207 protein-coding genes and 3 pseudogenes (2 of these 210 cut by a window edge) are annotated in these 224,675 nt (G+C 66.4%); 104 read left to right on the plus strand and 106 right to left on the minus strand.

Annotation, left to right across the window (positions count from 1 at the left end; translation table 11 throughout):
* The 7 genes from rsmG to rpmH all read right to left on the minus strand — a co-directional run.
* A protein-coding gene (gene rsmG / locus F3I62_RS02000) for a 16S rRNA (guanine(527)-N(7))-methyltransferase RsmG (RefSeq protein WP_160488012.1) crosses the window boundary here: on the minus strand, positions 1–169 show its 5' portion. The gene continues 479 nt to the left of window position 1, outside the view; only the first 169 of its 648 coding nucleotides appear in the window; it begins with the start codon at positions 167–169; its stop codon lies off the left edge, out of view.
* Positions 169–2,061 carry a tRNA uridine-5-carboxymethylaminomethyl(34) synthesis enzyme MnmG gene (gene mnmG, locus F3I62_RS02005; RefSeq protein ID WP_160488013.1) on the minus strand — a complete coding sequence of 631 codons (1,893 nt, stop codon included), beginning with the start codon at positions 2,059–2,061 and terminating at the stop codon, positions 169–171. The genes rsmG and mnmG overlap by 1 nt, the downstream gene beginning before the upstream one ends.
* Before the next feature lie 465 nt (positions 2,062–2,526).
* On the minus strand, positions 2,527–3,894 hold the full coding sequence (gene mnmE / locus F3I62_RS02010; RefSeq protein WP_160488014.1) for a tRNA uridine-5-carboxymethylaminomethyl(34) synthesis GTPase MnmE: 1,368 nt from the start codon (positions 3,892–3,894) through the stop codon (positions 2,527–2,529).
* Between the two features lie 76 nt (positions 3,895–3,970).
* The gene (yidC, locus tag F3I62_RS02015) at positions 3,971–5,644 is read right to left on the minus strand and encodes a membrane protein insertase YidC (RefSeq protein ID WP_160488015.1); all 1,674 of its coding nucleotides are present in this window, start codon (positions 5,642–5,644) and stop codon (positions 3,971–3,973) included.
* A 3-nt stretch (positions 5,645–5,647) separates the two neighbouring features.
* Entirely contained in the window at positions 5,648–5,884 is a 237-nt protein-coding gene (gene yidD / locus F3I62_RS02020) for a membrane protein insertion efficiency factor YidD (protein ID WP_160077411.1), read from the minus strand.
* Positions 5,877–6,281 carry a ribonuclease P protein component gene (gene rnpA, locus F3I62_RS02025; RefSeq protein ID WP_160488016.1) on the minus strand — a complete coding sequence of 135 codons (405 nt, stop codon included), beginning with the start codon at positions 6,279–6,281 and terminating at the stop codon, positions 5,877–5,879. Before rnpA ends, yidD begins: the two co-directional genes overlap by 8 nt.
* 13 nt (positions 6,282–6,294) lie before the next feature.
* A complete protein-coding gene (rpmH, locus tag F3I62_RS02030) occupies positions 6,295–6,429 on the minus strand; it encodes a 50S ribosomal protein L34 (RefSeq protein WP_003246698.1) in 135 nt (44 codons plus the stop codon).
* 525 nt (positions 6,430–6,954) lie between these two features.
* Here rpmH and dnaA point away from each other — a divergent pair.
* The 4 genes and pseudogenes from dnaA (at position 6,955) to gyrB (ending at position 13,063) form a co-directional block, all read left to right on the plus strand.
* The gene (gene dnaA, locus F3I62_RS02035) at positions 6,955–8,394 is read left to right on the plus strand and encodes a chromosomal replication initiator protein DnaA (RefSeq protein WP_160488017.1); all 1,440 of its coding nucleotides are present in this window, start codon (positions 6,955–6,957) and stop codon (positions 8,392–8,394) included.
* Between the two features lie 31 nt (positions 8,395–8,425).
* On the plus strand, positions 8,426–9,529 hold the full coding sequence (gene dnaN, locus F3I62_RS02040; RefSeq protein WP_160488018.1) for a DNA polymerase III subunit beta: 1,104 nt from the start codon (positions 8,426–8,428) through the stop codon (positions 9,527–9,529).
* Positions 9,530–9,536: 7 nt separating this feature from the next.
* Positions 9,537–10,638: pseudogene (gene recF, locus F3I62_RS02045) on the plus strand (DNA replication/repair protein RecF).
* A 4-nt stretch (positions 10,639–10,642) separates the two neighbouring features.
* Positions 10,643–13,063, plus strand: a complete 2,421-nt coding sequence (gene gyrB, locus F3I62_RS02050; RefSeq protein ID WP_160488020.1) for a DNA topoisomerase (ATP-hydrolyzing) subunit B — start codon at positions 10,643–10,645, stop codon at positions 13,061–13,063.
* Between the two features lie 86 nt (positions 13,064–13,149).
* Here gyrB and F3I62_RS02055 read toward each other — a convergent pair whose 3' ends face one another.
* From F3I62_RS02055 to glyQ, 11 genes are all read right to left on the minus strand, one after another.
* The gene (locus F3I62_RS02055) at positions 13,150–14,322 is read right to left on the minus strand and encodes a diguanylate cyclase (RefSeq protein ID WP_160488419.1); all 1,173 of its coding nucleotides are present in this window, start codon (positions 14,320–14,322) and stop codon (positions 13,150–13,152) included.
* Positions 14,323–14,508: 186 nt separating this feature from the next.
* Positions 14,509–15,441, minus strand: a complete 933-nt coding sequence (locus F3I62_RS02060; protein WP_160488021.1) for a phosphatidate cytidylyltransferase — start codon at positions 15,439–15,441, stop codon at positions 14,509–14,511.
* 1 nt (position 15,442) lies between these two features.
* The gene (locus tag F3I62_RS02065) at positions 15,443–16,066 is read right to left on the minus strand and encodes a 1-acyl-sn-glycerol-3-phosphate acyltransferase (protein WP_160488022.1); all 624 of its coding nucleotides are present in this window, start codon (positions 16,064–16,066) and stop codon (positions 15,443–15,445) included.
* Positions 16,067–16,075: 9 nt separating this feature from the next.
* A complete protein-coding gene (locus tag F3I62_RS02070; protein ID WP_160488023.1) occupies positions 16,076–16,531 on the minus strand; it encodes a hypothetical protein in 456 nt (151 codons plus the stop codon).
* Complete coding sequence (locus tag F3I62_RS02075) at positions 16,521–17,879, minus strand: phosphatase PAP2/dual specificity phosphatase family protein (RefSeq protein ID WP_178122484.1); 1,359 nt, start codon at positions 17,877–17,879, stop codon at positions 16,521–16,523. Before F3I62_RS02075 ends, F3I62_RS02070 begins: the two co-directional genes overlap by 11 nt.
* On the minus strand, positions 17,879–19,633 hold the full coding sequence (locus tag F3I62_RS02080) for a bifunctional alpha/beta hydrolase/class I SAM-dependent methyltransferase (RefSeq protein WP_160488024.1): 1,755 nt from the start codon (positions 19,631–19,633) through the stop codon (positions 17,879–17,881). Before F3I62_RS02080 ends, F3I62_RS02075 begins: the two co-directional genes overlap by 1 nt.
* Positions 19,634–19,652: 19 nt before the next feature.
* Complete coding sequence (locus tag F3I62_RS02085) at positions 19,653–20,267, minus strand: CDP-alcohol phosphatidyltransferase family protein (protein WP_160488025.1); 615 nt, start codon at positions 20,265–20,267, stop codon at positions 19,653–19,655.
* Between the two features lie 218 nt (positions 20,268–20,485).
* Positions 20,486–21,259 (minus strand): 1-acyl-sn-glycerol-3-phosphate acyltransferase, encoded by a 774-nt coding sequence (locus F3I62_RS02090; protein ID WP_160488026.1) that lies wholly within the window; start codon positions 21,257–21,259, stop codon positions 20,486–20,488.
* A gap of 12 nt (positions 21,260–21,271) precedes the next feature.
* Positions 21,272–21,802 carry a D-glycero-beta-D-manno-heptose 1,7-bisphosphate 7-phosphatase gene (gene gmhB, locus F3I62_RS02095; protein WP_160488027.1) on the minus strand — a complete coding sequence of 177 codons (531 nt, stop codon included), beginning with the start codon at positions 21,800–21,802 and terminating at the stop codon, positions 21,272–21,274.
* Positions 21,803–21,805: 3 nt separating this feature from the next.
* Positions 21,806–23,860, minus strand: coding sequence for a glycine--tRNA ligase subunit beta (glyS, locus tag F3I62_RS02100; RefSeq protein ID WP_160488028.1), 2,055 nt, complete (start codon positions 23,858–23,860; stop codon positions 21,806–21,808).
* Complete coding sequence (gene glyQ / locus F3I62_RS02105; protein WP_160488029.1) at positions 23,857–24,804, minus strand: glycine--tRNA ligase subunit alpha; 948 nt, start codon at positions 24,802–24,804, stop codon at positions 23,857–23,859. The genes glyS and glyQ overlap by 4 nt, the downstream gene beginning before the upstream one ends.
* 81 nt (positions 24,805–24,885) lie before the next feature.
* On the opposite strand from glyQ, the gene F3I62_RS02110 reads away from it, so the two are divergent.
* From F3I62_RS02110 to F3I62_RS02120, 3 genes are all read left to right on the plus strand, one after another.
* Positions 24,886–25,437: a DNA-3-methyladenine glycosylase I gene (locus F3I62_RS02110; RefSeq protein WP_160488030.1), complete on the plus strand. Its 552-nt coding sequence runs from the start codon at positions 24,886–24,888 to the stop codon at positions 25,435–25,437.
* Between the two features lie 54 nt (positions 25,438–25,491).
* Entirely contained in the window at positions 25,492–26,379 is an 888-nt protein-coding gene (locus tag F3I62_RS02115; protein ID WP_160488031.1) for a lysophospholipid acyltransferase, read from the plus strand.
* A 61-nt stretch (positions 26,380–26,440) separates the two neighbouring features.
* Positions 26,441–26,707 (plus strand): PilZ domain-containing protein, encoded by a 267-nt coding sequence (locus F3I62_RS02120; RefSeq protein WP_160077373.1) that lies wholly within the window; start codon positions 26,441–26,443, stop codon positions 26,705–26,707.
* A gap of 67 nt (positions 26,708–26,774) precedes the next feature.
* On the opposite strand, the gene F3I62_RS02125 is transcribed toward F3I62_RS02120, so the two are convergent.
* From F3I62_RS02125 to def, 5 genes are read right to left on the minus strand one after another with little or no spacing between them, the layout of a single operon-like run.
* Positions 26,775–27,113 carry a tetratricopeptide repeat protein gene (locus tag F3I62_RS02125; RefSeq protein WP_160488032.1) on the minus strand — a complete coding sequence of 113 codons (339 nt, stop codon included), beginning with the start codon at positions 27,111–27,113 and terminating at the stop codon, positions 26,775–26,777.
* A gap of 9 nt (positions 27,114–27,122) precedes the next feature.
* Entirely contained in the window at positions 27,123–28,496 is a 1,374-nt protein-coding gene (gene trkA / locus F3I62_RS02130) for a Trk system potassium transporter TrkA (RefSeq protein WP_160077369.1), read from the minus strand.
* An 11-nt stretch (positions 28,497–28,507) separates the two neighbouring features.
* The gene (gene rsmB / locus F3I62_RS02135) at positions 28,508–29,821 is read right to left on the minus strand and encodes a 16S rRNA (cytosine(967)-C(5))-methyltransferase RsmB (RefSeq protein ID WP_160488033.1); all 1,314 of its coding nucleotides are present in this window, start codon (positions 29,819–29,821) and stop codon (positions 28,508–28,510) included.
* A complete protein-coding gene (gene fmt, locus F3I62_RS02140; RefSeq protein ID WP_160488034.1) occupies positions 29,818–30,765 on the minus strand; it encodes a methionyl-tRNA formyltransferase in 948 nt (315 codons plus the stop codon). The genes rsmB and fmt overlap by 4 nt, the downstream gene beginning before the upstream one ends.
* A gap of 59 nt (positions 30,766–30,824) precedes the next feature.
* Positions 30,825–31,331, minus strand: coding sequence for a peptide deformylase (gene def / locus F3I62_RS02145; RefSeq protein ID WP_160488035.1), 507 nt, complete (start codon positions 31,329–31,331; stop codon positions 30,825–30,827).
* Positions 31,332–31,464: 133 nt separating this feature from the next.
* Here def and F3I62_RS02150 point away from each other — a divergent pair, with 133 nt between their 5' ends.
* The 3 genes from F3I62_RS02150 (at position 31,465) to F3I62_RS02160 (ending at position 34,251) form a co-directional block, all read left to right on the plus strand.
* On the plus strand, positions 31,465–32,490 hold the full coding sequence (locus F3I62_RS02150; protein ID WP_160488036.1) for a LysM peptidoglycan-binding domain-containing protein: 1,026 nt from the start codon (positions 31,465–31,467) through the stop codon (positions 32,488–32,490).
* A 64-nt stretch (positions 32,491–32,554) separates the two neighbouring features.
* Positions 32,555–33,652 carry a DNA-processing protein DprA gene (gene dprA, locus F3I62_RS02155; protein ID WP_160488037.1) on the plus strand — a complete coding sequence of 366 codons (1,098 nt, stop codon included), beginning with the start codon at positions 32,555–32,557 and terminating at the stop codon, positions 33,650–33,652.
* A 41-nt stretch (positions 33,653–33,693) separates the two neighbouring features.
* Positions 33,694–34,251, plus strand: coding sequence for an L-threonylcarbamoyladenylate synthase (locus F3I62_RS02160; RefSeq protein WP_160488038.1), 558 nt, complete (start codon positions 33,694–33,696; stop codon positions 34,249–34,251).
* Between the two features lie 104 nt (positions 34,252–34,355).
* Here the strand turns inward: F3I62_RS02160 and F3I62_RS02165 are convergent, their stop codons facing one another.
* Positions 34,356–35,333 (minus strand): NADPH:quinone reductase, encoded by a 978-nt coding sequence (locus F3I62_RS02165; protein WP_160488039.1) that lies wholly within the window; start codon positions 35,331–35,333, stop codon positions 34,356–34,358.
* 119 nt (positions 35,334–35,452) lie between these two features.
* Here F3I62_RS02165 and hemF point away from each other — a divergent pair, with 119 nt between their 5' ends.
* Positions 35,453–36,373, plus strand: coding sequence for an oxygen-dependent coproporphyrinogen oxidase (gene hemF / locus F3I62_RS02170; RefSeq protein WP_160488040.1), 921 nt, complete (start codon positions 35,453–35,455; stop codon positions 36,371–36,373).
* On the plus strand, positions 36,370–37,191 hold the full coding sequence (gene aroE / locus F3I62_RS02175; protein ID WP_160488041.1) for a shikimate dehydrogenase: 822 nt from the start codon (positions 36,370–36,372) through the stop codon (positions 37,189–37,191). The genes hemF and aroE overlap by 4 nt, the downstream gene beginning before the upstream one ends.
* A gap of 13 nt (positions 37,192–37,204) precedes the next feature.
* On the opposite strand, the gene F3I62_RS02180 is transcribed toward aroE, so the two are convergent.
* Complete coding sequence (locus F3I62_RS02180) at positions 37,205–37,738, minus strand: flavin reductase family protein (protein ID WP_160488042.1); 534 nt, start codon at positions 37,736–37,738, stop codon at positions 37,205–37,207.
* A gap of 163 nt (positions 37,739–37,901) precedes the next feature.
* Here F3I62_RS02180 and pbpG point away from each other — a divergent pair, with 163 nt between their 5' ends.
* Positions 37,902–38,816 (plus strand): D-alanyl-D-alanine endopeptidase, encoded by a 915-nt coding sequence (gene pbpG, locus F3I62_RS02185; protein ID WP_160488043.1) that lies wholly within the window; start codon positions 37,902–37,904, stop codon positions 38,814–38,816.
* Positions 38,817–38,979: 163 nt separating this feature from the next.
* Here pbpG and F3I62_RS02190 read toward each other — a convergent pair whose 3' ends face one another.
* From F3I62_RS02190 to F3I62_RS02200, 3 genes are read right to left on the minus strand one after another with little or no spacing between them, the layout of a single operon-like run.
* Positions 38,980–40,332 carry a glutamine synthetase family protein gene (locus tag F3I62_RS02190; RefSeq protein ID WP_160488044.1) on the minus strand — a complete coding sequence of 451 codons (1,353 nt, stop codon included), beginning with the start codon at positions 40,330–40,332 and terminating at the stop codon, positions 38,980–38,982.
* A 17-nt stretch (positions 40,333–40,349) separates the two neighbouring features.
* Complete coding sequence (locus F3I62_RS02195) at positions 40,350–40,907, minus strand: helix-turn-helix domain-containing protein (protein WP_160488045.1); 558 nt, start codon at positions 40,905–40,907, stop codon at positions 40,350–40,352.
* A gap of 57 nt (positions 40,908–40,964) precedes the next feature.
* On the minus strand, positions 40,965–42,251 hold the full coding sequence (locus tag F3I62_RS02200; protein ID WP_160488046.1) for an FAD-binding oxidoreductase: 1,287 nt from the start codon (positions 42,249–42,251) through the stop codon (positions 40,965–40,967).
* Between the two features lie 201 nt (positions 42,252–42,452).
* Between F3I62_RS02200 and F3I62_RS02205 the strand changes: the two genes are divergently transcribed.
* Both F3I62_RS02205 and F3I62_RS02210 read left to right on the plus strand, forming a co-directional pair.
* Complete coding sequence (locus F3I62_RS02205; protein WP_160488047.1) at positions 42,453–43,577, plus strand: carboxypeptidase family protein; 1,125 nt, start codon at positions 42,453–42,455, stop codon at positions 43,575–43,577.
* 100 nt (positions 43,578–43,677) lie between these two features.
* A complete protein-coding gene (locus F3I62_RS02210) occupies positions 43,678–44,658 on the plus strand; it encodes a fatty acid desaturase family protein (protein WP_160488048.1) in 981 nt (326 codons plus the stop codon).
* On the opposite strand, the gene F3I62_RS02215 is transcribed toward F3I62_RS02210, so the two are convergent.
* The 4 genes from F3I62_RS02215 to trpB form a co-directional block, all read right to left on the minus strand.
* Positions 44,655–44,894: a hypothetical protein gene (locus F3I62_RS02215; protein ID WP_160488049.1), complete on the minus strand. Its 240-nt coding sequence runs from the start codon at positions 44,892–44,894 to the stop codon at positions 44,655–44,657. The two genes, F3I62_RS02210 and F3I62_RS02215, sit on opposite strands and share 4 nt — an antisense overlap.
* A 158-nt stretch (positions 44,895–45,052) precedes the next feature.
* On the minus strand, positions 45,053–47,161 hold the full coding sequence (locus F3I62_RS02220; RefSeq protein WP_160488421.1) for a TonB-dependent siderophore receptor: 2,109 nt from the start codon (positions 47,159–47,161) through the stop codon (positions 45,053–45,055).
* A 160-nt stretch (positions 47,162–47,321) separates the two neighbouring features.
* Positions 47,322–48,131, minus strand: coding sequence for a tryptophan synthase subunit alpha (gene trpA, locus F3I62_RS02225; RefSeq protein ID WP_160488050.1), 810 nt, complete (start codon positions 48,129–48,131; stop codon positions 47,322–47,324).
* Complete coding sequence (gene trpB / locus F3I62_RS02230) at positions 48,128–49,354, minus strand: tryptophan synthase subunit beta (RefSeq protein ID WP_160488051.1); 1,227 nt, start codon at positions 49,352–49,354, stop codon at positions 48,128–48,130. Before trpB ends, trpA begins: the two co-directional genes overlap by 4 nt.
* A 104-nt stretch (positions 49,355–49,458) precedes the next feature.
* Here trpB and F3I62_RS02235 point away from each other — a divergent pair, with 104 nt between their 5' ends.
* From F3I62_RS02235 to F3I62_RS02250, 4 genes are all read left to right on the plus strand, one after another.
* The gene (locus tag F3I62_RS02235) at positions 49,459–50,346 is read left to right on the plus strand and encodes a LysR family transcriptional regulator (RefSeq protein WP_160488052.1); all 888 of its coding nucleotides are present in this window, start codon (positions 49,459–49,461) and stop codon (positions 50,344–50,346) included.
* A 48-nt stretch (positions 50,347–50,394) separates the two neighbouring features.
* Positions 50,395–50,610, plus strand: a complete 216-nt coding sequence (locus F3I62_RS02240; RefSeq protein WP_160488053.1) for a dodecin — start codon at positions 50,395–50,397, stop codon at positions 50,608–50,610.
* Between the two features lie 156 nt (positions 50,611–50,766).
* On the plus strand, positions 50,767–50,991 hold the full coding sequence (locus tag F3I62_RS02245; RefSeq protein ID WP_160488054.1) for a DUF1161 domain-containing protein: 225 nt from the start codon (positions 50,767–50,769) through the stop codon (positions 50,989–50,991).
* 110 nt (positions 50,992–51,101) lie between these two features.
* The gene (locus F3I62_RS02250) at positions 51,102–52,100 is read left to right on the plus strand and encodes an LLM class flavin-dependent oxidoreductase (protein ID WP_160488055.1); all 999 of its coding nucleotides are present in this window, start codon (positions 51,102–51,104) and stop codon (positions 52,098–52,100) included.
* Positions 52,101–52,251: 151 nt separating this feature from the next.
* On the opposite strand, the gene F3I62_RS02255 is transcribed toward F3I62_RS02250, so the two are convergent.
* The gene (locus tag F3I62_RS02255; RefSeq protein WP_160488056.1) at positions 52,252–52,674 is read right to left on the minus strand and encodes a hypothetical protein; all 423 of its coding nucleotides are present in this window, start codon (positions 52,672–52,674) and stop codon (positions 52,252–52,254) included.
* A gap of 41 nt (positions 52,675–52,715) precedes the next feature.
* Positions 52,716–53,132, minus strand: coding sequence for a hypothetical protein (locus F3I62_RS02260; RefSeq protein ID WP_160488057.1), 417 nt, complete (start codon positions 53,130–53,132; stop codon positions 52,716–52,718).
* Between the two features lie 55 nt (positions 53,133–53,187).
* On the opposite strand from F3I62_RS02260, the gene F3I62_RS02265 reads away from it, so the two are divergent.
* Complete coding sequence (locus tag F3I62_RS02265) at positions 53,188–54,264, plus strand: aminopeptidase (RefSeq protein WP_256667592.1); 1,077 nt, start codon at positions 53,188–53,190, stop codon at positions 54,262–54,264.
* Positions 54,265–54,291: 27 nt separating this feature from the next.
* Here the strand turns inward: F3I62_RS02265 and F3I62_RS02270 are convergent, their stop codons facing one another.
* Both F3I62_RS02270 and F3I62_RS02275 read right to left on the minus strand, forming a co-directional pair.
* On the minus strand, positions 54,292–55,254 hold the full coding sequence (locus tag F3I62_RS02270) for a hypothetical protein (RefSeq protein ID WP_160488058.1): 963 nt from the start codon (positions 55,252–55,254) through the stop codon (positions 54,292–54,294).
* Between the two features lie 57 nt (positions 55,255–55,311).
* A complete protein-coding gene (locus F3I62_RS02275) occupies positions 55,312–55,860 on the minus strand; it encodes a gamma carbonic anhydrase family protein (protein WP_160488059.1) in 549 nt (182 codons plus the stop codon).
* A gap of 124 nt (positions 55,861–55,984) precedes the next feature.
* On the opposite strand from F3I62_RS02275, the gene prlC reads away from it, so the two are divergent.
* The 4 genes from prlC to F3I62_RS02295 all read left to right on the plus strand — a co-directional run bounded on the left by prlC (position 55,985) and on the right by F3I62_RS02295 (position 60,390).
* Complete coding sequence (prlC, locus tag F3I62_RS02280) at positions 55,985–58,033, plus strand: oligopeptidase A (RefSeq protein WP_160488060.1); 2,049 nt, start codon at positions 55,985–55,987, stop codon at positions 58,031–58,033.
* Complete coding sequence (locus F3I62_RS02285; protein ID WP_160488061.1) at positions 58,030–58,296, plus strand: YheV family putative zinc ribbon protein; 267 nt, start codon at positions 58,030–58,032, stop codon at positions 58,294–58,296. The genes prlC and F3I62_RS02285 overlap by 4 nt, the downstream gene beginning before the upstream one ends.
* A gap of 225 nt (positions 58,297–58,521) precedes the next feature.
* Positions 58,522–59,580, plus strand: a complete 1,059-nt coding sequence (locus F3I62_RS02290) for a PA0069 family radical SAM protein (RefSeq protein ID WP_160488062.1) — start codon at positions 58,522–58,524, stop codon at positions 59,578–59,580.
* 84 nt (positions 59,581–59,664) lie between these two features.
* Positions 59,665–60,390 (plus strand): carbonic anhydrase, encoded by a 726-nt coding sequence (locus tag F3I62_RS02295; protein WP_160488063.1) that lies wholly within the window; start codon positions 59,665–59,667, stop codon positions 60,388–60,390.
* A 46-nt stretch (positions 60,391–60,436) separates the two neighbouring features.
* Here F3I62_RS02295 and F3I62_RS02300 read toward each other — a convergent pair whose 3' ends face one another.
* Positions 60,437–61,078, minus strand: a complete 642-nt coding sequence (locus F3I62_RS02300; RefSeq protein WP_160488064.1) for a hypothetical protein — start codon at positions 61,076–61,078, stop codon at positions 60,437–60,439.
* A 372-nt stretch (positions 61,079–61,450) separates the two neighbouring features.
* Here F3I62_RS02300 and coxB point away from each other — a divergent pair, with 372 nt between their 5' ends.
* Genes coxB through F3I62_RS02320 form a run of 4 tightly spaced genes read left to right on the plus strand, consistent with a single transcriptional unit; the run spans position 61,451 to position 65,621 of the window.
* Positions 61,451–62,575 (plus strand): cytochrome c oxidase subunit II, encoded by a 1,125-nt coding sequence (coxB, locus tag F3I62_RS02305; RefSeq protein WP_160488065.1) that lies wholly within the window; start codon positions 61,451–61,453, stop codon positions 62,573–62,575.
* Positions 62,576–62,579: 4 nt separating this feature from the next.
* Entirely contained in the window at positions 62,580–64,163 is a 1,584-nt protein-coding gene (gene ctaD, locus F3I62_RS02310; RefSeq protein ID WP_160488066.1) for a cytochrome c oxidase subunit I, read from the plus strand.
* A gap of 10 nt (positions 64,164–64,173) precedes the next feature.
* Positions 64,174–64,722 (plus strand): cytochrome c oxidase assembly protein, encoded by a 549-nt coding sequence (locus F3I62_RS02315; RefSeq protein WP_160488067.1) that lies wholly within the window; start codon positions 64,174–64,176, stop codon positions 64,720–64,722.
* Between the two features lie 11 nt (positions 64,723–64,733).
* Positions 64,734–65,621, plus strand: coding sequence for a cytochrome c oxidase subunit 3 (locus F3I62_RS02320; RefSeq protein WP_160488068.1), 888 nt, complete (start codon positions 64,734–64,736; stop codon positions 65,619–65,621).
* A gap of 30 nt (positions 65,622–65,651) precedes the next feature.
* On the opposite strand, the gene F3I62_RS02325 is transcribed toward F3I62_RS02320, so the two are convergent.
* Positions 65,652–65,855 carry a twin transmembrane helix small protein gene (locus tag F3I62_RS02325; RefSeq protein ID WP_160488069.1) on the minus strand — a complete coding sequence of 68 codons (204 nt, stop codon included), beginning with the start codon at positions 65,853–65,855 and terminating at the stop codon, positions 65,652–65,654.
* Between the two features lie 75 nt (positions 65,856–65,930).
* Between F3I62_RS02325 and F3I62_RS02330 the strand changes: the two genes are divergently transcribed.
* The 5 genes from F3I62_RS02330 to F3I62_RS02350 all read left to right on the plus strand — a co-directional run bounded on the left by F3I62_RS02330 (position 65,931) and on the right by F3I62_RS02350 (position 69,969).
* Positions 65,931–66,674, plus strand: coding sequence for an SURF1 family protein (locus tag F3I62_RS02330; RefSeq protein ID WP_160488070.1), 744 nt, complete (start codon positions 65,931–65,933; stop codon positions 66,672–66,674).
* Positions 66,637–67,230, plus strand: coding sequence for a hypothetical protein (locus tag F3I62_RS02335; RefSeq protein WP_160488071.1), 594 nt, complete (start codon positions 66,637–66,639; stop codon positions 67,228–67,230). The genes F3I62_RS02330 and F3I62_RS02335 overlap by 38 nt, the downstream gene beginning before the upstream one ends.
* 121 nt (positions 67,231–67,351) lie before the next feature.
* Positions 67,352–68,416 (plus strand): heme A synthase, encoded by a 1,065-nt coding sequence (locus tag F3I62_RS02340; RefSeq protein ID WP_160488072.1) that lies wholly within the window; start codon positions 67,352–67,354, stop codon positions 68,414–68,416.
* 18 nt (positions 68,417–68,434) lie between these two features.
* The gene (gene cyoE / locus F3I62_RS02345; protein WP_160488073.1) at positions 68,435–69,334 is read left to right on the plus strand and encodes a heme o synthase; all 900 of its coding nucleotides are present in this window, start codon (positions 68,435–68,437) and stop codon (positions 69,332–69,334) included.
* The gene (locus tag F3I62_RS02350) at positions 69,331–69,969 is read left to right on the plus strand and encodes an SCO family protein (RefSeq protein WP_160488074.1); all 639 of its coding nucleotides are present in this window, start codon (positions 69,331–69,333) and stop codon (positions 69,967–69,969) included. Before cyoE ends, F3I62_RS02350 begins: the two co-directional genes overlap by 4 nt.
* A 69-nt stretch (positions 69,970–70,038) precedes the next feature.
* Here the strand turns inward: F3I62_RS02350 and F3I62_RS02355 are convergent, their stop codons facing one another.
* The 7 genes from F3I62_RS02355 to zur form a co-directional block, all read right to left on the minus strand.
* Positions 70,039–70,821: a MetQ/NlpA family ABC transporter substrate-binding protein gene (locus F3I62_RS02355; protein ID WP_160488075.1), complete on the minus strand. Its 783-nt coding sequence runs from the start codon at positions 70,819–70,821 to the stop codon at positions 70,039–70,041.
* A gap of 102 nt (positions 70,822–70,923) precedes the next feature.
* Positions 70,924–71,604, minus strand: a complete 681-nt coding sequence (locus F3I62_RS02360; protein WP_160488076.1) for a methionine ABC transporter permease — start codon at positions 71,602–71,604, stop codon at positions 70,924–70,926.
* Positions 71,601–72,608 carry a methionine ABC transporter ATP-binding protein gene (locus F3I62_RS02365; RefSeq protein WP_160488077.1) on the minus strand — a complete coding sequence of 336 codons (1,008 nt, stop codon included), beginning with the start codon at positions 72,606–72,608 and terminating at the stop codon, positions 71,601–71,603. Before F3I62_RS02365 ends, F3I62_RS02360 begins: the two co-directional genes overlap by 4 nt.
* Before the next feature lie 376 nt (positions 72,609–72,984).
* Positions 72,985–74,028 carry a hypothetical protein gene (locus F3I62_RS02370; RefSeq protein WP_160488078.1) on the minus strand — a complete coding sequence of 348 codons (1,044 nt, stop codon included), beginning with the start codon at positions 74,026–74,028 and terminating at the stop codon, positions 72,985–72,987.
* A 53-nt stretch (positions 74,029–74,081) separates the two neighbouring features.
* Positions 74,082–74,870: a zinc ABC transporter permease subunit ZnuB gene (gene znuB, locus F3I62_RS02375; protein WP_160488079.1), complete on the minus strand. Its 789-nt coding sequence runs from the start codon at positions 74,868–74,870 to the stop codon at positions 74,082–74,084.
* On the minus strand, positions 74,870–75,661 hold the full coding sequence (znuC, locus tag F3I62_RS02380) for a zinc ABC transporter ATP-binding protein ZnuC (protein ID WP_160488080.1): 792 nt from the start codon (positions 75,659–75,661) through the stop codon (positions 74,870–74,872). Before znuC ends, znuB begins: the two co-directional genes overlap by 1 nt.
* Positions 75,658–76,158 carry a zinc uptake transcriptional repressor Zur gene (gene zur, locus F3I62_RS02385; RefSeq protein WP_160488081.1) on the minus strand — a complete coding sequence of 167 codons (501 nt, stop codon included), beginning with the start codon at positions 76,156–76,158 and terminating at the stop codon, positions 75,658–75,660. The genes znuC and zur overlap by 4 nt, the downstream gene beginning before the upstream one ends.
* A 64-nt stretch (positions 76,159–76,222) precedes the next feature.
* Between zur and F3I62_RS02390 the strand changes: the two genes are divergently transcribed.
* The gene (locus tag F3I62_RS02390) at positions 76,223–77,167 is read left to right on the plus strand and encodes a zinc ABC transporter substrate-binding protein (RefSeq protein ID WP_372240068.1); all 945 of its coding nucleotides are present in this window, start codon (positions 76,223–76,225) and stop codon (positions 77,165–77,167) included.
* 9 nt (positions 77,168–77,176) lie between these two features.
* On the opposite strand, the gene F3I62_RS02395 is transcribed toward F3I62_RS02390, so the two are convergent.
* Both F3I62_RS02395 and F3I62_RS02400 read right to left on the minus strand, forming a co-directional pair.
* Positions 77,177–78,127 carry a homoserine kinase gene (locus tag F3I62_RS02395; RefSeq protein WP_160488083.1) on the minus strand — a complete coding sequence of 317 codons (951 nt, stop codon included), beginning with the start codon at positions 78,125–78,127 and terminating at the stop codon, positions 77,177–77,179.
* Between the two features lie 51 nt (positions 78,128–78,178).
* A complete protein-coding gene (locus tag F3I62_RS02400) occupies positions 78,179–78,466 on the minus strand; it encodes a DUF2782 domain-containing protein (RefSeq protein ID WP_160488084.1) in 288 nt (95 codons plus the stop codon).
* Positions 78,467–78,539: 73 nt separating this feature from the next.
* Here F3I62_RS02400 and polA point away from each other — a divergent pair, with 73 nt between their 5' ends.
* Positions 78,540–81,350: a DNA polymerase I gene (polA, locus tag F3I62_RS02405; RefSeq protein ID WP_160488085.1), complete on the plus strand. Its 2,811-nt coding sequence runs from the start codon at positions 78,540–78,542 to the stop codon at positions 81,348–81,350.
* A 372-nt stretch (positions 81,351–81,722) separates the two neighbouring features.
* Here polA and yihA read toward each other — a convergent pair whose 3' ends face one another.
* Positions 81,723–82,376 (minus strand): ribosome biogenesis GTP-binding protein YihA/YsxC, encoded by a 654-nt coding sequence (gene yihA / locus F3I62_RS02410; RefSeq protein ID WP_160488086.1) that lies wholly within the window; start codon positions 82,374–82,376, stop codon positions 81,723–81,725.
* Between the two features lie 184 nt (positions 82,377–82,560).
* Here yihA and F3I62_RS02415 point away from each other — a divergent pair, with 184 nt between their 5' ends.
* The 7 genes from F3I62_RS02415 (at position 82,561) to F3I62_RS02445 (ending at position 88,783) form a co-directional block, all read left to right on the plus strand.
* Positions 82,561–82,854 carry a cytochrome c5 family protein gene (locus tag F3I62_RS02415; protein ID WP_160488087.1) on the plus strand — a complete coding sequence of 98 codons (294 nt, stop codon included), beginning with the start codon at positions 82,561–82,563 and terminating at the stop codon, positions 82,852–82,854.
* 45 nt (positions 82,855–82,899) lie between these two features.
* A complete protein-coding gene (locus F3I62_RS02420; RefSeq protein WP_160077267.1) occupies positions 82,900–83,523 on the plus strand; it encodes a cytochrome c in 624 nt (207 codons plus the stop codon).
* A gap of 142 nt (positions 83,524–83,665) precedes the next feature.
* Positions 83,666–84,310, plus strand: a complete 645-nt coding sequence (locus tag F3I62_RS02425; protein ID WP_160488088.1) for a thiol:disulfide interchange protein DsbA/DsbL — start codon at positions 83,666–83,668, stop codon at positions 84,308–84,310.
* 10 nt (positions 84,311–84,320) lie between these two features.
* Positions 84,321–85,202, plus strand: a complete 882-nt coding sequence (locus F3I62_RS02430) for an endonuclease/exonuclease/phosphatase family protein (RefSeq protein ID WP_160488089.1) — start codon at positions 84,321–84,323, stop codon at positions 85,200–85,202.
* Complete coding sequence (locus F3I62_RS02435; protein WP_160488090.1) at positions 85,199–87,082, plus strand: GGDEF domain-containing protein; 1,884 nt, start codon at positions 85,199–85,201, stop codon at positions 87,080–87,082. The genes F3I62_RS02430 and F3I62_RS02435 overlap by 4 nt, the downstream gene beginning before the upstream one ends.
* Positions 87,083–87,202: 120 nt before the next feature.
* The gene (locus F3I62_RS02440) at positions 87,203–87,796 is read left to right on the plus strand and encodes a MarC family protein (protein WP_160488091.1); all 594 of its coding nucleotides are present in this window, start codon (positions 87,203–87,205) and stop codon (positions 87,794–87,796) included.
* Positions 87,797–88,003: 207 nt separating this feature from the next.
* Positions 88,004–88,783 carry an N-acetylmuramoyl-L-alanine amidase gene (locus tag F3I62_RS02445; RefSeq protein WP_160488092.1) on the plus strand — a complete coding sequence of 260 codons (780 nt, stop codon included), beginning with the start codon at positions 88,004–88,006 and terminating at the stop codon, positions 88,781–88,783.
* A gap of 18 nt (positions 88,784–88,801) precedes the next feature.
* Here the strand turns inward: F3I62_RS02445 and F3I62_RS02450 are convergent, their stop codons facing one another.
* On the minus strand, positions 88,802–89,455 hold the full coding sequence (locus F3I62_RS02450) for a DUF3313 domain-containing protein (RefSeq protein ID WP_160488093.1): 654 nt from the start codon (positions 89,453–89,455) through the stop codon (positions 88,802–88,804).
* Positions 89,456–89,640: 185 nt separating this feature from the next.
* Here F3I62_RS02450 and F3I62_RS02455 point away from each other — a divergent pair, with 185 nt between their 5' ends.
* Positions 89,641–90,867, plus strand: coding sequence for a nucleoside recognition domain-containing protein (locus tag F3I62_RS02455; protein ID WP_160488094.1), 1,227 nt, complete (start codon positions 89,641–89,643; stop codon positions 90,865–90,867).
* Positions 90,868–90,985: 118 nt separating this feature from the next.
* On the opposite strand, the gene norR is transcribed toward F3I62_RS02455, so the two are convergent.
* Positions 90,986–92,539 (minus strand): nitric oxide reductase transcriptional regulator NorR, encoded by a 1,554-nt coding sequence (gene norR / locus F3I62_RS02460; RefSeq protein WP_160488423.1) that lies wholly within the window; start codon positions 92,537–92,539, stop codon positions 90,986–90,988.
* Positions 92,540–92,690: 151 nt separating this feature from the next.
* On the opposite strand from norR, the gene hmpA reads away from it, so the two are divergent.
* Positions 92,691–93,872, plus strand: a complete 1,182-nt coding sequence (gene hmpA, locus F3I62_RS02465) for an NO-inducible flavohemoprotein (protein WP_160488095.1) — start codon at positions 92,691–92,693, stop codon at positions 93,870–93,872.
* Between the two features lie 123 nt (positions 93,873–93,995).
* Here hmpA and F3I62_RS02470 read toward each other — a convergent pair whose 3' ends face one another.
* Positions 93,996–95,003, minus strand: a complete 1,008-nt coding sequence (locus tag F3I62_RS02470; RefSeq protein ID WP_160488096.1) for a DUF5924 family protein — start codon at positions 95,001–95,003, stop codon at positions 93,996–93,998.
* 200 nt (positions 95,004–95,203) lie between these two features.
* On the opposite strand from F3I62_RS02470, the gene F3I62_RS02475 reads away from it, so the two are divergent.
* Both F3I62_RS02475 and F3I62_RS02480 read left to right on the plus strand, forming a co-directional pair.
* Positions 95,204–96,199, plus strand: a complete 996-nt coding sequence (locus tag F3I62_RS02475; RefSeq protein WP_160488097.1) for a TerC family protein — start codon at positions 95,204–95,206, stop codon at positions 96,197–96,199.
* 57 nt (positions 96,200–96,256) lie between these two features.
* On the plus strand, positions 96,257–96,544 hold the full coding sequence (locus tag F3I62_RS02480; protein WP_160488098.1) for a hypothetical protein: 288 nt from the start codon (positions 96,257–96,259) through the stop codon (positions 96,542–96,544).
* Positions 96,545–96,565: 21 nt separating this feature from the next.
* Here F3I62_RS02480 and F3I62_RS20465 read toward each other — a convergent pair whose 3' ends face one another.
* The 5 genes and pseudogenes from F3I62_RS20465 to F3I62_RS02500 all read right to left on the minus strand — a co-directional run bounded on the left by F3I62_RS20465 (position 96,566) and on the right by F3I62_RS02500 (position 102,119).
* The gene (locus F3I62_RS20465; protein WP_372240075.1) at positions 96,566–97,285 is read right to left on the minus strand and encodes a methyl-accepting chemotaxis protein; all 720 of its coding nucleotides are present in this window, start codon (positions 97,283–97,285) and stop codon (positions 96,566–96,568) included.
* Between the two features lie 165 nt (positions 97,286–97,450).
* Positions 97,451–98,155, minus strand: a pseudogene (locus F3I62_RS20470) (PAS domain-containing protein); the annotation flags it as partial.
* Positions 98,152–100,413, minus strand: a complete 2,262-nt coding sequence (locus F3I62_RS02490; protein WP_160488100.1) for a bifunctional diguanylate cyclase/phosphodiesterase — start codon at positions 100,411–100,413, stop codon at positions 98,152–98,154. The gene F3I62_RS02490 and the pseudogene F3I62_RS20470, both read right to left, overlap by 4 nt.
* Positions 100,414–100,574: 161 nt before the next feature.
* Entirely contained in the window at positions 100,575–100,886 is a 312-nt protein-coding gene (locus F3I62_RS02495; RefSeq protein WP_160488101.1) for a hypothetical protein, read from the minus strand.
* A 99-nt stretch (positions 100,887–100,985) separates the two neighbouring features.
* Positions 100,986–102,119, minus strand: a complete 1,134-nt coding sequence (locus F3I62_RS02500) for a PilT/PilU family type 4a pilus ATPase (RefSeq protein WP_160488102.1) — start codon at positions 102,117–102,119, stop codon at positions 100,986–100,988.
* 242 nt (positions 102,120–102,361) lie between these two features.
* On the opposite strand from F3I62_RS02500, the gene recC reads away from it, so the two are divergent.
* From recC to F3I62_RS02540, 8 genes are all read left to right on the plus strand, one after another.
* Positions 102,362–105,700 carry an exodeoxyribonuclease V subunit gamma gene (gene recC / locus F3I62_RS02505; RefSeq protein WP_160488103.1) on the plus strand — a complete coding sequence of 1,113 codons (3,339 nt, stop codon included), beginning with the start codon at positions 102,362–102,364 and terminating at the stop codon, positions 105,698–105,700.
* Positions 105,697–109,242: an exodeoxyribonuclease V subunit beta gene (gene recB / locus F3I62_RS02510; protein WP_160488104.1), complete on the plus strand. Its 3,546-nt coding sequence runs from the start codon at positions 105,697–105,699 to the stop codon at positions 109,240–109,242. Before recC ends, recB begins: the two co-directional genes overlap by 4 nt.
* 88 nt (positions 109,243–109,330) lie before the next feature.
* The gene (gene recD / locus F3I62_RS02515) at positions 109,331–111,160 is read left to right on the plus strand and encodes an exodeoxyribonuclease V subunit alpha (RefSeq protein WP_160488105.1); all 1,830 of its coding nucleotides are present in this window, start codon (positions 109,331–109,333) and stop codon (positions 111,158–111,160) included.
* Positions 111,161–111,167: 7 nt separating this feature from the next.
* A complete protein-coding gene (locus F3I62_RS02520) occupies positions 111,168–111,608 on the plus strand; it encodes a hypothetical protein (protein ID WP_160488106.1) in 441 nt (146 codons plus the stop codon).
* Between the two features lie 132 nt (positions 111,609–111,740).
* Entirely contained in the window at positions 111,741–112,493 is a 753-nt protein-coding gene (locus tag F3I62_RS02525; RefSeq protein ID WP_160488107.1) for a PspA/IM30 family protein, read from the plus strand.
* A 3-nt stretch (positions 112,494–112,496) separates the two neighbouring features.
* On the plus strand, positions 112,497–114,146 hold the full coding sequence (locus tag F3I62_RS02530) for an ATP-binding protein (protein WP_160488108.1): 1,650 nt from the start codon (positions 112,497–112,499) through the stop codon (positions 114,144–114,146).
* Positions 114,143–114,994, plus strand: coding sequence for a hypothetical protein (locus F3I62_RS02535; protein ID WP_160488109.1), 852 nt, complete (start codon positions 114,143–114,145; stop codon positions 114,992–114,994). The genes F3I62_RS02530 and F3I62_RS02535 overlap by 4 nt, the downstream gene beginning before the upstream one ends.
* 141 nt (positions 114,995–115,135) lie before the next feature.
* Complete coding sequence (locus F3I62_RS02540) at positions 115,136–116,821, plus strand: phosphate ABC transporter substrate-binding/OmpA family protein (RefSeq protein WP_160488110.1); 1,686 nt, start codon at positions 115,136–115,138, stop codon at positions 116,819–116,821.
* A 96-nt stretch (positions 116,822–116,917) separates the two neighbouring features.
* On the opposite strand, the gene F3I62_RS02545 is transcribed toward F3I62_RS02540, so the two are convergent.
* From F3I62_RS02545 to F3I62_RS02570, 6 genes are all read right to left on the minus strand, one after another.
* Positions 116,918–117,358, minus strand: a complete 441-nt coding sequence (locus tag F3I62_RS02545) for a TM2 domain-containing protein (RefSeq protein WP_160488111.1) — start codon at positions 117,356–117,358, stop codon at positions 116,918–116,920.
* Positions 117,359–117,397: 39 nt separating this feature from the next.
* Entirely contained in the window at positions 117,398–118,228 is an 831-nt protein-coding gene (locus tag F3I62_RS02550) for a hypothetical protein (RefSeq protein ID WP_160488112.1), read from the minus strand.
* On the minus strand, positions 118,229–119,818 hold the full coding sequence (locus F3I62_RS02555) for a hypothetical protein (RefSeq protein ID WP_160488113.1): 1,590 nt from the start codon (positions 119,816–119,818) through the stop codon (positions 118,229–118,231).
* A 15-nt stretch (positions 119,819–119,833) separates the two neighbouring features.
* The gene (locus tag F3I62_RS02560) at positions 119,834–121,321 is read right to left on the minus strand and encodes an OmpA family protein (protein ID WP_160488114.1); all 1,488 of its coding nucleotides are present in this window, start codon (positions 121,319–121,321) and stop codon (positions 119,834–119,836) included.
* A gap of 397 nt (positions 121,322–121,718) precedes the next feature.
* Complete coding sequence (locus F3I62_RS02565) at positions 121,719–122,477, minus strand: TerC family protein (protein WP_160488115.1); 759 nt, start codon at positions 122,475–122,477, stop codon at positions 121,719–121,721.
* A gap of 99 nt (positions 122,478–122,576) precedes the next feature.
* Positions 122,577–123,881, minus strand: coding sequence for a CitMHS family transporter (locus F3I62_RS02570; RefSeq protein WP_160488116.1), 1,305 nt, complete (start codon positions 123,879–123,881; stop codon positions 122,577–122,579).
* Between the two features lie 334 nt (positions 123,882–124,215).
* Here F3I62_RS02570 and F3I62_RS02575 point away from each other — a divergent pair, with 334 nt between their 5' ends.
* A complete protein-coding gene (locus F3I62_RS02575) occupies positions 124,216–124,617 on the plus strand; it encodes a GFA family protein (RefSeq protein ID WP_160488117.1) in 402 nt (133 codons plus the stop codon).
* Between the two features lie 28 nt (positions 124,618–124,645).
* On the opposite strand, the gene F3I62_RS02580 is transcribed toward F3I62_RS02575, so the two are convergent.
* Positions 124,646–126,604 (minus strand): DUF4105 domain-containing protein, encoded by a 1,959-nt coding sequence (locus F3I62_RS02580; protein ID WP_372240069.1) that lies wholly within the window; start codon positions 126,602–126,604, stop codon positions 124,646–124,648.
* Positions 126,601–126,924 (minus strand): DUF2388 domain-containing protein, encoded by a 324-nt coding sequence (locus F3I62_RS02585; RefSeq protein ID WP_160488119.1) that lies wholly within the window; start codon positions 126,922–126,924, stop codon positions 126,601–126,603. The genes F3I62_RS02580 and F3I62_RS02585 overlap by 4 nt, the downstream gene beginning before the upstream one ends.
* 296 nt (positions 126,925–127,220) lie before the next feature.
* Between F3I62_RS02585 and F3I62_RS02590 the strand changes: the two genes are divergently transcribed.
* From F3I62_RS02590 to F3I62_RS02625, 8 genes are all read left to right on the plus strand, one after another.
* Positions 127,221–128,717 (plus strand): glycosyltransferase, encoded by a 1,497-nt coding sequence (locus F3I62_RS02590; RefSeq protein ID WP_160488120.1) that lies wholly within the window; start codon positions 127,221–127,223, stop codon positions 128,715–128,717.
* The gene (locus tag F3I62_RS02595; RefSeq protein ID WP_160488121.1) at positions 128,714–130,261 is read left to right on the plus strand and encodes a glycosyltransferase; all 1,548 of its coding nucleotides are present in this window, start codon (positions 128,714–128,716) and stop codon (positions 130,259–130,261) included. Before F3I62_RS02590 ends, F3I62_RS02595 begins: the two co-directional genes overlap by 4 nt.
* Positions 130,261–131,112, plus strand: a complete 852-nt coding sequence (locus tag F3I62_RS02600; RefSeq protein WP_256667597.1) for a methyltransferase domain-containing protein — start codon at positions 130,261–130,263, stop codon at positions 131,110–131,112. Before F3I62_RS02595 ends, F3I62_RS02600 begins: the two co-directional genes overlap by 1 nt.
* 5 nt (positions 131,113–131,117) lie before the next feature.
* A complete protein-coding gene (locus F3I62_RS02605; protein WP_160488122.1) occupies positions 131,118–132,254 on the plus strand; it encodes an acyltransferase in 1,137 nt (378 codons plus the stop codon).
* 64 nt (positions 132,255–132,318) lie between these two features.
* Positions 132,319–133,164: a bifunctional 2-polyprenyl-6-hydroxyphenol methylase/3-demethylubiquinol 3-O-methyltransferase UbiG gene (locus tag F3I62_RS02610; protein ID WP_160488123.1), complete on the plus strand. Its 846-nt coding sequence runs from the start codon at positions 132,319–132,321 to the stop codon at positions 133,162–133,164.
* Positions 133,157–134,599 (plus strand): glycosyltransferase family 39 protein, encoded by a 1,443-nt coding sequence (locus F3I62_RS02615; RefSeq protein WP_178122485.1) that lies wholly within the window; start codon positions 133,157–133,159, stop codon positions 134,597–134,599. The genes F3I62_RS02610 and F3I62_RS02615 overlap by 8 nt, the downstream gene beginning before the upstream one ends.
* A complete protein-coding gene (locus F3I62_RS02620; RefSeq protein WP_160488124.1) occupies positions 134,589–135,833 on the plus strand; it encodes an acyltransferase in 1,245 nt (414 codons plus the stop codon). The genes F3I62_RS02615 and F3I62_RS02620 overlap by 11 nt, the downstream gene beginning before the upstream one ends.
* Before the next feature lie 36 nt (positions 135,834–135,869).
* Positions 135,870–136,955 (plus strand): acyltransferase, encoded by a 1,086-nt coding sequence (locus F3I62_RS02625; RefSeq protein ID WP_160488125.1) that lies wholly within the window; start codon positions 135,870–135,872, stop codon positions 136,953–136,955.
* 44 nt (positions 136,956–136,999) lie between these two features.
* Here the strand turns inward: F3I62_RS02625 and F3I62_RS02630 are convergent, their stop codons facing one another.
* The 4 genes from F3I62_RS02630 to F3I62_RS02645 are packed head-to-tail and all read right to left on the minus strand — an operon-like array spanning position 137,000 to position 141,204.
* Positions 137,000–138,739: a hypothetical protein gene (locus F3I62_RS02630; protein WP_160488126.1), complete on the minus strand. Its 1,740-nt coding sequence runs from the start codon at positions 138,737–138,739 to the stop codon at positions 137,000–137,002.
* 17 nt (positions 138,740–138,756) lie between these two features.
* Positions 138,757–139,494: an SDR family oxidoreductase gene (locus tag F3I62_RS02635; protein ID WP_160488127.1), complete on the minus strand. Its 738-nt coding sequence runs from the start codon at positions 139,492–139,494 to the stop codon at positions 138,757–138,759.
* A 4-nt stretch (positions 139,495–139,498) separates the two neighbouring features.
* The gene (locus tag F3I62_RS02640; RefSeq protein WP_160488128.1) at positions 139,499–140,800 is read right to left on the minus strand and encodes an FAD-binding oxidoreductase; all 1,302 of its coding nucleotides are present in this window, start codon (positions 140,798–140,800) and stop codon (positions 139,499–139,501) included.
* Entirely contained in the window at positions 140,800–141,204 is a 405-nt protein-coding gene (locus tag F3I62_RS02645; protein WP_160488129.1) for a GtrA family protein, read from the minus strand. Before F3I62_RS02645 ends, F3I62_RS02640 begins: the two co-directional genes overlap by 1 nt.
* Before the next feature lie 30 nt (positions 141,205–141,234).
* On the opposite strand from F3I62_RS02645, the pseudogene F3I62_RS02650 reads away from it, so the two are divergent.
* The 10 genes and pseudogenes from F3I62_RS02650 to F3I62_RS02695 all read left to right on the plus strand — a co-directional run.
* A pseudogene (locus tag F3I62_RS02650) lies at positions 141,235–142,125 on the plus strand (decaprenyl-phosphate phosphoribosyltransferase); the annotation flags it as partial.
* Positions 142,122–142,565, plus strand: a complete 444-nt coding sequence (locus F3I62_RS02655; RefSeq protein ID WP_218572685.1) for a divergent PAP2 family protein — start codon at positions 142,122–142,124, stop codon at positions 142,563–142,565. The pseudogene F3I62_RS02650 and the gene F3I62_RS02655, both read left to right, overlap by 4 nt.
* Positions 142,562–143,470 carry a GDP-mannose 4,6-dehydratase gene (locus tag F3I62_RS02660; protein WP_160488131.1) on the plus strand — a complete coding sequence of 303 codons (909 nt, stop codon included), beginning with the start codon at positions 142,562–142,564 and terminating at the stop codon, positions 143,468–143,470. The genes F3I62_RS02655 and F3I62_RS02660 overlap by 4 nt, the downstream gene beginning before the upstream one ends.
* Positions 143,471–143,472: 2 nt before the next feature.
* Positions 143,473–144,444, plus strand: coding sequence for a GDP-mannose 4,6-dehydratase (gene gmd, locus F3I62_RS02665; RefSeq protein ID WP_160488132.1), 972 nt, complete (start codon positions 143,473–143,475; stop codon positions 144,442–144,444).
* Between the two features lie 5 nt (positions 144,445–144,449).
* The gene (locus F3I62_RS02670; protein WP_160488133.1) at positions 144,450–145,889 is read left to right on the plus strand and encodes a mannose-1-phosphate guanylyltransferase/mannose-6-phosphate isomerase; all 1,440 of its coding nucleotides are present in this window, start codon (positions 144,450–144,452) and stop codon (positions 145,887–145,889) included.
* A complete protein-coding gene (locus F3I62_RS02675; RefSeq protein ID WP_160488134.1) occupies positions 145,889–146,686 on the plus strand; it encodes an ABC transporter permease in 798 nt (265 codons plus the stop codon). Before F3I62_RS02670 ends, F3I62_RS02675 begins: the two co-directional genes overlap by 1 nt.
* Positions 146,686–147,921, plus strand: coding sequence for an ABC transporter ATP-binding protein (locus F3I62_RS02680; RefSeq protein ID WP_160488135.1), 1,236 nt, complete (start codon positions 146,686–146,688; stop codon positions 147,919–147,921). Before F3I62_RS02675 ends, F3I62_RS02680 begins: the two co-directional genes overlap by 1 nt.
* 23 nt (positions 147,922–147,944) lie before the next feature.
* On the plus strand, positions 147,945–149,342 hold the full coding sequence (locus tag F3I62_RS02685; RefSeq protein ID WP_160488136.1) for a glycosyltransferase family 1 protein: 1,398 nt from the start codon (positions 147,945–147,947) through the stop codon (positions 149,340–149,342).
* Complete coding sequence (locus F3I62_RS02690; protein ID WP_160488427.1) at positions 149,326–150,456, plus strand: glycosyltransferase family 1 protein; 1,131 nt, start codon at positions 149,326–149,328, stop codon at positions 150,454–150,456. The genes F3I62_RS02685 and F3I62_RS02690 overlap by 17 nt, the downstream gene beginning before the upstream one ends.
* Positions 150,456–151,568, plus strand: coding sequence for a glycosyltransferase family 4 protein (locus F3I62_RS02695; RefSeq protein ID WP_160488137.1), 1,113 nt, complete (start codon positions 150,456–150,458; stop codon positions 151,566–151,568). Before F3I62_RS02690 ends, F3I62_RS02695 begins: the two co-directional genes overlap by 1 nt.
* 61 nt (positions 151,569–151,629) lie before the next feature.
* Here the strand turns inward: F3I62_RS02695 and F3I62_RS02700 are convergent, their stop codons facing one another.
* The 6 genes from F3I62_RS02700 to F3I62_RS02725 all read right to left on the minus strand — a co-directional run bounded on the left by F3I62_RS02700 (position 151,630) and on the right by F3I62_RS02725 (position 156,701).
* Positions 151,630–151,947: a DUF2388 domain-containing protein gene (locus F3I62_RS02700; protein ID WP_160488138.1), complete on the minus strand. Its 318-nt coding sequence runs from the start codon at positions 151,945–151,947 to the stop codon at positions 151,630–151,632.
* 84 nt (positions 151,948–152,031) lie between these two features.
* Positions 152,032–152,247 (minus strand): DUF1127 domain-containing protein, encoded by a 216-nt coding sequence (locus tag F3I62_RS02705; protein ID WP_160488139.1) that lies wholly within the window; start codon positions 152,245–152,247, stop codon positions 152,032–152,034.
* Between the two features lie 211 nt (positions 152,248–152,458).
* A complete protein-coding gene (locus F3I62_RS02710) occupies positions 152,459–153,907 on the minus strand; it encodes an NAD(P)(+) transhydrogenase (Re/Si-specific) subunit beta (RefSeq protein ID WP_160488140.1) in 1,449 nt (482 codons plus the stop codon).
* Positions 153,908–153,909: 2 nt separating this feature from the next.
* Positions 153,910–154,224, minus strand: a complete 315-nt coding sequence (locus tag F3I62_RS02715) for an NAD(P) transhydrogenase subunit alpha (RefSeq protein ID WP_160077203.1) — start codon at positions 154,222–154,224, stop codon at positions 153,910–153,912.
* 11 nt (positions 154,225–154,235) lie between these two features.
* Positions 154,236–155,357, minus strand: a complete 1,122-nt coding sequence (locus F3I62_RS02720; RefSeq protein ID WP_160488141.1) for a Re/Si-specific NAD(P)(+) transhydrogenase subunit alpha — start codon at positions 155,355–155,357, stop codon at positions 154,236–154,238.
* Positions 155,358–155,783: 426 nt separating this feature from the next.
* Positions 155,784–156,701, minus strand: a complete 918-nt coding sequence (locus tag F3I62_RS02725) for a LysR family transcriptional regulator (RefSeq protein WP_160488142.1) — start codon at positions 156,699–156,701, stop codon at positions 155,784–155,786.
* 191 nt (positions 156,702–156,892) lie between these two features.
* Here F3I62_RS02725 and F3I62_RS02730 point away from each other — a divergent pair, with 191 nt between their 5' ends.
* The 5 genes from F3I62_RS02730 to F3I62_RS02750 all read left to right on the plus strand — a co-directional run bounded on the left by F3I62_RS02730 (position 156,893) and on the right by F3I62_RS02750 (position 162,313).
* A complete protein-coding gene (locus F3I62_RS02730; RefSeq protein WP_160488143.1) occupies positions 156,893–158,074 on the plus strand; it encodes an acyl-CoA dehydrogenase in 1,182 nt (393 codons plus the stop codon).
* A 109-nt stretch (positions 158,075–158,183) separates the two neighbouring features.
* Positions 158,184–158,513 carry a CoA transferase gene (locus tag F3I62_RS02735; protein ID WP_160488144.1) on the plus strand — a complete coding sequence of 110 codons (330 nt, stop codon included), beginning with the start codon at positions 158,184–158,186 and terminating at the stop codon, positions 158,511–158,513.
* A gap of 68 nt (positions 158,514–158,581) precedes the next feature.
* Positions 158,582–159,973: a glutamine synthetase family protein gene (locus F3I62_RS02740; protein ID WP_160488145.1), complete on the plus strand. Its 1,392-nt coding sequence runs from the start codon at positions 158,582–158,584 to the stop codon at positions 159,971–159,973.
* A gap of 50 nt (positions 159,974–160,023) precedes the next feature.
* Complete coding sequence (locus tag F3I62_RS02745; protein ID WP_160488146.1) at positions 160,024–161,394, plus strand: aspartate aminotransferase family protein; 1,371 nt, start codon at positions 160,024–160,026, stop codon at positions 161,392–161,394.
* 193 nt (positions 161,395–161,587) lie between these two features.
* Entirely contained in the window at positions 161,588–162,313 is a 726-nt protein-coding gene (locus F3I62_RS02750; RefSeq protein ID WP_160488147.1) for an amidotransferase, read from the plus strand.
* 430 nt (positions 162,314–162,743) lie between these two features.
* Here the strand turns inward: F3I62_RS02750 and F3I62_RS02755 are convergent, their stop codons facing one another.
* The 3 genes from F3I62_RS02755 to glaH form a co-directional block, all read right to left on the minus strand.
* On the minus strand, positions 162,744–164,111 hold the full coding sequence (locus tag F3I62_RS02755; protein WP_160488148.1) for an aspartate aminotransferase family protein: 1,368 nt from the start codon (positions 164,109–164,111) through the stop codon (positions 162,744–162,746).
* Between the two features lie 7 nt (positions 164,112–164,118).
* On the minus strand, positions 164,119–165,360 hold the full coding sequence (gene lhgO / locus F3I62_RS02760; RefSeq protein ID WP_160488149.1) for an L-2-hydroxyglutarate oxidase: 1,242 nt from the start codon (positions 165,358–165,360) through the stop codon (positions 164,119–164,121).
* A gap of 76 nt (positions 165,361–165,436) precedes the next feature.
* Entirely contained in the window at positions 165,437–166,414 is a 978-nt protein-coding gene (gene glaH, locus F3I62_RS02765; RefSeq protein ID WP_160488150.1) for a glutarate dioxygenase GlaH, read from the minus strand.
* Positions 166,415–166,593: 179 nt separating this feature from the next.
* Here glaH and csiR point away from each other — a divergent pair, with 179 nt between their 5' ends.
* Positions 166,594–167,289, plus strand: coding sequence for a DNA-binding transcriptional regulator CsiR (gene csiR, locus F3I62_RS02770; RefSeq protein WP_160488151.1), 696 nt, complete (start codon positions 166,594–166,596; stop codon positions 167,287–167,289).
* 203 nt (positions 167,290–167,492) lie between these two features.
* The gene (locus tag F3I62_RS02775) at positions 167,493–168,716 is read left to right on the plus strand and encodes a CaiB/BaiF CoA-transferase family protein (protein WP_160488152.1); all 1,224 of its coding nucleotides are present in this window, start codon (positions 167,493–167,495) and stop codon (positions 168,714–168,716) included.
* A 220-nt stretch (positions 168,717–168,936) separates the two neighbouring features.
* Here F3I62_RS02775 and F3I62_RS02780 read toward each other — a convergent pair whose 3' ends face one another.
* The 6 genes from F3I62_RS02780 to F3I62_RS02805 all read right to left on the minus strand — a co-directional run bounded on the left by F3I62_RS02780 (position 168,937) and on the right by F3I62_RS02805 (position 175,636).
* A complete protein-coding gene (locus F3I62_RS02780) occupies positions 168,937–170,262 on the minus strand; it encodes a sigma-54 dependent transcriptional regulator (RefSeq protein WP_160488153.1) in 1,326 nt (441 codons plus the stop codon).
* The gene (locus F3I62_RS02785; protein WP_160488154.1) at positions 170,255–172,132 is read right to left on the minus strand and encodes an ATP-binding protein; all 1,878 of its coding nucleotides are present in this window, start codon (positions 172,130–172,132) and stop codon (positions 170,255–170,257) included. The genes F3I62_RS02780 and F3I62_RS02785 overlap by 8 nt, the downstream gene beginning before the upstream one ends.
* 273 nt (positions 172,133–172,405) lie before the next feature.
* A complete protein-coding gene (locus tag F3I62_RS02790; RefSeq protein WP_160488155.1) occupies positions 172,406–173,140 on the minus strand; it encodes an amino acid ABC transporter ATP-binding protein in 735 nt (244 codons plus the stop codon).
* Entirely contained in the window at positions 173,137–173,805 is a 669-nt protein-coding gene (locus tag F3I62_RS02795) for an amino acid ABC transporter permease (RefSeq protein WP_178122489.1), read from the minus strand. The genes F3I62_RS02790 and F3I62_RS02795 overlap by 4 nt, the downstream gene beginning before the upstream one ends.
* Positions 173,802–174,548, minus strand: a complete 747-nt coding sequence (locus F3I62_RS02800; RefSeq protein WP_160488157.1) for an amino acid ABC transporter permease — start codon at positions 174,546–174,548, stop codon at positions 173,802–173,804. The genes F3I62_RS02795 and F3I62_RS02800 overlap by 4 nt, the downstream gene beginning before the upstream one ends.
* A 173-nt stretch (positions 174,549–174,721) precedes the next feature.
* Complete coding sequence (locus tag F3I62_RS02805) at positions 174,722–175,636, minus strand: glutamate/aspartate ABC transporter substrate-binding protein (protein WP_160488158.1); 915 nt, start codon at positions 175,634–175,636, stop codon at positions 174,722–174,724.
* Between the two features lie 1,259 nt (positions 175,637–176,895).
* Between F3I62_RS02805 and purE the strand changes: the two genes are divergently transcribed.
* The 7 genes from purE (at position 176,896) to F3I62_RS02840 (ending at position 183,430) form a co-directional block, all read left to right on the plus strand.
* On the plus strand, positions 176,896–177,384 hold the full coding sequence (gene purE, locus F3I62_RS02810; RefSeq protein ID WP_160488159.1) for a 5-(carboxyamino)imidazole ribonucleotide mutase: 489 nt from the start codon (positions 176,896–176,898) through the stop codon (positions 177,382–177,384).
* A 16-nt stretch (positions 177,385–177,400) separates the two neighbouring features.
* Positions 177,401–178,486 (plus strand): 5-(carboxyamino)imidazole ribonucleotide synthase, encoded by a 1,086-nt coding sequence (locus F3I62_RS02815; protein WP_160488160.1) that lies wholly within the window; start codon positions 177,401–177,403, stop codon positions 178,484–178,486.
* Positions 178,487–178,544: 58 nt separating this feature from the next.
* Entirely contained in the window at positions 178,545–179,078 is a 534-nt protein-coding gene (locus tag F3I62_RS02820) for a DUF3299 domain-containing protein (protein ID WP_160488161.1), read from the plus strand.
* Between the two features lie 84 nt (positions 179,079–179,162).
* Complete coding sequence (locus F3I62_RS02825) at positions 179,163–180,314, plus strand: efflux RND transporter periplasmic adaptor subunit (RefSeq protein ID WP_160488162.1); 1,152 nt, start codon at positions 179,163–179,165, stop codon at positions 180,312–180,314.
* Positions 180,311–180,994 carry an ABC transporter ATP-binding protein gene (locus F3I62_RS02830; protein WP_160488163.1) on the plus strand — a complete coding sequence of 228 codons (684 nt, stop codon included), beginning with the start codon at positions 180,311–180,313 and terminating at the stop codon, positions 180,992–180,994. Before F3I62_RS02825 ends, F3I62_RS02830 begins: the two co-directional genes overlap by 4 nt.
* Positions 180,994–182,205 (plus strand): ABC transporter permease, encoded by a 1,212-nt coding sequence (locus tag F3I62_RS02835; protein WP_160488164.1) that lies wholly within the window; start codon positions 180,994–180,996, stop codon positions 182,203–182,205. Before F3I62_RS02830 ends, F3I62_RS02835 begins: the two co-directional genes overlap by 1 nt.
* Before the next feature lie 28 nt (positions 182,206–182,233).
* A complete protein-coding gene (locus F3I62_RS02840; protein ID WP_160488428.1) occupies positions 182,234–183,430 on the plus strand; it encodes an ABC transporter permease in 1,197 nt (398 codons plus the stop codon).
* A gap of 76 nt (positions 183,431–183,506) precedes the next feature.
* Here F3I62_RS02840 and F3I62_RS02845 read toward each other — a convergent pair whose 3' ends face one another.
* From F3I62_RS02845 to F3I62_RS02855, 3 genes are all read right to left on the minus strand, one after another.
* Positions 183,507–184,409, minus strand: coding sequence for a D-hexose-6-phosphate mutarotase (locus F3I62_RS02845; protein ID WP_160488165.1), 903 nt, complete (start codon positions 184,407–184,409; stop codon positions 183,507–183,509).
* A 253-nt stretch (positions 184,410–184,662) separates the two neighbouring features.
* Entirely contained in the window at positions 184,663–186,564 is a 1,902-nt protein-coding gene (locus F3I62_RS02850) for a potassium transporter Kup (RefSeq protein WP_160488166.1), read from the minus strand.
* A gap of 207 nt (positions 186,565–186,771) precedes the next feature.
* Positions 186,772–187,176 carry an acyl-CoA thioesterase gene (locus F3I62_RS02855; RefSeq protein WP_160077719.1) on the minus strand — a complete coding sequence of 135 codons (405 nt, stop codon included), beginning with the start codon at positions 187,174–187,176 and terminating at the stop codon, positions 186,772–186,774.
* A 317-nt stretch (positions 187,177–187,493) separates the two neighbouring features.
* Here F3I62_RS02855 and F3I62_RS02860 point away from each other — a divergent pair, with 317 nt between their 5' ends.
* The 7 genes from F3I62_RS02860 (at position 187,494) to F3I62_RS02890 (ending at position 196,990) form a co-directional block, all read left to right on the plus strand.
* Positions 187,494–188,801 carry an MFS transporter gene (locus tag F3I62_RS02860; RefSeq protein WP_160488167.1) on the plus strand — a complete coding sequence of 436 codons (1,308 nt, stop codon included), beginning with the start codon at positions 187,494–187,496 and terminating at the stop codon, positions 188,799–188,801.
* Positions 188,802–189,048: 247 nt separating this feature from the next.
* Positions 189,049–190,014 (plus strand): phosphate ABC transporter substrate-binding protein PstS, encoded by a 966-nt coding sequence (locus tag F3I62_RS02865; RefSeq protein WP_160488168.1) that lies wholly within the window; start codon positions 189,049–189,051, stop codon positions 190,012–190,014.
* A 179-nt stretch (positions 190,015–190,193) separates the two neighbouring features.
* A complete protein-coding gene (locus tag F3I62_RS02870; RefSeq protein ID WP_160488169.1) occupies positions 190,194–192,479 on the plus strand; it encodes an ABC transporter permease subunit in 2,286 nt (761 codons plus the stop codon).
* A gap of 81 nt (positions 192,480–192,560) precedes the next feature.
* On the plus strand, positions 192,561–194,177 hold the full coding sequence (pstA, locus tag F3I62_RS02875; RefSeq protein WP_372240077.1) for a phosphate ABC transporter permease PstA: 1,617 nt from the start codon (positions 192,561–192,563) through the stop codon (positions 194,175–194,177).
* A 64-nt stretch (positions 194,178–194,241) separates the two neighbouring features.
* On the plus strand, positions 194,242–195,075 hold the full coding sequence (gene pstB / locus F3I62_RS02880; protein WP_160488171.1) for a phosphate ABC transporter ATP-binding protein PstB: 834 nt from the start codon (positions 194,242–194,244) through the stop codon (positions 195,073–195,075).
* Between the two features lie 151 nt (positions 195,076–195,226).
* Entirely contained in the window at positions 195,227–195,958 is a 732-nt protein-coding gene (phoU, locus tag F3I62_RS02885; protein WP_160488172.1) for a phosphate signaling complex protein PhoU, read from the plus strand.
* Positions 195,959–196,078: 120 nt separating this feature from the next.
* Positions 196,079–196,990, plus strand: coding sequence for a response regulator (locus tag F3I62_RS02890; RefSeq protein ID WP_160488173.1), 912 nt, complete (start codon positions 196,079–196,081; stop codon positions 196,988–196,990).
* A gap of 161 nt (positions 196,991–197,151) precedes the next feature.
* Here F3I62_RS02890 and F3I62_RS02895 read toward each other — a convergent pair whose 3' ends face one another.
* Entirely contained in the window at positions 197,152–198,645 is a 1,494-nt protein-coding gene (locus tag F3I62_RS02895; protein ID WP_160488174.1) for an acetyl-CoA hydrolase/transferase family protein, read from the minus strand.
* A gap of 241 nt (positions 198,646–198,886) precedes the next feature.
* Here F3I62_RS02895 and F3I62_RS02900 point away from each other — a divergent pair, with 241 nt between their 5' ends.
* Entirely contained in the window at positions 198,887–199,783 is an 897-nt protein-coding gene (locus tag F3I62_RS02900) for a peptidoglycan DD-metalloendopeptidase family protein (protein ID WP_160488175.1), read from the plus strand.
* Between the two features lie 115 nt (positions 199,784–199,898).
* Here F3I62_RS02900 and F3I62_RS02905 read toward each other — a convergent pair whose 3' ends face one another.
* From F3I62_RS02905 to F3I62_RS02925, 5 genes are all read right to left on the minus strand, one after another.
* Positions 199,899–201,239: a hemolysin family protein gene (locus F3I62_RS02905; protein ID WP_160488176.1), complete on the minus strand. Its 1,341-nt coding sequence runs from the start codon at positions 201,237–201,239 to the stop codon at positions 199,899–199,901.
* 107 nt (positions 201,240–201,346) lie between these two features.
* Positions 201,347–202,651 (minus strand): phosphate regulon sensor histidine kinase PhoR, encoded by a 1,305-nt coding sequence (gene phoR, locus F3I62_RS02910; RefSeq protein ID WP_160488177.1) that lies wholly within the window; start codon positions 202,649–202,651, stop codon positions 201,347–201,349.
* Between the two features lie 43 nt (positions 202,652–202,694).
* Positions 202,695–203,384 (minus strand): phosphate regulon transcriptional regulator PhoB, encoded by a 690-nt coding sequence (gene phoB / locus F3I62_RS02915; RefSeq protein WP_160077743.1) that lies wholly within the window; start codon positions 203,382–203,384, stop codon positions 202,695–202,697.
* Between the two features lie 99 nt (positions 203,385–203,483).
* Complete coding sequence (gene ubiA, locus F3I62_RS02920; RefSeq protein WP_160488178.1) at positions 203,484–204,374, minus strand: 4-hydroxybenzoate octaprenyltransferase; 891 nt, start codon at positions 204,372–204,374, stop codon at positions 203,484–203,486.
* 102 nt (positions 204,375–204,476) lie between these two features.
* Complete coding sequence (locus F3I62_RS02925; protein ID WP_160488179.1) at positions 204,477–205,022, minus strand: chorismate lyase; 546 nt, start codon at positions 205,020–205,022, stop codon at positions 204,477–204,479.
* Between the two features lie 175 nt (positions 205,023–205,197).
* Here F3I62_RS02925 and F3I62_RS02930 point away from each other — a divergent pair, with 175 nt between their 5' ends.
* The 4 genes from F3I62_RS02930 (at position 205,198) to F3I62_RS02945 (ending at position 207,447) form a co-directional block, all read left to right on the plus strand.
* Positions 205,198–205,365: a rubredoxin gene (locus F3I62_RS02930; RefSeq protein ID WP_160488180.1), complete on the plus strand. Its 168-nt coding sequence runs from the start codon at positions 205,198–205,200 to the stop codon at positions 205,363–205,365.
* A gap of 328 nt (positions 205,366–205,693) precedes the next feature.
* Positions 205,694–205,966 (plus strand): HU family DNA-binding protein, encoded by a 273-nt coding sequence (locus F3I62_RS02935; RefSeq protein ID WP_160077751.1) that lies wholly within the window; start codon positions 205,694–205,696, stop codon positions 205,964–205,966.
* A 279-nt stretch (positions 205,967–206,245) separates the two neighbouring features.
* Positions 206,246–206,641, plus strand: coding sequence for a helicase (locus F3I62_RS02940; protein ID WP_160488181.1), 396 nt, complete (start codon positions 206,246–206,248; stop codon positions 206,639–206,641).
* A 74-nt stretch (positions 206,642–206,715) separates the two neighbouring features.
* Entirely contained in the window at positions 206,716–207,447 is a 732-nt protein-coding gene (locus F3I62_RS02945) for a hypothetical protein (protein WP_160488182.1), read from the plus strand.
* A gap of 79 nt (positions 207,448–207,526) precedes the next feature.
* Here F3I62_RS02945 and F3I62_RS02950 read toward each other — a convergent pair whose 3' ends face one another.
* From F3I62_RS02950 to exbB, 6 genes are all read right to left on the minus strand, one after another.
* Complete coding sequence (locus F3I62_RS02950; protein WP_160488183.1) at positions 207,527–208,936, minus strand: aminoacyl-tRNA deacylase and HDOD domain-containing protein; 1,410 nt, start codon at positions 208,934–208,936, stop codon at positions 207,527–207,529.
* Positions 208,937–209,039: 103 nt separating this feature from the next.
* Positions 209,040–211,115, minus strand: coding sequence for an ATP-dependent DNA helicase RecG (gene recG / locus F3I62_RS02955; RefSeq protein ID WP_160488184.1), 2,076 nt, complete (start codon positions 211,113–211,115; stop codon positions 209,040–209,042).
* Entirely contained in the window at positions 211,112–212,041 is a 930-nt protein-coding gene (locus F3I62_RS02960) for a hydrogen peroxide-inducible genes activator (protein WP_160488185.1), read from the minus strand. The genes recG and F3I62_RS02960 overlap by 4 nt, the downstream gene beginning before the upstream one ends.
* Before the next feature lie 185 nt (positions 212,042–212,226).
* Positions 212,227–212,955, minus strand: a complete 729-nt coding sequence (locus F3I62_RS02965) for an energy transducer TonB (protein ID WP_160488186.1) — start codon at positions 212,953–212,955, stop codon at positions 212,227–212,229.
* On the minus strand, positions 212,952–213,377 hold the full coding sequence (exbD, locus tag F3I62_RS02970; protein WP_160488187.1) for a TonB system transport protein ExbD: 426 nt from the start codon (positions 213,375–213,377) through the stop codon (positions 212,952–212,954). Before exbD ends, F3I62_RS02965 begins: the two co-directional genes overlap by 4 nt.
* Positions 213,378–213,381: 4 nt before the next feature.
* A complete protein-coding gene (gene exbB / locus F3I62_RS02975; RefSeq protein ID WP_160488188.1) occupies positions 213,382–214,503 on the minus strand; it encodes a tonB-system energizer ExbB in 1,122 nt (373 codons plus the stop codon).
* 188 nt (positions 214,504–214,691) lie between these two features.
* Between exbB and F3I62_RS02980 the strand changes: the two genes are divergently transcribed.
* On the plus strand, positions 214,692–215,570 hold the full coding sequence (locus F3I62_RS02980; RefSeq protein WP_160488189.1) for an NAD-dependent epimerase/dehydratase family protein: 879 nt from the start codon (positions 214,692–214,694) through the stop codon (positions 215,568–215,570).
* On the opposite strand, the gene F3I62_RS02985 is transcribed toward F3I62_RS02980, so the two are convergent.
* From F3I62_RS02985 to F3I62_RS03015, 7 genes are all read right to left on the minus strand, one after another.
* Positions 215,546–215,905 carry a hypothetical protein gene (locus F3I62_RS02985; RefSeq protein ID WP_218572687.1) on the minus strand — a complete coding sequence of 120 codons (360 nt, stop codon included), beginning with the start codon at positions 215,903–215,905 and terminating at the stop codon, positions 215,546–215,548. The genes F3I62_RS02980 and F3I62_RS02985 overlap by 25 nt on opposite strands.
* A 41-nt stretch (positions 215,906–215,946) precedes the next feature.
* Entirely contained in the window at positions 215,947–216,678 is a 732-nt protein-coding gene (locus tag F3I62_RS02990) for a hypothetical protein (RefSeq protein ID WP_160488191.1), read from the minus strand.
* Positions 216,679–216,703: 25 nt separating this feature from the next.
* Complete coding sequence (locus F3I62_RS02995) at positions 216,704–217,084, minus strand: RidA family protein (RefSeq protein ID WP_160488192.1); 381 nt, start codon at positions 217,082–217,084, stop codon at positions 216,704–216,706.
* A 57-nt stretch (positions 217,085–217,141) separates the two neighbouring features.
* Positions 217,142–219,250, minus strand: a complete 2,109-nt coding sequence (gene spoT / locus F3I62_RS03000) for a bifunctional GTP diphosphokinase/guanosine-3',5'-bis pyrophosphate 3'-pyrophosphohydrolase (protein WP_160488193.1) — start codon at positions 219,248–219,250, stop codon at positions 217,142–217,144.
* A gap of 57 nt (positions 219,251–219,307) precedes the next feature.
* Positions 219,308–219,571 (minus strand): DNA-directed RNA polymerase subunit omega, encoded by a 264-nt coding sequence (rpoZ, locus tag F3I62_RS03005; protein WP_160077779.1) that lies wholly within the window; start codon positions 219,569–219,571, stop codon positions 219,308–219,310.
* Between the two features lie 105 nt (positions 219,572–219,676).
* Positions 219,677–220,297 carry a guanylate kinase gene (gene gmk / locus F3I62_RS03010; RefSeq protein ID WP_160077781.1) on the minus strand — a complete coding sequence of 207 codons (621 nt, stop codon included), beginning with the start codon at positions 220,295–220,297 and terminating at the stop codon, positions 219,677–219,679.
* Positions 220,298–220,337: 40 nt separating this feature from the next.
* On the minus strand, positions 220,338–221,201 hold the full coding sequence (locus F3I62_RS03015; RefSeq protein WP_160488194.1) for a YicC/YloC family endoribonuclease: 864 nt from the start codon (positions 221,199–221,201) through the stop codon (positions 220,338–220,340).
* A gap of 137 nt (positions 221,202–221,338) precedes the next feature.
* On the opposite strand from F3I62_RS03015, the gene rph reads away from it, so the two are divergent.
* The 3 genes from rph (at position 221,339) to F3I62_RS03030 (ending at position 223,471) form a co-directional block, all read left to right on the plus strand.
* Positions 221,339–222,058, plus strand: coding sequence for a ribonuclease PH (gene rph, locus F3I62_RS03020; RefSeq protein ID WP_160488195.1), 720 nt, complete (start codon positions 221,339–221,341; stop codon positions 222,056–222,058).
* Positions 222,059–222,089: 31 nt separating this feature from the next.
* A complete protein-coding gene (locus F3I62_RS03025) occupies positions 222,090–222,458 on the plus strand; it encodes a DUF4870 domain-containing protein (protein ID WP_160488196.1) in 369 nt (122 codons plus the stop codon).
* A 65-nt stretch (positions 222,459–222,523) separates the two neighbouring features.
* Entirely contained in the window at positions 222,524–223,471 is a 948-nt protein-coding gene (locus F3I62_RS03030; protein ID WP_160488197.1) for a DUF808 domain-containing protein, read from the plus strand.
* 17 nt (positions 223,472–223,488) lie between these two features.
* Here F3I62_RS03030 and F3I62_RS03035 read toward each other — a convergent pair whose 3' ends face one another.
* Positions 223,489–224,268, minus strand: coding sequence for an exodeoxyribonuclease III (locus F3I62_RS03035; protein WP_160488198.1), 780 nt, complete (start codon positions 224,266–224,268; stop codon positions 223,489–223,491).
* A gap of 93 nt (positions 224,269–224,361) precedes the next feature.
* On the opposite strand from F3I62_RS03035, the gene pyrE reads away from it, so the two are divergent.
* Positions 224,362–224,675, plus strand: the start of a protein-coding gene (gene pyrE / locus F3I62_RS03040) for an orotate phosphoribosyltransferase (RefSeq protein ID WP_160488199.1). Its footprint extends 328 nt past the window's final position; the window shows 314 of its 642 coding nt (coding positions 1–314); the start codon lies at positions 224,362–224,364; its stop codon lies beyond the right edge, outside the window.

Consider the following 224,675-nt stretch of genomic DNA (forward strand, 5'->3'; position numbering starts at 1 on the left):
CCATCTCGTCCGGGTTGCGCACGGCGGTCAGGTTGTAGGCCTTGTTCCACTTGATCAGCAGCGCCAGGTAGGCCAGCAGCTGTTCCTGCTGCTGGGCGGACAGTTCGACGCCAAGCATCTGCGCGCCTTGCGCGAGTTCTTCGGCATGGCGTTGGGTGACGGCAGACATCAGGCGCTTTGCTCCAGCTGACGGCCAGCGCCGCGTTTCTTCAAATGGATCAGCAGCAGGGAAATCGCCGCCGGGGTCACGCCGGGGATGCGCGAAGCCTGGCCGAGGGTCTGCGGACGGGCATTGCCCAGCTTGCCCTGGATCTCCTTGGACAGCCCGGAGATCCCGGCGTAGTCGATGTCGGCCGGCAGCTGGGTGTCTTCGCTGGCGCGCAGGCGTTCGATCTCTTCCTGTTGACGCTCGATGTAACCGGCGTACTTGGTCTTGATCTCAATCTGCTCGGCGACCTGCGGGTCGCTGGCACCGGCGCCGGTCAGCTCGATCAGGCTGGCGTAGTCGATTTCCGGGCGGCTGAGCAGGTTGAGCAGGTTGTATTCGTGGGCCAGCGGGGTGCCGAAGCGTTCGACTATGGCATCGCCCTGCGCAGTGCCGGGGCGCACCCAGGTGCTCTTCAGGCGCTGCTCTTCCTCAACGATGCCTTCGCGCTTGGCTTCGAACGCGGCCCAGCGCGCGTCGTCGACCAGGCCCAGCTCGCGGCCCTTCTCGGTCAGGCGCAGGTCGGCGTTGTCCTCGCGCAGGATCAGCCGGTATTCGGCGCGCGAAGTGAACATGCGGTACGGCTCCTGGGTGCCCAGGGTGATCAGGTCGTCGACCAGTACGCCGATGTAGGCCTCGTCGCGGCGCGGGCACCAGGCTTCCTTGCCCTGCGCGCGCAGCGCGGCGTTGGCGCCGGCCAGCAGGCCCTGGGCGCCGGCTTCTTCGTAGCCGGTGGTGCCGTTGATCTGTCCGGCGAAGAACAGGCCGCCGATGACCTTGGTCTCCAGGCTGTATTTCAGGTCGCGCGGGTCGAAGTAGTCGTACTCGATGGCGTAGCCGGGCCGCACGATGTGGGCGTTCTCCATGCCGCGGATGGAACGCACGATCTCGAGCTGCACATCGAACGGCAGCGAGGTGGAGATGCCGTTGGGGTACAGCTCATGGGTGGTCAGGCCTTCCGGCTCGATGAATACCTGGTGGCTGTCCTTGTCGGCGAAGCGGTGGATCTTGTCTTCGATCGACGGGCAGTAGCGCGGGCCGATGCCCTCGATCACGCCGGAATACATCGGCGAGCGATCCAGATTGCTGGCGATGATCTCGTGGGTGCGCGCGTTGGTGTGGGTCATCCAGCAGCTGATCTGCTGCGGATGCATGTCCTTGTTGCCCATGAAGGACATCACCGGGATCGGCGTATCGCCCGGTTGCTCGGTCATCAGCGAGAAATCCACCGAACGGCCGTCGATGCGCGGCGGCGTGCCGGTCTTCAGCCGGCCGACGCGCAGCGGCAGCTCGCGCAGGCGCTGGGCCAGGGCGATCGAGGGCGGATCGCCGGCACGGCCGCCGGAATAGTTCTGCAGGCCGATGTGGATAAGTCCGCCGAGGAAGGTGCCGGTGGTCAGTACCACCGAATCGGCGAAGAAACGCAGGCCCATCTGGGTGACCACGCCTTTGACCTGGTCCTGCTCGACGATCAGGTCATCGGCAGCCTGCTGGAATATCCACAGGTTGGCCTGGTTTTCCAGAATCTCGCGGATCGCCGCCTTGTACAGCACGCGGTCGGCCTGGGCGCGGGTGGCACGTACGGCTGGGCCCTTGCGGCTGTTGAGCACACGGAACTGGATGCCGCCCTTGTCGGTGGCAATCGCCATGGCGCCGCCGAGGGCGTCGATTTCCTTGACCAGGTGGCTCTTGCCGATACCGCCGATGGCCGGGTTGCAGCTCATCTGGCCGAGGGTTTCCACGTTGTGGGTCAGCAGCAGGGTCTTCACGCCCATGCGTGCAGCTGCCAGCGCAGCCTCGGTACCGGCATGACCGCCGCCGATCACGATCACGTCAAAACGGGAAGGGAAGTCCACCACGCACCTCGTGCCTGTTGAAAAGGGGGAAAAGAGAAGGGGCGCAAGTATAGGGACTTAGCCGGAGTGAATGAAGCCTTCTGCACAAAAAATAGCCAGTCGGTAAGGCTTCAGGTTTATAGAGAATAAAAGAATGAATTTTTATAAAGCCTTATTTTTATGTTTATGTATGGTGAAGGCCATTTCTGTGGATAAAGCGCTACAGCCCATTGCTGGCAAGCTGTACAGCGGATGATAACCCTGTGCTGATCCTGGCACTTTCCACTGGGCAAGCTGCCCACTAGCTGTGGATGGAATGGCCAGTTATACACAGCGGGTTTTATCTTCAGCTTTCAAACCCAGTTATGGACTGGGCTTAGGCCGGGTTTTCCACAGGGCTTAGGTTCGCCTTTGCGGCTCATTGGATAACTGCCGGGCAGTGGCGATCCGCCTTGGGCCAGGCAGGCGGATGCGGCGTAAGCGGGTTTATTTGCCGATGCAGAAGCTGGAGAAGATGCGCCCGAGCAGGTCGTCGGAGCTGAAGGCACCGGTGATCTCGCCTAGGGCTTGCTGGGCCTGACGCAGATCCTCGGCCAGCAGCTCGCCGGCCCCGGCCAGGGTCAGCTGGGCACGGCCGTGCTCGAGGTGGCCGGAGGCCTGGCGCAGGGCTTCCAGGTGGCGGCGGCGGGCGCTGAAGCTGTTCTCGGTGGTCTGCTGGTAGCCCATGCAGGCCTTGAGGTGTTCACGCAGCAGATCCAGACCGTCGTTGGACTTGGCCGACAGGCTGAGGGTGACATGGCCATCCGCGCAGGTATCCAGCGCCACGGCCTCGCCCGACAGGTCGGCCTTGTTGCGGATCAGGGTGACCCGTGCCGGATCGGGGCGCTGGTCGAGGAATTCCGGCCACAGGGCGAAGGGATCGGCGGCTTCCGGCGCAGTCGAGTCGACCACTAGCAGCACCCGGTCGGCCTCGCCGATGGCCTTCAGCGCCCGCTCCACGCCGATCTTCTCGACCTGGTCGTCGGTGTCGCGCAGGCCGGCGGTATCCACCACGTGCAGCGGCATGCCATCGATGTGGATATGTTCGCGCAGCACGTCGCGGGTGGTCCCGGCGATCTCGGTGACGATGGCCGCCTCGCGTCCGGCCAGGGCGTTGAGCAGGCTGGACTTGCCGGCGTTGGGCCGGCCGGCGATGACCACGGTCATGCCGTCGCGCAGCAGGGCGCCTTGCCCGGCTTCGCGCAGCACTGTGGATAAGTTGTCGCGCACGCCATCCAGCAGGCCGAGCACATGGCCGTCGGCGAGGAAGTCGATCTCTTCCTCGGGAAAATCGATCGCCGCCTCCACGTAGATGCGCAGCTCGATCAGCTTCTCGGTCAGGCCGTGCACCCGGCGGGAGAACTCGCCCTGCAGGGAGCGCAGGGCATTGCGTGCGGCCTGGGCCGAGCTGGCTTCGATCAGGTCGGCGATGGCCTCGGCCTGGGCTAGGTCGAGCTTGTCGTTGAGGAAGGCGCGCTCGCTGAACTCGCCGGGCCGTGCCTGGCGGGCGCCGAGCTGCAGGCAGCGCTGCAGGAGCATGTCGAGCACTACCGGGCCGCCGTGGCCCTGCAGTTCCAGCACGTCTTCGCCGGTGAAGGAGTGCGGGCCGGGGAAGAACAGCTGCAGGCCCTGGTCGATCACCTCGCCTTGGTGGTCGTGCCAGGGCCCGTAGTGGGCATGCCTTGGCTTGGCTTCGAGGCCGCTCAGGGTGATGCCGATGGCCCGCGCCCGTGGCCCGGAGACCCGCACGATGCCGACTCCGCCACGACCCTGGGCAGTGGCGACGGCGACGATGGTTTCACGGGCGGCGTTCATGATTGGCTCTCTCGGCAGTAAATGACAGATAGCAAAACGCCCCACGAGGGGGCGTTCAGTGCAGCGGCGAGAACGGTCAGGCTTTCGCCGTAGCCGCCTCGATCTTGCGGGTAATGTACCACTGCTGGGCGATGGACAGGACGTTGTTGACCACCCAGTACAGCACCAGACCCGCCGGGAACCAGAGGAAGAAGAAGGTGAAGATGATCGGCATCAGCTTCATCACCTTGGCCTGCATGGGGTCCGGCGGCGTCGGGTTGAGCTGCTGCTGGATGAACATGGTGGCGCCCATGATGATCGGCAGGAGGAAGAACGGATCCTTGATCGACAGGTCGGTGATCCACAGCAGCCACGGGGCCTGGCGCATTTCCACGCTTTCCAGGAGGGTCCAGTAGAGGGCCAGGAATACCGGCATCTGCACCAGGATCGGCAGGCAGCCACCGAGCGGGTTGATCTTCTCCTTCTTGTACAGCTCCATCATCGCCTGGGACATCTTCTGGCGATCGTCGCCAAACTGTTCCTTCAGCGCGGCCAGCTTCGGCGATACCGCACGCATGCGCGCCATCGACTTGTAGCTGGCGGCGGACAGCGGGAAGAACGCCAGTTTGATGATGATGGTCAGGACGATGATCGACCAGCCCCAGTTACCCAGGATGCTGTGGATATGTTCCAGCAGCCAGAAGATCGGCTGGGCGAGGAACCACAGGATGCCGTAGTCGACGGTCAGCTCCAGGCCCGGGGACAGCTCGCCCAGGTGCTTCTGGATCTTCGGGCCGGCGTACAGGGTGGCGCTGGTTTCGGCCTGGGCACCGGCGGCGACGCTGAGGGTCGGCCCGGTGAAGCCGATGATGTAGTTGCCCTGGCTGTCCTTGCGGGTCTGCACCACGTTGCTGGAGTCCTTGGCCGGAATCCAGGCGGTGACGAAGTAGTGCTGCAGCCAGGCGACCCAGCCACCCTGCACGGTTTCCTTGTCGGCCTGCTTGTCGATGTCGCTCATCGACACTTTCTTGTACGGCTCCTCGCTGGTCCACATGGCGGCGCCCAGGTAGGTCGCGGTGCCGGTGGCAGTGGTCGAGGACGGATCACCGCTGCTGTCGCGCTTGAGCTGGGCAAACATGTTGCCGCTCCAGGCCTGGGCCGACTGGTTGTCGATCCGGTAGGCCACGCTCAGCTCGTACTGGCCGCGCTTGAAGCTGAAACGCTTGATGTAGTTGACTCCGGCTTCGCTGTAGTTCAGCTCGACCACCAGTTCGTCCTGGCCCTCGGCCAGTTGGTACTGCTGCTGGGCGCTGCTCCACAGGGCGCGGCCACTGCTCTTGTCCGGCGCGTTGCTGCCGATCAGGCCGCTCTGTGCCAGGTACAGGCGCTCGCCACCGTTGTCGAACAGCTGGAACGGAATCTCCGGATGATCCTGACGACGCGGGTAGGCCGGCAGGGTCAGCTGCACGATGTCACCACCGCGCGGGTCGATGGCCAGGTCGAGAACGTCGGTCTTCACCCGGATCAGCTGATCGCTGGTGGCCGCCACCGGGCTTTCCGGTTGCTGCTGCTCGGCATTGGCCGACGGAATGTCGTCGTGGTTGCTGGCGGCGGCCGGCGTATCCGGCAGAGCAGGCGTGCTGCCGTTGCTGGCGACGGCGGCACTCTGGGTCGGCAGAGCAGCCTGGCCGTAGTCCTGGTTCCACTGCAGAACCATCAGATAGGACACGACTGCCAGGGCGACGAGCAGGATCGAGCGTTGGATATCCATGGATTACTCGGTCATCGAAGGGGAAGAAGGGGGCGGAACCGGGTCGTAACCACCGGGGTTCCAGGGATGACAGCGACTCAGGCGGCGAATGCCGAGCCAGCTACCCCGCAGGACGCCATGCAGTTCGATGGCTTCCTGGGTGTAGCAGGAACAGCTGGGATGGAAGCGGCAGTGACTGGCCATCAAAGGGCTGATGGCGTAGCGGTAAAACTGGATCGGAAGGATAGCCAGTTTACGCATGGGGACTGTCGCTCACCCCTGGTCCGAGTTCGGGTTCAGGGCTAGGTCGCTGGCGGGCCAGGCGTTTCCAGAGCTTGCTGAACTGCTGATGCAGCTCCACGTTGTCCAGATCGCCAAGGCCCTTGCGTGCCACCACGACAATGTCCAGACCGCCCAATAATTCCTGGTGGTGCCGGAACGAATCCCGGATCAGGCGTTTCAGGCGGTTACGCTCGACGGAAAGCTTGACGCTTTTCTTGCCGATCACCAAACCCAGGCGGGGATGGTTCAGATCGTTGCTGCGAGCGAGGAGCAGGACGTTTTTGCCAGGAGCCTTGCCGCTGGGTGAGTCGAAGACTGTCTTGAATTGCCGAGGAGTAAGCAGACGCTTTTCCCGGCTGAAGTCCTGACTCACCACCCGTTCCGGTTTATCAGACGGTCAGGCGCTTGCGGCCCTTGGCGCGACGACGCGACAGGACGGCACGACCGTTCTTGGTGGCCATGCGTGCGCGGAAACCGTGGGTACGAGCGCGCTTGATAGTGCTGGGTTGGAAAGTGCGTTTCATGGTGCTTACCTGGGTGGTCCACTACGGGCCGGAATGGCCCCCGTTTAAAGAGACCGGCGATTCTAGTGAAAGCGCGGCCCCAGGTCAATTTCCATCCAGGCTTCTGAGCATAAAGAAGATAAAAGGAAAGAAATTCTTAAAAGACTTGTAGTGCTTATAAAGCTTTAAGCAACCGCTTTTCTGTGGACAACTCGTTGCAGGCCATGGTCTACGGGGCTTACCGCCGGGCAAAAGGCTGTCGGTAACCGGTGCTGTGCCTGTGCCGGGGATGGGGATTGCCTGTGCAGCGAATGGCCAGTTACCCACAGCGAGGTTATCCAGAGGTTTTAGCCCCGTCTTATCCACCAGGCTTATGGGTGCTTTATCCACAACCTTTAGCGGTACATTGCGTTACCCCTGGAAACAGCAATAAATCCTTGATTTTGCTGGCTTGAAAGGCGTTTTACATGTGGATAACTCGTGTCTCGGCGGCTACAATGCGGACTGTTTTTTGCCTCGCCGATCGTAGCGACCTAGGGGATTTCCGTGTCCGTTGAACTTTGGCAGCAGTGTGTTGAGCTGCTTCGCGACGAATTGCCTGCCCAGCAATTCAACACCTGGATCCGCCCACTGCAGGTGGAAGCCGAAGGTGATGAACTGCGCGTCTACGCCCCCAACCGTTTCGTGCTCGACTGGGTCAACGAAAAATACCTGGTGCGCCTGCTGGAGCTGCTGGCCGAACGGGCCAACGGCCTGGCGCCTGCCCTGTCGATGCTGATCGGTAGCAAGCGCAGTGCGGCGGCGCGTGTTGCCCCCCAGGCCGCCCCGGCTCCCTCTATTAGTAGCCAGGTGCCCGTTGCGACTCCCGTGCCGGATGCCCCGGTCAGTGAGCCGGTCTCGCCTCAACCGGTCGCCGCGCCGCGCCCGACCGAGCGCTCGGTTCAGGTCGAGGGTGCGTTGAAGCACACCAGCTACCTCAACCGCACTTTCACCTTCGAGAACTTCGTCGAGGGCAAGTCCAACCAGATGGCCCGCGCGGCGGCCTGGCAGGTGGCGGACAACCTCAAGCACGGTTACAACCCGCTGTTCCTGTATGGCGGCGTCGGCCTGGGCAAGACCCACCTGATGCACGCCGTGGGTAATCACCTGCTGAAGAAGAATCCGAATGCCAAGGTGGTCTACCTGCATTCCGAGCGCTTCGTCGCCGACATGGTCAAGGCGTTGCAGCTCAACGCGATCAACGAGTTCAAGCGCTTCTACCGTTCGGTCGACGCGCTGCTGATCGACGATATCCAGTTCTTCGCCAAGAAGGAGCGCTCCCAGGAGGAGTTCTTCCACACCTTCAACGCCCTGCTTGAAGGTGGCCAGCAGGTCATCCTCACCAGCGACCGTTATCCGAAGGAAATCGAAGGCCTGGAAGAACGTCTGAAGTCGCGCTTCGGCTGGGGCCTGACCGTGGCGGTGGAGCCGCCGGAACTGGAAACCCGTGTGGCCATCCTGATGAAGAAGGCCGAGCAGACCAAGGTCGACCTGCCGCATGACGCGGCCTTCTTCATCGCCCAGCGCATCCGCTCCAACGTGCGTGAGCTGGAAGGCGCGCTGAAACGGGTGATCGCCCACTCGCACTTCACCAACCAGCCGATCACCATCGAGCTGATCCGCGAGTCGCTGAAGGATCTGCTGGCCCTGCAGGACAAGCTGGTCAGCGTCGACAATATCCAGCGCACCGTGGCCGAGTACTACAAGATCAAGATTTCCGATCTGCTGTCCAAGCGCCGCTCGCGTTCGGTCGCCCGCCCGCGCCAGGTGGCCATGGCCTTGTCGAAAGAATTGACCAACCACAGCCTGCCGGAAATCGGCGATGCATTTGGCGGAAGAGACCACACCACAGTTCTGCACGCCTGTCGTAAGATTGCCGAACTGCGGGAATCCGACGCGGATATCCGCGAGGACTACAAGAACCTGCTGCGCACCCTGACTACCTGACACGCAGCCTCATTAGGCAAGGGACTAGACCATGCATTTCACCATTCAACGCGAAGCCCTGTTGAAACCCCTGCAACTGGTCGCCGGCGTCGTCGAACGCCGCCAGACCTTGCCGGTACTCTCCAATGTGCTGCTGGTGGTCGAAGGCCAACAGCTGTCGTTGACCGGTACCGACCTGGAAGTCGAACTGGTTGGCCGCGTGACCCTGGAAGACAGCGCCGAGCCGGGTGAGATCACCGTACCGGCACGCAAGCTGATGGACATCTGCAAGAGCCTGCCGAACGACGCGCTGATCGATATCCGCGTCGACGAGCAGAAGCTGGTGGTCAAGGCCGGGCGCAGCCGTTTCACCCTGTCGACCCTGCCGGCCAACGACTTCCCCACCGTGGAAGAAGGCCCGGGTTCGCTGACCTTCTCGCTGATCCAGAGCAAGCTGCGCCGTCTGATCGAGCGCACCAGTTTCGCCATGGCCCAGCAGGACGTGCGCTACTACCTCAACGGGATGCTGATCGAAGTGCAGACCGGTGTGCTGCGCGCCGTCGCCACCGATGGTCACCGTCTGGCCATGTGCGCCATGGAAGCGGCCATCGAGAACACCGAGAAGCACCAGGTCATCGTGCCGCGCAAAGGCATCCTCGAACTGGCCCGCCTGCTCACCGAGCAGGATGGCGAAGTCGCCATCGTCCTCGGCCAGCACCATATCCGCGCCACCACCGGCGAGTTCACCTTCACCTCGAAACTGGTCGACGGCAAGTTCCCGGATTACGAGCGTGTGCTGCCGCGCGGTGGCGACAAGCTGGTGGTCGGTGATCGTCAGGCCCTGCGTGAAGCCTTCAGCCGTACCTCGATTCTGTCCAACGAGAAGTACCGCGGCATCCGTCTGCAGCTGGCCAGCGGTCAGCTGAAGATCCAGGCGAACAACCCGGAGCAGGAAGAAGCGGAAGAAGAAGTGGCAGTCGACTACAACGGCGGCTCGCTGGAGATCGGTTTCAACGTCAGCTACCTGCTCGACGTACTGGGCGTGATGACCACCGAGCAGGTGCGTCTGATCCTCTCCGATGCCAACAGCAGTGCCCTGGTGCAGGAAGCCGGTAACGACGACTCGTCCTACGTTGTCATGCCGATGCGCCTGTAACGCCTGAATGTCCCTCTCCCGTGTCACCGTCACCGCGGTGCGAAATCTGCACCCGGTGACGCTCTCCCCCTCCCCCCGCATCAACATCCTTCATGGCGCCAACGGCAGCGGCAAGACCAGCCTGCTGGAAGCCATCCATCTGCTCGGCCTTGCCCGCTCCTTTCGCAGCAACAAGCTGCTGCCGATGATTCAGTACGAGCAACCGGCCTGTACCGTATTCGGTCAGGTTGAGCTGGCTGATGATCGTTCCAGCAATCTGGGTATTTCCCGCGATCGCCAGGGTGAACTGCAGATCCGCATCGATGGACAGAATGCACGCAGCACGGCACAGCTTGCCGAAGTGCTGCCGCTGCAGGTGATCAACCCGGACAGTTTCCGCCTGCTCGAAGGGGCGCCGAAGATTCGTCGGCAGTTCCTCGACTGGGGAGTGTTCCACGTGGAACCACGCTTTTTGCCGGCCTGGCAGCGCCTGCAGAAGGCCCTGCGCCAGCGAAACTCGTGGCTGCGGCATGGTACACTGGACGGCGCTGCACAGGCCGCGTGGGACCGTGAGCTGTGCCTAGCCAGCGATGAACTGGATGGTTATCGGCGGGCCTATATCCAGGCCCTCAAGCCGGTGTTTGAGCAGGTGCTGAGTGAGCTGGTGGAGCTCGAAGGGTTGACCCTGAGCTACTACCGCGGCTGGGACAAGGACAAGGCGCTGACCGATGTACTGGCTGCCACCCTGCCCCGTGATCAGCAACTCGGCCATACCCAGGCCGGACCGCAGCGCGCCGATTTACGCCTGCGCCTCGGCGCACACAATGCCGCGGAGATTCTGTCCCGCGGTCAGCAGAAGCTGGTGGTCTGCGCACTGCGCATCGCCCAGGGGCATCTGCTGAACCAGGCCAAACATGGCCAATGCATTTATCTGGTGGACGACTTGCCGTCGGAGCTGGATGAGCAACATCGACGGGCCTTGTGCCGACTGCTGGATGATTTGCAGTGTCAGGTGTTCATCACCTGTGTCGATCACGAATTATTGAATGATGGCTGGCGCACGGATACGCCGGTCGCCATGTTCCACGTGGAACATGGCTGTATCACCCAGACACGACCACCGGGAGTGAAGGCATGAGCGAAAACCAAACGTACGACTCCAACAGTATCAAGGTCCTCAAGGGCCTGGATGCCGTACGCAAGCGACCAGGCATGTACATCGGCGACACCGATGACGGCAGTGGTCTGCACCACATGGTCTTCGAGGTGGTCGACAACTCGATCGACGAAGCTCTGGCCGGTCACTGCAGCGACATCAGCATCACCATCCACCCGGATGAGTCGATCACCGTACGCGACAACGGTCGCGGCATCCCGGTGGACATGCACAAGGAAGAAGGCGTCTCCGCCGCCGAGGTCATCATGACCGTGCTGCATGCCGGCGGTAAGTTCGATGACAACAGCTACAAGGTATCCGGCGGCCTGCACGGCGTGGGTGTCTCGGTAGTCAACGCGCTGTCCAAGGAACTGGTGCTGACCATTCGCCGCAGCGGCAAGGTCTGGGAACAGACCTACGTGCATGGCGTCCCGCAGGCACCGCTGGCCGCGGTTGGCGATGCCGATGGCACCGGCACGCAGATCCACTTCAAGCCGTCGGAAGACACCTTCCACAACATCCACTTCAGCTGGGACATCCTGGCCAAGCGCCTGCGTGAACTGTCCTTCCTCAACTCCGGGGTCGGCATCGTCCTCAAGGACGAGCGCAGCGGCAAGGAAGAGCTGTTCAAGTACGAAGGCGGCCTCAAGGCCTTCGTCGAATACCTGAACACCAACAAGACCGTGGTCAACCAGGTGTTCCACTTCAACATCCAGCGCGAGGAAGACGGCGTGGGTGTGGAAGTCGCCCTGCAGTGGAACGACAGCTTCAACGAGAACCTGCTGTGCTTCACCAACAACATTCCGCAGCGTGACGGCGGCACCCACCTGGCCGGCTTCCGCTCCGCCCTCACCCGCCACCTGAACAACTACATCGAAGCCGAAGGCCTGGCCAAGAAGCACAAGGTCGCGACCACCGGTGACGATGCCCGCGAAGGCCTGACCGCGATCATCTCGGTCAAGGTGCCGGACCCGAAGTTCAGCTCGCAGACCAAGGACAAGCTGGTTTCCTCCGAGGTGAAAACCGCGGTGGAACAGGAGATGGGCAAGCACTTCGCCGACTTCCTGCTGGAGAACCCCAACGAAGCCAAGGCCGTGGTCGGCAAGATGATCGACGCCGCCCGCGCCCGCGAAGCGGCGCGCAAGGCGCGCGAGATGACCCGTCGCAAAGGCGCGCTGGATATCGCCGGCCTGCCCGGCAAGCTGGCCGACTGCCAGGAAAAAGACCCAGCGCTGTCCGAACTCTACATCGTGGAAGGGGACTCCGCGGGTGGTTCTGCCAAGCAGGGCCGTAACCGCAAGACCCAGGCGATCCTGCCGCTCAAGGGCAAGATCCTCAACGTCGAGCGCGCCCGTTTCGACCGCATGATTTCCTCCCAGGAAGTCGGCACCCTGATCACCGCTCTCGGCTGCGGTATCGGGCGCGACGAGTACAACATCGACAAGCTGCGCTACCACAACATCATCATCATGACCGACGCCGACGTCGACGGTTCGCACATCCGCACCCTGCTGCTGACCTTCTTCTTCCGTCAGCTGCCGGAGCTGGTCGAGCGTGGCTACATCTATATCGCCCAGCCGCCGCTGTACAAGGTGAAGAAGGGCAAGCAGGAGCAGTACATCAAGGACGACGAGGCCATGGACGAATACATGACCCAGTCGGCCCTCGACGATGCCAGCCTGCACGTCAACGAGAACGCCCCGGGCCTTTCCGGCGCCGCGCTGGAGAAGCTGGTCAACGAATACCGCGCGGTGATGAAGACCCTCGGCCGCCTGTCCCGCGTCTACCCGCAGGACATCACCGAGCACTTCGTCTACCTGCCGCGCGTATCGGTCGAGCAGCTGGCCGACCATGCCGCCATGCAGACCTGGCTGGAGGCCTTCCAGGCGCGCCTGAAGGGCGTCGAGAAGTCAGGGCAGACCTACACCGCCAGCTTGCGTGAAGACCGTGAGCGTCACCTGTGGCTGCCAGAAGTGGAAGTCATGGCCCACGGCCTGTCGAGCTACATCACCTTCAACCGTGATTTCTTCGCCAGCAACGACTATCGCACCGTGACCACCCTCGGCGAGCAGCTCAACAGCCTGCTGGAAGACGGTGCCTACGTGCAGCGCGGCGAGCGCAAGAAGCCGGTCAGCACCTTCAAGGAAGCGCTGACCTGGCTGATGGCCGAAAGCACCAAGCGTCACAGCATCCAGCGCTATAAGGGGCTGGGCGAGATGAACCCGGAACAGCTGTGGGAAACCACCATGGACCCGAGCGTGCGCCGCATGCTCAAGGTGACCATCGAGGACGCCATCGCCGCCGACCAGATCTTCAACACCCTGATGGGCGATGCCGTGGAGCCGCGCCGCGACTTCATCGAAAGCAACGCCCTGGCGGTGTCCAACCTGGACTTCTGACCGGCCCCTAAGCGGGAACAGAAATGCCCCGGCAGACTGCGCTCTGCCGGGGCATTTTTTTTTGCGCCTCAGCCTACCCTGCCCGTTCAGGCCTGCGCTTGCAGGCGCTCTGGCGGTACCGACAGGCTCAGGCAGTTGCGTCCTCCGGCCTTGGCGGCGTAGAGCGCCTTGTCCGAGCGGGCGATGAGCTGATCGGTACTGTCGTCCGGGCCGGGTACGCCGCACCAGAGGCCGGCGCTGAAGCTCAGGGGGATGGTGGTTCCAGCGTAGTGCGCCGGGGTCTGTGCCAGGGCTTCGCGCAGGGCATCGACGGCGACCATGGCACCTTCGGCGCTGGTCGCCGGCAGCAACAGGAGAAACTCCTCGCCCCCGTAGCGGCCGATGCAGTCGGACTGGCGCAGGCGCTGTTGCAGGTTGCGCACGCAGTGGCAGAGCACCTCGTCGCCGGCCAGGTGGCCGTGCTGGTCGTTGATCTGCTTGAAGTGATCGATGTCGATCATGGCGATGGCCAGCGTGCTGCCGCAACGGCGGGCGCGCTCCAGCTCCTCGGTGAGCTGTTCGAGGATGGCGCGGCGGTTGAGGATACCGGTGAGCACATCCTGGCGGGCCATCTGCCGCAGGCGCGATTCGCTGCGTTCATTCGACAACAGCACCAGGCCCAGGGAGTACATCATCACGGTGACCGTGCCGATGCTGACGGAAATGGTCTGCTTCAGGTTGCTGACGTCGTACTGCATTTCCGTGGCGCCTCCCGCCAGGATGGCGATGATCCGCAGGGTCAGGCCGATCAGGCTGATGCCGCCGCCAATCATCAGCAACATGTAGGAGCGGCCGGTCGAGCGGGCATGTCGGTAGGCCCAGTAGACGAGCAGCAGGCATTGCCCGGTGAGCACGCCCGAGGCGGCCAGCATGCGCGGCTCGCGGGTGTCGATCAGCGTGGCCATCAGCAGCGCCATGAGCGCAGGCAGGCTGGCGATCAGCGGCCAGGGCACACGCAGTTCACGGATGCGGAAGATGCCGGCGGTGTACAGCGCCAGGGCCACGGACAGCAACAGATTGGCCAAGCCATAGGTGAGCCACAGTGCGGCCTGCCCGTAGAGGGTGTAGCAGACATAGGCCAGGGCATGGGCGAGCAGGCCGCAGCCGGTGGTGAACAGGCCATCGCGTTTGTTCAGCTGCCCGACCAGGATCAGGCAGAACGCCATGATCGTGGCGACCAGGGCTACCGAGGCGAACAGGGTCGGGGTGTGGGCGATCATGCTGGTCAAGCGGCTGTACTGGCATTAACCGAGGATGCTGCCAGTCTAGTGGCCACACTAAGATTGTGGGGATAATTTGCAGGCCGCTGAGTAAAACCAAGGTCGTCTTGCGCCGCTGCCCGGGTATTTGCCGTAAAGGCGGACAGAAAAAACCCGGCAGGCGCCGGGTTTTTTCTCAGCTGTGATTCACGCCCACCAGTAGCGCACCACATGGAAGAAGATCGGCGCAGCGAAGCACACCGAGTCGAGGCGGTCGAGCATGCCGCCGTGGCCTTCGATCATATGGCCCCAGTCCTTGACGCCGCGGTCGCGCTTGATCGCCGACATCACCAGGCCGCCGGCAAAGCCCAGCAGGTTGACCAGCAGGGCCAGCGCGGCGGCCTGCCAGAAGCCGAACGGGGTGATCCAGCACAGCAGCGCGCCCACCAGGGTGGCCAGGGCCACGCCACCGACGAAGCCTTCGACGGTCTTCGACGGCGACAGCAGCGGGGCGATCTTGTGCTGGCCGAACAGTTTGCCGCAGACGTACTGCAGCACGTCGGACAGCTGCACGACTATCACCAGCCAGGCGATCAGCAGCAGGTTGCGCCCCTCGTAGCCGGGGATATCCAGGGTCAGCAGGGCCGGCACCGCGGAGATGCAGTACACCGCGATCATCAGCCCCCACTGCACCTTTGACGCACGTTCGAGGAAGCGCGTGGTATCGCCGCCGAGGGAGGCGAGGATCGGCAGGAGGAGGAACAGGTAGACCGGGATGAAGATGCTGAACATGCCATACCAGTCGATGCCGATCAGCAGGTACTGCACCGGCAAGGCGAAGTAGAAGGCGGCGACCAGGGCCGGGTAGTCGCTGCGCCGGGTCGGCGTGAGGGTCATGAACTCGCGCAGGGCGTAGAACGACACGCCGTAGAACAGCACGATTACCCCGGTCTTGCCGAATAGGAAGGCGATGCCGATCACCAGCACCATCACCCACCAGGCATTGATGCGCGCATTGAGGTTGTCGATCACCGCATTGGGCGCATCACCGGAGCGGCGCTTGAGGATGAAGCCGACCAGCGAGGCCAGCAGCAGTACGGCACCGATGCCGACGAACAACAGCAGGGTATTGCGATCCATCTCAGGCCTCCTCGGGCGCGAGTGCCAGCAGGGCGTTACGCGCACGTTCGAGGAACGCCGCCTTGTCTTCGTCGGCCAGGCGCTCCAGGGGCGCGCCAAAGCTCAGGGTGCACAGCAGCGGCAGCGGCAGCGCGCGGCCCTTGGGCATGACCCGGTTGAGGTTGGCGATCCACACCGGAACCAGCTCGACCTGCGGACGGGCCATGGCCAGGTGGAACAGGCCGCTCTTGAACGGCAGCAGGGGCTCGTCGCCGAGGTTGCGCGTGCCTTCGGGGAAGAGGATCAGCGAGTCGCCATTGTCCAGGGCATCGAGCATGGGTTGCAGCGGGTTGCTCTCGGGGCTGCTGCGCTCGCGGTCGATCAGCACGCCGTTGAACACTTCGTTGATCACGTAGCGGCGCAGGCTGTCGCGCTGCCAGTAATCGGCGCCGGCCACCGGGCGGGTGCTGCGGCGCAGCTCGTCGGGCAGCGAGGCCCACAGCAGGACGAAGTCGCCGTGGCTGCTGTGGTTGGCGTAGTACAGGCGCTGTACCGGTTGCGCGGTGCAACCCAGCCACAGCGCGCGGGCGCCGGTGAGCAGGCGCGCCGCCGAGGTGATGGCAAAGGCAATCAATGAAGCAAGCATGGACAACTCCTATCCAGCGAAGGAAAACCAGGGCATGGCCAGAATGGCGGCCAGGGCCAGTAGTACTTGGGCACCCAGCCACAGCACCTGCCGGCGCAACAGGTGCAGGGCGCCGCGGCTGCGCGCGTCCCAGTCGCGCCCGCCGGCCGTGGCCGGTTGCAGGCCGAGCCCGGCCAGGGCCTGATTGAGCTGCTGGGTGCGGGCCGCCAGCTGTTCCGGCTGCCGGGCCAGGCGGGTGAACAGTTCGCCATCCAGGGCGACCCGCACGGCCCAGTACTTCTGCGCCAGGCCGAGCATCACCAGCAGGCCGCAGAGCAGTGCGCTGGCGGGGTTGGGTTTGCCGCCGAGCAAGGGGGCGAGGCCGACGGCCAGGGCCAGCAGGGTCAGTCCACCGGACAGCCGGTCGAGCTGGCGCCCGCGGCGCAGCAGGCTGGCGACCAGCTGCAGTTGCATCTCAGAGGCCATGGGCGACCTCCAGCACGGGCTTTTCGGCCGTTCGTGGCAGGCGTTGCATGTCGCGCAGGGCCTGTTGCTGGGCGTGGCCGAGGACGATCCGGGGCCTGGCCTGGCGGATTCGCTGCAGCGCCGCCGGGACATCCTGGCAGTGGCCATGGTGCAGCAGCCAGGCCGCCACGGCGGTGGCGCTGCGCGAGTAACCGAGGGCGCAGCAGACCAGCAGTGGCCCGTGCCGACGCAGGTCCTCGACGGCTTCGGCCGCCTGCAGGCAGGCCTCGGGCGTGAGGGCGCAGAGGTCGAGCCAGGGCAGCGCGCGGTAGGCCTTGCCCTGGGGCTCGAGCGGCAGCTCGGCGCACAGGTCGAGCAGCGCGGCGAACGGCTGGACCTGCCCTGCCCCAGGCAAGCGTCCGAGCCAGATGCCCTCGACTATCTGATCCGCCTGCGGCTGGCGCCGGGTCCACAGCCGCGAGTTGAGCCAGGCTGCGGCCAGGTAGGGGGCGAACAACCACTGCGCCGCATGGCTCAGGCGCCCATTGGCCTGCTTCTGGAAGCCCTTGGCGCCGAAGCAGGCGTAGTTCAGCGCCACCAGCAGCAGCGCCAGGGCCGGCCACAGCAGCCACAGCCAGGCGCCGCCCAGGTTGAGCGCCAGGGTCATGCACAGCGCCGCGGCGAAGCCGTAGCCCAGGGCCAGCTGCCAGCGCCGGGCTTCGCGGGCCAGGCTGGCCTGCTGCAGCGGACTGCGCCCGGCCAGCGGCCACAGCCACACGCACAGCCAGCCGGCCAGGGCGCCGGTGGGCACATCGATGAAGTGGTGCTGCCAGGTGGTCAGCACCGACAGGCCGATCAGCGCCATCCAGCCGTGCAGCAGGCCACGCAGCAGCACGCCACGGGTATGCCGGGCGAACATCGTCCAGATGATCACCAGCAGGGCGATATGCAGCGAAGGCGCCTGGTTGAAGGGTTTGTCGAAGCCCATCAGCACGTCGAACATCCAGCCGAACACCCCGCTCAGTTCCGGCCGTTCGACGGTGAAACGCAGCGGCCAGAGCAGGAAGCCGGCGACGCAGAGGATCTGTGCACTGAGCAGGCGCAGGGCGTGCCGGTCCATTTCCCGGCGGCTGGCCGGGAGCAGGAAGGACAGGCCGTAGAGCAGGTCGATCGACCAGTAGGGCACGATGCTCCAGGGCCACAGCGGTATCGCGCTTTCCCAGGCGAACACCAGGCTGCCGACATCCTCGCGCCGCACGGTCAGCCAGTTGGCGAAGCCGTAGCTGGCGAAGAACAGCGGGCCGAGCAGCAGCAGCCAGAGCCCCCCGCGTTTCCACAGCCCGGTTTCGCGGGGCGGGTGGGCGTCCATCAGGACACCCGCTGGGCCAGGGATACGCTGAAGATGCCCCACTGGTCGATGCGCTGGGTCAGCTTGCGGAAACCGGCGGCCTCCACCAGTTGGTCCATCTCCGCCTGGCTGCGCCGGCGCATGACCCAGGGCTGGCCGTCGCGGTGGCTGGTCAGGGCGCGGGCGATCAGCTCCAGCTGCGGGTGCCAGGGCTGGCCGGTGTAGACCAGATAGCCGCCCTCCTCGACCGCCGCCGCCAGGCCGGCCAGCGAGTCGCCGACCATCTGGTTGCTGCCGAACAGTTCGTACAGGCCGGAGACCACCGCCAGCGTCGGCTTGGGATCGAGGGCGGCCAGGTCTGCCTTGTCGAAGGCATCGCCTTTGACGAAGCGGGCGATGGCGCCCAGGCCTTTCTGCTCGATCAGCGCGGCGCCGTCGCGCACGTTGATCTCGCTGTAGTCGCGCAGCAGGATCGCGTCCGGCTTGTGCTCCAGGCCTTCGAGGGATTCGAGGATGTAGCGGCCGTGGCCGGCGGCGATATCGACGATGCGCACCGCCCTGCCCGCCTCGCGCAGTTTGCCCATGGCCAGGCGCAGCAGTTCCTCGGCATGCACCTTGCGCTGGCGGATGCCGCGCCAGCCGATGGAGTCGAGGTAGTTCGCATCGATCAGCCGACCCAGGGCGCTGTTGCCGCTCGGGGTATTGCGGTAGACATAGTCCAGGGTGCTGCCGGAGTCGAAGCCGGTTTCGAAGCCCAGCCTGACCCCGTCGGACAGCCCGCTGCCGAGCTTGAGTCCGGCGCGGGTGGCACGCCAGTACAGGTCGCCGAGGGAATTGCGCGGCAGCGGCGCGGCCAGCTCCTCGGCTTCCGCGCAGGTGGCGCCAAGGCGGTCGGCATCCAGCAGCGTGGGGCGGTTCAGCGGTTCCTCGAAACTGCGCAGGATGAAGCGCCGCGCCCGTACCAGGGCATGGGCGCGGTCGCGCTCGCCGAGGGTATCGTGGAAGAAACCGGGGAGGATGTGCTTTTCCTTGCGCAGGCTGCCCAGGCGCTCGAAGAACTGTTCCTGCGGCTGGCGATGCACCACGAAGTCGGCCCCGGAAATCAGCAGCTGGGTGGGAATCTGGATCGCCTGGGCATCGGCGACCACGCGGTCGGCGGCTTCATACAGGCCCAGCAGCATGTTCACCGAGATCGGTCGGCTGATCAGCGGGTCGCTGTCGAACGAGGCGATGCGTGCCGGGTCATGGCTGAGGAACCTGGCCTTGACGTAGCTGTTGACGAAGAAGTTGCCGCGCCAGGCGCGCATCAGCTTCAGCCCCGGGCGGGCGAACGGCACGTAGAGCTTGACCTTGAACGCCGGCGAGGCGAGCACCAGGCAGCGGATCTTCGGCGCGTAGTCGTGGGCCCAGGTCGACACCAGCACGGCGCCGACGCTCTGCGCCAGCACGGCCAGGTCCGTTTCCGCGATGCCATGGCGGCTGCCGATATGCTCGATAAAGCTCTGCACGTCGCGCACGCTGGTGGCGAAGCTCGGGCTGTCGCCGCGGGCGCCGGGGGACAGGCCGTGGCCGCGGGCATCCCAGGCGAAGAAGTCGAACTCGGGCAGATCCAGTTCGTCGACCAGGTGGGCCATGCGCCCGCCATGCTCGTGGCCGCGGTGGAACATCACCACGGCCTGGCGTGGGCCTGCAGTCGGTGTGGTGGCGGGCCAGTGGCGATAGAGCAGCTCGACGCCATCGTGGGTGGTGAAGATGTGGTTCTGAGCTTCACGCATCGAAATATCCTTATTCCGATCAGGAGGGTTGTGTCGCCTCGGCCAGACCTTGGCGCACGCGGTTGAACAGGGTGTACAGCAGCAGGGCCAGGATCACCGCGAGCAGCCCGTTTATCCAAGACGCCGCCAGCAGCCCGCACGCCACACCGGCACCCAGCACGCCGAAGCAGAAGGCGCGGTCGCTCTTGCCCATGGGCCCGTCGTAGCGCCGCGAGGCACCGACCATCGGCCCGAGCACGCCGGCGTATTCGCTGATCAGCGCAAACAGCACCACCAGCACCACCAGCAGCGGCGAGACGCCGGGCAGCAGGGCGAACGGCAGGTACAGGGCGCTGTCGGCGATCACGTCGCACAATTCGTTGAGGTAGGCGCCGAGCCTGGACTGCTGGCCGAACTCGCGGGCGAGCATGCCGTCCACGGCATTCAGCGCCATGCGCAGGAGCATCCACAGCGGGATCAGGGCGAACAGCCAGACATGGCCGGGCAGCAGGGCGAGGAGGCCGCCGAGCAGCAGCGAGACGATGCCGGCGGCCAGGGTCACCTGGTTGGCGGTGACGCCACGGTCGAACAGGCGTTGCACGCCGGGCCGCAGCAGATTCTGGAAACGCGGTTTGAGCTGATAGATCGACAGCATGAACGAAATTCCTTTTTCAGCGGGGCCGGCGGCCAGCTCCTAGCTTAGCCCGGTTGCCCTGGGTTCCAGCGTGCGCAATTCATGGATTTGCCCGCCCGGCGCGGCAGGGAAAAACTTATGCCCCGCCGCAGGTTAGCCATAAATTGCAGTTAAACCTTGTATTTCAATGACTTGTATCTATTGAGCGGATTTCGTGCACAGCTTATCCACAATTGCCCTCAAACGACTTCGGAGGCCTCTGCCGGCTCGTCCTGCAGCGGCACGGCGGAGATTCGCTGCTGGGTCTGCTTGACCCAGGCGAAGGCCCGCTCGTTGAGTTCGGCGATGGCGCGCGGGCCACTGCCCTCGGCGTGCATGACCGGGCCGATGACCACCTTGATGGTGCCCGGGTACTTGGCCCAGCCCTGCTTGGGCCAGAACTCGCCGGCATTGTGGGCGACCGGCAGTACCGGCAGGCCGGCATTCACCGCCAGCGCCGCACCGCCGCGGGAGAACTTGCCGATATGCCCCGGCGGAATCCGCGTGCCTTCCGGGAACACCAGCACCCAGGCGCCCTGCTCCAGGCGCTCGTGGCCCTGCTTGGCCAGTTGCTTGAGCGCCGCCTTGGGGTTGCTGCGGTCGATGGCGATGGGCCTGAGCAGGGCCATCGCCCAGCCGAAGAACGGCACGTGCAGCAGCTCGCGCTTGACCACCTGCGACAGCGGCTCGAAGAAGGCGGAGAGGAAGAAGGTCTCCCAGGTGCTCTGGTGCTTGGCGAGGATCACGCAGGGCCGCTGCGGGATGTTCTCCACGCCTTCGACCTCATAGCGCAGGCCGACCACGGTTTTCGCCAGCCAGGTGGCGCAGCGGCACCAGGTCTGGATCACCAGGCGATAGCGGGCGCGGAACGGCAGCAGCGGCGCGATGAACACGCACAGGGTGCACCAGACGAACGCGCTGGCGGACAGCAGCAGGTAGAAGAGGAAGGTTCTGAGGGCCTGCACTGTCGACATTGAGCTTTGACCTTAGAGAAGAAGCCGATCGGCGATGGCCGCCAGATCATCGAATACCAGGGTCCCCGCAGGCAATGGCTTGCCGAGGGTCCGTTCACCTTTGCCGGTCTTCACCAGAACCGGTTGGCAGTGGACGGCCAGCGCGGCCTCGAGGTCACCGCGACTGTCGCCGATGAACCAGACGCCGTCCAGTGGCACGGCGTAGTGTGCGGCGATCTGCTGCAGCATGCCCGGTTTCGGCTTGCGGCAGGCACAGCCATCGTCCGGGCCGTGCGGGCAGTGCACGATCAGGCCGACTGCGCCGCCCTGCTCCGCCACCAGCTCACGCAGGCGCGCGTGCATGGCCTCGAGGGTGGCCAGGTCGTAGTAACCGCGAGCCAGGCCGGACTGGTTGGTGGCCACCGCCACGGTCCAGCCGGCCTTGCTCAGGCGGGCGATGGCCTCGACCGCGCCGGGCAGTGGAATCCACTCCTCCAGCGACTTGATGTAGGCGTCGGAGTCGTAATTGATCACGCCGTCGCGGTCGAGGATCAGCAGCTTCATCGATCAGCCCAGCAGCGAGATGTCGGCGACGCCGAGGAACAGCCCGCGCAGCTTGGCCAGCAGGGCGTAGCGGTTGGCCCGTACGGCGGCATCCTCGGCGTTGACCAGCACCGCCTCGAAGAACGCATCCACCGGCTCGCGCAGGCTGGCCAGTTGCTCCAGCGCCTCGCGGTAGCGGCGCGCGACTGCCAGCGGTGCCACGGCCTGTTCGGCGGCGGCCACGGCGGCGGCCAGGGTCTGCTCGGCACCGGCTTCGAGCAGGGCGTTGTCGACGCTGGCCGGGATCTGCCCGTCGAACTTGCCCAGCAGGTTGGACACGCGCTTGTTGGCCGCGGCCAGGGCCTCGGCTTCGCTGCGCGCGCGGAAGGCCTGCACGGCCTGCACGCGCTGGTCGAAGTCCAGCGGCGCGGTCGGGTTGAGGGCGCGCACGGCCTGGTACACGGCGACGTCGACGCCTTCGTCTTCATAGCGCGCACGCAGGCGATCGAAGATGAAGTCCTGTACCTGAGCGGCCAGGCCGGCGGTCTTGACCTTGTCGCCATACTGATCGATGGCGAAGGCGATGGCTGCGCCCAGGTCCAGGTCCAGCTGCTTCTCGATCAGGATGCGCAGCACGCCCAGCGCGGCACGACGCAGGGCGTAGGGGTCCTTGGAGCCGGTGGGCAGCATGCCGATGCCGAAGATGCCGACCAGGGTGTCGAGCTTGTCGGCCACCGCCACGGCCGCGCCGGTGAGGGTCTGCGGCAGCTCGGCGCCGGCGCCGCGCGGCATGTACTGCTCATTCAGCGCCTGGGCCACGTCGTCGGCCTCGCCGTCGTGCTTGGCGTAGTAGTAGCCGGCGATGCCCTGCATTTCCGGGAACTCGCCGACCATCTCGCTGGCCAGGTCGCACTTGGAGAGGATGCCGGCACGGGCCGCACGGGTGGCGTCGCCGCCGATGCGCTCGGCGATGAAACCGGCCAGGGCGGAAACCCGCTCGGCCTTGTTGAACACGCTGCCGAGCTGGGCCTGGAACACCACGTTGGCCAGGCGCTCGTTGCGCTTCTCCAGTGGCTGGCGCTTGTCCTGCTTGAAGAAGAACTCGGCGTCGGTGAGGCGCGGGCGCACCACCTTCTCGTTGCCGGAAACGATCTGCGCCGGGTCTTTCGACTCGATGTTGGCCACGGTGATGAAGCGCGGCAGCAGCTTGCCGTTGGCGTCCAGCAGGCAGAAGTACTTCTGGTTGTCCTGCATGGTGGTGATCAGCGCTTCCTGCGGCACCTCGAGGAAACGTTCCTCGAACGAGCAGACCAGCGGCACCGGCCATTCGACCAGGGCGGCCACTTCATCCAGCAGCGCCGGCGGGACGATGGCGGTGCCGTTCTCGGCCTTGGCCAGTTCTGCCACGCGCGCGGCGATCTGCTCGCGGCGCTTGGCGAAGTCGGCGACCACGAAGGCGCCGCGCAGGTCGTGGGAGTAGCTGGCCGGGCTCTCGATCGCCACTTCGAAGTTGGCGTGGAAGCGGTGGCCGCGGGACATGCGCCCGGCCTTCTGGGCGAGGATTTCGCAATCGACCACGTGCTGGCCGAACAGCATCACCAGCCACTGGCTGGGGCGGACGAATTCGGTCTTGCCGGCGCCCCAGCGCATGCGCTTGGGGATCGGCAGGTCGTTCAGCGCTGCGGCGACTATGTCCGGCAGCAGGCTGACGGTCTTCTGCCCGGCGATCGACTGGCTGAACTTCAGCTTCGGCCCGCTCTGGTCGATCTGGCTCAGCTCGACGCCACACTTCTTGGCGAAGCCCAGGGCGGCCTGGGTCGGGTTGCCGTCCTTGTCGAAGGCGGCCTGCACCGGCGGGCCGTCGAGGTTGACGGTGCGGTCCGGCTGCTGGCTGGCCAGCGCTTCGACCTGCACGGCCAGGCGGCGCGGCGCGGCATAGTAGCGGGCCTTGACGTAGCCCAGGCCGGCGGCCTTGAGGCCCTTCTCGACACCGGCGAGGAAGGCTTCGCCGAGGCTCTTCAGGGCTTTCGGCGGCAGCTCTTCGGTGCCCAGTTCAACCAGGAAATCATGGGCGCTCATTCTGCAATCTCCAGCTTCGCCAGTACTTCGTCACGCAGTTCGGGGGTGGCCATCGGGAAGCCGAGCTTGGCGCGGGCCAGCAGGTAGCTCTGGGCGATATTCCGCGCCAGGGTGCGCACGCGCAGGATGTATTGCTGGCGCGCGGTCACCGAGATGGCGCGGCGGGCATCCAGCAGGTTGAAGCTGTGCGAGGCCTTGATCACCATTTCGTAGGCCGGCAGCGGCAGCTGCAGCTCCATCAGGCGGTTGGCCTCGGACTCGTAGAAGTCGAACAGGTCGAACAGCTTGTCGACGTTGGCGTGTTCGAAGTTGAAGGTGGACTGCTCCACTTCGTTCTGGTGGAACACGTCGCCGTAGGTGACCTTGCCGAACGGGCCGTCGGAGTAGACCAGGTCGTACACCGAGTCGACGCCCTGCAGGTACATGGCCAGGCGCTCCAGGCCGTAGGTGATCTCGCCGGTGACCGGGTAGCACTCGACGCCGCCGACCTGCTGGAAGTAGGTGAACTGGGTGACTTCCATGCCGTTCAGCCAGACTTCCCAGCCCAGGCCCCAGGCGCCGAGGGTCGGCGATTCCCAGTTGTCCTCGACGAAGCGGATGTCGTGGACCAGGGTATCGACGCCGATACGGCGCAGCGATTCCAGGTACAGGTCCTGGATGTTCGCCGGGTTCGGCTTGAGCACCACCTGGAACTGGTAGTAGTGCTGCAGGCGGTTGGGGTTCTCGCCGTAGCGGCCATCGGCGGGACGCCGGGACGGCTGCACGTAGGCGGCGTTCCAGGTCTCCGGGCCGATGGCGCGCAGGAAGGTGGCGGTGTGGAAGGTGCCGGCACCCATTTCCATGTCGTAGGGCTGCAGGATCACACACCCCTGCTCGGCCCAGTAACTCTGCAGGGCAAGGATCAGACCTTGGAAGGTGCTCACGTCGGGCGTAGTCTGGCTCACGAATTTCACCGGTATCGAGGCTTGGGCATAAAGCCGGGCAGTATACCCGATCAATTCTGCGGAAAGCGCAAGGAAGGCCCCATGCCACGCTGCTTCTGGTGTAACGACGACCCGCTGTACATCGCCTATCACGACCTGGAATGGGGCGTGCCACTGTACGACGCCGAGCGCCTGTTCGAGCTGTTGTTACTGGAGGGCTTCCAGGCCGGCCTGGCGTGGATCACCGTGCTGAAAAAACGCGCGCGCTACCGCGAAGTGCTGTGGGGTTTCGATGTGCAGCGCCTGGCGCAGATGAGCGACGAGGAGATCGACGAGCTGATGCAGGACCCGGGCATCATCCGCAATCGCCTCAAGCTCAAGGCCGCGCGACAGAATGCGCGGGCCTGGCTGGAGCTGGAGGATCCGGTGGCGCTGCTCTGGTCTTTCGTCGGTGGAGTGCCGAAGATCAACCACTTCGCCGGCCGTGGCGAAGTGCCGGCGGTGACCAGCGAGGCCGAGGCGATGAGCAAGGCGCTGAAGCAGCGCGGCTTCACCTTCGTCGGCCCGACCATCTGTTATGCCTACATGCAGGCGGCGGGGATGGTCATGGACCACACCATCGACTGTGACCGCTACCGCGCATTGCGTGGCTGAACCCGGCGGTCACACTGGTTACAATGCCCGCCCCTTTCCGTTCGGGAGTTGCTCGTGGAAAAGTTCAAAGGCGCCCTGGTCGTCGGTTTCCTGCGCTTGTTCGCCCTGCTGCCCTGGCGCGCCGTGCAGGCCGTGGGCAACACCATCGGCTGGCTGCTGTGGAAGCTGCCGAACGGCTCGCGCGAGGTGGTGCGCATCAACCTGGCCAAGTGCTTCCCGGAGCTGGATGCCCAGGCCCGCGAGGCACTGGTCGGGCAAAGCCTCAAGGACATCAGCAAGACCCTGACCGAGAGCGCCTGTGCCTGGATCTGGCCGGCGCAAAAGTCCCTCGCGCTGGTGCGCGAAGTCGAGGGCCTGGAGGTGCTGCAGCAGGCCCTGGCCAGTGGCAAGGGCGTGGTCGGCATCACCAGCCACCTGGGCAACTGGGAAGTGCTCAACCACTTCTACTGTGCGCAGTGCAAGCCGATCATCTTCTACCGTCCGCCGAAGCTGAAGGCGGTGGACGAGCTGCTGCGCAAGCAGCGGGTGCAGATGGGCAACCGGGTGGCGCCGTCGACCAAGGAAGGCATCCTCAGCGTGATCAAGGAAGTCCGTCGTGGCGGTGCCGTGGGCATTCCGGCGGACCCCGAGCCGAGCCGCAGCAGCGGGGTGTTCGTGCCGTTCTGCGGCACCCAGGCGCTGACCAGCAAGTTCGTCCCGGGCATGCTGGCCGGCGGCAAGGCGGTCGGCGTATTCCTGCATGCGCTGCGCCTGGACGATGGTTCCGGATACAAGGTGATTCTCGAAGCGGCCCCCGCCGGCATGTACAGCGAGAATGTGGATGAAGGCGTAGCGGCCATGAGCGCGGTGATCGAGCGCTACGTACGGCGCTACCCCAGCCAGTACATGTGGAGCATGAAGCGCTTCAAGAAGCGCCCGGACGGCGAGCAGAAATGGTATTGATGCCGGTGCCGTTAGCCAGTACCGTCAGCACAACTTTCCACGGCAAGGCTACAGGGTAGGCATGGACAACAAGCGCGAGCACAACCGCACCCCGCTCAAGGTCCAGCTGCGCATCGACCATCCGGTGCACGGCCAGATGATGGTGACCACGCGCGACATTTCCGAGAGTGGCGTGTTCGTGGTGATCGACGATGCCCAGCGCCTGCTGCAGATCGGCGAGAAGGTCAGTGGCCAGGTGCAAGGCCTGCCCATGGAGGCGCCGGTGGTGCAGATGGAAGTGGTGCGCTTCGAACCCAGTGGGGTGGCGCTGATCTTCCAGCGCGATTAAGGGCTACGCGTAGGGTGCGCCGTGCGCACCGGGAGCCCGCAGCTGCCAATGGTGCGCACACCGCACCCTAAGGGGTTCCACCTTCCTGACCGGCCGCCTTCTCCAGACGCCGCAGAAACACCTGCATTTCCTTTTCCGTCTGCTTGTCGCCGCGCCTGCGCGCCACTTCCAGGCCGTTGTGCCAGGCCAGGCGCGCCTCCTCGAGCATGCCCTGGCGCAGGCAGGCCTGGCCCAGCAGTTTCCACGCCGCCGAATAGTTGGGGTCGAAGCCCAGGCACTTCTGCAGGTGCTCGGCGGCCAGCGCCGGCTCGCCGGCGTCGAGGTAGCCCTTGCCCAGGCCGAAACGCAGCAGGGCGTTGTCGACCCCCTTGGCCAGCAGCTTTTCCAGGGAACTTGGCGTGGTCATGGCATGGGCTCAGAAGAAGGTCAGACCTACCTGGAACAGGCGTTCCACATCGCGAATGTACTTCTTGTCGACCAGGAACAGGATCACATGGTCACCCGACTCGATCAGGGTGTCGTCGTGGGCGATCAGCACTTCCTCGTCGCGGATGATCGCGCCGATGGTGGTGCCCGGCGGCAGGGCGATCTCCTCGATCATCCGCCCGACCACCTTGCTCGACTTGGCGTCGCCGTGGGCGATGGCCTCGATGGCTTCCGCCGCACCGCGGCGCAGGGAGTGCACGCTCTCGATATCGCCGCGGCGCACATGGGTCAGCAGGGTGCCGATGGTGGCCAGCTGCGGGCTGATGGCGATGTCGATATCGCCGCCCTGGACCAGGTCGACATAGGCCGGGTTGTTGATGATGGTCATCACCTTGCGCGCGCCGAGGCGCTTGGCCAGCAGGGACGACATGATGTTGGCCTCGTCGTCGTTGGTCAGGGCCAGGAAGATGTCGGCGTCGTTGATGTTCTCTTCCACCAGCAGGTCGCGGTCGGAGGCGCTGCCCTGGAGGACGATGGTGCTTTCCAGGTTCTCCGAGAGGTAACGGCAGCGGGCCGGGTTCATCTCGATGATCTTCACCTGATAGCGGCTCTCGATGGCCTCGGCCAGGCGCTCGCCGATATGTCCGCCGCCGGCGATCACCACCTTCTTGTAGCTGTCTTCCAGGCGGCGCATCTCGCTCATCACCGCACGGATATGCGCCTTGGCGGCGATGAAGAACACCTCGTCGTCGGCTTCGATCACAGTGTCGCCCTGCGGCATGATCGGCCGGTTGCGGCGGAAGATCGCCGCCACCCGGGTGTCGACGTTGGGCATGTGCTGGCGCAGCTGCTTGAGCTGCTGGCCGACCAGCGGGCCGCCGTAGTAGGCCTTGACCGCCACCAGCTGGGCCTTGCCCTCGGCGAAGTCGATCACCTGCAGCGCACCGGGGTATTCGATCAGGCGCTTGATGTAGTTGGTCACCACCTGCTCGGGGCTGATCAGCACGTCGACCGGGATCGCCTCGTTGTCGAACAGGCCGGCGCGGGTCAGGTAGGCCGCCTCGCGCACCCGGGCGATCTTGGTCGGGGTGTGGAACAGGGTGTAGGCGACCTGGCAGGCGACCATGTTGGTCTCGTCGCTGTTGGTCACCGCCACCAGCATGTCGGCGTCGTCGGCGCCGGCCTGGCGCAGCACGGTGGGAAAGGAGCCGCGGCCGACCACGGTGCGGATATCCAGGCGGTCGCCGAGGTCGCGCAGGCGGTCGGCGTCGGTGTCGACCACGGTGATGTCGTTGGCTTCCCCGGACAGGTGTTCGGCCAATGTACCGCCGACCTGGCCGGCGCCGAGAATGATGATCTTCACTGATCGCTCCGTTAGCCGCGTGCTGAGGCGGCGATTTTTATCAGCTTGGCATAGTAGAAGCCGTCGTGGCCGTCGACTTGAGGCAGCAGTTGGCGCCCATGGGCCGTCTTGAGACCGAAGTCACCGCCGATATCCAGTTCGCGTGCACCTGGGGTACGGGCGAGGAAGGCGGCGATGTTGTCGCTGTTCTCCTGCGGCAGCACCGAGCAGGTGGCGTAGAGCAGCACGCCACCCACTTCCAGGGTCGGCCACAGGGCGTCCAGCAGTTCGCCTTGCAGTTGGGCCAGGGCGCCGATGTCGTCGGCCTGGCGGGTCAGCTTGATGTCCGGGTGGCGGCGGATCACTCCGGTGGCCGAGCAGGGCGCGTCCAGCAGGATGCGCTGGAACGGCTGGCCGTCCCACCAGGCGGCGGTGTCGCGGCCGTCGGCGGCGATCAGGGTGGCCTGCAGCTGCAGGCGTTCGAGATTTTCGCGCACGCGCAGCAGGCGACTTGGCTCCAGGTCGAGGGCGAGCACTTCGGCGAGGCCCGGTTCGACCTCGAGCAGGTGGCAGGTCTTGCCGCCTGGTGCGGCGCAGGCATCCAGCACGCGCTGACCGGGGGCCAGGTCGAGCAGCTGGGCGGCCAGCTGGGCGGCTTCGTCCTGCACGCTGACGCGGCCGTCGGCGAAGCCCGGCAGGCTCTTCACATCGCAGGGCGCGAGCAGGCGGATGCCGTCGCGGCTGAAGCTGCAGGGTTCGGCCGCGAAGCCGGCGCCGCGCAGTTCGGCCAGGTAGGCGTCACGGCTGCCGTGGCGGCGGTTGACCCGCAGCAGCAGCGGTGGGTGTTCGTTGTTGGCGGCGCAGATGGCTTGCCAGTGCTCGGGCCAGTCGGCCTTCAGGCGCTTCTGCAGCCAGCGCGGGTGGGCGGTGTGCAGCACCGGGTCCTTGTCCAGGCTGGCGCAGAGCGCCTCGCCGTCGCGCTGGGCGTTGCGCAGCACGGCGTTGAGCAGGCCCTTGAGCGAGGACTTCTTCAGCTTGTCGACGCAGGCCACCGTCTCGCCGATCGCCGCGTGGGCCGGGATGCGGGTGTAGAACAGCTGGTACAGGCCGATCAGCAGCAGCGCCTCGACGTCGCGGTCGGCGGCCTTGAACGGCTTCTGCAGCAGCTTGTCCAGCAGCAGGGCCAGGCGCGGTTGCCAGCGCGCGGCGCCGAAGGCCAGGTCCTGGGCCAGGCCGCGGTCGCGCGCCTCGACCTTGTCCAGCAGCGGCGGCAGGCTGCTGCCCAGCGAGGCCTTGCCATTGAGCACGGCGGCCAGGGCGCGGGCGGCGGCCAGGCGCGGATTCATTGTCCGAGCACCAGGCCGGGGGCGAACTGCTCGCGGCGGCTGTTGTACAGGTCGCTGAAGGCCAGCGGCTTGCCACCGGGCAGCTGCAGGCGGGTCAGGCGCAGGGCGCCCTCGCCGCAGGCCACGGTCAGGCCGTCCCTGCTGGCGGCGAGGATCTGTCCGGGCTGGCCCGCGCCTTCGCCCAGCGTGGCGGCCAGCACTTTCAGCGGCTCGCCATGCAGCGTGCTGTGGCAGATCGGCCAGGGGTTGAAGGCGCGTACCAGGCGCTCCAGCTCGTCGGCCGGGCGGCTCCAGTCCAAGCGTGCCTCGTCCTTGTTCAGTTTGTGCGCGTAGGTGGCCTGGGTATCGTCCTGCACTTCGCCGCGCAGCGGGCCTGCGGCCAGCTTGCCCAGCGCCTCGACCACCGCCGCCGAACCCAGCCGGGCCAGGCGGTCGTGCAGGCTGCCGCCGGTATCGTCGGCGGTGATGGGAGTGCTGACCTTGAGCAGCATCGGCCCGGTATCCAGGCCGGCCTCCATCTGCATCACGGTAACGCCGCTGCTGGCGTCGCCGGCCTGTACCGCGCGCTGGATCGGCGCCGCGCCGCGCCAGCGCGGCAACAGGGAGGCGTGGCTGTTGATGCAGCCCAGGCGCGGGGTGTCCAGCACCACCTGCGGCAGGATCAGGCCGTAGGCCACCACCACCATCAGGTCCGGCTGGAGCGCGGCCAGTTCGGCCTGGGCCGCCGGGTCGCGCAGGGTCTGCGGCTGGTACACGGCGATGCCGTGCTGCAGGGCCAGCTGCTTGACCGGGCTGGGCGCGAGCTTCTGCCCGCGCCCAGCCGGGCGGTCCGGCTGGGTGTAGACGGCGACGATCTGGTGGCCAGCACCCTGGCGGCCGGCGTCGAGCAGGGTCTGCAGGTGCTGGGCGGCGAATTCCGGGGTGCCGGCAAAAACGATACGCATGGATCACTCACTGCTGGAAAAGAAAAAGGCTTGCCGGAGCAAGCCTTTGGAAATCGGGGTCAAGCTTGCTGGCGGTGCTGTTTTTCCAGCTTCTTCTTGATCCGGTCGCGCTTGAGGCTGGACAGGTAGTCGACGAACAGCTTGCCGTTGAGGTGGTCGCACTCGTGCTGGATGCACACCGCCAGCAGGCCCTCGGCGACCAGCTCGTAGGGCTGGCCGGTACGGTCCAGCGCCTTGATCCTGACCTTCTGCGGGCGGTCGACATTCTCGTAGAAGCCCGGCACCGACAGGCAGCCTTCCTGGTACTGGTCCATCTGTTCGGTGAGGGATTCGAACTCGGGGTTGATGAACACCCGTGGCTCGCTCTTGTCCTCGGACAGGTCCATCACCACCAGGCGCTTGTGTACGTTGACCTGGGTCGCGGCCAGGCCGATACCGGGCGCGGCGTACATGGTCTCGAACATGTCGTCGATCAGCTGTTGCAGCGCGTCATCGAACTGGGTGACCGGCTTGGCAATGGTGCGCAGGCGCGAGTCGGGAAATTCGAGGATGTTGAGAATCGCCATAGATGTTTGTGATGCACTTGTGGAATAAAGTCAAAAAGCGCTGCTAAGATGATGAACAGCTTTGAAAAACGGCTTTGAAGCCACGTATTCTGCGGCTTACAGGCGCCAGCCACATAATAAAGGGATTCACCGCATGAGGAAATCACTACTCGCCCTGCTGCTTCTCGCCGTTGGCGGTCTAGCCCAGGCAGAAGTGCAGCTCAAGGAAGGTCATCCAGACCGCTATACCGTCACCAAGGGTGACACGCTCTGGGATATTTCGGGCAAGTTCCTCAGCCAGCCCTGGAAGTGGCCGGAACTCTGGCACGCCAACCCGCAGATCGAGAACCCGCACCTGATCTACCCGGGCGATACCCTGAGCCTCATCTACATCGATGGCCAGCCGCGCCTGACCCTCAATCGCGGTGCCTCGCGCGGCACCATCAAGCTGTCGCCGCAGGTGCGCAGCACGCCGATTGCCGAGGCGATTCCCGCCATTCCGCTGGAGGCGATCAACAGCTTCCTGTTGACCAATCGCATCGTCGACACTCCGGAAGAGTTCACCCAGCGGCCTTACATTGTGGCCGGCAACGCCGAGCGTGTGGTCAGCGGCGCTGGCGATCGCATCTATGCCCGCGGAACCTTCGACCAGGCCGACCCGGTGTATGGCATCTTCCGCCAAGGCAAGGCCTATACCGATCCTGAGACCAAGGAGTTCCTCGGCATCAATGCCGACGATATCGCCAGCGGTGAGGTGGTGGCTCAGGAAGGCGATATTGCCACTGTCAGCCTGAGTCGCACGACCCAGGAAGTGCGCCTGGGCGACCGTCTGTTCCCCACCGAGGAACGTGCGGTCAACTCGACCTTCATGCCCAGCGAACCGGCGACCGAGGTCGATGGCGTGATCCTCGATGTGCCGCGCGGCGTGGCCCGCATCGGCCAGTTCGATGTGGTGACCCTGAACAAGGGCAAGATCGACGGCCTCAGCGAAGGCAACGTCCTGGCGATCTACAAGACCGGTGAAACCGTGCGCGATCGCATTACCGGCGAGTCGGTGAAGATCCCGGACGAGCGTTCCGGCCTGCTGATGGTGTTCCGCACCTACGAGAAGCTCAGCTACGGGCTGGTGCTGTATGCCACCCGCGACCTGGCGGTGATGGACAAGGTGAAGAACCCGTAATACCCGGAACCCCCGCCACTGCGGGGGTTCTGCTTTCTGTCTGCGCTTCGTCAATCGATCAAGGATGATCGCCGTGACTACCACCTCGCCTGCCGAACTCGAGGCGCGCCTGCGCCTGCACTGCCTGCCCGAACTGGGCCCCCGGCGTTTTCGTCGTCTGCTCGATGCCTTCGGTTCGGCATCCGCCGCCCTCAGCGCGCCGGCTTCGGCCTGGCGCTCACTGGGCTTGCCGCCAGCCTGCGCGGAACTGCGGCGTGCCGCGAAAACCCGTGAACGGGCGGCGCAGGCGCTGGCCTGGTTGGGGCAAACCAACCAGCATCTGCTGATGTGGGATCAGCCGGCCTACCCGGCCCTGCTCGCCGAACTGCACGATGCCCCGCCGTTGCTGTTCGTCGCCGGTGATCCGGGCATTCTCGAACTGCCGCAACTGGCGGTGGTCGGCAGCCGCCGTGCCTCGCGCCCGGGGCTGGATACCGCCCAGTCCTTTGCCCGCAGTCTGGCCGGCGGCGGCTTCGTGATCACCAGCGGCCTGGCCCTGGGCATCGATGGCGCGGCCCATCAGGGGGCGCTGGATGCTCCCGGCAAGACGGTGGCGGTGCTCGGCACCGGCCTGCTGCGGCCATATCCGCAACGCCATGTCGGCCTGGCCGCACGTATCGTCGAGGGCGGTGGCGCGCTGGTCTCCGAGCTGCCGCTGGACTGCCCGCCGCAGGCCAGCAACTTCCCCCGGCGCAATCGCATCATCAGCGGCCTGGCTCTGGGCGTGCTGGTGGTCGAGGCCAGCCCGTCCAGCGGCTCGCTGATCACCGCCAAGCTGGCCGCCGAACAGGGCCGCGAAGTCTACGCGATTCCCGGCTCGATCCATCATCCCTGTGCGCGTGGCTGCCACCAGTTGATCCGCGACGGCGCGACGCTGGTTGAGAGCGTCGAGCATATCCTCGAGGCCCTGCGTGGCTGGCAGAATGCGCCGCCCGCGCTCAGCAGTCAGCCGGCCGACGAGCATCCGCTGCTGCTGCACCTGCGCGCGGCGCCGCAGAGCAGCGAAAGCCTGGCGCAGGCCTGCGGCTTGGCGCTGGGCGAAACTCTGGCGCTGCTGACCGAGCTGGAGCTGGAGGGCCGCGTGGTGTGCGAGTCGGGTCGCTGGCTACACCGCGCCGGCTGAGGCCGGTACACTCGCGCCAGTGATTCTGGTCGGGGGTAGGCATGCACAGCAGTTGGCAGGTAAAGCGCATCGCGCAGATCGTTCGTCAGGGCGGGGTGATCGCCTACCCGACCGAGGCCGTCTGGGGCCTGGGTTGCGACCCGTGGAACGGGGAAGCGGTGGAACGCCTGCTGGCGCTCAAGGATCGTCCGCTGCACAAGGGTCTGATCCTGGTGGCAGACAACATTCGCCAGTTCGATTTCCTCCTCGAAGATCTGCCCGAGCGCTGGGTCGACCGCCTGGCCAGCACCTGGCCGGGGCCGAACACCTGGCTGGTGCCGCACCAGGACCGCCTGCCCGCGTGGATCACCGGACAGCACAACAGCGTGGCCCTGCGCGTTAGCGACCATCCGCTGGTGCGCGACCTCTGCGCCCTCACCGGCCCGCTGGTGTCGACCTCGGCCAATCCGGCCGGCCGCCCCTCCGCCCGTTCGCGCCTGCGCGTCGAGCAGTACTTCCACGACCAGCTCGACGGCGTGCTCGGCGGCGCCCTCGGCGGGCGGCGCAATCCCAGCCTGATCCGCGACCTGCAGACCGGTGATGTGATACGACCGTCGTAGGTTGGGTTGAGGAGCAACGCGACGAAGCCCAACGGACGATCACTGGCTCAGCCGCAGAGTCGCCAGCTGGATCGCCCGTTGGGCTTCGCTGCGCTCAACCCAACCTACGGCAACAGGATGGTCGAGCCGGTGGTCTGCCGGCTGCTCAGTGCCTCGTGGGCCTTGGCCGCATCGGCCAGGGCGAAGCGCTGGCCGATGTCCACTCGCAGCTGGTCGCCGGCGGCCAGGGCGAACAGCTCGTCTGCCATCGCCTGCAGGCGTTCGGCCGGGCTGGCGTAGTGGCCCAGGGTCGGCCGGGTGACGTACAGCGAGCCCTTCTGCGCCAGGATGCCCAGGTTCACTCCGCTGACCGCCCCCGAGGCGTTGCCGAAACTGACCAGCAGCCCGCGCGGCGCCACGCAGTCCAGCGACATCTCCCAGGTGTCCTTGCCCACCGAGTCGTAGACCACCGGGCACTTCGCCCCGCCGGTCAGCTCCAGTACCCGCGCCGGCACGTTCTCGCGGCTGTAGTCGATGGTCGCCCAGGCGCCGTGGGCCTTGGCCAGCGCCGCTTTTTCCGCTGACGACACGGTGCCGATCAGCTGCACGCCGAGCGCCCGCGCCCACTGGCAGGCGAGCAGGCCGACGCCGCCGGCCGCGGCGTGCCAGAGAATGGTCTGCCCGGGTTGCACGGCGTAGGTCTGGCGCAGCAGGTACTGCACGGTGAGGCCCTTGAGCATCAGCGCCGCGGCCTGCTCGAAGCCGATCGAGTCCGGCAGCCTGACCAGGTGGCTGGCCGGCAGCACGTGCAGCTCGCCGTAGGCACCCAGCGGCCCGGTGGCATAGGCGACGCGGTCGCCGACCTTGAGGTGCCGCACCTCGCTGCCCAGCGCCTCGACCTCGCCGGCGCCTTCGTTGCCGAGGCCGGACGGCAACGCCGGCGGCGCATACAGGCCGCTGCGGTAATAGGTGTCGATGAAGTTCAGGCCGATTGCCCGGTTGCGCACCCGCACTTCCTGCGGGCCCGGCTCGGCCGCCTTGTAGTCGAGGTACTCGAGCACCTCGGGGCCGCCGTGGCGGGAGAACTGGATGCGTTTGGCCATGTCCGCGATTCCTTGACGAAAGAGCCTCCATGCAAGCGCTCCGGCTGACCGCCGTCAAGCCTGCGGGGCGGACGACGATGGTATGCTTGCGCCCTTTCCAGCTCGTCCGGATGACTGCCGTGAGTGACCGTACCCAGGCCGTGAAGGCCTACCTGCTCGACCTGCAAGACCGCATCTGCGCCGCCCTCGAAGCCGAGGATGGCGGCACCCGCTTCTTCGAGGACAGCTGGCAGCGCCCGGCCGGTGGCGGCGGCCGCACCCGGGTGATCGAGAACGGCGCGCTGATCGAGAAGGGCGGGGTCAACTTCTCCCACGTGTTCGGCGACAGCCTGCCGCCGTCGGCCAGCGCCCACCGCCCGGAACTGGCCGGGCGCGGCTTCGAGGCCATGGGCGTGTCCCTGGTGATCCACCCGGAGAACCCGCACGTGCCGACCTCCCACGCCAACGTGCGCTTCTTCAGCGCCGAGAAGGAAGGCGAAGAGCCGGTCTGGTGGTTCGGCGGCGGCTTCGACCTGACCCCCTACTACGCCCATGAGGAAGACTGCGTGCACTGGCACCAGGTGGCCCGCGCCGCCTGTGCGCCGTTCGGTGCCGAGGTCTACCCGAAGTACAAGGAATGGTGCGACCGCTACTTCCACCTCAAGCACCGCGGCGAGCCGCGCGGCATCGGCGGGCTGTTCTTCGACGACCTCAACCAGTGGGACTTCGACACCAGCTTCGCCTTCCTGCGCGCCATCGGCGATGCCTACATCGACGCCTACCTGCCCATCGTCCGGCAGCGCAAGGCCACCCCGTTCAGCGAGGCGCAGCGCGAGTTCCAGGCCTACCGCCGGGGCCGCTACGTCGAGTTCAACCTGGTGTTCGACCGCGGCACCCTGTTCGGCCTGCAATCGGGCGGGCGCACCGAGTCGATCCTCATGTCCCTGCCGCCGCACGTGCGCTGGGGCTATGACTGGAAGCCCGAGCCGGGCAGCATCGAGGCGCGGCTGACCGAATACTTCCTGCAGGATCGCGACTGGCTCGGCGAGGCCGGCCTGTGACCGATCGTTACGGCGTGTTCGGCAACCCCATCGGCCACAGCAAGTCGCCGCTGATCCATCGCCTGTTCGCCGCGCAGACCGGCCAGGCGCTCAGCTACGAGGCCCTGCTGACGCCGCTGGACGACTTCGCGGGGTTCGCCCGCGCCTTCTTCGCCACCGGCCAGGGCGGCAACGTCACCGTGCCGTTCAAGGAGGAGGCCTATCGCCTGGCCGACGAGCTGACAGAGCGTGCGCGCCGTGCCGGCGCGGTGAACACCCTGAAGAAGCTGGCCGACGGCCGCCTGCTCGGCGACAACACCGATGGCGCCGGCCTGGTGCGCGACCTCACGGTCAACGCCGGGCTCGACCTGCGCGGCAAGCGCATCCTCCTGCTCGGCGCCGGCGGCGCCGTGCGCGGCGTGCTGGAGCCGATCCTGGCGCACGAGCCGCAGGCGCTGGTGATCGCCAACCGCACGGTGGCCAAGGCCGAGCAGCTGGCCCACGAATTCGCCGACCTCGGCCCGGTGGCCGCCAGCGGTTTCGACTGGCTCAGCGAGCCGGTCGACCTGATCATCAACGGCACCTCGGCCTCGCTGGCCGGCGAGCTGCCGCCGATCGAGCCGAGCCTGATCAAGCCGGGCCACACGGTCTGCTACGACATGATGTACGGCAAGCAGCCCACCGCGTTCAACCGCTGGGCCTTTGATCATGGCGCCGCGCGCTGCATCGACGGCCTGGGCATGCTGGTGGAGCAGGCCGCCGAGGCCTTCCTGCTGTGGCGCGGCGTGCGTCCGGACAGCGCGCCGGTGCTGGCGGAACTGCGCAGGCAACTCGCCTGAAAAACCGCCCGCCCTAGGGCATGCGCGAGGTCAGAGTGATCTCCGCGCCGGCTACCATGAAGGTGCCGTAGCCACGGTGATGCAGGGTCTGCGGCTGGCTCACGCTGGGGTCGTGCCAGGCCTTGAGCACTTCCACCACGAAGAAGTTGTAGGTGTTCACTAGGCGCGTATCGACCACCCGGCATTCCAGGTTGGCGAAGCACTCGGCGATCAGCGGCGCCTGGACCAGGCTGGCCGGCTCGGCGTGCAGGCCGAAGGCGGCGAACTTGTCGAGGTTGCGCCCGGAGCTGTTGCCGCAGGCCACCACCTGCTCGGCCAGGTCGCGCTGGGGGATGTTCAGCGTGCAGGCACGGCGGTTCTTCAGCGCGGCGAAGGAGAAGTCGTTGCCGCTGACCACGCAGCCGATCAGCGGCGGCTCGAACTCCATCATGCAGTGCCAGGACATCGGCATGACATTGGGTACGCCACGGCGCTGGGTGCCGAGCAGCAGCACCGGGCCCGGCTCGATCAGGCGGTAGACCTCGGCTAACGGCAGCGGGCTTTTCATGGCGGGCCTCGGCGGTGACGGATAGCGTTCCCCCACTCTAGTCCGCGCCACGCCGCCTGCCAGCCGGGAAAAAGCGCTGCCGGCCTGTCATCGGCCTGACTTATACTGACAAGGCCTGCACGGACGCCCTGGCTTTCCATTCCTAATCCAGGGGACCGTCTCCGTGAATATCCGTCATTCGCTCGTTGGCCTGCTGCTCGCCGGCCTCGCCATGGTTGCCTCGTCCGTCAGCGCGGTCGAACGCAGCGGCGCGACCCAGGAGCTCGCCTCCGGCAGCGCCCTGCTGGTCGACCTCAAGACCAACCAGATCCTCTATTCGAGCAACCCCGACCTGCAGGTGCCGATCGCCTCGGTCACCAAGCTGATGACCGCCATGGTCACCCTGGATGCCCAGCTGCCCATGGAGCAGACCCTGCCCATCGTGATCAAGGACGTGCACGAGATGCGCGGGGTCTATTCGCGGGTGCGCATCGGCAGCGAGCTGAGCCGCCGCGACATGCTCCGGCTGACCCTGATGTCCTCGGAAAACCGCGCCGCCTCCAGCCTGGCCCACCACTACCCGGGCGGCGTGCCGGCCTTCGTCGCGGCGATGAACGCCAAGGCCCGGGCCCTGGGCATGACGCGTACCCGCTACAGCGAGCCGACCGGGCTGTCGGAAGGCAACGTGTCCACCGCCAACGACCTGGTCAAGCTGGTCAAGGCCAGCGCCCAGTACCCGCTGATCGGCCAGTTCAGCAGCACCCGCGAGCACACCCAGGCCTTCCGCAAGCCGGCCTATACCCTGGGTTTTCGCAACACCAACGGCCTGGTGCACAAGCCCAACTGGAGCATCCAGCTGACCAAGACCGGCTTCACCAACGCCGCCGGCCACTGCCTGGTGATGCGCACGCAGATGGCCGGCAAGTCGGTGGCCTTCGTGGTGCTGGATGCCTTCGGCAAGTACACCCACATGGCCGATGCCAATCGCCTGAAGAAGTGGCTGGAAACCGGCCAGGTGACCAAGGTGGCGCCGGCGGCGCTGGCCTACAAGAAGCAGAGGCAGATCGAGCGGGCGCGCACCATGCAGGCGGCGCAGTAACTCCCTACATGCAAAAATCCCGGCAATCGCCGGGATTTTTTGTTCTAGGGGCCGAGTTAGCGCGTAGGTTGGGTTGAGAAGCGTAGCGACGAAGCCCAACGCAAGGATTCCGCCGCCACCATTGGGCTTCGCTGCGCTCAACGCCATACAGTCACGCGATGCCTCAGAGGAACCAGCGGTACTCCCGCGCACTGACCTCATGCATGAAGTCCAGGTGGTCCTGGCGCTTGTTCTCGCAGTAGACGAAGACGAACTCGCTGCCCAGCTTGTCCTTGACCACCTGGTGCGAGGCCATCGCCGCCACGGCGGTGAGCATGTCCTTGGGAAAGTCGATGCCGCTGCGGCGGTCCTCATTGAGCGACGGGATCGGCTCGCGGGCCTGGTCCAGGCCGTATTCCATGCCGCTGAGGATGGCCGCCAGGACCAGGTAGGGGTTGGCGTCGGCGCCGGCCAGACGGTGCTCGATGCGCAGGTTCTTGCCGTCCGACTCGGGGATGCGGATGCATGCATCGCGGTCCTCGAAGCCCCAGCTGGCCTTGCTCGCCGAGTTGACCATGGCGCCGTAGCGGCGGAAGGCGTTGTGGTTGGCGGCGAAGATCGGCATGCAGTGCGGCAGCAGCTCCAGGCAGCCGGCCACGGCGTGGCGCAGCGGGCGCTGCTGGTCGCTGTCGAGCAGGTTGCGGCCATCGCGGTCGTACAGGCTGACATGCACGTGCATGCCGCTGCCCGGTGCCTGCAGGTAGGGCTTGCTCATGAAGCTGGCGCGGTAGCCATGCTGCATGGCCACGCCGCGGGTGCTGCGGCAGAACAGCGCGGCCTGGTCGGCGGCGTGCAGGCCGTCGTCGCAGTGGGCGAAGTTGATCTCGAACTGGCCGGGGCCGAGTTCGGCGGTGATCACGTTGGCGTCGACGCCCTGTTCCCGCGCCGCTTCCACGGTTTCATGGAGCACGTCGGAGAAGCGCGTCAGGCGCTCGATGTGCATGTTCGGCTGGTCGTCGGCATCGCCGGTCAGCGGGTCGCGGGGGAACTGCGGCAGGCCGTTCTCCAACTTGCGGTCGAACAGGTAGAACTCCAGCTCGAACGCCACCACCGGGCGAATGCCCCGTGCCTCCAGGCGCTTGAGCACGCGGGCCAGCACTTCGCGCGGCTCGAACTCGATCGGGGCCTCGGTGCCGTCGGAGCTGATCAGCATCTGCCCCATTGGCTGCTTTTCCCAGCGCACCGGCTTGAGGGTGCCGGGGATCAGCCGGCGCGGGGCATCCGGGTCGCCGTCGTTGAAGCAGTAGTCGCCAATCGGGTGCAGGCCGCCCTGGGCGCCGAGCAGCACGCAGTTCTGCGGCACTTTCAGCGGGCCGCCGGCGGCGACCTTCTCCAGCATGTCCATGGGGTAGCGCTTGCCATAGAAGTGCCCGGGAATGTCCAGGCAGATCAGTTCGACATAGCGCACCTCGGGGTTGGCCGCGCGGAAGGCACGTACTTCGCTGAGCAGATCGGGGAATTTCGTTGTTGTTGTCATGGGGGTATCTGCGCGGGTCAGGTGAAGACCCAAAGCACTCTTGTGGGGAAATCGGTGAGGTTGGCGTAGCGGAACTGGGCATGCGGCGGCAGCTGGAAGCTATCGTTGGGGCCGAGGGTGACCGGTTCGGCAGCGTCGCCGTACCAGAGGGTCAGCTCGCCCTCGAGGACGAAACCGCCCTGCTCGGAGCTGTCGTCCAGGTGGCCTTCGCCGCTGGTGGCGCCGGGTTCGAGGTGGCTTTCGAGCATGGAAAAGCCGCCGGACATGGTCGGCGAGGCCAGCACGTCGGTGATGCCGCCGGCGTAGTAGAGGGTGCGGCGCTCGTCCGGCCGGGTCACCCAGCGCACCTCGCGCGGCTTGCTCAGGCTGTAAAAATAGGTGGTCGGCACGCCCAGCGCTTCGCTGATGGCGGTGAGGTCGGCCACGGTCGGGCGCGACAGGCCACGCTCGACCTGGGACAGAAAGCCCACCGAGCGGCCGATGCGTTCGGCCAGTTCGTTGAGGGTGACGTTCTTGTGCTTGCGCAGGTCGCGCACCAGGATCGCCAGCCCTTCTATTTCATCCTGCATGTCCATCGGGTGTTCCTGTGTAGTCGTTGGGCCTTGTCGGGTGGCCATCCACCCTGCCCGGCATCAGATCACATCGCGCAGGCGGTACCAGGCCTTGCCCACCGCCTCGATCGGCGCGGCCAGCAGGTCGCCGCCGGGGAAGCGCGGGTTGTCGAGGGCCTGGTACAGGCCGAGCAGCTGTTCGTCGCCGAGGATCGCATCGCTCACCGCGCGGGCCGCGGCCAGGGTCGGCAGGATGCCGTGGCCGGAGAAGCCCTGCAGCCAGTACTTCTGGCCCTGGCGGCCGACGTCCGGGGTGCGGTGCATGGTGCAGTCGATGTGGCCGCCCCAGCCGTAGTCGATCTGCACCCCGCGCAGCTGCGGGAACACCCGCTCCAGGTAGGGCCGGGTGGCCGCCGCCACGTCCTTGGGGATGCCGCCCAGGTAGGTGCAGCCGCCGCCGAACAGCAGGCGGTTGTCCGGGGTGACGCGGAAGTAGTCGGGGACGAACTGGTTGTCGATGGCGCAGGTGCCACGCGGGAACAGCGAGTGCGCCAGTTCCGGGTCCAGCGGTGCGGTGGCCACCTGGTAGGAGCCGACCGGCAGCAGGCGTTTGGACAGCGTGCGGTCGAGGCGGTCGATGTAGGCGTTGCAGGCCAGCACCAGCACGTCACCGCGCACCTCGCCCTGGGCGGTGCGGGCCACGTAGCCCGAGCCGGTCTCGCGGTAGTCGAGCACCTGGCTCTGTTCGTAGATGCGCCCGCCGGCCGCCTCGATGGCGGCGGCCAGGCCCTGGGCCAGTTTCAGCGGGTTGAGGTGGGCGCCCCCGGCGTCATGCAGGGCAGCCAGGTAGCGCGGGCTGGCGATCCACTCCGGCAACTCTTCCTTGGGGATGAAGCTCAGTTGCTCATAGCCCCATTTCTCCACGGCCTCTTCGAGGTTTTCCCGCAGCAGGCGCACGCGGCGCGGCAGCACGGCGGTGTAGATCGCGCCGCTGCGGTAGTCGATGTCGAAGCCGTGGCGCAGGGGCAGCTCGCGCATCTCGTTGGCGGCCCAGGTCATGCTGTCCCACAGCTGGCGGGCGCGCTCGGTGCCCAGGGCCTTTTCCAGCGGCGGCATGTCGCAGGACCAGCCCGGCAGCGCCTGGCCGCCGTTGCGCCCGGAAGCGGCCCAGGCCAGGCGGCTGGCCTCCAGCAGCACTACTTTTTTACCGGCCAGGGCCAGGCGTAATGCGGTGTGCAGGCCGCTGAAGCCACCACCGATGACTAGCACCTGGCACTCTTCGCTGCCGGCCTGGTGCGGGCGCAGCGGGATGCTGCCGTAGGTGGCGGCGTAATAGGTACCGATATGCTGAGCGGACTGTTTGAACATACGCGCCTCGTGAAATTATCTGTTTTGTATTTCATGAAAAAATACACCAGATAATTCACAAGGCCAAGCCCGGCCGATGGCTGGTACTGGCTGACGATCCACCGAGGCCGGTTTCGTCGCGTCGCGGGTGCCCGCGCGGTCGTGGTGCACGGGCTGGCGCGGGCGGTTATTCTGCCGCTATCCCCAGCGAGAGGCCCGGCCATGCAGATTCGTAGCGACTTCGACAGCGGCAATATCCAGGTGCTGGACGCCAGCAACCCGCAGCAGGTGCGTCTGGCGATCCGCAAGGACTTCGCCAGCGAGCACTTCCAGTGGTTCCACTTCCTCGCCGAGGGCCTGCTGCCCGGCCAGCGCCACGGCTTCAGCCTGGTCAACGCGCCGCAGTCCAGCTACAAGAACGCCTGGAGCGGCTACCAGGCGGTGGCCAGCTACGACGGGGTGGACTGGTTCCGCGTGCCGACCCGCTATGACGAGGGTGGCCTGCACTTCGAGCTGCTCGCCGAGCAGGCCCAGGCCTATTTCGCCTACTTCGAACCCTACCGCCGCGCGCGCCACGCCCAGCTGCTGGTGCGCGCCCTGGCCCTGGCCAACGTCGAGCTGCTGGCCTGCGGCAGCAGCCTGCAGGGCCGCGAGCTGCCGCTGCTGCGGGTGCGCGGCACGGCCGCCGCGCCGCGCAGGATCTGGCTGATCGCCCAGCAGCATCCGGGCGAACACATGGCCGAGTGGTTCATGGAGGGGCTGATCGAGCGGCTGGAGCAGGCCGATGAGGAACTGCGCGGGCTGCTGGCCCAGGCCGACCTGTACCTGGTGCCGCACATGAACCCGGACGGCGCCTTCCTCGGCAACCTGCGCACCAATGCCGCCGGCCAGGATCTCAACCGCGCCTGGCAGGCACCCAGCGCCGCGCTCAGCCCGGAAGTGCTGTTCGTCCAGCAGCAGATGGCCGCCCACGGCGTCGACTGCTTCCTGGATATCCACGGCGACGAGGAAATCCCCTACGTGTTCACCGCCGGCTGCGAAGGCAACCCCGGCTTCACGGCGCGCCTGGACGCGCTGGAGCAGGAGTTCCGCCAGCGCCTGATGGCCTGCGGCGAGTTTCAGGTGGAGCACGGCTACCCGCGTGACGAGCCGGGCCACGCCAACCTGGCACTGGCCTGCAACTGGGTCGGGCAGGCCTACGACTGCCTGGCCTTTACGGTGGAGATGCCGTTCAAGGACCACGACCTCAGCCCCGATCCGCGCACCGGCTGGAACGGTGCGCGCAGCAAGGGCTTGGCGCGCGCCGTGTTCAGCGTGCTGGCGGCGATGGTGAGCAAGTTGCGCTGAAGGCTTGGCCGAATCGCACTGCAATCAGTCGTCTCCGACGCCTGCAATGCGCCGCGTCCGATGCTGCAATCGGGACGACTCCCGCAACGAGCGTCCCGCCATGTCCGAGACCCGCACCCGCATCGCCGATATCCTCAGCCGTGACGAGATCAGGGCGCTCACCGAGCGCTCCGACTGGCGCGGCGGCTGGGCCGTGGCCTCGACCTGGGGCGTGCTGGCGCTGACCTTCGCCGCCCTGGCCTGGGCCCAGGCACATCTGCCGCTGTGGGCCTTCGCCCTGGCCCTGCCGCTTGGTCTCGCCGTCATCGCCGGGCGCCAGCTGTGCCTGGCCATACTGCAGCACGACGCGGCCCACGGCACTCTGTTCAAGAGCAAGTGGGGCAACGACGTGCTGGCCGACTGGCTGTGCGCGCGGCCGGTGTGGAACGAGTTGCACAAGTACCGGCCCTACCACCTGGTGCACCACGCCAAGACTTCCAGCGCGCAGGATCCGGACCTGTCGCTGGTGGCCGGCTTCCCGGCCACCCGCGTCTCGCTGGCGCGCAAACTGGCCCGCGACCTGTTCGGCGTCACCGGGCTGAAGTTCGTCCTCGGCCGGGTGCTGATGGATGCCGGCGTGCTCAAGTGGACGGTGGCCAACGACGTGCAGCGCCTGCCCCAGGAGGGGCGGCGCTGGTGGGACTATCCGCTGTGCTTCCTGGGCAACGCCGCCGGCATGCTGCTGACCAACGGCCTGTTGCTGGCCGCGCTCTGGGCCTGCGGCGAGGCCTGGCTGTATGGTATCTGGGCGCTGGCCTATGTCACGCCCTTCCCGCTGTTCATCCGCATCCGTTCCATGGCCGAGCACGCCTGCCTGGAACCCAGTCGCGACACCCTGCGCAACACCCGCACCACCCGCGCCGGCTGGCTGGCTCGTGCCTTCGTCGCGCCGATCCGGGTCAACTACCACATCGAGCACCACCTGATGGCCTCGGTGCCCTACTTCCGCCTGCCGCAGCTGCACACGCTGCTGCGCCAGCGCGGCCTGGTGGCCGAACCACCGAGCTACTGGCAGGTGCTGGCGCTGGTCAGCGGGCGCTAGATATCGACCCCCGGCTTCCAGCCCTTCTGGTTGCCGGAGCGGCGATCCTGACCACTGCGCCGGTCGGCCTCGAAGCGCACGGTCTGGCGCCGCTCGCCGTTCTTGCGGCGTTCGCCCTGGTGGTTGTCGCGGGTGTCGATGGGGAAGCTGGCCTTCTGCCTGGGCGCATTCGGCGGCGGGGAGGACTCTTCCAGGGGCTCCAGGCTGAGTTCGAGAGGGGGGAGCTCGTCGTTCATGCTACGCCTCCAGCCTCCGCCGCTCGCCCGGGGAGGGCGAACGGCTGGCGGAGGCCATCACCGCTCAGGCTAGACAGGCGCCATCGGGGCCGCCATGTCGTTCGTCCGGATGGGCGGGCCGGCTGTAGCCTGCCCTCGCCTGCTGGCGGTGCTGAGACTCAGAAGCGGTAGTTGGCGCTCAGCTCCAGGGTGCGCGGCGCGCCGGGGGTGATCAGGTCAACCGAGCCGTGGGCGGAGGCGTAGTAGTCCTTGTTGGTCAGGTTGCTCAGGCGCAGCGCGGCGTCCCAGCTCGGCTCGTTGTACAGCAGGGCGGCGTCGAAGGTGGTGTAGCCGGGCATCACCGTCACGTTGTCCAGCGCGGTGTAGCGTTCGTCGACGTAGTTGGCACCCATGCCCAGGCGCCAGCGCGGGGCCAGCTGGCGCACCAGCCAGAGGTTGGCGCTGTTGCGCGGGGTCAGGCTCGGCGTCTGGCCTTCGTTGGCCACACCGTTGGTCTTGCTGTTGGATTTGGTGATCTCGGCGTCGAGGTAGGCGTAGCCGCCGTAGACCTGCCACTTGTCGGTCAGCTCGCCGCTGAAGGTGGCCTCGAAGCCATCGGTGCGCTGCTCCCCGGCGAGGACCAGCAGGGCCGGGTTGGCCGGGTCAGTGGTCTTCATGTTGGTGCGCTCGAGGCGAAACACCGCCGCGGTGAGCGACAGGCGGCCGTCGAACAGCTCCCACTTGCTGCCCAGCTCGTAGTTGGTGGTCTCCTCCGGCTCCAGGCCGGCATTGGCCGCGCTGACGGCGAACACTTCGCCCGAGGGCTGGTAGCCGCGGCTGACCGAGACGTAGTAGGACTGCACCTGGTCGGGCTGGTAGACCAGGCCGGCGCGTGGGCTCCAGGTCTTGTCGGTGCGGTCGAGATCGACGTTGGCCGCGCGCTCGTCGTCGTACTCCTGGCCGAAGATGTCGTAGCGCACGCCCAGCAGGGCCTTCCACTGTGCATTCAGCTCGATCAGGTCCTGCACGTAGAAGCCGGCAGTTTCCTGGAAGTTGGTGCCCTTGGTGGACAGGGTGCTGGCGTGCTCCGGCACGACGACCAGGGCGTCGCGATACACCGGCACCTGGGCCACATTGTTCTGGCTGAATACCCGCTGGTGCTTGTCCTGATGGCCCAGCTCGACGCCATACAGCAGGCTGTGCTGCAGGCCGGCCAGCCGGACCTGCTGCTTCAGCTCGGTCTGGTTGAAGATGCCGTATTCGTCGCGGGCGACGTTGCCGCGGTTCAGCTTGACCAGCAGCTCGCCGTTCGGCGCGGTGACGAAGCGTTTCGCGCCGGAGTCGGCCAGGGTGTTGTTGCGGTCCAGGTCGTAGCGGTAGTAACGGGTGTTGTTGCTCAGGCTGAGATCGTCGTCGATCTGGTAGTCGACACCGGCCGTGAGGGTGAATACCTCGCTGCGTGCATAGTCCTGATCCGGGTCGCCGGAACCGAAGCGCTTGTCGCGGTCGACATCCACCGGGCGGCCGTCACGGGCGGGGATGCCGAAGTCGATCAGGCGCTGGTCATACAGGTAGGTGGCGCCGAGGTTCAGCTCCAGGTCGTCGGACAGGCGGAAGTAGGCCGACGGCGCGATGGCCTTGCGGTCGGTGTAGCCGTCGTCGCGGAAGGTGTCGCTGTCCTCCAGCGCGCCAGTGATGCGCAAGGCCTTGTCGCCCTGCTGCTGGTCGGCCCAGCCGGCATCGAACTGGGTGCGGCGCTGGCCTTCGCTGTCGAAGCTGACGCCGACTTCCTGTTGCGGGGCGAAATTCGGCTTCTTGCTGACGTTGTTGATCAGCCCGCCGGAGGAGCCGCGACCGTAGAGCACGGCGGCCGGACCCTTGATCACCTCGACCCGCTCGATGTTGGACAGGTCGCGGAAGTACAGGGCGTCGTCGCGGAAGCCGTCGACGAAGATGTCGCCGATGGCGCTGAAGCCGCGGATGGTGACCTGGTCGCGCTGGCCGTCGCCGTTGGACAGGCCGATGCCGGGCACGTTCTTCAGCACGTCCTCCATGGATTGGGCGCCCTGATCCTTGATCACGCTCGCGGGTATAACGTTCACCGTCTGCGGGATGTCGCGCAGCGGGGCATCGATCTTCAGCGCCCCCTTGCTCTCGGTGGCCTGGTAGCTCTGTTGGGCATAGTCGCCTTGGATGGTGGTGGCCGGCAGGGTCGCGGCTGACAGGGCGGGAGCAACGAGTAGGCCGACCAGTGGCAGGGTCGAGGGGATGCGTGAGAAAGTCACCAGAAAGCTCCATTTGCAAATTATTTGTAAATGGTAACAATTCTTATAATTATTGCGAAGAGCTATATCACGGCGAATTTTCTGCCGGTCAGGTTCAGAGTGAAGGGCAGAAAAAAGCCGCTGCCTGCGCGAGCAGGACAGCGGCTTCGGGGCGCGGGATGGCTTAGCGGCGCGCGGCGCGCACGCCCTCGGCCAGCTGGCGGCACAGGCCGAGCACGCCGTCCACGGCCTGCTGGTCGTCCTTGGCGTTGGCGATCTGGTCGATCAGCGCCGAGCCGACCACCACGCCGTCGGCCAGGCGGGCGATGGTCGCCGCGTGTTCCGGGGTGCGGATGCCGAAGCCGATGCACAGCGGCAGGTCGGTGTGGCGGCGCAGGCGGGCCACGGCTTCCTGCACGTGCTCGACGGTGGCCGAACCGGCGCCGGTGACGCCGGCCACCGAGACGTAATAGACGAAGCCCGAGCTGCCGTTGAGTACGGTGGGCAGGCGCTTGTCGTCAGTCGTAGGAGTCGTGAGGCGGATAAAGTCCAGGCCGCCGGCCTGGGCCGGATCGCACAGGTCGGCGTTATGTTCCGGCGGCAGGTCGACCACGATCAGGCCGTCGACACCGGACTCCTTGGCCTCGGCGATGAAGGCAGCGACGCCGTAGTGGTGGATCGGGTTGAAGTAGCCCATCAGCACCAGCGGGGTGCTGCTGTCGCCTTCGCGGAATTCGCGAACCATCTGCAGGGTCTTGGCCAGGTTCTGCTTGGCGGCCAGGGCGCGGATGTTGGCCAGCTGGATCGCCGGGCCGTCGGCCATCGGGTCGGTGAACGGCATGCCCAGCTCGATCACGTCGGCGCCGGCCGCCGGCAGGCCCTTGAGGATCGCCAGGGAGGTGCCGTAGTTGGGGTCGCCGGCGGTGACGAAGGTCACCAGGGCGGCGCGGTTCTGCTGTTTCAGCTCGGCAAAGCGCGTCTGCAGGCGGCTCATGCGTGCTTCTCCTGCTCTTGTTCTACTTGGGGGCTCATATGGTGCATCACGGTCTGCATGTCCTTGTCGCCGCGGCCGGACAGGTTGACCACCATCAGGTGATCCTTGGGCAGGCCCGGCGCGCGCTTGAACACTTCGGCCAGGGCGTGGGCGCTTTCCAGGGCCGGGATGATGCCTTCCAGGCGGCAGCACTTGTGGAAGGCCTCCAAAGCCTCGTGGTCGGTCACCGAGGTGTATTCGACGCGGCCGATATCATGCAACCAGGCGTGTTCCGGGCCGATGCCGGGGTAGTCGAGGCCGGCGGAAATCGAGTGGGCGTCGATGATCTGGCCGTCATCGTCCTGCAGCAGGAAGGTGCGGTTGCCGTGCAGCACGCCCGGGATGCCGCCGTTCAGGCTGGCCGCATGCTTGCCGGTGTCGATGCCGTGGCCGGCCGCTTCGACGCCGACGATCTTCACGCTGCTGTCATCGAGGAAGGGGTGGAACAGGCCCATGGCGTTGGAGCCGCCGCCGATGCAGGCGACCAGGCTGTCGGGCAGGCGGCCCTCCTTCTCCTGCATCTGCTCGCGGGTTTCCTTGCCGATCACCGCCTGGAAGTCGCGCACCATCGCCGGGTACGGGTGCGGGCCGGCCACGGTGCCGATCAGGTAGAAGGTGTTGTGCACGTTGGTCACCCAGTCGCGCAGCGCCTCGTTCATCGCGTCCTTGAGGGTGCCGGTGCCGGCGACCACCGGGATCACCGTGGCGCCCAGCAGCTTCATGCGGAACACGTTGGCCTGCTGCCGGTCGATGTCGGTGGTGCCCATGAAGATCACGCATTCCATGCCGAAGCGCGCGGCCACGGTGGCAGTGGCCACGCCGTGCATGCCGGCGCCGGTCTCGGCGATGATGCGCTGCTTGCCCATGCGCTTGGCCAGCAGGATCTGGCCGATGCAGTTGTTGATCTTGTGCGCGCCGGTGTGGTTCAGCTCTTCGCGCTTGAGGTAGATCTTGGCGCCGCCGCAGTACTCGGTCAGGCGCTCGGCGAAGTACAGCGGGCTGGGCCGGCCGACGTAATCGCGCTGGAAGTAGGCCAGTTCCTCGAGGAAGGCCGGGTCCTGCTTGGCCTTCTCGTACTCGGCGGCCAGGTCGTGGATCAGCGGCATCAGGGTTTCGGCGACGTACTGACCGCCGAAGTGGCCGAACAGGCCGGTGGCGTCAGGGCCGGTGCGCAGTGAAGTCATGGGGCTCTCCCAGGGAGGATGTGCGATGGCGCCATTCTACCCCTGGCCGCTGCCCTGAAAAGCGATTAGATTTCCGTGACACGTCAGGAAAACTCACAGATAGCATGAGCCGAGAACTGCCCCCGCTGAATGCCCTGCGCGCCTTCGAGGCCGCCGCCCGCCTGCAGAGCGTCAGCCAGGCCGCGGAAGAACTGAGCGTGACCCACGGCGCGGTGAGCCGGCAGATCCGGCTGCTGGAGGAACAGCTCGGGGTGGCCCTGTTCAGCAAGGACGGGCGCGGCGTAAAACTCACCGATGCCGGCAGCCGCCTGCGCGACGCGGCGTCTGATGCCTTCGAGCGCCTGCGCAGCACCTGCACCGAGCTGAAACAGCAGCAGGTCGATGCGCCCTTCGTCCTCGCCTGCCCCGGCAGCCTGCTGGCGCGCTGGTTCATTCCGCGCCTGGATCGGCTCAACCGCGAGCTGCCGGAGTTGCGCCTGCAGCTGTCGGCCAGCGAAGGCGAGCTGGACCCGCGCCGTCCCGGGGTGGACGCCACCCTGTGCTTCGCCGAGCCGCCCTGGCCGGCGGATATGCAGGTCCATGAATTGACCGTGGAACGCATCGGCCCGGTGCTCAGCCCGCGCTACCAGGGCCACGACCGTCTGATCGCCGCGCCCGCCGCGGCGCTGCTCGGCGAGCCCTTGCTGCATACCGTGTCGCGTCCGCAGGCCTGGCCGCAGTGGGCCCGCGCGCAGCGGCTGGATGCCCGGCGGCTGCAGCTGGGCCAGGGTTTCGAGCACCTCTACTACCTGCTGGAAGCGGCGGCGGCCGGCCTCGGCGTGGCCATCGCGCCGCAGCAGCTGGTCGCCGACGACCTGGCCGGCGGCCGCCTGCTGGCGCCCTGGGGCTTCGTCGAGACCCCGGCCCGCCTGGCCCTGTGGGTGCCGGCGCGGGCTCGCGATGCGCGCGCCGAGCGCCTGGCCGAGTGGCTGCGGCAGGAGCTGGCCGGCTGATTCTCGACTAGCCTCAGACAGGAACAGTCCTGCCTGAGGAGAAGCAGCATGTCCGATCACCACACCTACAAGAAGATCGAAGTCGTCGGTTCGTCGAAGCTCAGCATCGAGGACGCGATCAGCAACGCCCTGGCCGAATGCGCCAAGTCCGTGCGCAACATGGACTGGTTCGAGGTCACCGAAACCCGTGGGCATATCGAGAACGGCAAGGTCGGCCACTATCAGGTGACCCTGAAGGTCGGCTTCCGCATCGGCAATAGCTGAGGCGTTGGCAGAAATTCACTGGCCGTTGCGCTAGGCTGCCTGAGGTCTGGCAGCGTGGTGCCGGGGTTCGCCCAACGGCGTCCGCCCCTGCCGCCTGGGGTGGATTGCCCCGTCATGGCTCGTATGAGCCCTTTGCCTAACGAAGGAGCGTTAACCATGAAGCAACTGATCCTGGGCCTGGCCCTGTTTTCCCTGGCCGGCTCGGCCCTGGCGGCGGCCAAGCCGTGCGAGGAGCTCAAGGCGGAGATCGACGCCAAGCTCAAGGCCAAGGGCGTCGCCGCCTACAGCCTGGAGGTGGTGGACAAGGGCAGCGCCGGCGACAAGACGGTGGTCGGCACCTGCGAAGGTGGCAGCAAGGAAATCGTCTACCAGCGCGGCTGAGCGCAGCCCTCACCGGCACAGGCCGGAGTTCCCGCAAGGGGCTCCGGCCTTTTCGTTGTTGCCTTTCGCCGCGCCGCCCCCATAAAGCAGGGATGACCTCAGGAGGCTGTATGAGCAGGCTATCCACCACCCCGTTTTCCATCCTCGACCTGGCGCCGATGCGCGACGACGAGACCGGCCCGGCGCCGGCCCTGCAACGCTCCCTGGCCCTGGCGCAGCACGCCGAGCGCCTGGGCTTCTCGCGCTACTGGGTGGCCGAGCACCACAACATGGAAGGCATCGCCAGCTCGGCCACGGCCGTGCTGCTCGGCTACCTGGCCGCCGGCACCACCACCCTGCGCCTGGGCTCCGGCGGCATCATGCTGCCCAACCATGCGCCGCTGGTGGTGGCTGAGCAGTTCGGCACCCTCGCCGCGCTCTATCCGGGGCGCATCGAGCTGGGCCTGGGCCGCGCGCCGGGGGCCGACCAGCAGACCGCCCGCGCCCTGCGCCGCGACCGCCTGGGCAGCGCCGACGACTTCCCCGAGGATGTCGAGGAACTGCAGGCCCTGCTCGGCCCGCGCCAGCCGGGGCAGCAGGTGATCGCCATGCCCGGCATGGATAGCAACGTGCCGCTCTGGCTGCTCGGCTCCAGCCTGTTCAGCGCCCAGCTGGCGGCGCAGAAGGGCCTGCCCTATGCCTTCGCCGCGCACTTCGCGCCGCGCTACCTGCACCAGGCGCTGCGCATCTACCGCGACAATTTCCAGCCCTCGGCCGTGCTCGACAAGCCCTACGCCATGGTCGGCGTGCCACTGATCGCCGCACCCAGCGACGAGGAGGCCGAGTTCCTCGCCACCACCGCCTTCCAGCGCGTGCTGGCGCTGCTGCGCGGGCAGAGCTTGGTGCTGCGCCCGCCGGTGGAGAGCATGGCCGGGCGCTGGCAGCCGCACGAGCAGCAGGCGGTGGGCGATTTCCTCGGCCTGGCGGTGATCGGTGGGCCGCAGAAGGTGCGCGCGCGCCTGGAGATTCTGCTGGAGCAGACCGGCGCCGACGAGCTGATCTTCACCGGCGACCTGTACCAGCACGAGCACCGCCTGCGCAGCTTCGAGATTGTGGCCGGGTTGCGTTAGCTAACGCGCGGCAGGCGCCGCTCTTGTGGGAGCGGCTTCAGCCGCGAAAACCCGACGCCGCAAGAGCATCGCGGTTAAAGCCGCTCCCACCAAATCGCGTGTGGCGGCAGGCAGGCTGCCGAGTAGCCCGGATTACCTACGGGCCAGGCCATCAACCAAAGGTGTTGCAGCGCAGCACCTTGGCACGCGCCAGCACCCGGCGCTGGCTGTCGTACAGCCAGCCCTGGGCCTTCATCAGCAGCGGCCGGGCCTCGATGCGGTACTGCTGGCCGGCGGCGAAGCCGTCGTACTGCAGGCGCAGGTGGCAGGTCATCTGCAGCGGTTCGCTGTTGAAGTCGCTGCCACCGCCGCCGCCGGCCACTTCGAACTGGAAGCGCACATCCAGGGTGTGGGCCCCGGGGCTGACCTGGAAGTAGCGACCGTCGGGGGTCTGCTGATCGTCCAGCTTGTGCGCCATCAGGGTATAGCCGGCGCTGGCGTACAGCGTGACCCAGGCCTGCTGCGGGTCGGGGCTGGGCAACGGGCTGGCGCAGGCGCCGAGCGTGAGCAGGGCGAGGAGAAAGAGTGGGCGCATGGTGGATGACTCCTGGCGACAGGCTTTCAGCATAACGCCGATCAAACCTCGCCGCAGCGACCTTCGCGGGCCCGCGCCAGGTGCTGGCCACGGGTGTCGTAGAGCTTGGCCCAGGGGCGGAAACCATGGCTGCCGGTGCGCAGCAGGTAGCGCTGGCCGGCGGCGAATTCGGCGTAGTCCAGGGTCAGCAGGCAGGTGCGCGGGCGGCCCTGGCTGTTGGGGCCGATATTGCCCGGCGCAACCCGGAACTGCAGGCGTACCTGCAAGGCGTGGCGCCCGGGGCTGACCTGGAAGTAGCGGTCGTCCTCCAGGGCCTTGCCGTCCACCTGCAGGGCCTGCAGCCGCTGGTCTTCGCCGCCGTGCAGCTCGATCCAGGCCTGGCCGGGGTCGTGGCGCGGCAGCCAGAGGGCACAGCCGGCAAGGACGATGGGCAGGCAGCAGAGCAACAGGCGGCGCATGGCGGTTTTCCTCATGGGTGGCGTATGGCAGGGGCAATGCAATAGGCTCATGGGCATGTTACCGATCCCATCGTTCGTCATACTCGACCGCGCCCGCCGCCGCGTGGTTCCCCTGCTGCTCGGCCTGCTGCTGAGCGGTTGTGCCAACCTGGATTATTTGAGCCACCTGGCCGTGGGGCAGGCGCGGTTGCTGCAGGCGCGTGAGCCGGTCAGCGCGATTCTCGCCGACCCGGGCGCCGACCCGCAGCTGCAGCGGCGTCTGGCCCTGGCCCAGCAGGCCCGGACCTTTGCCAGCGCCGAACTGGGCCTGCCGGACAACCGCAGCTATCGCCTGTATGCCGATCTGCAGCGGCCCTACGTGGTGTGGAATGTGTTCGCCACCGCCGAGCTGTCCCTGGCGCCGCAGACCCACTGCTTCCCCATCGCCGGCTGCGTGGCCTACCGCGGCTACTACCAGCAGGGCCGCGCCCGTGGCGCCGCCGCGCTGCTGCGCCAGGAGGGGCTGGATACCCATGTCGCCGGGATCGAGGCCTATTCCACCCTGGGCTGGTTCGATGACCCGATCCTCAACAGCATGCTGCGCTGGGACGACGAGCGTCTGGCCGCGGTGATCTTCCACGAGCTGGCGCACCAGCAGCTGTATGTGCAGGACGACACCGCGTTCAACGAGTCCTTCGCCAGCTTCGTCGAGCAGCAAGGCCTGCACCAGTGGCGGGTCAGCCGTGGCCTGCCGGCGCAGGACGACGCCGGCGAACGGCAGAATCAGCAGTTCATCGCGCTGATCCTGGCCAGCCGCGCGCGCCTCGAACGGCTGTACGCCAGCCCGCGCAGCGACGCGGAAAAGCGCCAGGGCAAGGCTGCCGAGTTCGCCCGCCTGCGCGGCGAGTACCGCCGGCTGCGCGATGACCAATGGCACGGCGACCGGCGTTTCGATGCCTGGATCAACGCGCCGCTGAACAATGCCAAGCTGCTGCCCTTCGGTCTGTATGACCAGTGGGTGCCGGCGTTTGCCACCTTGTTTCGCCAGGCCGGCGGCGACTGGGCCGTCTTCTATGCGCAAGCCACGCTACTCGGCGAGTTGCTGGCCAAGCAGCGCCATGCCCGGTTGAACAGGCTGGCGGCGGGCAACTAGCGCACGAAGCAGCCGGGTACCTGGCCATCAAACGGCTTGCGGCCGGTACACCCAGCGCAGGCTCAGGCGCGTCAGCGGCCAGAGCAGGGCCAGCAGGCCCAGACCGGGCAGCGCCAGCAGCGCTTCGCTGAACAGCTCGTTGCCGTTCAGGGTATACAGCGCGATGGCCACGGCAACCAGCACGAAGGCCAGCAGCCAGAGCAACAGGCACAGCAGGCTGGCCAGGATCAGCCGACCCGGGTTGCACTGCCTCAGTTGCAGCGGCAGGCCGCTCCAGGCCGCGGCGAAAACCAGTGCGCCGTACGGCAGGCCGACCAGCAGGAGCAGGCCGTAGACCCAGGTGTTGTCGTAGAAGAATACCTGTTCCGGCAGCAGGCTCAGCAGCTTCAGATAGAACACCGCAAAACACAGGGCAAAGGCCAGTGCCGGTTCCCCGCGCGCGATCGCCTGGGCCTTGCCTGGCTCGGCGTTGCGGCGCAGCAGGTGCAGGCACAGCCACAGCGGTAGCAGGGTGTCGAGGGCGAACAGCAGCAGGTTGATCGGCTCGCTGACCAGCAACTGCGCCAGCGTCGGTGATTCGAACCATTCATAGGCCCAGGCCAGCAGGTGCGCCAGCAACTGCCCGCCGAACAGCCCAGCAGCCAGAGACAGCGCCAGCGCCATGCCGAAGTACAGCGCCAGCAGCTGCCGCGGGCGCTTGAAACCGGCGATGGCGTGCCGTTCCAGATAGCTGCGGGTCAGCAGCAGGGCGGCCACTGCGCTGAGCAGCGTGGCCTCGACGAACGAGGCGAGGATCTGCGGCAGGTACTCCAGATAACTCGCGAAAATCTGCTCATCCTGCAGCAGCCAGACGTTGAGCAGATTGATGACCAGGCCGAGCAGGCCGATCAGTGCGGCCAGGCCCATGAAGGCGTAAGGCAGGCTGGGCGCCTTGGCCGCCGGCTGGGCCTGGGCCGTTGCGGCTGGGGTGTCGAAAGGGTTGGCGTGCATGGGGGAAAGTCCTTTTCTATTGTCTGAGTCGCGGCGCGATAACCAATCAGGTCGGGGCTATTCGGCCTGGTCGTAGCCCTCGGCGATATGCAGGTCCTTGAGCTTCACGTAGTTGGCCGCGCTGTAGCTGAAGAAGGCGCGCTCCTTGTCGCTCAGCGCCCGCGCCTGCTGCACCGGGCTGCCGACGTAGAGGTAGCCGCTCTGCAGCACCTTGCCCGGCGGCACCAGGCTGCCGGCGCCGATGATCACCTCGTCCTGCACCACCGCGCCGTCCATCACGATGCTGCCCATGCCGACCAGGATGCGGTTGCCCAGGGTGCAGCCGTGCAGGGTGACCTTGTGGCCGATGGTCACTTCGTCGCCGATGATCAGCGGGTAGCCGTCCGGGTTGAACGGCCCGGCGTGGGTGATGTGCAGCACGCTGCCGTCCTGCACGCTGGTGCGGTTGCCAATCCTGATTCGGTGCATATCGCCGCGGATCAGGGCGAAGGGCCACACCGAGCTGTCTTCGCCCAGTTCGACATCGCCGATGACCACGGACGAGCGGTCGACGAACACCCGTGCGCCGAGCTGCGGGTTCACGCCCTGGTATGTACGAATCGCCACGATAGAAAGCTCCCAAGCTGCGGTTTGCCCCGATTGTAATTAACATGCAGGGCATTCCGGTTGTGAATTGCCGCCCGCGGCCCCATAACCTGTTCCTGAATATGCGCATCAAAGGTGCCTTGCCGTGTCCGCCAGCAATCCCCTCCTGCAAGATTTCGACCTGCCGCCCTACTCCGCGATCAAGCCCGAGCATGTCGAGCCGGCCATCGACAGCATCCTCGCCGACAGCCGCGCGGCGCTGGTTTCCATCCTCGAAAGCCAGCGCGCCGCGCCGAGCTGGGACGGCCTGGTGCTGGCCCTGGACGAGCTGAACGCGCGCCTGGGTCGGGCCTGGAGCCCGGTCAGCCATCTCAATGCGGTGTGCAACAACGCCGAGCTGCGCGCGGCCTACGAGGCCTGCCTGCCCAAGCTGTCCGAGTACTGGACCGAGATGGGCCAGAACAAGCCGCTGTTCCAGGCCTATGAGGCGCTGGCTGGCAGCCCGGCCGCCGCCGGCTTCGACGTGGCGCAAAAGACCATCCTCGAACACGCCCTGCGCGACTTCCGCCTGTCCGGTATCGACCTGCCGGCCGCCGAGCAGAAGCGCTACGGCGAGATCCAGATGAAGCTGTCCGAGCTGACCAGCACATTCTCCAACCAGCTGCTCGACGCCACCCAGGCCTGGACCAAGCACGTCACCGATGAAGCCGCCCTGGCCGGCCTCACCGACTCGGCCAAGGCGCAGATGGCCCAGGCCGCCGCCGCCAAGGGCCTGGACGGCTGGCTGATCAGCCTGGAGTTCCCCAGCTACTTCGCGGTGATGACCTACGCCGACGACCGCGCCCTGCGCGAAGAGGTCTACGCCGCCTACTGCACCCGCGCCTCCGACCAGGGGCCGAATGCCGGCCAGTTCGACAACGGCCCGCTGATGGCCGAGATTCTCGACCTGCGCCAGGAACTGGCCCGCCTGCTCGGCTTCGCCCATTACAGCGAACTGTCGCTGGCCAGCAAGATGGCCGAAAATACCGACCAGGTTCTGCATTTTCTCCGTGACCTGGCCGTGCGCAGCAAGCCCTTCGCCGTCCAGGACCTGCAGGAACTGAAAGCCTTCGCCGCCGAGCAGGGCTGCGCCGATCTGCAGAGCTGGGACGTCGGTTACTACAGCGAGAAGCTGCGCGAGCAGCGCTACAGCATTTCCCAGGAGCAGGTGCGCGCCTGGTTCCCCATCGACAAGGTGCTGAGCGGCCTGTTCGCCATAGTCCAGAAGCTCTACGGCATCCAGATCAAGGAACTGTCCGGCTTCGACAGCTGGCACCCGGATGTGCGCCTGTTCGAGATTGAGGAGAACGGCCAGCACGTCGGGCGCTTCTTCTTCGACCTCTACGCCCGCGCCAACAAGCGTGGCGGCGCCTGGATGGACGGCGCCCGCGACAAGCGGCGTGCCGCCGATGGCCAGCTGATCAGCCCGGTGGCCAACCTGGTGTGCAACTTCACCCCGGCCTCCCTCGGCAAGCCGGCGCTGCTGACCCACGACGAAGTCACCACCCTGTTCCACGAGTTCGGCCACGGCCTGCACCACCTGCTGACCCGCGTCGAGCACGCCGGCGCGTCCGGCATCAACGGCGTGGCCTGGGACGCGGTGGAGCTGCCCAGCCAGTTCATGGAGAACTGGTGCTGGGAGCCCGAGGGCCTGGCGCTGATCTCCGGCCACTACGAGACCGGCGAGCCGCTGCCGCAAGACCTGCTGGACAAGATGCTGGCGGCGAAGAACTTCCAGTCCGGGCTGATGATGGTGCGCCAGCTGGAGTTCAGCCTGTTCGACTTCGAACTGCACGCCAGCCATGGCGACGGCCGCAGCGTGCTGGAGGTGCTCGAAGGCATCCGCGCCGAGGTCTCGGTGCTGCGCCCGCCGGCCTACAACCGCTTCGCCAACAGCTTCGCGCACATCTTCGCCGGCGGTTACGCGGCCGGTTACTACAGCTACAAGTGGGCCGAGGTGCTGAGCGCCGACGCCTTCTCCCGGTTCGAGGAAGAGGGCGTGCTCAACCCCGCCACCGGCCGCGCCTTCCGCGAGGCGATCCTGGCCCGCGGCGGCTCTCAGGAGCCGATGCTGCTGTTCGTCGACTTCCGTGGCCGCGAGCCGAGCATCGATGCCTTGCTGCGCCACTCCGGTCTGAGCGGGGAGGCGGCATGAGCACCCTGAAGAAGCGGTTTATCGCCGGCGCCGTGTGCCCGGCCTGCAGCGCCATGGACACCATCCAGATGTGGGACGTGGACGGCACGCCGAACCGCGAGTGCGTGGCCTGCGGCTTCGGCGACACCCTGGACGCCCAGGGCAACTCGATCCCCCGCGAGCTGCCGACCCGGGTCAACAAGAGCGCGGCCAAGCCGGCCAACCCCAAGGTGCAGGCGGTGCAGTTCTTCCCCAACCCGAAGCTGAAGAAGCCCAGCGAGTAACTTTCCCGCGGCCATGAAGGGGTGGCCGCGATGTAGGGTCGGCCGGCTCTTGCGTAGGGTGCGCTGTGCGCACCAGAGGCCTGTGCGGGGTTGGTGGTGCGCGCGGCGCACCCTACGGGAGCTCGTCAACAGGCTCTAAGAAACCCGCAAAGTAACTTCCGGACGGTACTGCCGCCCTCGACAGATAGCTGTATATTCATACAGTTATCTGTCGAGGGCCTTGCCATGTCTACCCCCCTGCCACCGCGCGGTCGCGGCACCGCCAGCAACCCGCACAACCGCTTCGCGGCGCAGCGCATCATCGCCACGGACGACGGCTGGTTCCAGGAAGTGCCGCCCAGTCGCGCCACCGAGGTGCGGGTGGAAATGGCCAAGAGCATCATCAGCCGCAACCAGTCGCCGGACCTGCCGTTCGACCGTTCGCTCAATGCCTACCGCGGCTGCGAACACGGTTGCATCTACTGCTATGCGCGGCCCAGCCATGCCTACTGGGACCTGTCGCCGGGCATCGACTTCGAGACCAAGCTGATCGCCAAGCGCAACGCGCCGGCCCTGCTCGAACAGCAGCTGAGCAAGCCCGGCTACGTCTGCGCGCCGATCGCCCTGGGCAGCAACACCGACCCCTATCAGCCGATCGAGCGCGAGCACCAGCTGACCCGCCGTTGCCTGGAAGTGCTGCTGCGCTATGGCCACCCACTGACCATCGTCACCAAGGGCGCGCTGATCCTGCGCGACCTCGACCTGCTGAGCCAACTGGCCGAGCGCCGCCTGGTCGCGGTGTATATCAGCCTGACCACCCTGGATGACGCGCTCAAGCGCATTCTCGAACCGCGTGCCGCCGCCCCCTCCGCGCGTTTGCGGACGATCCGCGTGCTGCGCGAAAACAGGATTCCGGTGGGCGTGCTGTGCTCGCCGATGATCCCGATGATCAACGACATGGAGCTGGAGAGCCTGCTGGAAGCGGCCAAGCAGGCCGGCGCGCAGAGTGCCAACTACATGCTGCTGCGCCTGCCGCGGGAGGTGGCACCGCTGTTCGAGGAATGGTTGCAGGCCCATCACCCGCAACGCGCCGAGCATGTGCTGAGCCTGATCCGCCAGAGCCGCGGCGGCGAGCTGTACGACAGCCGCTTCGGTCAGCGCTTCCGCGGCCAGGGGGTGTTCGCCGAGCTGCTGGCCCAGCGTTTCCAGCTGGCGCTCAAGCGCCTGGGGCTGAATCGGCGCGAGGGTTTCGGCCTCGACTGCAGCCAGTTCGCCCCGCCCGGCGGGCAGTTGTCTCTACTGTAATTTGTGACTATTCGCGGCTGGCGGCTGTCCGCATGCCAGGTCGATAATTCGCCCAGCGCAACGGTTCAGCATGAGGTAGACGCAATGCCCTACAAGCACAACGCCATTCCCCTGCAGGCGCGCACCGCGCCGGAAAGCGCCGACGAGGCGCTGAGCGCCATAGTCGGCGGCTTCAAGCGCTTCCGCAGCGAGGTCTTCCCGCAGCAGGAAGAGCTGTTCAAGGCCCTGGCCAGCGCGCAGAACCCGCGCGCTATGTTCATCACCTGCGCCGACTCGCGCATCGTCCCCGAACTGATCACCCAGAGCGCGCCGGGCGACCTGTTCGTCACCCGCAACGTCGGCAACGTGGTGCCGCCCTACGGGCAGATGATGGGCGGCGTTTCCACCGCCATCGAGTACGCGGTGCTGGCCCTGGGCGTGCAGCACATCATCGTCTGCGGCCATTCCGACTGCGGTGCGATGAAGGCGGTGCTGGCCCCCGAGACCCTGGAGCAGATGCCCACGGTCAAGGCCTGGCTGCGCCACAGCGAGGTGGCGCTCAGGGTGGTCGAGGAGAACTGCACCTGCAACGGCCACGACACCCTGGGCATCCTCACCGAGGAGAACGTGATCGCCCAGCTCAACCACCTGTGCACCCACCCCTCGGTCGCGGCCAGGCTGGCCAGCGGCCAACTGTTCATCCACGGCTGGGTGTACGACATCGAGAGCAGCGCGATCCGTGCCTATGATGCCAAGAGCGGGGGCTTCCTGCCGCTGGATGGCGAGGTGGTGCCGATGGCCACGCCCAAGGCGCGCTACCCGGCGCAGTGAAACGACAAGGCCCGCGCATGCGGGCCTTGTTGCATCTGGCGCGTGATCAGGCCGGCAGGCCCAGCTCCACGCCCAGCTGGCGCGACAGGCACGGCCAGCTCTGCCAGGCCGCCAGGGTCTGCGGGCTGCTCAGGCGGGCGCGGTAGTCCTGCACCGAACTCTGCTGGAACACGCGGTCATCCAGCAGCCCGTCCATGGCGTGCCGCACCGCTTCGTCCAGCTGGTTGGCGAAGGGCTCGCCGATCAGCTGGTGGGCGATCAGGTTGGCCACCGTGGTATCCAGCGGGATCAGCGGCTGGCCGAGGTGGGTGATGTAGCGGTCGTTGACCTCCTCGACCAGGCGGTGGGCCAGGTAGGATTCGTCGAGCAGGGCATCCAGGCCCTGATGGCCCTCCATGACGCTTGGCGGGCTGAGGAAGAACTGCTCGGCCAGCTTCAGCACCGGCTTGATCTGCTCCTCGATGCCGGCTTCGCGGGCCACGCTGTTGGCTGCGTCGAGCACGTCCGGTACCTGCTCGATATAGGCGGCGACGAAGCGTTCGAGCACGCCGCGGGCGTCACTGGCCGGCAGCTGGATGCTCGGATGCAGCTTGGCCAGCTGGCCTTGCAGCTGTCGCGCCAGGGCGCCGCTGTCGGCCTCATGGGCGAGGGCCTGTTGGATCTGTTCGCGCAGTGCGAGGGTATTCATGACGGCTCCTGTGATGAGGACATGATTCAAACGAGAATTCACCTTAGCTCGCCAGGGGCGCTGACTAAGATCGGATTGTCATAATTATTAAATATTTATTCTACTCTGCTATATCAAGCGCCCCGCTCTAGGCCGCAGCCCTCGCCATTGCTGCCACTGCGGCCAAGGATAAATTTCCCGCGGCATTTTTCTGGCTGCGTTGTTATGTCGCAGCGGCTGTCTATACTCGAAATCGCAAGGCGTTACCTGATGGAACCGGACGGGCTGCGGCACGGAGAGGTTTCGACAGTTTCAGCCAGCCGTATTGGCAGTCGATCCCTTTGCCGCGGGCTTTGCCGGCGGGATAACAAGAAAAATTAAGGGGAACCCGCAATGATGCGACATCCACGAGTCTGGATGGGCCTCCTGCTGTGGTTGGCATTTGGCTCGGCGCAGGCCGAGTGGGCAGTCAACATGCTGCCCGGCGCCACCGAGGTCAGCCGTTCAGTCTTCGACCTGCACATGATCATCTTCTGGATCTGCGTCGTGATCGGCGTGGTGGTCTTCGGTGCCATGTTCTGGTCGATGATCATCCACCGCCGCTCCACCGGCCAGGTCGCTGCCCACTTCCACGAAAGCACCACGGTGGAAATCCTCTGGACCGTGGTGCCGTTCGCGATCCTGGTGGTCATGGCGGTGCCGGCGACCAAGACCCTGATCGACATCTACGACACCTCCGAGTCGGAGCTGGATATCCAGATCACCGGCTACCAGTGGAAGTGGCACTACAAGTACCTGGGCCAGGACGTCGAGTTCTTCAGCAACCTGGCCACGCCGAGCGCGCAGATCCACAACCAGGCGGAAAAAGGCGAGCACTACCTGCTCGAGGTGGACCAGCCGCTGGTGGTGCCGGTCGGCACCAAGGTGCGCTTCCTGATCACCGCTGCCGACGTGATTCACTCCTGGTGGGTGCCGGCCCTGGCGGTGAAGAAGGACGCCATCCCCGGCTTCGTCAACGAGTCCTGGACGCGCATCGACAACCCCGGCATCTACCGTGGCCAGTGCACCGAGCTGTGCGGCAAGGATCACGGCTTCATGCCGGTGGTGGTGGAAGCCAAGAGCAAGGAAGACTTCGCCATCTGGCTGGCCGAGCGCAAGGCCGAGGCGGCCAAGGTCAAGGAGCTGACCAGCAAGGAATGGACCCGCGACGAGCTCTACGCCCGTGGCGAGAAGGCCTACCAGACCACCTGCGCCGCCTGTCACCAGCCGACCGGCGAGGGCCTGCCGCCGATGTTCCCGGCGCTCAAGGGCTCGAAGATCGCCACCGGCCCGGCCGCCGGCCATATCGGCATCGTGGTCAACGGCAAGCCGGGCACCTCCATGGCCGCCTTCGGCAAGCAACTCTCGGAAGTCGACATCGCCGCGATCATCACCTACGAACGCAATGCCTGGGGCAATGCGGTGGGCGACATGGTCACGCCGAAAGACATCCTCGCGTTCAAACAGGCTCAGGAGTAAGGACATGAGTGCAGTGATCGACCACGGTCATACTGACCACCACCATGGCCCGGCCAAGGGCCTGATGCGCTGGGTACTGACCACCAACCACAAAGACATCGGCACCATGTACCTGTGGTTCAGTTTCATCATGTTCCTGCTCGGCGGCAGCATGGCCATGGTGATCCGCGCCGAGCTGTTCCAGCCGGGCCTGCAGATCGTGCAGCCGGAGTTCTTCAACCAGATGACCACCATGCACGGCCTGATCATGGTGTTCGGTGCGGTGATGCCGGCCTTCGTCGGCCTGGCCAACTGGATGATCCCGCTGATGGTCGGCGCGCCGGACATGGCCCTGCCGCGGATGAACAACTTCAGCTTCTGGCTGCTGCCGGCGGCCTTCGGCATGCTGGTCAGCACCCTGTTCAGCGAAGGTGGCGGGCCCAACTTCGGCTGGACCTTCTACGCGCCGCTGTCGACAACCTACGCGCCGGAGTCGGTGACCTTCTTCATCTTCGCCGTGCACCTGATGGGCATCAGCTCGATCATGGGCGCGATCAACGTGATCGCCACCATCCTCAACCTGCGTGCCCCCGGCATGACCCTGATGAAGATGCCGCTGTTCGTCTGGACCTGGCTGATCACCGCCTTCCTGCTGATCGCGGTGATGCCGGTGCTGGCCGGCGTGGTGACCATGATGCTGATGGACATCCACTTCGGCACCAGCTTCTTCAGCGCGGCCGGCGGCGGCGACCCGGTGCTGTTCCAGCACGTGTTCTGGTTCTTCGGCCACCCCGAGGTGTACATCATGATCCTGCCGGCCTTCGGCGCGGTCAGTTCGATCATCCCGGCCTTCGCGCGCAAGCCGCTGTTCGGCTACACCTCGATGGTCTATGCCACCGCCTCGATCGCCTTCCTGTCGTTCATCGTCTGGGCGCACCACATGTTCACCGTGGGCATCCCGCTGACCGGCGAACTGTTCTTCATGTACGCCACCATGCTGATCGCCGTGCCCACCGGGGTGAAGGTGTTCAACTGGGCCAGCACCATGTGGCAGGGCTCGATGACCTTCGAGACGCCGATGCTGTTCTCCGTGGCCTTCGTCATCCTGTTCACCATCGGCGGCTTCTCCGGGCTGATGCTGGCCATCGCCCCGGCGGACTTCCAGTACCACGACACCTACTTCGTGGTGGCGCACTTCCACTACGTGCTGGTGCCCGGCGCGATCTTCGGCATCTTCGCCTCGGCCTACTACTGGCTGCCGAAGTGGACCGGGCACATGTACGACGAGACCCTCGGCAAGCTGCACTTCTGGATGAGCTTCATCGGCATGAACCTGGCGTTCTTCCCCATGCACTTCGTCGGCCTGGCCGGCATGCCGCGGCGCATCCCCGACTACAACCTGCAGTTCGCCGACTTCAACATGATCTCGTCGATCGGCGCGTTCACCTTCGGGGCAACGCAATTCTTGTTCCTGTTCATCGTCATCAAGTGCATCCGTGGCGGCAAACCGGCCCCGGCCAAGCCCTGGGACGGCGCCGAGGGGCTGGAGTGGACGGTGCCGTCGCCGGCGCCCTACCACACCTTCACCACCCCGCCGGACGTGAAGTAGGAGCGCCGCCGTGAGCGAAGCCCTGGCTACCCGTCGCCTGATCGTCCGCCTGCTGGCGGTGGTGGTCGGCATGTTCGCCTTCGGCTTCGCCCTGGTGCCGATCTACGACGTGATGTGCCAGGCCTTCGGCATCAACGGCAAGACCGCCGGGGCCTACCAGGGCGGACAGGTGGTGGACGAGCAGCGCCAGGTGCGCGTGCAGTTTCTCGCCACCAATGCCGCCGACATGGTCTGGGAATTCCGCGCCAAGGCGGATGACCTGGTGGTGCATCCGGGGGCCAGCAACGAGATGCTGTTCGTCGCCTACAACCCCACCGACAAGCCGATGACCGCCCAGGCCGTGCCCAGCGTGGCGCCGTCCAAGGCGGCGGCGTTCTTCCACAAGACCGAGTGCTTCTGCTTCACCCAGCAGGTGCTGCAGCCTGGCGAGCGCATCGAGATGCCGGTGCGCTTCATCGTCGACCGCGACCTGCCCGCCGATGTGAAGCACCTGACGCTGGCCTACACCCTGTTCGATATCACTGCGGCGCAGGTTTCTGTGGCGCAGACGACTCCATAAGGAGAACAACAATGTCGAGTCACCAGCACTACTACGTTCCCGCCCAGAGCAAGTGGCCGATCATCGCCACCCTCGGCATGCTGCTGACCGTCTACGGTCTCGGCACCTGGTTCAACGACCTCAAGGCCGAGCGGGCCGACTCCAATGGCCCGCTGATCTTCTTCGTCGGCGGCCTGTTCCTCGCCTACATGCTGTTCGGCTGGTTCGGCGCGGTGATCAAGGAGAGCCGCGGCGGCCTGTACAGCCCGCAGATGGATCGCTCGTTCCGCTGGGGCATGAGCTGGTTCATCTTCTCCGAGGTGATGTTCTTCGCCGCCTTCTTCGGCGCGCTGTTCTATGTGCGCAACTTCGCCGGGCCCTGGCTCGGCGGCGAGGGCGCCAAGGGCGTGGCCAACATGCTCTGGCCGGCATTCGAGTTTGCCTGGCCGGCGCTGAACAACCCGGATGCCAAGCTGTTCCCGCCGCCCAAGGAGGTGATCGATCCCTGGCACCTGCCGCTGATCAACACCATCCTGCTGGTCAGCTCCAGCTTCACCGTGACCTTCGCCCACCACGCGCTGAAGAAGAACAAGCGCGGCCCGCTCAAGGCCTGGCTGGCGCTGACCATCCTGCTCGGCCTGAGCTTCCTGGCGCTGCAGATCGAGGAATACATCGAGGCCTATACCGAGCTGGGCCTGACTCTGGGCTCGGGCATCTACGGCGCGACCTTCTTCATGCTCACCGGCTTCCACGGCGCCCACGTGACCCTGGGGGCGATCATCCTCACGGTGATGCTGGTGCGCATCCTCAGGGGCCATTTCGATGGCGACCACCACTTCGGTTTCGAGGCGGCCAGCTGGTACTGGCACTTCGTCGACGTGGTCTGGCTGGGCTTGTTCGTCTTCGTCTACGTGCTTTGAGGTGCGTGCCGGGCAGCCGACTTGGCTGCCTTACCAGGGGGCGTGGCTGGCCAGTTGGCCGCTGTAGAACCCCCAGGCGATCAGCGCCACGGTCAGTGCAGTGAGAATCACCCGCAGGCTCAGCGAATTGACCACTCGCATGCCACGGCCCTCGTCCTTGACCAGGAAGAACAGGCCGCTGAACAGGCTGACCAGGGTGGCCAGCAGCAAGAGGACGATCGCGGCTTTGAGCATGCGGGACTCCGGGGGATGGGCAATGGGATGTACTTGCAGTATAGCCAGCCGCGTTGCGGGTTTCGGGAGGCACCGATGAGCGCCTTTCGTCCCGGCATTCTGCCCAGCGTGGTGGTGGCGCTGCTGTTGCCGCTGCTGGTGGCCCTGGGTTTCTGGCAACTCGAGCGGGCCGAGCAGAAGCGTGCCCTGCTGGCCAGCCATGCGGCGCGTCAGCAGGCGGCGCCGATCAGCCTGGCCGAGCTGGAGCAACAGCGCGACCCGGCGCACACCCGCTTCCGCCTGCAGGGCCAGTTCGATGCCGGCCACAGCCTGCTGCTGGACAACCGCCAGCGCCACGGCCAGGTCGGCGTCGAGCTGCTGCAACCCTTCTATGACCAGGCCAGCGGCCTGTGGCTGCTGGTCAACCGCGGCTGGCTGCCCTGGCCGGATCGGCGCACCCCGCCGCAGTTCAGTACCCCGGAGCAGCCCCTGGAACTGGTGGCGCAGGTCTACCTGTCGCCGGGCGCCGGCTTCCAGCTGCAGGCCGACCCGGCGGGCAAGGACTGGCCGCGGCTGATCACCCTGGTCGAGCCGGAGCGCCTGTGGCAGCAGCTCGGCCGCGGCGGTCTGGCCTACGAAGTCCGTCTCGAACCCGGCCCTGCCGCCTACCTGGTCGAGTGGCCGGTGGTGGCCATGAGCCCGGACAAGCACACCGGCTATGCCGTGCAGTGGTTCGCCCTGGCGGCGGCGCTGTGTGGCCTTTATCTCTATCTCGGATGGCGCAATGCGCGGGAGCAGCACGATGAGCACAACCCTGAATCCCCTCGGCAGCATTCCTGAGGTGGCCGTACCGCGTGCGCGCGGACGCCTGCAGCTGATCCTGCTGCTGCTGGTGGCGATCGGCCCGATGATCCTCGCCACGGCCATGTACCAGTGGCGCTTCTGGGTGCCGGATGCGCGCAACTACCACGGCGAGCTGATCGGCGACGGCCAGAGCCTGGCCGATCTCGGCGTCACCGGGGCCAGCCAGGCACGTTGGCAGATCCTGGTCACCGCGCCGCAGGGCTGCGCCGAGGATTGCCGCCAGTTGGTCTACACCGCCCGACAGATCCAGATCGGCCTCAATCGCGATGCCAGCCGCGCCAGCCACGGCCTGGCCAGCGGCAGCCCGCTGCCGGCCGACTACGATGCCCAGCTGCAGCGCGAATACCCGCAGCTGGGCCGCTATGGCCTCGACCTGCCGGCCTACGCGAAGACCAGCAAGGGTGCCAGCGGCGCCCAGCTGTGGCTGGTCGACCCGCACGGCAACCTGGTGCTGCGCTACGACGCCACGACCAAGGGCAAGGCCATCCTCAATGACCTGCGGCTGTTGCTGAAGCTGTCGCAGATCGGCTGAGAACCAGCCCATGATCTGCTGCGCGTCGGCCATGCCGCGTTGGACGCGGGCTCTAGCTCGCGAGATCATGGACAGGTTCTGACTGCTCTTCAGCCCAATAAAAACAAGAAGAGGCTTGCGCATGACTGAACGCACAACCCGCCCCGGCTACCGCCTGGCCCTGTTCGCCACCCTGCTGGCGGTGCTGGTGGTCCTGCTCGGCGCCTACACCCGGCTGACCCACGCCGGCCTCGGCTGCCCGGACTGGCCGGGCTGCTACGGCTTTATCGGCGTGCCGCAGAGCGAGGCGCAACTGGCCCATGCCGAGGCGCGCTTCCCCGAGGCGCCGGTGGAAGCACAAAAAGGCTGGAACGAGATGGTCCATCGCTACTTCGCCGGCAGCCTCGGCCTGGTGATTCTCGGCCTGGCGCTGCAGGCCCTGCGCCGCCGCGGCGAGCCGGGCCAGCCGCTCAAACTGCCCCTGCTGCTGCTCGGCGTGGTGATCGCCCAGGCCGCCTTCGGCATGTGGACGGTGACCCTCAAGCTGTGGCCGCAGGTGGTCACCGCGCACCTGCTGGGCGGCTTCACCACCCTGGCGCTGCTGTTCCTGCTGAGCCTGCGCCTGTCCGGTGCACTGCCGGCGCTGCCGAGCATTTCCCGGCGCCTGCGCCTGCTGGCGGGCGTGGCCCTGGCCCTGGTCATCGGGCAGATCGCCCTGGGCGGCTGGGTCAGCTCCAACTACGCGGCGGTGGCCTGCATCGACCTGCCCACCTGCCATGGCCAATGGCTGCCGGAGATGGACTTCGCCAACGGCTTCCACCTGACCCAGCACATCGGCCCCAACTACCTCGGCGGCCAGCTCGACAGCGATGCGCGCACCGCCATTCACATGAGCCACCGCATCGGCGCCCTGCTGGTCAGCCTGGTTCTGCTGGTTCTGGCCTGGCGCCTGCGCGCTGCCGGCCAGGGCCGCCTGGCCGCTTTGCTGCTGCTGGCCCTGACCGCGCAGATCAGCCTGGGCATCAGCAACGTGCTGCTGCACCTGCCGCTGGCCGTCGCGGTCGCGCACAACGCCGGTGGTGCGGCCCTGCTGCTGGTGCTGGTGCTGATCAACTACCGCCTGCGTGGCGTTGCCATAGCCACAAGCCCCGCTAGCCAATCCTCCGTCATCCCGGCTGACGCCGGTCTGGCCCAGGTCAGTCAGTAATCATAAGGAGAGACCCCCATGGCTACTCTGTTGCAAACCCGCCGGGAGCACGCCAGCTGGCGCGACTACCTGGAACTGACCAAGCCGCGTGTGGTGCTGCTGATGCTGATCACCTCCTTGGTCGGCATGTTCCTCGCCACCCGCGCCGGGGTCGCCTGGCCGGTGCTGGTGTTCGGCAACCTCGGCATCGGTCTGTGTGCCGGCGCGGCGGCGGCGGTTAACCATGTGGTCGACCGGCGGATCGACTCGATCATGGCGCGCACGCACAAGCGTCCGGTCACCGCCGGGCGCCTGTCGCCGGTGGCGGCGCTGGGCTTTGCCCTGTTGCTGGCGGTGGCGGGCATGGCCCTGCTGCTGACCTTCACCAACGAGCTGGCCGCCTGGCTGACCCTGGCCTCGTTGCTCGGCTATGCGGTGCTCTACACCGGCTTTCTCAAGCGCGCCACGCCGCAGAACATCGTCATCGGCGGCCTGGCCGGCGCCGCGCCGCCGCTGCTCGGCTGGGTCGCGGTCACCGGGCATATCAGCGCCGAGCCGCTGCTGCTGGTGCTGATCATCTTCGCCTGGACACCGCCGCACTTCTGGGCCCTGGCCATCCACCGCAAGGAGGAGTACGCCAAGGCCGACATCCCCATGCTGCCGGTGACCCATGGCGAGCACTACACCAAGGTGCACATCCTGCTGTACACCGCGGTGATGATCGCCGTGACCCTGCTGCCCTATGCCATCCACATGAGCGGGCTGCTCTATCTCGCCTGCGCGGTGGTGCTCGGCGGGCGCTTTATGCACTGGGCGCTGGTGCTGTACCGTGACAGCCGACCGCACGCGGCGATCAACACCTTCAAGTACAGTATCTGGTACCTGTTCCTGCTGTTTATCGCCCTCCTCGCCGACCACTACCTGTTGCTGAACCTATGAGCCGAACGCAGAAAACCGTCTTTGTCCTCTTCGCCGCCGTCGCCCTGGTGCTCGGCCTCACCGTCAACAAGGTGCTCAACAGCAAGGGCGACGGCACCGACAAGGTGGCCCTGCTCGATGCCGGCATCGTCCTGCTGCCGCAGAGCCGCAGCCTGCCGGGCCTGTCGCTGACCAACCAGGATGGCCAGGCGCAGGCCGTGGACCAGCTCAAGGGCCAGTGGAGCCTGCTGTTCTTCGGCTACACCTTCTGCCCGGATATCTGCCCGGCCACCCTGGCGCAGCTGCGCCAGCTCAAGGGCATGCTGCCGGCCGAGGCCCAGGCCAGGCTGCGCGTGGTGCTGGTGACGGTCGACCCGCAGCGCGACAATCCCGAACAGCTGAAGAAATACCTGGGCTTCTTCGACCCGGCCTTCATGGGCCTGACCGGTGCCCAGGACGATCTGCAGAAGCTCGCCAGCGCGGTGAGCATCCCCTATATCCCGGCCGATACCAGCCAGGAAAACTACACCGTCGACCACAGCGGTAACCTAGTGATCCTCGGCCCGGACGGCACCCAGCGTGGCTTCATCCGCGCGCCGCTGAACAACGACAAGCTGGCGGCGCAATTGCCGGGACTGCTGCAGAGCGAAAAGTGATCGTCCGGCATCCGGACAGAAAAAAGCCGCGCAGTGCGCGGCTTTTTCTTGGGCGGGTTAAGCCGGCGATCAGAACGCCGGGACTACCGCGCCTTTATATTTGTCGTTGATGAAGGCTTTGACTTCGGCGCTGTGCAGCGCCTTGGCCAGCTTCTGCAGGGCCGCGTCGTTCTTGCTGGCTTCACGCACCACCAGGATGTTGACGTAAGGCGAGTCGCTGCCTTCGATCACCAGGGCATCCTTGGTCGGGTTGAGGCCGGCTTCCAGGGCGTAGTTGGTGTTGATCAGCGCCAGGTCGACCTGAGCCAGTACACGCGGCAGGGTGGCCGCTTCCAGCTCACGCACCTTGATCGCTTTGGGGTTCTCGGCGATGTCCTTGACGGTGGCGGTGATTCCGGCGCCGTCTTTCAGCTTGATCACGCCAGCTTTTTGCAGCAGCAGCAGGGCACGGCCGCCGTTGGTGGCGTCGTTGGGAATCACCACCTGGGCGCCCTGCGGCAGCTCGGCGAGGGTCTTGATCTTGCTCGAGTAGGCGCCGAAGGGTTCGACGTGCACGCCGGCGATGCTCACCAGCTTGGTGCCGCGCGAGGCGTTGAATTCATCCAGGTACGGCTGGTGCTGGAAAAAGTTGGCGTCCAGGCGCTCTTCGGCCACTTGCACGTTCGGCTGCACGTAGTCGGTGAAGACTTTCACCTGTAGGTCGACGCCGTCCTTGGCCAGGGCCGGTTTGACGAACTCGAGGATCTCCGCGTGCGGCACGGCGGTGGCGGCGACGCGCAGGGTGTCGGCGGCCTGGGCGGCAGCACTGGTCAGGGCGGCCGCGGCGGCCAGGGCAGTCAGCAGTTTTTTCATGGTGCAGCTCCTTGTGGGATTGGGTGCGGGGTCCCGTGGGTAACGGGTCGCCCGCTGTGCTATGGGGTAAGGCGAATTCAGTCGGTTATTTGCGCGAGCTTTTTATTTCCTAGAAAAATGCACCACCAGCTTGTCGCCGGCGGTCTGCAGCACCTGCACCAGCACCAGCAGGAGGATCACGGTCACCGCCATCACGTCCGGCTGGTAGCGCTGGTAGCCGTAGCGCACGGCCAGGTCGCCGAGGCCGCCGCCGCCGATCAGGCCGCTCATGGCGGTGTAGGAGACCAGGGTGATGGCGGTCACGGTGGCAGCGGCGATCAGCCCCGGCAGCGCTTCCGGCAGCAGGGCACGGAAGATGATCTGCAGGGTGGTCGCGCCCATGGCCTGGGTCGCCTCGATGATGCCGCGGTCGACTTCGCGCAGGGCGGTTTCCACCAAACGGGCGAAGAACGGCGTGGCCCCGACCACCAGCGGCGGGATGGCCCCGGCCACGCCCAGCGAGGTGCCGGTGATCAGCACGGTGAGCGGAATCATCAGGATCAGCAGGATCACGAACGGCACCGAGCGCAGCACGTTGACCAGCAGCGACAACACGGCGTACAGCGCGCGTTGCTCGAACATCTGCCGCGGCCCGGTGAGGAACAGCAGCACGCCCAGCGGCAGGCCGAGCAGCACGGTGAACAACAGCGAACCACCGAGCATGTTGAGGGTGTCGAGGCTGGCGTAGCCGATCTCCTGCCAGTCGACATTGGGCAGCCAGCTGGCCAGCAGGGACTCGATCATCGCAGCACCTCCAGGTGCACGTCGGCGGCCTGGAAGCGCGCCAGCGCGGCGTCGATGTCGCCGCCGGTGAGGGCCAGGGTCAGCTGGCCGTAGGGGCTGTCCTTGATGCGGTCGATGCGCCCGGCGAGGATGCTGTAGTCCACCCCGGTCTCGCGGGCCACGGTGCCCAGCAGCGGCGCATAGGTGGCCTCGCCCTGGAAGGTCAGCCGGAGGATGCGGCCCTGCACGTGGGCGAAGTCGTCGCGCTGCTCGTCCTCGTCGACGTGCTCGTCTTCCTGGACGAAGCGCTTGGTGGTGGCGTGCTGCGGATGCAGGAACACCTGGGCCACCGGGCCCTGTTCGACGATCTGCCCGCCGTCCATCACCGCCACCTGGTCGCACACCCGGCGGATCACGTCCATCTCGTGGGTGATCAGCACGATGGTCAGGCCCAGCTCGCGGTTGATCTCGGCCAGCAGTTGCAGGACGGAGGCGGTGGTCTGCGGGTCGAGGGCGCTGGTGGCCTCGTCGCACAGCAGGATCTTCGGCCGGGTGGCCAGGGCGCGGGCGATGCCGACGCGCTGCTTCTGCCCGCCGGACAGCTGCGCCGGGTACTTGCTGGCGTGGTCGGCCAGGCCGACGCGGGCCAGCAGTTCGGCGACGCGCTGGGCGATCGCGTCGCGGCTCAGCTCGCCGGCCAGTTGCAGGGGCATGGCGACGTTGGCGGCGACGGTCTTCGACGACAGCAGGTTGAAGTGCTGGAAGATCATCCCGACCTGCTGGCGGAAGCGGCGCAGGCCGTTGGCATCGAGCGCGGTGACGTCCTCGCCGGCGACCGTGATGCGCCCGCCACTGGGCTCTTCCAGGCGGTTGATCAGGCGCAGCAGGGTGCTCTTGCCGGCCCCGGAATGGCCGATCAGGCCGAACACCTGGCCGGCTTCGATGCGCAGGTCGGTAGGCTGCAAGGCGGGCACGGCGCGCCCGGCGACCTGGTAGGTCTTGTTGACGTGGTGGAACTCGATCACGGAGCGAACCTTGTGGGTACGTGGGAGTGACTGCCGCCATCCGATGGGCGCGGCGACTCCTTCTAGCCTAGGCGGTTAGCCGAAAGCCGCGCATTTTAGCCGGTTTGTTTATGCGCTCTTAGTCTTTATTGGCCTGAATTTCTTTCGAAGGGGCATAAGCTAGCAGGGCGGGTGAAACCTGCCCTGCTAGGGTTCGGAGCTCGCGAGCTAGAGCGAGACAAGGCGCAACGACCAGCGGGAGTAACAGCCGCAGGCTGGCCCGAAGGGGGAGCGCCAGCGAATCAAATGGCCGAGGGCGCGGAGTTTACGAGCTGTAAATGAGCAGCCCGAGGCCATTTCCAACGCAGTATCGCCGACGCGCAGCAGCTCCGAGAGGTCAGCTGTTGCTCTGCGGGCTCAGCACCAGGCGCGGCTCCTGGTCCGGCTTGAGCACCGGCGAGAATTGCGGGGTGAAGCTGGGGTCGAGCTTCTTGATGCGCGCCGAGAGCAGGGCGGCGACGAAGGGATAGTCCTTGGCCTCGCGCACTTCCAGGCGCACCGCGCAGTCGAAGGCGACCACATCGGCGGCGACCGCGTCGAGCAGGGTGCGCAGGCTGTCGCGGTCGTTGGCGTCGAGCATCGGCATGGCCACGCTGCTGCTGCTGGCGCTGGGGTCGATCAGGCGGGCGCGGCCGCTGCTCTGCGGCTTGCTGACCACCTGCGGCGCGGCGGCAACCACCGCCGGTGCGGTGCTGGCGGCCTCACGGACGGCGCGCTGTGCGGCGGCGGCGGCCTGTTCCTCGGCCAGTTGCTGCTGGCGGGCGCGCTCGGCTTCCTTCTTGGCGATGATCGCCTCGGCCTCGCGCAGGCGCCGCTCCACTTCTTCGCGGCGCTCGTCCGGGGCGGCGGGCGCTGCGCTCTTGGTGGCGGCGACGGGCGCTGCGGGCTGGCTGGCTGCCGGCGGCTGGGCGGCTGCCTGACGTTCGACGGCCTGCGGCCGGGCCGCTGCCTGGGCGGCCTGTTGTGGCGCGGCCTTGCGCGGCTGGGCGGCCTGCGGCGTGTCGCCGGCTGCTGCCGCGGCCAGGCTGGCCTGGTAGTCCTGCTTCAGGCCGGGGGCCTTGGCCATGTAGGGTTCGGCCTTGGCCAGGGCGGCCGCGGCGGCCTGCGGATTGTGCGCCGCCAGCTGCTGCTTGCCCTGGTTCAGGTAGGCGCCGGCCAGCTCGCGCTGGTACTGCTCGATGCGCACGTCGTTCCGGGCGGTTTGCTGTTGCAGGGCGGCCAGTCCCTGCTCGGCGGCCTGCAGTTCGCCGCGGCTGATCTGCGTGGAGACGGCGTTGAAGGCCTTGACCTGTTCGTCGATGGTCCAGTACTCGGCACGGGCTTCGCTGAGCAGCAGGCCCAGGGCAAGGGCCATGAAATAGCGCGGCGCGGTAGCGTTCATTTTGTGACCTGTCGGTTCTTGTTCGTTTTTGTTTGTGCAAAAAACGGCCAATACTAACGGGCCCGACGGGGGAGTACAAAGCTCAGCAGGAAAAGTGCGGCGGCGGCCACAACTATGGACGGCCCGGCGGGCGTGTCCTGGTACCAGGAAAGGCTCAGGCCCGCGCCTACCGCGAGCATGCCCAGCACGCTGGCGCCGATCGCCATCTGCTCCGGGGTGCGCGCATGGCGCTGGGCGGCGGCGGCCGGAATGATCAGCAGCGAGGTGATCAGCAGCACCCCGACTATCTTCATCGCCACCGCGATCACCACCGCGATCAGCAGCATCAGCGCCAGGCGCAGGGCCGCCACCGGCAGGCCTTCGACCCGCGCCAGCTCCTCGTGCACGGTGATCGCCAGCAGCTGGCGCCACAGCGGCAGCAGCAGGGCCAGGACCAGGACGGCGCCGCCGACTATCCAGGCCAGGTCGCCGGGGCCGACGGCCAGCAGGTCGCCGAACAGGTAGGCCATCAGGTCGATGCGCACCTCGTCCATGAAGCTCAGCACCACCAGGCCCAGCGACAGGGTGGTTGGCGCGAGGATGCCCAGCAGGGTGTCCGAGGCCAGCGGCTGGCGCTGCTGCAGGGTCACCAGCAACACGGCCAGCAGCAGGCAGCCGGCGGTCACCGCCAGGGTCGGGCTGACATCCAGCAGCAGGCCGAGGGCCACGCCGAGCAGGGCGGCATGGGACAGGGTGTCACCGAAGTAGGCCATGCGCCGCCAGACCACGAAGGAGCCCAGGGGGCCGGCGACCAGGGCCAGGGCCAGGCCGGCGAGCAATGCGTTAAGCAGGAAATCGGGCATCAGTGTTTACATCCCGGGCCGTGGACATGGGCCGGGCCGTGGATGGTCAGGCCGGGCTGGCTGACCACCGCGCCGTGCAGGTCGTGGCTGTGGTCGTGGTTGTGGTGGTAGATGGCCAGGCTCCTGGCGTCCTGGCCGAACATCTCGACGAACACCGGGTCGTTGCTGACCTGTTCCGGGTGGCCGGAGCAGCACACGTGGCGATTCAGGCAGACCACCTGGTCGGTGGTGCTCATCACCAGGTGCAGGTCGTGGGAGACCATCAGCACGCCGCAGCCGTGGCGGTCGCGCAGGCGGGTGATCAGGCGGTACAGCTCGGCCTGGCCGGCCACGTCGACGCCCTGCACCGGCTCGTCGAGAACCAGCAGCTCGGGCTCGCGCAGCAGGGCGCGGGCCAGCAGCACGCGCTGCAGTTCGCCGCCGGAAATGCCCTGCAGCGGGCTGTCGATCACCTGCTCGGCGCCGACCTCGGCCAGCGCCGCCTGCGCCGCGGCGCGGTCGACCCCCGGCACCAGGCGCAGGAAGCGCAGTACCGAGAGCGGCAAAGTCGGGTCGACGTGCAGCTTCTGCGGCATGTAGCCGATGCGCAGGCGTGCCTTGCGCTGCACCCGGCCGCTGTCCGGCTTGAGCAGGCCGAGCACGGCGCGCACCAGGGTGGTCTTGCCGGCGCCGTTGGGGCCGATCAGGGTGACGATCTCGCCGGCGCGTACGGTCAGCTGCACATCCTGCAGCACGGCCTGCCCGGCGAAGCCGACGCCGACGCCGTCGAGCTGGATCAATACCTCGCTCATGTCGCCTCCCGGCAGCTGGCGCACAGGCCGACGATTTCCACGGTCTGGCTTTCCACCACGAAGCCCACCTCTCTGGCACCGGCGACAATCGCCTGGCTGATGCTCGGCAGCTCCAGCTCGATGGCGGTGTGGCAGCTCCGGCAGATCAGGAATTGGCCCTGGTGCGCATGTTCCGGGCGCACGCAGCCGATAAAGGCGTTGAGCGAGGCGATGCGATGCACCAGGCCGTTCTCCTGAAGGAAATCCAGCGCCCGATAGACGGTCGGCGGGGCGGCGCGGCGGCCGTCCTCCTCGCTCAGCACGCCGAGGATGTCGTAGGCGCCCAGCGGCTTGTGGCTCTGCCAGACCAGCTCCAGCACGCGCTTGCGCAGGGCGGTCAGGCGCGTGCCCTGCTTGCTGCACAGCGCATCGGCCTCGGCCAGGGCGCTGCTGACGCAGTGCGAATGGTCGTGTGGCAGGCAGGCCAGCGGGGTCTTGGCGGTGTGGGGTTTGAGCATGGGCGGCGACGTCCAGGGTAAGAGACGTTATTCTATAACTCTTTGTCCGCCGAGTGTCGCTGTCGTGTCGCGTCTGTTTGCCATTGTCCTGTTGTGCCTGTTTTCCCTATCCGCCCGTGCCGAGGTGCAGCTGCTGACCAGCATCAAGCCGTTGCAGCTGATCGCCGCCGCCGTGCAGGAGGGCGTCGGCACGCCCGCCGTGCTGCTGCCGCCGGGCGCCTCGCCGCACAGCTTCGCCCTGCGCCCCTCGGATGTGCGCCGGGTGCACAGCGTCACCCTGCTGTACTGGATCGGCCCGGACATGGAGAGCTTCCTGCCGCGCGTGCTGCAGGGCCGCAGCCTGCCGAGCGTGGTCGTGCAGGACTTGCCGGGCTTGCAGCTGCGTCACTTTGCCAAGGTGGAAAGCGGCGAGGACGAGCCTGCCGATGAGCACGGGCATGACGAGCACGCGGCGGCGACCGATGAGCACGACCACGACCACCGCCCCGGCACCCTGGACGCCCATCTCTGGCTGCTGCCGCACAACGCCCGGGTGATAGCGGCGAAGATGGCCGCCGACCTGGCCCAGGCCGACCCGGCCAATGCCGCGCGCTACCAGGCCAACCTGGCCGCCTTCGGTGCGCGCCTGGATGCCCTGGATGCGCGGCTCAAGACGCGCCTGGCCAAGCTGGCCGGCAAGCCCTACTTCGTCTTCCACGAGGCCTACGACTACTTCGAAGCCGCCTATGGCCTGCAGCATGCCGGTGTGTTCAGCGTGGCGGCCGAGGTGCAGCCGGGGGCGCGGCACGTGGCGGCCATGCGTGAGCGCCTGCAGGCGGCCGGGCCGAGCTGCGTGTTCAGCGAGCCGCCGCTGCGCCCGCGCCTGGCGCAAACCCTGAGCGCCGGTCTGCCGGTCAAACTGGCGGAAATGGATGCCCTGGGCGGCAGCCTGGCGGTATCGGCGCAGGGCTACGAGCAGTTGCTGGACAATCTCGGCCAGCAGCTGGCCGCTTGCCTGGAAGGCCTCTGACGCAGGGCCTTACAGGGCGAAGGGCAGGGTCAGGCTGACCTGCTGGCGCTGCGCCAGGCGGCGCTGGAACTCGCCGGGGTCCTTGACCAGCACGTCGCGGCCCTGGAAGCGCCGCGCGGCGATCAGCCGCGACAGCCAGAAGCGCAGGCAGGCGATGCGCAGCATGGCCGGCCACAACTCGGCCTCGGCGCGGTTGAACGGCCGTAGCGCGGCGTAGGCGCCGAGCAGGGCACGGGCGCGCGGCAGGTCGAGGCTGTCGTCGGCCTGCGAGCACCAGTCGTTCACGGTGATCGCCAGGTCGTAGAGCATCGGCCCCGAGCAGGCGTTGTAGAAGTCGATCACCCCGGCCAGCTGGTTGCCGTCGAACAGCGCGTTGTCGCGGAACAGGTCGGCGTGCAGGTTGGCCCGCGGCAGGGCGAGGATGCGCTCCTTCAGCTCGGCGACCTCGTGCAGGCTGTCGCGCAGCAGCGGCAGCTGTTCGTCGTGCAGCTCCAGGGCCAGCATCGGGCCTTCCTCGAGCATCCAGTCGAGGCCGCGGTCGCTGCGCCGTTCGAGAATATTGTCGCGAGTGGCCAGGTGCAGGTGCGCCAGCCAGCCGCCGATCTCGGCGCAGTGGTGGGCGTTGGGCTGGGCGACATGCTTGCCGGCCAGGCGTGGCTGCAGCAGGGCGGGTTTTTCCGCCAGCTCGCGCAGGGTTTCGCCGCTTTGCGTGGGGATCGCGTAGGGCACCGGCAGGCCGGCCTGGTGCAGGCGTTCGAGCAGGGCGATGAAAAACGGCAGGTCGGCGCGCGGGCCGCGCTCGATCAGGGTCAGCACATATTCGCCGCCGTCCAGGCTGACGAAGAAGTTGCTGTTCTCGGTGCCGGCACTGATGCCCTGGAAGTCCTTCAGCCGTCCCAGCCCGTAGGGGGCGAGGAAGGCTTCCAGTTCGTGGCGTTCCAGCGGGGTGAAGACCGACATGGCATTAGCCTCCGAGGGGTGTGGCGGCGGGCCGGGGCCCGCCGCCGGCAGTTACCACTTAAAGATTTCCCAGGCCGGGATCAGCATGTCCGGCTGGTCGGAGCGGATGAAGTTGCCCTCGCTGCCGTCGGCGCGCACCAGGAAGTAGGGCTTGCCGATTTTCGGGGTGACCTTGATGGCGTAGAGGAAGCCATTCTGCCGGTATTCGGTGATGGTCTTGTCGCCATCCTGGCGGATGGTCACGTCCGGGTCGGCGCCCGGTGCATCCTCGGCGGCGATGGCATACAGCGGGCTGATGGCCAGCAGGCCGGTGAGCAACAGGCGGTTGAGTACGCGCATGGTAACCTTGTCCCTTTCTCTGGTTGGTGGGTTCATTCTAGCGCCCGCCCCTGGCAAAAGGTTGATCCTGCGCATGTCTAACACCCCTCTGGTTCTGGTCGACGGTTCCTCCTACCTGTACCGCGCCTTCCACGCCCTGCCGCCGCTGGCCACTTCCAAGGGCCTGCAGACCGGTGCGGTGAAGGGCGTGCTGAACATGCTCAAGAGCCTGCGCAAGCAGTACCCGGACAGCCCCTTCGCGGTGGTCTTCGACGCCAAGGGCGGGACCTTCCGCGATGCCATGTTCGAGCACTACAAGGCCAACCGCCCGCCGATGCCGGAGGAGCTGCGCGGCCAGGTCGAGCCGCTGCATGCCAGCGTGCGCGCCCTCGGCTACCCGCTGCTGTGCGTCGAAGGCGTCGAAGCCGACGACGTGATCGGCACCCTGGCCCGCCAGTGCGCGGCCGAGGGCCGCGACGTGGTGATCTCCACCGGCGACAAGGACATGGCCCAGCTGGTCTGCCCGCACGTGACCCTGGTCAACACCATGACCGGCAGCGTGTATGACATCGAGGGGGTCAGGGCCAAGTTCGGCGTCGGCCCGGAGCTGATCATCGACTACCTGGCGCTGATGGGCGACAAGGTCGACAACATCCCCGGCGTGCCGGGGGTCGGCGAGAAGACCGCGCTGGGCCTGCTGGTCGGCGTCGGCGGCGGCCTCGACGTGCTCTACGCCAACCTCGACAAGGTCCCGGCGCTGCCGATCCGCGGCGCCAAGACCCTGCCGGCCAAGCTGCTCGAGCACAAGGACATGGCCTACCTGTCCTACCAGCTGGCGACCATTAAGATCGACCTCGAACTGAATATCGCCATCGACGACCTGCATCCGGGCGAGCCGGACCGCGAGGCGCTGGTGGCGCTGTACAGCGAGCTGGAGTTCCGCGGCTGGCTGGACGAGCTGCAGCGCGGCCAGGCGCAGGGCAAGCCGCCGGTCAAGGCGGCGGCCAAGCCGGTCGCGGCCACGGGCGGCCTGTTCGACGAGCCGGCCGTTGCGGAAGGCGAGCCGGCAGAAGCGCCGGCCGCCAGCGATGCGCGCTATGAAACCGTGCTGGAACAGGCGCAGTTCGAGGCCTGGCTGAAGAAGCTGGAGCAGGCCGAGCTGATCGCCTTCGATACCGAAACCACCAGCCTCGACCCGCAGCAGGCCCAGGTGGTCGGCGTGTCCTTCGCCGTCAGCGCCCACGAAGCGGCCTATGTGCCGCTGGCGCACAGCTACATGGGCGTGCCGGCGCAACTGGACCGCGACGCGGTGCTGCGCGCGCTCAAGCCGATCCTCGAAGACCCGGCCAAGGCCAAGGTCGGCCAGCACGCCAAGTACGACATCAACGTGCTGGCCAACGCCTCGACGCCGATCAGCGTGCAGGGCGTGGCCTTCGACACCATGCTCGAATCCTACGTGCTGGACTCCACCGCCACCCGCCACGACATGGACAGCCTGGCGCTGAAGTACCTCGATCACAGCACCATCCGTTTCGAGGACATCGCCGGCAAGGGTGCCAAGCAGCTGACCTTCGACCAGATCGCCCTGGAGCAGGCCGGCCCCTATGCCGCGGAAGACGCCGACGTGACCCTGCGCCTGCACCAGACGCTGTGGGCCAGGCTGCAGCAGACCCCGGCGCTGGCCAGGGTGCTGCAGGAGATCGAGATGCCGCTGGTGCCGGTGCTGGCGCGCATCGAGCGCCAGGGCGCGCTGGTCGACGCCAAGCTGCTCGGCCAGCACAGCGTCGAGCTGGGCGAGCGCCTGGTCGAACTGGAGCGCCAGGCCTTCGCCATCGCCGGCGAGGAGTTCAACCTGGGTTCGCCCAAGCAGCTCGGCGCGATCCTCTACGAGAAACTGGGCCTGCCGATCATCAGCAAGACCGCCACCGGCCAGGCCTCCACCGCCGAGGCGGTGCTGGCCGAGCTGGCCGAGCAGGACTACGAGCTGCCCAAGGTGCTGATGCAATACCGCAGCCTGAGCAAGCTGAAGAGCACCTACACCGACCGCCTGCCGGAGCAGATCAACCCGCGCACCGGGCGCATCCACACCAGCTACCACCAGGCGGTCACCGCCACCGGCCGGCTGTCCTCGTCCGACCCGAACCTGCAGAACATCCCGATCCGCACCGCCGAGGGCCGGCGCATCCGCCAGGCCTTCGTCGCGCCCCAGGGCTACAAGCTGGTGGCGGCCGACTACTCGCAGATCGAGCTGCGCATCATGGCCCACCTGGCCCAGGACGAGGGGCTGCTGGATGCCTTCCGTCACGGCCGCGACGTGCACAAGGCGACCGCCGCCGAGGTGTTCGGCGTGCCGCTGGACGAGGTGACCACTGACCAGCGCCGCAGCGCCAAGGCGATCAACTTCGGCCTGATCTACGGCATGAGCGCCTTCGGCCTGGCCAAGCAGATCGGCTGCGACCGCAAGCAGGCGCAGGCCTATATCGACGTGTATTTCCACCGCTATCCCGGCGTGCTGGCCTACATGGAGCGCACCCGCGAGCAGGCGTCGCAGCAGGGCTATGTCGAGACCCTGTTCGGCCGCCGCCTGTACCTGCCGGACATCCAGGCGAAGAACCCGGCGCTGCGCAAGGGCGCCGAGCGCACCGCGATCAACGCGCCGATGCAGGGCACCGCGGCGGACATCATGAAGCGCGCGATGATTGCCGTGGACGCCTGGCTGCCGCAGTCCGGCCTGGATGCCAAGGTGATCCTGCAGGTCCACGACGAACTGGTGCTGGAGGTGCGCGAGGATCAGGTCGAGGCGCTCAAGGCCGGCCTGCTGCCGCTGATGAGCGGCGCCGCGGCGCTGGACGTGCCGCTGCTGGTCGAGGCCGGGGTGGGCGACAACTGGGACGAGGCGCACTGATTGCGTGGCCCCGGGCTGCGGCATGGGGTCGCAGCTTGGCGGCTAGTTAGCTCTTTTCGGTCTTTTAAATTACTGCTTATCGCAATGCGATTTAAAAAATGGCTGAACTATCCGCTGGCGGCACCGGTCAGAGTTTACGAATGGCATGTAGCCCTTCGATGCTCCTATGTGTGTTCTAGTGTTGGCAGATCTCTGAACCCCGCCCTAGCGGTTCAGAATTGAACCCCGGTCTTCTCCTCCCCATACGAAGTCCGGGGTTTTTTTTGCTCACGATTTGCTGCGCGTCGGCCAGGCGGCGTTGAAATTGGGCTCGGGCTGCTCATTTACAGCACGTAAACTCCGCGCCCTCGCCCAATTTCGCCTTGCCTGATCCTAGCTCGCGAAATCGGGATCCGAGCCTTCCTCTGCTTCGAGAAGCCCCATCCAGCCAGCCAGCACGGCCTGCGCTTCCTCGACGCCCTGGCGCTTGGGCGCCGAGAACAGCTGGATGCTGGCGTCCGTGCCCCAGCCCTTGCGGATATCCTGGCGAACCTTGAGCAGGGCGTTCTTGGCGGCGCCGAAGGTCAGCTTGTCGGCCTTGGTCAGCAGGATATGCAGGCGCATGCCACTGGCCTGGGACCAGTCGAGCATCATGCGGTCGAACTCGGTCAGCGGATGGCGGATATCCATCATCAGGATCAGCCCGACCAGGCTCTCGCGGCTGCTCAGGTAGGCTTCCAGGTGGCGTTGCCAGTGCTGTTTAAGCGGAATTGGCACCTTGGCATAGCCATAACCGGGCAGGTCGACCAGGCGGCGCTCTTCGTCCAGGGTGAAGAAGTTGAGCAGCTGGGTGCGCCCCGGGGTCTTCGAGGTGCGTGCCAGGTTGGCGTGGGTCAGGGTATTCAGCGCGCTCGACTTGCCGGCGTTGGAGCGCCCGGCGAAGGCCACTTCGAAGCCCTCGTCCGGCGGGCACTGGTCGACCTTGGCCGCACTGATCATGAAGGCAGCCTGTTGGCACAGACCGATGATGGGATTCTTGGGTTGCATGGGGATTTTCCGGTTGAGCCGGGCGCCAGCGTGGGGCGCGGCATGGTGTCGCTTCCGTTTCAGCGACGCCAGTATATAATGCCGCAGATTTTGTGTGCGCTTTGTCCCGTCCGTTGTTCCGGGAACGACATAATTAGCTGCGCGATAGAACGCAGAGCGTTCCTAACCCTGATGAGGTTGGCCCATGAAAAAAGTATTGATCGTTGCCGCCGCGCTTTGCGCCCTGTCCGTTAACGTGCAGGCCGCACAGGATGCCGAGGCGGTGTATGCCAAGGCCTGCATGGCTTGTCACAATGGCCAATTGCCGATGGCGCCCAAGCGTGGCGACAAGGCTGCCTGGGAGCCACGCGTGGCCAAGGGCATGGACGCGCTGGTGCAGAGCGTGACCAATGGTTTGAACGCCATGCCGCCGCGTGGCTTGTGCATGGATTGCACTGCAGAGGATTACCAGGCCGTCATTAAGTTGATGAGCGAGTAGTCCCGCAGAAATTTCTTTTACCTCTAGCCGTTATTGGATTAGCTGATGAACAAAGTACTCGTGAGTCTGCTGTTGAGCCTGGGCATTTCCTCTGCTGCGTATGCTGCAGGCGATGCCGCGATCGTCGGCGACGCCGAAGCCGGTAAGGCGAAGACCGCTGTGTGTGGCGCCTGCCACGCTGCGGACGGCAACAGCGCCGCCCCGAACTTCCCGAAACTGGCTGGCCAGGGCGAGCGCTACCTGCTCAAGCAGCTGAATGACATCAAGGGCGGCAAGCGTCAGGTGCTGGAAATGACCGGCCTGCTGACCAACCTCAGCGACCAGGATCTGGCCGACATCGCCGCCTACTTCGCCAGCCAGAGCATGAGCGTCGGCGCTGCCGATCCGGCCCTGGTGGCGCGTGGCGAGGAACTGTTCCGCGGCGGCAAGCTGGATCAGGGCATGCCGGCCTGCACCGGTTGCCACTCGCCGAACGGCGCGGGCAACGACCTGGCGGGCTTCCCGCAACTGGGTGGCCAGCACGCCGCCTATGTGGCCAAGCAGCTCACCGACTTCCGCGAAGGCAACCGCACCAATGACGGCGACACGCTGATCATGCGCGCTATTGCGGCCAAGCTGAGCAACAAGGATATCGCCGCGGTATCCAGCTACATCCAGGGCCTGCACTAAGTCCTGCGCGAGCGTCTGAAAAAGGGTGGCCACGGCCACCCTTTTTTGTGGGCGGCGCCGCTACAATGCAGGAACCCGCACCCGGGCCGCCGGTCGAACCCAGGCCCGCCCCGAGCGGCATCCATTTGCCAAGGAGTCATGCATGCGTAACCTGATTTTCAGTGCCGCCCTCGCCAGCCTCAGCCTGTTCAGCATCGGTGCCCAGGCCGAGTCGATTGAGGCCGGGCCGTTCACCGCCGGCAAGCAGTATGTCGAGCTGGCGACGCCGGTACCGGTATCGCAGCCGGACAAGATCGAAGTGGTCGAGCTGTTCTGGTACGGCTGCCCGCATTGCTACCAGCTCGAACCGACCCTCAATGCCTGGGCGGAAAAGCTGCCGGCCGACGTCAACTTCGTGCGCATCCCGGCCCTGTTCGGGCGCACCTGGGATATCCACGGCCAGCTGTTCATCACCCTCGACCTGATGAAGGTCGAGCAGAAGGTGCACAAGGCGGTGTTCGATGCCATCCACAAGGAAGGCAAGAAGCTGACCGATCCGCAAGAGATGGCCGAGTTCCTCGCCGGCCAGGGCGTCGATGCCGAGGCCTTCCTCAGCACCTACAACTCCTTCGCCGTGAAAGGCCAGATGACCAAGGCCCGCCAGCTGGCCAAGGCCTACCAGATCAGCGGCGTACCGGTGCTGATCGTGGGCGGCAAGTACCGTTTCGACGTGCGCAGCGCCGGCGGCGAAGAGCAGCTGCTGCAGGTGGCCGACTTCCTCATCGACAAAGAGCGCGCCGCACGCTGAGTATCCCGCCATGCTGCGCCGCTGGAATTCCGGGCGTTCGATCGGCCTGCACCCGCCGCAGGTCAACGGCCGTTGTCCGGATTCCAGCGGCCTGCCCTGCGACGGCCTGCTGCGCCTGCTCAGCTTCAATATCCAGGTCGGCATCAGCACCGAGCGCTATCGCCACTACCTGACCCGCGGTTGGCAGCACCTGCTGCCGCACCGCGGACGGGCCGGCAACCTGCAGAAGATCGGCGCGCTGCTCGGCGACTACGACCTGGTGGCCCTGCAGGAGGCCGATGGTGGCAGCCTGCGCTCCGGCTTCGTCAACCAGGTCCAGCACCTCGCCGAACTCGGCGCCTTCCCCTACTGGTACCAGCAGCTCAACCGCAACCTCGGGCGCTTCGCCCAGCACAGCAACGGCGTGCTCAGCCGCTTGCGCCCGTGCCGCCTGGAAGACCATCCGCTGCCCGGCCCGCCGGGGCGCGGGGCGATCCTGCTGGCGTTTGGCGAAGGCGCGGACGCCCTGGCGGTGGTGGTCATGCACCTGGCGCTGGGTGCGGGCACCCGCACCCGCCAGCTGGCCTACATCCGCGAGCTGATCGGCGGCTATCGCCACCAGGTGCTGATGGGCGACATGAACACCCATGCCCTCGATCTGCTGCAGCACTCGCCGCTGCGCGACCTCGGCCTGCTCGCGCCGCAGGTCGAGGCGACCTTTCCCAGCTGGCGGCCGCAACGCTGCCTCGACCATATCCTGCTCAGCCCGGGCCTGGCCCTGGAACGGGTGGCGGTGCTCAGTCAGCCGATTTCCGACCATCTGCCGGTCGCCGTCGATATCCGCCTGCCGGCCGCGCTGTGCGGCGCGATGGCTCCCCAGCTGAAACCGCTCGCCACTGGATCGCTGCCATGACCGATGATGCCCAGCGCTGGAAAGCCAAGTACCTCGAGAATCTGGAACAGCAGGAAAAGCTGGAGCAGCGCTGGGAGGCCCGCCTCGACCTGCTGCGCCGCGGCCTGGTGCGCAGCTCCCTGGCCGCCGAGGGTGCGGACAAGGCCGTCGACCAGTGCATGCGCGAGCTGCGCGAGATCATCCGCGGCGAGCAGATGGATGCCGGCCTGGCCGCACTGATCCCGCGCCTGGAAAAGGCCGTGCTCGAGTCCGAGCAGCGTCGTCAGCAACGCAGCGCGCAGAATGTCGCCGGGATCACCGGCCTGACCGAGCAGCTGCTGGCCCTGGAGCTGCCGCGCGAGGTGCGCAAGGCGCTCAAGCAGTTCGCCAGGCGCATCGACGAACGGGCCAGCCAGTCCCGCGAGCTGCCGGCCCTGCTGGCCGAGCTGAGCAGCCTGCAGCACAAGGTGCTGGAGGTGCTGGGCAGCGACCAGGTCGCCCGCCCCGGCCTGCTGCAGCGCCTGTTCGGCGGCCGCGACGAGGCCGCTGCCGGCCAGGCCCCGACAGAAGCACCGAGCGCGACACCGCCGGCGGCCACCGCCGAGCCGCTGCCGGTGGCTGGCGAGCAGGCGCAGGTCGCCCCACCGAGCCCGCCCCCCGCCCCCGTTACGCCAGCTCCCGCGCCAGAGGTAGTGGCTGCTCAGCCCGCCGCGGCAGCGCTGCCCCAGGTCGATGCCATTGAAGGGCCGGCGCCGTTCAAGCCGACCGCCACCCTCGATAGCCTGCCGCTGGATGCGCGCTTCTTCACCGGCAGCGACGACCCGGCCTATGCCTTGCCGGAGTCGGCCGAGCCGGGCTACAGCGCGGTGGCGGTGCACGTGGCGCAAAGCCTGCTGGGCCTGCTCGACGAACTGGAGCTGCCGGCGCGCCACCAGCCCCAGGGCGAGGCCCTGCGCGAGCGCCTGCAGGGCGGCCTGAACTGGTACGAGCTGGTGCCGCTGCTGGACGACCTGGCGGTGCTGGTGCTGGCGGTGACCGACAGCGGCCAGCGTGAGTTTGCCGGCTACCTGAAGCAGCTCAACGAGCGCCTGGCGGCCTTTCTCGGCACCCTCAGCGAGGCCCACGAGGGCTACAGCGAGTCGATCGAAAGCGCGCGCAGCTTCAACCGCGAGCTGCGCGAACAGGTCGGCGGGCTGCAGGCCAGCGTGCAGGGGGCGGCCGACCTGGACGACCTCAAGCACGTCCTGGAGACGCGCCTCGACGGCCTGCTGAGCACCGTCGCCGAGCACCAGCGCCAGCGCGAGGGCCGCGAGGCCGATGTGGCCGAACGCCTGCAGGCCTTGGTACAGCGGGTCGCGGAGATGGAACAGGAGGCGCAGGTGTTCCGCGATCACCTCGAGGAACAGCGGCAGAAGGCCCTGATCGACCCGCTCACCGGCCTGCCCAACCGCGCCGGCTGGAGCGAACGGCTGGAGCTGGAGGTGGCACGCTGGCAGCGCTACGGCGGCGAGCTGCTGCTGGCGGTGCTGGATGTCGACCACTTCAAGCGGATCAACGATGGCTACGGCCACCTGGCCGGCGACAAGGTGCTGAAGATCATCGCCAGCGAGCTGGGCAAGCGCCTGCGCAAGACCGACTTCATCGCCCGCTTCGGCGGCGAGGAGTTTGTCCTGCTGGTCCCCACCACCCCGCTGGCGGGCGGCCAGCAGCTGATGGAAACCCTGCGCCTGGCCATCGAGGCCTGTCCCTTCCACTTCCGTGGCGAGCGGGTGACCATCACCCTGTCGGGCGGCATCACCGCCTTTGCCGCCGGCGAGTCGGCCGAGCAGGTGTTCGACCGCGCCGATCAGGCGCTGTACCGGGCCAAGGGCGAAGGGCGCAACCGCATCCTGGTGGTCTAAGCCGTCGCCGGCCAGAGCAGGCGCCGCGGGGCGTCGCCTGGCTGGCCGCGAATGCCGCGCCAGCCACAGCCGTGCAGGCGGGCGCCGGCTAAACTAGGCATTTGCGCAAGAGAGTGGAACATGGACATTTTCGGCATCGCCGTCCTGGTGTTTCTGGTCACCGACCCGTTCGGCAACATCGCCATTTTCCTCGCCGCCCTGAAGACCGTGGCTCCCGAGCGGCGCCTGCGCGTGGCGCTGCGCGAGCTGTTGTTCGCCCTGGCCCTGCTGATGCTGTTCCTCACCTTCGGCGACAAGATCCTCAGCGGTCTCGGGCTGTCGCGCGAGGCCACGGCGATTGCCGGCGGCATCATCCTGTTCGTCATCGCCATGCGCCTGATCTTCCCCCGGCCCGAGGGCGTGCTCGGCGACCTGCCGGATGGCGAGCCGCTGCTGGTGCCGCTGGCCACGCCGGCGGTGGCCGGGCCTTCGGCGCTGGCGGTGCTGATGACCCTGCGCAATACCCACGAAGGCGCGCTGTGGGAACTGTACCTGGCGGTCGGCCTGGCCTGGCTGGGCACCGCGCTGATCCTCCTGCAGGCCTCCTGGCTGCAGCGCTTCCTCGGTGCGCGCGGCCTGACGGCGGTGGAACGGCTGACCGGCATGCTGCTGATCATGCTCAGCGTCGACATGCTCCTGGACAACCTGCAGAGCGTGTTACATATCGCCCCCTGAGAACCTGTTCACGATCTCCTGTCCGTCGGCCATACCGCGTTAAAACCAGGCTCGGAATGCTCATTTACAACTCGTAAACTCCGCTTCCTCGCCTGTTTTTGCCTTGTCTGGCTCTAGTCCAAAAGATCGTGAACAGGTTCTGAGCCGTCCCGCAGCGGCCGGGCGGCGGGTTAAACTGCGCGCCCGCCCCCAGCCGTGCCGACCCCGATGCGCCTCGTCTTCCTCGCCTTCTCCGCCCTGTTCCTGGCCGCCTGCAGCAGCGGCCCGTCGATCAACGACAGTTTCAGCGCACGCAGCCAGAGCAGCCGGGTGCAGTACATCGTGCTGCACTACACCTCGACCGACCTGGCCCATTCCCTGGCCTTGCTGACCGAGGGCGAGGTGAGCAGCCATTACCTGATCGACGCCAACCCGCCGACCATCTATCGCCTGGTCGATGAGGACCGCCGCGCCTGGCATGCCGGCGACAGTGCCTGGCAGGGACGCACCTGGCTGAATGCCAGCACCCTGGGCATCGAGCTGGTCAACCAGGGCTATGCCGAGGGGCCCAACGGGCTGGCCTGGCAGCCCTACAGCGAGGCGCAGATCGGCGCGCTGATCGAGCTGCTCAAGGACCTGGTGCGGCGTCACCAGTTGCCGATCGACAGCATCATCGGTCACAGCGACATCGCCCCGCAGCGCAAGGTCGACCCGGGCCCGCTGTTTCCCTGGCGGCGTCTGGCCGAGGCCGGGCTGATCCGCTGGCCGGATGCCGCCGCCGTGGCCCGCGAGCAGGCGCGCTTCGCCACGGCCCTGCCGGATCCGGCCTGGTTCCAGGGGCAGCTGCAGCAGCTGGGTTTCGTCACGCCGCAGAGCGGCGTGTTGGACGATGCCACGCGCAACGTGCTGGCGGCCTTGCAGATGAAATACCGCCCGGCCCGCTACGACGGCGAGCCGGACGCGGAAACCGCCGCCATCCTGCAGGTGCTCAACCAGCCTGGCGGCTGAGACCCGGCCGGGTCCGCCTCAGGGGCGGAAGTTGCGGGCGTCGAGGGCCCAGACATCCAGCGCCGGCTTGAGGTCGTCGAGGCTCAGCTGGGTATTCTGGTTTTCCAGGGCCAGGCCGTGGCCCTTGCGTACCACCCGGGCCACCGGCTTGCTGGTGCGGGCGTCCAGCACCTCGATCTCGACATAGATCTCGGTCGTGCGGTCGCGGGTACCGGCGGCGGTGCTGGCGGCGGCGGCGACCAGGGCGATGGGGATGACCTCGTAGACCTTCAGGCCTTCGGCCGACACGTCCACCGCGGTGATCGCGCTGCGCATCACCAGGCTGTCGTGGTTGGCCTGCTCGACCACCACCAGGCGCCCCTGCATTTCGCGCTTCAGGGCCTGTTGCAGGTAGCTGGCGATCTCGTTCAGGGCGTCCTGGCCGACCTGCTCGCTCGGGGTCGGGGCCGGGTAGAACTGCGGTTTTTCCACCAGGATCGAGCTGTAGTTTGCCAGCTTGAAGTCCGGCGAGACCCAGCGCATCACCGGCGCGCCGCTGGCCGAGGTGGTCGCCTGCAGCTGCGAATAGTCGCCGAGGAAGCCCGAGTATTGCTCGGGCTGGGTGGTCTGGCTGGCGCAGCCGGCCAGCAGCAGGCTGCCGCCGAGGCTGAGAGCGAGCATCAAGTGTTTCATCCCTGTACTCCTGAGGTTGAGCGCGTCATCCGACGCTAGTGGCGAGCGAAACAGTGGCACATTCGGCCGGCAGTTTTCATGTGCTTTTTCGTCGCGCCGATCCGCGCCGGCCGCACGTCGGGCCTGATGGATGGCCGCCGCTGGCCGGCCCCGCTATCATCCGCGCCATCGACTGGGGGTGACCGATGCTCAATGGCCTGTGGCTGGGATTCTTCGTGGTGGCGGCGCTCGCCGCGCTGGTGCGCTGGCTAGGCGGCGATGTGGCGGTGTGGGCGGCCATGGTCGAGAGCCTGTTCGCCATGGCCAAGGTCTCGGTCGAGCTGATGGTGGTGCTGTTTGGCACCCTGACCCTGTGGCTGGGCTTTCTGCGCATCGCCGAGCAGGCCGGCCTGGTCGACCTGCTCGGGCGCGCCCTCGGCCCGCTGTTCGCCCGCCTGATGCCGGAGGTGCCGCGCGGCCATCCGGCGCTCGGCCTGATCACCCTCAACTTCGCCGCCAACGGCCTGGGCCTGGACAACGCCGCCACGCCGATCGGGCTCAAGGCGATGAAGGCCCTGCAGGAGCTCAACCCCAGCGCCACGGTGGCGAGCAACGCGCAGATCCTGTTTCTGGTGCTCAACGCCTCGTCGCTGACCCTGCTGCCGGTATCAATCTTCATGTACCGCGTGCAGCAGGGCGCTGCCGACCCGACCCTGGTATTCCTGCCGATCCTCCTGGCCACCAGCGCCTCGACCCTGGCCGGCCTGCTGGCGGTGGCGCTGATGCAGCGCCTGCGCCTGTGGGACCCGGTGGTGCTGGCCTACCTGATTCCAGGGGCCTTGTTATTGGGCGGCTTCATGGCCCTGCTCGGCGGGCTGACCGCCACGGCCCTGGCGGCGCTGTCGTCGCTGCTCGGCAACCTGGTGCTGTTCGGCCTGATCCTGCTGTTCCTGCTGGTCGGCTGGCTGCGCCGGGTGCCGGTCTATGAAACCTTCGTCGACGGCGCCAAGGAAGGCTTCGAGGTGGCCAAGAACCTGCTGCCCTACCTAGTCGCCATGCTCTGCGCGATCGGCGTGCTGCGTGCCTCCGGCGCCCTGGATTTCGGCCTGGACGGCATCCGTAGCCTGATCGAATGGGCCGGCTGGGATACCCGCTTCGTCGATGCCCTGCCCACCGCCCTGGTCAAGCCGTTCTCCGGCAGCGCGGCGCGCGCCATGCTCATCGAGACCATGCAGACCCATGGTGTCGACAGCTTCCCGGCCCTGGTGGCGGCGACCATCCAGGGCAGCACCGAGACCACCTTCTACGTGCTGGCCGTGTACTTCGGCGCGGTCGGCATCCAGCGCGCCCGTCACGCGGTGGGCTGCGCCCTGGTCGCCGACCTGGCCGGGGTGCTGGCGGCCATCGGCGTGTGCTACTGGTTCTTCGGCTAAGCGCCTGCTGCCCCCTGCTGCGCTTTTGTAGGGTGCGCCGTGCGTACCGGCCGGCACCGGGCGGGTCCAGGTGCGCACCCTACTCGCGTGAGCAGACGCCAAGCCGCTTGTACGGGATCTATTTCAGCCCCAGGCGGCTGGCCAGGCGGTGCAGGTTGGCGCGGTCCAGGCCCAGCTCGCGGGCGGCGGCGGCCCAGTTGCCCTGCTGGCGCTGCAGGGCGGCCTGGATCAGCTGGCGCTGGTAGGCCTCGACGGCCTGGCGCAGGTCGATGGCGGTGCTGCTGGCGGGCGGCGGATTGGGGCTGCTGGCCGGCGCCGCCGCGGCTGCCGGCAGCAGATCGAGGTCGGCCACTTCCAGGCTGAGGATGCGCGGGCGCTGCGGCTGGCGGGCCAGGGCCTTGAGCGCGGCGCGGCCGATCAGGTGTTCCAGTTCGCGCACGTTGCCCGGCCAGGTGTGGGCCAGCAGCGCGGCCTGGGCCTCGGCGCTCAGGCGCAGGCCGCGCAGGTTGAGGCGCGCACGGTTCTGCTCGAGGAAGCAGCCGGCCAGCAGCAACACGTCGCGGCCGCGCTCGCGCAGCGGCGGCACCAGCAGGGGGTAGACGCTCAGGCGGTGGTAGAGGTCGGCGCGAAAGCGCCCGGCGCGCACCTCCTCGGCCAGGTCGCGGTTGCTCGCGGCGAGGATGCGCACGTCCACCCGGTGCTCGCGGTCCGAGCCCAGGCGCTGCAGCTGGCCGCTCTGCAGCACCCGCAGCAGCTTGGCCTGCACCGCCAGCGGCAGCTCGCCGACCTCGTCGAGGAACAGGGTGCCGCCGTCGGCCAGCTCGAACTTGCCGCTGCGTTCGCTGAGCGCGCCGGAGAAGGCGCCGCGCACATGGCCGAACAACTCGCTTTCCACCAGGGCTTCCGGCAGCGCCGCGCAGTTGAGGCTGATCAGCGGCTGGGCGGCGCGCAGCGAGCGGGCGTGCAGGGTCTGCGCCACCAGTTCCTTGCCGACCCCGGTGGCGCCGCCGATCAGCACGGTCAGGTCGCTGCCGGCCACCGTGTCGATTTCCTGGAGCAGGCGCTTGAACGCGGCGCTCTGGCCGATCAGTTCGGCATGCGCCACCTGCCCGGCCAGCGCGCGGTAGCGTTCGGCCAGCTGGTGTTCGGCGGCGGCCTGGCGGCTCAGGTTGAGCAGCCGGCCGCTGGCGCGCACGCTGGCGGCGGCCAGGCGGGCGAAGGTTTCCAGGTTGTCCAGGTCGCTCTGGGCGAAGCGCGCCGGGTCGAGGCTGTCGAGGGTCAGCAGGCCCCAGGGCTGTTCGTCGATGAACAGCGGACAGCCCAGGCAGTCGTGTACTTCCAGTTGCCCGGCGTGGCGCTCGACCAGGCCGTCGTAGGGGTCGGGCAGGCCGCTGTCGGCGGCGAAGCGGGTCGGCCCCGGATGGGCCAGCAGTGCCTGGAAGCGCGGGTGCTCGCTGACCAGGAAGCGCCGGCCGAGGGTGTCGGTGCTGAGGCCGTCCACCGCCAGCGGGATCAGCTGCTCGCCCTCCAGGCGCAGCAGCGCGCTGGCGTCGCAGGGGATCAGCGTGCGCAGGGCGCTGAGCAGGCGGCGGTAGCGTTCGCCCTCGCTCAGCTCGCGGCTGAGGTCGTCGACCAGCGGCAGCAGGGCCTGCAGCAGTGGCGTAGTCATGATGACTCCATGCGGTCTGAATGACAGCTAAGCAGATGCTGTCTAAAGCACAACATAGCGCATAACTCACTGATTTATATAGGGCAAATAGCTGGCACGCTTCGTGGATTGTTCTCGGCAGAATTCAAACCTGCGTGCAATCAAGGAGTTACCCATGCTGTCCGGCGAACAAATCGCGATCATCAAGGCCACCGTGCCGCTGCTGGAAAGCGGCGGCGAAGCCCTGACCAGCCACTTCTACCGCCTGATGCTCGGCGAGTACCCCGAGGTGCGCCCGCTGTTCAACCAGGCCCACCAGGCCAGCGGCGACCAGCCGCGCGCCCTGGCCAACGGCGTGCTGATGTACGCCCGGCATATCGACCGCCTGCAGGAACTCGGCCCGCTGGTCGGGCAGATCGTCAACAAGCATGTCTCGCTGCAGATCCTGCCCGAGCACTACCCGATCGTCGGCAGCTGCCTGTTGCGGGCGATCCGCGAGGTGCTCGGCGCCGAAGTCGCCAGCGATGCGGTGATCGACGCCTGGGCCGCCGCCTACGGCCAGCTGGCCGAGCTGCTGATCGGCGCCGAGGAGGAAGTCTATGCCGCCACCGAACGCGCCCCCGGCGGCTGGCGCGGCGGCCGGCTGTTCCGCGTGGTACGCAAGGTGGCGGAAAGCGAGGAAATCACTTCGTTCCACCTGCAGCCGAGCGATGGCGGCGCCGTGGTGGACTTCGTCCCCGGCCAGTACATCGGCCTGCGCCTGCAGCTGGACGGCGAGGAAGTGCGCCGCAACTATTCGCTGTCGGCCGCGCCGAACGGCCGCGAGTACCGCATCAGCGTCAAGCGCGAGGTCGGCGGGCGGGTCTCCAACCACCTGCATGACCAGGTCCGGGAAGGCAGCGAGCTGGAGCTGTTCGCCCCGGCCGGCGAGTTCAGCCTGACGCCGTCGCGCAAGCCGCTGCTGCTGATCAGTGCCGGGGTCGGCATCACCCCGCTGCTGGCCATGCTGGAAGACGCGGTGCACAGCGGCCGGCCGATCCGCTTCATCCACTGCGCGCGGCATGCCGGGGTGCAGGCCTTCGCCGCGCGGGTCGACGAGCTGGCTGCGCAGCATCCGCAGCTGCAGCGCTTCTACTGCTTCGAGGAGCGCCGCGCCGGCGATGGCGGCGATGCCACCGGCCGCCTCGGCCGCGAGCAGCTGCAGGCCTGGCTGCCGGCCGAGCGCGATGTGGATGCCTATTTCCTCGGGCCCAAGCCGTTCATGGCCCAGATCAAACGCCAGCTGCGCGAGCTGGGCGTGCCGCCACAGCAGACCCGCTACGAGTTCTTCGGTCCGGCGGCGGCGCTGGAGGGCTGAGGCTGGCTCCCGGCCGCCGGTAAGTTCCGGCGGCCGGGCGTTGCTGACAGTGCGTAGGACGGGTGCAACCCGTGGCGGGGCCGCCGCCGGTTGCACCCGCCTGCCTATTGGCTCGGCGCCGAGCTATTCCCGGACCTCGAAACGCAGCACGCCGATCTGCTGGCCGGTCTCGGTGACCACCTGCACCTGCCAGTTGCCGACCACCGTGCTGGGGAAGTTGCGCTTGTGCGTCCAGGCCCGGTAGCCGCCCTGGCGCCCGCCGTTGATCTCCAGGGCGATGCGGTCGACCTCCACGCCTTCATGCCGCCAGACATGGTAGATGCGCTCGTTCAGCCCGCGCGGCGCGCTGATCGCGGTGTAGGCGTAGAGGCCGTCGCTGCGCAGCTGCTGCGCACTGACCTGCTGCAGGCTGCGGCCGGGGGTGCGCTGGTGCAGCTCGGCACTCACCGCCACGTCGGTCAGCCACAGGGTCGCCGGGGGAATCCACGGCCGTGCCAGCCAGGCGCCGGCCCCCAGCGTCGCGATCAGGCCGCTCATCGCCAGCCAGCGCCGCCAGTTGTGCAGGCGCAGTTCGCCGGCCAGGCTGGGCACGGCCAGCAGCAGGGCGGTGGCCAGGGCCAGGCGGTAGCTCTGCGCGGTGGTCTGCTGCAGCAGCAGCGGCAGCGCGGTGAGCAGCACGGCGAACAGGGTCAGGGTGTGGTAGCTCAGGTACAGCCAGCGCCGCGCCGCCAGCCACTTGTAGTACAGCGGGTCGGTGATGGCCAGCAGGGCGGCGGCGCCGAGCAGGCTGGTGAACACCAGCTGGCCGCTGTTCCAGGCGGTGGTGATGAAGAAGAACGGCAAGACGAAGAACAGGCTTTCCTGGTGGATCAGCTGGGTCAGGTAGCGCAGCAGCCTGGGCGGGATTTCCAGCCCCAGCCAGCGCGCCGCACTGCGCGTGAGCAGGCCTTCGAGCAGCAGCCAGGCCCAGCTCAGCAGCATCAGCACGGCGATCACCCGGCCCACGCCTTCCTGGCGGTCGACCAGGATGAAGCTGGCCACGCCGGAGCAGAAGCCGAAGGCGGCGATCAGCCCGGGGTAGCGTTGCAGCAGGGCGAGCAGGCGAAGGACGTGCGGTTTCCAGTGAGGCATCGGTGTCGGCGGCGAGGTGTTGCGGGGCGCGCATCATCGCACGGGCCCCGGCGGCGAGGACATACTTTGCAAAAGCCTGCTGGTTGAGTGCGGCGCCCCCCCTTGCCTATCCTGCGCACGTGACACCGGGCCCCTCTGACGGCTGATCGCCGCCATGTCGGAGTCACAGCTGGTACAACTTCGACTGCAAGGAGGGGCTCATGCACGCCTTACAACCGTTTCTCTTCGCCGACCTGCTCGGCACCGCCGTGTGGCTCTGGCTGCTGTTCCTGGGCGTGGTGATCGCCCTGCTGGCCTTCGACCTGGGCGTACTGCATCGCCACGACCGCGAGATCGGCGTCAAGGAAAGCCTGGCGCTGTCCGCCGGCTACATCAGCGCCGGCCTGCTGTTCGGCCTGTGGGTGTATTTCCAGAAAGGCGGCGACGCCGGCATGGACTACCTGACCGGCTTCCTCATCGAGAAATCGTTGTCGATGGACAACGTGTTCCTCATGGCGATGATCTTCAGCTTCCTGGCCATCCCCCGCCAGTACCAGCACAAGGTGCTGTTCTGGGGCATCCTCGGCGTGATCGTGCTGCGCGCCATCATGATCGGCCTGGGTGCCGCGCTGATTCACCAGTTCAGCTGGATCCTCTACGTGTTCGGCGTGTTCCTGGTGCTCACCGGAATCAAGATGCTGTTCGCCAAGGTCGACGCCGAGCCGGACCTGGCGGACAACCCCCTGGTCAAGTTCCTGCGCCGCCACCTGCGGGTCACCGAGCGCCTGCACGGGCAGCGCTTCTTCGTGCGCCAGGCGGATGCCGGCGGCAAGCGCGTGCTGTGGGTGACCCCGCTGTTCCTCGCCCTGATCCTGATCGAGTGCGCCGACCTGGTGTTCGCCGTGGACAGCGTGCCGGCGATCTTCGCCATCACCCAGGACCCCTTCATCGTCTACACCTCGAACATCTTCGCCATCCTCGGCCTGCGGGCCCTGTACTTCGCCCTGGCCGCTCTGATCCACCGCTTCGCCTACCTGAAGTACGCCCTGGCCCTGGTGCTGGTGTTCATCGGCAGCAAGATCTTCCTGGTCGGCATCATCGGCAAGATTCCGCCGGTCATCTCCCTCGGCGTGACCCTCGGCCTGCTGATCGGCGGGGTGCTGCTGTCGCTGTGGAAGACCCGCAACCTGCCGCCCGTTACGCAGTCCGAGAACTGATCCATTGCCGCCGTCGCCCGCAGCGGCGACGGCTCCATCTCACCAGAGGACATGAGCATGCACATGCTGTTGAAAACCACCCTCGGCGCCTGCGCCCTGCTGGCCCTGAGCGCCTGCGAGCGCGCCGAGCAGGCGGCCCAGGGGCTGGTCGAGAAGGCCGAACAGGCGGTGGTCGAGCAGGCCCGCGAGAGCCTCGGCGAAACCCTCGATCAGATCAACCAGACGGTCGACCAGGCCCAGGCGTCCGCTGACCAGTTGCTCGATCGCCCGGCCCCGCCGGCTGCCGCCGAAAAGCCCGCAGAGCCGGCGGCAGTGCCTGCGCCAGCGGTGACCCAGGAGCTCTGAGCCGGCCGCGCCGGGCGCGCCTCAGCCCGGCTGTTGCCGGCTCCAGGCCTGCTCCACCAGCAGCTGCAGGCGTTCGGCCAGGCCGGCCACGTGCTCGGCGCTGCTGCGGCTCTGGTCGCTGGCCACCACGGTGCTCTCGTTGGCCTGGCGGATGCCGCACAGGTTGCGCTGGATATCGTCGCCGACCGCGCTCTGCTGCTCCACGGCGGCGGCGATCTGGATGCTCATGTCGCTGATCTGGCCGACCCGCTGATTGATCCCGCCGAGGGCCTGGGCCGCCTGCAGGGCCTGTTCGACGCTGGCGCTGGCTTGCTGCTGGCTGCGCTGCATGGCCGCCACCGCCTGCCCGGTGCCCTGCTGCAGGGTGCCGATGATGGCGTTGATCTCGGCGGTGGACTGCTGGGTGCGCGAGGCCAGCCCGCGCACTTCGTCGGCGACCACGGCGAAGCCGCGCCCGGCCTCGCCGGCCCGCGCCGCCTCGATGGCGGCGTTCAGCGCCAGCAGGTTGGTCTGCTCGGCGATGCCCTGGATCACCTCCAGCACCTGGTTGATCTTCTGCCCGTGCAGCTCCAGCTGGTGGATCACCTGGCTGCTCTGCTGCACTTCGCCGGCCAGCGCGGCGATCAGCTGGCGGGTCTGCTCGACCAGCTGCAGGCCATTGGCGGTTTCCAGGTCGGCCTCGCTGGCCGCGCTGGCGCTGAGCTGGGCGTGGCGCGCCACCTCCTGCACGCTGGCCGCCATCTGGGCGATGGCGCTGGCCACCTGGGCGGTCTCGCCCTGCTGCTGCAGGCTGGCCTGGCTGCTGCTGTCCACCGCGGCGGCCAGCTCGCTGGCTTCCTGGCTGAGCTGGCGCGCCGAGTCGGCGATGCGCCCGACCACCGACCCGGATTCGGCCTGCAGGCTGCGCAGGGCGAAGGCCAGCTGGCCGAACTCGTCGTTGCGCGCGGTGTACACCCACTGGCTCAGCGGGTTGTCGGCGATGCGTCGGGCCTGCTCGGTCAGTGCCCGCAGCGGGCGCAGGCCGAGCTGCAGCAGGCCGCCGAGCAGCCCGGCCAGGGCCAGGCCACCGGCCAGGGCGGGCAGCATGGGCAGCGCGCCGCCCAGGCCGAGGGCCGTGGCCAGCGCCAGCACCGGCGCGCCCGCCAGCAGGCCGAGGCGTGCGGCCAGGCCCAGGCGCGGTGGGCGCAGCTGGCGCGGCGTGCGCCCGGCCCTCAGCTCGGCGTAGAGCTGCTCGGCGCGGGCCACCAGGGCCGGTTCGGCGCGGGTGCGCACCGACTGGTATTCGACCACCTGGCCGTTGCGCACCACTGGCGTGGCGTAGGCGCTGACCCAGTAGTGGTCGCCGTTCTTGCAGCGGTTCTTCACCAGGCCCATCCAGGCCTGGCCAGCCTTGAGGGTCTGCCAGAGGTGAGCGAAGGCCGCCGGCGGCATGTCCGGGTGGCGCACGATGTTGTGGTTGTGGCCGAGCAGTTCGGCCTCGTTGTAGCCGCTGATGGCGATGAAGTCCGGGTTGACGTAGCTGACCGCGCCCTTGAGATCGGTAGTGGACAGGATGTTGGCGTGGGCGGGCACGTCCACCGCACGCTGGCTGACCGGCAGGTTGATTTTCATTGTTGTAGTTCCGCAGGTACGGGGTGGGGAGTGGCCAGCGGCGCGTGGCCGCACAGCCCTTCGAAACGCTCTGCGCCGCTGAGCAGGCGCTGCAGCTCGGCGGCCGGGCGCGGCCGGCTGAACCAGTAGCCCTGGGCCAGCCGGCAGCCCTGCTCATGCAGGAAGTCCAGGTGCTCGGCGCGTTCCACGCCCTCGGCCACCACTTCCAGGCCGAGGCTGTGGCCGAGGCCGATGATCGCCCGGCTGATCGCCGCCAGTTCGCCATCCTGCGGCGCGCCGCCGATGAAGCTCTTGTCGATCTTGAGGATGTGCAGGGGGAAGCGCTTGAGGTAGCCGAGCGAGGAGTAGCCGGTGCCGAAGTCGTCCAGGGCCAGGCGCACGCCGAGGCCGGCCAGCTCGCGCAGGGCGATCAGGGTGGCGGTGCAGTCCTGCATCAGCTGGCTCTCGGTGATCTCGAGGATCAGGCTGGCCGGCGGCAGGCCGCTGGCCAGGAGGATGTCGGTGACCCGGGCGACGAAGTCGTCCTGCTGCAGCTGGCGGCTGGACAGGTTCACCGAACAGCGCAACTGCGCCTGCCCGGCCAGCTGCCAGGCACGCACCTGGCGGCAGGCCTGGGCCAGCACCCAGTCGCCGACCCGGAGGATCTCGCCGGACTCCTCCAGCGAGGGGATGAACGCCTGCGGCGGCACCAGGCTGTCGCCCTGGCGCCAGCGCAGCAGGGCCTCGACGCCGATCAGCTGGATCTCGCCCTGCTCAATGTGGCAGATCGGCTGGTAGTGCAGGACGAATTCGTCGCGGTCGAGGGCCTGGCCCAGCGCGCTCTCCAGCTCCAGCTGATAGCGCGCGCTGGTCTGCAGATCGGCGCTGTAGCGGGCGAACTGCGCCTTGCCGGCCTGCTTGGCGCGGTACAGGGCGAGGTCGGCGGCCTGCAGGGCATCCTGCGAGGCGTCGCTGGCCTGCAGCGCGGCGATGCCGATGCTGGCGCTGACCACCAGGGTCTGCTCGGCCAGGTGCAGCGGCAGGTGCAGGCTGTCGAGCATGCGCTGGGCGACCTGTTCGGCGTCGTTGGCGCTGGCCATGTCGGTGAGCAGCACGACGAACTCGTCGCCGCCGAAGCGGCACAGGTGGTCGCCGGGGCGCAGGCACTGGGCCAGGCGCCGGCCGACTTCGACCAGCACCTGGTCGCCGCACTGGTGGCCGAGGCTGTCGTTGATCAGCTTGAAGCGGTCGAGGTCGATGAACAGCAGGGCGGCCTGGCGCGCGCCGACCTTGCCCAGCTGCTGCAGGGCCTGGGCCAGCAGTTCGTCGAGGCGCAGGCGGTTGGCCAGGCCGGTCAGCGGGTCGTGGCGGGCGGCGTGGCGCAGCTGCTGCTCGACCGCCTTGCGCGCACTCACATCGCTCTGCGAGCCGGCGATCCGGCGTTGCCCGCCGGCGTCGGTCTCCGCCACGCCGCGCGCCAGCACCCACAGGTAGTCGCCGGCGCTGCGGCGCATGCGGTATTCGTGGTGAAGCAGGGCGCTGGCGCCGCGCAGGTGGGCGTCGATGGCCTGGCGCAGGCCGGGCAGGTCGTCCGGGTGGACCCGCGAGAACCAGCTGGCGCTGCCTTCGCCGAGGCTGTCGCGGCTCAGTCCGAGCATGCCGGCCCAGCGCTCGGAGACGTACAGCCGGTCGTGTTCCAGGTGCCAGTCCCAGATGCCGTCGTTGGCCCCGCGCAGGGCGCGGGCGAAGCGCGCCTCGCTGTCTTCCAGGGCCTTGCGCTGGGCCGCGCTGTAGGTGTCGATGGCCAGGGTCATGTCGAAGAACACCACCTTGAGCAGGCTGGCCAGCAGCGTGCGCTGTTCGGCGTCGGGGCACAGCTCGGCGAGCATCGAGTCGAGGTACAGGCGGTAGCCGCCCAGGTACCACTTCAGCTCGACCCCGGCGACCTGGTGGATCAGGCCGATGCGCAGGCGGCTGGCCACGTAGTCGCCGTCGTAGGGGCCGCGCCACAGGCGCTGGTAGTAATCCAGCTGGCTGTGCTTGAGGCGGGCCAGGGTGGCCTCGTCGCTGATCAGGCTGGCCGGCCCGGGAAACTCGCCGAGGTGCCGGTACAGGCGCTCGACGAACGTCTGCTGGGCGTGGTCCACGGCCGCCGCGGCGCCGTTCAGGAGCTGCGCATCCATGCCCTGCCAGTCGAGCAGGCGGCAGCGCTCGTCGACTTCCGCCTGGTCGAGGCCGATGCGGCGCATCAGTTCCTCGAGTGTTGCCACTGCGCCCATATGTCCTCCCTGTTGTTGTTTTTCGCGGGCATAAAAAAAGCGCCGGACGGCGCGTTCTCGGGGAACGGGGCGTCTCGGCGCTTCGTCTTGCAGGCCCATGCGTCCTGCCCGGCAAAGCCGGTCTCCGCCTGTGGGCGGAACCTACTGCGGTCTTTTCTACCCTATTCCGGCGGCGCTGACAATTCGCCGAGCAATTGCTCCAGGCGCTGGCGCAGGTCGGCCAGGTCGCGGGACTTGAAGGCATGCCGGGAACGCTCGAGCACTTCGATGGCGTCGGCCAGGCTGGCATGCAGGGTGGCGTGGGCCGGCAGCGGCTGATCCTGTAGCCAGCCGCACAGGGGCGCCTGGCTACAGTCTTCCGGGCGGGCCAGCACGGTGCAGTCCAGGCCTTCGCCGTGCAGCAGGCGGCGCAGGCGGCAGGCCAGCTGCTGGTCGCTGTTGGCGACCAGTATGGTGGGGGGCGTTCGCGGCATGACTACGGGACAGGCGCTGGATTTCGGACGGGCACTCTAGGTGGCCCTTGGCCAGCTGGTTTTGACCTGGATCAACGCCGCGCGCGCCGTGGCGAAGCTTCAGCTGTCGCGCAGCAGGTGCAGGTTGCCGCCCTCGCCGGCGCCGCCGTGGCCGAGCTTGATGCGCAGGGTCAGGTCGGTGCGCGAGTCGGCGTGGCGGATGGCTTCCTCCATCGAGATGCGCCCGCTCTCGAACAGCTCGTAGAGGTGCTGGTCGAAGGTCTGCAGGCCCTGCTCGCGGCCGCGGCCGATGGCCTCGCGCAGGTCGTCGAGCAGGCCGCGCTGGATCAGGTCGCGGATATGCGCGGTGCCGAGCAGCAGCTCCACCGCCGCCACCCGGCGCTGGTCGAGAGCCGGCACCAGGCGCTGGCCGACGATGGCCAGCAGGTTCTGCGCCACGTCGGCGAGTATCTGCGCGCGAGCCTCCTCGGGGAAGAAACGCACGATGCGCTCCAGCGCGTGGCTGGTGCTGGTGGCATGCAGGGTGGCCAGGCACAGGTGGCCGGTTTCCGCGTAGTGCAGGGCGTGCTGCATGGTGTCGAGGTCGCGGATCTCGCCGAGCATGATCACGTCCGGCGCCTCGCGCAGCACGTTGCGCAGGGCCGCGGCGAAGCTGTGGGTGTCCAGGCCGACTTCGCGCTGGTCGATCACCGAGCGCTGGTGCTGGTGGAGGAACTCGATCGGGTCTTCGATGCAGATGATGTGCCCGGACTTGTTGCGGTTGCGCAGGTCGAGCATGGCCGCCAGGGTGGTCGACTTGCCCGAGCCGGCGGCGCCGATCACCAGGATCAGGCCGCGGTCGAGCAGCGCCAGCTTGCCCAGCTGGGGCGGCAGGCCGAGGGCCTCCAGGCTGGGGATCTGGCTCTTGATCAGGCGCACCACCATCGCGACCTCGCCGCGCTGGTAGTAGATGTTGATGCGAAAACGCCCGGAGCTGGCCACGCTGACCGCCAGGTTCATCTCCAGGTCGCGCTCGAATTCGGCGACCTGGCGCTCGTTCATCAGCTGGTAGGCCATCTGCCGCACCTCGCCCGGCTTCAGCGCGGCGACCGGCAGCGGCACGGTATGGCCTTCGAGCTTGATCTGCGGCGGCGTGCCGACGCTGAAGAACATGTCCGAGCCGCCCTTTTCATAGAGCGTCTGCAGCAGCGGGTAGACATCCGGCTGTGTGGCTGGCGTGAGCGTGTCGGTCATGGTGGCCCCTGGGCTGAGCGAGAAAGCTGCCTTCAGTACAGTGCATCCGCCGGCATTCGACCAGAGGGCCGAGTGTCGCGCCCAGCGCCTGTTCACGATCTCCCGTAGGGTGCGCCGTGCGCACCAGAGGCCGGTGCGTGGTGTTGTGGTGCGCACAGCGCACCCTACGCGAGGCTCTGAGCCCTGCCGGCCTGCGCACCTTGCTGGTAACCTAACGGCCCCGACAGGATGCCCGGCCGCCCATGCTCAACCTCTTCCACGCCCCCGACCTGGAAACCCTCGGTGCCCTGGCCACACGGCTGCTCGCCCAGCCGCTGCAAGACCCCTTCGCCCCGGCGCGGGTGGTGGTGCCGAGCCAGGGCATCGGCCGCTGGCTGACCCTGCAGCTGGCGCGCGAACAGGGCATTGCCATGCAGCTGGAGGTGCAGCTGCCCTCGGCCTTCGTCTGGGAGCTGTCGCGGCTGGTGCTCGGCCAGCTGCCCGAGCAGTCCGCCTTCACCCCGCTGACCCTGAGCTGGCGCCTGTATGACTGGCTGTGCGAGCCGGCCAACCTCGACCGCGCGCCGCGCCTGGCGCGCTACCTGGAGGGCGGCGACGAACGCCGCCGGTTGTCCCTGGCCAGCCGTATCGCCGACGTGTTCGACCAGTACCTGCTGTATCGCGACGACTGGCTGGCCGCCTGGGAACGCGGCGAACTGTGTGACCTCGGTGCCGACGAAGCCTGGCAGGCCCTGCTCTGGCGCGAGCTGACCGCCGATGGCCACCCGCACCGTGCGCGCTTGCTCGACGAGCTGCTGCAGCGCCTGTACGACCCCACGGCCATTGCCGGCCTGCCCGAGCGCCTGCTGGTGTTCGGCATCAGCAGCTTGCCGCCTCATCACCTGCGCGTGCTCGAAGGCCTGGCGCGGCATACCGAGGTGGTGATCTTCGCCCTCAACCCGTGCCGCGAGGCCTGGGGCGAGATCCGCGACATCCGTGAGCTGGCCAGGCAGCCGGAGCTGAGCCCGGACGAGTGGTATCTCGACGTCGGCCACCCGCTGCTGGCCAGCCTCGGCAAGCAGGGCCGCGACTTCTTCGACAGCCTGTTCAGCCTGGCCTCGGCTGAGGGCGGGCAGGAAACCGGGCTGTATTCGGAAGACGCCGACCTGCACGACGACAGCCTGCTGCACGCCCTGCAGCACGATATCCTGCGGCTCAGAACGCGTAGTGCGGACGAGCGCATCGAGCTGCGCGCGGACGACCGTTCGCTGGAGCTGCATATCGCCCACTCGCCGCTGCGCGAAGTGGAAATCCTGCATGATCAGCTGCTCGCCCGCTTTGCCGCCGAACCCAGCTTGACCCCGGATCAGGTGGTGGTGCTGACCCCGGATATCGAGCGCTACGCGCCCTACATCGAAGCCGTCTTTGCCCCGCGCGAAGGCGCCCCGCGCATCCCCTTCAGCCTGGCCGACCGCAGCCTGCGCGCCGAGCTGCCGCTGCTGGAAGCCTTTATCGACCTGCTCGCCCTGCCCGAAAGCCGCTTCGCCGCCGAGGAAATCCTCGCCTGGCTGGAGCAGCCGGCCATCGCCCGCCGCGCCGGCATCGAGCCCGAAGACCTGCCGCTGCTGCGCGACTGGCTGCGCGATGCCGGTGTGCGCTGGGGCCGCGACGCCGGCCACCATGCCGACCTCGGCCTGCCGGCAGACAACGCCTTCACCTGGGCCCAGGGCCTCGACCGCCTGCTGCTGGGCTTCGCGGCGCCACCGCAACTGGCCGGCGAGGGCATTCCCCTGCTCGGTGACAACCTGCCGCTGGATGCCCTGGAAGGCGCGCGCGGCCAGTTGCTCGGCCGCCTGTGCGCCTTCGTCGGCAGGCTCGCCGGCCTCGCCGAGAGCCTGCAGCGTGCGCGCCCGCTGGCCGACTGGGCGCTGGACCTGCAGGCGCTGATCGACAGCCTGTTCGACGAGCGCGAAGCCGGCGACACCCTGCTCCTGCTCAGCCAGGCCTGTGCCGCCCTCGCCCGCCAGGCCGCTGATGCCGGCATCGCCCGGCCGCTGGAGCTGGTCCTGGTACGCCAGCAACTGGGTACGGCGCTGGAAGCCGGCGGCGGCGCCTCGGGCTTCCTCACCGGCGCGGTGACCTTCTGCACCATGGTGCCGATGCGCAGCCTGCCGTTCCGCCTGGTCTGCCTGCTCGGCCTGGACGACGGCGCCCTGCCACGGCGTACCCCAGCGGCCGGCTTCGACCTGATCAGCCACAAGCCGCGCCGCGGCGATCGCGCGCGACGCCTGGACGACCGCTACCTGCTGCTGGAAACCCTGCTCTCGGCACGCGACGGCCTGTACTTGAGCTACGTCGGCCGCGACCCGCGCGACAACGCGGTGCTGCCGCCCTCGGTGCTGGTCAGCGAACTGCTCGAAGCCGTCGACATCACCGCCATCGCCTCTTGTGGGAGCGGCTTCAGCCGCGATGCAGACCCCACCGACGCATCGCGGCTGAAGCCGCTCCCACAGGAGCAGAAAGCCAGCGCGGCGATCACCGTGGCCCATCCGCTGCAACCCTTCGCCCCCGGCAACTTCCAGCAATCGGGCCAGCAGTTGGGCTTCTCCAGTTCCTGGTTCCGCGCCGCCCAGCGCCTGGCCGAGGCGCCGCTGCTGACCCCGCCGCCGTTCATCAGCCAGCTGCCGGAGCCCGGCGAGGACTGGCTGTGTATCGAGCCGGCGCAGCTGCTGCTGTGCTTCCGCAATCCGGCGCGCTTCCTCCTCGAGCAGCGCCTGGGCCTGCGCCTGGCCGATGCCGAGGAAGCCATTGCCAGCGACGAGCCCTTCGCCCTCGAAGGCCCGGCCCGCCGTGGCCTGCGCCACCTGGCCCTGCAGGCGGTGGAGCGCGACTGGAGCGAGCAGCAGGAACGGCGCATCGCCCGCGCCGCCGGCTGGCTGCCCACCGGCGAGCTGGGCCACGCCCTGTGGGGCAAGCTGCGCGGCCCGGTGCGCGCCTTTGCGCCACGGCTGTTCGAGGCGCGCCCGGCGGAAGCGCCACAACCGCTGCTGGTGGATATCAGCTTGGCCGGCGTGCGCCTGCATGGTTGGCTGGATGGGGTGACCAGCGCCGGCCTGTTCGACTGGCGGCTGAATGCGCCGAGCGCCTGGGACCTGCCCGGCTTCTGGCTGCGCCACCTGCTGCTCAACGTCGCCGCCAGCGAAGGCATCGCCCGCGACAGCCTGCTGGTCTCGCCGGCCGGCGACTGGCAGCTCGGCGCCCTGGCCAACCCGCGCGAGCTGCTGGAACCCTGGCTGGCCGCCTACCGTGAGGCGCTCAGCGCGCCGCTGCCGTTCCTGCCGCGCAGCAGCTACGAATTCGCCAAGGCGCTGGTCACCCCCAGTGCGCGCAGCAAGAAGGAACCCATCGACGCCGCCCGTGGCGCCGCGCAAAGCGCCTGGCTCGGCGCCGACTTCAGCCCGATCCCCGGCGAGGCCCTCGACCCCTGGAACGCCCTAGCCTTTCGCGAGCGCGAACCGCTCGGCGAGCGCTTCGAGCAACTGGCCGAACAACTGCTCGGCCCGGCTTTGCTGGCCCTGGCCGCCGACGAGGACGACGCATGAGCCTCGACCTGCAGACCTCCTCCTTCACCGGCCGCTCGCTGATCGAGGCCAGCGCCGGTACCGGCAAGACCTGGACCCTGACCGCGCTGTACGCGCGCCTGTTGCTGGAGCAGCAACTCAGCGTCAGCCAGATCCTCGTGGTCACCTACACCACCGCCGCCACCGCCGAGCTGCGCGAGCGCATCCGCGCGCGTCTGGCCGAGCTGCTGGCGGTCTATGAAGGCACGCCGAGTGACGACCCCTTCCTCCTCGAGCTGCACAGCCGCCATCCCGGCGAGGAGGCGCGCCGCCGTCTGCTGCTGGCCGTGCACGGCTTCGACGAGGCGGCGATCTTCACCATCCACGGCTTCTGCCAGCGCGCCCTGCAGGACGCCGCGTTCGAGGCCGGTGGCGACTTCGACAGCGAGCTGACCCAGGACGACCGTGAGGTGCTCGACGTCCTGCTCGCCGACGCCTGGCGCCATGTGCTGGCGGCGGCCGACCCGGCCTGGGCGCGCTTCCTGGCCAAGCAGAAGATCACCCCGGCCAGCCTGCGCCAGATCCTGCGCAGCCACCTGGGCAAGCCCTACCTGCGCATCGAGCCGCGCGAGGCGTTGAGCGGCGACGAGCTGAACGCCGCCAGCCGCGCCTGGGAGCGCGCCGAGCAGCTGTGGCGCGAACAGGGCGCGGCCTTGGTCGCGCAGCTGCGCGAGCATGGCGGGCTGAGCCAGAGCACTCACAAGGCCGGCAAGTTCGCCCTGTGGGCCGCCGGCCTGGACGCCTACTTCGCCGACCCAGCGGCGCTGTTCGAGCAGCCCGATGGCCTGGCCAAGTTCGGCGCGGCGGCGCTGCACAAGGCCACCAAGAAGGGTTTCGACGCGCCGCAGGGCGCCCTGGCCGAGGCCTTCGATCTATTGAGCGAAGCGCTTGGTGCTGCCGTGCCGGCCGGCCGCCAGCGCCTGATCGCCCTGCAGGTCGAACTGCTCGATCAGCTCAACGCCGAGCTGCCGGCGCGCAAGGCGGCGCAGCGCCTGTTGGCCTTCGACGATTTGCTCAATCGGCTCAACGAGGCGCTGCACGGCCCGGCCGGTGCCGACCTGGCCGCGACCCTGCGCACACAGTACCCGCTGGCGCTGATCGACGAATTCCAGGACACCGATCCGGTGCAGTACCAGATCTTCGATCGCATCTACCGCGAAGGTGGGGATCTCTGCTTCGTCGGCGACCCCAAGCAGGCGATCTATGCGTTTCGTGGCGCCGACCTGGCCACCTACCTCAGCGCCCGCGATGCCGCCGCGCGGCGCTACGATCTGCCGTTCAACTACCGCTCCACGCCACAGCTGATCGACGCGCTGAACCGCCTGTTCGACCGCCCGCAGCCGTTCGCCGAACAGGGCCTGGACTACCCGCCGGTCAGCGCCGGGAAGAAGTCGCGGGCTGATCTGGTGCTGCCGGATGACCAGGCCGGCGCGCCGCTGGCCCTGGTCTGGCTGGGCGACGAGGGGCTGAACAAGGGCCGCGCCGGCGAGATCGCCGCCCTCGACACGGCCCAGCGCATCGCCGGGCTGCTGGCCGCCAGTGGCGAGGGCCGCGCCTATTTCGACGATAAAGGCGCGCGCACCCCGCTCCGCGGTGGCGATATCGCCGTGCTGGTCGCCAGCCACCGCGAGGCGGCGAGCATCGCCGAGCAGCTGGCGGCCCGCGGTGTGCCCAGCGTGCGCCGCGGCCGCGACAGCGTGTGGCACAGCGAGGAAGCCGCCGAGCTGGCCGCGGTGCTGGCCGCCTACGCCGAGCCGGGGCGCGAGGGCGTGCTGCGCTACGCCCTGGCCAGCCGCCTGCTCGGTCGCGACGCCGCGCAACTGGCGCGTTGCCAGGACGACGAGCGCGCCTGGGACAAGGAGCGCGCCGACGCCGAGCAGTACCACCAGCTGTGGCAGCAGCACGGTTTCATGCGCGTGTTCAGGACCTGGCTGGACCAGGAGCAGGTGGCCGAACGCCTGCTGGCAGGCATCGACGGCGAGCGCCGGTTGACCAACCTGCTGCACCTGGCCGAGCTGCTGCAGACCGAGAGCCTGCAGCGCCCCGGCCTGGAGGCCCTGCTCGCCTGGTTCAACGGCCAGCGCGGCAGCGAGGGCGCCGGCGAGGATGCCCTGCTGCGCCTGGAAAGCGATGCCGAGCGGGTGCAGATCGTCACCATCCACACTTCCAAGGGCCTGGAATACCCGCTGGTGTTCTGCCCCTTCCTGTGGGACGGCCGCCTGCTCGGCCAGCATACCGACAGCGCCCGTTGTCATGACGAACAGGGCCAGCCGCTGCTCGACCTCGGCAGCGCACGCCTCGACGAGCGCCTGCAGACAGCCCGGCGCGAGGTGTTCGCCGAGAAGCTGCGCCTGACCTACGTGGCCCTGACCCGTGCCGAGCACCGCCTGTGGCTGCACTGGGGCCCGGTGGCCGTGCCCAAGCCGAAGAAGGACGGCGGCCTGCCCGACGAAGGCCTGCACAGCAGCGCCCTGGCCTGGCTGCTGCACGGCCGCGAGCTGGGCGGTGAGGATGCCCTCGCCGAGCTGGCGGGCCATCTCAACGACAAGCCCGGCGTGGCCCTGGCTGCCGAGCTGGACCACCTGGCCGCAGGCAGCGCCGGGATGATCGCCCGCGTGCCGCTGCTCAATCGTGAGGCCAATGCCGCCGGCGAACAGCGTGCCGTCGCGCCGGCCCAGTTGCAGCAGTTCCAGCGCAGCCTGCACAGCGCTTGGCGCATCGGCAGCTTTTCGGGATTGGCCGCCGGCATGCATATGGAAGCGCCGGACCGCGACGGCCTGGTGATGCCCGATGCCAGCGAGCCGGGCAGCGGCTTCTTCGCTTTCCCCCGTGGCGCCCGCGCCGGCACCTGCTTGCACGCCATTCTCGAAGACTGGGCGCGCGGCAAGGCCCCGCTGGCCGAACTGGTCGAGCCGGCGCTGAGCGCCCACGGCATCAACGCCGAACTGTGGACGGCCATCGCCAGCGCCCACCTGCAGCGGGTGCTGGACAGCGACCTGGACGGCAGCGGCCTGACCCTGGCCAGCCTGCAGGCGGCGCGGCGTCTGCCCGAACTGGGCTTCACCTTCCCGGTGGCCGACCTGGACGTGCAGCGCCTGCGCGCGATCCTGGTCGACCCGGCCATGGGCCTGGCCGAGCCGCTGCGCCAGGCCGCCGAGCGCCTGGAGTTCGACGGCCTCAAGGGCTTCCTCAAGGGCTTCATCGACCTGACCTTCGAGCATGCCGGGCGCTGGTACATCCTCGACTACAAGTCCAACTGGCTCGGCCCGGACGCCAGCCACTATGGCGGCGAACGCCTGCTGCAGGCCCTGGCCGGCGAGCACTACTACCTGCAGTACCTGATCTACCTGGTGGCGCTGCGGCGTTTCCTCCGTCAGCGCCTGGCCGACTTCAGCAATGATCAGCTCGGCGGCGCCTACTACCTGTTCCTGCGCGGCATGCCCCAGGCCGGCGTGTACTTTGCCCGGCCCGGCGATGCGCTGCTGGATGCGCTAGATGCTCTGTTCGCCGGAGAAGGCCAATGAGCCGCTGCCCTGCCGTAGGGTGCGCCGCGCGCACCACCGACCCCGTACAGGCCATTGGTGCGCACGGCGCACCCTACGGGGGATGCCGATGAGCCTCGCCGATCTGCCCCTCGGCCCGCTGGAGCGGGCGCTGGTCGACAGCCTGCGCCGTCTCGATGTCAGCGCTCCGGACGCTGTGCTGGCCGCCGCCGCGCTGTGCTGCGAGGCGTTGGGCAAGGGCGATGTGTGCCTGCCGCTGGCACGCCTGGCCGGGCAGCGACCGTGGCCGGAGTTCGCCTTCGTCCTGCCGCCGCTCATCGAATGGCGCGCGCAGCTGGAAGCCTCAACCCTGGTCGGCGCGCCCGGTCAGTTCGCACCGCTGATCCTCGACGGCTCGCGCCTGTACCTGGCCCGCTACCAGGCCTACGAAAGCCAGCTGGCCAGCCAGCTGCTGGCTCGCGCCGGCGATCTGCCAGAGGTCGACGAAACGGTGCTGACGGAAAGCCTGGCGCGCCTGTTCGCTTTCAATCGGCAACAACCCGACTGGCAGCGCCTGGCCGCCGCCCAGGCCGTGCGTCGGCGCCTGGCGGTGATCTCCGGCGGCCCTGGCACCGGCAAGACCACCACCGTGGTACGCCTGCTCGCCGCCCTGCTTGAGCAGCCTGGTGGCGAGCGCCTGGCCATCGGCCTGGCCGCGCCGACGGGCAAGGCGGCGGCACGCATGGCCGAGGCGATCCGCAATGCCAAGGCCGCTCTGCCGGTCAGCGAGGCGATCAAGGCCGCCCTACCGGAAGAGGCGCGCACCCTGCACCGCCTGCTCGGCAGCCGCGGCGATACGCCCAGGGTGCGTCACGACGCGGCGCGGCCGCTGGCGCTGGACGTGCTGGTGGTCGACGAAGCCTCGATGGTCGACCTGGCGCTGATGGCCAAGCTGGTCGATGCCCTGCCGCCCCATGCGCGGCTGATCCTGCTCGGCGACAAGGACCAGCTGGCCGCCGTGGAAGCCGGTGCGGTGTTCGCCGAACTGTGCGAGGGCCGTGGCTTCGACGCCCAGGCGGTGGCCGAGCTGCAGCGCATCACCGGGCAAAGCGTGCCGGTCGACCCGCCGCGCTCGCGGCTGGGCGACGCCGTGGTGCTGCTGACTCACAGTCACCGCTTCGCCGGCGACAGCGGCATCGGCGAGCTGGCGCGGCGGATCAATGGCGGCGATGCCGCCGGCACGCTGAGCCTGCTCCGGGAGCCGCGCGCCGACTTGCACTGGCAGGCGCAACCGACCCCGGCCACCCTGCTCGAACGCCTCGACCAGGGCTATCGCCCCTACCTGCAGGCCGCCCGTGCGGGTGATCCGGTTCAGGCCTTCGCCGCCTTCAACGCCTTCCGCGGCCTCACCGCCCAGCGCGAAGGGCCCTGGGGCGTCAGCGGCCTCAACGAGGCGCTGGAGGCACGGATCAAGCGCCGTTACAGCCTGGCCGAACGCGAGCGCTGGTACCCCGGCCGCGCGGTGATGGTGCGGCAGAACGACTATGCCCTGGGTCTGTTCAACGGCGATATCGGCCTGTGCCTGCATGGCGAGCACGGCCTGCGCGTCTATTTCGAAGGCGAGGACGGCTACCGCGCCTTCGCCCCGGCGCGCCTGCCCAGCCACGACAGTGCCTTCGCCATGACCGTGCACAAGAGCCAGGGCTCGGAGTTCAGCGAAGTGCTGCTGGCTCTGCCCGAACTGCCCAGCCCGCTGCTAACCCGCGCGCTGTTCTACACCGGCATCACCCGCGCCAAGCACAAGGTGGAAATCTGGGGCCTGCCGGCGCGTCTGAGCGAGGCGGTGAACACCAAGGCCGAGCGCGCGGCGGGGTTGGCCGAGCGGCTGGGGATGCCGGCTATGGCTGCAGCTCCGGCTCCCATACCCACCGGCACCCTAGGGCAAATGGACCTGTTCTGAGAGACCAATGAAATACGTGTTTCTGACGATGTGGTGGCTGTTCCTCCTGTTGGTTGGCCCGTTCACCCTGCTGGCGGTCTGGCGCAGCCCGCTGGATTGGCGCACCTACCTGTTCCTCGGTGTGGTGGCGCATATCCTGCTCTGCACCTGGCACCTGATCCGCGAGAACTACCGCTCCCGTTCCTTGTTGGGTGGGAACAACAGTGGATTTTGGTTGTGCCTGCTGCTGTTACCGCTGAATCTGATGCCTTTGCTTACCGCTTATGAAACCTGGGCGCGCGGCTTCTATGTCGCTGGCGAGGGCAGCGGCCGTTCGCGCTGGATCGGCGCCTTGCTGGAGCTGCTGCAGGATAGTGTCGGACACTGGGGGCCGATCCTGCTGATGCTGGGTGTGGGTATCGGTGGCAGCCTGTTGCTGCTGCGGCTGTTGCCGCGACTGCGCAACTGAACGCGCACCCTCACTTCGCAAAAACGCGCTGTGAGGTTGCATCCGTCCCATCGCTCGCGAAGAATGCCCCAAGCCCTGCCGGCCGTGGCGCCGGTGCACGATGGATTGCACGCAGATCGCAAGGAGTTGTTCATGTTCAGCCGCCTCGCCAATGTCTTCAAAGGCATCCTCTCCCTGTTCATCAAGGACCTGGAGCGCAAGAACCCGGAAGCCCTGCTGGAGCTGGAGCAGGAGAACCTGCGCAAGCAGATCGCCAACTTCAACCAGGGCCTGGCTGCCCACGCCGGCCTGGCCGAGCGCCTGATGAGCCAGGTGCGCAAGCAGGAGGCCGAGGAGCGCGAGCTGCACGCGCGCACCACCGCGCACCTGCGTGCCGGCAACAAATCCGCCGCCGCACAGAACGCCCTGCGCCTGCAGACCCTGGCCCGCGAGCTGGAAGAGAACCGCCGCCAGCTGGCCCAGGCCGAAGAGACCTACCAGAACCTGACCAAGGCCCGCGAAGTGGCGGTGAACGCCGCGCGCAGCAAGATCGAGGCGCTCAAGGGCGCGATCAACGACATGCGTATGAAGACCGCCATGGCCGAGATGAACGAGATGGCCGCCGGCATGGTCAGCACCATAGGTGGCTCCGGCGACACCCTCAACCGCCTGCACGAGATGGTCGAGGAAGAACGCACCAAGGCCGCCGGCCGCGCGCGCATGGCCCGCGACTCGATGGACATGAGCGAAGTGAACCTCAAGGAAGCCGAGATGGATGCCCTCGCCGACCAGGCCCTGGCCGAGTTCGCGGCCAAGGAAGGCATCGCCCTGCCTGGCGCCGAAGCCAGCGCGGCGCCCGAGGCCAATCGCAGTATGGGCGGCAATCCGCAGTCGGAAAACCAATAAGCCATGGCTCGGGCACAGGAAGTACCCAACTGGCTCGACGAACTGCGCCTGGCCTATGAAAGCGGCGCCCATGGCCAGTTCGTGCTGTACGGCAACGTCGCCGACCGCTTCCCCCTGGACGGCCGTCTGGTCAGCCTGACCCGCTACCTGGACGCCAGGCTGCTCGCCGCCTTCGATATCGTCTTCCTCTACGACCCGGGCAACGGCCTGAGCCTGCTGCGCGGCGGCGAGCGCTTCGCCGAATGGCCGGCCGCGGCGCAGATCCAGCCCTGGCCGCACGACCCGCGCGAGGCGGTGCAGCTGATCAGCCGCTACCTGCGTTATCGCGCCAACCTGCGCGCGCTGGGGCGTGGCGACAGCGAGCACGTGGCGGTGATCCTGCGTGGCGCCGAGCTGGTGTTGCCGGCCAGCCAGCAGGGCGACTTCGCCACCGCCAGCCTGGCCAGTCTGGTGCGCGACTGGGCCGCCGAGCCGCCGTTCTGCGACATGGCCTTCGCCAGCCTGCTGTTGGCCGACAACCTCAACGACCTGCACCCGCTGGTGGCGGGCAACCCGCGCATCGACCGGGTGCAGGTGCCGCTGCCGGATGCCGCCAGCCTTGAGCAGTGCCTGGCGCAGCTGCGGGTCGAGCATCCCAAGGCTTTTCCCGACGAAGATTCCGGTGCGGTGCAGGCCCTGGCCGGGGTCAGCCTCAGCGCCCTGGCCAGCCTGGTCAAGCGTCGCGCCCATCAGGGCAAGGTGCTCGGCGCCCAGGACTGGGCCGAAGCCAAGAAGGAACTGGTCGAGGCCGACAGCGCCGGCCTGGTCGAATTCATCGAGTCCGCGCGCACCCTCGACGACTACCACGCCCAGGACGCGCTGAAGACCTGGCTGCGCCAGGACATGGCGCTGTGGCAGGCCAGCGATTTGCGCGCGCTGCCCAAGGGCTACATCTTTTGCGGCCCGGTCGGTACCGGCAAGACCTACCTGGTCGAGTGCCTGGCCGGCGAGGCCGGGGTGCCGGTGGTCAAGCTGAAGAACTTTCGCGACCGCTGGGTCGGCTCCAGTGAAGGCAACCTGGAGAAGATCTTTCGCCTGATCCGCGGCCTCGGCCGCTGCATCGTGTTCATCGACGAAGCCGACCAGAGCCTCGGCAAGCGCGACGGCGGCAGCGGCGACAGCGGCCTGTCCGGGCGCCTCTACTCGATGATCGCCCAGGAGATGGGCGACGCCGACAACCGTGGCAAGGTGGTGTGGATTCTCGCCTCCTCGCGCCCGGACCTGATCGAGGTCGACCTCAAGCGCCCCGGCCGGGTCGACGTGAAGATCCCGCTGTTGCCGAGCACCACGGTCGAAGAAAGCGCGGCGCTGCTCAAGGCCCTGCTCAAGCGCTTCGACCTCCAGCTGGAGCTGGCCGAGCTGGTCAAGCTCGACCTGCCGCTGCTGCTCACCCCCGGCGCCGCCGAGGCGCTGGCGGTGAAGGTCTACCGCCAGGTGCGCACCAGTAAGCTGTCGGCCCTGGCGGCGCTCACGCAGTGCCTGCAGGGTTACCAGCCGCCAGTCGCCGAGCAGGTGCTGCGCCAGCAGATGATCCTGGCCATCCGCGAGGCCACCGACGTGGCCTTCGTCCCCGAGTCCTTGCGCCACCTTGCCCAGGAGGCCGTCAGTCCATGAGTGTCGGGCGTTATCTGTGGTCCGCCTTCAATGCCCGCCCGCTGGGCATGCCGCTGCCGCCGAACTGGCTGGCGCTGGCTGCCGTCGGCCTGCTCGGCGCCTTCATCAGCCCCGGTTTCTGGGTGCTCGGCGCCGGCCTGGAGCTGGCCTACCTGGGCCTGCTGGCGAGCAACCAGCGCTTTCGCAACGCGGTGGATGCCGGCGAGGTGCGTCTCGATCCGGCCGAGCTGCGCTATGAGAGCACCCTGGCCCAGCTCGGCGACAGCCAGCGTCAGCGTCAGCAGCGCATCGAGGGCCGCGCCCGCGAGGTGCTGCAGCTGCTCTCCCGTTCGCCGCTGATGGCTTCCCACGCCGACAGCCTGGAACAGCTGGTGTGGCTCAACCTGCGCCTGCTGGTGGCCGGCCAGGCGCTCAGCGTGGTGGTGGACACCGCCGCCCAGGACAGCGCCGAACTGCAACACCAGGAACAGCAGATCGACCAGCGCCTGGCCGCCGGCGACCTGGGCGACGAGCTGCGGCGCAGCCTGGAACAGCAGAAGCAGGTGATCGATGCGCGCCAGGCCGCCCACGCCGAGGGCCTGCGGCGCAAGGAACATGTGGACGCCGAGCTGGCGCGCATCGACCAGCAGATCGCCCTGATCCGCGAGCAGACCCTGCTGGCCACCGACGAAGAGCAGATCGGCACGGCGCTGAACGCCCTGACCTCCTCGTTCAACGAGGCCAGCCGCTGGCTCAACGACCAGCGCGACCTGCTCGGCGTGCTCGAACTCAACGAACAACAGAGCCTGCCGCGCTATGTGCTGCAGGAAGGCGGCAAGCCGCTCGCCAGGGAAGCCGTCAAACACTGAATAGACAAGTAGCCCGGAGGTAATCCGGGGTATTGCGGGTACAGCCTCCTGGATTGCATCCAGGCTAAGGTTTGGCGCCGCCGGGAAGATTTGCACACTGAATGGCGGGCCTTGAGCTCGCAACTGACAGGGAGACGCGTCATGTATTTAACCTCATTCCGCCAGCGCCAACGCGGCAATGCCGCCGGCAAGCTGCTGACCATCGTGCTGGTGCTCGGCCTGCTCGGCCTGGGCGGCTGGCTGGTCAGCCAGGACATGCTCAAGCAGGGCGGCGACAGCCCGGTGGCCAGCCTGCCGAGCAGCCTCGGTGGCGGCGCGGCGGTGCCCGAGCCGGCCGAGCCGGTCAGCGGCACGCCGGTGCTGCAGTCGGCCGCGCCCTATGAGATGAAGAACAACATCATCGACATCGACATGAGCGAGTACGCCGGCTATGGCGGCCTGATCGTCGCCAACGGTGGCCTGGCGCCCAACCCGGAGTCGATCTTCGCCAAGCAGTACGGCTTCCAGGTACGCCTGAACAAGGGCGAGAGCGAGGAATGGTCGGCGCTGAACAACGGCCAGATGGCCGCCGTGGCCACCACTGCCGATGTGCTGGCCGTGCTCGGCCGCCAGTTCGAGGTCACGGTGCCGGCGCAGATCGCCTTCTCCCGCGGCGCCGACCAGGTGGTGGTGGACAGCGATATCGCCAGCATCAACCAGCTCAAGGGCAAGGTGCTCGGCGCCAGCCAGTTCAACGAGAGCGAGTTCTTCATTCGCTACCTGGCCTCCGAGGCCGGTGTGCCGGTCAAGGTGCTGCGCGACCTGGAAAGCCGCCCGGCACCCAACGAACTGGGCCTGGTGTTCTACGAGGATGCCTTCATCGCTTGCGATGCCTACGCCGCCGAGCTGAGCGGCAATGGCCGGCTGAACGGCTGCGTCGGCTGGTCGCCGCGTACCGACGAAGTAGTCGCCGAGTCTGCGGGTGCGGCGAAGATGCTGGTGTCCAACCGCAACCTGCTGGTGGTCGCCGACATCCTGGTGGTCAACAAGGGCTTTGCCACGGCCCATCCAGACAAGGTCAAAGGCCTGGTCCACGGCCTGCTGGAAGGCAACCGCCTGCTGCGTGACGACCCGCAGACCCATGCTGGCGTGGTCGCTCAGGCGTTCGGCTGGACCCAGCAGGAAACCCTCGACGAACTGGCCAAGGTGCACCTGAGCAACCTGCCGGAAAACCTCGCCTTCTTCGACGGCAGCATCGACTCGGCCGGCTCCTTCCAGGGCATCTTCCAGTCCTCGGTGCTGGCCTACGGCGCGCTGATCAAGAACCCGGCCGACCCGGCGCGTTTTGCCAATGTGCAGCACCTCAAGGCGCTGGATGCCGGTGGCCAGTTCAAGGGCCAGAGCATCTCCATCGCGCCGATCCGCACCAGCGGCAAGGTGGCCCTGGAAGGCGACGCGCTGCTGAGCAAGGACATCCGCTTCTTCTTCGAAGCCAACTCGGCCGCCCTGGACAAGCAGGCCAAGGCCAACCAGGACTACCTGGACACCATCAAGAAGTTCCTCCAGGTCAGCCCCGGCTCCATCGTCCTGCTGCGCGGCCACGTGGACAACGCAATGGTCACCGACTTCGAGCGCCAGGGCGGCCCGGCGTTGGTCAAGAGCATGGCACTGAAGGCCATGGAGCTGTCGCGCCAGCGCACCCTGTCGGTCAAGGAAGCCCTGCTGGCCCGCCACCCCGGCATCGCCGACGACCGCATCGAACTGGTCGGCCGCGGCTGGGAAGAACCGCTCGGCCAGGACAGCGAGCAGAACCGCCGCGTCGAGGTGCAGTGGTTCACCCTGGAGTGATCTGCCGCCTCTGCCGCGCTTGTGCGCGGCGCAGGCTGAAACGAAAACACCGGCGCCAGGCCGGTGTTTTTTATCGCTCGTGCGCGGTGCCCGTTCTTAGAACCAGGGCTTGGCCGCGTTGACGTAGGTCTGCTCGAACTCTTCATCGGACTTGGTCAGGTAGATGATGAATTCGACGAAGGCGATCACGCCAATCACCATCGACGGGATCCCCAGCAGGATGAAGCCGAAGATGAACACCAGTAGCATGATCACGCCTTGCTTGTTGTAGCCAAGGAAGAACTTGTGCGCGCCGAAGGCGCCGAGGAAGAAGGCGAGGATGGCGGCGGGGATCTTCTTCGACGAACCGGCGGCGGCCTGCTCCTGGTAGATGGCTTCGGCTACGCCGTTATTCACCGAGAAATCCACAGCCGCACCGCTTTTCGGCAGCACGGAGCCTTTCCACTGGGCCATGTCGAAGTTGTAGCGGTTGCCGTCGTCGGCGCTGATGATGCCGGTGCGGCTGTCGCTGTTGAAGTCGAGGATCTTGCCTTTCATGGTGCATTCCTTGTGCTGGGGTGGGGATTTCGACGCGGGTTATTTCAGGTCGACATTCAGGCTGGGCGAGCCAAAGGCCACCAGGCTGGCGTTGGAGCCTTCGAAGTAGCCTTGCCAGAAGTCTTGCAGCAGCTCCATGGTCTTGCCGGAGCGGTACGCCTGCTTGACGTCCTTGGTTACCAGGCCGGCGCCGGCGACATACACCCGGGCACCTTGCAGGTCGGCAAACAGCTGTTTCTCACCAACTCGCTTCAATTCGGCCTGCGCTTGCAGGTCGCGGATGCGGTTGTTGGCGTAGAAACTGCCGAAGTCGCTGTTCTCGAGCATGTCCGAGAGCAGCAGAATCACGCGCTGGTCGGCCTGCTGGCCGGCCAGGTCGCTGCCGATGTCGCGCAGCGAGTGGAATATCTCGCTGCGCGGGATATCTTCCGAGGCCTCGCGCAGGGTACTGACGAAGGCCTGGCCGAACTTCTTGCGAAAGAACGCCTGTTGCTCGGCCACGCACTTGTCGAAGCTGCGCAGTGACTGCATGCCCACGCTGTCACGCACCTTGCCGGCGAGCGGTTGATTCAGCTCGCCGGCGAAGCGCAACTGCATGAACTGCTCGGGCAGGAAGGCGGAGAAGCTGTACAGGCGCACCTTGTCGCCGGGGGCGACGAAGCGGTTGATCTGGCCCCAGGCGGCTTTCTGGATGCTCTCCGGCATGGGCACGGTCTGGTCGACGATCACCGTCAGCTCACGGCCTGAGCCGGGCTGGCGGAATTCGTCGACCTTGGCATAGCCGTAGCAATCGGGGATGTCGTTGCGCTCGCCCGCCTGCGCCAGGGCAGGCAGGCAGAGCAGCAGGGCAATCAGCGGCTTGAGCTTCATTCAGACCCCTTCGAAGTCTTTCAGCAGTTGCTGCTCGGTGCGCAGGGCCAGTACGGCGCTCAGGTCGTAGCCCTTGGCCTGGCAGATGGTACGCAGCTGCTCGTCGTTGTAGGCGGTCAGGTCCTTGTTGCGCAGGGCCTCCAGGGCGGAGGCGGGCGCTGCGGCGCTCTCGGCCTGGGGCTGTGCCGCCGTTGGCGCGGGTTGGCTGTGCTGCTCCTCGACCGGGACGGCTACCCGAGGTGCGGCCGGCGCTGTACTGGCGGCCACGTTGCTGGCCGCGGCGCTGACGGGTTCCACCGACTTGTGGGTGACGTTCTCTTCCTGCATGCGGCGCACGTAGGCGTTGAAGTCACGACCCTGGGCGCCGTTGATGGCGATCTGCACGTCGCTGTTGGTGGTGGGGCGGCGCGACAGCTTCATCTGCAGCATGCGCAGCTTGTGGTCGGCGTGGGCGCTGATCTTGATGCGCTGGGTTTCCATCCAGCGTTCCAGCTCGGCGGCGTTATTGAATTTGTGGGTGTATTCCCAGGCCTTTTTCGACTCGACCCCGGCGAAACCGAAGATCGATGCCAGCCAGACGCTGACTGCCTGGATCGCCACATAGATCACCGAGAGCACCACGAAGGTGATCAGCGAGGCGCTGCGGATCGCATCCATCTTGTCGGTCAGGGTGCTGTCGCCGGCTTGCTGGTTCACCGCCGCCGACTCGTCGGGCAGCTCGAACGGGCTCTCGTCGCTTTCGTAGCTCTGCTCGGCGAACACGCTCGGGTTGCCGACCATTTCGGTCTCGATGCTCTTCAGCTGGTAGGCGCGGATGCCGAAGGCGGCGCAGGCCATGATCAGCACGACCAGGGCGCAGCCGATGATCCAGCCGTGCTTGGGGGTCACGGTGTGGTTGGTGTTGAGGCGGGCGAGAATGCGGTTGTAGTCCTTGGCCGCCGCGTCCTTGTCGGTTTCCTTGATGCGGACGCCCGGCTGCTGCTTGAGCGGCGCATTACCGCGCTCGGGGTCACTCTCCCACCAGTGGCGGGCCTTGTTCACCAGCGAGTTGTGGTGGATGGCGCGGCCGGCGGCTTCGGCGAAACCGGCGGAAATGATCGACAGCAGGAAGGCCGCCATCCAGCCCAGATAGGTCTGGTCATTGGACGACAGGTTCTGGTTGATGAACGGCACCAGCACATAGGCGAAACCCACGGCCTCGAACAGGATCAGCAGGAAGATCAGTACCAGCACCCATAGCGGCCGCTCGCGACGATCACCTTCGCCGATGGCGTCCAGGTAGGCTTCGCACTTGTTGTAGTAGTCGGCATTCTTCTCGCCGACCTCCTGGTAGTAGTCGTAGTAGCTGTTGCACAGCGAGGTCTCGCTGAGCAGCCACTTCTTGTTGTCGGCGCTGGTGCTGCTGCCGGCCAGGCGGGCAACGCTGCCGATCAGCGGCACGCCGTGCCAGACACGCATGACGAAGTAGCCGACCTTGTCCCAGTAGACCTTGATCAGGATGGCTGCCAGCAGGGTTGAAATCACCGCACCGGTGATCAGCTTGTTGGCCCAGGCCAGGGCCATCAGCGCATTGAAGCTGAATTCTTCCATTTTGCTTTCCTTGTTTTAGGTGCGAACCGGTACGAAGCTGGCGGTGTAGGCTTCGCCGTTGCGTTTCGGGTAGACCAGCACACCATCGGTGGCTTGTGCGCTGCCCTTGCTGAACACCACGTCCATGCAGGACAAGGGTGCTTGGGGATCCTTGAGGAACACGCGGTAGAGCACGCGGTCTTCGCCTTCGTAGGTGTTGGCAATGGCATCGGCCTTGACCAGCGACTTGCGGTTGCCCTGGGCATAGTCCTGTACGACCTGGATGAACGGCTGACGGTCGACGGTGGCGGCGTCGCGCAGGATCGAGACCGGCGAGATGGTCACCAGGTGGCCATTGACCGTCTGCGCCCACACGCGGTTGTTGTAGCCGGGCAGGTAGTCGGTAGTCTGGCGTGTTTCCAGCGTCTGGCCGCTGGCCAGGTTGAACACCTCGCCGCTCTGCCGTGGCTTGTCGTTGTCGCAGCTGCTCATGGGGATGTCGGCAGCGTAGGCCGAGGAAATTACCGCGAAACCGCCGCTCTTCGGCACGATGGCCTGGCCCAGGGTCCAGTTGCTGGATGCGCTTGGCTGGCCGCCGAAGTCGACGACTTTGCCGGTATGCGGGCTGGCCGGTTTGCTGCTCGGCTGGACCTGTGCGGTGCTGGTCGGCGCCGGCTGTTTGCTGGTTGCCGAAGGCTGGGGCTGCGGGGTCTTGCCCGGTTTGACCGGCGTGGCTTGCGCTTCGGTCGCGGTGCCGTGGGCCAGGTATTTGGGGTTGTTCTGCTCTGCGTTGACGCGCTGCACCAGGGTCGCCCGGTCATTGACCTCGACGATCTCGACCCGGCGGTTCTTGCCACGTTGCAGCGGATCGCTATTGTCCGCCACGGGGCGCGAAGCTCCGGCACCTTGAAAGTACATGCGTTCGGCGGCGATGCCCTGTTCGACCAGGATGCTGGCCACCGCGCGGGCGCGGCGCTCGGAGAGCTTCTGGTTGGTTTGGGCGCTGCCTGTGGCGTCGGTGTGGCCGACCACCAGAATGGCGGTGTCGGCCTGCCCGGCGAAGGCGCTGGCCAGCTTGCGTACCTGACGTTGACCGTCGACGCTGAGCTCGGCGCTGCCCACCGCGAACATGCCCTGGTCTTCCACCTGGGCAACGATGCCGGCTTCTTCCGGAGCGGCGCTGGGAGTACTGCCGGCAGTCTGCAGGGTTTCCACCTGCAGCTTGAGGTTTTCCTCCTGGGCCAGTTTCTGCAGGCGCTCGACGCGACTCTTGTACACCAGCGCCAGGCCACAGCCGGCAGCCGCCCCAACGGCGGCACCACCGACGATGGCGCCGCTATCGCCCTTGGTCAGCGCACCGATAGCCGCGCCCGTGGCGGCACCCAACAGGCCACCGGCGATGCAGTTGACCGTGCCACTGTTGTTGGCGGCGAAGTTGTCGACGGTGGCGCAGCTGCTGGTACCCAGGCTAATGGCAAGGGCCAGGGCGCTGGTGCGGAATAGGCGAGAACTGCTGGGGGTCAAAAGGCTTGCTCCTGATGCTGACGGCAGAGCTTCAGGGCAACCGCGAAGAGCGGGGTATCGATGAGGTTCATCCCTGAAGCCGGCACAGCCATACGTGGCTTATTGCGGTGTCGGGGGATTTCATCACAGCCATAGTGGCACTTCAATGGCGCCAATAAAAAAACGTCAAATTTTCGGGAAATCAACCGCTTAGCCAGGCGAGCGGCTGGGTTGTTCGAAAATGTGGGGAGCAGCCAGCAAGACCGTGCCCGCCTGGCAGGACGAGTGCCTGGACTTTTGGCGGTGCGGAGTGATCCGCAGCGCTCGCGACCGAAGCCGCTCCTACGGCAAGGCTGCGGCTGGGATATGGCAAAAAAACGGGGCCCATCGGGCCCCGTCGGGTTCGCGCGCAGAGGGCTTATTCGCCCGGAATGTCCTTGCGCAGCTTGACCGGCTCTTCCTTGCGCCCGCGGGCGGTGCGCATGCGGATGTTGATCGCTTCGACCGCCAGGGAGAAGGCCATGGCGAAGTAGACGTAGCCCTTCGGCACGTGGATCTCGAAGGCTTCGGCGATCAGCACGGTGCCGACCACGATGAGGAACGACAGCGCCAGCATCTTCAGCGACGGGTGCTTGTCGATGAAGTCGCTGATGGTGCCGGCGGCGACCATCATCACCAGCACGGCGACGACGATGGCGGCGACCATCACCGGCACGTTGGAGACCATGCCCACGGCGGTGATCACCGAGTCCAGGCTGAACACGATGTCGATGATGGCGATCTGGATGATGGTGCCGACGAAGCCGCCCATCATGCTCTTCGGCTCGCCGGCGGTTTCGTCCTCGCCTTCCAGGCCCTGGTAGATCTCCGAGCTGCTCTTCCACAGGAGGAACAGGCCGCCGAAGAACAGGATCAGGTCACGCCCGGAGATGCCCTGGCCCATGACGCTGAACAGGTCGGCGGTCAGGCGCATGACCCAGGTGATGGACAGCAGCAGCAGGATGCGCGTGACCATGGCCAGGGCCAGGCCGAAGAAGCGGGTCTTGGCTTGCATATGCGGCGGCATGCGGCCGACCAGGATGGCGATCATGATGATGTTGTCGATGCCCAGGACGATTTCCAGGACCGTCAGGGTGAAGAAGGCAACCCAGATTTCCGGGTTGGTCAGCCATTCCATATCTATTCCTTGCTATTCAACGAGTCGGGCGGCGCCGTGCGCCGGCTAAGCGCGGCGATTCTAGCCGGCTTTGCGGGAAATTTCCGGTGCTCCCGGCATTCATCCGCCGAACAGCGGGAACACGCCCAGCAGCAACGCGGCCAGGAGGATGGCCAGGCAGATCAGCACCGCCCATTTCAGGGTGAAGCGCTGGTGGTCGCCGAACTCGACCTTGGCCAGGCCGACCAGCAGGTAGGTGGACGGCACCAGCGGACTGAGCAGGTGCACCGGCTGGCCGACGATCGAGGCGCGGGCCATTTCCACCGGGCTGATGCCGTAGTGGCTGGCGGCCTCGGCCAGCACCGGCAGCACGCCGTAGTAGAAGGCGTCGTTGGACATGAAGAAGGTGAAGGGCATGCTCACCAGGGCGGTGATCACCGCCATGTAGGGGCCCATCGACGGCGGGATCACATCCAGCAGGCTCTTCGACATGGCCTCGACCATGCCGGTACCGCTGAGGATGCCGGTGAAGATGCCGGCGGCGAAGATCAGCCCGACCACCGCCAGGACGTTGCCGGCGTGGGCGGCGACGCGTTCCTTCTGCTGCTGCAGGCAGGGGTAGTTGATGATCATGGCCAGGCTGAAGGCGATCATGAACAGCACCGGCAGCGGCAGCAGGCCGGCGATCAGGGTGGCCATCAGGGTCGCGGTCAGCGCGCCGTTGATCCACAGCAGCTTGGGCCGGCGCGCTTCCGGATACTGCGACACGCTGATCTCGGCGTGCTGCTCGGCATCGTCCGGCAGGTGCAGCACGCCGAGGCGCGCGCGCTCGCGCTTGCCGTAGACCCAGGCGACGCCGAACAGGGCGAGGCAGCCGACCAGCATGGCCGGGATCATCGGCACGAAGATCGCCGAGGGGTCGACGTGCAGGGCGCTGGCGGCGCGGGCGGTGGGGCCGCCCCAGGGGGTCATGTTCATGATCCCGCCGGCGAGGATGATCAGCCCGGCCATGATCAGCGGGCTCATGCCCAGGCGGCTGTACAGCGGCAGCATGGCGGCCACGCAGATCATGTAGGTGGTGGCGCCGTCGCCGTCGAGAGAGACGATCAGGGCCAGGGCGGCGGTGCCCATGGACACCTTGAGCGGGTCGCCCTTGACCAGCTGGAGGATCTTGCGCACGGCCGGGTCGAACAGGCCGGAGTCGATCATCAGGGCGAAGTAGAGAATGGCGAACATCAGCATCACCCCGGTCGGGGCGAGCTTGCCGATGCCGTCGAGCATCATCGGGCCGATGCCGCTGGCGAAGCCGCCGAGCAGGGCGAAGGCGATGGGGATGATGATCAGGGCGATCAGGGCGGACAGGCGCTTGCTCATGATCAGGTACATGAAGGTCATGACCATGGCGAAGCCGAGAACAGTCAGCATGGGAGTATCTCCGGTCGTGGGCTGGGCGAGGGGCGCTGGGATCAGCGCGCGGCGTGCGGCGAGCGGAGGGCCGGCGTGGAGCGGCCGGGATGGCGGCAGGAACGAGGCATGGCAATCACCCATCTTGTTGTTGTCGGGGTTGGCCGGCTGCTGCGTGTAGACGCGCAGCCGGACGAACCGGTCTTTGCCGGTAGTGGGGCGATGCTAAGGGGCGAAGCTTTCAGTCAGCTTTCGCCGGGCAACGGCGGCGAAACGGCGGGGATATTCCGACTGGCGGTATGGGACGGGCGCGCTAGGGTTGGATGTGCCACAGCTGCTTCGACGGGAGAGGCCCATGAGCGAACCACACACCGGCGGCTGCCACTGCGGCCAGCTGCGCTACGCCTTCAATGCGCCGCTGCAGGATATTGCCCACTGCCATTGCTCGATCTGCCGGCGTACCAGCGGCGGCATCGTCACCACCTGGCTGACGGTGCCGCAGGCACGCTTTCGCTGGATCCAGGGCGCACCGAGCGCCTACCTGTCCGCGCCCGGCTGCGTGCGCTATTTCTGTGGCCGCTGCGGCTGCCAGCTGACCCTGCACACCCAGCTCAGCCCGGACAGCCTGGACATCACCGTGGCCAGCCTGGATCACCCGGAGCGGGCGCCGGCCGAGCGGCATATCTGGGTCAAGAGCCGGCTGCCCTGGCTGCGGCTGGATCCGCAGCTGCCGGAGGAGGACGAGGAAATTATGTAGGTTGGGTTGAGGCGCGCAGCGCCGCCGTTCAGGGCAGCAGCAGCCCGCCGCCGGCCTTGTGCAGGCCGCGCAGGTGCGAGCCGAGCTGCTTGAGGTTGGCCTCGCCGGCTTCCAGTTCGACCAGGCGCTGCGGTTCGAGCAGGCGCCGCACTTCGCGGTCGAGGTCGTCGCTGAGCTGGCGCAGGGTCTGCTGGCGCGTCGTGCTCTCCTGCTCCAGGCGCTGCCATTCGTTGCGTTGCGGCAGGCCGTAGCCGGCGTCGAGCAGTTCCGCCGGGCGGCTGAGGAAGCCGCTGTTGGCGAGGATCTGGCGCAGGGTGTTGTCGGCCGCGCCAAAGCCGGGCTGGTGCTGCTCACGGGCATGCAGGTAACGCTGCTTGAGATCTTCCTGGGCCAGCAGCAGCTGGCGGCGCAGGGCGGCCTGCTCGAGCAGCAGCAGAGCCGCGCTGGTGCGCAGGTCGGCGCGGGCGAACCAGCTGCGGCGTTGCTCGGCCGGCAGCTGCAGCCAATCCTCGACCTGCTCCTGTGGCACCGGCAGCTGGGCGCGCAACACGGCGAACATGGCCTGGTAGCGTTCGCGGAACGAGTCGAAGCGGTAGCCCAGGCGCAGCGCCTCGCGCGGGTCGGCCAGCACGCTCATGTCGGCCAGGCCGCGGCCGTCGAGGATCTCCAGCAGGCCGTTGGGCATGATGCTGTCGAGGGCCTGCAGCTCGTCGCGGCCGCTGCCGCTGCGCAGCAGCTTGAGGGTTTCCACCGCGCAGTTGTTGGACAGGAACCAGTAGTCGCCGTCGTAGCTCCAGTGCAGTTCGGCGGCGCGCTCGACCAGTTGCTCCAGCTCCGGGCGTGAAAGCCTGAGCGGCACCGAGGCCAGGCCGCGCAGCTCGACCTTGGTGTATTCCTCGATCACCTGGGCCAGCGGCAGGACGAACAGGCGCGAGGGGTAGGCGCCGGTCAGGCCGTCCCAGCTGGACAGCTGCACGTCGCCGACGAAGGCGCGGTAGGACAGCACCAGGTGTTCCTGCAGGTCCAGGCGGCAATCCGGGCCGCGCGGTCGCCCCGGCGCGCAGATGACCAGGCGCAGCATGCTGTGCCCCCAGCGGCTGGCCCACTGCTGGTTGGGTTCGGCCAGCAGGTAGTCCACCTGGTAGATCCGCTCGGGATCGAGCTGGCCGAGCGGCTGGCGGGCGAAGTCGCGGCCGGCGTTGAGGTAGGCATAGCCGGCGGCGCAGGGCTGCGGCTGGCTCGGTGCCCAGGCGAAATGCGCGGCGAAGTAGCGTTGCAGGGCCGGGCGGCGGCAGGCGTAGCTCGGGTCGAGGAGGAAGTATTCGAGGTTGACCGCGACGAACTCGCGCGGGTTGCTCAGCTCGTACAGGTCGGGGCTGCGGCCGTTCTGGCCGTTGTCCTGCTCGCGCTCGCCGCGCTTGCCGACCGCCTGCTGCCAGCCGGCAAGATCGAGCAGCCGTGGGTCGTCGCTGAGGGTGAAGCGTCGGGCGTCCTGGCCGCGGCACTCATCTGCCAGGCCGACCGCGCCGCTGCTGGCGACGCTGGCCTGGCAGCGTTGCAGCAGGCGCCTGTCGGCCGCTGGCCAGAGGCGCGCGCGGTCATACAGATGGGTCAGCTCATGGACGATGGTGGCAAGCACTTCGCGGCGCAGGCTGCCGTGCGGCCGCCCGCTCGGCGCGCTGGCCTGCTGCGGGTCGAGCAGGCGCGGCAGCAGGCTGGCGTTGAGGGTCAGCGCGTCGAGGCGGGTGATGCGCCCGTAGGCGTTGGCCGGCAGATCGTCCTCCCAGCGCACCCACATCTGACGGTCCAGGCGCTGGATGAAGCTGGGCGGCAGGGCGTCCAGGGCCTCGTCGATCAGCTGCTGGCTGAGCTGGCGCTCGGCGCTGCTGAGCCCGGCACTGTCCAGGCTCAGGCGTAACTCGGCCTGGGCTGCCGTGGCAGTTGCCAGCAGCAGGGCCAGCAGCCAGCGCACGGCGGTTGTCCTCACAGGGCGAGGATGGCTGCGGCCAGCTCCTGGTCGGAGACGCTGCGGGCTTCCGGCAGGCGTTCGCGCAGGGTGGCGAACGCCGCTTCCAACTGGGCGCCACGGATCTCGCCGGCGCTGGCGACGAAGCTGGCGGCATCGTCACGGGCGGCCAGCACCACCTTCATATCGCGGGCCGAGGTGGTGGTGTCGGAAGTGAAGTCGATGCTGCGGGCAAAGGCGTTGGTGGTGATGTTGAACACCCGGACAACCGATTGAGCTTGGGCGCTGGCGGTGCCCAGGAAGAGGGTGGCGGCGAGAAGGGTCGGCAGTAGATGGCGCATGGCGGCTCCAGGCAGGCAATGGATAGTCATATTGGACCGGAATAGCCGTATTCAATTCAACTCTGCCGTGAGGGTCGCGGTGCATGGCCGCTATTAATGGAGCGCCGTGCACAGTCGCGAAAGTCGACTTGTCGGTCATGCTTTTCGGGGCGTGCTTGCTATTGCAAGCCGCAACAATAACTGCTGCTATGCACGACTACACGACGAGCAGGCTTCGCCCGGAAGGCCACGATTGTGTCGAATAACAAGAATCCGAGTGCAATATCGGCGCACGATGCCAACAACAAGCGATACAGATGATTATTCTCGTTTGCTCCAAGATCAGCCAAGCCAGCATCCACGCTTCCCTGGGCAAGCCCGAGTACAGCTATTACTTTCTGTTGAAGGAGTTCTTGCCCGCACTTGAGCGAGTGGCTCAAGTCGTGGTGCTGGACTCGGTGGCGGATGTCGACAGGCTGTACCACCAGTACACCGAGGCAGGTGAGGTGGTGGTGTTCCTGAGTGTCAGCCCTCCCCATCAGACGCCGGTCGGCCTGGACTGCCCGACGCTCTGCCTGTTTGCCTGGGAATTCGACTCTTTACCCGACCAGCCCTGGGACGGTGAGCCGCGAAATGACTGGCGATATGTCTTCCGCCACATTGCCGGGGCCATTTGCACCAGCCGGGAGACGCAGCAGTTGGTGGAACGGGCGGCTCCCGGCTTTCCGGTTGCCGCCATCCCTGCGCCGGTATGGAATCACTATGCTCATTTGACTGAAGCCGATGGTCATTTACCGCTGCTCGATGCGCGCTATTTTTCCTTCACCGGATATTTGATCGACAGTGCCATCCTGGGGCTTTCGGCCGACGGCCTGGTCCCGGAAACCGAGCACCTGGCGCCGGAAAATACTCCGCAGAACTATCCCGAGCGTGCGGACCATGGTCTGCCCCGAAGGGCGCCGAATTTCTGGGCTTTGAGCAAGAAACGCTATCAGGAGTGGCGCAATGAACTGGCCTTGCCGCGTGCGCCGCGAGGCTCCACTGAACCGCTGTCGCAGCCTGATGCGGGTGTGGTCGCTCCCGTGCAGCCAGCTGTACCGGCAGGCGTACTGTTCACGGAAACCCCGCTCAATTTGCAGGTAACCGGAGTCGTCTACACCACGCTGTTGAACCCGGCGGATAGCCGCAAGAACTGGACAGAGATCCTCGCGGCTTTCTGCTGGGCCTTCAAGGACGATGCCGAGGCCACCATGGTGGTCAAGATGACCCATTACGATCTGGAGTATTACCGGATCGTCTTGATCACCCTGCTGTCGCGCCTGTCGCCATTCAAATGCCGGGTGCTGGTTGTGCATGGTTTTCTCGAGGAGGGGCAGTATCAGGAGCTGATCAAGGCTACCAGCTACTACGTGAACGCCTCTTCCGGGGAAGGGCTGTGCCTGCCGCTGATGGAGTTCCTTTCCGCGGGGTGCCCGGCTCTGGCACCAACGCACACTGCCATGGCCGACTATATCCAGGACTCCCTGGCTTTCACGGTCGACTGCTCGCGGGAGCCTTTCTGCTGGCCGCACGACCCCTCGGGAATCTACGTGACGCATCGGCACCGGCTGAACTGGGCTTCGCTGGTGGCGGCATTCAGGGAGAGCTTTCGGGTTGCGCGAGAGGAGCCGGAACGCTATCGGGCGATGTCGAAGAGTGCCTATGCGCAGTTGCAGGGGTTCGCATCGCAGGATCAGGTCGCTCGGCAACTGTCCGGTTTCATCCAGGCTCTGGACTCCACTCGCGTTCCGGATGAGCAGCAAGGCAAAGCATGAAAATTCTTGTGTACTCGGCGGTAAACGCTGAAACGATTGGCTCCAGCCTCGGCCTGCCGGACTACAGCTATTACTTCGTCCTGAGAGACTTCCTGCCGGTGCTGCAGGGATTTGCCGAAGTGGTTGTAGTGCGCGATCTGGCCGAAGTCCCGCGATTGCACGAGGCCTGCGCCTCGGCCGGTGATGATTGCGTTCTCCTCTCGTTCACCCCACCGCATAAGACCCCCACGGATTTGCCGTGCCAGGTAATTCCAGTGTTCGCCTGGGAGTTTTACAGCATCCCCAATGAAAGCTGGCAAGGCGATGAGCGGCAGAACTGGGCTGCGATGCTGGCCCGGTTAGGGATGGCGATTACCCACTCTGAGCTTATCGTGCGTTGTGTAAGGGCTGAACTGGGTGAGGATTACCCGATTGTTTCCATGCCTTCACCGGTTTGGGACAAGTTTGCGGCGTTCCGTCGTGACAGGCGCGAGATCCCCGATAAGGTCTTGATCAAGGTTGCAGAAGGGGTGGTTGCGGATACCAGCGACAAGGCGCTCAGCCCCTATATCTCGGGGCAGGAGGCGATTGCCTGCGTGGTGCAGGCTATTCGTGAGCATGAGAGCGCCATGCGCCGGCAGCAGGCGCCCCAGGTTGCAGTGCCGGCATACCGAACCGATTCAGCGGTAGCAGTCAGTTGGCGCCACCTGCGCCAAGGGCTGAAACAGGCATCCCGGGCCTTGTGGCATGCACTGCGCCGCCCCCATTCGGTTGCCATCGAGGGTTTGGAGCTGCGTGCTTCAGAAAAGGCAAAGCTGGAACCTGGCAATCCTGTGGAGCCGCCGCATCCTGGAATCCAAGGGTTAGTGCCGAAAATGCCGACCTGGACCCCGGGTGAATGCGTTCTGGAATTGTCCGGCGTGGTGTTTACCGCGTTGTTCAATCCCTACGATGGCCGCAAGAACTGGGCGGACATGTTGACCGCGTTCTGCTCGGCGTTCCGCGACACCGAAGACGCCACCTTGGTGTTCAAGCTGGGTCATCGCGAGTACGAGTCTGCCATGCACGACATGCTGATTTGGCTGGCGCGGATGCCAAAGTTCAAATGCCGGGTCGTCTTGCTTCAGGGCTACCTGGAAGGCAAGGAGTTCGACAGCCTCATCCAGGCCAGCACCTTCGCCGTTAATGCCTCGCATGGTGAAGGGCAATGCCTGCCACTGATGGAATTTCTTTCGTGTGGCAAGCCGGCCGTGGCGCCGCGTCATTCGGCCATGCTCGATTACATGGATGAGGATGTCGGCTTCGTCGTGTCGAGCTGGGAAGACGGTACGGCCTGGTCGCATGATCCGCGCTTGGCGTACCGCACATTGCGCCATCAGATCGATTGGGATTCTTTGCGCAGTGCTTATATCGCCGCATACAACTGCTACCGACAGGCTCCGGGTGAATACCGTCGGCTGTCAGACAATGCCATCGAGCGAATGCGCGTCCACTGCTCGCGAGAGGTGACCAGGCAGCGGCTGGAAGCAGTGTTCGACTCACTGCAGAAGAAGGAGAAGGCTTAATGCAGGACTGGATTCGTATGCCCTCGCTGGAGGCCTGGCTGGAGCGAGCCAAGGACGACAACTTTGTCGATGCGCGTAATTGCGGGTTGGTCGATGCGGTGCAGAGTGGCTGGTATCAGAGTGATAGCAACGAGCTGTTCGTCGATTTTCCAATATCGGCACAGGACATCGTCGTCGATGTCGGTTGCGGTGGGGGGGGGGCCACGTTGTTTTGTGCCAATCGGGGAGCCCATGTGGTCTTCACCGATGTTATGGCCGAGAAAATTGATGCGCTAGTCGCCCGCGTCGCAAGCACTCCTGCTCGTGCCTGTCAGGGAATAGTATCGGATAGCTGTCCGCTACCACTGGAAAACAATTTCGCCACCCGCATCATGGCTATGGAAATGCTGGAGCATGTCGAAGACCCTGCCGAGGTTCTCCGCGAACTGGTCCGCATTGGTCAGCCAGGGGCTTTGTACCTATTGTCTGTGCCAGATGCAGCGGCGGAGCGCCTGCAGCAGGGATTTGCTCCGCCGGAATACTACCAGCGCCCCAATCACATCCATATCTTCGAGCGTGAAGATTTTTCCCGGCTGGTACAGGACGCGGGCCTGGAGATTGTGAATACGGCGACCTACGGATTTTTCTGGACCCTGTGGATGTGCATGTACTGGGTGTGCAAGGAAGCGGTGGCCGACAGCCCGGAGAAATTCTCGCATGACGCGGCTCAGCCGCCGTATTTCCCCTTGTTAGATGACTGGGCGTCGGTCTGGTACCGGCTGATCAGCTTGCCGCAGGCCGCGCCTATGCGTAAGGCATTGGATGAGGCGCTGCCCAAGAGTCAGATCATTATCGCGCGAAAGCCGGGGTGACCCGCATGCGCGGGAGAATCACCGATCTTGAAATGATGTGTGCGGTCGGCCTGTTGTTTGTTCTGTTGCAGCATCTGGTCCTGCTCTTTCCCTGGCCTTACCCAGCATTGAATGGCTTGCTGCAGTACGTGGGCGGGAGCTTCGGTGTTGACATGTTCTTTGCGTTGTCCGGCTTCTTGATCGCACGTGATTTGTTGCCGCGCCTAAGAGAGGCCGAAAATTCGAGCGGGACTTCAAAGATCTTGTTGAACTTCTGGCGGAAGCGAATATGGAGACTTTGGCCAACTGCTTGGTTGTGGTTGGCAATCATCCTACTGGCTGTTCTGTTCTGGAATACAAGCGGTGTTTTCGGTTCTTGGGATGCCAACGTAGCGGCGACCAGCGCTAGCTTATTCAAATACATGAATTTTCGCTTTGCTGAGTACTATGGCGTCGGGGAAGTTGGTGCCAGCTTTGTTTATTGGAGTCTTTCGCTGGAAGAACAATTTTATTTTGTCTTCCCTCTACTGGCTATTCTGTTGCGTCGCCATTTGACATGGTTGCTGATTATTCTGATTGTATTGCAAGTATTTCAACCAAAAACGACCGCCTTGGCCATGGCTTTTCGTACTGAGGCACTGGCTTTTGGTGTTTTGATCGCAATTGCCAGTGAAAAAGCTTGGTGGCAACGTGGCGCCTCGGTATTGCAGCGCTTGGGGTCTGTCGGAGGCATGCTGCTTGGCCTGTCTTGCGTGATGATCATGGCGGCAGTCTCCGGGTTACGCCAGCCAACGTTCTACCTCATGAGCTTTATTGCACCGTTGTTGGCTCTGCTGGTTGCAGTGGCTTCATACAACATGGATGTGCTGACGGTACGCGGCCCCCTGAAAACTCCATTACTCTGGTTGGCCAGTCGTTCATATGGTATTTACATCATCCATATTCCAGTCTTCCTGTTCGTAAAAGAACTCTTCTACCGGCTGGAGTATTTCCCAATTTTTTCTCTTCAGGTGGTGCTGGCTTATATGTCGTTGGCACTTCCGCTGGTATTGGCTCTAGCGGACGCCAACTTTCGCATCATCGAACGACCATTATTACATTATGGCACGGCCTTGATATCGCGCCGCAGGTCCATTAGGGCCGCAGTGGAACCCGCGGCTTAGGCTAGCCAAGCTGTCGTTGGCCATAGGGAGTGGGTGTTTTGAACAAGTTGAAATTGGGTGCTGAATGCTGAGCAAACTGAAGAATATTTTTTCTCGCAATGCAGTGTCGCACGACAGCGCTGGATCTGATCCAGCAGCACTCGATACTGCGCCAGAGGCTGAGATGCACTCCACGCTGACGGATACTTACCTGAGCGGCTGGTTTCGGCATGAGACTGGCGAGCTGTTCGAAGGGTTCATGATCAATCCGGAGGATTCGATTCTCGACATAGGCTGTGGCGATGGTCCCTTCGCTCACTTTTGTGCGGAGCGCGGCGCAGAGGTGATCTTTGCCGATATTGACGCAGCCAAGGTGGCGGCTGTCAGCGAGATGCTAAAAAACTCGAAGGCCCGCGCGATGTTGCCTCTGGTCACTGATGCCAAGCCAATACCGCTTGCAGATAATCGCGTCAGCAAAGTCATTGCGATGGAGGTGCTTGAGCATGTCGAGGACCCGCGAGACTTCATGCGTGAATTGGTGCGTGTAGCCAAACCTGGATGTCTGTTCTTGCTGACAGTCCCCGATCCGGTCGGTGAAAACGTACAGCGTGCGCTGGCTCCGCCGAGCTACTTTGAGCCACCAAATCATATCCGAGTGTTCGAGCGAGCTGACTTCGAGCGCCTTGTCGTGGACGCGGGGCTGGTGATCGAACGCCGGACCAGCTACGGGTTCTATTGGTCCCTCTGGTGGTTCTTCTTTTGGGCTTGTAAGCAGGATCTAAGCCCCCCTTGGCATCCTCTTCTGCAGAGTTGGACCAAAACTTGGAATTTGCTGTTGTCTACGCCGGATGGTCCGCGCATAAAGCGGGCTCTGGATGACGCCATGCCCAAGAGTCAGGCTATTATTGCGCGGAAACCTTTTAATGAGTGAGCTCCGCCGGGTCCTGTCGTTGTCTCCGGATGCACTGTTTACGACTGCCAGCATGTTGTTGTTCGCGGGTGTCGTATTGTTTGTCCGACTGGCGCTGGGTATGGAGTTCCCGATCCCTTGGAATGATGAGACGGCCTTCATCTCGCAGGCTTTCGAATTCAGCCGTACGGGCAGCTTCTATGTTTACGGGCTCAACAGTGAGCGGGTTGTGATGTGGATGCCGCCGGGCTTCATGTTGCTGCTGGCGGCGGTCTACAAGTTGTTTGGCTACAGCTTCGAAATATCGCGCTGGGTCTCCTGTTTGCTCTACCTGGGTGGAGGAGTGGTTGCGCTACTAGTGCTACGGCATAGCCTGCAGGGGTGGCGTCGCCATCTGGGCCTGCTGCTCATGCTGATGGCATTCCTATCCCCCTATTCGCTGGCGATTTCCAATATTGCCCGCATGGAGTCGCTGTATAGCCTGCTCTTCATGTTTTCCTTGTTCGCCGCGCTGAAGGGCCGTTATGCCTTGGGCTTGGCGTTAGTGCTGCTCAGTGCGACCGTACACTTCAACGCTGTGTATTTTCTGCTGCCGTACGGGGTATTGGTGGGCTGGAAAATTTTGCGTCGGGAAAGCCTGGTGATCGGCCCCTGGGAATTGCTGGCGCTAGTTATCGCGTTATTAGGTGTGCTGGGTTACGGCTTGTATGTGGTCAAGAATATCCATGGTTTTTGGCAGGACATGCAATTCCAGTTTGCCTACAAGTTAGGATCGGCCGTCATGGGCGGGCGTCCTGGCTGGACGCTGCTGCTGATGTTGCTGGGCATACCCTTGCTTCAGCTGTCGCTACACCGTCGTTTCGCCACCGAGTGCCTGCTGTCACTCTATGGTGTGGCTTTTATTGCCATGGCTCTGAATGGCCATAACATGTGGTACTACTTTGCTTTCAATCTCGGTTTCTGGTTGCTAGTGCTAGGAGCTCTAGCAAGTAGTGCGGCAATGGTGACACCACTGCCCAAGTGGGGCGGGTTGCTGGTGGCCGGATTGTTGTTGCTGCAGTTGAGCCACTATGTCAATCGCAACACTGCCGAGTTCGATCCGCTCAAGCCGAGCCGAAGCATATTGGCGCGTGACTTCTTGCCGGCTAGCGAAATCGACAAGGTTCGGGTATTCATCGCCACTCTGCCAGCCAATACCAGCGTTTCGTTCGGTTACTCGGGTGTTGAGCCCTACTTCTTCGCCGACTTTGCCGAAGTCGGTGCCCGGTGGAGCGGGTCGGCGCATAGTGTGATCCAGGTTTTCCCGGCTAGGACCGTGGATTATCGGGTGCTATGTGACAGTGAAATGTTTCCAGCCTACTTGGCGATCTATGATTGGGATGGTTTTCCGCGCAAGAGCCAGGATAGTGGCTGCGCCATTACTCGGCTGAGCGAAGGTGGCAAGCGTGCACAGTGAGAGCAAAAATCTAGAAATCGAACAGCTGCGGGCAGTTGCTATCTGTTTGGTGCTGATTTCCCATGTTATCTTGCTTTCTCCCTTTATTGCCGAAAAGGTTACGCCTCTGTTTCAGTACGCCAGTTTTGGCGTTGGGGTAGACCTGTTTTTCTGTATCTCTGGATATGTAGTTGCTAAAAGCTACTGCAGCTATTTTGACCATCACCGTAGCAGTGGCTTGTTCTGGCCGGCGGCTCGTGCGTTCTGGCTGCGGCGTGGTTATCGCTTGTTGCCTTCGGCATGGCTGTGGGTGGTGCTCGGCATACTTTGTGCTCAGTATTTCAATCGCTCCGGAGCATTCTTGGATGTTGAGCAGAATCTGAAGAGTGCCTTGGCTATTGTCAGCTTTACGGCGAATATTGCACATATGTATGGCTGGTTGGCACCCAATAATGTGTATTGGAGCTTGTCGTTAGAGGAGCAGTTTTATTTTTTGTTGCCACTATTTCTATTGCTGATTACCGGAAGACGTGCGCGCATTGTTGCTTTGCTTCTAGTTATCGCTCTTCAGTTTCCTCTCTCTCGTGACCCGTTTGGAGGGATAGTTGCGCAATATCTTGCTTCGTTTCGTATTGATGGTTTTGCGTGGGGTGTACTCGTTTTCATGTTTTCTCGTAGTACATACTACGAAAGTCTTCGGCCTCACTGGTTAAGGTATAAGCCTCTGGCCTTCATTGCTGTACTCTTGCTTCTCTGTATGCTGGTAGTAGTTCCCGCGCGCTTGTTTGCCTTACCTGTCCATATGGGACTGCTCGCGATGATTGCCGCTCTGATCGTTTGGGTCGCGTCTTATGGTCAGGGGTATCTCTTCGGTTATCAGAGCTTAACGGGGGTTATGAGGTGGATAGGTGAGCGCTCCTATGGAATTTATCTAATTCATCTGCCGGCATTTCGTCTCAGCCATGAACTTACAATGCGCTATCTAGGTGCTGAGGGCTTGACCTATTCTTCGGCTGTAGTGCCTTTCCTGTTGCTGTCTTCAAGCATTTTTATTTTACTGCTAGCGGATCTCAATTATCGCTATGTCGAAGAGCCAATGCGCCGACGTGGCGCCGCACGAGCTAGGGTTATGCTGCTCGCAGCGCAGGAGCGACAGTTAACATCATGCTGTCACACGGATGAGCGCTCACGCTTGGCATGGGTAAAAAAACAATGCTCGGAAACGGATCCATCCAAAAGCGCAGAAAGAGCGTAGGTACTGATCCATAGGTTCTAAGCTTCAGGAGTCGGTGTGATTAAGCGTGACGTTAGACAGGACAGTTATTTCCCGGCTCTGGATGGCTTGCGCGGTGTAATGGCCATGGGCGTGATCGTTGCACATGTCAATCTGCCGTGGTTCCCTGGCGCGCCAATTATGATGGATATCTTTTTTGTTATCTCTGGTTTTCTGATTACGTCCATTTTGCTGCGAGGTATAGAAAAGACGGGGTCAGTGGCGCTGTTGAACTTTTGGAAGCGGCGCCTACTGCGCCTGTATCCAGCGCTGTTGGTTGTGGTGCTGTCGAGCTTGTTTGTTGCATGGTGGTGTGTTGATGACTTCACGCCGGTTGCCAAGGATGCGGCTGCATCGATCTTTTATTATTCGAACTGGACAAAAATATACGATTACGTATACCCGAGCATGTTTGGACATACGTGGTCGCTCTCGGTCGAGGAGCAGTTCTATCTGTTGTGGCCGGTAATGTTTTCGTTGGCTTTGGCAGCGCGTCTACGGTCGGTTCATATACTGGTGCTGCTGGCTCTACTTGCAGCGGCGGCGATGCTCTGGCGATACTATTTGATCGGCCAAGAGGTCCCGTGGTCGCGCTTGTACTATGCCCTTGAGACCCGAATGGATGCATTTGTGGTGGGTGGCATTCTGGCGCTAGGTTTTGGAGCGCTGCGTGAGCGTGCAGTCCGTTGGGAGTGGCATACTTTCCTGTCTCTATGTGCGCTAGCTCTCTTGCTCTTGGTGGTGTTGGGGCGTCCGCGCGAAATTGCCTATTTCTTCTGGCAGCAATCGCTGGCGTTGTTGCTTTCGGCGGCGGTTATTCTGCTTTTGACATCACCCCGCGATGGCTGCCTCAAGCGCTTCTTTTGCTCGCGTTGGTGCGTATTCCTTGGCGAACGTTGTTACAGTCTGTACCTGTGGCATTGGCCAATTATTTGGCTGCTATTGGTCGAGACGGAAGCAACCAAGATAACCATACTGTTGATCGCTATTCCGTTGACCCTGCTGTTGTCATCCCTTACCTACGCTTTTGTGGAAGTGCCGTTCCTATCGAAAATGTCTCGCGTGCGCCGCATCGAGGGTGATCCGGCGCTGCCCTCTTCGTAGGAATTCAGTGAATGTAGTTTGAGAAAAACGTCAGCATTTCAATGCTATCTCAAGGACAGTTTGCGAAAAGCCATCGCCAGTATCCGAGGGTCTTCACTTGCTGGTTTGTGTGCATTAGGTAAGTAGAAGGTAAATGTATTCAGGCCCGTCTGTAGCAATGCAGGGGGGAAGTTGAATCGTACATCCCGCTCCCCTCCCACCATGCGACCTTGGTAGACCTGTTGACCATTTAGCTGAATGGTCAGTTCTTGGTTTCCCAAGAAACCTGCTTGCAAATTGCCCTCGCCGACTAGTGCTTGCTTGTCAAGCATCAGGCTTAAACTGGCGTTCTGCCCCTCGCTCCAGCGAAAACCGGGTTCTAAGCCGTAAAAGCTATCGAAAGCGGCATGGGGTGAGTTATAGGGAATATCGAGAAGTCCACTGAAGGGCGGTAGTTGATGGCGGTTAAATTCAACAAGGCGCTCCTCGTGACGACTTTTACTGTGGAGAAATTGAGGGTAGCGCCAGTCGAATAGATATTCGGGATATTGATCAATGTTGGGTTCGACGTTCCATTGCATGGTGTAAGGGTTGAACAGGGCCTGATATGTATTGATGTAGATGGCGAATAGGCCGCTGGTAAGCACTGCCGCATATGCGTAGTGGCTGTTTTGGCGCAGGGTGCCCAAGCTACTGAATAGTCCGAGGAAGAGCCCAGGCAGGGCGTCGACCATCAAGCGCGAACCGAATGACCATCCCGCCCACCAGTGGGGGAATTGGCTAACAGATACTAGGTGTACTACTGGCCAGATAAGACTGATCAGGCCGAGTTTCATCAATGCTCTATTGCTTCTTGCCTGTAGCAGAATCAGGAGCATGGAGACGAAAAGAAACGGGGAAAAAATTAGCAGTCCGCGGGCTGGGCTAAATAGGTTGCCATATAGCGCCGTTTCAAAGTCCCCACCCTCCAAGCGCTTCGGTAGGTAGTAATCCGGCATGATCTGTGAATACTCATGCAGGCTCCAGCCCATGAAACCGAGAAGCAGCAACCCCAAAGTGCATGCGGCAAGTACTGCGGACTTCTTATCCTGGATGAAGTAGTAAAGCAGCAAGAAGGGCGCTAGCAGGGCCAACGTCGGTCTGCAGAGATAAGCCAGAAACAAATTGAGCCCGATTAATAGGGCTATCAGTAAAGTCTCTGGCTGACGGCCGCGAATCACCAGAAAAATGGCTGTGCTGGAGAAGATGAAGGCAAAGTCATGTGACCAGAGCGCGGTCCCTACAGTGCTTGCCAGTGAACTCCCGAACCAGCAAAGCCCGGCCAATAGCAGGCTCTCAGTCTGGCGCAGATAGAGTCTGGCAATTTTGTAGAGAATGAAAGTGATTAGCAGGGCGGCCAGCGTTGCCAGCGCCATCTGGATGAGTGGCTCATCCTTGGTCATGTCGAAGCCCAATACATTGGCTGCGGCTACAAATGGTGTGCTGACTAAAGCAGTCCCTAGAGGGAAATAGTTATAGAAATGTCCGTTCTTTCGGTGAATGACGTACCCGTAACTATCGAGAAGCGTCTCACCATAAGCATCGAGCTTCACGCTGCCGTGCTGCACTATGGCCTGGCTAACCAGCAGCGTACCGCGGGGGTCGCTGCCGGTATTATGCGTAGATTGTCCTGCAATCACAGCCACAATCAGGAAGGCAAGGAACCAGCCAAGCCAGCGATGTTTGGCTAGTGTGGACACTCTGCTACCTACATCAGTTCTAAGAAAGTGCGTGGACATGCTGGTTTTTGTTTTTGTTGAGGACATTCGGGCAGTTTCCAGGGTTAAAGCGAAAGCCGCTTGAAGAGCCTTTCCGGAACGCTCTTGATGATCGTCATGATAAAAAGCCAGAACCCGGGCGTGTAGAGCACATCCTTTTTCTTCTCAATGGCTTTCTCGATGTCCAGAGCAACCTTTTCCGGTGAGACCCACAACGGGCCTTTGGGGAAGCTGGCGGTCATGGGGGTATCGACGAAACCGGGTTTGATGGTCAGTACCTGCACGCCGCTCTTGTGCAGGCGATTGCGCAGCCCTTGCAGGAATATCCCCAACGCGCCCTTGGCTGTGCCGTAGATGTAGTTGGACTGTCGCCCGCGGTCTCCGGCCACCGAGCCGATCACCGCGATACTGCCATGACGTTGCTGCTCGAAGTGATTGGCCAGGTGGGTGAGCAGCGAGATCACGCTGATTGCATTGGTGTTGAGCTCGGCAAGCGTCTTCTGGGCGTCCGCCTCGCAGGCTTTCTGGTCACCAAGGGTGCCGTGCGCGATCAGGACGGTGTCCAGCCCGCCCATTTCAGTCACCACTTTCTTGAGTAGTTCGGCGTGGCTGGCAAAGTCATTGGCATCGAATTCGCCCTGAAAGACTTCGCCGGCCCCCCGTACCTTCAGGTCCGCGGCAAGCATTTGCCGGCGCTCCCGGTCGCGGGCCAGCAAATAGAGGGTGTGGCCCTGGGCCGCGAAGCGCTGGGCAACGGCCTCGGCAATCGCCGAAGTGGCGCCGATGATGAGTATTTTCTGCATGGGGTTAGTCCAGGCCGAGTCTGCGGGATTGCAGGGATGCAAATTTATGCAGCGCACCATAGCGCGCGCGAACTTCCTGAAACCGTGTCCAGTTCGGGTAGCTGTGTTTGAACGTGGCCTCGCTCATGCGGGCGTCCTTGCAGAGATAGAGGCGCCCGTCATAGGCCAGCACCATGGCATCCAGCTCGCTGAGGAGTTCCAGCAGGCCGGCTTCGTATTTGAAGTCCAGAGCCAAGGTGTAGCCTTCGACAGGGAACGACAGCAGGTTGTCGTTGGCGGCGCCGAATGCCTTGAGCACGGCGAGGAAGGAGCCGCGTCGGGACGCCGCAATACGCTGCAGGATCGCGCGCAAGCCCTCCAACCCCACTGCCTTGGGGATGACGAACTGATACTGCAGAAAGCCCCGCTTGCCGTAGAGGCGGTTCCACTGCCCGATGCCGTCCAGGGGATAGAAGAAGCTCTCGTAGGCGACTCGTTGCTGCGACTCGACCTGGCGAATGCGCTGGTAATAGAGCTCGTTGAATGCCTGCACGGAATAACGGTTCAGTAGAACCGACGGCATGTCGAGCGGGACGCTCAGGGTTGGTTTAGGGGCGAGTGACAGCTCGCCATCATGGGCGTGTTCACCAAGCATCAGCAGCGAGCGGCCCAGTGCCTTGCCGCTGGCCAAGCAGTCGATCCAGGCGACGGAGTAGGTGGCGGCGCTGTGCGTGTCGAACAGCGCTACCACCTCTTCCAGATTGGCGGCTTTGTGTGTGGTTTGCGCGATGTACGCGCTTTCAATCCGCCTGAGGCGCAGCTGGGCGCCGACAATCAGGCCGGTCAGGCCCATGCCGCCACAGGTGGCGTTGAACAGTTCAGGGTGTTCGCTGCGCGAGCAGCAGATCAGCGAGCCATCGGCCAACAGCAGCTCGATGCTGTCGACACATTCGCTGAAGCAGCCGTGCAGATGATGATTCTTGCCATGCACATCGCCGGCAATGGCGCCGCCGATGCTGACGAACTTGGTTCCCGGAGTGACCGGTATGAACCAGCCGCGTGGAACAAACACATCGAGCAGTTCACTTAGGGTAATGCCTGCATCGCAATCGAGCTGCCCGCTGTTTTCATCGAAGCTGCGTAAGTGCCTGAGCTGTCTGGTGCCGACGATCTGCTCGGCGAGGGCACTGTCGCCATAGCTGCGGCCCATGCCGCGCGGAATCAGGCTGGCAAGCCCGGCCAGGCTGTCCCTGGCGGCACTGAGTGTTGCCGGTTGCGCCAGGCTGGCGTCGATGGTCGGATAGCGGCCCCAGCCATTGATGCGCATCAGGCGACTCCTGGCGTGCGAAAGACGAAGCGCTTGTCCAGCTCGTACTTGGTCAGGTAGCCAATGGCCAGGCCGATGATGCCGCCGAGGTAGCGCAGCTCGGCAGACTGGAAGATGAAGTGGAAGGCAAGCTCGGTGCTCCAGAAGATCACCGTGGTGAACACGCCCATGAGGCTGTAGAGCAGGAAAATTCGGCCATTATGGGCGGCGTTCACAGCTTTAAAGCGAAAAATGTAGCGCTTATCGAGAACATATTTAACAATCAGCCCGGCTCCGGTACCGACCATCATGGACAGGGCGATACTGGCGGATCCAGAGTAGAGCCAAACTGATAGCGCCTGTGCAAAAATGTTGATTGCTGTCGCAATCGCGGCTAGTAGCGCGTAGATAGCTGCAACTTTCATAACAATTCCAATAAGCCATCCGAGGCCAAAGGCATGCATGCTACCGCAGTGCCGCGCTCCCCTCTAGCTCTCGCCGGAGGGCTGTTGACCCTGATACGTCCCCGTCAGTGGGTGAAGAACGTATTCGTTATCGCTCCCCTGATTTTTGCCGGAGAGTTTCTCAATATCGCCTCGATTGAGAAGGTACTGCTGGCCACACTGATTTTCTGTATCGCCTCCTCGGCCACCTATATCGTCAACGATCTGCACGATATCGAGCGTGATCGACGCCATCCGCTCAAGTCGAAAAAGCGTCCACTGGCATCCGGCCAGGTCGCTGTGTCATCGGCCGCGGTATTGCTTCTGGTGCTCTATGGGCTGCTGGGCGTCGCCTGGGTGCTGTTGCCCACTGTGGTTTACGTGGTGCTGGGCTACATGTTGCTCAATCTGGCCTATACCTTCGTGCTCAAGCACCAGCCGGTCATCGATATCTTCACCATCGCCATGGGCTTTGTCCTGCGGGTCTATGCCGGGGCTACTGCCCTTGACGTGCCGGTATCATCCTGGATGTTCGTCACGACCCTGTGCCTGGCGCTCTACCTGGCTGCGGTAAAGCGGCGCCAGGAGCTTGCCTGCAACGGTTCGGAAAGCCGCGAGGTGCTGCAGCATTACACGCCGGAGTTGATTGATCGGTATGCCGAAATGGCGGCCACCGGCGCTCTGCTGTTCTACAGCCTGTTTGTCATGACCGCGCGCCCGGAAATGGTCATGACCATTCCATTGGTGCTGTATGGCTTGTATCGCTACTGGTTCATCGTCGAGGCGAAGGAGGCCGGTGAGTCGCCTACCGATGCCCTGTTGAGCGACTGGCAGCTGCTGATCACCGTGGTTGTCTGGGGTGGCGTAAGCGCTTATGCCATTTGGCCGAGCAGCCCCGTATGAAGATGGAAATTGCTTACCTGGTTACACCTTTATTTGCATGGCTATGCGCGGGGTGCATCAAGTTCGCGGTCAACACCCTGCGTGCCAGGCGTTTGGCATTTGATCTGATCGGTTATGGTGGGATGCCCAGCAACCACAGTGCGATCGTAGCCAGCATGGTTGCACTGATCGCGCTGCGCGAGGGGATTGCCGAGCCGGCCTTCGGTGTGGCCGTTACCCTGGCTTTTATCGTGTTGCTGGATGCCAACAGCTTGCGTCGCCAGGTCGGGCTGCATGCCCAGGCGATCAATGAAGTTCGCTCTGTCGGCCAGCCACTGCGCGAGCGCATGGGGCACAGCCGCCTGGAAATCCTGGCGGGGCTGATCGTGGGGGCTGTGACCGCCTGGCTGGTTGATTTGACGGAGCTGTGGCTAAACGACTCGATGGGTACGCTCTCTTGAAGACCCTATTGGTTACCGGACTCAGTGGTTTTGTCGGCGGGCATTTGCAGCAAGCGCTAGCGTCTAGCGAAACCTGGCAATTGCTGGCGGCGAAACCGCACAACTTGCTTGATCCTGCCTCCCTGGATGCCTGGCTACAGGTGGGGGTACCGGATGCGGTGATCCACCTGGCCGGGCAGACCTTCGTCCCGGCGGCCTTCAAGGACCCTGCGCATACGCTGCAGGTCAACCTGCTAGGCACGCTGAACTTGCTGCAGGCCCTCAAGCGTGCCGAGTTCAACGGCACCTTTCTGTTTGTCAGCTCTGGTGATGTGTATGGGCAGGTCGCCGAGGCGGACTTGCCGATCACCGAGGGCTTGGCGCCGAAGCCGCGCAACCCATACGCGGTGAGCAAGGTTGCCGCGGAGTTATTGTGCAAGCAGTGGGGGTATGCCGAAGGCTGGCGCATGCTGATTGCCCGCCCGTTCAACCACATTGGCCCCGGGCAGGCGGCAAGTTTCGTGGTGCCCAGCATGGCGCAGCAGATCGTTGGCGCCGGCGTCGGCGCGGGGGCGCAACGACTAACCCTGGAGGTTGGCGATATTGACGTCACCCGGGATTTTCTTGATGTACGCGATGTGATTTCTGCTTACTTCGCCCTGTTGGAACATGGGCGAAGTGGTGAAATCTACAACCTGTGCTCGGGAGTGGAACGCACGGTTCGCGAGTTGATCTTACAGATGGCCAGGCTGGCGGGAGTGAGCGTTGATCTCGTTCAAGATCCGTCACGCTTGCGTCCAGCGGATCAGCGCCGGGTCGTCGGCAGTGCTGAAAAACTACAACAAGACACCGGCTGGAAGCCCAGCATTTCAATCACGGAGACCCTGCAGAGCGTGCTCTCTGACTGGGAAGCAAGAGAACTATAAAAATGTCCAAAGTTGCTTTGATTACCGGCCTGACCGGCCAAGATGGTGCTTATCTGGCCAAACTGCTGCTGGAAAAGGATTACGAGGTGCACGGCCTGGTGGCGCGGCGCAGCTCGGATACCCGCTGGCGTCTGCGCGAGCTGGGGATCGAGAACCAGATCCGCTACATCGAGGGTGATCTGGCCGATGCCTGCTCCATCCAGCGCGCGGTGATCAAGGCCAAGCCGCAGGAAGTCTACAACCTCGGCGCGCAGAGCTTTGTCGGCAGCTCCTGGGATCAGCCGGTTACCACCGGCATCGTCGATGGCCTGGGCGTGACCCACCTGCTGGAGGCCATTCGCCAGTTCAGCCCGGAAACCCGCTTCTACCAGGCCTCGACCAGCGAGATGTTCGGTCTGATCCAGGCAGAGCGGCAGGACGAGAATACCCCGTTCTATCCGCGCAGCCCCTATGGGGTGGCCAAGCTGTATGGCCACTGGATCACCGTCAACTACCGCGAGAGCTTTGGCCTGCATGCCTCCAGCGGCATCCTGTTCAACCACGAGTCGCCACTGCGCGGCATCGAGTTCGTCACCCGCAAGGTCACCGACGCGGTGGCGCGGATCAAGCTCGGCAAGCAGCGCGAGCTGCGCCTGGGCAACATCGACGCCAAGCGCGACTGGGGTTTTGCCGGCGACTATGTCGAGGCCATGTGGCTGATGCTGCAGCAGGAGCAGGCCGACGACTACGTGGTGGCCACCGGGGTCACCACCACGGTGCGCGACATGTGCCGGCTGGCCTTCGCCCACGTGGGGCTTAACTATGAAGAGCATGTAGTCATCGACCCGCAGTTCTTCCGCCCGGCCGAGGTCGAAGTGCTGTTGGGCAACCCGGCCAAGGCCGAGCGCAAGTTGGGCTGGCAGCCGAAAACCAGCCTCTCTACCCTGATCGAGATGATGGTTGAGGCGGATCTGCGCCGCGTCGGCAAGGAGTAAGGCGCATGATCGTTCCCGTCATTCTTTCCGGTGGCGCCGGTACCCGCCTGTGGCCGGTATCGCGAGAGGATCATCCCAAGCCCTTCATGCGCCTGCCGGATGGCCAGTCGCTGCTGTTGAAGACTTACCTGCGCGCCGCCGGGCTGCTTGGCGCGGGTGGCGAGATCGTCACGGTGACCAACCGCGAGCACTACTTCGAGAGCAGGGATCACTTTGCCGAGGCCAAGCTGGCGGGGTGCCGCGCGCGTTTTCTGCTGGAGCCGCAGGGGCGCAACACGGCGCCAGCGCTGGCGGTTGCCGCCCTGGCTTTGGCGGCCGAACATGGTGACGATGCGGTGCTGGTGGTGATGGCCGCAGATCATCTGATTCATGACCTGGCGGGCTTCAAGGCGGCTACCGAGCATGCGGTACGGCTGGCCGAGCAGGGTTATCTGGTGACCTACGGCGTGCGCCCGACTGCTCCGGAAACCGGTTTCGGCTATATCGAGGCGGGTGCTGCGCTGGATGAGCTGGGTGGTTGCCAGGTGCAGCGCTTTGTCGAGAAGCCGGACAGCGTGACGGCCCAGGAGTACCTCGACAGCGGTCGCTTCCTGTGGAATTCGGGCATGTTCTGTTTCACTGCCGGTAGCCTGATCCGCGAGTTGCAGGCCCATGCGCCCGAGCTGCTCGAGCAGGCGCGCGTGTGCATCGAGCACAGCCCTCTGCAGACCAATGCCGGTGGGCTGATGCAGGAACTGCAGGCGGCCAGCTTTGCGGCATTGCCGGACATCTCCATCGACTATGCGGTGATGGAGCGCTCCGCGCGGGTGGCGGTGGTACCGGCGCAATTCGACTGGAGCGATATCGGCTCATGGAAGGCCCTGCGTGAGCTGGTGGCGGCGGATGCCGACTGCAACCGCGCGCAAGGCGATGCCCTGTTCATCGATAGCCGCAATACCTACGTACAGAGCCAGGGCCGCCTGGTCGCCACGGTCGGAGTCGACGACCTGATCGTGGTCGAGACGCCCGATGCGATTCTGGTCGCGCATGCCGACCGCGCGCAGCAAGTAGGCCAGGTGGCTAAACGGCTGAAACTGGAGAACCACCAGGCCTATCGCCTGCATCGCACGGTCGCGCGGCCTTGGGGCACCTACACGGTGCTCGAAGAAGGCCCGCGCTTCAAGATCAAACGCATCGTGGTGAAGCCAGGCGCGGCCCTGTCGCTGCAGATGCATCACCATCGCAGCGAGCACTGGATCGTCGTGCAGGGCATGGCCAAGGTGGTCAACGGCGGCGAACCGCGCCTGATCAACAGCAACGAGTCGACCTTTATCCCTGCGGGGCACAAGCATCGCCTGGAAAACCCCGGGGTGATCGATCTGGTGATGATCGAGGTGCAGAGCGGCGAGTACCTGGGCGAGGATGACATCGTTCGCTTCGAAGACCAGTACGGCAGGGTGCTCTGATGGCGCTGGGTATGGCTCGCGCGGTATGGAGTTACCGCGGTTTCGTGCTGGGCAGCGTCCAGCGCGAGTTTCAGACGCGCTACCGCAACTCCTTGTTCGGCGCGGCATGGACGATACTCAATCCACTGTCGATGATCATCGTCTACACGGTGATTTTCTCCCAGCTGATGCAGGCCCGCCTGCCCGGCGTGGATAACGGCCTGGCCTACGGCATCTACCTGTGCGCCGGGATCCTGGCCTGGGGGTTCTTCGCCGAGGTCATCGGGCGCAGCCAGTCGGTGTTTCTGGAACACGCCAATCTGATCAAGAAGCTCAGTTTCCCGCGCATCTGCCTGCCCTTGATCGTGGTGCTGAACGCCAGCCTGAACTTCGCCATCATCTTTGCGCTGTTTCTCGGCTTCTTGTTGGTGACGCAGAACTTTCCGGGCTGGGCGGTGCTGGGGGTGATTCCGGTGCTGTTGATCCAGATCGCCTTTTCCATCGGGCTGGGCATCCTTCTCGGGGTGCTCAACGTGTTCTTCCGCGATGTCGGGCAGTTTGTCGGCATCTTCCTGCAGTTCTGGTTCTGGCTCACGCCGATCGTCTATCCGGCGTCGATCCTGCCCGAGGGTATCCGTCCGCTGATCGAAGCCAATCCCATGGTGCCGCTGATCTCCGCCTACCAGGGCATCTTCGTCTATGGCCAGTGGCCGCTGTGGTCGACGCTCTGGCCGTCCGCGCTGCTGGCTGGCGTGCTCTGTCTGTTGGCCATGCGCCTGTTCCGCAAGCGCTCCGGTGAAATGGTGGATGAACTCTGATGGGTAGCATTCAAGTTGCTCAACTGGGCAAGGCTTACAAGCAATACCCCACCCGCTGGGCGCGTCTGGCGGAATGGCTGATCCCCTTCTCCAGGCCGCGTCACCAGCTGAAGTGGGTGCTGCAGGATGTCTCGTTCAACGTCAATCCCGGTGAGGCCCTGGGCATCATCGGGATCAACGGCGCGGGCAAGAGCACGCTGCTGAAGATGATCACCGGCACGACCCAGCCGAGTAGCGGGCAGATCCATATCCAGGGGCGAGTGGCGGCACTGCTCGAGCTGGGCATGGGTTTCCACCCGGACTTCAGCGGCCGGCAGAACGTATTCATGGCCGGCCAGCTGCTGGGCTTGAGCATGGAGGAGCTGCAGGCGCTGATGCCCGAGATCGAGGCCTTCGCCGAGATTGGCCCGTACATGGATCAGCCGGTTCGCACCTATTCCAGCGGCATGCAGATGCGCCTGGCGTTCAGCGTGGCCACCGCACGGCGCCCGGATGTGCTGATCGTCGATGAGGCGCTGTCGGTGGGTGATGCCTATTTTCAGCACAAGAGCTTCGATCGCATCCGCGAGTTCCGCAAGTCCGGCACCACGCTGCTGATTGTGTCGCATGACCGTCAGGCCATCCAGAACCTCTGCGATCGCGCGATCCTGCTGGCCCATGGTCGGCTGGCGCTGGAGGGGGCCCCGGAAGAGGTTATGGACTTCTACAGTGCCATGCTGGCCGAGAAAGAGCAGCAGACGGTCCGTCAGGAGCGCCTGGACAACGGCAAGATCCGCACCATTTCCGGAACCGGTGAGGCCGGCTTCAGCGATATCGCCTTGCTCAATGCCCAGGGGCAGCGAGTCGAAGTGCTGGAGGTCGGCAGTCGCGCCACGCTGGAGGTAACGGTCGAGGTGCGCGCGCCGATCACTCGGCTGGTGCTCGGCTTCATGATCAAGGATCGCATGGGGCAGGCGATCTATGGCATCAATACCCATCGCCTGCACCGCGAGCTGGAGAACCTCTCGGCAGGCGAGCGCATCGTCTATCGCTTCGCCTTTCCGGCGAATCTGGGCAAGGGCAATTACTCGGTTGCCTTGTCCTTGTCGCGCTTCGACTCGCACCTGGACACCAACTACGAGTGGCGCGATTTCGCCCTGGTGTTCCATGTGATCAACATCAACAAGCCCGATTTCGTCGGTTGCGCCTCGCTGGATGCCGATATCAGCATCCAGCGCCTGCCACAGCCGGCCTGAGTCCCTATTTTTGCGAGAACCCCATGCGTTTTCTCATTGAATGCACCTACGTTTACGAGCACCCCCAGGACAACTCGGGCATCCAGCGAGTGGTGCGCAACATCGTCAATAATCTGGAAGCGCTGGATGGCGATACGCAGTGTGTGCCGGTCATCCTGAAGAATGACAAGGTCTACGGGGTGACGCAGCTCAGCCCGGCCCGTGGTGGCCGCTGGTTGAGCCGCTGCCAGGCCTGGCTGTCGCTGACCCATGATCGCCTGGGCCGGCTGCGCCACCGGATCTGGCTGGCTTACGCGCAGCGCGAGCGCAAATGGCCGTTCCACCATTCGCCCACACTGCGCTTCCTTTTGCGCTTGCCCTGCAAGGCCCTCAGCTTCTGCCTGGCAGTGCCGCAAAAAATGCTGGCACAAGTGTCCTTGAACTATGTGGACAAGACCCGTGCGGTAGAAATGACCTGCCAGCCCGGCGATGTGCTGGTGCTGCTGGACTCCTCCTGGCACGCCGATTTCTTTCCGGTGGCCGAGCGCCTGCAGCGGGAGGGCGTGGGTATCGTTTCGGTCATCTACGATCTGATCCCGCTGACCCACCCGCAGTTTTGCGATGAAGGCCTGGTGCGTGTCTTCGAGCAGTGGTTCGACTGGATCGCCCGCACGGCCGATGGTTTCATCGCCATCTCGCAGACCATTAGCGATCAGGTGCGTAGCGAGGTGCAATGGCGCCTGGGACGTGAAATGGCCGAGCAGCGCTGGTTCGATCATTTCCACCTGGGCAGCGAGCTGGATCGGGCTCATCCGGGGGCGGTGGTGCGTCAGGAAGTACGACGGATGTGCAAGGCGCGTCCGGTTTACCTGATGGTCAGCACCATCGAACCACGCAAGAATCATGTATATCTGCTCAACGTTTTCGAGCGGCTGTGGGACGAGGGCAGTGACGTGGCGCTGTGCTTTGTCGGCAAGATCGGCTGGAAGACCGAAAAACTGATCGAGCGGATCAGGCAGCACCCCCAGCTGAACAAACGCCTGTTCATGTTCAACGACCTCAGCGATCGCGAGCTCGAATACTGCTACAGCCATTCGCGCGCCCTGGTCTTCCCATCCTATGTCGAAGGTTTCGGTCTGCCGCTGGTCGAGGCCATGCAGCGTGGCCTGCCGGCCATGGCCAGCGACATCCCGGTGTTCCGCGAGATTGGTGGAGACTCCATGGCCTATTTCGGCCTGTCCGAGCCCGAGTCGCTGTGTCGCCTGGTGCGGCGCTTCGAAGAGAGCGGAAAATTTCCCGCGCCGACCTGCCTGAGCCAGTGGTCCTGGTTGTCATGGAAGGACTCGGCCGCGCAGTTGATCGGGCGGGTGCGCAGCCATACCGGTGCGCCCCGAGCCATCGAGCGGGCAGCGGGTTCCGATGTCCATATCGGTCGCCTTTAACGCCTCGATCCTGCGCGCACCGCGTACCGGCATCGGCCAGTACCTGGTCGAGCTGGTGCGTGCGCTGGCCACGGACCCCGAGTTTGAGCCGTGGCTGTTCAACGGCTGGAACTGGCAGGCGCAACTGCCGGCCGCGGCGTTGCCCGGCTATTCGCGCTTGAGCGCGCTGGTGAAGCGCGGTGTGCCGAATGCCTATGCCCTGCGCCGGCTGGTCGAGCAGCGGCGTTTCAGTCGCAAGGCGGCGTGCGCCGATCTCTACCACGAGCCCAGCCTGTGGCCGTTCGAGTTCGACGGGCCGATGGTCATGACCCTGCACGACCTGACCCATGTGCGCTTCCCGCAGACGCAGCCGGCCGACCGCCTGGCCGCGATCGAGCGGCATGCGGCGCGCGGGGTCGAGCGAGCGCAGCGCATCCTGGTCGATTCGCAGTTCATTGCCGACGAGGTGTGTGCTCATTACGGCGTGCCGGCAGAACGGATCGTCGTCGCCCCCCTGGGCTGCGCGGCGCGCTTCCACCCGCGCGCGCCGGAGCAGCTGGCGGCGCGCCTGGCGGCGCTGGGCTTGCAGGCGGGCCGCTACCTGCTGTGTGTCGGTACCCTGGAGCCGCGCAAGAACCTGCAGCTGGCCCTGCGCGCCTACGAGCGCTTGCCGGCGGCGCTGCGCGAGCGCTATCCGCTGGTCCTGGCGGGAATGCCCGGTTGGCGCGCGGAGCAGCTGGCGGAGCCCCTGCAGCGCGCTCTGGCCAGCCAGCAGGTGCGCCTGCTCGGTTACCAGGATGACAACGCTCTGGCCGAGCTGTTCGCCGGGGCCCGTCTGTTGCTGTTTCCTTCGCTGTATGAGGGCTTTGGTCTGCCGGTGCTGGAGGCCATGGCCAGCGGCACGCCGGTGATCCTGAGCCGGGGCTCGGCATTGTCGGAGGTGGCGGGAGAGGCCGGCCTGTACATCGACCCGCAGAACGAGGTGGTGTGCGCTGCGGCCATCCAGCTGCTGGTCGAGGATCAGGCCCGCTGGCTGGCACTGCGCGAGGCCGGGCTGACGCAGGCACAGGCCTATTCCTGGCAGCGCTGCGCGCAGATCACCGCTGGCGTATACCGTGAGGCGGTGAAGGCCTGATGCGTGTCCTGCATTTCTTCAAGACCTACCTGCCGGAGACCGTTGGTGGCATCGAGCAGGTCATCTACCAGCTGTGCCAGAGCACCGGGGCCCACGGCGTGGAGAACGAGGTGCTGACCCTGAGCGCCGATCCTCGGCCGGAGCAGCTGACGGTGGGCAACCACCGGGTGCACCGGGCCAAGCTCGATCTGCAACTGGCGTCCACCGGCTTCTCCTACAGTGCGCTGGGGCGCCTGAAGGCCTTGGCCGCGCAGGCCGACATCGTGCATTACCACTTCCCCTGGCCCTTCATGGACCTGCTGCATCTGGTGGCCGGGATCGACAAGCCCTATGTGGTGTCTTACCACTCGGACATCGTTCGGCAGAAGCATCTGTTGCGCCTGTATCGGCCGCTGATGCACCGTTTTCTCGACAAGGCCGGGCGGATCATCGCCGCCTCGCCCAATTACCTGGAAAGCAGCGAAGTGCTGCAGCACTACCGGGACAAGGTCGAGGTCATTCCCTATGGCCTGGATAAGGCGGCTTTCCCCGTGCCGGGGGCGCAGCGCCTGCAGTATTGGGCCGAGCGTTGCGGGCCGCGGTTCTTTCTCTTCGTCGGGGTGATGCGCTACTACAAGGGGCTGCATGTGCTCCTCGAGGCGGCACGAGGAGCGGATTACCCCATCGTGATAGTCGGTTCCGGGCCGCTGGAGCAGGAGCTGCTCGCCCAGGCCAAGGCGCTCGGGCTGAACCACTTGCACTTTGTCGGGCGCGTCGATGAGGAGGACAAGGCGGCGTTGCTGCAGCTATGCACCGCCTTCGTGTTTCCTTCGCACCTGCGCTCGGAAGCCTTCGGCATCTCCCTGCTGGAGGCGGCGATGTTCGGCAAACCGATGGTTTCCTGCGAGATCGGTACCGGCACCTCGTTCATCAATCAGTCCGGCGAGACCGGCTGGACGGTGCCCCCGGCCGATGCGCCGGCATTGCGCGCGGCGCTGGATGCACTGTGGAACAACCCGCAACAGGCCGCCGAGATGGGGTGGCGGGCCGAGCAACGCTATTGGCAGCTATTCACCGCCGAGCGCATGGGCGCGCAGATGACCCGGGTCTATCGCCAGCTGCTCGCGCGCTGAGCCATCCGAGGATGTTCGCGCCGGCCAGCCCGGCGCTTGAGGCCGGGGCTGGCCGTTTGCATCACAGGACGAGAATGGCCTGGGCCAGTTGCAGGTCATCGGCCCGCAGCTGCGGCACCTGCTGGCGGATGTGCTGCAGGGCGGCCTCCAGGCGCGCGCCGCGGATATCGCCCTGGCTGGCGACGAAACTGGCGGCGTCGTCGCGGGCGGCCAGCACGATCTTGTCGTCGCTGAAGGACGAGGAAATGTCGGAAGTGGCCTCGGAGGTCGCATCTAGCGCGCCCACTGTGGCATCGGTGGTGACTACGAAACTGGTGGCCGAGGCGTTGGCGGCCAAGGTCAGCAGGGCGGCGGCGGCAAGCTGATGCAGACGGGACATGGTGAAGCTCCTGGCTAACGGGAAGATGGCGCGATTGCGCGTCCGGACAGTCTAGCGCGGGGCGTCGGGGGCGGCCAGGCTGGCTCAGCGCCAGAACGGCTTGGCCAGCTCCGCGTGGCGCTCGGCCGCGCAGATGCCGGCGTCGGCCAGCAGGCGTTCATCCAGTTGTGCCAGCTGGCGGCGGGTGCGGGCGCGCTGGCGCCAGAGCAGCAGGGCGGCGAGCAGGCGCAGCGGCCAGGCGGTCGGAGTGGGGCGGCTGGCAAGTGCGGTGGGCTGGGTGCGGGGCAGTGTGCGTTCCATGGCGATGCGTCCTTCCCGCGAGAGCGGGGGTTATGGCAGTCCATGGTGGGGGTTGGCAGGTGGCCGTTGTAGTCACAGCCGGATGGAATTGTGCTGCAGCAGTTCGTCGGCATGGGCAACTGTATCGGTCGTGCATGGCGCCGGCTGTGCTGTGCGCAGAAACAAAAAACCCGGCACATGGCCGGGTTTTTCATGGCTGGAGCAGGGCGTCTTAATCGACCGCCTTGACCATGTCTTCGATGACTTTCTTGGCGTCGCCGAAGACCATCATGGTCTTGTCCAAGTAGAACAGTTCGTTGTCCAGGCCGGCGTAGCCGCTGGCCATCGAGCGCTTGTTGACGATCACGGTCTTGGCCTTGTAGGCCTCGAGGATCGGCATACCGGCGATCGGCGACTTCGGATCGTTCTTAGCGGCCGGGTTGACCACGTCGTTGGCGCCCAGCACCAGCACCACGTCGGCCTGGCCGAACTCGGAGTTGATGTCTTCCATCTCGAACACCTGCTCGTAAGGCACTTCGGCCTCGGCCAGCAGGACGTTCATGTGGCCAGGCATACGACCGGCAACCGGGTGGATCGCGTACTTCACGGTGACGCCGCGGTGGGTCAGCTTCTCGGCCAGCTCCATCAGCGCGTGCTGGGCACGGGCCACCGCCAGGCCGTAGCCCGGAACGATGATCACGGTGTCGGCGTTGGTCAGCAGGAAGGCGGCGTCGTCGGAGGAACCCGACTTCACCGGACGCGCTTCCTGGGCACCGGCAGGACCAGCAGCTTCGGCCGCGCCACCGAAACCGCCGAGGATCACGTTGAAGAACGAACGGTTCATCGCCTTGCACATGATGTACGAGAGGATGGCACCGGACGAACCCACCAGCGAACCGGCGACGATCAGCATCGAATTGTTCAGCGAGAAACCGATACCGGCAGCCGCCCAGCCCGAGTAGGAGTTCAGCATCGACACCACGACCGGCATGTCGGCGCCGCCGATCGGGATGATGATCAGCACGCCGATGATGAAGGCCAGGGCCAGCATCACCGCAAACGCCTGCAGGTTGCCGGTGAACATGTACACCAGGCCCAGACCGAGGATGGTCAGACCGATCACCAGGTTGACCAGGTGCTGGCCCTTGAACTGCACCGGCGCGCCCTGGAACAGACGGAACTTGTACTTGCCCGACAGCTTGCCGAAGGCGATCACCGAACCGGAGAAGGTGATGGCACCGATGGCCGCGCCGAGGAACAGTTCCAGGCGGTTACCGGCCGGAATCGCATCGCCCAGGTGAGCGACGATACCCAGCGATTGCGGCTCGACCACGGCGGCGATGGCGATGAACACGGCGGCCAGACCGATCATGCTGTGCATGAAGGCGACCAGCTCCGGCATCTTGGTCATTTCCACGCGCTTGGCCATGATCGAGCCGGCGGTACCGCCGACCAGCAGGCCGACCAGCACGAAGCCCAGGCCCTTGGCGGCGCCGCCTTCGGTCATCTGCGAACCCAGCTTGAACACCAGGAACACGGTGGTGACCACGGCGATGGCCATGCCGATCATGCCGAACAGGTTGCCCTGGCGCGACGAGGTCGGGTGCGACAGGCCCTTGAGGGCCTGGATGAAGCAGATCGAGGCGACCAGATAAAGAAGAGTGATCAGATTCATGCTCATGGTCAGTGCTTCTCCACCGGCGCTTTCGGCGCCTTCTTCTTGAACATTTCCAGCATGCGCCGGGTGACCAGGAAGCCACCGAACACGTTGACCGCGGCCAGGGCCACTGCCAGGGTGCCCATGGACTTGCCCAGCACGGTTTCGGTCAGGGCGGCGGCCAGCATGGCGCCGACGATGACGATGGCCGAGATGGCGTTGGTCACGGCCATCAGCGGGGTGTGCAGGGCCGGGGTGACGTTCCACACCACGTGGTAGCCCACGTAGATGGCCAGCACGAAGATGATCAGGTTGTAGATGCTGGGGGAAATCAGTTCCATGTCTCTACTCCTTAGCCGTTGCTGCGAACGACGTTGCCATCGCGGCACATCAGGCACGCGGCGACGATGTCGTCTTCCAGGTTGAGGTGGAACTTGCCTTCGCCGTCGATGACCAGCTTGAGGAAGTCCAGCAGGTTGCGCGCATACAGGGCCGAGGCGTCCGCCGGCACCAGGGCCGCCAGGTTGCTGTAGCCGACGATGGTCACGCCATGCTTGACCACCACCTGGTCGGCGACCGTCAGCGGGCAGTTGCCGCCCTGGGCAGCGGCCAGGTCGATGACCACCGAGCCCGGCTTCATCTCTTCCACGGTCGCTTCGTGCAGCAGGGTCGGCGCCTTGCGGCCCGGGATCAGCGCGGTGGTGATGACGATGTCGGCCTGCTTGGCGCGCTCGTGCACGGCACCGGCCTGACGCTGCATCCACGAGGCCGGCATCGGCCGGGCATAGCCGCCCACGCCCTGGGCGCACTCGCGCTCTTCGTCGGTCTCGAACGGTACGTCGACGAACTTGGCGCCGAGCGACTCGATCTGTTCCTTCACCGCCGGACGCACGTCCGAGGCCTCGATCACCGCACCCAGACGCTTGGCGGTGGCGATGGCCTGCAGACCGGCCACACCGGCACCGAGGATCAGCACGCGAGCGGCCTTCACGGTACCGGCCGCGGTCATCAGCATCGGCATGAAGCGCGGGTAGTGGTTGGCCGCCAGCATCACGGCCTTGTAACCGGCGATGTTGGCCTGCGAGCTCAGCACGTCCAGGCTCTGCGCGCGGGAGGTACGCGGCGCGGCCTCCAGGGCGAAGGCGGTGATGCCACGGGCGGCCATGCGCGCGATGGTCTCGTTGCAGAACGGGTTGAGCATGCCAACCAGCACCGCACCGGATTTCATCAGCGCCAGTTCGGCGTCGCTCGGGGCCAGGACCTTGAGGATCAGGTCGGCACCGAACACGCTGGCGGCGTCGCCTATATTGGCACCGACCACTTCATAGACGTGGTCGGGCAGGCTGGCATTCACGCCAGCACCGCTCTGTACAGTCACCTGATGGCCTTGGCCGATCAGCTTCTTGATGGTTTCGGGAGTAGCGGCTACCCGCGTCTCGCCGGCATGGGTCTCGAGAGGAACACCGATGTGCACTTCAATTCTCCTGCGTGATCGTTTTGATGAACCGGCGCACTGCGGGTGGCACGCGGGTGAGGGCGGATCAGCACAAAACCCGCTCGAATGGGGCGGGGCGCGGCATTTTGCAGGTGAACGGCGAGGCCTTCAAGAATTTATGGAGTTTTGAAAATCTATAACTACAAGTTATGGGTGGTGTCGTTCACTTTTATACCAGCTGGAAGCCGCGCTATTCCTGGCCTGGACCGCTGTCTGCGGCGCTTGTGAGGCGTTCCTGGCATTCGAAACGTGAATAACCGCTCGTCGCTTTGGTTGTTGCGTGAAATGTTTTGCACGGACTGTGCAAAATCCCGTTCAGCCCAGCAGCCACGGGCCTTTCAGCGCTTTGTGAAAAAGTGACCTGTAGTGCCGTGACAGTCTTGCTACATGAGCGTGTCCTTAGTGCTACAAGGCTTCCGCGGAATTTTCCGGCTGGTAGGCGCGGGCCGCCTGCAACAACCAGTCGCTGAAGGCACGCAGGGCCGCCGATTCCACCTTGCGTTCGGGGATGATCAGGTAATAGCCGCGGTCGCTGCTGTGCAGGGCCTGGGGGTGGGCGGGCAGCAGGCGGCCCTCGGCCAGCTCGCGCTGGATCAGGAACGGCGGGATCAGTGCCACGCCCATGCCGTGCATGGCCGCCTGGGCGAGCATGGAGAACAGTTCGTAGCGCGGCCCGCTCATGTCACGCGGCACGTTCAGGCCCTGGGCATTGAACCACTGGCGCCAGGCATAGGGGCGGGTGGTCTGCTGCAGCAGCGGCAGGCCGGCCAGCTCCTCGGCGCTGAACTGCGCGCGGCCGCCCAGCAGCTCCGCGCTGCACACCGGCAGCGGGTGCTCGGGCATCAGGTAGTGCGCCTCGGTACCGGACCAGTCGGCATCGCCGAAGTAGATGGCGGCGTCGAAGCTGGTGTCGGCGAACAGGAACGGCCGGGTGCGGTTGGTCAGGTGCACGGTGACTTCCGGGTGCAGGCGCTGGAAGTCCTTGAGGCGCGGCACCAGCCACTGGGTGGCGAAGGTCGGCACCACCGCCAGTTCGATGCTCATGGCGCCCTGCTGGCCCATGGCGGCCAGGGTGTCGCGCTCCACCGCATCCAGCTGCGCGGCGACCTTGCGGCTGTAGGCCAGGCCCGCCTCGGTCAGCTTCACCCCGCGGCGCGAGCGGCGGAACAGCTCGATGCCGAGGAACTCCTCGAGCCCGGCGATCTGTCGGCACACGGCGCCCTGGGTCAGCGCCAGTTCGTCGGCGGCCTTGGTGAAGCTCTGGTGGCGGGCGGCCGACTCGAAGGCGACCAGGGCGGCGGTGCTGGGGATCTTGCGGCGCATCTATGCCATACCCTCACTATAGAATGGTGGAAGCTCGTCTTTGAGGCTATCTCGAAGTGATCATATTGCACAACGGCGTGCAAAATCCTCGTTTGCCCGGTGCCGGTTCCGGGCCTAGTCTTTGTCCATCGACTGGCCGCGCCCTCCACGGGTGGCGGCCCTCTACTGTCACCGCTTCGAGGATTCGCACCATGGCCAGCAAGGCAACCTTCAACTGGATCGACCCGCTGCTGCTCGACCAGCAACTGACTGAAGAAGAGCGCATGGTACGTGACAGCGCCCAGCAGTTCGCCGCCGACAAGCTGAAGCCGCGCGTGCAGCTGGCCTTCCGCAACGAGCAGACCGACCCGAAGATCTTCCGCGAGATGGGCGAAACCGGCCTGCTCGGCGCCACCATCCCGGAAGCCTACGGCGGCAGCGGCCTCAACTACGTGTGCTACGGCCTGATCGCCCGCGAAGTGGAGCGCATCGATTCCGGCTACCGTTCGATGATGAGCGTGCAATCGTCCCTGGTGATGGTGCCGATCAACGAGTTCGGCAACGAGGCGACCAAGCAGAAGTACCTGCCCAAGCTGGCGACCGGCGAATACATCGGCTGCTTCGGCCTGACCGAGCCGGACCACGGTTCCGACCCGGGCTCGATGATCACCCGTGCCAAGAAGGTCGACGGCGGCTACCGCCTGACCGGCGCCAAGATGTGGATCACCAACAGCCCGATCGCCGACGTGTTCGTGGTCTGGGCCAAGGATGACGCCGGCGAGATCCGCGGCTTCGTCCTGGAAAAAGGCTGGCAGGGCCTCAGCGCTCCGGCGATCCACGGCAAGGTCGGCCTGCGCGCCTCGATCACCGGCGAGATCGTCATGGACAACGTGTTCTGCCCGGAAGAAAACGCCTTCCCCGACGTGCGCGGCCTGAAAGGCCCGTTCACCTGCCTCAACTCTGCCCGCTACGGCATCAGCTGGGGTGCCCTGGGCGCCGCCGAAGACTGCTGGCACACCGCCCGCCAGTACACCCTGGACCGCAAGCAGTTCGGCCGCCCGCTGGCGCAGACCCAGCTGATCCAGAAGAAGCTGGCCGACATGCAGACCGAAATCACCCTGGCCCTGCAAGGCTGCCTGCGCCTGGGGCGGATGAAGGACGAAGGCACCGCCGCGGTGGAAATCACCTCGATCATGAAGCGCAACAGCTGCGGCAAGTCCCTGGAAATTGCCCGCATGGCCCGCGACATGCTCGGCGGCAACGGTATCAGCGACGAGTACGGGGTGGCCCGCCACCTGGTCAACCTGGAGGTGGTCAACACCTACGAAGGCACCCATGACGTGCACGCACTGATCCTTGGTCGCGCGCAGACTGGCCTGCAAGCCTTCTACTGATTGCTTGGCCGGCAACGGGCGGGTGGCCTGGCCACCCGCCCGTTGTAGTTTCTGCCCTGCGGGGCGGGTTTAACACGCTGCATGCGGATTTCGACTGGGGGAGGCTGCGGTGTTCAAGGCTCTCAATCACGCGCCGAGCGGCAGAGCTCCGAAACCGGCGCCCTGCCATATCTTTCCGAGTGCCGACGGCGCGTTCTTCCTCGCGGTGAGCAACGACTACCAGTTCACCGAGCTGAGCGCGCTGGCCGGCCAGCTGCAGTGGACGGCCGACCCGCGCTTCGCCAGCCAGCGTGCCCGTTATCGGCACAAGGACGAATTGACCGCCCTGCTGCGCCGCCACACGGTGGAGCACCGCACCGACGAGTGGGTCGCCGCCCTGAGTTGGGTCGGCGTGCCCTGTGTCGCACTCGCCCCGCGCGAGGCGGACGGTTGCGGCTGAGCACCGGCTCGGCGACTGAACACCCCATAGGGCAGCATTCGGGCTGCGAGCAGATTTCGAGGTTTTCCATGTATCCAGAGTTTTCCACCGCCGGCGAGGCCCTGGCCTGGCTGGAGGCCAACGATATCCGCCGGGTCGAGCTGGTCTTCGCCGACCTGACCAGCGTGGCGCGCGGCAAGATCCTCAGTCGCGCCAGCTTTGCCGAGACCCTGGGGGCGAAGATGCCCTCGCTGTTTCTCGGCCTGACCGTGACCGGCGGCGAGCCGCCGGAAGTGTTCAAGCGCATCTTCCCGCCGATGTTCCCGGACATGGCCATGCGCCCGGACTGGCGCACGCTGGTGCGTGACCCGCTGGCCGGTGTGCCGACCGCCACGCTGATCTGCGATATCGAGGCGAGCTTTACCGCCGCCGACGGCCATTGCCAGTACGAGGTCGCCGAGCTGTCGCCGCGCCAGCTGCTCAAGCGCACCCTGGCCCGCCTCAAGGCCGCCGGTTACACCGCCAAGGTGGCGCCGGAGCTGGAGTTCTTCCTGGTCCACCCGCAGCGCACGGCCGAAGGCGGCCTGCAGGTGGCCCACGGCATGTCGGCCCAGGTGCCGCACATCGAAAGCTCCCACGACCTGGCCTCGGCGGAAACCGCCGGCACCTTCGCGCCGTTCTTCGACGAGCTGTGGGCGGCCTGCGAGGCCCAGAACATCCCGATTACCGGCTACGGTCACGAGTCGGCGCTGGGCCAGTACGAAGTCAACTTCGCCCCCGGCGAGCCGCTGGCCCAGGCCGATGCGGTGTTCCGCTTCAAGCGCCTGGCCCGCGAGATCGCCCGGCGCCACGGCTGCTTCGCCACCTTCATGGCCAAGCCCTACCTGACCGAGCCGGGCACCGGTCTGCACTGGCACATCAGCCTGGCCGACTCGGCGGGCAACAACCCCTTTACCGCCGCCGACGGCTCGCCGCATCCGCGCCTCAAGCACTTCATCGGCGGTTGGCAGGCCTCGGCGCGCGCCTCGATGGCGATTCTCGCGCCCTATGCCCACTCCTATGTGCGCCTGCACCGTCCGGATGCCTCGCCGGCCAGCGTCGAATGGGGCTATGACAACCGCACGGCGGCCTTCCGCGTGCCGCATTCGGACCCGGCCAACCGCCGCGTCGAACACCGCCTGCCGGGTGGCGATGCCAACCCCTACCTGAGCCTGGCGCTGATGCTCGGTGCCGGCCTGGCCGGGATGCAGCAGCAGATCGAGCCGGGCCCGGAAGTCAGCGACCGCCCGGCGGTGTCCGAGCGCGGCGCGTTGCCGGCCGACCTCAGCGAGGCGCTGGTGGAATTGCAGCGCTGCCCGATCATGACCGAGGTGTTCGGGGCGCCCTTTATCGAGTTGTACAACATGATCAAGCAGCATGAATTGAACGAGCAGTCCGCCGACGCGGACTTCGCCATCAAACACCTGCTGGCCAGAAGCTAATGTGCCGGCGGCCCCAACGGCCGCCACACTGCCACGCAACCGGAGGCGCCATGAGCCCGACCCACAAGAACCCGCAAACCCTGAAATGGCAGGCCATGAGCCGTGACCATCACCTGGCCCCGTTCAGCGACTATCAGCAGCTGATCGACGTCGGCCCGCGCATCATCACCAAGGGTGAAGGCGTGTACGTGTGGGACAGCGAAGGCAACAAGATCCTCGACGGCATGGCCGGCCTGTGGTGCGCCGCCGTCGGTTACGGCCGGCATGAACTCGCCGAGGCGGCCGCGGCGCAGATGAGGGAGCTGCCGTTCTACAACACCTTCTTCATGACCGCCCACCCGCCGGTGCTGGAGCTGGCCAAGGTGATCGCCGAGATCGCCCCGCCAGGCATGAACCACGTGTTCTTCACCGGCTCCGGCTCGGAAGGCAACGACACCATGCTGCGCATGGTTCGCCACTACTGGGCGTGCAAGGGCCAGCCGAACAAGAAGGTGATCATCAGCCGCGTCAACGGCTACCACGGCTCCACCGTGGCCGGCGCCAGCCTGGGCGGCATGAAGTACATGCATGAGCAGGGCGACCTGCCGATTCCGGGCATCGTGCACATCCCGCAGCCGTACTGGTTCGGCGAGGGTGGCGAGATGAGCCCGGACGAGTTCGGCATCTGGGCCGCCGAGCAGCTGGAAGCGAAGATCCTCGAAGTCGGTGTGGAGAATGTCGCCGCCTTCATCGCCGAGCCGATCCAGGGCGCCGGCGGGGTGATCGTGCCGCCGGAAACCTACTGGCCGAAGATCCGCGAGATCCTCGCCAAGTACGACATTTTGTTCGTCGCCGACGAAGTGATCTGCGGTTTCGGCCGCACCGGCGAGTGGTTCGGCAGCGACTACTACGGCAACCAGCCGGACCTGATGACCATCGCCAAGGGCCTGACCTCCGGCTACATCCCCATGGGTGGCCTGATCGTCAGCGACAAGGTGTTCGACGTGATCAAGGGCGCGGGCGACTTCAACCACGGCTTCACCTACTCCGGGCACCCGGTGGCCGCCGCCGTGGCGCTGGAGAACATCCGCATCCTGCGCGAGGAGAAGATCCTCGAAACGGTTCGCGCCGAAACCGCGCCGTACCTGCAGAAGCGCCTGCGCGAGCTGCTCGATCACCCGCTGGTCGGCGAGGTGCGTGGCGTCGGCATGCTCGGCGCCATCGAACTGGTCAAGGACAAGGCCACCCGCACCCGTTACGAAGGCAAGGGCGTGGGCATGATCTGCCGCGGCCACTGCTTCAACAACGGCCTGATCATGCGCGCCGTCGGTGACACCATGATCATCGCGCCGCCGCTGGTGATCAGCAAAGCCGAGATCGACGAACTGGTGACCAAGGCGCGCCTGTGCCTGGACCTGACCCTGCAGGACCTGCAGGGCTAAGCGCCGCTTCACGATCGTTTCCGGGCGCGCCCAGCGAGGGATCGGCAGTTACCGATTCCTCGCTGGGCGGCTCTTGCGTAGGGTGCGCCATGCGCACCGGAGGCCTGTGCGCGGTTGCCGGTGCGCATGGCGCACCCTACGCGCGATCATGCAAACACTTTCCCGTTGTTTCCCCCGAGCCAGGAGCCCCGTGATGGCATTGCGCATCTGCATCCTCGAAACCGATCACATTCGCCCCGAGCTGGTCGAGCAGTACCACGGCTATGGCCGCATGTTTAAGCAGCTGTTCGCCCAGCAGCCGGTTGCCGCCGAGTTCGAGGTATTCAATGTGATCCAGGGGCAGTACCCGGATGACACGCAGCGCTACGACGCCTACCTGATCACCGGCAGCAAGTACGACTCCTTCGGTTCCGAGCCGTGGATCCAGACCCTGCGCGAGTATGTGCTGGCGCGCTATGCCGCCGGTGACAAGCTGCTCGGCATCTGCTTCGGCCATCAGCTGCTGGCCTTGCTGCTGGGCGGCAAGACCGAGCGGGCGAGCCAGGGTTGGGGCGTCGGGGTGCAGCACTATGCGGTGCTCGCGCAGGAGCCCTGGATGCAGCCGCGCACCGAGCAGTTGTCGATGCTGATCATCCACCAGGACCAGGTCACCCAGGCCCCGGCCAATGCCACCATCCTGGCCAGCAACCCGTTCTGCCCGATCGCTGCCTACCGCATCGGCGACCAGGTGCTGTGCTGGCAGGGGCATCCGGAACTGGTGGCCGACTATTCCCGTTCGATCCTCGAGATCCGCCGCGAGCACTGGGGCGAGCAGGTCTACCGGCAGGCCCTCGACAGCCTGGAGCAGGCGCACCAGGGGGCGATCGTGGCCGAGTGGATGATGCGTTTCGTGGCTCAGGGGCAGGCCCCCGCTCGTTAGCGGCAGGGTCTGGCGTAACGCAACGGCTAGGTCCTCGTTACGCGGTGGATACGCGCATACCATCCGTGAGGCAAGCCGTGCTTCGTAGGGTGCGCCGTGCGCACCTGATGGCTCCGAGGACACCATGCTGAGCTGATTGCCGAGCGGGCTGATGGTTTGGGTTTCGCCCACCCGGGCGACTCACTTTGACTCGCTGTGCTCGCCCTGCGGGCCAGCCTGCGGCTGTTACTCCGCTTCGCTACGTTTTGGCCTCCTGACGGGGACTCGGGCTCCGAGCTGCTTGATGACTCGTTCTTGCCGCTACGCGGATTTGGTTTCCACCCATGCAAACCATGGGGCTGCTATTGGTACATCGCCAACGCAAAAGCCCGCCGAAGCGGGCTTTTGCGTTGATCTAGGCAGGCCAGACGCCGCGCCGGGAGGCCGATGCTCAGCTACGCAACCAGTGGCTGGTGTCGTCGAGGGCGTAGGCGAAGCGCTGGATCAGCTGGTCGATCTCCGCCTCGCTGCTGATCAGCGGCGGGCAGAAGGCTATCGCGTCGCCCATGGCGCGGGTGATCATGCCGTGCTCCTGGGCCCGTCCGGCGAGGTAGCGGCCGAGCGTGCCGGGGCTGCCATGCGGCGCCTTGGTCTGGCGGTTGCCGACCAGCTCCACCGCGGCAATCAGCCCGCAACCGCGCACCTCGCCCACCAGCGGGTGATCGGCAAACTCGCGCAGGCCGGCGTGCAGGCGTTGGCCCATGGCGGCGGCGTGTGGCACCAGCTGTTCTTCCTCGATGATCTTGAGGTTTTCCAGGGCCACGGCGGTGGCCACCGGATGGGCACTGCCGGTAAAGCCGTGGCCGAGGGTGCCCAGGCTGTTGCTCTGCTCGGCGATGCCCTGGTACAGCTCGTCGTTGATCAGGATGGCGGCAATCGGCTGGTAGGACGAGGACAGTTGCTTGGACAGCACCATCACGTCCGGCTGGATGGCGAAGGTCTGGCTGCCGAACATCTGCCCGGTGCGGCCGAAACCGCAGATCACCTCGTCGGCGATGACCAGGATGTCGTGGCGGCGGCACACCGCCTGAATCTTCTGCCAGTAAGTGCGCGGCGGCACGATCACCCCGCCGGCGCCCATCAGCGGCTCGCCGATGAAGGCGGCGATGGTCTCGGCCCCTTCGCTGAGGATGCGCTGTTCCAGTTCGGCGGCCAGGCGATCGGCGAACTGCTCTTCGCTCTCGCCGGGCAGGGCGTGGCGGTAGTGGTGCGGGCAGCCGACGTGGAGGAAGCCCGGCAGCGGCACATCGAAGCCGCGCTGGTTGGCCGCCAGGCCGGTGAGGCTGGCGCTGGCCACGGTGATGCCGTGGTAGCCGTTCTGGCGGCTGATGAACTTCTTCTTCAGCGGCTTGCCGCGCGCATTGTTGTAGTACCAGACCAGCTTGACCACGCTGTCGTTGGCTTCCGAACCGGAGTTGGTGAAGAACACCTTGCTCATCGGCACCGGCGCCATTTCGATCAGCTTCTCGGCCAGCTCGATGCTCGGCCGGTGCGCCTTGTGGCCGAACACATGGTAGAAGGGCAGGCTGCGCAGTTGCTGCTCGGCCGCGGTGATCAGGCGCTGGTTGCTGAAGCCCAGCGCGGCGCTCCACAGGCCGGACATGGCCTCCAGGTACTGCTTGCCCTGTTCGTCGTAGACGTAAACACCTTCACCGCGCGCGATCACCAGCGGGCCGACCTGCTCATGCAGGCGCGCGTTGGTGTAGGGGTGCAGATGGTACTGGCGGTCTTTGTCGGCCAGCGTGCGGGTATGGCTCATGGTCACCTCAGGCGGCGTCACAGCGGACGACTTTGGTTTTGGTGAAGATCGGCAGGCCCTGCATCTGGCTGCCGACCTGCTCGACGATATGGGCACCGATCGGCAGTGCCGAGGTGGCGGCCGGTGACGGCGCATTGCACACGTGCAGGCTGCGGCGGCTGTGGCGGAACAGGAAGTCGTCGATCAGCCGGCCGTCGTCCGATACGGCCTGGGCGCGCACTCCGGCCGGGTAGGGCTTGAGGTCGCCGAGGCGGATGCTCGGGCAGTACTTGCGCACCTGCTGCAGGTAGCCGCGCTTGAACAGCGAGTTCTTCAGCTCGCCCAGGCCCGGGCGCAGGTTGGCCTTGAGCACCTTGAGCAGGCCGGGGTTGGTCAGCATCTGCCAGCTGTCGGCCAGGGAGATGTCGCGCTTGCGATAGCCTTCGCGCTTGAGCGCCAGCACCGCATTCGGCCCAACGGTGACGCTGCCGTCGATCATTCGCGTCAGGTGCACGCCGAGGAACGGCATGCTCGGGTCGGGGATCGGGTAGATCAGGTGGTTGACGATCCGGTTGCGCTCGGCCGGCAGCTGGAAGTATTCGCCGCGGAACGGGCAGATGCTGAAGCCGGGGTCGAGTCCGAGCATGCGCACCACGCGGTCGGCGTGCAGGCCGGCGCAGGTGACCAGGAAACGGCAGGCGAACTCGCCGGCGCTGGTCTGCACCCGTACCTCCTGCAGGTGTTCCTGCAGGGCGGTGACGCTGGCGCCATAGCGGATCTCGCCGCCCGCCTCGACGAACTCGCGGGCCATGGCCGCGGTGACTTCGGTGTAATCGACGATGCCGCTGGAGGGCACCAGGATGGCGCCGAAGCCCTGGATGTTCGGCTCGCGCTCGCGCAGCTGGCCGGCATTCAGCCATTCGCGCTGGATGCCGTTGGCCGCCGTGCGCTCCCACAGCGCCTGCATGCGCTGCATCTCCAGCTCGTTGGTGGCCACCAGCAGCTTGCCGGGTACCTGGTAGGCGATGCCGTGCTGCTCGCAGAAGGCCTTGGTCGCCACGTTGCCGGCCAGGCAGAACCTGGCCTTGAGGCTGCCCGGGGTGTAGTACACGCCGGCGTGGATCACCCCGCTGTTGTGGCCGGTCTGGTGCCGGGCCGGCGCGGATTCCTTCTCCAGCAGCAGCATGCGGCTGTCGGGGTAGGTGCGCTGTAGCTGCATGGCGGTGGACATGCCGAGAATGCCGCCGCCGATGATGATGAAGTCGTGCATCAGGAGTGCCTGCGATTGCTGCGAGTCGTGGGCTGAAGGGTGCTTGTGCGGCGACGTGCCGCGATCGGCCGGGGCTTCACTGGCGTGGCTCGCGCAGCACCTTGGCGTGGGTGAAGTAGCCGCGCTGGCGCATCAGTTCGCGGCGCAGGCCCGGGTGGGCGGTGAAGCGGTCGCGGCCATGCAGCCAGAAGTGGTTGTTGATCAGCAGGAAGCTGCCCACCGGCACCGGGATCGACAGCTTGTGCGGGCTGCTTTCCAGCGACTGGCTGAGGTCGGTCAGCCAGTTGCCTTCCTCGAAGTTCTTCGGCTGCACGAACTGGTCGATGTAGCTGATGATCGGCCGGCCCTCGGCATCGTTGTCGAACACCGGGTGGAACACGTCCTTGTCCACCCGCTTGCTCGGCGGCGCGGTCCAGCGCAGTTCGCGGCGGGCCAGCGGGTGGTGGTTGAAGCGGTTCAGCTCCTCCCAGTCATCCAGGTGCAGCAGCAGCGAGTTGCCGCCCTGCATGTTCTGCTCGTCGATCTTCATCATCAGCACGTAGTCGGTGTCCTGCTCGACGAAGGTGCCATCGGTGTGCAGTTCCAGCACCCGGTGCGGCTGGCGCAGGTAGCTGTCGGAGGCATCGACGTTCTGCACCACGAAGCGGGCGTAGTACTGGCCGCTCATGGCGTCGAAGTTGGAACGGCCGAACAGGTGCGCCACGGCGGTGGCCAGCTTGACCATGTCCTCGGCCTGCTCGACCCGATCGAGACCCTGGGCGCTGACCAGCAGGCCGCCGCTGGCACGGTCCATCAGGGTATTGATCAGCAGCGGTTGCAGGCTGCCGGCGCACAGTTCATCGAGAATCTTGGCCAGGCGAAAGCGCAGGAACGACTTGTATTCCAGGGCCTGGACCGGCCATTCGGCGACGGCGGCGAGGAAGGCCTGCACGGTTTCCTGGCTGAACTCCAGCTGCAGCAGGCGTGGCGATTGCGCGCTGGGTTGCAGGGTGAAACCGCTGATTTTCTGCGGGGCGGGAACGACCAGGCTCTTCAGGGCAACGACGGTACTCATGGCGATACTCCGGGGCGGGCAAGGGGGGTAATGCGATCTGTTTGTGTCGACGTAAATTGAAAATATCGACATTTTTATAAAGTGTCAAAAATAAACCACGACCCGTGCAAGCTATCACCCGGCTAAATCCGCCCCGGCGATTCGGTATGATGGGCGCCAACCCGTGCAAGGATGGTGTGATGCAAGCCCCCGGCTCCCGAGAGAATCTGGCGATTCGCGGTTACGAACTGCTCAAGCGCGACATCATTCGCGGCGTCTTCGCGCCTGGCGAAAAACTGCTGATGAGTGCGCTGAAGGCGCGTTACGACCTGGGGGTCGGCCCCTTGCGCGAGGCCTTGTCGCAACTGGTGGTGGAGCGCCTGGTGGTGGCCATCAGCCAACGCGGCTTTCGCGTGGCGTCGATGTCGCTGGCCGAGCTGGCGGATATCTACGATGCCCGTGCGCACCTGGAGGGGCTGATCGTCGGCCTGGCGATTGCCCGCGGCGACGATGCCTGGGAGGCGCAGGTCCTCGCCCAGGCCCACAGCCTGGCCAAGGTGGTGGCGGTCAAGGATGGCGAAGAGATGCTCAGCCTCTGGGACGCCCGCCATCAGGCGTTCCATGCCGCGATTGCCGCGGGCTGTGGTTCGCCGCATCTGTTGCAGGTGCGCGCCGCGCTGTTCGATCAGGCCGAGCGTTATCGCCACCTGTGGTTGCAGCAGACGGTATTTTCCGCCGCCGCCCTGCAGGCCAAGCGCGAGGAGCATGCGGCGCTGGTCGAGGCGATCCTGCAGCGCGACAGCGAGCGCGCCTGCACGCTGATCCGCGAGCACCTGCTGGGCCCGGTGAGCATCATCGGCGAGCTGCTGCAGGCTCGCCAGGCGTCTGCTGAATAGGCCTGTTGCGCACAGCTGAGCGGCATCGGGCCGGTAATGCGGGCATTCGCCACGTCCTGGAGTGAGGATTCTGCACAATTGCGTGCGAAATCCTCGTTTGTCGGGGCATCCCCACGCACCTAGGATGAATCCACGCGTGCTCCTGCACGCAACAAGGTCCTGCAGTACGCCTGCAAGCCTTGGCCTTCCTTGGAGCAGATGACATGTCCGGCGCCCTTTCGCATATCCGTGTTCTCGACCTGTCCCGCGTGCTCGCCGGGCCCTGGGCCGGGCAGACGCTGGCCGACCTCGGCGCCGAGGTGATCAAGGTCGAGCGCCCGGGCACAGGCGACGACACCCGTCACTGGGGCCCGCCCTACATCAAGGACGCCGCCGGCAACGACAGCCGCGAGGCGGCCTACTTCCAGTGCGCCAACCGCAACAAGCAGTCGCTGACCCTCGACTTCACCCAGGCCGAGGGCCAGCGCCTGGTGCGCGAGCTGGCGGCGCAGTGCGACGTGGTCCTGGAAAACTTCAAGGTCGGCGGCCTGGCGGCCTACGGTCTCGACTACGAGTCGCTGAAAGCGCTCAACCCGCGGCTGATCTACTGCTCGATCACCGGCTTCGGCCAGGACGGCCCCTACGCCAAGCGCGCCGGCTACGACTTCATGATCCAGGGCCTCGGCGGGCTGATGAGCCTGACCGGCAAGCCCGATGACGAGGACGGCGCCGGGCCGATGAAGGTCGGCGTCGCCCTCACCGACATCCTCACCGGGCTGTACGCCACGGTCGGCGTGCTGGCCGCGCTGAACGCCCGCGAGCAGACCGGCCTGGGCCAGTACATCGACGTTGCCCTGCTGGACGTGCAGGTGGCCTGCCTGGCCAACCAGGCGATGAACTACCTGGCCACCGGCCAGTCGCCCAAGCGCCTGGGCAACGCCCACCCGAACATCGTTCCCTACCAGGACTTCCCCACCGCCGACGGCGATTTCATCCTCGCCGTGGGCAACGACGGGCAGTTCCGCAAGTTTTGCGAGGTCGCCGGCCTTCCGGCTTTGGCCGACGACTCGCGCTTTTCTACCAACAAGGCGCGGGTGGCCAACCGCGCCGAGCTGATCCCCCTGCTGCGCCAGGCCACGGTGTTCAAGAGCACCGCCGAGTGGGTCTGCCTGCTCGAAGCGGCCGGCGTGCCCTGCGGGCCGATCAACGACCTGGCCCAGGTGTTCGCCGACCCCCAGGTGCAGGCCCGCGGCCTGCGCGTGGAGCTGCCCAACAGCCTGGGCAGCGTCACCCCGCAGGTGGCCAGCCCGCTGCGCCTGTCGCAGACCCCGGTGGACTACCGCCTGGCGCCGCCGCTGCTGGGTGAGCACAGCGAGGCCATCCTGCAGCGCCTGCTCGGCCTGGACGCCGCGCAGGTCGCCGAACTGCGCGCGGCCGGGGTGGTCTGAGCGCCGCCGTCAGATGCCCGCTTGGCGGGGGCGTCGCGCTCGCCGCTAGATCCGCGGATGGGGCCATGGTGCGCGCGGCGCACCAGAGGCTACCGGGCGCTTGCCGGTGCGCGCAGCGCACCCTACGGGTGAGTCGCCGGCGTTCGGTGTTCGGTACGTGGCCATGGCCGCGAGCCGGGCCGGTCCTGGACCAGGTGGCGTCCTTGCCCCTCTCAAGGCATCAGCCCAGACCGTACTTCTTGACCTTGTCGAACAGCGTGGTCTTGGCCATGCCCAGGGCCTGGGCGGCCTGGCTGAGGTTGCCGGCGTGGCGTTCCAGGGTGGCGCCGAGCAGGTTGCGCTCGAAGGCTTCCACCGCCTCGGCGAAACTCGGCTCGTGGCCGTCCGGCGCGGCGCCGCTGCCCTTGAACACCGGCAGGCCGAGGGCGAAGCGCTCGGCGACGTTGCGCAGCTCGCGCACGTTGCCCGGCCAGTCGTGGGCCAGCAGGGCGGCGCTGGTGGCGCGGTCGAGCAGCGGCGGGGCGCGGTCGAAGCGCAGGGCGGCGAGCTGCAGGAAGTGCTCGAACAGCAGCAGGATGTCTTCGCGCCGATCGCGCAGCGGCGGCAATTCCAGGGTCACCACGTTGAGCCGGTAGTACAGGTCGCTGCGGAACTCGCCGCGCTTGCCCAGTTCATTCAGGTCGGCCTTGGTCGCCGCGATCACCCGGCAGTCCACGGCGATCGGCTGGTTCGAGCCGAGGCGTTCCAGGCTGTGTTCCTGCAGCACGCGCAGCAGCTTGATCTGCAGGGCCAGCGGCATGCTCTCGATCTCGTCGAGGAACAGGCTGCCGCCGTCGGCGTGCTCGATCTTGCCGATCCGCCGCTTGCTGGCACCGGTGAAGGCGTGCGCCTCGTGGCCGAAGATCTCGCTCTCGAACAGGCTCTCCGGCAGGCCGCCGCAGTTGAGGGCGACGAAGGGCTTGGCCTGGCGCCGGCTGAAGTCGTGCAGGCAGCGCGCCACCAGCTCCTTGCCGGTGCCGGTCTCGCCTTCGATGATCACGTTGGCGCCGGTGTCGGCGACGTTGGCGATCAGCTCGCGCAGCTGCTGGATGGCCGGCGAGCGGCCGATCAGGCGCTGCTCCAGGGCCTGGCGCCCGGCCAACTGGCGGCGCAGGGCGCTGACCTCGCGGGCCAGGCCGCGCTGTTCGAGGGCGCGGCGGGCGACCTCGACCAGGCGCTCGGGGGAGAAGGGTTTCTCGATGAAGTCGTAGGCGCCGCCCTGCATGGCGCCGACCGCCATGCCGATGTCGCCGTGGCCGGTGATCAGCACCACCGGCAGGCTCGGGTCGCGGCGCTTGAGTTCGCCGAGCAGGGTCAGGCCGTCCATGCCCGGCAGGCGGATGTCGCTGACCACTATGCCGGCGAAGTCCGCGCCGACCCGCGCCAGCGCCTCCTCGGCGCTGCCCACGCCGAGGCTGGCGATGTCTTCCAGCTGCAGCGCCTGCTGGCAGCCGAGCAGCACGTGCGGGTCGTCTTCGACTATCAGGACGCTCAGCGCTTCAGGCATCGCGGGGTTTCTCCAGCGGCAGATTGAGGATAAAGGCCGTACCTCCTTCCTCCGGGTGGCGCACGGCCAGGCTACCGCCGGCGGCCGCGGCCAGGCTGGCGGACAGGGTCAGGCCGAGGCCGAGGCCCTTCTCGCCGGGCTTGGTGGTGAAGAACGGCTCGAACAGGTGGGCGCGCACGTCCGGGGCGATGCCGGCGCCGCTGTCGCGTACCTCCAGATGGTAGCTGTCGCCGGCCGCGCTGCCGCTCAGCCACAGCTCGCGGCGCGGCTGTTCGCGCAGGGCGTCGAGGGCGTTGCTGATCAGGTTGACCAGGATCTGCTCGAGGCGGGTCTGGTCGATGGCCAGGCGCGCCTCGGCGAACTGCCGGTGCAGGGTCGGCCGCTCCTGTTCGAGGCGGCTGTGCAGGAGGAACAGCGCGGCCTCCACCGCCTGCTCCAGGCTGGCCTCACCGCGGTCGCCGCCGCGCCGGGCGAAGGCGCGCAGGCTGGCGGTGATGCGGCCCATGCGGTCGACCAGCTCGCCGATCGCCTGCAGGTTGCTGCCGGCGGTGTCCAGGGCGCCGCGTTCGAGGAAGCGCGCGGCATTGGCCGAGAGGGTGCGCAGGGCGGCCAGCGGCTGGTTCAGTTCGTGGGCGATGCTGGTCGACATCTGCCCGATCACCGCCAGCTTGCCGGCCTGCACCAGGCCGTCCTGGGCCTGGCGGAGGGTGGCCTCGGTCTGCTGGCGCTCGCGCACTTCGTCCTGCAGGCGGGTGTTGCTGGCCTGCAGGTCGGCGGTGCGTTCGGCGATCTTGCGCTCCAGCTCGCTGTTGGCCCGCTCCAGCGCCTCGCGCGCGGCCAGGCGGGTGGCGATCACCTTGCGCCGCTGGTTCAGGGCCAGGGCCAGGAGCAGCAGCAGGGCGCAGGCCACGGCGGCGAGCATGGCGTGGCTGCTGGCGGCGCGGCGCTGCTCGGCCAGCGGGGTGAGCAGGGTCAGGTGCCAGGGGCTGTCGGCCAGCGGCCGGCTCTGGCGCAGGTAGTCGTGCGGCTGGCCGTCGGCGCCGGCCAGGCGCACTTCCTCGAGGCCGCCGCCCAGTTCGCGGCGGGCCAGCGGCTGCAGTTCCTCGAGCGCCGCCCAGTGGTATTGCAGGCTGCGCGCCAGGCGTTCGCGGTCGGCGGCGTCCAGCGGGCGCACGGCCTTGAGCCGGCGGCGCGGATCGCTGGCGAGAATGATGATGCCGTTCTCGTCGCTGACATAGGCCTCCACCCGGGCGTCGGCCCAGCGCTTCTCCAGGGCGTCCAGGCGCACCTTGACCACCGCCACGCCGATCACCCGGCCGTGGCTGCGCAGGCCGTGGGCCAGGTAGTAGCCGGGCTCGCCGGTGGTGCTGCCGATTCCGTAGAAGCGTCCCGGGCGGCCGCGCACGGCATCCTGGAAATAGGCGCGGAAGGACAGGTCCTCGCCCAGATAGCTGTCCGCCTGGTTCCAGTTGCTGGTCGCCACCACCCGGCCTTCGCGGTCCAGCACATAGGTGGCCAGGCTGCCGCTGCGGCGGTTGAGGCCTTCAAGGTGATCGTTGAGGCGTTGCCGGTCCTGCGCGTCGGGGGTCAGCAGCAGGCGGCTGACGCTGCTTTCCAGCTCCAGCAGGCTGGGCAGGTAGGTGTACTGGTTGATCTCGCTTTCCACCGCGCGGGCGTTGAGCTCCAGCTGGCGCTCGCCATTGTCGGCCAGGGCGCGGATGCCGCTGGCTTCGCTGAGGCGATAGCCGGCGTAGCCGCAGGCGCCGATCAGCAGGAGCGCCAGCAGGGTCAGCAGCAGTTGGCGGAACAGGCGTGGTTTGACCATGAGGGCGGGCGGCAGGGCGCGGACGCTGGGGGAGAGACATTGCATCACAGTCGTCCGGGGCTGGGTAGGCTGGGTTGAGCGCAGCGCTCCCCGGCGAACCTGAAGTCTGGGTTGCACGCCCCCGCTGCCGCAGGTGGGAGAGGGGCGGCTTCTCAGCAGCGGGGTTTACGCTCTTTTCGGGCCACGCAATGCCAGCCAGTAGGCCATGTTGCAGCCTGGTTTGGGCGCCTTCACCTAGGGTGCGCTGTGCGCACCGGGGACAAGCTGCGGGCTTGCTGGTGCGCATGGCGCACCCTACGGAAGGTCCGAGGCAGGTTCTCAGTGCTGTAGGATCTTGGCGAGGAACTGCTGGGCCCGCTCGGAACGGGCGTTGATGTCGCCGAAGAACTCGTCCTTGGCGCAGTCTTCGACGATCTGCCCGCGGTCCATGAAGATCACCCGGTCGGCGACCTTGCGCGCGAAGCCCATCTCGTGGGTCACGCACATCATGGTCATGCCCTCGTTGGCCAGCTGCACCATGACGTCGAGCACCTCGTTGACCATCTCCGGGTCGAGGGCCGAGGTCGGTTCGTCGAACAGCATCACCACCGGGTCCATGGCCAGGGCGCGGGCGATGGCCACCCGTTGCTGCTGGCCGCCGGACAGCTGGCCCGGGTGCTTGTGTGCATGGGCGGCGAGGCCGACCCGTTCGAGCAGCTTGAGGCCCTTCTCGCTGGCTTCGGCCTTGCTGCGGCCGAGTACCTTGACCTGGGCGATGGTCAGGTTCTCGGCGATGGTCAGGTGGGGAAACAGCTCGAAGTGCTGGAACACCATGCCGACCCGCGAACGCAGCTTGGGCAGGTTGGTCTTGCTGTCGGCGATGGAGGTGCCGTCGACCACGATGTCGCCCTTCTGGAAGGCTTCCAGGGCGTTGACGCACTTGATCAGGGTCGACTTGCCCGAGCCGGACGGCCCGCACACCACCACCACTTCGCCCTTCTGCACCTCGGTGCTGCAGCCCTGCAGCACCTGGAAGTCGCCATACCACTTGTTGACGTTCTGGATGGAAATCATACGGCTAACCTCTTTTGCAGGAACTTGACCGCCTGCGAGGCGGCGAAGCTGAGGGTGAAGTACACCAGGCCGGCGAAGATCAGGAATTCATGGGCCTGGCCGAGGATGTCGCCGCGCGAGCGGGCGGCGTTGAGGAAGTCCATCAGGCCCACGGTGTAGACCAGCGAGGTGTCCTGGAACAGGATGATGCTTTGCTGCAGCAGCAGCGGGGTCATCTTGCGGAAGGCCTGCGGCAGGATGATCAGGCGCATGCTCTGCGCGTAGCTCATGCCCAGCGCGCTGGCGGCGCCCATCTGGCCCTTGGGGATGGCCTGGATGCCGGCGCGGACGATCTCGCAGAAGTACGCCGCCTCGAACATCACGAAGGCCACCAGGCACGAGGTGAAGGCGCCCACCGGGGTGTCCTCGCCGGTGATCCAGCGCAGCAGGAACGGCACCATGAAGTAGAACCAGGTGATCACCAGCAGCAGCGGGATGGAGCGGAAGTAGCTGACGTAGGTGGCCGCGGCCTTGGCCAGCCACTTGTTGTGCGACAGCCGCGCCATGGCCAGCAGGGTGCCGAGCAGCACGCCGCCGAGCACGCCGAGCAGCATCAGCTGCAGGGTCATGGCCATGCCCTGCCAGAGGCCCGGCAGAGCCGGGAGGATCGCGCTGAAGTCCATTATTTGCCTCCCATGGCGATCAGCCCCGGCACCGCCACGCGCCGTTCGAGCAGGCGCATCAGCAGCATCAGGCTCATGTTCAGGGTGAAGTAGATCAGTGTGGCCAGGGTAAAGGCCTCGAACAGGTTGGCGCTGAACTCGGCGGTCTGCTTGGTCTGCGCCAGCAGCTCCATCAGGCCGATCAAGGAGGCCACCGAGGAGTTCTTGAAGATGTTGAGGAACTCGCTGGTCAGCGGCGGAATGATGATGCGGTAGGCCTGCGGCAGCAGCACGTTGCGGTAGATCTGCGCCAGGCTGAAGCCCAGGGCGTAGCCGGCGGCCAGCTGGCCCTTGGGCAGCGCCTGGATGCCGGTGCGCACCTGCTCGCAGACCCGCGCCGCAGTGAACAGGCCGAGGCACACCACCACGCTGAGGTAGGCCGAGGTGGCCGGGTTGAGGTCCTGCTTGAACCACAGCTCCAGCGGCTCGGGCAGCAGGTCCGGGACCAGGAAGTACCAGAGAAACAGCTGCACCAGCAGCGGCACGTTACGGAACAATTCCACGTAGCAGGTGGCCAGGCCGCTCAGCCAGCGGTTCGGCACGGTGCGCAGCACGCCGAGCAGCGAGCCCAGCAGCAGGGCGATCAGCCAGCCGGCCAGGGCGATGGCGAGGGTCCAGCCCAGGCCGGTGACGAACCAGTCCAGGTAGATCTCGCTGCCGATGCCGGTGGACTTGAAGAACACGCTCCAGTCCCAGTTGTAATTCATGTGGGTTTCCCCTCGGATGAAGCCAATGCAAGGCCCAGGCGGACCGGTGGCCGGGCACTCGCGTGCCCCCGTCGCGGGTAGCGACGGTGCCCCTGTCCTCTCTGGCGAAGGCGGGGGCGGTCGCCCCCTGGTTCCCGCCACCGCGCCCCTTGTGGAGGCGCGGTGTCACCGCGTCAGAGCTGCTCGGCAGCCTTGTCGGTGGGGTTGGCAACCAGCTTCTTCAGCTCGTCGCTCATCGGGAAATTGAGATTCAGGCCCTTGGGCGGGACCGGGTTGAGGAACCACTTGTCATAGATGGCGGTGACTTCGCCGGACTTGAAGGTGGCGCTGATGGCGTCGTCGACCACTTTCTTGAACGCCGGGTCGCCCTTGCGCACCATGCAGCCGTAGATCTCGTAGGACTGCGGGGTGCCGACCACGTGCCAGTCGGCCGGCTGCTTGGCCTTGGCCATTTCGCCGGCGAGCAGGGCGTCGTCCATCATGAAGGCCACGGCGCGGCTGGATTCGAGCATCAGGAACGACTCGCCGTGGTCCTTGGCCGAGATGATGTTCATGCCCATCTGCTTCTCGGCGTTCATCGCCTTGAGCAGGCGCTCGGAGGTGGTGCCGGCGGTGGTCACCACGTTCTTGCCCTTGAGGTCGGCGAAGTCGGCGACGCCGGAGGTCTTCTTGGTCAGCAGGCGGGTGCCGACCTCGAAGATGCCGACCGAGAAGTCGACCTGCTGCTGGCGCTCGACGTTGTTGGTGGTGGAGCCGCACTCCAGGTCGACGGTGCCGTTCTGCACCAGCGGGATGCGGGTCTGCGAGGTCACCAGGTTGTAGCGCACCTTCAGCTCGGGCAGGCCCAGCTGCTGCTTGAGCGCCTCGACCACTTTCAGCTGCAGGTCGTGGGAGTAGCCTTCCGGCTGCTGCGGGTCCGTGCCGAAGTAGGAGAAGGGGATGGACGAGTCGCGGTGGCCGAGGACGATGGTGCCGCTGTCCTTGATCTTCTTCAGGGTGCCGGTCAGTTCCTCGGCCAGGGCCGGGGCGCTGCACAGGGAGGCGGCCAGGGCGATGCCGACGGCGCGGGAGAGATTGCTCTTGAACATGCTGATCCTCACTCTTGTTGTTATGCGGGTGGCCGTCGGGGTGCGGCGCGGTGCCCGTGGGTGGTGGAAGGCGCGTGGCGTTCCTGCAGTGAGGTAGAGCAGGTTGTGTGCCAGGCTTTCGGCACGAATCGTTTTCTGTCTAAGTTATTGAAAATAAAAGATTAAATAATATTTTTTGGTGGGCCGCGGCCGCCGCCGCGTTCGCCCTGGCGAACCGGGTGCCATGCCGCGTTCGGTTAACCGAACGTTTTGCGCGGGGCGAGGCTGGCGGGCGGTGGGCAGCTCGCCGGGTGTGCCACGCGCACCACGACCAGCCGTGCACTCTGCGGTGCGCACGGCGCACCCTACGGCAGTTTGCCTTTGCCTTAACGGGAAATCCCACGAACGCCCAGGCAACTCCGAGCGCCCCATCAGGAGGCCGAGTGGAGTCATTGCGCAGGGGGTTGAGCGGCATGGATGCCGCGAGAGCCTCGATGGGCCAGGGATGGTCCTTCGCGGCGGGCCCCCGGAGCGATGACGGAGGGAGGGAAGTCGAGCGCAGCGAGACCCGGATGCAAGGGGCATAGCGTTTTTGCTTACTTTTCCGCGCCTGGAAAAAGTGAGCCGCCCGGGAGGGCGGAACAAGAAGTCCCATCGAAACTCGGCAATCGGCTGGAGTACGCCGCTTCGGGTCTTCTGCAAACTGTAGGAGGGGCCTTGGCCGCGACACTCTCTGGCTCGGAGTGTTGACGCTGGGACTCAGCGCTTTCCTCGGCTGGCACTACAGATTGCGCCTCTCACGGCGCGTCACTTTTTCTTGCTTGCCCAAGAAAAAGTAACCAAAAAGAAGGGCACCCCGACATCCGGCCCTGCGCTTCGCGCCGGGTTCCTTCCCTCCATCGCCGTTCCAGGGGCCCGCCGCGAAGGGCCATCCCTGGCCCATCGCGGCTCTCGCGGCATCCATGCCGCTCAACCCCTTACACGGCGATTCCGCTCAGCCTTCTGACGGGGACTTGGTTCCGAGTTGCTTGAAGTTTGAAATAGAAGGGACACGATTAGCTCTTCAAGCTCTTAGGCGGTGTGTCTGACTGCAATGCCGAAAGCATCACCTCGCTCCCGCTGACAAACGGTCAGCCCAGGGGCGCGACTCCCGTAGCTTTCCGGTATACTGCGCCGCCTCCAGGCCCCATGCGGCCTGGCCCGCACATAACAAGCCACGCCCGATGCGTGGCTTGTTGGTTTTTGTCGCGCCGACAGGCGCCCGAGTCAGAGGCAAAACGATGAGCGCACTGGTTGGCGTGATCATGGGCTCCAAGTCCGATTGGAGCACCCTCAGTCACACCGCAGACATGCTGGAAAAGCTGGGCATTCCCTATGAGGTGAAGGTGGTTTCCGCCCACCGCACCCCGGACCTGCTCTTCCAGTACGCCGAACAGGCCGACAGCCGTGGCATCCAGGTGATCATCGCCGGTGCCGGTGGCGCGGCGCACCTGCCGGGCATGTGTGCGGCCAAGACCCACCTGCCGGTGCTTGGCGTGCCGGTGCAGTCGGCCGTGCTGTCGGGCGTCGACTCGCTGCTGTCGATCGTGCAGATGCCGGCCGGCATCCCGGTCGCCACCCTGGCCATCGGCAAGGCCGGGGCGATCAACGCCGCGCTGCTGGCGGCGAGCATCCTCGGTCACCAGCACCCGCAGTTCCATGCGGCGCTGCAGCAGTTCCGCACCGAGCAGACCGAAGCGGTGCTGGAAAACCCGGACCCGCGTTCCTGATAGGGGCTCAGAAGCTATGAAGATCGGTGTGATTGGTGGCGGCCAGCTGGGCCGCATGCTGGCCCTGGCGGGTACTCCGCTGGGGATGAGTTTCGCCTTCCTCGACCCGGCGCCGGACGCCTGTGCCCAGGCCCTGGGCGAGCACCTGCGCGGCGACTACAACGACCACGAGCACCTGCGCCGCCTGGCCGACGACGTCGACCTGGTGACCTTCGAGTTCGAGAGCGTGCCGGCCGAGACCGTGGCCTTCCTCTCCCAGTTCGTGCCGGTCTACCCGAGTGCCGAGGCGCTGCGCATCGCCCGCGACCGCTGGTTCGAGAAGTCGCTGTTCAAGGACCTCGGCATTCCCACCCCGGATTTCGCCGATATCCAGTCGCAGGCCGACCTGGACGCCGCCGTGGCCGCCATCGGCCTGCCGGCCGTGCTGAAGACCCGCACCCTGGGCTACGACGGCAAGGGCCAGAAGGTCCTGCGCCAGGCGCAGGACGTGGTCGGCGCCTTCGCCGAGCTGGGCAGCGTGCCGTGCATCCTCGAAGGCTTCGTGCCGTTCACCGGCGAAGTGTCGCTGGTGGCCGTGCGCGGCCGCGACGGCGAGACGCGCTTCTACCCGCTGGTGCACAACCGCCACGACAGCGGCGTGCTGGCCCTGTCCATCGCCAGCACCGATCACCCGCTGCAGGCGCTGGCCGAGGACTATGTCGGTCGTGTGCTCAAGCAGCTGGATTACGTCGGCGTGCTGGCCTTCGAGTTCTTCGAGGTCGACGGCGGCCTGAAGGCCAACGAAATCGCCCCGCGCGTGCACAACTCCGGGCACTGGACCATCGAAGGCGCCGAGTGCAGCCAGTTCGAGAACCACCTGCGCGCCGTAACCGGCCTGCCGCTGGGTTCCACGGCCAAGGTCGGCGAGAGCGCCATGCTCAACTTCCTCGGCAGCGTGCCGGCGGTGGAGAAGGTCGCGGCGATTGCCGACTGCCACCTGCACCACTACGGCAAGGCCTTCAAGGCCGGGCGCAAGGTCGGCCACGCCACCCTGCGCTGTGCCGACATGGCCACGCTGAAGGCGCGCATCGCCGCAGTCGAAGCGCTGATCGAACCCGCCTGAGGCCCGTGAGGCTGCGCCCCGGCGCAGCCTTGTCGTTCACGCCCCACTGAGAAGCCCCATGCGCCGAATCCTGCTTGCCCTGTTGCTGCTGCCGCTGCTGGCCCTGGCCGAACCGCGGGAAACCGACTGGCTGGAGCTGATGCCGCGCGAGGACCAGAAGGCCCTCGAAGCCATGCCGGAAATCAGCCACGAAACCCCGGAAGGCGCCGGTACCTTCGGCCAGCAGGGCGGCCTCAAGCAACAGGCCAAGGACCTGCCGGCGGTGATGTACTCGAGCAAGACCGTGGCTCACCTCAACGGCAAACTGGTGCGCCTGGGCGGCTACCCGGTACCCCTGGAAAGCGACGCCGAGGGCCGCAGCACCCTGTTCTTCCTGGTGCCGTACCCAGGCGCCTGCATCCACGTGCCGCCGCCGCCGCCGAACCAGATCATCCTGGTGCGCCCGGCCAAGGCCATCCTCCTCGAAGACATCTACGCGCCGTTGTGGGTCAGCGGCACGCTGAAGATCGAGGCGGTCAGCAACGACCTGGCCGATGCCGCCTACACCATCAGCGGCGGCGAAGTGCGCCTGGTCGAGGAAGAAGACCTGTAACCCCGCGTCCCCATCCCGGTACATCGTTGGCACATCTGCGCCGCCAGCACCTAGTCTGAAGGGACTGGAGCCTGGGAGATGGGCATGCGCAAACTGTTATTCGGCATCCCGCCGCTGGCCGTGCTGGGCCTGCTGCTGTGGTGGTGGAGCCGCCCCGAGCCGTTGCCGGTGCGCCTGGTGGCGGTCGAGCGCGGCACGGTGGAAACCCTGGTGGCCAATACCCGCGCCGGCACCCTCAAGGCCTGCCGGCGTTCGCGCCTGTCGTTCAACCTGGGCGGCCAGGTCACCGAGTTGCGGGTCGACGAGGGCCAGCGCGTGCAGGCCGGCGAGGTGCTGCTGCGCCTGCGCCAGGATGACCGCCAGGCCCGCGTCAGCGAGGCCGAGGCGCGCCTGGCCGGGCAGCGCAGCGCCCGCGAGCAGCGCTGCCAGCAGGCCAACCTGGAGCGCCGCGACCTCGAGCGCCTGCGCCACCTGGCCGAGCGCAAGCTGGCCGCCGCCGACCGCCTGGACCAGGCCCAGACCCGCGCCAACCTGTCGGCCCTGGTGTGCACGGCCAGCACCGCGCTGATCGCCGAGGCCGAAGCCCAGCTGGAGCTGCAGCGCTCGCTGCTCGACCAGGCCACCCTGCGCGCGCCCTTCGCCGGCATCGTCGCGCAGATCAACGGCGAGCTGGGCGAGTATGTCACCCCGTCGCCGCCGGGCATCCCCACGCCGCCGGCGGTGGACCTGATCGATGACAGCTGCCTGTACGTCGAGGCGCCGATCGACGAGGTGGACGCCGCCCGCGTGCGCCTGGGCATGCCGGTGCGGATCAGCCTGGACGCCTTCCGCGGCCGCCACTTCGTCGGCCAGGTCAGCCGCATCGCGCCCTTCGTCCGCGACCTGGAGAAGCAGGCGCGCACCGTGGACGTGGAGGTGCGTTTCGCCGAGGTGCCGCCCGCGGTGACCCTGCTCACCGGCTACAGCGCCGATGTGGAAATCCTCCTGGAGGAGAAGCGCGAGGTCCTGCGCGTGCCCACCGAAACCCTGCTCGACGGCCAGCGCCTGTACCGCTACGACGCCGCGGCCGGGCGCCTGCGCGAGACGCGCATCCGCACCGGGCTGGGCAACTGGCGCTGGACCGAGGTGCTGGACGGCATCGAGGCGGGCGCGCGGATTCTCGCCAGCCTGGACCAGGAGGGCCTGGTCGACGGCCTGGCGGTGCAGCCCGAGGAGGCCGCGGAGACGCCGCCATGATCGAGCTGCGCGGGGTCAGCCGCTGCTTCCAGCTCGGCGACCAGCGGGTGATGGGCCTCGACGCGGTGGACCTGCAGGTGGCGGCCGGCGAGTACCTGGCGGTGACCGGGGCGTCCGGCTCGGGCAAGTCGACCCTGCTCAACATCCTCGGCCTGCTGGATGCCCCGGACGCCGGCGAGTACTGGCTGCGCGGCGAGGCCACGGCGGCCCTCGACGAGGTGCGCCGCGCCGAGCTGCGCAGCCGCTGGATCGGCTTCGTGTTCCAGTCCTACCACCTGATCCCGCGCCTGAGCGCGCGGGACAACATCGAGCTGCCGATGCTCCTGGCCGGCATCGAGCCGGGCGAGCGTCATCGCCGCAGCGCCAGGCTGATCGAGCGTCTGGGCCTCGGCGACCGCCAGGCCCACCGCCCCGGCGAGCTGTCCGGTGGCCAGCGCCAGCGCGTCGCCATCGCCCGCGCCATGTCCATGCAGCCGGCTCTGCTGCTGGCCGACGAGCCCACCGGTAACCTCGACAGCCACACCGGCGGCGAAGTGGTGGCGCTGCTCGAGGAGCTCAACGGCGAGGGCCTGACCCTGCTGGTGGTGACCCACGACCCGCAGCTGTCGCGGCGCGCCCGGCGCCAGTTGCTGATGCGCGACGGGCGCATCGTCGAAGACCGCCACCAGGAGCCGAGCTGATGCGCCCCGCCGATGCCCTCGGCCTGTGCCTCGGCAGCCTGCGCGGGCACCGTTCGCGCAGCCTGATGCTGCTCTTGGCGGTGGCCATCGGGGTCAGCGCGGTGAGCCTGCTCACCGGCCTCGGCGAAGGCGCGCGCAGCTATGTCCTCGGCGAGTTCGCCGTGCTCGGGCGCAACACCCTGATCATCCTCCCCGGGCGCAAGGAAACCAGCGGCGGCATGCCGCCGATCACCGGCCTGGCGCCGCGCGACCTGACCCTGCAGGACGCCCAGGCCATCGCCCGCCTGCCCGCGGTGCTGCGAGTGGCGCCGCTGCAGGCCGGGCAGGTCGAGGTCAGCGTCGGCAACCGCAACCGCGAGGCCTTCACCCTCGGCACCAGCCAGCAGTTCTTCGCCATCCGCCAGCTCCGGGTCGGCCAGGGCCAGCCGCTGCCGGCGCTGGACTTCGGCGAGGCGCGGGCGGTCTGCGTGATCGGCGCCAAACTGCGCCACGAGCTGTTCGGCAGCCGCCCGGCGCTGGGCGAGTGGCTGCGTGCCGGCGACCGGCGTTTCCGCGTGGTCGGCATCCTTGCCGAGCGCGGCGAGTCGCTGGGCATGGATTTCGGCGAGATGCTGATCATCCCGGTGGCCAGCGCCCAGGTGCTGTTCAACCGAGAGGGGCTGTTCCGCGTGTTCGCCGAGCTGCGCGGGCCCGGCCTGCTGGCCAGCGGCAAGCGGCAGATCATCGCGACCATCCGCGAGCGCCACGAGGGCGAGGACGACATCACCCTGATCGGCCAGGACGCCATGCTTGCCGCCTTCGCCGACATCCTCCGCGCGCTGACCCTGGCCCTGGCCGGGATTGCCGCCATCAGCCTGCTGGTGGCCGGCATCCTGATCATGAACGTGACCTGGATCGCGGTGAACCAGCGCACCGCCGAGATCGGCCTGCTCAAGGCCATCGGCGCCAGCGCGGCGCAGGTGCGCCTGCTGTTTCTCGGCGAGGCGGGGCTGCTGGCCGGCGCTGGCGCCCTGGCCGGGCTGCTGCTGGGCGAGGCGCTGCTATGGCTGGGGCGCTGGATCTGGGACTTTCCCTTGCACGCGCCCTGGTGGGCGCGCCTCAGTGCGGCGCTGCTGGCGCTGGCCACGGCGCTGCTGTTCGCCTGGCTGCCGGCCAGCCGCGCGGCGGCGCTGCACCCGGTGGACGCCTTGCGTCCGCAGGCGGCGCGCTGATGGCCGCGCGCCGCGGGTACCGGCCATGATGCGCCTGCGCGATGGCTTCGCCCTGACCGCCTCGGCGCTGACCAGCCGGCCGCTGCGCAGCCTGCTGACCCTGCTCGGGGTGGCCATCGGCATCGCCGCGGTGGCGCTGCTCACCGCCATCGGCGAGGGCCTGCGCGGCTACGTGCTGGACAACTTCTCGCAGTTCGGCACGCGGATCATCGCCATCCACCCGGGCAAGACCCAGACCGGCGGCCTGGGCGGCATCCTCAGCAGCGTGCGCCCGCTCAACCTGGGCGACGCCGCGGCCCTGGGCCAGCTGGCGCATGTCGAGGCGGTGGTGCCGATCATCCAGGGCAGCGGCGACATCCAGTACCAGCAGCGCTCGCGGCGCAGCGACATCATCGGCGGCGGCCACCAGCTGGCCGAGGCCTGGCGCTTCCAGCTGGCCCTCGGCCAGTTCCTGCCGCCGGCGCGCGACGGCCGTTCGCCGCCCTACGCGGTGCTCGGCCATACCCTGCACCGCGAGCTGTTCGGCGCGGCCAACCCGCTGGGCGAACTGGTGCGCATCGGCGGCACGCGCTTCCGGGTGATCGGGGTGATGGCGAAGAAGGGCCAGCTGCTCGGCTTCGACCTCGACGACATCGCCTACATCCCGGTGGACTGGGCGCAGAGCCTGTTCAACCGCGAGGGGCTGATGGAGATCGACGTGGTGTTCAATGCCGGCACCGGCTCGGCGCCGCTGGCCGAGCGCATCCGTGCGCTGCTGGTCGAGCGGCACGGCATGGAGGACTTCAACATCACCACCCAGGACGACATGCTCGCCAGCCTGGGGCGCATCCTCTCGGTGCTGACCCTGGCGGTCGGCGCCCTCGGCGGGGTTTCCCTGCTGGTGGGGGCGGTGGGCATCCTCACCATCATGACCACCACGGTCAGCGAGCGCACCGCGGAGATCGGCCTGCTGCGCGCCATCGGCGCCAGCCCGCGGCAGGTGCTGGGGCTGTTTCTCGCCGAGGCCACCCTGCTGTCGCTGGCCGGCGGCCTGCTCGGCCTGCTGTTGCTGGCGCTGCTGCTCGGCGTGCTGCACCTGGCAGCACCGGGCCTGCCGCTGGCCCTGCGCCCGGCGTTCCTGCTGCTGGCGTTGCTGCTGGCCGGGCTGATCGGCGTGCTCGCCGGCATCGCCCCGGCGCGGGCGGCGGCGCGTCTGCACCCGGTGGAGGCGCTGCGCGGTGAATAGGCGGGCGTCTTGCCGGTGCGCGGCGCACCCTGCGTAGGGGGCGCCGTGCGCACCAGGGCCTGAGGCGGGCTTGCCCTCAGAGCGCCTCGCTGCTGAGCGTCAGGCGCAGACTGTGGGACTCGCCGGGGGCCAGGGTGACGATGTCGTCGCCGACATTCGCCGTTTCGATGCACAGCATGCGCTGCCAGGCGTCCTCGGCGAATTGCGACAGGCGCCGGGCCTTGTCGATCCAGGGGTTCCAGACGATGGCCGAGCGCGAGCCCCAGGCATCCAGGTGGATGCGCCGTTGCCAGCCGGGATCGACGATGCTCAGGCGCGTCGGGGTGTCCAGGTAGATGCGGTCGGTTTCCCCGGTAAAGCCGAGGGGGCCGTGTTGCCGGTGCTGCTGCCAGTTATCCAGGGTCTCGATATAGCGGCAGCCGTCCAGGCCCTGCACGCTGACCTGGCGGATGTCGCTGACGGCGAAATAGCTGTGCAGGGCCTGGCTCAGCGCCAGCGGCTGGTCACCCAGGTTGCGGCTGCCCAGCTTCAGGTGCAGCTGCTGGTCGAGGCGGATGCTCAGGTGCAGTTCGGCCGCATGCGGCCAGTCGGGCAGGGGATGCTGGCGGCTGTCGAAGACGAAGTTCAGGCTGACTGCGCCGTCGGCCTGTTCGATGCCCTGCAGTTGCCAGTCCAGGCCGCGCACCGCGCCATGGGCCGGGCTGATCGTGCCGCCGGCGTACTGCGCCTGTACCGCCGGCGGATTGCGCCGCAGGTCGCCGAACCAGGGCCAGCACACCGGTACGCCGCCGCGCACCGACTGGCCGCGGTGGTAGGCGGCCTGCTCGCTGAGCCAGATCAGCGGCGCCTGCGCGCCGTGCTGGAAATGCAGGATCTGCGCGCCCTGCTGGGCCACCAGCAGTTCGGCGTCGCCGACATGCACGCGCCAGCAGGTCAGTTCATCCAGCTCGACGCGTTCGACAGAGGGGAGGGCGTTCATCTCGGTATCCACACGCTAAAAATAGAGGTGTACCGCAGACTTCGGCGAAAGGCCAGTGCCGGGGAGCGGCGCGTGTCGCCGCCGGTGGCTGGTGGGCGAGGGCCGCCCTAGAGCCCCGGGCGCGCCCCGCAGGGAACGTCTGGTCCGTAGGGTGCGCCGTGCGCACCGGCAAGCCCGTGCTGTGGGCGCACCCTACGGGGGAGGCCCGTTCCAACGCCGTTTGGCAGCCGCACCGCAGATCGCGGACAGGCCTTCAGATCTCGATCTGGGTGCCCAATTCGATCACCCGGTTGGTCGGCAGCTGGAAGTAGCGCAGGTTGCTGTTGGCATTCCTCAGCAGGAAGGCGAACAGCGATTCGCGCCAGGCCGCCATGCCGATGCGCTTGCTCGGGATGATGGTTTCGCGGCTGAGGAAGTAGGTAGTGCTCAGCGGCGTGAAGTCGAGGTAGTCATAGGGGTTCTTCTCCAGCGCCGCCGGCACGTTGGGGTCGTCCATATAGCCGAAATGCAGGATCACCCGGAAGAAGCCCTCGTCGAAGCGGTCGACCTCGAAACGCCTGGTCAGCGGCACGTGCGGGTGGTCGGCGATGACCACCGTGAGCATCACGACCTGCTGGTGCAGCACCTGGTTGTGCAGCAGGTTGTGCAGCAGGGCATGCGGCACCGCATTCGGGCGGGCGCTGAGGAAGATCGCCGTGCCGCGCACCCGGTGTGGCGGCTGCAGGGCGATGCTGGAGATGAACATCGGCAGCGGCAGGGCGGTTTCGTCGAGGCGCTCGACCAGCAGTTCGCGGCCGCGCTTCCAGGTGGTCATCAGCAGGAACAGGGCGATCCCGGCGATCACCGGGAAGGCGCCGCCCTCGGCGATCTTGGGGATGTTGGCGGCGAAGAACAGCACGTCGACCACGAAGAAGCACAGCAGCAGGGGAATCGCCAGCCAGCGCGGGCTCTTCCACAGCAGCAGGGCGACGGCGGCGATTAGCAGGGTGTCGACCAGCATGGTCGCGGTCACCGCCACGCCGTAGGCGGAGGCCAGGGCGCCCGAGCTCTCGAAGCCGATCACCAGGAGGATCACCCCGACCATCAGCGCCCAGTTGACCACGCCGATGTAGATCTGCCCCTCGGCATCGCTGGAGGTGTGCTGGATGTGCATGCGCGGCACGAAGCCGAGCTGGATGGCCTGGCGGGTCAGGGAGAAGGCGCCGGAGATCACCGCCTGCGAGGCGATGATGGTGGCCAGGGTGGCCAGGCCGATCAGCGGGATCAGCGCCCAGGCGGGGGCCAGCAGGTAGAAGGGGTTGCGCGCGGCCTGCGGGTTGTCCAGCAGCAGGGCGCCCTGGCCGAAGTAGTTGAGCACCAGGCCGGGCAGCACCAGGGCGAACCAGGCGCGGGTGATCGGCTTGCGGCCGAAGTGGCCCATGTCGGCATACAGCGCCTCGGCGCCGGTCAGCGCCAGGACCACGGCGGCGAGGATGGTGATGCCGATGCCCGGGTGGCTGAGGAAGAAGTTCAGCGCCCACCAGGGGTTGAGCGCGTGCAGCACCTCGGGGTGACGGACGATGCCGTAGATGCCGAGTACGCCGAGGGTGGCGAACCACAGACCCATGACCGGGCCGAACAGCACGCCGATGCGCGCGGTGCCGTGTTTCTGGATCAGGAACAGGCCGATCAGCAGGATCACGGTGATCGGCACCACCCAGTGGCCGATGCCCGGCAGGGCGACATCCAGGCCTTCCACGGCGGACAGTACCGAGATCGCCGGGGTGATCATGCTGTCGCCGTAGAACAGCGCGGTGCCGGCCAGGCCGGCCAGCACCAGCAGCCGCGACAGTCGCGGGTAGGCCTGGGTGGCGCGGCGGGCGAGGGCGGTCAGGGCCATCACGCCGCCTTCGCCCTCGTTGTCGGCGCGCAGGATCACCAGCACGTATTTCAGCGTCACCACCCACATCAGCGACCAGAAGATCAGTGAGAGGATGCCGTAGACCCCGGCCGGATCGACGCTGACCCCGTAGTGGCCGGCGAACACTTCCTTGAGGGTGTACAGCGGGCTGGTGCCGATATCGCCATAGACCACGCCGAGCGCGGCGACGGTCAGGCCGAGGTGGCCGCTGCTGCCGTGGCTGTGGGCGCCGCTGCTGATGCTGGATTGACTCATGCTCAGGCCTTGCTGGTTGCAGGTGGCGCATGCTGCGCCAGTCGCTGAGTCTAGGCAAGGCTGCGGGCCACTGCGCCACGGGGCGGGCACGGGACATTTCGTTGCGCTGTGCGGCGCCGGTTCGGGAGGCAGGTGTAGGGTGCGCCGTGCGCACCAGATGACCCGGCACGGGCTTGCCGGTGCGCACGGCGCACCCTACAAAGCCGATCAGCCGCGGCGCGGCGGTACCGGGCGGGTGCGGCCGCTGCCGTCGATGGCGACGAACACGAACACCGCCTCGGTGACCTTGCGCCATTCGCTGGACAGCGGATCGTCGCTCCACACCTCGACCAGCATCTGGATCGAGCTGCGGCCGATTTCCAGGGCCTGGGTATAGAAGGACAGCTGCGCACCGACGGCCACCGGGACCAGGAAGGCCATGCGGTCGATGGCCACGGTGGCCACCCGGCCGCCGGCGACCTTGCTGGCCATGGCGGTGCCGGCCAGGTCCATCTGCGACACCAGCCAGCCGCCGAAAATATCGCCGAAGCCGTTGGTTTCGCGCGGCAGCGCGGTCAGCTGCAGGGCCAGATCGCCTTGCGGTATCGGATCTTCCTGTTCGAGCTCGATCATGGTGGGCCCCGTGCCGGTATTCTTATGTTTGGAGTGGTGTGGGAGGTTCTGCAAAGGCTTGGCCGGCGGCCAGGCCTTTGCGCAAGCGCCCGTGGCCCAGCGGGCCAGGTGCGCAGTATATCGGGCGGCGCGTCAGACGACGACCGCCCGGTTCTGCATTTGTCGCCCGATTGTGTGGTGCGGACGGCTGTTTTGCGGTTCTGCAGCACCGGCGCGGCTCTGCGGCGGCGGCAGGTTCTAAGAGCGCTGCAATTTGCTATCGTGCCCCGGCTGCCGCTGGCAGCCGTCCCTCGACCTCTTAGAAGAAGCTGCCGACCATGCCTTCCGTGCCCTCCAGCGCTGCGCCCGCGGCGCGCCCGTTGACCCGTGGCGATTACAAGACGCTGTCGCTGTCCGCCCTGGGCGGCGCCCTGGAATTCTACGACTTCATCATTTTCGTGTTCTTCGCCGCGGTGGTCGGCAAGCTGTTCTTCCCCGCCGACATGCCCGAGTGGCTGCGCCAGCTGCAGACCTTCGGCATCTTCGCCGCCGGCTACCTGGCGCGGCCGCTGGGCGGGATCATCCTGGCCCACTTCGGCGACCTGCTCGGGCGCAAGCGCATGTTCACCCTGAGCATCTTCCTGATGGCCGTGCCGACCCTGCTCATGGGCCTGCTGCCGACCTACGCGCAGATCGGCATCTGGGCCCCGCTGGCGCTGCTGGCGCTGCGCGTGGTGCAGGGCGCGGCGATCGGCGGCGAGGTGCCGGGGGCCTGGGTGTTCGTCGCCGAGCACGTGCCGGCGCGGCATGTCGGTTTCGCCTGCAGCACCCTGACCGCCGGGCTGACGGTGGGCATCCTGCTCGGCTCGCTGACCGCCAGCCTGATCAACCGGGTGTTCAGCCCCGAGGAGCTGGCGGCCTACGCCTGGCGCATCCCGTTCCTGGTCGGCGGGGTGTTCGGCCTGATTTCCGTGTACCTGCGGCGCTGGCTGCACGAGACCCCGGTGTTCGCCGAGATGCAGCTGCGCCAGGCGCTGGCCGCCGAGCTGCCGCTGAAGGCGGTGGTGCGCGAGCACAAGCCGGCGGTGCTGCTGTGCATGCTGCTGACCTGGGTGCTGTCGGCCGGCATAGTCGTGGTGATCCTGATGACCCCGAGCCTGCTGCAGACCCTGTACGGCTTCAAGCCGGCCGATGCGCTGCAGGCCAACAGCCTGGCCATCGTCTGCCTGAGCCTGGGCTGCGTGCTGGCCGGCTGGGCGGCAGACCGCTTCGGCGCCAGCCGGGTGTTCGTGAGCGGCGGCCTGTTGTTGCTGCTCAGCTCCTGGGTCTTCTACAGCAGCCTGGCCAGCCAGCCGCAGCTGCTGCTGCCGCTGTACGCCCTGGCCGGCCTGAGCGTGGGCAGCATCGGCGCGATTCCGCTGGTTATGGTCCGCGCCTTCCCGGCCGTGGTGCGCTTCTCCGGGTTGTCGTTCTCCTACAACCTGGCCTACGCCATCTGCGGCGGGCTGACGCCGATCCTGGTCAGCCTGCTATTGAAGTGGAGCCCGCTGGGCCCGGCCTACTATGTCGGCGCCCTGTGCCTGCTGTTCATGCTGATCGGCGGCTGGCTGTGGCAGCGCCGCGAGGCGGCTGAGGTGCTGGCGTAGGTTGGGTTGAACGCAGCGAAGCCCAACGGCGGAGCCCGGTTCAGCGCCTAGGCGGGCTTGTCGGCAAGCTGTTGGGCTTCGGCGCTACGCCCCTCAACCCAACCGACGGATCACAAGGCCTGCGAGCGGGCCGTTCCAGTTTTTTCTGCGCTTTAATCTAATTGTCACAATCCGTTCATAGAGTGGTCATGCGGCCTGCAGATACTTGGCCCCGTTCAATCCAACCCTATCCTGCTTGGAGCAAGGCATGAAACTGAAGCGTTTGATGGCGGCCCTGACTTTCGTCGCCGCTGGCGTAAGCGCCGCTACCGCGGTGGCCGCTATCGACCCGGCTCTGCCGACCTACGAAAAGACTTCCGGTGTATCGGGCAACCTGTCCAGCGTCGGTTCCGACACCCTGGCCAACCTGATGACCCTGTGGGCCGAGGAATACAAGAAGCTCTACCCGAACGTGAACATCCAGATCCAGGCTGCCGGCTCCTCCACCGCGCCGCCCGCGCTGACCGAAGGCACCTCCAACCTCGGCCCGATGAGCCGTGAGATGAAGGACAACGAACTGCAGGCCTTCGAAGAGAAGTTCGGCTACAAGCCGACCGCCATCCCGGTTGCCGTGGATGCCCTGGCCGTGTTCGTGCACAAGGACAACCCGATCAAGTCGCTGGACATGACCCAGGTCGACGGCATCTTCTCCGCCAACCGCCTGTGCGGTGGTGGCAACGTCAAGAACTGGGGCGACCTGGGCCTGAGCGGCGAGTGGGCCGACAAGCCGATCCAGCTGTTCGGCCGCAACTCGGTATCCGGTACCTACGGCTACTTCAAGGAAACCGCCCTGTGCAAAGGCGACTTCCGTGGCAACGTCAACGAGCAGCCGGGTTCGGCTTCCGTGGTGCAGTCGATCTCCAGCACCGTGAACGCCATCGGTTACTCGGGCGTCGGCTACAAGACCGCCAGCGTGCGTGCCCTGCCGCTGTCGAAGAAGGGCGGCGAAGCCTTCGAAGCCAACGAAGCCAACGCCCTGGCCGGCAAGTACCCGCTGTCGCGCTTCCTGTTCGTCTACGTCAACAAGGCGCCGAACAAGCCGCTGAGCCCGCTGGAAGCCGAGTTCGTCAAGCTGGTGCTGTCCAAGCAGGGTCAGGAAGTGGTGCTCAAGGACGGCTACATCCCGCTGCCGGCCAAGGTGGTCGAGAAAGCCAAGAAGGACCTGGGTCTGTAACCGGCCCCGCCAGTGCCCGGGCCACAAGCCCGGTGCACCAGCCGACACGCCCGCTACTCTTTAGAGTCGCGGGCGTCGTCATGTCATCACGCTGTAATCTTTCTGTCACACAAGGTGGCTAGATTTAAGCGCCTGCTCAAATCAGGGGCGCGCGTGCGCAACCGCCCAGAGACTCTCGCATGAACGACTTGGCCAACGACTCCATGACCGCATCCTCGGACAACAGCCAACGGCTGGACTTCAACACCCCGGTTCTGCTGCGCAAGCGTCGCATGCGCGCACTCAAGGACCGGATGGCGCGCTGGTACGTGACCATCGGTGGCCTGGCCGTGCTGGCCTGCATCACCCTGATCTTCTTCTATCTGGCCCATGTGGTGCTGCCCATGTTCGCCGGCGCCGAGCTGGAGTCGCACAAGGCCCAGCAACCGGCCTGGCTGGCCAGCCAGGGCGAGGCCCTGCTGCTGGCCGTGGAAGAGCAGAACAAGGTCGCCATGCGCCTCAGTCGCGCCGGCCAGGTGCAGTTCTTCAGCCTCAAGGACAGTGCCCTGCTGAACGACTACCAGCTGCCGCTGCCGGCCGGCGTCGGCATCAGCTCGGTCAGCCAGGACCAGCCCGGCAGCCGCCGCGTGGTGCTCGGCCTGTCCAATGGCCAGGTGCTGGTGTTCCAGCATGACTACCGGGTCAGCTACCCGGACAACGTCAAGACCATCACCGCCAAGGTCAACTACCCCTTCGGCGCGGCGCCGCTGGTGCTGGATGCCCAGGGCCGTGCCCTGGAGCACGTGGCCGTCAGCCAGAACGACGACACCCTGCTGCTCAGCGCCTCCACTGGTGCCGAGCTGCACCTGCTGTCGATCACCCGCAGCGAGAACATGTTCACCGGCGAGTCGAGCCTGGAGGAGCAGCGCATCGCCCTGCCGCAGATCGCCGAGCCGATCAAGGCGCTGATCATCGACCCGCGGCAGATGTGGCTGTACGTGATCAACGGCAAGGCCACCGCGGATGTCTTCGACCTGCGCAACAACAGCCTCAACGGCCGCTACAAGCTGCTCGAGGGCCCGGCCGAGGTGAGCACGGTGACCCAGCTGCTCGGTGGCATCTCGCTGATGGTCGGCGACAGCCAGGGCACCATCGCCCAGTGGTTCATGGTCCGCGACCATGACGACAAGTCGACCCTGACGCGTATCCGCGACTTCCAGCTGAACGGCCAGGCGATCACCCAGATCCTCCCGGAAGAGCGCCGCAAGGGCTTCCTCGCCCTGGATGCCGGCGGCACCCTGGGCATCTTCCACAGCACCGCGCACCGCACCCTGCTCACCGAGCAGGTCGCCGACGGCGCCGCCATCGCCGCCCTGTCGCCGCGTGCCAACCGCGTGCTGATCGAGGCCCAGGGCCAGGTGCAGCGCTTCGTGGTCGACAACCCGCACCCGGAGATTTCCTGGAGCGCGCTGTGGAGCAAGGTCTGGTACGAGAGCTACGACGAACCCAAGTACGTCTGGCAGTCGACCGCGGCCAACTCCGACTTCGAACCGAAGATGAGCCTCGCCCCGCTGACCTTCGGCACCCTCAAGGCGGCCTTCTACGCCATGCTGCTGGCCGCCCCGCTGGCGATCTGCGCGGCGATCTACACCGCCTACTTCATGGCGCCGGCCATGCGCCGCAAGGTCAAACCGGTGATCGAGCTGATGGAAGCGCTGCCGACGGTGATCCTCGGCTTCTTCGCCGGCCTGTTCCTCGCGCCCTATGTGGAAGGCCACCTGCCGGGCATCTTCAGCCTGCTGCTGCTGATGCCGCTCGGCATCCTGCTGGCCGCCTACGCCTGGAGTCGCCTGCCGGAGAAGATCCGTCTGGTCATCCCGGACGGCTGGGAGGCAGCGCTGCTAATCCCGGTGATCCTGCTGATCGGCGCCGGCTCCCTGGGCATGAGCGGCCACCTGGAGAACTGGTTCTTCGGCGGTGACATGCGCCTGTGGATCAGCAATGACCTGGGCATCGCCTTCGACCAGCGCAACGCTCTGGTGGTCGGCCTGGCCATGGGCTTCGCGGTGATCCCGAACATCTACTCGATCGCCGAAGACGCCGTGTTCAGCGTACCCAAGAGCCTGACCTTCGGTTCCCTGGCGCTCGGCGCCACGCCCTGGCAGACCCTGACCCGGGTGGTGATCCTCACCGCCAGCCCGGGCATCTTCTCGGCACTGATGATCGGCATGGGCCGTGCGGTGGGCGAGACCATGATCGTGCTGATGGCCACCGGCAACACGCCGATCATGGACATGAACATCTTCGAAGGCCTGCGCACCCTGGCCGCCAACGTGGCGGTGGAGATGCCGGAGTCGGAAGTCGGCAGTACCCACTACCGCGTGCTGTTCCTCTCCGCGCTGGTGCTGCTGACCTTCACCTTCGTGATGAACACCCTGGCGGAAGTGATCCGTACCCGCCTGCGCAAGAAATACGCATCGCTCTGAGAACTGGGAAGGTAGATGTCCGTGAAAAGCAAAGAGCAAAACCTCAAGTCCTGGTTCAAGAGCGGCGCGCCCTGGGTGTGGATGACCGCCGGTGGCGTGTCCATCGCGGTGATCATGACCATCGGCCTGCTGGCGGTGATCGCCACCCGCGGCCTCGGCCACTTCTGGCCGGCCGACGTGATCGAGTCGCGCTACCAGGTGCCGGGCGAGGAATCACGCATCATCGCCGGTGAACTGGTGCAGGCCGAGGAAGTGCCGCGTGCGCGCCTGGCCGCGGCCGGCCTGCCGGTGGACGTGAAGGGCGGCGAGTTCATGACCCGCGAGCTGTTCAAGGTCGGCAACCGCGAGCTGTTCGGCGCCGACTTCAGCTGGGTGGTCGCCGAGTGGATGAGCGAATCGCGCACCCCGGAAAACCTGCTGGTGATGGAGCGCCGCGAGTGGGGCAACTTCTACGGCTACCTGGTCAACGTCAAACAGAGCGGTCAGCTGGTCGCCGAGGGTGACGCCGCCTGGGACGAGCTGCAACAGCGCATCGCCCGTATCGACGCGCTGCACGCGCAGATCGCCAAGCTGGAGAAGAAGGACATCGGCCGCATCAACGCCGGCCTCGAGCGCCTGCGCCTGCAGACCCGCGGCCTGGAGCTGAAGGGCCAGCTGGACGCCGCCGCCCAGGCCGACCTGGACGCTCAGCGCGCCGAGTGGGACGCCCAGTACAAGGTCCTCGAAGCCCAGCTGACCGAGCTGCACAGCGCCTTCAACCGTGACAGCGTGACGGTCAAGACGGTCGATGGCCGGGTCGAGGAAATCAGCCTGGGCAAGGTGGTACGCGCCTTCCAGCCGAACGCCATGGGCACCTTCGACAAGCTCGGCTTCTACTTCGCCAAGCTGTGGGAGTTCGTCAGCGACGAGCCGCGCGAGGCCAACACCGAGGGCGGCATCTTCCCGGCCATCTTCGGCACCGTGATGATGACCCTGATCATGGCGGTGATCGTCACCCCGTTCGGCGTGCTGGCGGCCATCTACCTGCGCGAGTACGCCAAGCAGGGCCTGATGACCCGCATCATCCGCATCGCGGTGAACAACCTGGCGGGTGTCCCGGCAATCGTCTACGGCGTGTTCGGCCTGGGCTTCTTCGTCTACGTGCTGGGCGGCTCGATCGACCGGCTGTTCTTCGCCGAGGCGGCGCCGGCGCCGACCTTCGGCACCCCGGGCCTGCTGTGGGCCTCGCTGACCCTGGCGATCCTCGCCGTGCCGGTGGTGATCGTCGCCACCGAGGAAGGCCTGGCGCGCATCCCGCGGGCCCTGCGCGAAGGCTCCCTGGCCCTCGGCGCGACCAAGGCCGAGACCCTGTGGAAAGTGGTGCTGCCCATGGCCAGCCCGGCCATGATGACCGGCATGATCCTCGCCGTGGCCCGCGCCGCCGGCGAAGTGGCGCCGCTGATGCTGGTCGGCGTGGTCAAGCTGGCCCCGGCGCTGCCGCTGGACGGCAACTACCCGTACCTGCACCTGGATCAGAAGATCATGCACCTGGGCTTCCACATCTACGACGTCGGCTTCCAGAGCCCCAACGTCGAGGCTGCCCGCCCGCTGGTGTACGCCACCGCGCTGCTGCTGGTGCTGGTGATCGCCCTGCTCAACCTGAGCGCGGTGTTCATCCGCAACCACCTGCGCGAGAAGTACAAGGCGCTGGATCATTAATGCATTGCGCCGCCGCAGCCAGGCTGCGGCGGCAACCACGAATTGTTAGCGTAGGGAGCATCCCATGCAGCACGAAGTACACACCCACGGCATCAACATGGCGGCCCTCGGTCGCGAGAAGCAGGGCCTCGACCTGACACAGGAAAGCGTGGCCCTGGAAGTGCCCGGCCTCAACCTGTTCTACGGCGACAAGCAGGCGCTGTTCGACGTCAGCCTGAACATCCCGAAACAGCGGGTGACCGCCTTCATCGGCCCGTCCGGCTGCGGCAAGTCGACCCTGCTGCGCACCTTCAATCGGATGAACGACCTGGTCGACGGCTGCCGCGTGGACGGCCAGATCCTCCTCGACGGCCAGGACATCTACAAGAAGGGCGTCGACGTCGCCGAGCTGCGCCGCCGCGTCGGCATGGTGTTCCAGAAGCCCAACCCGTTCCCCAAGAGCATCTACGAGAACGTGGTGTACGGCCTGCGCATCCAGGGCGTGAACCAGAAGCGCGTGCTCGACGAGACCGTGGAATGGGCGCTGAAGAGCGCGGCGCTGTGGGACGAAGTGAAGGACCGCCTGCACGACTCGGCCCTCGGCCTGTCCGGCGGCCAGCAGCAGCGCCTGGTGATCGCCCGCACCGTGGCGGTACAGCCGGAAGTGCTGCTGCTCGACGAACCCTGCTCGGCGCTGGACCCGATCTCCACCCTCAAGGTCGAAGAACTGATCTACGAGCTGAAGAGCAAGTACACCATCGTCATCGTCACCCACAACATGCAGCAGGCCGCGCGGGTTTCCGACTACACGGCGTTCATGTACATGGGCAAGTTGATCGAGTTCGGCGACACCGACACCCTGTTCACCAACCCGGCGAAGAAGCAGACCGAAGACTACATCACCGGTCGCTACGGCTAGGTCGCCGGCTATGGCAAATCGCGCTGCGCTTGGTTGGCGGCGCTTGCCGTACTAATTGTACTGCCTGCGCGCCGCCGCCTCGCTCAGCACGATTTTCCAAAGGCCGGCACGTTCCGATAAGAACTTTACTCAGCTTCGCAAGGGTCCGAGCATGATCAACAAAGACAACCTCACCCAGCACATCTCCCAGCAGTTCAACGCCGAGCTGGAGGAGGTGCGCAGCCACCTGCTGGCCATGGGCGGCCTGGTCGAGAAACAGGTCAACGATGCGGTCACCGCGCTGATCGACGCCGACTCGGGTCTGGCCCAGCAGGTGCGCGAGATCGACGACCAGATCAACCAGATGGAGCGCAACATCGACGAGGAATGCCTGCGCATCCTCGCCCGCCGCCAGCCGGCCGCCTCCGACCTGCGCCTGATCATCAGCATCTCCAAGTCGGTGATCGACCTGGAGCGCATCGGCGACGAGTCGTCGAAGATCGCCAAGCGCGCCATCCTGCTGTGCGAGGAAGGCGAGGCGCCGCGCGGCTATGTCGAAGTTCGCCATATCGGCGACCAGGTGCGCAAGATGGTGCAGGAGGCACTGGACGCCTTCGCCCGCTTCGACGCCGACCTGGCCCTGTCGGTGGCGCAGTACGACAAGACCATCGACCGCGAGTACAAGACCGCCCTGCGCGAGCTGGTCACCTACATGATGGAAGACCCGCGTTCGATCACCCGCGTGCTCAACGTGATCTGGGTCCTGCGTTCGCTGGAGCGCATCGGCGACCACGCGCGCAACATCGCCGAACTGGTGATCTACCTGGTGCGCGGCACCGATGTGCGGCACATGGGCCTGGCGCGCATGCAGGAAGAAGTGCAGGGCACCGGCAAGGCCGAGTGAGTCTGGCCAGCGCGCGCAGCGGCGGGCTCGGCCGTGCGCGCGACAGTTTCCGGCGTTGCCATGGTTGGCCTTGAGCCATCATCCGCGGCTATGCTGTGAGGATTGTCGCAGGAGTGGCCGATGAGCAAAGTCAGTGTGCTGGTGGTGGACGACGCAACCTTTATCCGCGATCTGGTGAAGAAGGGGTTGCGCGACCATTTCCCCGGCATCCAGATCGAGGAAGCGATCAACGGGCGCAAGGCCCAGCAGATGTTGAGCCGGCAGGCGGTCGACCTGATCCTCTGCGACTGGGAGATGCCCGAGCTGTCTGGCCTGGAGCTGCTCAGCTGGTGCCGCGAGCAGGACAACCTGAAGGTCGTGCCCTTCATCATGGTCACCAGCCGCGGCGACAAGGACAACGTGGTCCAGGCCATCCAGGCCGGGGTCTCCGACTTCATCGGCAAGCCGTTTTCCAACGAGCAGCTGGTGACCAAGGTGAAGAAGGCCCTGCACCGCGCCGGCAAGCTGCAGGCGCTGATGTCCAGCGCGCCGCCGAAGATGCTCAGCAGCGGCGCCTTCGCCAATGATTCCCTGGCCGCGCTGACCGGCGGCAATGCCGATGTGATCAAGCCGGCGGCCAAGGCCGCGACTCCCGCCCCCGGCTTCGCCAAGGCCGCCGCGCCCGCCGCCAAGGCGGCTGCCAGCGCCGCACCGAGCGGCCGTGGCCAGGGCCAGCTGCGCCTGCCCGGCGGCAACATGGCCTGCGTGATCAAGGCCCTGAGCATCAAGGAGGCGCTGCTGGTGGTCAAACGCGGCGAACCGCTGCCGCAGGTGCTGGAAAGCGCGGTGCTCGACCTGGAGCAGGGCGAGGCCGCCGAGACCGCCCGCCTGAACGGCTACCTGCACGCGGTGGCGGCGCTGGAGCCTACGCCGGCCAGCGAGTGGCTGCAGATCACCTTCAAGTTCGTCGACCGCGACCCGCAGAAGCTCGACTACCTGTCGCGCCTGATCGCCCGCGGCAGCGCGCAGAAGCATTTCGTCCCCGGCGCGTAGCTTGGGTTGAGGCGCGCAGCGCCGAAGCCCAACATGGGCGCAGCCCTGCCAGTGCGCGTTGGGCTTCGCTGCGCTCAACCTCACCTACAGCGCTGTTCCTGCATGCAAAAAGCCGCTTCCACCGGTGAGGTGAAAACGGCTTTGGGGGCGGGGGAGCCGACTCAGCCGGCCAGCATGCGTCCGCACTCTTCCAGGTTGATGTGCCACTGCAGCGCCTCGCGCAGCAGGTGCGGGGTGTGCCCGCCCTTGGCGCAGGCGCGCTCGAAGTAGTCGTTCAGCGGCCCGCGGAAGTCCGGGTGCACGCAGTTGTCGATGATCACCCGCGCCCGCTCGCGTGGCGCCAGGCCGCGCAGGTCGGCCAGGCCGACCTCGGTGACCAGGATGTCGACGTCATGCTCGCTGTGGTCGACGTGGCTGACCATCGGCACCACGCTGGAAATCGCCCCGCCCTTGGCGATCGACTTGCTGACGAAGATCGCCAGGTGCGCATTGCGGGCGAAGTCGCCGCTGCCGCCGATGCCGTTCATCATCTTGGTGCCGCCGACGTGGGTCGAGTTGACGTTGCCGTACAGGTCGAACTCCAGTGCCGTGTTGATGCCGATGATGCCCAGGCGGCGCACCACCTCCGGGTGGTTGGAGATTTCCTGCGGACGCAGCACCAGCTTGTCCTTGTACTTTTCCAGGTTGCCGAACACCCGCGCGTTGCAGCGCTCGGACAGGGTGATCGAGCAGCCCGAGGCGAAGTTCATCTTGCCGGCGTCGATCAGGTCGAAGGTCGAGTCCTGCAGCACTTCGGAGTACATGGTCAGGTTGTCGAACGGCGAATCGATCAGGCCGCACATCACCGCGTTGGCGATGCTGCCGATGCCGGCCTGCAGCGGGCCGAGGTTGCTCGGCATGCGCCCGGCGGCCACTTCCTTCTCGAAGAAGGCGATCAGGTGGTCAGCGATGGCCTGGGTGTCGGCGTCCGGCGCGGTCACCGTGGAATAGGAGTCGGCCTGCTCGGTGATGACGATGGCGACGATCTTCGCCGGGTCGATGGGGATGGCGCTGCTGCCGATGCGGTCGTCCACGCGGGTCAGCGGGATCGGCGTTCGGGTCGGCCGGTAGGTGGGGATGTAGATGTCGTGCAGGCCTTCCAGGTTCGGGTTGTGCGCCAGGTTGATCTCGACGATCACGCGCTCGGCGAAGATGGCGAAGCTGGCCGAGTTGCCCACCGAGGTGGTCGGCACGATATGGCCCTGTTCGGTGATGGCCACCGCCTCGATCACCGCGATGTCCGGCTTCTTCAGCTGGTGGTTGCGGATCTGCTCGACGGTATCCGACAGGTGCTGGTCGACGAACATCACCTCGCCGGCATTGATCGCCCTGCGCAGGGTCGGGTCGACCTGGAACGGCATGCGCCGGGCCAGCACGCCGGCTTCGGTGAGCTGCTTGTCGAGGTCGTTGCCCAGGCTGGCGCCGGTCATCAGGCTGATCTGCAGCGGCTGGCGCTTGGCCCGCTCGGCCAGGGCGCGCGGCACCGCCTTGGCTTCGCCGGCGCGGGTGAAACCGCTCATGCCGACGGTCATGCCGTCCTCGATCAGATTGGCGGCGTCGGCCGCGCTCATCACCTTGGCCAACAGCGCGGGCAGGCGCACACGATCGCGATACATGGGGGAACCTCGGGGCAGCGAAAACGAGGCCGGCAGTCTAGGCGCTGGGCGGGCCTCCGCCACTCATACCTAAGTCGAATGGATCGCTCTGTTCCGGGCTTTGCAGACGAGCGGTCGAATTCCGCCCTGGGGGCAATGCCGACTGTCGCACAGCCGCGCCCGCCGGCTCTCGCGCGGCCTGGGCGGCGCTGCTAGTCTTACTAACCCCCGGATAACCAAAAACCACTCGATCCGTGAAGTCATGCTAAGGCCTGTATTGCTCTTCTGCGCTCTGCTGCTGGCCGCCGGCCAGGCCAGTGCGCTGACCATCTACAAATACGTCGACGCCAACGGCGTGGTGACCTATAGCGACAAGGCCGTGCCTGGCGCCCAGGTGTTCGTGTTCCGCGACCGCATGATCGAGCGCCTGGACAACCTGGTGAGGCTGGAAACCAAGAAGCATGACGCCGGCGAGACCCTGCTGATCCGCAACGACCTGTATGCCCCGGTGGAAATCGAGCTGAGCCTGAACCGCGTGGTCAACGCCTCCGGCGCCCCGGAGCAGCCGATCCGCTGGGTGCTGCCGCCGCGCAGCAAGATCCGCCTGGCCACCCTGGCCCCCGTCGATGCCAGCCAGCCGATGAGCTACAAGCCGCGCCTGCGCTACGCCATGGGCGACCCGCGGCTGCAGCCGCAGCTCTACCGCTATCCGCTGCCCTGGCGCGGCGGGCCGTTCAAGCTGACCCAGGGCGCCAACGGCCGCTACAGCCATTTCACCCCCAAGGGGCGCTATGCCCTGGATATCGCCATGCCGCAAGGCACGCCGATCGTCGCCGCGCGCGGCGGCATGGTGGTGAAGACCGAGAATCACCAAAGCGGCCGGGGCACCAACCCCTCCGGCAACTTCGTGCGCATCCTGCACGACGACGGCACCATGGGCGTCTACCTGCACCTGCTGCGCGGCTCGGTGAGCGTGCACGAGGGGCAGCGGGTGGAGACCGGCACGCGCCTGGCCAGCTCCGGCAACACCGGCAACAGCACCGGCCCGCACCTGCACTTCGTAGTACAGCGCAACGTCGGCCTGGCGCTGGAGTCGATCCCCTTCAACTTCGCCCAGCCGGTCGACAGCCTGCCCAACTTCGCCGTCGGCGGCGAGTAGGGCTGTTCTTCTGCCCCGTTTACGTCGCTGGTTAATTGCGGCAATGCCGTAGGGTGCGCCATGCGCACCAGAGGTTTCGGCGGAGCCAAGGTGCGCACGGCGCACCCTACGCCGCTCAGTCCAGCTTGAGCACCTTGGCCAGCACGATCTTCGGCCCCTTCATCTTCTTGACGATGATGCGCAGGCCCTCGGTCTCCAGCACTTCCTCCTCTTCCGGCACGCGGTTGAGGCTTTCGTAGACCAGCCCGGCCAGGGTCTCGGCCTCGATGTGGTCGAGGTCGATGCCGAGCAGGCGCTCGATCTTGAACAGCGGGGTGTCGCCACGTACCAGCAGCTTGCCCGGCTGGTAGGCGAGGATGCCGCGCTCGGCCTTGTGGTGCTCGTCCTGGATATCGCCGACCAGGGCTTCCAGCACGTCTTCCATGGTCAGGAAGCCGACCACCTTGCCATCGGCCTCCTCGACCAGGGCGAAGTGCGCGCCGCCCTGGCGGAACTGCTCCAGCAGGCTGGACAGCGGCATGTGCTTGGTCACCCGCTCCAGCGGATGGAGCAGCTCGGTCAGCTTGAACTTGGACGGCAGCATTTCCAGCAGCGACAGCTGCAGCAGCAGGTCCTTGATGTGCAGCAGGCCGATGAAGTGGCCGGCTTGCTCGTCGTAGACCGGGAAGCGGCTGTACTTGTGGCGGCGGAACAGGCTGAAGACATCCTCCAGCTTGGCGTCGCTGTTGAGGAACACCAGGTCCTCGCGCGAGTTGGCCCAGTCGACCACCTCCAGCTCGCCCATCTCCACGGCCGAGGCCAGCACGCGCATGTCCTGGTCGCTGGGGTCGCTGGCGCGGCTGGAGTGGAGGATCAGCTTGAGCTCGTCGCGGCTGTAGTGGTGCTCGTGGTGCGGGCCCGGCTCGCCCTGGCCGGCGAAGCGCAGGATGGCGTTGGCGCTGGCGTTGAGCAGGAAGATCGCCGGGTACATGGCCCAGTAGAACAGGTACAGCGGTACCGCGGTCCACAGCGACAGCAGCTCGGGCTTGCGGATTGCCCAGGACTTCGGCGCCAGCTCGCCGACCACGATGTGCAGGTAGGAGATGATGAAGAAGGCGACGAAGAAGGCGATGGCATGCACCAGCTTCGGCGAGTCGATGCCGGCGTACTCCAGCAGCGGGCCGAGCAGGTGGGCGAAGGCCGGCTCGCCGACCCAGCCGAGGCCGAGGGAGGCCAGGGTGATGCCCAGCTGGCAGGCCGACAGGTAGGCGTCGAGCTGGTTGTGCACGGTGCGCAGGATGTGCCCGCGCCAGCCGTTCTGCTCGGCCAGGGCTTCGACCTTGGTCGAGCGCAGCTTGACCATGGCGAACTCGGCGGCGACGAAGAAGCCGTTGAGCAGAACGAGGAACAGGGCGAACAGCACGAGGCCGAAATCGGCGAAATAGGTGGCGGCGGTGTAACTAGGAGAAGGGTCCATGGGGTCTGTGGTTGGCGAATGACCGCTAAAGGGTGGCGGCTGCTGCCGGCGAATGCAAGCCGCAAACGCCGGCGCCCTGGTTTCCGGTTGTGCTGGCCGGGGCCGGATCAGCCACGGCGGATCACCTGTTGCGCGGGGAAGTGGCAGGTGAAGGTGCTGCCCTTGCCCAGGCTGCTGCTGATGTCCAGGCGGGCCCGGTGGCGCAGCAGCACATGCTTGACGATGGCCAGGCCGATGCCGGTGCCGCCGGTGTTGCTGGCGCGGCTGGAGTCGACCCGGTAGAAGCGCTCGGTGAGGCGCGGCAGGTGCTTGGGTTCGATGCCGATGCCGCTGTCGGTCACGCTGAAGTAGGCGCCGTTGTCGTCGCCCCACCAGCGGATGCGGATCTCGCCTTCGTCCGGGGTGTATTTCACCGCGTTGAACACCAGGTTGGAGAAGGCGCTGCGCAGTTCGGCCTCGCTGCCCTTGAGCTTGACGTGAGCGTCGGCCTCCAGGCTGATGCGGTGGTGGCGGGCGCCGGACAGCGCCTGGGCATCGTTCTTGATGGAGAGCAGCAGCAGGTCGACGGCCACCGGATGATTGTCCGAGGGATAGTCGGTGGCCTCCAGCTTGGCCAACAGCAGCAGGTCGTTCAGCAGGTTCTGCATGCGCGCGCCTTGTTGCTGCATCTGCTGCAGGGCCCGCAGCCAGCGCGGATTGACGTCCTCGACGTTGTCTAGCAGGGTCTCCAGGTAGCCGGCGATCACCGTCAGCGGCGTGCGCAGCTCGTGGGAGACGTTGGCGACGAAGTCCTTGCGCATCTGTTCCAGCTGATACAGGCGGGTGACGTCGCGCACCAGCATCAGGTGTTCCTGGTTGCCGTATTGGGTGATCTGCAGTTGCAGGCGCAGGTGGTCGTTGACCGGCGAGGGCAGGTCGAGGGCATCCTGATAGTTGCCCTGCTCGAAGTATTCCTTGAAGCGCGGGTGACGCACCAGGTTGGTGATCGACTGGCCGCTGTCCTGCGGGGTCTTCAGGCCGAGCAGGGTTTCCGCGGCGCGGTTCCACCACTCCAGGTTGCCGTCGCTGTCGAGCATGATCACCCCGTCGCGCAGGGCGGCGGTGGATTCCTGCACGCGGTCGATCACCGCCTGCAGGCGCCCGCGCACGCGCTGGTCGCGGCGTTGCAGGTGGTAGATGTTGTCGAACACCTCGCCCCACAGGCCGTAGCCTTCCGGTGGCGCATCGTCGGGCTGGCGCTCGCGGAGCCACTGGTGCAGGCGCAGCAGCTGCTTGAGGTGCCAGGCCAGGTAGAGACCCAGGCCCACGGCCAGGCACCAGGCGTATTGCCCACTGACCAGGCCCAGCAGGCCGCAGCCCGCCAGCAATAACAACAGGCGGCGCACCACGGCGCCGCGCCAGTTCTGATTCACCTAGCGCGTCCTTTCAGTAACCGCAGCCGAACGCTATGGCGGCTCAATTCTTGGTGGAAAAACGATACCCGGTACCGCGTACCGTCTGGACCAGGTTCTCGTAGACCTCGCCGAGCGCCTTGCGCAGGCGACGGATATGCACGTCGACGGTGCGCTCCTCGACGTATACGTTGCCACCCCAGACCTGGTCGAGCAACTGGCCGCGGGTGTAGGCGCGTTCCTGGTGGGTCATGAAGAACTGCAGCAGGCGGTATTCGGTGGGCCCCATCTCGGCCGGCTTGCCGTCGATGGTGACACGGTGGCTGATCGGGTCGAGCAGCAGGCCGCCGACCTCGATCGGCGCCTCGCCGTCGCTCGGTGCGGCGCGGCGCAGCACGGCCTTGAGGCGGGCGACCAGTTCGCGCGGCGAGAACGGCTTGGTGATGTAGTCGTCGGCGCCGACTTCCAGGCCCTGGATCTTGTTGTCCTCTTCGCCCTTGGCGGTGAGCATGATGATCGGGATGTCGTCGGTCAGCTCGTCGCGCTTGAGCCGGCGGGCCAGTTCGATGCCGCTGGTCCCAGGCAGCATCCAGTCGAGCAGGATCAGGTCCGGCTTGCGGTCGACGATCAGCGCGTGGGCCTGCTGGGTGTTTTCCGCTTCCATGCAATCGTAGCCGGCCATTTCCAGGGCCACTGCGATCATTTCGCGGATCGGTGCTTCGTCATCAACGATCAGGATGTTCTTGCCAACCATGGACCGAGCCTCGGGTCGTCTGTCTTGCGCCGCATTAGATAACGGAATTATTGCAGCGATGTGACAGTGTGGCTGCATCCCGCGCCGGCGGCACCCGCTCTAGCGCAAGGCATAGTCGACGGCGATGCCGATCAGTACCGCCAGGCCGGCCCAGTGGTTGTGCAGGAAGGCGGCGAAGCAGGCCTGAGGTTCGCGCTGGCGGGTTTGCCAGAACTCCCAGGCGAAGCAGGCGGCGGCGCCGAACAGGCCGAGCAGGAACCACAGCCCTAAGCTGAAGCGTGCGCCGGCCATGGCCAGGCACAGCAGGCTCAGGCCCTGCAGGCAGAGGATGATCAGCCGGTCGGCCTCGCCGAACAGGATGGCGGTGGATTTCACCCCGATCTTCAGGTCGTCCTCGCGGTCGGTCATCGCGTAGTAGGTGTCGTAGGCCACGGTCCACAGCAGGTTGGCCAGGTACAGCAGCCAGGCGGCGGTCGGCAGGCTGCCGCTCTCGGCGCTGAAGGCCATGGGGATGCCCCAGGAATAGGCCGCGCCGAGCACCACCTGCGGGTAGAAGGTGTAGCGCTTCATGAAGGGGTAGCAGGCGGCCAGGGCCAGGGCGCCGAAGGACAGCCAGACCGTGAAGGCGTTGGTCAGCAGCACCAGGCCGAAGCTCAGGGCCACCAGCACGGCGAACAGGCTCAGCGCCTCGCGGGAGCTGATCCTGCCGCTGGCCAGCGGGCGGTTGCGGGTGCGGCTGACATGGCCGTCGAAGTCGCGGTCGGCGAAGTCGTTGATCACGCAGCCGGCCGAGCGCATGAGGATCACGCCGAGGCTGAAGATGAGCAGGTTGCCCAGGCTCGGCACGCCCTTGGCCGCCACCCAGAGGGCGCCCAGGGTCGGCCACAGCAGCAGGTAGATGCCGATCGGCCGGTCCAGGCGCATCAGCTGGATGAAGTCCCAGGCCCGCGGGTGCAGGCGATTCAGCGATTGCAGCAGGGTGGTGTACATCGGCGACTCTCCGGGCCAGGTGCGCCGATTATACGGTGCCGAGCGGCCCAGGAAATCGGCGGCTGCGCCGCCTGGGTCACGCTTGAGTGATCGGGGTGGGGGTTACCGCGCGGCCTGGGTCCAGAACGCCGGCAGGAACACTTCCGCCACCAGCACGCCGAGGCCGTCGCGGCAGAAGTTCGAGCGCCGCGCCCACAGGCGTTCCTCGCGCACCTCGCCGGGCAGCCAGGCGGCCGGGTAGCGGCAGGCCTGCAGCTCGCCGCGCTGGAAGGCACGGTCGCTGAACAGCAGTTCGCCCAGCGAGCGGCTGCCGAGCTTGCCCAGTTCGAAACCGGAGCCTTCCAGCGCACTGCGCGCCGCCACGCTGCGGGCGAATACCCAGGGCTGCTCGGCGCCGCGCAGGTACACCTCGCGCACCCAGCCGAGGCTGCCGGCCGGGACCTGCAGGCTGTGGCATTCATCGGCGCGCAGCACCTGCCAGCCTTGCACCAGCGGCAGTACACTGAACTGGCCGGCGCTGAGGGCGTCCAGGCGCCGGGTCAGCGAGCCCTCATCGAACAGCCAGTCGCGCTGCAGGGCGGTGGGTGCAGGGTGCAGCTGGGCACAAGTGAACCAGCGTGGCGGATGGGCGAGGGCGGCGGATGGCACGGCGGACAGGCTTTGGCGGCGACAGACGGCGGCGAGCTTAGCATGCCGGGCCGCCAGGTAGACCGTCGTCGGGTACTTGCATGCAGGCGCGCATGTCAGTACAAAGCCTGCTGATTTTTTGACCAGGCAGCGCCCGCCAGAGGCGCCTGGTCCGGCCGATGACGAGGTGGATGTGATGAAGAAGTGGCAATGTGTGGTCTGCGGCCTGATCTATGACGAGAGCCAGGGCTGGCCGGATGACGACATCGCTCCCGGTACGCGCTGGGAAGACGTTCCGGCCGACTGGCTGTGCCCGGACTGCGGCGTGGGCAAGGGCGACTTCGAGATGATCGAGATCGGCTGATCGGCGCGCCTGCTGCACCCCGAACGGCGGCCCCTGGGCCGCCGTTTGCGTATGCGCGAGGTGCCCGCCGCCGACCGTTGGTCTGGCGAGCTGGTACGGGCGTGCCGGGTGCCGCCGGGAAAACCAAGCTTATGGCGTAAATGGCATGCGTTCTGTCGTAAATACCTTGCTATTGGTGGCCTAAAACGCCGGGCACTACTGGCGCAGTGCCGGATGGCGTGCCATTCTCCCCCCGGTCTGCCGCAGCGCAGAGCTGTTGCGGCGCCTTAGGCGCTGTTCCGGACGGACAGCACGGACACAAAAACAACAAACCGTCAAAGAGGCATCTATGCGTAAACCCGAACTCGCCGCGGCCATTGCCGAAAAGGCTGACCTGACCAAAGACCAGGCCAATCGTGTACTCAACGCCGTTCTCGAAGAAATCACCGGCGCGCTGAACCGCAAGGACAGCGTGACCCTGGTTGGTTTCGGCACCTTCCTGCAGCGCCATCGTGGCGCGCGCACCGGGAAAAACCCGCAAACCGGCCAGCCGGTGAAGATCAAGGCCAGCAACACCGTGGCTTTCAAGCCGGGTAAATCGCTGAAGGACGCCGTCAACTAAGAACCCGTCTCGGATTTCTTGATCGTCGGCCATGCTGCGTTGAAATTGGGCTCGGACTGCTCATTTACACCTCGTAAACTCCGCGTCCTCGCCCAATTTCGCCTTGCCTGGCTCTAGCTCAAAAGATCCTAAACAGGTTCTAGGGCCTCCGGGTCCGGGGTCGCCAGGCTCCGGACCGCTTTCCCGCCGTTTTTCCTGCGCCGTGCCAGGCGGGATGTAGTCCTTCCCGCAACCCGCTACAATGCGCCGCCGATTTCCCCGACTTCGAGGCTGTGCGCCATGAAATTCCGCTTTCTCCTCTGGATGCTGGGCCGCCTGATGGCCAAGGCCAGCCGTACCAATCCTGATTTCCAGCAACAGCTGGCGGGCAAGGACATGGTGTTCCAGCTGCATACCCTGGATGGCAAGGTCTCGCGCCAGTACATCATCAAGGACCAGCGCATCACCAGCCGTGCCGGCAAGGCCGGCGAGCCCGCCTTCGCCATCGGCTTCAAGGATGCGCTGTACGGCTTCGCCACCCTGAATGCGAAGAACAAGCAGCTGGCCTTCATGCAGGGCATCCAGAACAAGGACATCCAGATCCAGGGCAACCCGGCGCTGGTGATCTGGTTCCAGGGCCTGTTCAAGTACATCATGCCGAAGAAAAACAAGACCGCCGTCAAGAAAGCGGCCTGAGGCCCGGCCCAGACGCTGGCCTGTGCCGTGGGCATTGGCTAGGCTGGGCGCCTTTTCCGCAAGTCGTGGCCACCATGCGTCTGCTGACCTCCCTCTCCTTCCTCCTGCTCCTGGCGAGCCCGCTGCAGGCTGCGCCGGTCGAACCCACGCTCAAGCGCGCGCTCGAACTGGCCGGCGTGCAGCTGCTCTGCGAGCAGACGCCGGCGCTGCTGCAGCGCGGCCTGCCCGCCGCCCAGCAGAAGCAGCTGGCCAAGGCCTTCAGCGCCGAGGCGCTGTGCACCGACCTGGCCAAGCGCTTGGCCGGGACGTTGCCCCAGGCGCAACTGGAGGAGGCGCTGCAGCTGCTCGACAGCCCGCTGGCCAGGCAGTTCAGCGAGGCCGAGCGCACCCTGGGGGCTGATGGCGGCCTGGCCGCCTACCGTGCCCAGCTCGGCGAACGCCCGCCGCGGGCCGAGCGCCTGCAGCTGGTGCAGCGCCTGGACAAGGCGGCGCACACCACCGAGCTGGCCACCCTGCTGCGCTACGAGGTGGGCAAGACCCAGGCGCTGCTGACCTTGCGCAGCCGTGGCGAGAACCTCTCGGAGCAGGCCCTGGGCGAACAGACGGCGGCCCAGGTCGCCCCGCTGCGCGCCTCCAGCGCCAGTGGCGTGGAGGCCTTCATGCTCTACGCCTACCGCCAGTCGCCCAGCGCCCAGCTGGCCGAATACGCCGCGCTGTATGAGCAGGCCGCGGTGCGTGCCCTGCTCGACGCCAGCGCCCGCGAGCTGCCCAAGGTGTTCGCCGCGCGGCGCGCGCTGTTGAAATAGCCGGCGCAGACAGACAAAAGGGGCCGCGAGGCCCCTTGTTCGTTATTCAACCCCGCGAATCCCGGAGTGGCGTCGCCGCTCAGTGCGGGTGATGGAACTGCGCCGCCAGTTCGCGCAGCGCCACTTCCGCCTGCAGCACCTTGTTCAGCGCGTCCTCGGCCTTGTCGCGGCTCAGCCCTAAGCGCTCGAACAGCTCATCCGGGATCTCGCCCTGCGGGCCGCTGCCGATGCCGCGGTTGCGCAGCAGGCTGACGGCCAGGCAGACCAGGTTCGGGTAGGCGCTGTGCGGGCCGTCGTAGCCTGGGTCGTGCTGGAAGCGCAGGGCGCTGGCCAGCTCCTCGGGCATGTCCCAGAAACGCATCAGCCAGGCACCGATCTGCTCGCGGCTGATGCCCAGCAGGTGCTGCTCGATGTAGCTCGGCGGCAGGTGCGGGTTGACCTCCAGATGGCGGCAGATCAGCGAGAAGTGCGGCGGGAAGACATGGGCCAGGACCAGGTAGCCGAAGTTGTGCAGCAGCCCGGCGAGGTAGGTCAGGCCGGCTTCCGGGCGCTGCGCGCGCGGCATGGCGCGGGTCAGGCCTTCGATCACCGCGGCGCTGTAGATCGCCTGCTGCCAGTAGGGGGTGGCGTGCTGCGGCTGGTCCTTGGGCAGGGCCAGGGTCTTGCCCAGGGCCAGGCCTAGGGCCAGGTTGATCACCAGGTCGAAGCCCAGCACGCGGACGATGGCGTCTTCCACCGAGCGGATCTTGCCCGGTGCGGCGTAGTAGGGCGAGGCCGCCCAGCTGACCACCTGGGCGGCCAGCGCCGGGTCGGTCTCGACCACGCCGGTGATGTCGTCCACCGTGGCATCCGGGTCGACGCGCAGCTTGATGATCTTCTGCGCGGTCTCCGGCAGCGGCGGGATCTCGATGGTCTCTTCCAGGCGCTGCTGGATGCGCCGGGCGGTGAAGGCCTGCACCGCCTGGGTGATTTCCGCGCGGTCGTCGTCCGGGCGGTCGAGGTTGGGCTTGATCGCCAGCACCGGCTCGCCGAAGCGCGCGGCGCTGGCCTTGCTCAGCAGCACGCTCTTGTAGGCGTCGCTGGCGATTTCCAGCAGCACGCCGGGTTCGCCGGATTCCACCAGCAGGCTGTCGGCGCGCAACAGGCGCTCGTCGTACAGGCATGGCGAGCTGGTCAGCGGCGGCAGGCCCGGCAGGGCGCCGAGGCTGTGCTTGGCCAGCATGCGTTCCAGGCGCTCCGGCTTGACCGCCGCCAGCTTGCGCCCGGTTAGTTCGGCCAGGCGGTTGAGGTCGAGCAGCTGGTCCTGGGGGAACAGCACCAGCAGGGCGCCGACCGCGTCGTCGAGCAGCACCGCCTGCACCCGGCGCGCGGCCGGCAGGCCGGCATGTTCAAGGCGTACCGTGCAGGCCACGCCGAGTTTGTCCAGCAGCTGGAGGATCACCGCCGGCGGACGCGGCGCAGAGTCGGGGGCGAGGGCAACTTCGGTCATGGGCAACATCCGGCTGGGGAACTACTGGCAGGGAGTATAACCAGCCACCCGCGAGCGCGTGGCTGCCGCCGGACAGGTGACCAGCGGTGCGCTGTCGATTGGCTCACACTTGGCCATACTGCTGGCCATGCCGCAGCCAGCGCTCGAGCAGCGGGCTGACGTGCTGCGGCCAGTGCTGCAGCAGGCTCTGCGCGGCGTCGCGCACGGCCGGCAGCAGGTCGGCGTCGCGCATCAGGTCGGCCACCTTGAACTGCAGCAGGCCGGTCTGGCGGGTGCCGAGCATCTCGCCGGGGCCGCGCAGTTCCAGGTCCTTCTCGGCGATGACGAAGCCGTCGCAGGTCTCGCGCATGATGCCCAGGCGGGCACGGCCCAGCTGCGACAGCGGCGCGTGGTAGAGCAGCACGCAGTGGCTGGCCGCGCTGCCGCGGCCGACCCGGCCGCGCAGCTGGTGCAGCTGGGCCAGGCCCAGGCGCTCGGGGTTCTCGATGATCATCAGGCTGGCGTTGGGCACGTCGACGCCGACTTCGATCACCGTGGTGGCGACCAGCAATTGCAGCTCGCCGCGCTTGAACTCATCCATCACCGCGGCCTTCTCGGCTGGCTTCATGCGCCCGTGGATCAGGCCCACGCGCAGCTCGCCGAGCGCACTGGACAGCTCCTCGAAGCTGGTCTCGGCGGCCTGGCAGGTGAGTTCCTCGGATTCCTCGATCAGCGTGCATACCCAGTAGGCCTGGCGCCCTTCACGGCAGGCGCTGCGCACCCGCTCGACCACCTCGAGGCGGCGGCTGTCGGCGATCACCAGGGTGTTTACCGGGGTGCGCCCGGGCGGCAGCTCGTCGAGGATCGAGGTGTCCAGGTCGGCGTAGGCGCTCATCGCCAGGGTCCGCGGGATCGGCGTGGCGGTCATGATCAGCTGGTGCGGGCACAGGCGGCCGTCGATGCCCTTCTGCCGCAGCGCCAGGCGCTGCTGCACGCCGAAGCGGTGCTGCTCGTCGATGACCACTAGCGCGAGTTTTTGAAAGCGCACCTCGTCCTGGAACAGCGCGTGGGTGCCGACCACCATCGGCGCACCCGCGGCGATCTGCTCCAGGGCGGCGGCGCGGGCCTTGCCCTTGAGCTTACCGGCCAGCCAGGCGACCTCGATGCCCAGCGGCGCCAGCCAGCGCGAGAAGTTGAGGAAGTGCTGCTCGGCGAGGATCTCGGTGGGCGCCATCAGCGCCACCTGGTAGCCGGCTTCCAGGGCCTGCAGGGCGGCCAGGGCGGCGACCACGGTCTTGCCGGCGCCGACGTCGCCCTGCACCAGGCGCAGCATCGGTTCGTCCTGGCTCAGGTCGTAGGCGATCTCCGCGCCGACCCGCTGCTGCGCGCCGGTGGGGGCGAAGCCGAGGTTCTGCAGGAACAGCTGCGGCAGGCGCCTGGCCAGCGGCAGGCGCGGTGCCTGCTGGGCACGCACCTGCTCGCGCAGGCGCTGCAGCGACAGCTGGTGGGTCAGCAGTTCCTCGAAGGCCAGGCGGTGCTGGGCCCAGTGGCGGCCCTCGGCCAGTTCTTCCAGGTCGGCATCCGGCGGCGGCCGGTGCAGGTAGCGGATCGCCTGGTCCAGCGGGCCGAGGCGGTAGTCGCGGGCCAGCTCGGCCGGCAGCCAGTCCGGCAGGCTGTGCGGGCCGAGGCGGGCCAGGGCCAGCTGGCTGAGGCTGCGCAGGCGCTGCTGGGTGAGGCCTTCGGTGGTCGGGTAGATCGGCGTCAGGGTCTGCTCCACCGGCGCCACTTCGTCGGCGCCGAGGGCGCGGTATTCCGGGTGGTAGATCTCCAGGCCGGAGGCGCCGGGGCGCGCCTCGCCGTAGCAGCGCACATGGGTGCCGCGCTTGAGACCGTCCTTCTGCGCCTGGCTGAAGTGGTAGAAGCGCAGGCTGAGGGTGCCGCTGCCGTCCTGCAGGCGCACCAGCAGGCTGCGCCGCTTGCCCATGACGATATCGGCGCCGGCCACCACGCCTTCGATCACCGCGTCCTGGCCGGGGCGCAGGGCGCCGATCGGCACCACGCGGGTGCGGTCCTGGTAGCGCAGGGGCAGGTGGAACAGCACGTCCTGCAGGGATTCCAGGCCGACCCTGGCGAGTTTTTCCGCCAGCGCCGCGCCCACTCCCTTGAGCGCGGTGACCGGTACCTGGGCCAGTTCGGTCATGCCGGCAGGGCTTGACCTTGCGGACGCGCGGCCACCGAGCACAGGCGGATCGAGTCGGCGAGCAGCTCGATGGCCTTCGGCCGCGGGAAGCTGGCGCGCCAGGCGATGGCCACGGTGCGGAAGGGCACCGGCGGGGTCAGCGGACGCACTTCGATCACGCCGGGGGCGTAGTGGTGGCTGTCCACCGCGGAGAACGGCAGGATCGAGATGCCCAGGCCCGAGGCGACCATGTGGCGGATGGTTTCCAGCGAGCTGGACTCGATGGTGGTGTGCTTGTTCTCTTCGGTCTTGCGCGTGGCCGGGCAGGCTTCCAGCACCTGGTCGCGGAAGCAGTGGCCCTCGCCGAGCAGCAGCAGGCTCTTGTCGTTGAGCAGGCTGGCGTCGATGTGTTCCTTGGCGGTCCAGGGGTGGCCGGCCGGCATCAGCACGTAGAACGGCTCGTCGTACAGCGCCTTGGTCAGCACGTCGGCTTCCTGGAACGGCAGGGCGATGATGATCGCGTCCAGCTCGCCGGTGCGCAGCTTGTCGCGCAGCACGTGGGTGAAGTTTTCCTCGATGTACAGCGGCATGTCCGGGGCGACCCGGTGCAGCTGGGGGATCAGGTGGGGGAACAGGTAAGGGCCGACCGTGTAGATGGCGCCGATCTTCAGCGGCGCGGTCAGCTGGTTCTTGCCGGCCTGGGCCAGCTCGCGGATGCCCTGGGCCTGCTCCAGCACCTTCTGCGCCTGGGTGACGATGCCTTCGCCGACCGGGGTCAGGCGCACCGCGCTCTTGCTGCGCTCGAAGATCAGCACGCCGAGCTCGTCCTCGAGCTTCTTCACCCCCACCGACAGGGTCGGCTGGCTGACATGGCAGCGCTCGGCGGCCCGGCCGAAATGCTGTTCCTGGGCGAGGGTGACGATGTAGCGCAGTTCGGTGAGGGTCATAGTCTGAATCCATTGAGATGCGCCCAAGCATAGCGGCTGTATTCAATGGAACCAACTGCTCGCGCTACTCCTGCGGGCAGGAGGGATCGGCCCGTAGGGTGGATGACGCTTTTCTCATCCACCCTGGCGCCGCTCGGTGGATCGATGGAGCGCGATCCACCCTACAAGGGAGCGTGCGCAGGTTCTTAGCGGCGATCGAGGGAGTAGACGAAGGGCGCGACGATCTCCAGCTGGCCGTTCTGCAGCATCTCGGGCGGCGGTGGCGGCAACGGCTGGGCGCGGCGGATCATCTCCAGGGTGGCGCGGTCCAGCGAGGCGCTGCCGGAGCGGCCCGCCAGGGCATAGGAGAGCACCTTGCCGCGGCCGTCGACCACGAAGCGCAGGCGATTGACCCCCTCGAAGCCGCGACGGCGGGCGTCGTCGGGGTAGCGCTTGTAGCGGCTCAGGTGGCTGAGCAGCTTGCTCTGCCAGCTGAGCTCGGCCTTGCTCGGCGCGCTCACGGTGGCCTGTTGCGGCGCGGCCGGCTTGGCATCGGCGGCGGCCACCGGCGCCGGCGGGGTGTCCTGCGGCGGGTTGTCGGCTGGCGTGAGCTGCGGCTTGGGCTCCACCGGCTTGGGCGGGCGTGGCTTGGGCTGGGGTTTCGGCGGGGCGATGGCCAGCTTCGGCTTCGGCGCCTCGACCAGCTTGGGCTGCGGCTCCGGTTCCTGCGGCTGGACCTGCGGCGGTGGCGGCGGGGCCGGCTTGGGCGCGGCGGCCAGCGGCTCCAGCTCGATCAGCATGGCCGCCGGCGGCACTGCCAGCGGCATGGCCGCCGGGCGCCAGTACAGGGCCCAGAGGAACAGGCCGAGGTGCAGGGCGAGCACGACGATCAGGCTGACGCCCCACAGCGGCAGCTTGCGCAGGCTGCTGCTCATTGGCCGCCGACCGTTTCCAGGCCGACCAGGCCGATCTTCAGGTAGCCGGCGCCACGCAGGTTGTCCATCACGGCCATCAGCTCGGCGTAGTCCACGCCCTTGTCGCCACGCACGAAGATGGTCTTGTCCTTGTCGGCCTGGGTCAGCCGGTCCAGGGCGCTGCCGAGCTGGGCCGCTGCGACCTGCTGGTTGTCGAGGAACAGGCTGCTGTCCGCCTTGATGCTCAGGTAGATCGGCTTGTCCGGGCGCGGCGCCGGTTTGGCCGTGGAGGCCGGTAGGTCGACCTTCACGTCGACGGTGGCCAGCGGCGCGGCGACCATGAAGATGATCAGCAGCACCAGCATCACGTCGATAAAGGGGGTGACGTTGATCTCATGGCTTTCCTGGAGATCGTCGCCACCTTCGTTCAGATGCAGGCCCATGGCTTCAGACCGCCTTGACCATGTGCGGTTGCGCGCTGCGCTCGGGCACGGCCGGCAGGTCGAGGTCGCGGCTGACCAGCAGCAGCACCTGGGCCGAGGCATCGGCGACCTGCGCCTTGTAGCTGGCGATGGAGCGGGCGAAGACGTTGTAGATGATCACCGCCGGGATCGCCGCGACCAGGCCCAGGGCGGTGGCCAGCAGGGCTTCGGCGATGCCCGGGGCGACCACGGCAAGGTTGGTGGTCTGCGATTTGGCGATGCCGATGAAGCTGTTCATGATGCCCCACACGGTGCCGAACAGGCCGACGAAGGGCGCGGTGGAACCGATGGTGGCGAGCACGCCGGTGCCCTTGCTCATCTCGCGGCCGCAGGCGGCGACCAGGCGCTCGAGGCGGAAGCTGACGCGCTCCTTGATGCCGTCCTTCTCCTTGCTGCCGGCGGAGAGCTTCAGTTCCTCGCGGGCGTCGTCGATCAGCAGGGCGCTGAAGCTGTGCTGGGCGCGGGCCTGTTCGGCGGCCTGGAGCAGGTTGCGCGCGCTTTTCAGGTCGAGCAGTTCGCGCTGCAGGCGACGGCGGGCGGTGACCAGTTCGAGGCTCTTGGCGATCCAGATGGTCCAGGTCAGCACCGAGGCCAGCATCAGGCCGATCATCACCGCCTTCACCACCACGTCGGCGTTCTGGTACATGCCCCAGGGCGACAGGTCGTGGATGGCCTCTTCCTCGGCCGCCAGCTCCTGGCCCATGGCATCCAGCGCCTGCAGGGCGGCGACCAGCTGCTGGGCATCGGCCTCGGCGATGCCGTTGTCCTGCATGAACTGCCGCTGCACCGCGCCGATCTGCTCGGCGCTGGCCTGCTCGCCGAGGGTGGCGATCTTCTCGCGCAGGGCGTTCAGCCTGGGGTCGGCGCTGGCGGCCGGGGTCGCGGTCGTGAGGCCGGGCTGGCCGGGCTGGCCGGCGGTGGTGGCGGTGGCCGGGACGCTCTGCAGGGCGGTCGGTGCCGGCGCGGCGGGCGCTTCTTCGGCGTAGCCGACAACCGGCAGCAGCAGGCCGAACAGGGCCAGGGCGAGCCGGCGCAGCAGCATTGGCGCGGTGGTGGCGGAGTGGGCGGGTTGGCTGAATGGGTTCATGCTGGCCGGACCTGAAGAAGAAAAAGAGCGTTGGCGGCCACCGGCGCAGGGGCGCGGTGGAGCAAAAGTGCCGGCATTATTGCAAGTAATTCTTGTTAACAAAAGAGTAATTCGCATTTACATCTCCCGGCGCTTGGCCGCCGGGGCCGCTGGCGCTAGGCTGGACGCCCTGTTTCGTGGAGTTGAGCATGCCTGCCTCCCCCTCTCTGCTGATCGCCGGTTGCGGTGATGTCGGTGGCCGCCTGGCCCAACGTCTTATTGTGGCCGACTGGACGGTTTACGGTTTGCGGCGCGATGTCGCACGCCTGCCGGCCGGCGTGCTGCCGGTGCCCGGCGACCTGCAGGCCGACAGCCCGCCGGCGGCCTGGCCGCAGGGGCAGCTGGACTACCTAGTGTATTGCGCGACGCCGGCCCAGCACGACGAGGCCGGCTACCGCGCCGCCTATGTCGATGGCCTGCGCCATGTGCTGGCCTGGCTGGCCGCCGCCGGCCAGCGCCCGCGGCGCCTGCTGTTCGTCTCCAGCAGTGGCGTGTACGGCCAGCAGGGCGGCGAATGGATCGACGAGGATTCCCCCGCCGAGGCGCCCGGTTACTCCGCCCGGATCATGCGCGAGGCCGAGCAGCTGGCGCTGCACGGCGGGCTGCCGGCGACCCTGGTGCGCCTGACCGGCATCTACGGCCCGGGGCGCGCGTGGCTGCTCAACCAGGTGCGCCAGGGCTATCGCGCAGTCAGCGAGCCGCCGCTGTACGGCAACCGCATCCATGCCGACGATGCCGCCGGGCTGCTGGCCTTCCTGCTGCAGGCCGATGCCCGCGGGGTGGCGCTGGCCGACTGCTATATCGGCGTGGATGACGCGCCGGCGCCGCTGCACGAGGTGGTCGGCTGGTTGCGCGAGCAGCTGGGCGTCAGTCACTGGGCCGAGGAGTCCGCGCTGCGCCGCTCCGGCAGCAAGCGCTGCAGCAATGCGCGGGCGCGGGCACTCGGCTGGGCGCCGCACTACCCGAGCTATCGCGAGGGTTATGCGGCGTTGCTGGCAGCCGATCAGTCGTCGCTGCGTCCGTTGTAGCGGCCGCTGTCGTCGTAGCGCCGGCCATCGTCGTCTTCGCGGCCCTGGTAGCGCCCGGCACTGTCATAGATGCGCCCGTCGCTGTCCTGGCGCCCGCTGTAGCGGCCGCTGGCGTCATAGCGCCGGCCGTCTTCATCGTCGCGCCCGCTGTAGCGCCCCGCCGCGTCGTAATGCCGGCCGTCCGCGTCGGTGCGTCCGACGTAGCGGCCACTGCTGTCATAGGCACGCCCGTCGTCATCGGTGCGGCCCAGGTAGCGGCCGCTGCTGTCGTAGTGGCGTTGTTCGGCCTGGGCGCTCAGGCTGAGGAGCAGGCAGCACAGCAGAATCAGGCGCATGGGGGAGACTCCACGGGGCAAAAGCATTGGAGTGCGGCGGATCAGTCGCGTTCCAGCAGCCAGGCCTGGCGCCCGGGATGCAGCTCGGGCATTTCGTCCAGCTGGGCGCGGTTGAGCGCCTCGAGGATGCGCAGCTGCTCGCCGTCGCGCTGGAAGATCCACGAGCGCCCCTGTTGGCCGAGTTGCAGCCACAGGCTGTCGTGCTCGCCGCTCATCGACGCGCAGTCGCCGGCCAGGCACAGGGCATAGCGCTCGGCGCCCGGCAGGCCCTCGATGCGGCCGTCGGCGTGGAACAGCACCAGGCCGCCCTGGCCGAGGCCTTCGCGGATCTTCCAGGTGCCGCCGAGGTAGGCGTCATACAGTGCCGCCTCGAAGCTGCTGCCCGGCGGCGCGTCGGCTGCGGCGGGCTGCTGCGGCTTGCTGAAGCGCTGCTCGGGGCCGTTGCTGTTGGCTTGCTGGACCAGCTCGTCGTCGCGCAGGCTGAGCTGTTCGTGCACGTCGCCGTGATAGTCGACCCGCCACTGGCCGGGCTGCTGCGCCGTCAGCTGCCCTTCACCCAGTTCGAAGCCGTTGCTGTAGGTGGCCAGGCCGCGCTGGCTGTCGATCTGCCACTCCAGATTCGGCCCGTAGGCCAGCAGCGCCTCGCGCAGCGGCCCGCCTTCGCGGGCCGCCTCGATCAGCGGCTGGTTGATCCAGATGCCGTCCGGGCTGCCGGGGCCGGCACAGCCGCCGAGCAGGCCGCAGCACAGGGCGAGGGCGAACAGTCGACGCATGACGGGTGGCCTCCGGCCGGATGGGTCAGCCGAGGACCAGGATGCCGTCCATTTCCACCAGGGCGCCGCGCGGCAGGGCCGCCACGCCGATGGCGGCACGCGCCGGGTAGGGCTGCTCGAAGTAGCGGCCCATGACTTCGTTGACCTTGGCGAAGTGGCTGAGGTCGGTGAGGAAGATGTTCAGCTTGACCAGATCCTTGAAGCTGCCGCCGGCGGCTTCGATCACCGCCTTTAGGTTCTCGAACACCTGCACGGTCTGTTCCTCGAAGCCCTGCACCAGCTCCATGGTCGCCGGGTCCAGGGGGATCTGCCCGGACAGGTACACGGTGTTGCCGGCCTTGATCGCCTGGGAGTAGGTGCCGATGGCGGCCGGGGCCTTGTCGCTGCTGATCACGCTCTTGCTCATGGGAAGTTCCTTGTTATTGAGGGGATTGCGCGGCAGGGCTGCCGCGAGGCAAAGGGGTCAGGCGCGCATGCGGGTGATGCGGATCACGCCGGTCAGGGCGCGCAGTTTCTTGATCACGCGGGCCAGGTGCACGCGGTCGTGCACGCTGACCACCAGCTGGACCACGCTGATGCGGCCATCGCGCTCGTCCATGCTGATCTTCTCGATGTTGCCGTCGGCGGCATTCACGCTGCTGGCCAGCAGGGCGATCAGGCCGCGCTGGTGCTCCAGCTCGACGCGCAGCTCGACGTTGAATTCGCCGGCGACATCCTTGGCCCAGTTGAGCTGGATGCACTTTTCCGGGTTGTGGCGGATCTCGCTGATGTTCTTGCAGCTGTCCAGGTGCACCACCATGCCCTTGCCGGCGGACAGGTGGCCGACGATCGGGTCGCCGGGGATCGGCGTGCAGCACTTGGCGTAGCTCAGCACCAGGCCCTCGGTGCCGCGGATGGCCAGCGGGCCTTCGGCGCTGGGCAGCTGGTCGCCGCCTTCGCTGAGCAGGCGCCGCGCCACCACGTAGGCCATGCGGTTGCCCAGACCGATGTCTTCCAGCAGGTCTTCGATGACTTCCAGGCGGTATTCGCCGAGCACCGCCTGCACCCGCTCGGCCGGCACCTTGTCCAGGTGGCTGGCGAAGCCGGTGAGCACCTTGTTCAGCAGGCGCTCGCCGAGGTTGATCGACTCCGAGCGGCGTTGCAGCTTGAGCGCGTGGCGGATATGGGTGCGTGCCTTGCCGGTGACCACGAAGTTGAGCCAGGCCGGGTTCGGCCGCGCGCCCGGGGCGGTGACGATTTCCACCGTCGAGCCGCTTTCCAGGGCCTGCGACAGCGGCGCCAGGCGGCGGTTGATGCGGCAGGCGATGCAGCTGTTGCCGACGTCGGTGTGCACCGCGTAGGCGAAGTCGACCGCGGTGGAGCCTTTTGGCAGCTCCATGATGCGGCCCTTGGGCGTGAACACGTAGACCTCGTCCGGGAACAGGTCGATCTTCACGCTCTCGATGAATTCCAGCGAGTTGCCGGCGCGCTGCTGCAGTTCGAGGATGCCCTTGACCCACTGCCGTGCGCGGGCGTGGCTGCCCTTGGGCTGCTCGTCCTCGGCGGATTTGTACAGCCAGTGGGCGGCGATGCCGTTGTTGGCCAGCTCTTCCATCTCGCGGGTGCGGATCTGGATCTCGATCGGCACGCCGTGCATGCCGAACAGGGTGGTGTGCAGCGACTGATAGCCGTTGGCCTTGGGGATCGCGATGTAGTCCTTGAAGCGCCCGGGCAAGGGTTTATACAAGTTGTGCACGGCGCCGAGCACGCGGTAGCAGGTGTCGACCTTGTCGACCACGATGCGGAAGGCGTAGACGTCCATGATCTCGTTGAACGCCCGGCGCTTGCCGCGCATCTTCTTGTAGATGCTGTACAGGTGCTTCTCGCGGCCGATCACCTCGCCCTGCATGCCTTCGCGCTGCAGGCAGGCGGTGATCGATTCCTCGATCTTGTTGACGATTTCCTTGCGGTTGCCGCGGGCGCGCTTGACCGCCGCGCGGATGCGCTCGGAACGCATCGGGTACATGGCCTTGAAGCCGAGGTCCTCGAATTCCACGCGCATGCTGTGCATGCCCAGGCGGTTGGCGATGGGCGCGTAGATTTCCAGGGTTTCCTTGGCAATGCGCCGGCGCTTCTCGCCGGCCAGCACTTCCAGGGTGCGCATGTTGTGCAGGCGGTCGGCCAGCTTGACCAGGATCACGCGGATGTCGCGGGCCATGGCCATGGCCATCTTCTGGAAGTTCTCGGCCTGGGCCTCGGCCTTGGTCTCGAAGTTCATCTGGGTCAGCTTGCTGACCCCGTCGACCAGTTCGGAAACCGTCTCGCCGAACTGCGAGGTGAGGGCTTCCTTGGCGATGCCAGTGTCCTCGATCACGTCGTGCAGCATGGCGGCCATCAGGCTCTGATGGTCCATGTGCATGTCGGCGAGAATGCTGGCGACGGCGAGCGGATGGGTGACGTAGGCTTCGCCGCTGCGGCGACGCTGGCCGTCGTGGGCCTGCTCGGCGTAGAAGTAGGCGCGGCGGACCAAGTTGACCTGGTCCGGGCCGAGGTAGGTCGAAAGGCGTTCGGCGAGTGTGTCTATGCTCGGCAAGGTGGCACCCCCTGCCGCACTGGCTGACTGCGAGTCGCGCGACTTCGACCCATGGCTTTACAGAGGCTCGTTGGCCTCGTCCTCGAGGGGGGCGAAGAACGGCTCTTCCTCGACCAGGTCGTCCTGGGCGATCACGTCATAGTCGACCAGGCCGGCGGCGATTTCGCGCAGGGCGACTACGGTCGGCTTGTCGTTTTCCCACGCCACTTTCGGCTCCTTGCCGCCGGTGGCCAGCTGACGCGAGCGCTTGGTGGCGAGCATGACCAGCTCGAAGCGGTTATCGACGTTGTCCAGGCAATCTTCAACGGTAACGCGGGCCATGGTGTTCCTCGTAGCAAATGCGAATAAAGAGCTGGGCCCGGATGGGCGAGCGGACTGAATAGTCTAAAAAATCACCAGCATTAAGGGAAGCACTGATTTCCCCGCTCAGACCAGCAGTTCGCTGAGCAGGCCGGCGTGGCGCTGCTGCTGGACGTGCTGGAGCAGCTGATTGGCACGGAAGATCGCCTTCAGGTCGGCCAGCGCATGGGCGAAGTCGTCGTTGATCAGGATGTAGTCGTACTCGACATAGTGGCTCATCTCGCTGACCGCCTCGTGCATGCGCCGCTCGATGATCTCGCCGCTGTCCTGGCCGCGGTTGGTCAGGCGATGGCGTAACGCCTCTTGCGTGGGCGGCAGGATAAAGATGGACTTGGCCTGCGGCATCAGCCGGCGCACCTGCTGGGCGCCCTGCCAGTCGATCTCGAGGATCAGGTCGTAGCCTTCGGCGAGGGTCTGCTCGACCCACTTCTGCGAGGTGCCGTAGAGGTTGTCGAAGACCTGGGCGTGCTCGAGGAAATCGCTGTGCTCGAGCATGGCGACGAACTGTTCGCGGCTGACGAAGTGATAGTTGACCCCGTCCACCTCGCCCGGGCGCATGGCGCGGGTGGTGTGCGAGACGGAGACGCGGATCTGCGCCTCGCTGTCGATCAGCGCCTTGACCAGGCTGGTCTTGCCGGCGCCGGAGGGCGCGGAAACGATGTAGAGGGTGCCGGTGGTAACGGTCATGGATGCATCCTGAAAACGTTGTTCGTAGCCTAGCAGGGGCTTACTCGATGTTCTGCACCTGTTCGCGCATCTGCTCGATCAGGACTTTCAAATTGACTGCGGCCTGGGTGCTGCGCGGGTCGAAGGCCTTGGAGCCGAGGGTGTTGGCCTCGCGGTTGAGTTCCTGCATGAGGAAGTCCAGGCGCCGGCCGGCGGCGCCGCCGGCCTTGAGCACGCGGCGCACTTCGGCCACATGGGTGCTCAGGCGGTCGAGCTCCTCGGCCACGTCGCTCTTCTGCGCCAGCAGCACCAGCTCCTGCTCCAGGCGCTGCGGGTCCAGCTCGGCCTGCATCTCGGCAAAGCGCGCTTCGATCTTCTGCCGCTGGTTGGCCAGCATCTGCGGCACCAGCTCGCGCAGGGCGACGACTTCGGCGCCGATGGCATCCAGGCGCTCATTGAGCAGCTTGGCCAGCTCGGCGCCTTCGCGGCCGCGGCCGTTCTTCAGCTCGGTCAGGGCCTGGTTGAACAGGTCGAGGGCGGCGGCATTCAGCGCCTGCGGGTCGGCCGCGTCGGCCACCAGCACGCCGGGCCAGGCCAGCACTTCCAGGGGGTTGAGCGGCGCCGGCTGCTGGATCAGGGCGGCCACTTCCTCGGCGGCGCTGATCAGCTGCCGGGCGCGCTGGCTGTCGACCTGCAGGCGCTTACCGGTGTTTTCCTCTGCGAAGCGCAGGGTGCATTCCACCTTGCCGCGCGACAACCCCTGACGCAGGGCCTCGCGCACCGCGCCTTCGAGGTCGCGGAAGGCATCCGGCAGGCGCAGGTGCGGTTCCAGGTAGCGGTGGTTGACCGAGCGCAGTTCCCAGCTCAGGGTGCCGTGGGCGCCGGCCCCTTCGACGCGGGCGAAGGCGGTCATGCTGTGCACCATGGGAAAACCTCTCGGATCGGAAACTGGGGCGCGGGATTGTAACGCAGTGCGACCGCCGGCCCAATCGGGCATGTCGCATGGCCGGTGGGCGCCCTATAATGCCGGCAGATTCCCCGCTCCTTATCAGGTATACGCAGATGAAACGTCCCAGTGGCCGTGCTCCCTCCCAGTTGCGCTCCGTACGCATTACCCGCAACTACACCAAGCATGCCGAGGGTTCGGTACTGGTCGAGTTCGGCGATACCAAGGTGATCTGCACCGCCAGCGTCGAGTCCGGCGTGCCGCGTTTCCTCAAGGGCCAGGGTCAGGGCTGGCTGACCGCCGAGTACGGCATGCTGCCGCGCGCCACCGGCGAGCGTAACGCGCGCGAGGCCAGCCGTGGCAAGCAGGGCGGGCGGACCCTGGAAATCCAGCGCCTGATCGGTCGTTCGCTGCGCGCCGCGCTGGACATGAGCAAGCTGGGCGAGAACACCATCTTCATCGACTGCGATGTGATCCAGGCCGACGGCGGTACCCGCACCGCCTCCATCACCGGCGCCATGGTGGCCCTGGTCGATGCCCTGAAACTGCTGAAGAAGCGCGGCGGGCTGAAGGGTGAGCCGCTCAAGCAGATGGTCGCCGCGGTCTCGGTGGGCATGTACCAGGGCGAGCCGGTGCTGGACCTGGATTACCTGGAAGACTCCGCCGCCGAGACCGATCTCAACGTGGTGATGACCAGCGCCGGTGGCTTCATCGAGGTGCAGGGCACCGCCGAAGGCGCACCGTTCCAGCCGGAAGAGCTGAACGCCATGCTGGCCCTGGCCCAGCAGGGCATGCGCGAGCTGTTCGAGCTGCAGCTGGCTGCCCTGGCCGACTGAACCGACAGGCGCGACGACGCGGAGGATGAGCATGGACGAGCAGAACCTGGTGCCCACGCCAAGCGCGCAGGCCCGCCAATGGGCGATGCTGTGCCACTACGCGGCCTTCTTCTGGGTCGTCGCGCCGATGATCGGCAATGTCATCGGTCCCCTGGTGGTCTGGCAGCTGAAGAAGGACCTGGATCCCTTCGTCGACCAGCAGGGCCGCGAGGCGCTGAACTTCCAGATCACCTACAGTATCGCCATGATGGTCTGCGGCGTGCTGGCCTGGGTGCTGATCGGCTTCCCACTGATGCTGCTGGTCGGGGTGACCGCCCTGGTGCTGACCATCATCGCCGGGATCAAGGCCAATGAAGGCCAGGCCTACCGCTATCCGCTGTGCCTGCGCCTGATCAAGTGACCCCCATTCTGCCGGCCCCGTTCGGGGCCGGTCGTTTCATCCCCTGTTAAGTAAGGAAGCCTGACGTGGCTGGAGCCAATCTGTTAGCCCTGCTCGATGACATCGCCAGCGTGCTGGACGATGTCTCGGTGATGACCAAGGTGGCGGCGAAGAAGACCGCCGGCGTGCTCGGCGATGACCTGGCGTTGAACGCCCAGCAGGTCACCGGGGTCAAGGCCGACCGCGAGTTGCCGGTGGTCTGGGCGGTGGCCCGCGGTTCGCTGATCAACAAGCTGATCCTGGTGCCAGCCGCGCTGCTGATCAGCGCCTTCGCGCCCTGGGCGGTGACGCCGTTGCTGATGCTCGGCGGCGCCTTCCTGTGTTTCGAGGGCTTCGAGAAGCTGGCGCACAAGTTCCTCCACAGCCAGGCCGAGGATCGCGGCCAGCATGCCGCCCATGTACAGGCGCTGGTCGATCCGGCGGTGGACATGCAGGCCTTCGAGAAGGACAAGATCAAGGGCGCGGTGCGCACCGACTTCGTGCTGTCGGCGGAAATCATCGCCATCACCCTCGGCGTGGTGGCCAGCCAGCCGTTCCTGCAGCAGGTCACGGTGTTGTCCGGCATCGCCCTGCTGATGACCGTCGGGGTGTACGGCCTGGTCGCCGGAATCGTCAAGCTGGACGATGCCGGGCTCTACCTCAGCCGGCGCGCCAGCGCCCTGGCCCAGGCCGTCGGCCGCGGCATCCTGTGGCTGGCGCCCTGGCTGATGAAGGCGCTGTCGGTGGTCGGTACGGCGGCGATGTTCATGGTCGGCGGGGGCATTCTCACCCACGGCATTCCCGGTGCCCACGAGCTGATCCAGCACTGGGTCGAGGCCATCGGCACTGTGCCGGCCGCGGGTGGCGTGCTGGCCATGCTGGCACCGACCCTGATCGATGCGCTGTTCGGCGTGCTGGTGGGGGCGCTGGTGCTGGGCGTGGTCGGTGTGGCCGGCAAGGCCTGGGGTGCGTTGCGCGGCGGGGCCGCCGGCTAGGGCGTGGAACGGACTGCTTAGACGCTAAGCAGCCAGTCGTAGTCGACGATCAGCGGTGCGTGCTGGGAGAAGCGCGGCTGGCGCGGCAGCCTGGCGCTGCGCACGGTGCGGCGCATGCCGGGGGTGAGCAGCTGGTAGTCGAAGCGATAGCCGAGGTTGAGCATTTCCGCCTGCTCGTTGTCCGGCCACCAGCTGAACTGGTCGCCCTCGCGGCTGACTTCGCGCAGTGCATCGACGTAGCCCATGGTGCCGATCACCTCGTCCAGCCAGGCCCGCTCGGGGGCGAGGAAGCCGGGGATCTGCTGGCAGTCGCGCCAGTTCTTCACGTCGAGCTTCTGGTGGGCCACGTACAGCGAGCCGCAGTAGATGTACTCGCGGCGCTTGCGCCGTTGCTTGTCCAGGTAGCCAGTGAAGTCGTCGATGAACTTGAACTTCTGGTTGAGGCTCTCGTCGCCGCCCTGGCCCGAAGGCAGCAGCACGGTGGCGATGCTGACCTTGTCGAAATCCGCCTGCAGGTAGCGCCCGTAACGATCCGCCATCTCGAAACCGAGGCCGTGAATCACCGCCTTCGGTTGCAGGCGGGAGTACAGCGCGACACCACCCTGTTCGGGAATCTCGCCATCGGCTGCGTAGAGGAAGTAACCATCCAGCTGGAAGGCCGGATCGTCCAGTTCGACGGAGGAGGCACGGGTGTCTTGCAGGCAGATCACGTCGGCATTCTGGGCCTGCAGCCAGCTGAGCAAGCCGCGCTCGACCGCCCCCTGAATGCCATTCACGTTGACACTGATGATCCGCATAAATAGCCCCCAAAAACACCTGCGTGTATGATACCTGAGCTCATTCCTAATTAGCCAAATTCATAGCTACAACCGTGCCGTTCGGGGCTTTTCATGCAGGCGTACCAGCGCGAATTCATCCGTTTTGCCATCGAACGCGGCGTGCTGCGTTTCGGTGAGTTCACCCTCAAGTCCGGGCGTACCAGCCCCTATTTCTTCAATGCCGGGCTGTTCAACAGCGGCCTGGCCCTGGCCAAGCTGGGGCGCTTCTATGCGTCCGCGCTGGTCGACAGCGGCATCGACTTCGATGTGCTGTTCGGTCCGGCCTACAAGGGCATCCCGCTGGCGGCGGCGACCGCGGTGGCCCTGGCCGAGCAGCATCAGCGCGACCTGCCCTGGTGCTTCAACCGCAAGGAAGCCAAGGACCA

The organism is Pseudomonas sp. R-28-1W-6 (genome assembly GCF_009799925.1).
In the GTDB taxonomy this organism is placed as follows: Bacteria; Pseudomonadota; Gammaproteobacteria; order Pseudomonadales; family Pseudomonadaceae; genus Aquipseudomonas.

What these genes read in the sequence shown, in the direction of transcription:
- mnmE (WP_160488014.1), bottom strand. Translation starts at nt 3,894, where the DNA reads ATGAACGCCGCCCGTGAAACCATCGTCGCCGTCGCCACTGCCCAGGGT.
- yidC (WP_160488015.1), bottom strand. Translation starts at nt 5,644, where the DNA reads ATGGATATCCAACGCTCGATCCTGCTCGTCGCCCTGGCAGTCGTGTCC.
- yidD (WP_160077411.1), bottom strand. Translation starts at nt 5,884, where the DNA reads ATGCGTAAACTGGCTATCCTTCCGATCCAGTTTTACCGCTACGCCATC.
- rpmH (WP_003246698.1), bottom strand. Translation starts at nt 6,429, where the DNA reads ATGAAACGCACTTTCCAACCCAGCACTATCAAGCGCGCTCGTACCCAC.
- dnaN (WP_160488018.1), top strand. Translation starts at nt 8,426, where the DNA reads ATGCATTTCACCATTCAACGCGAAGCCCTGTTGAAACCCCTGCAACTG.
- gyrB (WP_160488020.1), top strand. Translation starts at nt 10,643, where the DNA reads ATGAGCGAAAACCAAACGTACGACTCCAACAGTATCAAGGTCCTCAAG.
- F3I62_RS02055 (WP_160488419.1), bottom strand. Translation starts at nt 14,322, where the DNA reads ATGATCGCCCACACCCCGACCCTGTTCGCCTCGGTAGCCCTGGTCGCC.
- F3I62_RS02060 (WP_160488021.1), bottom strand. Translation starts at nt 15,441, where the DNA reads ATGGATCGCAATACCCTGCTGTTGTTCGTCGGCATCGGTGCCGTACTG.
- F3I62_RS02065 (WP_160488022.1), bottom strand. Translation starts at nt 16,066, where the DNA reads ATGCTTGCTTCATTGATTGCCTTTGCCATCACCTCGGCGGCGCGCCTG.
- F3I62_RS02070 (WP_160488023.1), bottom strand. Translation starts at nt 16,531, where the DNA reads ATGGCCTCTGAGATGCAACTGCAGCTGGTCGCCAGCCTGCTGCGCCGC.
- F3I62_RS02075 (WP_178122484.1), bottom strand. Translation starts at nt 17,879, where the DNA reads ATGGACGCCCACCCGCCCCGCGAAACCGGGCTGTGGAAACGCGGGGGG.
- F3I62_RS02080 (WP_160488024.1), bottom strand. Translation starts at nt 19,633, where the DNA reads ATGCGTGAAGCTCAGAACCACATCTTCACCACCCACGATGGCGTCGAG.
- F3I62_RS02085 (WP_160488025.1), bottom strand. Translation starts at nt 20,267, where the DNA reads ATGCTGTCGATCTATCAGCTCAAACCGCGTTTCCAGAATCTGCTGCGG.
- F3I62_RS02090 (WP_160488026.1), bottom strand. Translation starts at nt 21,259, where the DNA reads ATGTCGACAGTGCAGGCCCTCAGAACCTTCCTCTTCTACCTGCTGCTG.
- gmhB (WP_160488027.1), bottom strand. Translation starts at nt 21,802, where the DNA reads ATGAAGCTGCTGATCCTCGACCGCGACGGCGTGATCAATTACGACTCC.
- glyS (WP_160488028.1), bottom strand. Translation starts at nt 23,860, where the DNA reads ATGAGCGCCCATGATTTCCTGGTTGAACTGGGCACCGAAGAGCTGCCG.
- F3I62_RS02110 (WP_160488030.1), top strand. Translation starts at nt 24,886, where the DNA reads ATGCCACGCTGCTTCTGGTGTAACGACGACCCGCTGTACATCGCCTAT.
- F3I62_RS02120 (WP_160077373.1), top strand. Translation starts at nt 26,441, where the DNA reads ATGGACAACAAGCGCGAGCACAACCGCACCCCGCTCAAGGTCCAGCTG.
- F3I62_RS02125 (WP_160488032.1), bottom strand. Translation starts at nt 27,113, where the DNA reads ATGACCACGCCAAGTTCCCTGGAAAAGCTGCTGGCCAAGGGGGTCGAC.
- rsmB (WP_160488033.1), bottom strand. Translation starts at nt 29,821, where the DNA reads ATGAATCCGCGCCTGGCCGCCGCCCGCGCCCTGGCCGCCGTGCTCAAT.
- fmt (WP_160488034.1), bottom strand. Translation starts at nt 30,765, where the DNA reads ATGCGTATCGTTTTTGCCGGCACCCCGGAATTCGCCGCCCAGCACCTG.
- def (WP_160488035.1), bottom strand. Translation starts at nt 31,331, where the DNA reads ATGGCGATTCTCAACATCCTCGAATTTCCCGACTCGCGCCTGCGCACC.
- F3I62_RS02150 (WP_160488036.1), top strand. Translation starts at nt 31,465, where the DNA reads ATGAGGAAATCACTACTCGCCCTGCTGCTTCTCGCCGTTGGCGGTCTA.
- dprA (WP_160488037.1), top strand. Translation starts at nt 32,555, where the DNA reads ATGATCGCCGTGACTACCACCTCGCCTGCCGAACTCGAGGCGCGCCTG.
- F3I62_RS02160 (WP_160488038.1), top strand. Translation starts at nt 33,694, where the DNA reads ATGCACAGCAGTTGGCAGGTAAAGCGCATCGCGCAGATCGTTCGTCAG.
- F3I62_RS02165 (WP_160488039.1), bottom strand. Translation starts at nt 35,333, where the DNA reads ATGGCCAAACGCATCCAGTTCTCCCGCCACGGCGGCCCCGAGGTGCTC.
- F3I62_RS02180 (WP_160488042.1), bottom strand. Translation starts at nt 37,738, where the DNA reads ATGAAAAGCCCGCTGCCGTTAGCCGAGGTCTACCGCCTGATCGAGCCG.
- F3I62_RS02190 (WP_160488044.1), bottom strand. Translation starts at nt 40,332, where the DNA reads ATGACAACAACAACGAAATTCCCCGATCTGCTCAGCGAAGTACGTGCC.
- F3I62_RS02195 (WP_160488045.1), bottom strand. Translation starts at nt 40,907, where the DNA reads ATGGACATGCAGGATGAAATAGAAGGGCTGGCGATCCTGGTGCGCGAC.
- F3I62_RS02200 (WP_160488046.1), bottom strand. Translation starts at nt 42,251, where the DNA reads ATGTTCAAACAGTCCGCTCAGCATATCGGTACCTATTACGCCGCCACC.
- F3I62_RS02205 (WP_160488047.1), top strand. Translation starts at nt 42,453, where the DNA reads ATGCAGATTCGTAGCGACTTCGACAGCGGCAATATCCAGGTGCTGGAC.
- F3I62_RS02210 (WP_160488048.1), top strand. Translation starts at nt 43,678, where the DNA reads ATGTCCGAGACCCGCACCCGCATCGCCGATATCCTCAGCCGTGACGAG.
- F3I62_RS02215 (WP_160488049.1), bottom strand. Translation starts at nt 44,894, where the DNA reads ATGAACGACGAGCTCCCCCCTCTCGAACTCAGCCTGGAGCCCCTGGAA.
- trpA (WP_160488050.1), bottom strand. Translation starts at nt 48,131, where the DNA reads ATGAGCCGCCTGCAGACGCGCTTTGCCGAGCTGAAACAGCAGAACCGC.
- trpB (WP_160488051.1), bottom strand. Translation starts at nt 49,354, where the DNA reads ATGACTTCACTGCGCACCGGCCCTGACGCCACCGGCCTGTTCGGCCAC.
- F3I62_RS02235 (WP_160488052.1), top strand. Translation starts at nt 49,459, where the DNA reads ATGAGCCGAGAACTGCCCCCGCTGAATGCCCTGCGCGCCTTCGAGGCC.
- F3I62_RS02240 (WP_160488053.1), top strand. Translation starts at nt 50,395, where the DNA reads ATGTCCGATCACCACACCTACAAGAAGATCGAAGTCGTCGGTTCGTCG.
- F3I62_RS02245 (WP_160488054.1), top strand. Translation starts at nt 50,767, where the DNA reads ATGAAGCAACTGATCCTGGGCCTGGCCCTGTTTTCCCTGGCCGGCTCG.
- F3I62_RS02250 (WP_160488055.1), top strand. Translation starts at nt 51,102, where the DNA reads ATGAGCAGGCTATCCACCACCCCGTTTTCCATCCTCGACCTGGCGCCG.
- F3I62_RS02255 (WP_160488056.1), bottom strand. Translation starts at nt 52,674, where the DNA reads ATGCGCCCACTCTTTCTCCTCGCCCTGCTCACGCTCGGCGCCTGCGCC.
- F3I62_RS02260 (WP_160488057.1), bottom strand. Translation starts at nt 53,132, where the DNA reads ATGCGCCGCCTGTTGCTCTGCTGCCTGCCCATCGTCCTTGCCGGCTGT.
- F3I62_RS02265 (WP_256667592.1), top strand. Translation starts at nt 53,188, where the DNA reads ATGTTACCGATCCCATCGTTCGTCATACTCGACCGCGCCCGCCGCCGC.
- F3I62_RS02270 (WP_160488058.1), bottom strand. Translation starts at nt 55,254, where the DNA reads ATGCACGCCAACCCTTTCGACACCCCAGCCGCAACGGCCCAGGCCCAG.
- F3I62_RS02285 (WP_160488061.1), top strand. Translation starts at nt 58,030, where the DNA reads ATGAGCACCCTGAAGAAGCGGTTTATCGCCGGCGCCGTGTGCCCGGCC.
- F3I62_RS02290 (WP_160488062.1), top strand. Translation starts at nt 58,522, where the DNA reads ATGTCTACCCCCCTGCCACCGCGCGGTCGCGGCACCGCCAGCAACCCG.
- F3I62_RS02295 (WP_160488063.1), top strand. Translation starts at nt 59,665, where the DNA reads ATGCCCTACAAGCACAACGCCATTCCCCTGCAGGCGCGCACCGCGCCG.
- F3I62_RS02300 (WP_160488064.1), bottom strand. Translation starts at nt 61,078, where the DNA reads ATGAATACCCTCGCACTGCGCGAACAGATCCAACAGGCCCTCGCCCAT.
- coxB (WP_160488065.1), top strand. Translation starts at nt 61,451, where the DNA reads ATGATGCGACATCCACGAGTCTGGATGGGCCTCCTGCTGTGGTTGGCA.
- ctaD (WP_160488066.1), top strand. Translation starts at nt 62,580, where the DNA reads ATGAGTGCAGTGATCGACCACGGTCATACTGACCACCACCATGGCCCG.
- F3I62_RS02320 (WP_160488068.1), top strand. Translation starts at nt 64,734, where the DNA reads ATGTCGAGTCACCAGCACTACTACGTTCCCGCCCAGAGCAAGTGGCCG.
- F3I62_RS02325 (WP_160488069.1), bottom strand. Translation starts at nt 65,855, where the DNA reads ATGCTCAAAGCCGCGATCGTCCTCTTGCTGCTGGCCACCCTGGTCAGC.
- F3I62_RS02330 (WP_160488070.1), top strand. Translation starts at nt 65,931, where the DNA reads ATGAGCGCCTTTCGTCCCGGCATTCTGCCCAGCGTGGTGGTGGCGCTG.
- F3I62_RS02335 (WP_160488071.1), top strand. Translation starts at nt 66,637, where the DNA reads ATGAGCACAACCCTGAATCCCCTCGGCAGCATTCCTGAGGTGGCCGTA.
- F3I62_RS02340 (WP_160488072.1), top strand. Translation starts at nt 67,352, where the DNA reads ATGACTGAACGCACAACCCGCCCCGGCTACCGCCTGGCCCTGTTCGCC.
- cyoE (WP_160488073.1), top strand. Translation starts at nt 68,435, where the DNA reads ATGGCTACTCTGTTGCAAACCCGCCGGGAGCACGCCAGCTGGCGCGAC.
- F3I62_RS02350 (WP_160488074.1), top strand. Translation starts at nt 69,331, where the DNA reads ATGAGCCGAACGCAGAAAACCGTCTTTGTCCTCTTCGCCGCCGTCGCC.
- F3I62_RS02355 (WP_160488075.1), bottom strand. Translation starts at nt 70,821, where the DNA reads ATGAAAAAACTGCTGACTGCCCTGGCCGCCGCGGCCGCCCTGACCAGT.
- F3I62_RS02360 (WP_160488076.1), bottom strand. Translation starts at nt 71,604, where the DNA reads ATGATCGAGTCCCTGCTGGCCAGCTGGCTGCCCAATGTCGACTGGCAG.
- F3I62_RS02370 (WP_160488078.1), bottom strand. Translation starts at nt 74,028, where the DNA reads ATGAACGCTACCGCGCCGCGCTATTTCATGGCCCTTGCCCTGGGCCTG.
- znuB (WP_160488079.1), bottom strand. Translation starts at nt 74,870, where the DNA reads ATGCCCGATTTCCTGCTTAACGCATTGCTCGCCGGCCTGGCCCTGGCC.
- znuC (WP_160488080.1), bottom strand. Translation starts at nt 75,661, where the DNA reads ATGAGCGAGGTATTGATCCAGCTCGACGGCGTCGGCGTCGGCTTCGCC.
- zur (WP_160488081.1), bottom strand. Translation starts at nt 76,158, where the DNA reads ATGCTCAAACCCCACACCGCCAAGACCCCGCTGGCCTGCCTGCCACAC.
- F3I62_RS02395 (WP_160488083.1), bottom strand. Translation starts at nt 78,127, where the DNA reads ATGTCGGTCTTCACCCCGCTGGAACGCCACGAACTGGAAGCCTTCCTC.
- F3I62_RS02400 (WP_160488084.1), bottom strand. Translation starts at nt 78,466, where the DNA reads ATGCGCGTACTCAACCGCCTGTTGCTCACCGGCCTGCTGGCCATCAGC.
- polA (WP_160488085.1), top strand. Translation starts at nt 78,540, where the DNA reads ATGTCTAACACCCCTCTGGTTCTGGTCGACGGTTCCTCCTACCTGTAC.
- yihA (WP_160488086.1), bottom strand. Translation starts at nt 82,376, where the DNA reads ATGCAACCCAAGAATCCCATCATCGGTCTGTGCCAACAGGCTGCCTTC.
- F3I62_RS02415 (WP_160488087.1), top strand. Translation starts at nt 82,561, where the DNA reads ATGAAAAAAGTATTGATCGTTGCCGCCGCGCTTTGCGCCCTGTCCGTT.
- F3I62_RS02420 (WP_160077267.1), top strand. Translation starts at nt 82,900, where the DNA reads ATGAACAAAGTACTCGTGAGTCTGCTGTTGAGCCTGGGCATTTCCTCT.
- F3I62_RS02425 (WP_160488088.1), top strand. Translation starts at nt 83,666, where the DNA reads ATGCGTAACCTGATTTTCAGTGCCGCCCTCGCCAGCCTCAGCCTGTTC.
- F3I62_RS02430 (WP_160488089.1), top strand. Translation starts at nt 84,321, where the DNA reads ATGCTGCGCCGCTGGAATTCCGGGCGTTCGATCGGCCTGCACCCGCCG.
- F3I62_RS02435 (WP_160488090.1), top strand. Translation starts at nt 85,199, where the DNA reads ATGACCGATGATGCCCAGCGCTGGAAAGCCAAGTACCTCGAGAATCTG.
- F3I62_RS02440 (WP_160488091.1), top strand. Translation starts at nt 87,203, where the DNA reads ATGGACATTTTCGGCATCGCCGTCCTGGTGTTTCTGGTCACCGACCCG.
- F3I62_RS02445 (WP_160488092.1), top strand. Translation starts at nt 88,004, where the DNA reads ATGCGCCTCGTCTTCCTCGCCTTCTCCGCCCTGTTCCTGGCCGCCTGC.
- F3I62_RS02450 (WP_160488093.1), bottom strand. Translation starts at nt 89,455, where the DNA reads ATGAAACACTTGATGCTCGCTCTCAGCCTCGGCGGCAGCCTGCTGCTG.
- F3I62_RS02455 (WP_160488094.1), top strand. Translation starts at nt 89,641, where the DNA reads ATGCTCAATGGCCTGTGGCTGGGATTCTTCGTGGTGGCGGCGCTCGCC.
- hmpA (WP_160488095.1), top strand. Translation starts at nt 92,691, where the DNA reads ATGCTGTCCGGCGAACAAATCGCGATCATCAAGGCCACCGTGCCGCTG.
- F3I62_RS02470 (WP_160488096.1), bottom strand. Translation starts at nt 95,003, where the DNA reads ATGCCTCACTGGAAACCGCACGTCCTTCGCCTGCTCGCCCTGCTGCAA.
- F3I62_RS02475 (WP_160488097.1), top strand. Translation starts at nt 95,204, where the DNA reads ATGCACGCCTTACAACCGTTTCTCTTCGCCGACCTGCTCGGCACCGCC.
- F3I62_RS02480 (WP_160488098.1), top strand. Translation starts at nt 96,257, where the DNA reads ATGCACATGCTGTTGAAAACCACCCTCGGCGCCTGCGCCCTGCTGGCC.
- F3I62_RS20465 (WP_372240075.1), bottom strand. Translation starts at nt 97,285, where the DNA reads ATGGCGGCCAGCGTGCAGGAGGTGGCGCGCCACGCCCAGCTCAGCGCC.
- F3I62_RS02490 (WP_160488100.1), bottom strand. Translation starts at nt 100,413, where the DNA reads ATGGGCGCAGTGGCAACACTCGAGGAACTGATGCGCCGCATCGGCCTC.
- F3I62_RS02495 (WP_160488101.1), bottom strand. Translation starts at nt 100,886, where the DNA reads ATGCCGCGAACGCCCCCCACCATACTGGTCGCCAACAGCGACCAGCAG.
- F3I62_RS02500 (WP_160488102.1), bottom strand. Translation starts at nt 102,119, where the DNA reads ATGACCGACACGCTCACGCCAGCCACACAGCCGGATGTCTACCCGCTG.
- recC (WP_160488103.1), top strand. Translation starts at nt 102,362, where the DNA reads ATGCTCAACCTCTTCCACGCCCCCGACCTGGAAACCCTCGGTGCCCTG.
- recB (WP_160488104.1), top strand. Translation starts at nt 105,697, where the DNA reads ATGAGCCTCGACCTGCAGACCTCCTCCTTCACCGGCCGCTCGCTGATC.
- recD (WP_160488105.1), top strand. Translation starts at nt 109,331, where the DNA reads ATGAGCCTCGCCGATCTGCCCCTCGGCCCGCTGGAGCGGGCGCTGGTC.
- F3I62_RS02520 (WP_160488106.1), top strand. Translation starts at nt 111,168, where the DNA reads ATGAAATACGTGTTTCTGACGATGTGGTGGCTGTTCCTCCTGTTGGTT.
- F3I62_RS02525 (WP_160488107.1), top strand. Translation starts at nt 111,741, where the DNA reads ATGTTCAGCCGCCTCGCCAATGTCTTCAAAGGCATCCTCTCCCTGTTC.
- F3I62_RS02530 (WP_160488108.1), top strand. Translation starts at nt 112,497, where the DNA reads ATGGCTCGGGCACAGGAAGTACCCAACTGGCTCGACGAACTGCGCCTG.
- F3I62_RS02535 (WP_160488109.1), top strand. Translation starts at nt 114,143, where the DNA reads ATGAGTGTCGGGCGTTATCTGTGGTCCGCCTTCAATGCCCGCCCGCTG.
- F3I62_RS02540 (WP_160488110.1), top strand. Translation starts at nt 115,136, where the DNA reads ATGTATTTAACCTCATTCCGCCAGCGCCAACGCGGCAATGCCGCCGGC.
- F3I62_RS02545 (WP_160488111.1), bottom strand. Translation starts at nt 117,358, where the DNA reads ATGAAAGGCAAGATCCTCGACTTCAACAGCGACAGCCGCACCGGCATC.
- F3I62_RS02550 (WP_160488112.1), bottom strand. Translation starts at nt 118,228, where the DNA reads ATGAAGCTCAAGCCGCTGATTGCCCTGCTGCTCTGCCTGCCTGCCCTG.
- F3I62_RS02555 (WP_160488113.1), bottom strand. Translation starts at nt 119,818, where the DNA reads ATGGAAGAATTCAGCTTCAATGCGCTGATGGCCCTGGCCTGGGCCAAC.
- F3I62_RS02565 (WP_160488115.1), bottom strand. Translation starts at nt 122,477, where the DNA reads ATGGAATGGCTGACCAACCCGGAAATCTGGGTTGCCTTCTTCACCCTG.
- F3I62_RS02570 (WP_160488116.1), bottom strand. Translation starts at nt 123,881, where the DNA reads ATGCTGACTGTTCTCGGCTTCGCCATGGTCATGACCTTCATGTACCTG.
- F3I62_RS02575 (WP_160488117.1), top strand. Translation starts at nt 124,216, where the DNA reads ATGAGCGAACCACACACCGGCGGCTGCCACTGCGGCCAGCTGCGCTAC.
- F3I62_RS02585 (WP_160488119.1), bottom strand. Translation starts at nt 126,924, where the DNA reads ATGCGCCATCTACTGCCGACCCTTCTCGCCGCCACCCTCTTCCTGGGC.
- F3I62_RS02590 (WP_160488120.1), top strand. Translation starts at nt 127,221, where the DNA reads ATGATTATTCTCGTTTGCTCCAAGATCAGCCAAGCCAGCATCCACGCT.
- F3I62_RS02595 (WP_160488121.1), top strand. Translation starts at nt 128,714, where the DNA reads ATGAAAATTCTTGTGTACTCGGCGGTAAACGCTGAAACGATTGGCTCC.
- F3I62_RS02600 (WP_256667597.1), top strand. Translation starts at nt 130,261, where the DNA reads ATGCAGGACTGGATTCGTATGCCCTCGCTGGAGGCCTGGCTGGAGCGA.
- F3I62_RS02605 (WP_160488122.1), top strand. Translation starts at nt 131,118, where the DNA reads ATGCGCGGGAGAATCACCGATCTTGAAATGATGTGTGCGGTCGGCCTG.
- F3I62_RS02610 (WP_160488123.1), top strand. Translation starts at nt 132,319, where the DNA reads ATGCTGAGCAAACTGAAGAATATTTTTTCTCGCAATGCAGTGTCGCAC.
- F3I62_RS02615 (WP_178122485.1), top strand. Translation starts at nt 133,157, where the DNA reads ATGAGTGAGCTCCGCCGGGTCCTGTCGTTGTCTCCGGATGCACTGTTT.
- F3I62_RS02630 (WP_160488126.1), bottom strand. Translation starts at nt 138,739, where the DNA reads ATGTCCTCAACAAAAACAAAAACCAGCATGTCCACGCACTTTCTTAGA.
- F3I62_RS02635 (WP_160488127.1), bottom strand. Translation starts at nt 139,494, where the DNA reads ATGCAGAAAATACTCATCATCGGCGCCACTTCGGCGATTGCCGAGGCC.
- F3I62_RS02640 (WP_160488128.1), bottom strand. Translation starts at nt 140,800, where the DNA reads ATGCGCATCAATGGCTGGGGCCGCTATCCGACCATCGACGCCAGCCTG.
- F3I62_RS02645 (WP_160488129.1), bottom strand. Translation starts at nt 141,204, where the DNA reads ATGAAAGTTGCAGCTATCTACGCGCTACTAGCCGCGATTGCGACAGCA.
- F3I62_RS02655 (WP_218572685.1), top strand. Translation starts at nt 142,122, where the DNA reads ATGAAGATGGAAATTGCTTACCTGGTTACACCTTTATTTGCATGGCTA.
- gmd (WP_160488132.1), top strand. Translation starts at nt 143,473, where the DNA reads ATGTCCAAAGTTGCTTTGATTACCGGCCTGACCGGCCAAGATGGTGCT.
- F3I62_RS02670 (WP_160488133.1), top strand. Translation starts at nt 144,450, where the DNA reads ATGATCGTTCCCGTCATTCTTTCCGGTGGCGCCGGTACCCGCCTGTGG.
- F3I62_RS02675 (WP_160488134.1), top strand. Translation starts at nt 145,889, where the DNA reads ATGGCGCTGGGTATGGCTCGCGCGGTATGGAGTTACCGCGGTTTCGTG.
- F3I62_RS02680 (WP_160488135.1), top strand. Translation starts at nt 146,686, where the DNA reads ATGGGTAGCATTCAAGTTGCTCAACTGGGCAAGGCTTACAAGCAATAC.
- F3I62_RS02685 (WP_160488136.1), top strand. Translation starts at nt 147,945, where the DNA reads ATGCGTTTTCTCATTGAATGCACCTACGTTTACGAGCACCCCCAGGAC.
- F3I62_RS02695 (WP_160488137.1), top strand. Translation starts at nt 150,456, where the DNA reads ATGCGTGTCCTGCATTTCTTCAAGACCTACCTGCCGGAGACCGTTGGT.
- F3I62_RS02700 (WP_160488138.1), bottom strand. Translation starts at nt 151,947, where the DNA reads ATGTCCCGTCTGCATCAGCTTGCCGCCGCCGCCCTGCTGACCTTGGCC.
- F3I62_RS02705 (WP_160488139.1), bottom strand. Translation starts at nt 152,247, where the DNA reads ATGGAACGCACACTGCCCCGCACCCAGCCCACCGCACTTGCCAGCCGC.
- F3I62_RS02710 (WP_160488140.1), bottom strand. Translation starts at nt 153,907, where the DNA reads ATGAGCATGAATCTGATCACTCTTCTTTATCTGGTCGCCTCGATCTGC.
- F3I62_RS02715 (WP_160077203.1), bottom strand. Translation starts at nt 154,224, where the DNA reads ATGGAACTGATTTCCCCCAGCATCTACAACCTGATCATCTTCGTGCTG.
- F3I62_RS02725 (WP_160488142.1), bottom strand. Translation starts at nt 156,701, where the DNA reads ATGCGCCGCAAGATCCCCAGCACCGCCGCCCTGGTCGCCTTCGAGTCG.
- F3I62_RS02730 (WP_160488143.1), top strand. Translation starts at nt 156,893, where the DNA reads ATGGCCAGCAAGGCAACCTTCAACTGGATCGACCCGCTGCTGCTCGAC.
- F3I62_RS02740 (WP_160488145.1), top strand. Translation starts at nt 158,582, where the DNA reads ATGTATCCAGAGTTTTCCACCGCCGGCGAGGCCCTGGCCTGGCTGGAG.
- F3I62_RS02745 (WP_160488146.1), top strand. Translation starts at nt 160,024, where the DNA reads ATGAGCCCGACCCACAAGAACCCGCAAACCCTGAAATGGCAGGCCATG.
- F3I62_RS02750 (WP_160488147.1), top strand. Translation starts at nt 161,588, where the DNA reads ATGGCATTGCGCATCTGCATCCTCGAAACCGATCACATTCGCCCCGAG.
- F3I62_RS02755 (WP_160488148.1), bottom strand. Translation starts at nt 164,111, where the DNA reads ATGAGCCATACCCGCACGCTGGCCGACAAAGACCGCCAGTACCATCTG.
- lhgO (WP_160488149.1), bottom strand. Translation starts at nt 165,360, where the DNA reads ATGCACGACTTCATCATCATCGGCGGCGGCATTCTCGGCATGTCCACC.
- glaH (WP_160488150.1), bottom strand. Translation starts at nt 166,414, where the DNA reads ATGAGTACCGTCGTTGCCCTGAAGAGCCTGGTCGTTCCCGCCCCGCAG.
- csiR (WP_160488151.1), top strand. Translation starts at nt 166,594, where the DNA reads ATGCAAGCCCCCGGCTCCCGAGAGAATCTGGCGATTCGCGGTTACGAA.
- F3I62_RS02775 (WP_160488152.1), top strand. Translation starts at nt 167,493, where the DNA reads ATGTCCGGCGCCCTTTCGCATATCCGTGTTCTCGACCTGTCCCGCGTG.
- F3I62_RS02780 (WP_160488153.1), bottom strand. Translation starts at nt 170,262, where the DNA reads ATGCCTGAAGCGCTGAGCGTCCTGATAGTCGAAGACGACCCGCACGTG.
- F3I62_RS02785 (WP_160488154.1), bottom strand. Translation starts at nt 172,132, where the DNA reads ATGCAATGTCTCTCCCCCAGCGTCCGCGCCCTGCCGCCCGCCCTCATG.
- F3I62_RS02790 (WP_160488155.1), bottom strand. Translation starts at nt 173,140, where the DNA reads ATGATTTCCATCCAGAACGTCAACAAGTGGTATGGCGACTTCCAGGTG.
- F3I62_RS02800 (WP_160488157.1), bottom strand. Translation starts at nt 174,548, where the DNA reads ATGAATTACAACTGGGACTGGAGCGTGTTCTTCAAGTCCACCGGCATC.
- F3I62_RS02805 (WP_160488158.1), bottom strand. Translation starts at nt 175,636, where the DNA reads ATGTTCAAGAGCAATCTCTCCCGCGCCGTCGGCATCGCCCTGGCCGCC.
- purE (WP_160488159.1), top strand. Translation starts at nt 176,896, where the DNA reads ATGAGCGCACTGGTTGGCGTGATCATGGGCTCCAAGTCCGATTGGAGC.
- F3I62_RS02815 (WP_160488160.1), top strand. Translation starts at nt 177,401, where the DNA reads ATGAAGATCGGTGTGATTGGTGGCGGCCAGCTGGGCCGCATGCTGGCC.
- F3I62_RS02820 (WP_160488161.1), top strand. Translation starts at nt 178,545, where the DNA reads ATGCGCCGAATCCTGCTTGCCCTGTTGCTGCTGCCGCTGCTGGCCCTG.
- F3I62_RS02825 (WP_160488162.1), top strand. Translation starts at nt 179,163, where the DNA reads ATGCGCAAACTGTTATTCGGCATCCCGCCGCTGGCCGTGCTGGGCCTG.
- F3I62_RS02830 (WP_160488163.1), top strand. Translation starts at nt 180,311, where the DNA reads ATGATCGAGCTGCGCGGGGTCAGCCGCTGCTTCCAGCTCGGCGACCAG.
- F3I62_RS02835 (WP_160488164.1), top strand. Translation starts at nt 180,994, where the DNA reads ATGCGCCCCGCCGATGCCCTCGGCCTGTGCCTCGGCAGCCTGCGCGGG.
- F3I62_RS02840 (WP_160488428.1), top strand. Translation starts at nt 182,234, where the DNA reads ATGCGCCTGCGCGATGGCTTCGCCCTGACCGCCTCGGCGCTGACCAGC.
- F3I62_RS02845 (WP_160488165.1), bottom strand. Translation starts at nt 184,409, where the DNA reads ATGAACGCCCTCCCCTCTGTCGAACGCGTCGAGCTGGATGAACTGACC.
- F3I62_RS02850 (WP_160488166.1), bottom strand. Translation starts at nt 186,564, where the DNA reads ATGAGTCAATCCAGCATCAGCAGCGGCGCCCACAGCCACGGCAGCAGC.
- F3I62_RS02855 (WP_160077719.1), bottom strand. Translation starts at nt 187,176, where the DNA reads ATGATCGAGCTCGAACAGGAAGATCCGATACCGCAAGGCGATCTGGCC.
- F3I62_RS02860 (WP_160488167.1), top strand. Translation starts at nt 187,494, where the DNA reads ATGCCTTCCGTGCCCTCCAGCGCTGCGCCCGCGGCGCGCCCGTTGACC.
- F3I62_RS02865 (WP_160488168.1), top strand. Translation starts at nt 189,049, where the DNA reads ATGAAACTGAAGCGTTTGATGGCGGCCCTGACTTTCGTCGCCGCTGGC.
- F3I62_RS02870 (WP_160488169.1), top strand. Translation starts at nt 190,194, where the DNA reads ATGAACGACTTGGCCAACGACTCCATGACCGCATCCTCGGACAACAGC.
- pstA (WP_372240077.1), top strand. Translation starts at nt 192,561, where the DNA reads ATGACCGCCGGTGGCGTGTCCATCGCGGTGATCATGACCATCGGCCTG.
- pstB (WP_160488171.1), top strand. Translation starts at nt 194,242, where the DNA reads ATGCAGCACGAAGTACACACCCACGGCATCAACATGGCGGCCCTCGGT.
- phoU (WP_160488172.1), top strand. Translation starts at nt 195,227, where the DNA reads ATGATCAACAAAGACAACCTCACCCAGCACATCTCCCAGCAGTTCAAC.
- F3I62_RS02890 (WP_160488173.1), top strand. Translation starts at nt 196,079, where the DNA reads ATGAGCAAAGTCAGTGTGCTGGTGGTGGACGACGCAACCTTTATCCGC.
- F3I62_RS02895 (WP_160488174.1), bottom strand. Translation starts at nt 198,645, where the DNA reads ATGTATCGCGATCGTGTGCGCCTGCCCGCGCTGTTGGCCAAGGTGATG.
- F3I62_RS02900 (WP_160488175.1), top strand. Translation starts at nt 198,887, where the DNA reads ATGCTAAGGCCTGTATTGCTCTTCTGCGCTCTGCTGCTGGCCGCCGGC.
- F3I62_RS02905 (WP_160488176.1), bottom strand. Translation starts at nt 201,239, where the DNA reads ATGGACCCTTCTCCTAGTTACACCGCCGCCACCTATTTCGCCGATTTC.
- phoB (WP_160077743.1), bottom strand. Translation starts at nt 203,384, where the DNA reads ATGGTTGGCAAGAACATCCTGATCGTTGATGACGAAGCACCGATCCGC.
- ubiA (WP_160488178.1), bottom strand. Translation starts at nt 204,374, where the DNA reads ATGTACACCACCCTGCTGCAATCGCTGAATCGCCTGCACCCGCGGGCC.
- F3I62_RS02930 (WP_160488180.1), top strand. Translation starts at nt 205,198, where the DNA reads ATGAAGAAGTGGCAATGTGTGGTCTGCGGCCTGATCTATGACGAGAGC.
- F3I62_RS02935 (WP_160077751.1), top strand. Translation starts at nt 205,694, where the DNA reads ATGCGTAAACCCGAACTCGCCGCGGCCATTGCCGAAAAGGCTGACCTG.
- F3I62_RS02940 (WP_160488181.1), top strand. Translation starts at nt 206,246, where the DNA reads ATGAAATTCCGCTTTCTCCTCTGGATGCTGGGCCGCCTGATGGCCAAG.
- F3I62_RS02945 (WP_160488182.1), top strand. Translation starts at nt 206,716, where the DNA reads ATGCGTCTGCTGACCTCCCTCTCCTTCCTCCTGCTCCTGGCGAGCCCG.
- F3I62_RS02950 (WP_160488183.1), bottom strand. Translation starts at nt 208,936, where the DNA reads ATGACCGAAGTTGCCCTCGCCCCCGACTCTGCGCCGCGTCCGCCGGCG.
- recG (WP_160488184.1), bottom strand. Translation starts at nt 211,115, where the DNA reads ATGACCGAACTGGCCCAGGTACCGGTCACCGCGCTCAAGGGAGTGGGC.
- F3I62_RS02960 (WP_160488185.1), bottom strand. Translation starts at nt 212,041, where the DNA reads ATGACCCTCACCGAACTGCGCTACATCGTCACCCTCGCCCAGGAACAG.
- F3I62_RS02965 (WP_160488186.1), bottom strand. Translation starts at nt 212,955, where the DNA reads ATGAGCAGCAGCCTGCGCAAGCTGCCGCTGTGGGGCGTCAGCCTGATC.
- exbD (WP_160488187.1), bottom strand. Translation starts at nt 213,377, where the DNA reads ATGGGCCTGCATCTGAACGAAGGTGGCGACGATCTCCAGGAAAGCCAT.
- exbB (WP_160488188.1), bottom strand. Translation starts at nt 214,503, where the DNA reads ATGAACCCATTCAGCCAACCCGCCCACTCCGCCACCACCGCGCCAATG.
- F3I62_RS02980 (WP_160488189.1), top strand. Translation starts at nt 214,692, where the DNA reads ATGCCTGCCTCCCCCTCTCTGCTGATCGCCGGTTGCGGTGATGTCGGT.
- F3I62_RS02985 (WP_218572687.1), bottom strand. Translation starts at nt 215,905, where the DNA reads ATGCGCCTGATTCTGCTGTGCTGCCTGCTCCTCAGCCTGAGCGCCCAG.
- F3I62_RS02990 (WP_160488191.1), bottom strand. Translation starts at nt 216,678, where the DNA reads ATGCGTCGACTGTTCGCCCTCGCCCTGTGCTGCGGCCTGCTCGGCGGC.
- F3I62_RS02995 (WP_160488192.1), bottom strand. Translation starts at nt 217,084, where the DNA reads ATGAGCAAGAGCGTGATCAGCAGCGACAAGGCCCCGGCCGCCATCGGC.
- rpoZ (WP_160077779.1), bottom strand. Translation starts at nt 219,571, where the DNA reads ATGGCCCGCGTTACCGTTGAAGATTGCCTGGACAACGTCGATAACCGC.
- gmk (WP_160077781.1), bottom strand. Translation starts at nt 220,297, where the DNA reads ATGACCGTTACCACCGGCACCCTCTACATCGTTTCCGCGCCCTCCGGC.
- F3I62_RS03015 (WP_160488194.1), bottom strand. Translation starts at nt 221,201, where the DNA reads ATGGTGCACAGCATGACCGCCTTCGCCCGCGTCGAAGGGGCCGGCGCC.
- rph (WP_160488195.1), top strand. Translation starts at nt 221,339, where the DNA reads ATGAAACGTCCCAGTGGCCGTGCTCCCTCCCAGTTGCGCTCCGTACGC.
- F3I62_RS03025 (WP_160488196.1), top strand. Translation starts at nt 222,090, where the DNA reads ATGGACGAGCAGAACCTGGTGCCCACGCCAAGCGCGCAGGCCCGCCAA.
- F3I62_RS03035 (WP_160488198.1), bottom strand. Translation starts at nt 224,268, where the DNA reads ATGCGGATCATCAGTGTCAACGTGAATGGCATTCAGGGGGCGGTCGAG.